The sequence below is a fragment of the Amycolatopsis pretoriensis genome, assembly GCF_900107925.1.
GTDB lineage: Bacteria > Actinomycetota > Actinomycetes > Mycobacteriales > Pseudonocardiaceae > Amycolatopsis > Amycolatopsis pretoriensis.
Window position 1 is genome coordinate 278,959 of the sequence record NZ_FNUJ01000006.1, and the last position, 218,255, is coordinate 497,213.

Genomic DNA, 218,255 nt, shown 5'->3' on the forward strand with positions numbered 1-218,255 from the left:
ACGCGCGGGAGTCGCTCGGCGGCTGGGCGGGCTTCACGATCGGCTGGCTGTACTGGTACTTCTGGGTCGGCGTGGTCGCGTTCGAGGCGGTGGCCGGCGCGAAGATCCTGCAGGGCTGGATTCCCGGTGTGCCGCAATGGGTGTTCTCGCTGGCGCTGATGCTGCTGCTGACGGCGACGAACCTGGCGTCGGCGCGGTCGTTCGGCGAGACGGAGTTCTGGCTGGCGTCCATCAAGGTCGCGACGATCGTGGTGTTCTTGGTGCTGGGCCTGCTGTTTGTGCTCGGGCTCTGGCCGGACGCGCACTTTTCGGTGGGCAACATCAGCCTCGACGGCTTCGTGCCGAACGGCGGTTTTTCGGTCGTCCACGGCGTGGTGATCGTGATTTTCTCCTATTTCGGCGCGGAGATCGTGACGATCGCGGCGGCGGAGTCCGACCAGCCGGAGACGGCGGTCCGCAAGGCGACGTCGACGATCGTGTGGCGCGTGATCGTGTTCTACGTGGGTTCGGTGGCCTTGCTGGTGATGATCACGCCGTGGCGCGAGATCCCGACGGAGACCAGCCCGTTCGCGGCGGCGTTCGGCCGCTTCGGCGTCCCGGCGGCGTCCACAGTGGTCAGCGCGGTCGTCCTGACGGCGGCGCTGTCGGTGCTGAATTCGGGACTGTACACGGCATCCCGCATGTTGTTCGCCCTGCGCCGCCACGGCTGGGCGCCGGCGTGGATCGCGGACACGAACAAGCGCGGGGTGCCGTGGAAGGCGATCCTGGTGTCCACTTCGGTCGGTTACGTGGCAGTGGTGATGAGCTACGTGTCCCCGGACAAGATCTTCTACTTCATCATCAATTCGGCGGGCGCGGTGGCGCTGTTCGTGTACGCGATCATTTGCGGATCACAACTGCGAATGCGGCGGCGGCTGGAGTCGGAAGCGCCGGAGAAGTTGAAGCTGCGGATGTGGGGGTATCCGTGGTTGAGCTGGTTGACCTTGGTTTTGACCTTGGTGGTCGTGGCTTCGATGTTGTTCGTGGACGAGGACGCGCGTTCCCAGTTGTACTTGAGCTTGATCAGCTTGGCGGTAATCCTCGGGGTGTACGCCCTCATCCGCCGGCGATCCGGGACAGAGCACCGAAGAACACGTCCGTGATCTTCGCCGGGTCCGGTGCCAGGAATGCCTGGCCGCCCGTCGCCGCGGTCAGTTCGTCCAGTTCTGCTTTGTCCGCGTCCGGGCCGATGCCCACTCCGATCAGCGGGATCGGGCGGTGGGGGTCCTGCAGCTTCGTCAGCTCCGCCAGCACCTCCGCCCGGGAAATGCTGTGCGCGTCCTCGTTGCGGCCGTCCGTCAGGACTATCACCAGGTTCAACCGCCCTGGCTCCCACTCCCGGCGAGCCGTCCGGTACGTGTCCAGCACGCTGTCGTACAGCCCCGTTCCGCCGTCCGGGGTGGCCTTCACCTGGGCCAGCCGGTCCAACGCCCCGCTCGACAGGTGCTGGGCCACCGATGCCATCGGCAGCAGCTCGCGGTAGTCCTTGTCGCCGTCCAGGCGGGTCGAGAACGCCAGCATGCGCAGCTGGGTCGTCGGCTTGAACAGGTGCATGGCCTTCTCCGTCGCCTGCATCGACACCTGCATGCGGTTCAGCCCCGTCCCCGGCACCTGCGCGTTCATCGAGCCCGACACGTCGACGAGCACCTGCACCCGCGCGCTCAGGTTGACCCCGGCCCACTGGTTGAGCAGCTCGTCGACCGCGCCCGCGGCGGGGAGGCTCGCCGTGCGGATGCCCGGTGGTGATACGCGTGGGTCGTCGGCTCGGTCGCGCAGGGCCTGGCCGCCCGCCGCGCGCAGGCCCGTCTTCGCGATCGCGTCCGCGCCCGCGTCGCCGAGGACCGCGTCGCGCAGCGCGTCGACGATCGGGCGCTGCTGCGGGGTGATCCCGCCCAGCTCCGCGAACGGGTAGTCCAACGTGGGCACTGCCGTCGCGTAGACGGCAACCAGCGGCGACGACCGGTCCTCGATGTTGTGGCGCAGCACCGAATTCTCCGACGCGGGGAACGCCGTCACCGATGCCGTGCCGCCGCTGCCGCTCGATCCCGGCAGCCGCGCGATCAGGTCCGTCTCCGCGCCGAGCGTGTTGGCCGAGAACCGCCGCAGCAGCGCGACGTACGCGCCCGCGGGCTCGGGCGCCGGCCGGACGCTCTCCTTCAGCCCGAGCAGCGCCAGCGCGCCGACCGCGTCGCGGGCCGGGTCGGACATCCCCGGGACGGTCCCCGGCGCGCCCAGCACGTCGGCCCAGGCCGGCGTCCGCTCGGGCCAGCCGAGGCCCTTGACGACGTCCTCCGCGGTGGCCAGCACCACCGGTGAGCTGGCCACCGACGCCCCGGACTCGGGGACGTCGGCGGCGCCGAGCCGGTGGGCGCGCCGCAGTGCGAGGGTCGAGTCCGGCACCCACACCTGCGGGCGCGGGCTGCCGTCGGACATGGCGAGCCGCTCGGCGGCCGACGCCGGCTCCCTGGTCTGGACCTCGACGGAACCGCACGACAGGTTCAGATCCCGGGCGACGAGCGACAGCGCGGGCGCGACGTCGGCGGACGCGGTGACGAGGACCTTCGCCGGCTGCACGCACGTGGGCCGGGACTTCACCGCCGAGACGGTCACCCAGGCCGCCGCCCCGAGGACGACCACGAGCCCGGTCGCGACGACCGGCATCAGCAACCGGCGTCTTCCGTCGGAGTGACGTCCCATCGGCGGCCTCTCTTCGGCGAGGCGAGTGGGATCAGGTTAGCGCCGGGCAAAGCACCGGTTCGTGGTCCGGACGGCCTAACAACGCCTCATCCGCAAGAAAGCAGTGGCACATTGAGGGACACTTGGTCCCTCAATGCGCCATTCACGGCTTTCGAAGGGGCTAGACCGGGATGACCGTCGGGACGATCATCGGGCGGCGGCGGTAGGTGTCGGCCACCCAGCGGCCCACCACCCGGCGGACCGCCTGGGCGATCCGGTGCGTGTCGGTGATGCCTTCGGCCTCCGTGCGCGCCAGCTCCATCTCCACCAGCGGGACGACCGCGGCCAGGGCCTTCGGGTCGTCGGAGAAGCCGCGGCCGGACACCGTCGGGCTGCTGACCGCGCGGCCGGTGCTGGAGTCCACCGCGACGCTGATCGAGATGAACCCGCCCTCGCCGAGGACCAGCCGGTCCGACAGGGTCGACTCGCCGACGTCGCCGACCGACAGGCCGTCGACGTACACATGACCGACCTCGACGCGGCCGGTGCGCGACGCCTTGCCGTCGACCAGGTCGACGACCACGCCGTCCTCGGCGATGACCACGTTCTCCGGGGCGACGCCGGTGCGGATCGCCAGCTCGCCGTTCGCGCGCAGGTGCTTCCACTCGCCGTGGACCGGCATGACGTTGCTCGGGCGCACCGCGTTGTACAGGTACAGCAGCTCGCCCGCCGACGCGTGGCCGGACACGTGGACCTTCGCGTTGCCCTGGTGCACGACGTTGGCGCCGAGCCGGGTCAGGCCGTTGACCACGCCGAACACCGCGGTTTCGTTGCCCGGGATCATCGAGCTGGCCAGCACGACGGTGTCGCCCGCGCGGATCGAGATCTGCCGGTGCTCGCCCCGCGCCATCCGCGACAGCGCCGAGAGCGGCTCGCCCTGCGAACCCGTCGAGACGAACAGGACCTTGCTCTCGGGCAGCGTGCTGGCCTGGTCGAGGTCGACGAGCAGGCCGTCGGGCACGTTCAGCAGGCCCAGCTCGGCCGCGATCCCCATGTTCCGGACCATCGACCGGCCGACGAACGCGATCCGGCGGCCATGCCGCTGCGCGGCGTCGAGGACCTGCTGGACGCGGTGGACGTGGCTGGCGAAGCACGCCACGATCACGCGCTGGTCCACGCGCCGGATGACGTCGTCGAGGACCGGGCCGATGTCCCGCTCGGGCATGACGAACCCGGGGACCTCGGCGTTGGTCGAGTCGACGCAGAACAGGTCGACGCCCTCGTCGCCGAGCCGGGAGAACCCGGCCAGGTCGGTGAGGCGCCCGTCCAGCGGGAGCTGGTCGAGCTTGATGTCGCCGGTGTGCAGGACCACGCCCGCCGGGGTGCGGATGGCCACGGCCAGCGCGTCCGGGATCGAGTGGTTCACCGCGAAGAACTCGAGGTTGAACACGCCGACGTCGCGGCGCTCGCCTTCGCGGACCTCGATCAGCTTCGGCCGCTGCCGGTGCTCCTTGGCCTTCGCCGCGAGCAGCGCGTTGGTGAACCGCGAGCCGTAGATCGGCAGGTCCGGGCGCAGGCGCAGGAGGAACGGGACGGCACCGATGTGGTCCTCGTGCCCGTGGGTGAGCACCAGGCCTTCGATGTCGTCGAGGCGGTCCTCGATCGCGCGGAAGTCCGGCAGGATCAAGTCGACGCCGGGCTGGTCGTCCTCGGGGAAGAGGACCCCGCAGTCGACGATGAGCAGCCGGCCGCCGAACTCGAAAACGGTCATGTTGCGCCCGACCTCGCCGATGCCGCCCAGCGCGACGACGCGCAGGGCTCCCTCGGGGAGTGCGGGCGGGGCGTTGGTGGGGCCTGGACCGGGGGGAAGTGAAGTCACCGAGGCAGGGTCCCAACGCTGGTGTGCGAGGTCGGCGCCACGTAGGCGGCCCTCGAGTCTGCTTGTGCCACCCGCTCACCATGCCAGTCCTGGGCCGCCGTGTCGCCCAGCGGCACGCCGCCCCGGCCGAGATCGGCGGCGATCAAGGTGGCCTGCTCGGCGGTCGGGGCCACGATCGGCAGCCGCGGGTCGCCGACGTCGAAGCCGCGCAGCCGCAGCGCCGTCTTGCTGAACGCGACCCCGCCGACCCGCGACATCGCGCGCAGCACCGGCAGCATGCCGCGGTGGTTGGTGCGCGCGGTGGACGTGTCGCCGTTCTCGTAGGCGTCGATCATCGCGCGGATCCGGCCCGCGACGACGTGACCGATCACACTCACCACGCCGGTGCCGCCGACGGAGATCCACGGCAGGTTCAGGCCGTCGTCGCCGGAGTAGTACGCGAGGTGGGTGCTCGCGATGACCTCGGAGCCGGCGATCAGGTCGCCCTTGGCGTCCTTGACCGCGACGATCCGCGGGTGCTCGGCCAGCCGCAGCAGCGTGTCGACCTCGATCGGCACGACCGAGCGCGGCGGGATGTCGTAGAGCATCACCGGCAGGCCGGTGCTGTCCGCGACGGTGGTGAAGTGTGCGTGCAGGCCGGCTTGGCTGGGACGCGAGTAGTACGGGGTGACGACCAGCAGGCCGTGCGCGCCGGCCGCTTCGGCCTGCTTCGCCTGCTCGATGCTGTGGGCCGTGTTGTTGGTGCCCGCGCCGGCCACGACGGTCGCGCGGTCGCCGACGGCCTCGACCACGGCGCGGACGAGCTCCTGCTTCTCCGCGTCGCTCGTGGTCGGGCTCTCGCCGGTGGTGCCGTTGACCACGAGACCGTCGTTGCCCAGCTCCACGAGGTGCTCGGCCAGCTCCTGCGCCCGCTTCAGGTCCAGCGCGCCCTCGGCGTCGAAGGGGGTGACCATCGCGGTGAGCACGCGCCCGAACGGCCGTCCGGGCGCTGCGGTAGGTGGGTTGGACATGCCCAGACGGTACCCCGTCGCACCGACAAAACCGCGCCGACCTGGTCAGGGGCGGCGAAGTGCGGAGGATTTCCGGGCCCCGGCCGTTCGTCGCGGAACTTCTACTTGACCTTGGTCACGATCGGCGCGGTGATGGGCCCGCCGTCGGCGCGCGTCAGCAGGCAGTAGAACTCGCGGGTCGGCCCGTCGCTGCCGCTGTCGGCGGACGGCGCGCGCTCCCATTCGGCCTGGGTGGGGACGATCGCGCGGAAGGTCAGGTCCGGCCGCTTGGTGTCGGGGACGATCGACGAGCGGAACGCGGTCGCGCACGCCGCTTCGGCGCTCGCCGTCACCGCGGGCTGCCCGGGGTAGGCCGCCACCTTGGCGTCGTCGGAGTTCCAGTTCTCGACCGACAGCAGGCCGCCGATCTCGTAGACCTCGAGGGTGTGGCTCTTGTCGCACTCGGTGTGGTTGTCGTCCTTGCTGATGACCGCGCCGTCCTGGACCGGCCCGTTGTAGCAGCGGTAGTAGTCGGTGATGTCGACCCGCAGCTGGCCGTTGACGCCGAAGGTCATGGTCGGCTGCTTCTGCTTGTCGGCGGCCGGCGTCTCGTACGCCTTGCCGGCGAAGAAACCGCCGATCAGGGCACCGATGACCGCCACCGCGGCCAGAGCCAGCCACAGCGCGCGCAGGTTCTTCTTCGGCGGCTGGGACGCGAGCCGGGTCATCGGCTGGACCATCGCGGTGCCGCCCGGCGGCGTGGGCCGCATGCCCTGCGCCGTGGTCAGCAGGTTCTGCGCCTGCGCCGCGGTGAGCCGAGCGTCGGGGTTGGCGACGAGCAGGCCGAGGATCGCCGCGGCGAGCGGGCCGTGGCCGCGGGTCAGGTACGGGATCTCGGTCATGATCGCGTGCAGCGTCGCGGCCGTGGTCGCGCGCTCGAACGGGAGCGTGCCTTCGACGGCGAAGAACAGCGTCGCGCCCAGGGACCACAGGTCGGACGCGGGCATCGCTTCGCGGCCTTCGACGCGCTCGGGCGCCATGAACGCGGGCGAGCCGACGATCATGCCGCTGGTGGTCAGGCGCGGGTCGTCGACGGCGTGGGCGATGCCGAAGTCGGTGAGCTTCACGCGGCCGTCCGGCGCGACCAGGATGTTCGCCGGCTTGACGTCCCGGTGCACGATCCCGGCCGCGTGCGCCGCCTGCAGCGCGGCGAGGACCCGCTCCCCCATCATCGCGGCCTGCGCGGCGGGCATCGGGCCGCGCTGGCGCACGAGGTCGGCCAGCGACGGCGCTTCGACGAGCTCCATGACGATGAACGTGGTGCCGCCGTCGGTGACGACGTCGTAGACCGTGACGACCGCGGGGTCGTTGAGCCGCCCGCCGGTGCGCACCTCGCGCAGCGCGCGCTCGGAGAAGACGGCGGCCGACTCGGCGTCGGGCAGCCGCAGTTCCTTGACCGCGACCTGGCGGCCGATGACCTGGTCCTGCGCCCGCCACACGACCCCCATGCCACCGCGGCCCAGCTCGCCCAGGAGCGCGTAACGGCCCGCGACCACCCGCTGACCAGGCGTGGCGGGCGCCTGCGGTGGATACGGCCGGGTCTGTTCGTCGGTCACGATGCTCCTTTTGGCGGCGGTCGCGCAGATGCTAGTCGGACCGCCGCGGAGCGCCCGGGGTTCCGCGGAATTGTGACTCAGCGGTGCGTTTCGCCCCGGTACGGGAGCCAGCGGTAGCCCGGCGCGAAGTCGCTGAACGCGGCGCGCCGGCCGGCGGCGGCCCAGATGTCCTCACTGACCACGAGCCCCGGGAAGATCGTCAGGTCCCGCTCGGCCACCAGGTCGGCGTACGTGCGGAACTCGTCGGTCTCGACCCCGGCGAGGGCGTAGCGGTAGACCGGCGGGGCGGTCCGCAGCAGCCAGTAGAGCTGCCGCCCGGCCGCGGTCATGGCCGCCGCTTCCGCGGCGGTGTGCGCGCCGTTGCTGCTGAGGTCTTCGGGCGCGATGCCGCACCACCAGCCGGCGCCGTCGGAGAAGACCCTCGCCGGCCAGCCTTCGAAGTGGCGGGCGAGGTCGCGGGCGTGGTTTTCGCGCGGGCCGCATTCGGCGTTGAGGGCGTAGATCCAGGCCATCCGCTCAGCCGGTGACAGTCAGGTGGATCAGGACGAGGTTCAACGCGATGATAACGCCTGCGACGACCGACGCCGCGACCGTCGTGAGCCGCCGGTTGACGTCGTCGCCCATCAGCCGCCGGTCGGCCGTCAGCCGGATCAGCGGCACGAGCGCGAACGGGATGCCGAACGACAGCACCACCTGCGAGACGACCAGGGCCGCGCTCGGGTCGGCGCCCAGGGCGAGCACCACGATCGCCGGGGTGAGCGTGACAAGGCGGCGCAGGACGAGCGGGATCCGCTTGTGCAGCAGGCCCTGCATGATCATCGCGCCGGCGTACGCGCCCACCGACGTCGACGCGAGCCCCGAGGCCAGCAGGCCGATGGCGAACATCAGCGCGATGCCGGGGCCGAGCGCCAGCGAGACCGCGTGGTGCGCGCCCTCGATGCTGTCGACGCCCGCCTGGCCCTGCAGGTTCGTCGCGGCGAGCAGCAGCATGCCGAGGTTCACCGCGCCCGCGAGCAGCATCGCCAGGCCGACGTCGGCACGGGTGGCGCGCAGCAGGCGTCGCTTGCTCGTCCCCTCCGCGCGGCCGTGGCGGTCGCGGACCAGACCGGAGTGCAGGTAGACGGCGTGCGGCATGACGGTCGCGCCCAGCATCGCGGCCGCGATGAGGACGCTGCCCGCGCCGTCGAACTTCGGCACCAGCCCGCCGAGCGTGTCGGCCGCGGACGGCGGCTCGACGAACAGGCTCGCCAGGAAGCCGACCGCGATGACCAGCAGCAGGCCGGTGACCACGCGTTCGAACGTCCGCTGGCCGCCGCGGTCCTGGACCACCAGCAGCGTCAGCGAAACCGCGCCGGTGATCAGGCCGCCGATGACCAGCGGCAGGTCGAACAGCAGGTACAGCGCGATGGCGCCGCCGACGACCTCGGCGAGGTCGGTGGCGATGGCGACGACCTCGGCCTGCAGCCAGTAGGCCAGCCGCGCGGGCCGCGACAGCCGGGCGCGCAGGGCCTCCGGCAGCGACATCCCGCTGACCAGCCCGAGCTTCGCGGACAGGTACTGCACGAGCACGGCCATCAGGTTCGCCGCGACGATCACCCAGACCAGCAGGTAGCCGTAGCGGGCGCCGGCGCTGATGTTGGAGGCGACGTTCCCCGGGTCGACGTAGGCGATCGCGGCGACGAACGCCGGGCCGAGCAGGGCCGACCCGGCGCGCAGGCGCGTCGCGAGTCTCGGCCGGACAGCCTCGGTGACCGCCATGTCGTCTGCCTCTCAACCGGGTGTCGGGGATCCCAAATCGAAGTTTAGGCGTGCCGAACTTTCGATTTCAAGGGTGACGGCTCCCACCCTTGCGCCGGGAGTACCCGTGAATCACCCGCCGAAAAGCGTCAGGGGTGCGCGACTTCGTGCCCGGACTCCCGCAGCGCCTTCACGGCGTGGTCGAGGTCGGTGCCGCGGACCAGGATGTGGTCGGTGTCGAACGTGGACATGGAGAACAGCGCGACCCCGGCCGCGGCGAGCTCCGAGGCCAGCGCGGCGATGATGCCGGTGAGCGTGAACTCCAGCGGCCCGCGGACCGAGAGCAGCCGCCAGCCGTCCTCGGCCGTGCCGCCGGCCGGTTCCCGCCCGGCCGGGCAGATGATGGACAGCTCCTCGGGCGTGCGGGTCACCGAGACGAACGCGGGTTCGCCGGGTGCGAGCAGCTCGGCGGGCACCGGGGCGTCCGCGGGCAGCCGGACGACGGCGTACTCGCCGGGCCGGACGTCGATCGCCAGTCGTTTCATCAGCCTTCGAACACCTTCGGGCTCGTCGCGATCTCGGTGCCGTCCGGCAGCGTCGAGATGGTGAAGTCGGCGAACACGTTCGCCGCGGCCTTTTGCAGGTGCCGCAGGCACTCCACGGCCAGCTGCCGGATTTCGACGTCGGCGTGCTCGGTCGCGCGCATCGCGACGAAGTGGCGCCAGGCCCGGTAGTTGCCGGTGACGACGATGCGGGTCTCGGTCGCGTTCGGCAGCACGGCGCGGGCGGCTTGGCGGGCTTGCTTGCGGCGCAGGGTCGCGCTCGGGACGTCGGCGAACTTCTCTTCGAGGCCGGCCAGCAGCTCGGTGTAGGCGTCGACGCTCGCCTGCGCCGCGGCGAGGAACTTCTCGTGCAGCACGGGATCGTTCGCGATGACCTCGGGCTCGACGAAGGCGGCGTCGCGCTCCGGCGCGTACCGGCGCGAAAGCTGCGAGTAGGAGAAGTGGCGGTGCCGGACCAGTTCGTGGGTCAGCGAGCGCGAGATCCCGGTGATGTAGAAGGTCACCGAACCGTGCTCGAGCACCGCGAGGTGACCGACGTCGATCACGTGCTCGACGTAACCGGCGTTGGTGGCGGTGGCCGGGTTCGGCTTGTCCCACGCCTGGTAGCAGGCGCGGCCGGCGAATTCGGCGAGCGCCTCGCCGCCTTCGGCGTCGGTCGACCAGGGCACGTCTTCCGGCGGGAAGAACTCCGTCTTCGCGATCAGCTGCACCCTTGGTGACACGGCCACGTACACGCTCCTTCCACAAGCTCTCCCGTGAGCCTAACCGCTTCCTTGACTGACGCCACGAGTGACGTCATAGTGGTGTCATGGACCTGACGCCGTACATCGCCAACCTTCGCGAGGACCTCGCGAACACGGCTGCCGCCGGGGACGAGCACACCCGGCGGGCGGCCGCGCTGCTGTCTTCCGCGCTCGAACCCGCCGTCCGCCTGACGCTGATGAACGCCCTCGCCGACCTCGCTGCCGAGGTCACGGCCGCATTGCCGGGCCAGGTGGTCGACGTGCGGCTGGACGGCCGGGACGTCCGCGTGGTCGTCACCGGCTCCGCCGAGGAGCCGACATCACGCGCGACACCACGTGACACCACACCGCCACCACCGCCGATCGACGGCGGCGACATCTCGCGCATCACGCTGCGCCTGGTCGAGCAGATCAAGGGCCAGGCCGAGCGCGCGGCGGCGGCGCAGGGCGTCTCGCTGAACACGTTCGTCTCCCAGGCGGTGCAGGGGGCGCTGGGGCACGGCTCGCTCGGCGGGGGTTCCAAGCACCACGGCAAGGGCGACCGGCCCGGGTCGCACCTGCACGGCTGGGTCGAGGGCTGAGGGGAATCGCAGATGAGTGACGAAGAGACTGTGCCGGCTTCGGAGCCGAACGACGAGCTGGTCCGGATCGACGAGTTCGAGGCCGACGGCCCGCTGGACCTGGACGTCGGCGTGACGATCGGCCGCGTGGAGGTCGTCCTGGAGGGCGACTCCGGCGCCCGCGTCGAACTGCGGCACGACCAGGGTGAGCAGCAGCCGTGGGTGGCGGGCGTCAACAGCCTGCTGTCCTGGGTCGGCGAGCGGTTCGGCGACCAGCTGGGCGTGGACCCGTCGGGGGCCAACCCGGCCGAGGCCGTGCGGCAGAGCCGGATCGAGAAGCTGGGCAACCGCCTGGTCGTCCAGGCACCGAAGGCGTGGCAGCTGCGGAACGTGGCGCTGTCGGTGATCGTCCGCGCGCCGGCGGGCTCGCACGTCGACGTCCGGGCGGGCGCGGCGGACGTGACGGTGACCGGCTCGGCCGGGCGTGTCGACCTGCTGACGGGCTCCGGCGAAGTCAAGCTCGACCGCGCCGACGGCTCGGCGACGATCCGGACGGGCAGCGGCGCGGTCAAGCTCGGCCCGACGCTCGGTGGGTTGCAGCTGCGCAGCGGCAGCGGCCACGTCGAGGCGTCGTCGATCGCGGGGTCGGCGACGCTGGCCACGGGCACGGGTGACGTGTGGCTGGGGGCCGTGTCGGGCGAAGTGATGGCTCGGACGGGCAGCGGCGATTTGTCGGTGGCCGACGCGGCTTCGGGGTCGTTGGACCTGATCACGGGATCGGGCGAGGTCCGCGTGGGCATCCGCGGCGGGACGGCAGCGGAGGTCGAGCTGACGTCGAGTGGCGGCCGGGTGTCCAGCGAGCTGGACGTTTCGGAGAACGCGCCCGACGGTGGGGTGCAGTTGAAGGTGCGGGCCCGGACGGGCTCCGGCAACGCCGTGGTGACGCGCGCGGCCGGCTGAGGGAAAGGGTTCGTTCCCGGTGGGGGCCGGGAGCGAACCGCACGACCGGGCGGGCTTCCCGCGGCCGTCCGGTCGAAGGGGGTCGGCGGGCCGTTCCCGGCGGGGATCTCCGGGGGCGGCCCGCTTCTTCGCGTTCCGCCCGCCTCGCGCGGCTTCCGCCGGTCCGCTCCGCTCCGCTGCCGCGCGGGGTCAGACCTTGGGCGCGACTGGGGGTCGGCTCATGCGCCCCAATGTGGCCTTGGTTGCGTGTGACGCACCCAATGTGGCCTTCGGTGCGTCAGACGCACCGAAGGCCACATTGGGGCGCTTCAGCGGACCAGTTTTGCCAATGGCCGGGCCAAATCGCCGCGCGTGCCCACCGCCACTCCTGACAGGCCCAGCCACTCCGCCATGTGTTTCAGCTCCCCCGCCAGCTCCGGCAGCACCCGGGCCACGTCCACCCCCTCCTCCGCGAACGCCCCTTGGACTCGCAGGACCCCCGCCGCGCGGTCGGACTTGAGGTCCACCCGGGCCACCAGTGAGCCGTCCAGCAGGAACGGGAACACGTAGTACCCGTACACCCTCTTCGGCTCCGGGACGTAGATCTCGATGCGGTAGTGGAACCCGAACGTCCGCTCCGTGCGTGCGCGCTCCCAGATCAGCGGGTCGAACGGGCACAGCAACGCCCGGCCCGTCACCGTGCGGGGCATGCGGGCCGCGAAATGGCGGTACGCCAGCGCTTTCCAGCCGCGTACCTGCACCGGCTCCAGGACTCCCGACTCCACCAGCTCCGCCACCGCCTGGCGGGCCGGGGCCGGGCCCAAGCGGTAGTAGTCGCGCAGGTCCGTCTCCGTCGCCACCCCCAGCGCCCGGGCCGAACGTTCGATCAGGCCCCGCGCGCCCTCCTCCGGCGACACGGAAACCGACAGGATCTCCGGAGGGACCACCCGCTCGGTCAGGTCGTAGAGCCGCTCGAACGACCGGCGCGTGCCCGTTGTCAGCTGGCCGATGCCGAACAGGTACTCGCAGACGCGCTTGACCTCCGACCGCTCCCACCACGTGCCCGGGCCGCGGCGTTGCGCGTCCGCCGCCACCTCGCGTTCGATGCCGCCCGCGCCGATCGGGCCCAGTTCCTTCACCACCGACAGGATTTCGTCGACCAGGCCCGGGGACTTCTCGATCAACGGCCCGTAGTGCTTCCACCAGCCGTCGCGCTTCGCACCCGAGCGGATCAGCGGCCAGTCCTCGATCGGGAGCAGGCTTGCCTCGTGCGCCCACGTCTCCACCAGCAGCCGCGGCTGGCGCGCCGAGTGGGACCACGCCGCGCCGTCCAGCACCGCGGGCTCGTACGCGCCCAGGCGGGAGAACACCGGCATGTAGTGCGCGCGGACCGCCACGTTCACCGAGTCCAGCTGCAGCAGCTGGACTCGCGACAGCACCCGTTTCAGGTGCCGCCGGGACACCGGGCCGGACGGACGGGGGTCGGCGAAGCCCTGTGCGGCCAGGAAGGTCTTCCGGGCCGTCGAGACGCTGATCGTTTGCATGGTGCCGTCATGGTGCCACCCACCACCGACAAAAACCGGCACCGCTATCTTCACGGGCATGAGCGACGCCGCCGTCCGTCCCGCCGACCTGTCCGACGCCGCGGAGATCGCCCGCATCCAGCGCGACACCTGGCACGCCGCCTACGAGGACCTGCTCGGCAAGAACGCCCTGGCCGAGCTGGACGCCGCCGACCTCGCCGGCACCTGGACCGAGACCATCGACTACCCCGGCAGCCAGGTCTACGTCGCCACCGAGGGTGAGTTCACCGTCGGCTTCTGCGTCGCCGGCCAAGCCCCCGACGGCGAGGTCGCCGCCGCCGACGGCAGCCTCCCCGAAGACGCGGAGACCACCGGGCTGGTCGCGACCCTGCTCGTCGAGCCGCGGTGGGGCCGGCGCGGCCACGCCGGACGGCTACTCGCGACGGCCGCCGCGGGCCTCCGGGCCGACGGCGCCACGCGCGGCATCGCCTGGGTCGCCCAGGGCGACCACGCCTCCCTCGGCTTCTACCGCCGCGCCGGCTGGAACCCCGACGGCACGGTCCGCACCCTCGACACCGGCGACCGCATGGTCCGCGAGGTCCGGCTCACCGGCACCCTCGACCTCGCCCTGGCCTGAGTCGCGGAAGATCACCCACCGCATCACCGCGTACATGAACACGCCTTCGCACGCGCCCGCGAGCAGCCGTGACACGTGGTATTCGACGCCCAAAGCCGTCAGCCCTGCGCCCACACCCAGCAAAAACGCCGCGTAATTGACAGCAATCGCACCGATGTAAAGCACGAGCTGCATTCCGACGGCCGCGTGGGAATGGAAGTTGAACGTCCGGTTCAGCACGAAGCTCAGCCCGAACGCGCACACGTACGCCAGCGTGATCGAAAGCCACACCGGCCAGCCGAGCCCGCCGTGGAAGATCGTCAGCAACCCGAGGTCGACGCCGAACGTCAGACCGTTGATGACGCAGAAGCCCAGGAACGTCGGCGCCACGACCCGCGACAGACCCAGCGGGAGGACGCGCACGATCGCCTGGCAGAGGGCGCCGAATCGGTCGGCGGGCGTTCGGCGTTGCTCGGCGGCCACGCCGTCAGCGTTCCAGCGGGAGGTGGCCGGAAGACGTCACGCAGGTGATCTTCTGGTGCGGACCACCGGCCGAAGAGGGGGGTTAACCCCAGTGCGTGGAGATTTCGAACTGATAACTTGGAGTACACGAGCGAACCTGAGGAGGTGACACGATGAGCTGGATCCTGCTGACGCTGGGCGTCGCGTTCGGTTCGGCCATCGTGCCGCTGATCAACGCCGAAGTGTTCCTGCTCGGGCTGTGCGCGAGCCAGCCGGGGCTGCACTGGCTGTGGCTCGGGGCGGCGGTGGCCGTCGGGCAGATCGCCGGAAAAACGCTGTATTTTCTGGCCGCCCGCGGGACGATCAAGCTGCCGAAGGCCCTGCACGACCGCCTGCACCGCGAGCGGCCGCTGACCGAGCGACGCGTCCGCTGGCAGCTGCGCACCAAGCGCATCCGCGGCTGGGTCGAGGCGCTGCGCGAACGCTGCCACCGGCACCCGCACTGGATGGCGGGCACCTACGGGGTGAGTTCCCTGGTGGGGTTGCCCCCGTTCATGGCGACGAGCGTGCTGGCGGGGATGGTTCGCATGCGGCTCGCGACCTTCCTGACCACGGGTTTGGCCGGAAGGTGGATCCGCTTCAGTTTGATAGCGGCTTCACCCGCGGTGTTCGCGGGGTGGCTGCACCACTGAGGTCAGGGCGGTCCAGGCGGCGCGGGAGACGGTGAGCTGGCCCAGGTGACGGGCTTTCGTGTCCCGCACCCCGACGGTCTCGGCAACGGAGACCTCGACACACTCGGCTTCGGCTCCGCTGTAGCTCGACTTCCGCCAGTCGAAGCCCACCTCCACACACTCGGTTTGCACGCTGTGGCTCGACTTTCGCCAAGTGAAGCCCACCTCGACACACTCGGCTTCGTTTGCGCTGTAACTCGACTTGCGCCAGGTGAACACCTTGCCCCCTATCTCGCGGCCTCCCGAAGCAGGGCTCGCGAGGCCTCTTCGGTCAATGCCTTGCCCTCTAACAGCTTTACCAGCTTCTGGTACGGGGCGATACCCGCCGAATCGTGGACAAAGCCGCTCGCGTGGTAGTGCTCGAGCAGCACGATCGGCGGCGCATCGGAGAAGTCGTACAGGGTGAACATGCCGATCTTGCCCGGGTAGTAGCCCACATCTGCGGGCACCATCCGCACTGAAATGTTCGAGGCAGCGCTCAAGGCGAGCAGATGGTCGATCTGGTCGGACATGACGGCTGCATCGCCGACCGCCTCACGGATCGCCAGCTCGGAAACGATTGCCTTGAGGCGCACAGGGGCGCGCTTGAAAAGGACCTTTTGCCGATTCAGGCGCACCACAAGCCGTGCATCGGCATCTTGCACGCGGATGTCGGAGGCATTCAGGAGTTCGCGGGCGTAGTCGGGCGTCTGCAGCAGGCCCGGGACGATGAGTGGGGACCAGTTGGTGATCAGGCTCGCCGTGCGCTCGCATTGCATGACCGCCGTGAGGGCCGCGGGGAGATCCGACGGATTCGAGTCGAGCCAGTTGGGCTCCTTGGCGTGCGTTGCCACGTAGAGGATTCGGTCGGTCGTCGCCCGATCCACGCGCAGGTAGCCGAGAATGCGGGCCACCTCCTCGACCGGCGGCACCCGCAACCCCAGCTCCCACTGGGACAACAACCTCGGGTCGATCTCCAGCGCTCGCGCCAGCTCACGTAACCCGAACTTCCTTGCTTCGCGCACTTCGCGCAGCGAAGCGGACAACGCACGCAACCCCGGTGACGATGAAGTCGGTTTCATGCGGGCGATAGTACGAACGCCCGTCATTTCCCGAATGAACGACAACTGTCAGCGAATTGCCACACGGCCGTCCCGGCCACCGCGACGGCGAACGCCCAGCCGCCGAGCGGCTCGGCCAGCACCGCCACCGAAAAGCAGAACACCGCGAACCCGCCGAGCCCGCGCAGCACGCCCCGCATGGTCGCGGCCGCCGCCGGTGGGCCGCCCTGGGCCAGGGCGAACACCGCGACGACGCTCGTCCCGGTGGGAAAGGGTGCCAGGACGCCCGTCAGGTCCGGGCCGAGGCGGCCGGCCGCGGCCGTCACCGCCACGACGAGCCCCGCGGTCGCGACCGCACGGGCGGGCAGGTCCCACCACGGCGGCTTCACCGGGCCGGCCGTCCCGGGCGCCGGCAGGAGCCGTCCGCCGGCCCACGCCGCCGCCCAGGCCAGCCCCAGTGCGAGCCACACCGGCACCGGGGCGAAGGACAACGCCAGGTCCAGCGCGAGGCACACCAGCCAGCCGAGCAGCACCGTTCCCGGCCACCCGCGCACCCGGGACACCCGCGCGAAAACCACCGCGAACGCGGCCAGCGACACCAATCCCAGCAGCGAAGCCGAGGCCGCTCGCGCGGCGAACGCCGCACCGTGCTCCAGGTACGTGATCAGCAGGATCGGGCCCGCGACGACCGGCATCGCGACCAGCAGACCCGTCAGCCCGGGTCCCCACCGGCGTCCGGCCAGCGACGAGCCGACCACCAACAGGGGCGCCAGGACGAGCTTCAGCAGCAGCGTCACTGGGTCCAGCCTGCCAGAGCCGGGCACTTCCACGGGAAAGTGCCGGGGTCAGCGGTCCGCGGCCTCCAGCTCGACAGCCTTCTTCATCGTCTCGCGGGCCCGCCGGCGGTCACCCGCGATGTCGTACGCGTACGCCAGCTTGTACCAGGTCCGCCAGTTCTCCTGGTCCGCCTCGACCTCCGCGCGGCGCTCGGCGAACCACGCGTCGGCGGCGTCGCGGTCCACGCGGCCCGAGGGCCGGCGCGGGAGGTCCGAGACGTCCGGGAGCGCGCCCTCTTCATCGAGCCGGCGGGACAGGCGCTGGATCTGCACCCCGTTGCGCCAGGTCATCACCACGATCCACACGCCGAGCAGCGGCAGGAGGAACACGCCCACGCCCAGTGCGATGCCGACGCCCGTACCCGTCTTGAACAGGGCAACCGCCCTGTCCGCCAACAAGAACAGGTAGACGATCAGCGCCGCCGTCAGCAGCAGCGCAACGTTCCGTGCCTTCACAGGTCGAGGACGTTTTCCAGGCCGACCGTCAGGCCGGGCCGCTTCAGCACCTCGCGCACGCCGAGCAGCACGCCCGGCATGAACGACGTCCGGTCGAGGGAGTCGTGGCGGATCGTCAGGGTCTCCCCCTCGCCGCCGAACAGGATCTCCTCGTGCGCCACCAGACCCGGCAGCCGGACCGAGTGCACGCGGACCTCCTCGACCGTCGCGCCGCGGGCGCCGTCCAGCTCGGACGTCGTCGCGTCCGGGCCCGGCGTCACGCCCGCCTCCGCGCGCGCCGCGGCGATCATCCGGGCCGTGTGCGCGGCGGTGCCCGAAGGCGCGTCCGCCTTGCGGTTGTGGTGCAGCTCGATGATCTCCGCCGACGCGTAGAACTTCGCCGCCTGGGCCGCGAACCGCATCGCCAGAACCGCGCCAAGCGCGAAGTTCGGCGCGATCAGCACGCCCACGGACGGCTTCGGCTCCAGCAGACCGCGCAGCGAAGCCAGCCGCTCTTCGCTGAAGCCCGTCGTGCCGACGACCGCGTGGATGTCGTGCTCGACCAGGTACTCGAGGTTGCCCATGACGGCGTCGGGGTGGGTGAAGTCGACTACCACCTGGGCGTCGGCGAGCGCCGAAAAGTCGTCGCCCGCGTCGAGCGCGGCCACGAGCTTCAGGTCCGAAGCGCCTTCGACGGCGTTCACCACCGTCGCGCCCATCCGGCCGCGCGCACCGAGCACACCGACGTTGACGGTCATGAAGCGATCACCTCGTGCAGGTCGTCAGGAAGGTCGTCGGCGTGAGCGTACGGCCCGACGACCGCCGCCGCCGAGACCCCGCCCGGCCGCGCGAACAAAGTGCGAGCGAGCGCACACACGTCTTCGGTGGTGACGGCGTCGATGCGGGCGATCGTGTCGTCGACACCCAGGTACCGGCCGTAGTTGAGCTCGTTCTTGCCGATCCGCGACATCCGCGACGACGTGTCCTCCAGGCCCAGCACGATCCCGCCGCGCAGCTGGCCCTTGGCGCGGGCCACTTCGGCGTCGGTCAGGCCGTCGACGCCTACCTTGTCGAGCACCTCGCGGATGACGCCGGCGACGTCGCCGAGCTTCTCCGGCTGGCAGCCCGCGTACACGGCCATGTGGCCGGTGTCGGCGTAGCTCGCGACCGACGAGTACACCTGGTAGGCCAGCCCGCGCTGCTCGCGGATCTCCTGGAACAGCCGGGAGCTCATGCCGCCGCCGAGGGCCGCGTTGAGGACCGACAGCGCGAAGCGGCGGTCGTCGTGGCGCGACAGCGACCGCAGGCCGAGCATGACGTGCGCCTGCTCGGTGTCGTCGGTGTGCAGGGCGAGCTTCGGGAGCGTCTTGATCCGGGCGCGGCCTTCGCGGGGCGCGATCGGCGTCCCGGCGCCGTCGAGACGACCGCGCAGAGCCTTGCGGACCAGCCGCAGCACCTGGTTGTGGTCGATGTTCCCGGCGACGGACAGGACCATCCGCGGCAGCGTGTAGCGGCGCTTGTAAAAGTTCCGCAGGGCCGTCGGCGACATGTCGATGATGGACTTCTCGGTGCCCAGCACCGGCCGGCCGAGCGCGTGGTCGCCGAGGATCGCCGACACGAACGTCTCGTGCAGGAGGTCCTCGGGGTCGTCGTCGCGCATCGAGATCTCTTCGAGGACGACGCTGCGTTCCATGTCCATGTCGCGGTCGGTGCAGAGCGCCTCGAAGACGACGTCGGTGACCAGGTCGACCGCGAGCGGGAGGTCGGCGTCGAGCACCTGCGCGTAGTAGCAGGTGTGCTCCTTCGCCGTGAAGGCGTTGAACTCGCCGCCGACGGCGTCGATCTCTTCGGCGATCTGCGTGGCGTCGCGGTTCTTGGTGCCCTTGAACAGCAGGTGCTCGAGGTAGTGCGCGGCGCCGGCGACGGCGGCGGGCTCGTCGCGGGAGCCGATGCCGACCCACAGCCCGACCGTGGCCGAGCGGGAGGCCGGGACGTGCTCGGTGATCACGCGCAGGCCGCCGGGGAGGACGCTGCGCTTGACGACCGCGCCGTCCGGGGTGGACTCGAGCGTGCGGGTGGTGCCGACGGGCTGTTCGTGCCCGGAAACCTGCCGTGCCATGGGGTCCTTACTCACGATGCCGTGAAGGCCCCCTCGCCGGGGAAACGGCGAGAGGGCCTTCGACGGAACTGGTGTTACTTGGCGTCGGCCTTCTCGGCGTCGGCGGGCTTGTCACCCTCGGCCGCCGGAGCCTCGTCTTCCTTGACGACGATCAGGCTGATCTTGCCGCGGTTGTCGATGTCGGCGATCTCGACGCGGAGCTTGTCGCCCACGTTGACGACGTCCTCGACCTTGGCGATCCGCTTGCCGTTGCCCAGCTTGGAGATGTGCACCAGGCCGTCCTTGCCCGGCAGCAGCGAGACGAACGCGCCGAACGCGGCCGTCTTCACCACGGTGCCGAGGAAGCGCTCGCCGACCTTGGGCAGCTGCGGGTTCGCGATGGCGTTGATCAGGTCGATCGCCGCCTCCGCCGACGGGCCGTCCGAAGCGCCCACGTAGATCGTGCCGTCGTCCTCGATGGAGATGTCGGCGCCGGTCTGCTCGGTGATCGAGTTGATCATCTTGCCCTTCGGGCCGATGACCTCGCCGATCTTGTCGACCGGGATCTTCACGCTGGTGACGCGCGGCGAGTACGGGCTCATCTCGTCCGGGCTGTCGATCGCCTCGGCGATGACCTCCAGGATGGTGGTCCGGGCGTCCTTCGCCTGCTTCAGCGCGGCCGCGAGGACCTCCGACGGGATGCCGTCGAGCTTCGTGTCCAGCTGCAGCGCGGTGATGATGTCCTTGGTGCCGGCGACCTTGAAGTCCATGTCGCCCAGGGCGTCCTCGGCACCGAGGATGTCGGTGAGCGCCACGTACCGGGTCTCGCCGTCGACCTCGTCCGAGACCAGGCCCATCGCGATGCCCGCGACCGGCGCCTTCAGCGGCACGCCGGCGTTGTACAGGCTCATCGTGGACGCGCAGACCGAGCCCATCGAGGTCGAGCCGTTGGAGCCCAGCGCCTCGGAGACCTGGCGGATCGCGTACGGGAACTCGTCGCGCTTCGGCAGCACCGGCACCAGGGCGCGCTCGGCGAGCATGCCGTGGCCGATTTCGCGGCGCTTCGGCGAACCGACGCGACCGGTCTCACCGGTGGAGAAGGGCGGGAAGTTGTAGTGGTGCAGGTAGCGCTTCGTCGTCTCCGGGGAGAGCGAGTCGATCTGCTGCTCCATGCGCAGCATGTTCAGCGTGGTGACGCCCAGGATCTGGGTTTCCCCACGTTCAAAGAGTGCCGAACCGTGCGCCCGCGGGATCACGGCGACCTCGGCCGCGAGCGACCGGATGTCGGTGAGGCCACGGCCGTCCATGCGGATCTTCTCCGTGAGGACGCGCTGGCGCATGATCTTCTTCGTCAGGGCCTTGAACGCCCCGCCGATCTCCTTGTCGCGGCCCTCGAAGGCTTCGCCCTCGCCGAGGCCGACCTTCTCCAGCACGGCGGCCTTGACCTGGTCGGTCGCGGCGTCGCGGTCCTGCTTGCCGGCGATCTGGAGGGCGTTCGCCAGGTCGTCGGTCGCGATGGCGGCGACGGCCTCGTAGACGTCCTGCTGGTAGGCCGGGTAGACCGGGAACTCGCCGGTCGGCTTCGCGGCGGCGTCGGCCAGGCGCTGCTGCGCCTCGCACAGGACCTTGATGAACGGCTTCGCGGCCTCGAGGCCCGCGGCGACCGCGACCTCGTCCGGCGCGGTGCCGCCGGCGGCGATCAGGTCGAGCGTGTGCTCGGTGCCCTCGGCCTCGACCATCATGATCGCGACGTCATCGCCGACGATGCGGCCCGCGACCACCATGTTGAAGGTGGCCTTCTCCAGCTGCGACCAGGTCGGGAACGCAACCCACTGGCCCTCGATCAGCGCGACGCGGACGCCGCCGACCGGGCCGGAGAACGGCAGGCCGGCGATCTGGGTCGACGCCGAGGCGGCGTTGATGGCCAGGACGTCGTACGGGTCGTCCGGGTTGAGGCTCTGGACGGTGATGACGACCTGGATCTCGTTGCGGAGACCGTCGGCGAACGACGGGCGCAGCGGCCGGTCGATCAGGCGGCAGGTCAGGATCGCGTCGGTCGACGGGCGGCCCTCGCGGCGGAAGAACGCGCCGGGGATGCGGCCCGCGGCGTACATGCGCTCTTCGACGTCCACGGTCAGCGGGAAGAAGTCGAAGTGCTCCTTCGGGTGCTTCGACGCGGTCGTCGCCGAGAGCAGCATGGTCTCTTCGTCGAGGTACGCGACGACGGCGCCGGCGGCCTGCTTGGCCAGGCGGCCCGTCTCGAAACGAACGGTGCGAGTGCCGAACTTGCCGTTGTCGATCACGGCTTCGGTCTCGTGCACGGTGACTCCGGTGGAGTCGGTCATAGGGTGTTTCTCCTCTTTAGTTCCATCGCATCCGGCGCGAGTCTCCCACCCTGGGACCCGTTTCGCCTGAGGACGCTCGAGGAGAGGTGCCGGTCTTCGATCGAAGCCCCCGGGACGCTTCCCGGGAACCACTACCGAGGACCGGCGGACGGATCCTCGTGCGCGCTCGCGCCGTTTCTGTCCTTCTGCACCGAGGGGGAGCAGCCGGCGGCCACTCCCCCTCGGGTTGAAGCTATCGGCGCAGGCCGAGGCGCTGGATCAGCGCACGGTAACGCTCGATGTCCACCTTCATCACGTAGTTCAGCAGCCGGCGGCGACGGCCGACCAGCAGCAGGAGCCCGCGACGCGAGTGGTGGTCGTGCTTGTGAGCCTTGAGGTGCTCGGTGAGGCCGACGATCCGCTTGGTCAGCAGCGCGACCTGGGCCTCGGGGGATCCCGTGTCCGAGTCGTGCACGCCGTACTCGGCCAGGATCGACTTCTTCTCTTCGGTGGACAGCGCCACTTGTGTTGCTCCTCGAAATAATCAGTGCCGTGCGGCCCCGGACGCCGGATGCACGCCGGGAAGACGGTCACGGCCGCCACGGACTGCAGCCGGACCCGCTCGTGAGGTTACCAGCCCGCTGAACAGCGTCTTCAGGCGCCGTCCAGCTCGAAGACGCGCGCCACCCGGTAGCGGGGGCCACCCGGCTCGCGCTCGCTGGTCATCAGCGCCACCTCGGCGGCGCGCCAGCTCCGGCTCGTGAAGCCGGCGAGCTCTTCGGTCCAACGCGCGGCGAGCCCGGGTTCTTCCCGGGGGAACCGCGCGAGCGTCAGGTGGGCCGTGTAGGGCCTCGCCTCGGCGTCGGCCCCCGCGGCGTGCGCGAGGGGCGTCAGCTCCGATCCGGCGACAGTCAACCACAGCACCCCGGGGAACGTCGCGGCCTTTTCCAGCCGGACGTCGACGCTCGCCCGCCCGGTCAGGCGGTCGGCCAGCCAGGCCGCGCGGGTCTCGACGTCGTCGGGCCCGTAGTAGGCGAGGGTGACGTGCCAGCGCTCCGGCGGCTCCCAGCGCAGGCCGTCGCCGGGTTCGCCGAGGGCCGCGGCGACCTGCTCGACGACGTCGTCCGGCGGGACCAGCGCGCTGAACAGGACCGGCATCAGGAGCCGTTGCCCGCCCGGCGCAGCAGGTCGGCGATGGCCGGGAAGTCGTCGTCGAGGCGCTTGGCGGCCTCGCCGAGGTCCTCGTCCTCGGCGACGTCACGCAGGTAGGCGAGGACGCGGCGGTCCTCGTTGATCACCGGGATGTTGTCGCGGCCGACGGTCGGACGGGAGTCGCGGACGTCCTCCATCGCGGCGAGCATCGCGTCGCGGTTGCCCGCGGCGACCTCGGGCACGAGGATCTTGCGCTCGAGCATGATCATCCTGGCCAGCACGACCGGGTTGCCGATCTTGGCCCGCCGGCCGCTCATCACCTGGCTGAGCATGGGGGCGCTGATCCCGAGGACCTCGGCCAGGAACGCCTGCGAAACGTCGAAAGCGACCACGAGCCGGCGCACGCGGTCGCCGAGCGGCTCCCCGTACCACTCGCGCTGCAACGCGATGTTGCGCTGGACGATCTTGTGGTCCTCCACCAGTCCCAATCCCCTAACCCCGCTCGCGCACACCGTCCGTGAGCATTTTGCCATCGCTGTCACGTGCGTGAACGCGAATTCCCCTATTCGCCCCCGGTAGGGGTGTCCGGGGGCACCTCCAGTGCCTTTCTCGTCTCGATCACGTCGTCGTCGATCTGCGTGACCAGCCCGGCCGAGTCGGCGAACCGGACCTGGTCGCGCAGCCGCGTCACGAAGTCGATGGCCACGTGCTGGCCGTAGAAGTCCTCGTCGACGTCGAGGACGAACGCCTCGACGGTCCGCTCGCGCCCGGAGAACGTCGGGTTCGTGCCGACCGAGACCGCGGCGCGCAGCCGGCGCGACGGATCGGCCGAGCGGGTGAACCAGGCGCTGTAGACGCCGTCGGCCGGGACGGCGGCGAAGCGGGGCGTCGACAGGTTCGCCGTCGGGTAGCCGAGCTCGTGGCCGCGGCCGTCGCCGCGCACGACGATGCCTTCGAGGCGGTGCGGCCGGCCGAGCGCTTCGGCCGCGGCGACGACGTCCCCGGCGTCGATGCACGACCGGACGTAGGTGCTGGAGAACGTGATCGCCGACTGGTCCTCTTCGGACAGTTCTTTGCCCTGCAGTTCGGCGCCGTAGGCGGCGAAGCCGAACCGGCGGCCGAGGGTGCGCAGCAGGGCGACGTCGCCGGCGGCCTTGGCGCCGAAGGTGAAGTTGTCGCCGACGATCACCGCGGCCGCGTGCAGCCGGTCGACGAGCACCTCGTGCACGAACTCCTCCGGCTGCAGCCGGGACAGCTCCAGGGTGAAGGGCAGCACGCAGAAGACGTCGATGCCGAGGCCTTCGACGATCTCCGCCTTGCGCCGCAACGTGGTCAGCTGCGCCGGGTGGCTGCCCGGGCGCAGGACCTCCGACGGGTGCGGGTCGAACGTCAGCATCACGCTCGGCAGCCCGCGTTCGGCCGCCGCGGCGACGGTCCGGCTCACCAGCTCCTGGTGCCCGCGGTGCACACCGTCGAACACGCCGATGGTGACCACGCACCGGCCCCAGCCCCCGGGGAGGTCCCCCAGCCCACGCCACCGCAGCACGTCAGACTCCCGTCTCTCAAGAGCCACCCTAGGCGGGCAGCAACACCACCACTGCGCGGGACACGCCTTCTTCGTCGGCGGCCAGCGCGAGCACCCGGCCGTCGGGCCCGAAGACGCCGTAAGTTCCGTCGAGACCGGCGGCCGGGATGCGCTGGCCGTGCCGGACCGCCTTCGCCGTGGCGGCGTCGAGGTCGCGGCGCGGGAAGGCCGCGGCGACCGCGGCGTCGAGGTCCAGGCTCAGTTCCGGCTGCTCTTCGAGCTGGTCGAGGGTCCGGGCCTTGGCGAGGGTGAACGGGCCGACAGTCGTGCGCCGCAGCGCCTTCAGGTGCCCGCCGACGCCGAGGTCCGCGCCGAGGTCGCGGGCCAGCGCGCGGACGTAGGTGCCGGACGAGCACTCGACGACGGCGTCGACCTCGACGCGGTCGTCCTCGTGGCGGATGCCGAGGACGTCGAAGCGGTAGACGGTCACCGGACGGGCCGGGATCACGACGTCCTCGCCGGCGCGGACGCGGGCGTAGGCGCGCTTGCCGTCGATCTTGACCGCGCTGACCGCGCTCGGCACCTGCTGGATGTCGCCGGTGAGCTTTTCGACGCCGTTCGCGATGTCTTCGTCGGTGACGTTCGCGGTCTCGGCTTCGGTGAGGACCTCGCCCTCGGCGTCGTCGGTCGTGGTGCTGCTGCCGAGGCTGAGGGTGGCGAGGTAGGTCTTGCGGTCCAGCGCCAGGTGGCCGAGCAGCTTGGTCGCGCGCTCGATGCCGAGCACCAGCACGCCGGTCGCCATCGGGTCGAGCGTGCCGGCGTGCCCGACCTTGCGGGTGCCCATGATCCGGCGGGCGCGGGCGACGACGTCGTGCGACGTCATGCCGGCGGGCTTGTCGACGATCAGGAGACCGGGCGGCGGGGCGGGACGGCGGGGCGGTTTGGGGCTCGACACGCGGCAAACCCTACTGGCCGCCGATCGTGGGTCGATCAGGCCGCTCGGGCAGGCTGGGCGCATGCGGATCAGACACCAGGTGGTCACCTTCGACGCGGCCGACCTCGCGGCCGAAAGCAGCTTCTGGGCCGGCGTGCTCGGCGGCGAGGTGGACGAGGACGGCGATTGGCACATGGTCACCGTGGCCGGGGCGCCGCGGATCGGCGTCCAGCTCGCGCCCGGCCACACGCCGCCGGCGTGGCCGGACGGGCCGGTACCCCAGCAGGTGCACCTCGACCTGTGGGTCGAGGACTTCGCCGAAGCCCACGAACACGTCACGGCGCTCGGTGCCACCGTGCTGAAGGCCGCGGCCGGCAGCACGTCCGGCGACGACTTCCAGGTGTACGCCGACCCGGCCGGGCACCCCTTCTGCCTGTGCTGGCTGGTGCCCTGACACTCCGGCGGCCACGATCGGCGTCCGCCAGGATGGGGGTGTGACGGACATCGAAGCCCGGGCCGTCCGGCCCGCCGAACTGGAAGCCGTCGCCGAACTGCGGTGGCGCTGGGTGGCCGAGCAGGACGGCCTGCCCGGTGACGGCCGCGCGGAGTTCGTGCGCGAGTTCGCCCGGTGGGCGCGGGAGAACGCGGCCACCCACCACTGCCTCGTGGTCGTACAGGACGGGCGGGTGCTCGGGATGGCGTTCCTGGCGGTCACCCCGCGCGTGCCGACGCCGACGGCGTTCACGAGGGCCTGCGGCGACGTGCAGAGCGTCTACGTCGTGCCGGAAGCGCGTCGCGGCGGGCTCGGCGGGATGCTGATCGAAGCCGTCCTGCGGCTGGCCGAAGAGCTGGAGCTGGAGCGCGTCACCGTGCACTCCTCGGGGTCGGCCGTGCCGGCCTACGAGCGGCGCGGGTTCGCGGTCGCGCCGCAGCTGCTGCAGGCGTCGGTCAAGCGGCCACGATCGGCGTCTCCGGCAGGGCGGCGTCCCAGCGGCGGCGGGTGATCCGGACGGGCAGCTCCTCGCCGCGGGCCTCGGCCAGGAAGAGGTGGGCGCGGGTGCGGCGCCACCACACGAGCATCCGGGCCGTGCCCAGCGCCAGGATCGCGACGATGGCCAGCAGCGAGAGCCGGAAGCTGCCGCCGGTCCACTGCAGCAGCACGCCGACGAGCAGGGCGGCGATGGTCGTCGCCACGAAGCCGCCGACGTTCACCACGCCGGTCGCGGTGCCGACGCGGCTGAGCGGGTTGTAGTCGCGGGCGAGGGCGAAGCCGATCATCGACGCCGGGCCGCCGAGGGCGAGGAACGCGAAGGCGGGCACCAGGACCGGCACGGGCACCGTGCCCGGCCAGCTCAGCAGCAGCGCCCAGATCAGCGCGGCCCCGCCGATGTAGCCGCCGACCAGCGGCATCCGCAGCGACGGGTGCCGGCCGATCACGCCGCCGAGCAGCGGGCCGCCGGCCATCGAGCCGAAGACGAACACGGTGAGCAGCGCACTGGCGGTGGCCTTCGACTGGCCCTGGCCCTGCACGAGCCACGGGACGCCCCACAGCAGCGTCAGGGCGTTGGGGGCGAACATCGTGCTGAAGTGGACCCAGAAGCCCAGGCGCGTCCCCGGCGTCCGCCAGGCCTCGGCGACCTGGTGGGCGAGCTGGCGCGGACGGACTTCTTCGCGGACGGGCGGCTGTTCGCCGGCCGGGACGTCGCGGACGCGCAGGGCCACGACGACGGTGTAGAGGACGGTGATGGCGCCGACGGCGAGGAAGGTCGGCGTCCAGCCGGCGCCGTCGAGCACCAGCGAGAGCGGGACGGTGGCGGCGAGGTTGCCGATGTAGCCGACGGCCGCGGTGAACGACGTCAGCAGCGCGTACTGGCGGCCCGGGAAGTGGGCGGCGACCAGGCGCAGGACGCTGACGAAGGTGAGCGCGTCGCCGAGGCCGAGGACGCCGCGGGCGAGCAGGCCGAGGCCGTAGGAGTGGGCGACGCCGAGGAGGAGCTGGCCGGCGCCCAGGATCAGCACGGCGACGGTGAGGACGCGGCGGGGGCCGTAGCGGTCGACCAGGACGCCGGTCGGGATCTGCATGGCGGCGTAGACGCCCACCTGCAGGACGGTGAACGTCCCGAGCGCGGCCGCACCGACGCCGAAGCGTTCGGCCGCCTGCAGCCCGGCGACGCCGAAGGAGGTGCGGTGGAAGACCGCGAGGAGGTAGACGGTGACGGCGGCGAGCCAGATGAGCCAGGACCGGGCGGTGGCGCGGCCGGTGGCGGGCGGCACAAGTTCCTCCAGGGATTCGGCGTTTCGTGGTGGACGCCTGCGCTGCCGTCCCTACTACTTGTAGCGCCTAAGCAACGACGAAACATAGCTGTTATCCCGGTGGCGTTCACCACATGGTTTTATGTGAATCTCCTTCATATTCGGGGGTGGTGTGGTGACCGGGCTCCACGGGGCGCACGCGGTGATCACGGGCGGGTCCAGCGGGATCGGGCTGGCGACGGCGGCGGCACTGGGTGCGCGTGGCGCGTCGGTGTCACTGGTGGCGCGGGACGAATCCCGGCTGCGGAAGGCGTCCGTGTCGTTGAAGTCACGCGGGTATTCGGTGCGGACCGCGGTGGCCGACGTCTCCTCGCAGGAGGAGGTGGCCGCGGCTTTCGCTGGTTTGGTTTCCGTCGCCGGGCCGTGCGATGTGCTGGTGACGTGTGCGGGGCAGGCGCGTCCGGGCGAGTTTCTTTCGCTGGACGACGAGGTGTTCCGGCGGATGGTGGAGGTCGACTACTTCGGGACGCTGCACGCGGTTCGGGAGGTGGCGCCGTCGATGGTCCGGCGGCGGTCGGGATCGATCGTGGCGATTTCCTCGGCGGCCGCGGTGCTGGGGATTTACGGGTACACGGCGTACGCGCCGGCGAAGTTCGCGGTGCGGGGGTTGATGGAGGCGTTGCGGGACGAGCTGAACCCGGCCGGGGTGCACGTCGCTTGTGTGTATCCGCCGGACGTGGACACGCCGCAGCTGGCCGAGGAGAACCGGTGGAAGCCGGTCGAGACGGCGGCGATCAGCGGGACCATCCGGCCGATGGCGGCGGAGGCCGTCGCTTCGGCGATCGTGCGGGCGGTGGAGCGGGAACGGTACGCCGTCTACCCGGATCGGTCGGTGGCTTTGCTGGCGGCTTTGGGGCCGTTGGCGGCGCCGTTCTTGCGGCGGATGGTGGACCGGCGGGTCCGGCACGCCCGGCGGGCTTGACTCACGCGGGGCGGATCGCTCCCGTCACCGCCCAGTTGCCGCCCCGCCAGCGGACCAGCACGAACACCAGCCTCAGCACCATGAAGAGCGACAGCCCGATCCAAATCCCCGTCAGGCCCCACCCGAAGGCCAGCGAAGCCCAGATCAGCGGCAAGAAACCCAGGGCCGCGCTGCCGAGGGTCGCGTTGCGCAGGAAGGCCGCGTCGCCCGCTCCCAGCAACACTCCGTCCAAGGCGAACACCACCCCCGCTATCGGCTGCAGGGCCACGAAGAACCACCACGCGTGCGGGATCTCGGCCAGCACCCCCTGATCCGACGTGAACGCGTGCGGCAGCACCCACGACAGCGCCGCGAACAGCACGCACAGGAAGCACCCCAGCAGGAGCCCGTACCCCGTGATCTGCGCCGCCACCCCGCGCGCCTGCCTCGCCGAGTTCGCGCCCAAGGCGGCGCCCACCAGGGACTGGGCCGCGATCGCCACCGAGTCCAGCACCAGCGCCAGGAACGTCCACAGCTGCAGCACCACCTGGTGCGCGCCCACCGCTTCCGTCGACGTGCGGGCCGCCACCGCCGCCGCCGAAATGAAGCACGCTTGGAACGCCAGGCTGCGCAGCACCAGGTCGCGGCCCAGGCCCAGCTGGGCGCGCATCACCTTGAAGTCCGGGCGCAGGCCGACCTTTTCGCGCACCAGCGCCACGATGAACAGCGACGCCGAGATCACCTGCGCCACGACGTTCGCGATCGCCGAGCCCTCCAGCCCGAGGTCCGCGCCGTAGACGAGCACCGGGCACAGCACCGCGGAAATCCCGTTGCCCGCCAGCACGTACCGCAGCGGCTTCGCGGCGTCCTGGACCCCGCGCATCCAGCCGTTGCCCGCCATGGTGACGAGGATCAGCGGCGCCCCGAACAGCGCGATCCGCACCCACGACACGGCCGCGCCGGCGACCTCGTCACTGCCCGACAGCGCCCGCGCGATCGGCCACGCCAGCAGCTGCCCCGCCGCCAGCACCACGAGCCCGACGAGCACCGCCAGCCACGTCGCCTGGACGCCTTCGCGGACCGCGTCGGCGCGCCGGCCGGCCCCGTGCAGCCGGGCGGTGCGGGACGTCGTGCCGTACGACAGGAACGTCAGCTGGCTCGACACCTGGGCCAGCACGACCCCGCCGAGCGCGAGCCCGGCCAGCGGCAGCGCGCCCAGGTGGCCGACGACGGCGGTGTCGACCAGCACGTACAACGGCTCGGCGGCCAGCACCCCCAGCGCGGGCACGGCCAGGCCGAGCACGCGCTTGGCCGGGAGCCGCTCCGTCTCCTCCACGTTCACCACGAACCGGACTCTAACCGCCGGGGCCGACAGTTTCTGACCGGTGGGAACTGGGGAACTTTCGACGGCTGTCGTCCGACTGGTGCGGGGGCCGGCCGGCTACAGCAGCGGGGCCCGCTCCAGCGCCTCCCGCAACCCCGCGAGAACCTCCTCAGCCGTCCCCGCGATCGTGCAGCCCGCCGCCTGCCGGTGACCGCCGCCGCCGAACTCGGCCGCTACCGCCGATACGTCGATTCCGATCGAGCGCAGCGAAATCTGCCACTGGGCCGGGTTCGTCACGTCCTGCTTGAGCACCGCCGCGACCGCCGCCTCGCGGACCGACCGGACCACGTCGATCACCGACTCGACCTCTTCGCCGCGGACCGTCCGTGCCTCGTCCACGCGCACCACCGCGTGCACGAAACCCCGCCCCTGCGCCGCTTCCGGCTCCAAAGAAGCCTCGCGAAGCACCGACGACAGCATCGGCAGCCACTCGAACGGCCGCTCGTCGACGATCCGCCGCACCACCTTCTCCGGATCCACGCCCGCCTCCAGCAGCCGCGCGGCCATGCGGTGCGTCTCCGGGCTCGCCCGGCGGAACCCGCTCGTGTCGGTGACGATCCCCGCGTAGATCCCGCGCGCGATCGGCTCGTCCAGCTCGACGCCCAGCGCGTCCAGGATCCGGAACACCAGGATCGCGCTGGCCTCGGCGCTCTCGTCGACGACGTTGCAGCCGCCGTAGAACGTGTTGGTCGCGTGGTGGTCGATCACCAGCACCGCGCCGGCGAGCTCGACGCGCCCGGCGAGCCGGCCCAGCCGCTTCGGCACCGGCGTGTCGACGCAGACCAGCAGCGCTTCGCTGTCGGGCAGGTCGTCCGGGTGGGTGAGCAGGCCGTCCTCGTCGAGCCACCGCAGCGTCTCCGGGGCCTCGTCCGGCTCGCCGAACGAGACGCGGACGCGCGCGCCGCGCTGGTGCAGCGCCCGGCCGAGGGCGAGCGCGCTGCCGAGGGCGTCCGCGTCCGGGCGGACGTGGCCGAGCACCGTCACGTCGGTCGCCGACGCGAGCAGCGCGGCCGCGTCCCGGATGTCCTGCGCCAAAGTAGGGGTCACGGTGCGTCACGCTACGCTCTGCGGGATGCCTGAGTACGTGATCCTGGTCCACCCGTCAGCCAACCGGGTCTACGCCGCCTCCTCCCCCGCGCTGCTGCGCGCCGAGCTGGCGGTGTTCGGCGCGGTGCTGCCGGCCGAGCTGTCCGGGATCGAGGAGGTCGAGCTCGGCGGCGTCGGGTACGTGCGCTTCACCAGCTCGGTGCCCCTCGGCGAGCGCGACCTCGCGCTGCTGTCGAACCTTTCGTCGCTCTACGCGCTGTTCGAGCTGGGTGACGGCGTTCTCCGTCCGGTCACCGTGACGCCGCTGGCGAAGGCCGACTCGGACCTGCTGACCATCCAGAAGTACCCGGGCAAGACCAACGAGTCGTTCACGAAGCTGCTGCTGAACGTGACGCTGCTGGCCACCGCGGACCCGTTCTCCGACCGGCCGAAGTACCTGCTCGACCCGCTGTGCGGCCGCGGCACCACGCTCAACCAGGCGATGATGTACGGCCTGCACGCGACCGGCCTGGACGTCGACGCCAAGGACTTCGAGGCCTACGAAGCGTTCATCAAGACGTGGCTGCGCAACAAGCGCGTCAAGCACACCGCCGACTCGGGACAGTTGCGACGCAACAAGGTCCGGCTCGGCCGGCGCCTCGACATCGAGTACGCGCTCGACAAGGAAGCGTACAAAGCGGGCGACACCCGCAAGCTCACCTACTTCCAGGCCGACACGCTGACCACCGACGAGGTGCTGCGGGCGAACTCCACCGACGTGATCGTCACCGACGCGCCCTACGGCGTCCAGCACGGCAGCCACCGCGAAACGGGCCTGCAGCGCAGCCCGCGCGACCTGCTCGCCGCGGCCGTCCCGGTGTGGACGCGGGTGCTGCGGCCCGGCGGGGCGCTCGGCATCTCGTGGAACACCACCGTGTTGCCGCGCGAGGAGCTCGTCGAGGTGCTGCGCAAGGCCGGGCTCGACGTCCGCGAAGGCGGGCCGTGGGACGAGTTCACCCACCGGGTCGACCAGGCCATCCTGCGTGACCTGGTCGTCGCGGTGAAGCCCGCTTCCTAGGACTGCGTCAGCTCGGGCTTGGTCACCTGCCCGTTCTCCTCGGGAGCCACGGCGGGCGCGGGCGACGTGCTCAGGCCGCGCTTCACCGAGTCCAAGATGGACAGTCCCTGGCCGACGAGCCCGGCGGCCATCTCGCCGAGGCCGTCGGCGCCGTTGAGGATGTTGACGTTCGCGCCGGACAGGCCGCGCCCGGCTTCCTTGACGATCTGCGGCAGCTGGTCGATGAGCATCCGGTCGAGCGCGACCCGGTTGTTCGACGCGGCCGCCTCCGCCTGCACGCGCATCCGCTCCGCCTCGGCCAGCGCGAGGATGCGGATCCGCTCGGCCTCCGCGTCCGCCGGCTTGATCACCTCGGCCACCAGCTGCTGCTGACGCAGTTCGGCCTCGCGCTGGGCCAGTTCCGTGCGCGCGTCGATGACCTCCTGCTGCGCCTTGGCCTGCGCGAGCGGACCGGCCTGGGCGGCCTCGGCCTGGGCCGCCTCGACCTCGGCGCGGTACTGCGCCTGCACGATCGACGTCTGCCGGGCGTACTCCGCCTGCGTCCGCTGGGACTTCTGCTCGGCCTCCGCGGCGGTCTGGTTCGCCACCGCCTGGGCGATCTGGGCGTCCCGCTGGATGGCGGCGTTGTGCGGCGCGGCCATCGCGGCGATGTAGCCGAGCTTCATGTCGTCGATCGACTGGATCTGCAGCGCGTCGACGGTCAGCCCGATCTTCGCCATCTCCACGGCCGAGCCGTCCAGCACCTCGGTCGCGAGCTTCTGCCGCTCGGTGATGATCTCCTCGACCGTCATCGACCCGATGATCGAGCGCAGGTGCCCGGCGAAGATCCGCCCGGTCAGCACGGACATCTGGTCCTGGTCGGAGAGGAACCGCTGGCCGGCGTTGACGATGCTCTCGGTGTCGTTGCCGACCTTGAACGCGATCACCGCCCGCACGGTCAGGGCGATGGCCTGTTTCGTGACGCACACTTCGGTCACTTCGGCCTCACACATGGAAAGCGTGAGGAACCGGACCTTCCGGAAGACCGGCATGACGAACGCGCCGTGGCCGGTGACGACCCGGAACGGCGACGCGCCCTTGCTGTGCTTGCCCCCGGAGATCAGCATCGCCTCGTTGGGCGCGGGAACGCGGTACCCGAACATGGCTGTCCTTATTCAGAAGGATCCGAGGCGTCCCACGCCACGACGTCGACCGTGCGCCGGCCCCGGGTTTCCACGACCAGGACGGTCGTGCCCTTCGGCAGCTCCGTGTCGGACCAGGCAAGGAAGGTTTCCAGGCCGCCCCTGATCCTGATCAGCACCTCCCCGGGTCCCCGCTGCCCGCGGGTGCCGACGAGGAGGACTCCGGTGCGGCCGGCCGGGGACAGGTCGGAGTGCATGCGCCGACCTCCCTCGATGGCCGTCTCGGTGCGGGATCCCCCGCTGGCACCATTGTGCTCCCGGCGCACGCGGGCGGTGGGCACTGTGAGGTTCCGATCAGGAGGCAACCTTCGCGGCTATACTCCGGAGCGTGACCGTCGAGCAACGTCCCCTGCGCGCGGACGCCCGGCGCAACCGGGAAGCGCTGGTGGCGGCCGCGCGGGAGGTGTTCGGCGCCAAGGGCGTCGACGCCCCGCTCGACGAGATCGCGCGCCGCGCCGAAGTCGCGATCGGGACGCTCTACAACCGGTTCCCGACCCGGGCCGACCTGGTCGAGGCGGCGTTCCTGCCGACGCTGGAAGAAGCCCAGGCGGTCACCGAAGAAGCCCTCGCCGTGGCCGACCCGTGGGACGGTTTCGTGCTCTTCCTCGAGCGGTCGGTGCTGATGCAGGTCTCCGACCGCGGCTTCACCGAAGTGTGCTCGCGTGTGTTCGACCCCGCGTCGGGACTGGAGAAAGCCAAGCAGGCCAACGGTTCCCGGATGAACCGGATCATCTCGCGCGCTCAGGAGGCCGGCGCGTTGCGGACGGACTTCCGCGCGGAAGACCTGGCGATCGTGTTCGCCGCGGCGACGGCGACCCCGGACTGGCGGCGCGCGCTCGGCATGGTCCTCGACGGACTGCGGGCGCGATGACCTGGCTGGCGGACACCCGCACGTCGTACGACACGGTGGCGGCGAGCTACGCCGAGTTCGTTTCCGGCGCCCTGGACAAGCAGCCGCACATGCGGGCGGCGCTGGCGCTGTTCGCGGCCGAGGTCGACGGGCCGGCGGTGGACGTCGGCTGCGGCCCGGGCCACTTCACGGCGCACCTGGCCTCGCTGGGCGCCGAGGTGTCCGGTATCGACCTTTCGCCCGCGATGGTCGACCTGGCCCGGCAGACCCATCCGGAACTGCGGTTCGACGTGGGCTCGATGACGGACCTGGCGCTGCCCGCGGAGTCGGTGGCGGGCGTGCTGGCGTTCTGGTCGCTGATCCACGTCCCGGACGAGTCGGTACCGGTGGCACTCGGGCACTTCCGGCGGGTGCTGCGGCCGGGCGGCCTGCTGGTGATCGGCTACCACGTCGGCGTGGGAACGCGGCTGAAGACCCAGGGCTACGGCGGGCACCCGATGCGGGTCCACGTCCACCTGCGGCAACCGTGGTGGCTGGCCAAACGGGTGCGCGCGGCCGGGTTCACGATCGAGGCGGAGTGGGCGCTGAACCCCGGAAACGAAGTGTCGCAGGCGATTCTCTTCGCGCGCGCGTCAGTTTAGGCGCTGTCCCACGAACTTCAGGACGTCCGGCAGGATCCCGCGCCAGTACTCGTCCTGGTGACCGCCGGGGGAAAACCTCGACACGGCAGGCGAAACCGCCTTCACCAGCTTGCGGTCCGCGCTCAGGAACGGGTCGGACTCGCCGCACCAGACGCCCACCGCGTCCGGGCGCAGTTCTCCCGTGTGCAGCAACGGTTCCTCGGCACGCCAGTTGGCCTCGTCCGAGAACACCTTGCGGCTGCGGGCATCCGGCCAGCTGACGAACAGGGCCGCGCTCGCCGTCGCGACCGCCTTCAGGTCCGGGTGCGCGCGGGCGAAGCGCAGGGCGCCGAAGCCGCCCATGGAAATGCCGAACACCGCGGACGCCGGACGCAGGTCGCGGGCCGTCAGCCAGGCCGGGACTTCGTCGGTGAGCATGCGCTGCGGGTCGTCGTCCTCGCCGACGCCGACCCAGTAGTGGTCGCCGTCGACCGCGGCCACCGCGAACGGCGGGACGCCCTCGCGCACGGCCCGCGTCAACGCCGCGGGAACTCCCAGGTCGAGGAACGTCCGCGCGCGGGCGCCGCGGCCGTGCAGGGCCAGGCACACGGGCAGTCCCGACGACGGGACGCCTTCGGGCGTGATGAGGACCAGGTCGACGTCCGTGCCGCGGGCGGCCGAGGGCATGCGCTGGACCGTCACCGGCGCGCTCGGCGCCGAGGGGCGGGTCGGGGCCGGCACCGGGGGTGGGCCCGGCGCCGGTTCGGCGGACGAGCAGCCCGCCAGCAGCGCCAGTGTGCTGCCGGCGAGCAGGCCGCGGCGGGAGAGCACGGGGTCAGCCCCGGCTCTCCTCCTCCGCGAGCTCGTCGTCGTCTTCGGTGTCTTCGCGGGGTGCCTTGTACGGGTCGGCGTCGCCCGCGTGCTGGGCGCCGGCGGAACGGCGCGCGACCTCCGCGTCGGCCTCGCGGGCCTTCGCCAGGAGGTCCTCGATCCGCTTCGACTCCTCGGGGATCGTGTCCGCGACGAACGTCAGCGTCGGCGTGTAGCGGACCCCGGTGCCCTGGCCGACCTTCGTGCGCAGCACGCCGCGCGCCGATTCGAGCGCGGCCGCCGCACCGGCGAAGTCCGGGACGGAGTCCAGCTTCTCGCCGAGCACCGTGTAGTACACCGTGGCGTCGTGCAGATCGCCGGTGACCTTCGTGTCCGTGATGGTCACGTAGTTCAGCCGGGGGTCCTTGACCTCGTGCTCGATCGCGGACGCCACGATCTGCGAGATCCGCTTCGCGAGCTTGCGAGCCCGAGCCGGATCAGCCATGTCGTTCTCCTAGAAAAAAGATCTAATCGTCTGGACCGAGCAGCCGGCGGCGGGCGGAGAGCAGTTCGAACTCCGGCCGGCTCGCCACGTACCGCTCACACGAGTCGAGCACGTCCCGGACGTGCTCGCCACCTTCGGCGACCACGGCCACCCCGATGAGGGTCCGGCGGTGCAGGTCGGCGTGCCCGGCTTCGGCCACCGACACGGCGAAGCGCTTGCGCACCTCGGCCAGCACCGGACGGACCACGGATCGCTTCTGCTTCAGCGAATGGACGTCGCCGAGCAGGATGTCGAGCTCGAGAGCTCCGACGAACATAGGCAGTTTGGGTGGTGTAGTAGGGAGACACCGGGTGCGCGCGAACGCGCACCCGGTGCCGGACTTCCTTACGCGCGGGGCTTCTCGCGCTGCTCGTACGTCTCGATCACGTCGTCGACCTTGATGTCGCCGTACGAACCGAGCGTCAGACCGCACTCGTAGCCCTCGCGGACCTCGACCACGTCGTCCTTGAACCGCCGCAGCGAGCTGATCGGCAGGTTCTCCGCGACGACCGTGCCGTCGCGGAGCAGACGGGCCCGGGCGTTGCGCCGGATCTCGCCGGACATGACCAGGCAACCCGCGATCGTGCCGATCTTGGAGGACTTGAAGACCTCGCGAACCTCCGCGCGGCCCAGCTCGACCTCTTCGTACTCCGGCTTGAGCATGCCCTTGAGGGCCTGCTCGATCTCGTCGATCGCCTGGTAGATGACCGTGTAGTACCGGACGTCGACGCCCTCGCGGGTGGCCCGCTCGGTCGCCTTGCCCTGGGCGCGGACGTTGAACCCGAGGACGATCGCGTCGGACGCGGTCGCCAGGTCGATGTCCGACTCGGTCACGCCACCGACACCGCGGTGGACCACGTTCAGCTCGACCTCGTCGCCGACGTCCAGCTGGAGCAGCGAGGCTTCGAGGGCCTCGACCGTACCCGAGTTGTCACCCTTGATGATCAGGTTGAGGCTGTTCGTCTCCTTCAAGGCGGAGTCGAGGTCCTCGAGGCTGACCCGCTTGCGGCGCGACGCGTTGAGCGCGTTGCGCGTACGAGCGGCGCGGCGCTCGGCGATCTGCCGGGCGACGCGGTCCTCGTCGACCACCAGGAAGGTGTCGCCCGCACCCGGCACCGAGGTGAACCCGATGACCTGGACGGGACGCGACGGCAGCGCCTCGGTGACGTCGACGTTGTGCTCGTCGACCATCCGGCGGACGCGGCCGTAGGCGTCACCCGCCACGACCGAGTCGCCGACGCGCAGCGTGCCGCGCTGGACCAGGACGGTGGCCACCGGGCCGCGGCCGCGGTCGAGGTGCGCCTCGATCGCGACACCCTGGGCCTCCATGTCCGGGTTGGCCCGGAGGTCCAGAGCGGCGTCGGCGGTCAGCAGGATCGCCTCGAGCAGGCCGTCGATGTTGATGTTCTGCCGCGCGGAGATCTCGACGAACATCGTGTCGCCGCCGTACTCCTCGGCGACCAGGCCGTACTCGGTCAGCTGCTGCCGGATCTTGTCCGGGTTCGCGCCTTCCTTGTCGATCTTGTTGATCGCGACCACGATCGGGGCCTTGGCGGCCTGCGCGTGGTTGATCGCCTCGACCGTCTGCGGCATCACACCGTCGTCGGCCGCCACCACGATCACCGCGATGTCGGTCGAGTTGGCACCACGGGCACGCATGGCGGTGAACGCCTCGTGACCCGGGGTGTCGATGAAGGTGATCAGCCGCGGGTTGCCCTCGAGCTCGGTCTCGATCTGGTACGCACCGATGTGCTGCGTGATGCCGCCGGCCTCGCTCTCGCGGACCTTCGTCTTCCGGATCGTGTCGAGCAGCCGGGTCTTACCGTGGTCGACGTGACCCATGATGGTCACGACCGGCGGCCGGACCTGCAGATCCTCTTCGCCACCGGCGTCGTCGCCGTAGGTGATGTCGAAGGTCTCCAGCAGCTCGCGGTCTTCTTCCTCGGGGCTGACGACCTGAACCGTGTAGTTCATTTCGCCGCCGAGCAGCTCGAGGATGTCGTCCGACACGGACTGCGTCGCGGTGACCATCTCGCCGAGGTGGAAGAGCACCTGCACCAGCGAAGCCGGGTTGGCGTCGATCTTCTCGGCGAAGTCGGTCAGCGAAGCACCCCGCGGCAGCCGGATCGTCTCGCCCTGCCCCTTGGGCAGGCGGACGCCGCCGACGCTGGGCGCCTGCATGTTGTCCATGTACTCCTGGCGCTTCTGCCGCTTCGACTTGCGGCCCTTGCGCGAGGGACCACCCGGGCGCCCGAAGGCACCCGCGGTACCGCCACGGCCACCGGGGCCGCCACGACCGCCGCCGCCACCGCGGAAGCCGCCGCCACCGGCCGGGGCACCCGTGCCACCGCCGGGACGGAAACCGCCGCCACCGCCGCCGCCACCGGGACCGCCGCGGAAGCCACCGCCGCCGCCACCGCCACCGGGACCGCCGCGGAAACCGCCGCCACCGCCACCGGGACGACCGCCGCCACCGGGGCCACCACGGGCGCCGCCACCGGGACCACCGCGCGCGCCGCCACCGGGACCGGCGGGACGCTGCGTGCGGCCCGGCATCATGCCGGGGTTCGGCCGCGGGGGCATGTTGCCCGGGCTCGGCCGGTTGCCACCGGCGCCGCCGCCGGGCCGCGGGGCCGGACGGTCACCGCCGCCTTGACCGCCACCGGGACGCGGCGGGCGGTTGTCGCCGCCCTGACCGCCACCGGGGCGCGGGGCCTGCGGACGCGGCGGGGCGCCGGAACCGACGCCGAACGGGTTGTTGCCGACCCGCGGGGTGCGCGGACCGGGCTTGGGACCGCCGGGCTTGGGGCCCTGCGGCTTCGGCGGGACGACCGAACCGGTGCCCTGCGCGGGCGCGGCCGGGGTGTCCTGCTTGGGTGCGGCCGGTGCCTCGGCCTTGGCGGCCGGGACCTGCTGCTGGGGAGCGGGCGCCGCGGGCTGCTGACGCGGGCCGGGCCGGGGGCCGGGGCGCTGCCCCGGGGTGGCCGGCTTAGTCGCCGCGGGCGCCTGCTGCTGGGGTGCGGCCGGAGCCGGAGCGGGCGTCGCCTGGGCCGCCGGCGCCTGCTGCTGGGCAGGTGCGGGGGGCTTCGGGGCGGCGGGCTTCGCGGCCGGCGGGCCGGGGCGCGCCGAGGGGCCGGGGGTGGGCTTCTTCGCGCCCTTGGGCGCATACGCGTCGCGGAGACGGCGGGCGACGGGCGCCTCGACCGTGGACGACGCGGACTTGACGAACTCGCCCTGTTCCTTCAACTTCGCGAGAACGTCCTTGCTGGTGATGCCGAGCTCCTTCGCGAGCTCGTGTACGCGGGCCTTGCCTGGCACAACTCTCCTCATCTAGGGGAGGCCAGGCGGAAAACCCGCTGACCTCGTCCTTATTGTCTGACGCTCATGGCTTCAGCTTCACGGCTGACTCATGACGGGTCGACCTGCTTCCTTGGTTCCTCGCGACCCCGGGGACGTCCCGGGCTCGTGGTGCGTAGCGGTGTGCTCGACGTGCTCGCGGACCTCGCGGGTGTCGAGCGCCCCCGGAGCCCGCAGGGCTCTCGGGAAGGCCCGCCGCCGTTCGGCCTTGGCCAGGCAGTCCGGGTCGGGGTGCAGCCAAGCCCCCCGGCCCGGCAGCCGCCGACGTTCGTCGACGACCACCCGCCCGGCCACCGCGACCACGCGCAGCAGCTCACCGATCAATGCCCGCCGCTTGCAGCCGACACAAGTCCGCACCGGGGAAATCCGGTGGGGCTGGTGCTCGGCTACCCGCCGCGGGCGTTGAACCACTCCTGAGTCTAGCGCTTCGACCTTCACTCAGCCGAACCGGTTGTCGCGGCGGGCCGCGACTGACCGGCGTGGTCTTGATCACCCTCGTCGTCCGCCGGTGCGGCGTCGCTGCGGATGTCGATCCGCCAGCCGGTCAGGCGGGCGGCGAGGCGGGCGTTCTGGCCCTCCTTGCCGATCGCCAGCGACAGCTGGAAGTCCGGCACCACGACGCGGGCGGTCTTCGCCCGCTCGTCCACGACTCGTACCGAAACAACCTTCGCCGGCGACAGGGCATTCCCCACGAAGCGGGCCGGGTCCTCGGAGTAGTCGATGATGTCGATCTTCTCGCCGGCCAGCTCGCTCATCACGTTGCGCACGCGCGCGCCGACCGGGCCGATGCACGCGCCCTTGGCGTTGACGCCCGCCACGGTGGACTTGACCGCGATCTTCGTGCGGTGCCCCGGCTCGCGCGCGACGGCGGCGATCTCGACGGTCCCGTCGGCGATCTCCGGCACCTCGAGCGCGAAGAGCTTGCGCACCAGGTTCGGGTGCGACCGCGAGAGCGTGATCTGCGGGCCGCGGTTGCCGCGCGAGACGGTGACCACGTACGCCTTGATCCGGCTGCCGTGCTCGTAGGACTCCCCCGCCACCTGCTCGGCGGACGGCAGGACGCCCTCGGTGTCGCCCACCTGGACCACGACCATGCCGCGGGCGTTGGCGCGGGCGTCGCGCTGGATCACCCCGGCGACGATCTCGCCCTCCTTGGTGGAGAACTCGCCGAAGGTCTTCTCGTGCTCGGCGTCGCGCAGCCGCTGCAGGATGACCTGGCGCGCGGTGGTGGCGGCGATCCGGCCGAAGCCCTCGGGGGTGTCGTCCCACTCCTCGTCGACCTGGCCGTCGTGGGTCAGCGTGTGCGCGAGCACGCGCACCAGGCCCGTCTTGCGGTCGATGTCGATGCGGGCGTGCGGCTGGTGGCCCTCGGTGTGCTTGTACGCGGTGAGCAAGGCCGTCTCGATGGCCTCGATCACCGTTTCGAAGGGGATGTCCTTGTCCCGTTCGATCGCCCGCAGCGCGGCGATGTCGACGTTCACTTCGACCCCTTCTCCGTCTCGGCGGCCTTGATGCCGGACGCGTCGTCTTCGAGCAGTTTCAGGTCCTCGGCGGGCGGCTGCTTGAACTCGATCTCCACGACCGCCTTCGCCACGTCGGCGTAGCGGACGTCGCGGAGCTTGCCGCCTTCGAGGACGCGGGCGGTGTGTTCGCCCGCGTGACCGACCCGGCCGACGAAGGCCGTGCCCTCGGCCGGGGTGACCTTCACCAGGCGGTACCGCGCGCGCCGCCAGTGCCGCGGCTGGGTGAGCGGGCGGTCGAGGCCCGGCGAGGTGACCTCCAGCGTGTACGCGCTCGCGAGCACGTGCTCGTTTTCGTCGAGCGCCGCCGAGACCTTGCGGCTGACCTCGGCCACTTCGTCCAGCCCGATCCCGTCGTCGGCGTCGACGACGACCTTGACCAGCTGCCGCCGGCCGGCCTGCTGCACCTCGAACGAGTCGAGGTCGAAACCCGCGGCGGTGACGGCTTCGGCCACTATCGGCTGAAGCCGGCTGGCGAGTTCTCCTGGCACGTGGGGCTCTCCTTGTTTCGGGCTGGAGTTGCGCGGGTCGGTGGTGGACCAGCTTATCCGGTCCCCCGTTCCCTCCGCGCGAGCGGCGGGGCCGCCCCGGGGCCTGGCAGGATGGGCCGACGTGACCGGAAGACCGACCGACCTGACCCGTCGTGCCGCCCTCCGCGCGGGGGCGCTGGCCGCGCTGGCCGTCCCCCTGGCCGCGTGCGGGCCCGGCTACGACGAGAGCCCCGACCCCCTGCAGCCCCTGCTGGCCGCCGCCGAGGCGGACGCCGCCGCCGCGCGGGCGCTGGCCAAGGGCGAGAACGCCGACGCCGCCGGCCAGCTCGCCGACGCGCGCGCGGCGCACGCGGCCGCGTTGAAGTCCGAAGTGGACCGGCTGAACCGGCCTCGGACCTCGTCCTCGGCGCCGCCCGCGCCCGCGGCGCTGGGCGAGATGAAGGAGCGGCTGGCGACCGCGCGCAAGCAGGCCGAGGACCTCGTCGGCGGGCTGCCGCGCTACCGGGCCGGCCTGGTCGCGGCGGTGGCCGCGGGCTGCGCGGCACTGCAGCGCACGGCCCCGGCGCTGGGTCCGGGCGAGGACGCGCCGGCCCCCGCGCCGGCCGCCGGGGCCGTGCCCGCGGAGGCGGTGGACCCGCTGCAGACCGCGCTCGCCGCCGAGCACGCCGCGGTGTGGGTGTACGGCCTGGTCAGCGCGTTCCTGCCGGGCGACTTCGGCGACGCCGAGAAGGCCGGCGCCGCGGAGCACGCGGTACGCCGTGACGTGCTGCAGACGATGCTGGCGGCGTCCGGGGCGACGCCGGTGGCGCCCGAAGCGGCGTACGTGCCGAAGAAGCCGGTGACGGACGCGACGTCGGCGTCGCTGGTGGTCGCGACGGCCGAAGCCGACTGCGCGAACGCGTGGCTGGCGGTGGTGAACCACACCGACGACGCGGGCCTGCGCACGACGGCACTGCACGCGCTGGTCGCGGCTTCGCGCCGCGGCACCCCGTGGCGCTCCGAAGCGGGCGAGAAGCCCGCGGCGATCGCCATTCCGGGCCAGGCGAGCTGAGACGACATGAACGACTCGTTCATGTCATCAGGCGACATGAACGAGTCGTTCATGACATCGCCGCGGGCCGGAACTCAGCCCTTGAGGTCGGCCGACAAGCGGAGGGCGTCGTCGGCGATCTTCTTGATCAGGGCCTTGTCCGTGTGCTTGTCGTAGAAGTCGGCGAGCACGATCGTCGTGTTCGTGCCCTCGACCTTCGACGAATACGCCGAGTTCTTGCCGCTCAGGCTCGGGACGCCGGTGCCGGCGAACGTCTTGTCGCGGACCAGGTCCGTCACGTTGCCGGTGCCGTCCCGCTCGGTGAGGGACTTGAGCGCCTTCGCCTTCGACGAGTCCGGCATGCCCACCACGACCACCGACACCAGCGCCTTCGCGCCGCCCGTCTCCGTCGTGAACAGCGCGCGGGCCAGCGACTGGCACGGCGAGTCGTCGAAGAACTTCTGGGTGTCGCCGTAGGACTTGGCCGAGCAGTCGTTGACGCGGTCCGGCCCGGCGACCTTCGTGAACTGGTACTGCCCGGTGCTCTGGGCCGGCGGCTGCGCGACGGGCTCGTCCGGCGTCGAGTCGTGCCGGATCAGGTACCACAGCAGCCCGGCGACGACGGCGATCGCGACCAGCCCGGCGCCGCGCAGCGCGAGGGCCTTGGTGTCCCTCGGCGGCGGGCCCGGGGCGGGCGGCCGCGGCTGCGGGGGCACCGCGCCGAGCGGAGCCGTGTCGGACGGGCCTGGGGTGAAATGCGCACCAACCACGGGGCCATACGGTAGTTCACCGCCCCGGCGGCGTTCACTCGAATGCGTGCAAGACGCGTTCGACGTCGTCAGCGGTGTTGTAGAGGTGGAAGCCGACGCGCACCCGGCCGCCGCGGACGCTCGAGACGATCCCCGCCGCCGCGACCCGCTCCGGATCGGCGTCGAGCGAGACGATCGCGGAGCCGCGCGGCGGCAGGCCGAGCTTCTCCAGCAGCAGGTCGGCGAGGCCGGTGTTGTGCGCCGCGACCTGCGTGAGGTCGAGCCCGCCGAGGTAATCCAGCGCGGCCGCCGCGCCGACCTGGGCGAGCCAGACCGGCGAGAGGTCGAACGCGCGGGCGTCGCCGGCCAGGCGCAGCGGGAGGCCGTAGACTGTGGTCCACGGGTCCTCCCCCGCATACCAGTTCGCCGCGACCGCCCGGGTGCGCTCGTGGGCGTCCGGCCGCACGTACAGCCAGGCGCAGCCGCGCGGCGAGAGCAGCCACTTGTAGCCCGCCGCGACCACCCAGTCCGCCCAGGCGACGTCCAGGGGGAGCCAGCCGGCGGCCTGGGTCGCGTCGAGCAGCACCGCCGCCCCGGCGGCTTCGGCGGCGGCCCGCAGCGCCGGGAGGTCGGCGATCCGGCCGTCGGCGGACTGGACGACGCTCACCGCGACGACGTCGTGGCCCTCGACCCGCTCCGGCAGCGCCTCGAGCGGCACCTCGGTCATCGTGACGCCGGGGTTGGCCGCGAAGGGGAACGTCACGCTGGTGAAGTCCCCTTCGGCGGCGAGCACGCGGGTGCCGGCGGGCAACGCGGCCGCGACGTTGGCGACCAGCTGCGAGGCCGACGCGCCGATCGCGACCCGCCCGGGTTCGACGCCGAGCAGGCGGGCGAACCCGGCCCGCGACCGGTCGACGTACGGGTCGAACTCCCCCGGCCGCGTCGCGCCGGTGCGCCACCGTTCGACGGACTCGGCGACCGCCACCGCCACCGGGGCCGGCGGGATGCCGACGCTGGGCGTGTTCAGGTAGCCGGGCGGGACGGCGAAGTCGGTTCCGAAGGCGCGCATGCCGTCGAGCCAAGCAGATCCGCGCGGGACGGTTCACCCCTTACAGCAGCGCGACGACGTCGGCGTAGCTCGGCGGGTTCAGCGGCAGGTCCCGGCCGTCGCGGATCGCCGTCGCCGTGTCGGCCGCGGCCTGCAGGGCCATGCGGTACGGGAGCGAGCCGAGGCTGACCCGCGCGACGCCCAGTTCCGCCAGGCCCGTGAAGGTGACTTTGCCGGGGACGAACAGCAGGTTGAGCGGGAGGCCGAGGCCGACGATCTTCTCGACGTCCGCCGGGGCGGCCAGGCCGGGGACGAAGATGCCGTCCGCTCCGGCGTCCGCGTAGGCCTTCGCCCGCTTTTCGGCTTCTTCGACGGAGTGGTCGCCGGCCCAGTGGGTGTCGGTGCGGGCATTGAGGAAGAGGTCCGGCACGCGGGCTTTGACGGCCTTGATCAGGGAGACTTGGTGCTCGAACGGGCCGAGCGCGTCTTCGAGGTTGACGCCGACCGCGCCGGCCTCGGCGAGTTCCGCGGCCAGGTCGGCGACGGCGGCGGGGTCGGCGCTGAAGCCGTCGGCGATGTCGACGCTGACGAGGACGTCCAGCCGGGCCAGGCGTTTCGCGAGGGCGACGGTGGCGTCCCGCGTCGAGGGGGCGCCGTCGGGTTCGCCGGTGGCCGCGGAGACGCCGAGGCTGGTGGTGCCGAGGGCGCGGAAGCCCTGCGCGGCAAGGAAAGCGCCGACGCCGAACTCCCAGGCGTTGGGCAGCAGGAGCGGGGAGCCGGGGATGTGGAGCGCGCGGAATTCGTCCATGGCGTCAAACTTAGGAGCGGGGCGCTTCGGCGAGCACCGAACTCACGCCGACGCGGGGGTGTGCTCCGCGTCGTAGGCGTCGCGGGCTTCCTGCACCGACGTCATGTGCCGGCGGGCCCAGCGGTCCAGCATGTCCAGGGGCTCGGACAGGTTCCGCCCCAGCGCCGTCAGCTCGTACTCCACCTTCGGCGGGATCACCGCGTACGCCGTGCGGGTCAGGATCCCGTCGCGGACCAAGCTGCGCAGCGTCTGCGTCAGGACCTTCTGGGAAATCCCGTCGACCCGGTGGCCGATCTCGGTGAACCGCAGCGGGCCGTCCTTCAGCGCGCCGACGATCAGCACCGTCCACTGGTCGCCGATGCGGTCGAGCAGCTGGCGGGTCGGGCAGTTGCGGTCGTACGGGTCCGGCCCCACGGCGCACCTCACTTTCCCCGGGAGAGTAACACGCCGTTCAGACAGTGGCCATCAGCGTCGTGAACAGCAGGCGCAGGTGGCGGCGGGCGCGCTCCCAGCGGGCTTCCAGCTCTTCCTGGTCCCGCGTCGCCCAGCTCGCGATGAGGATGCCGCGCACGACGTCCATCGCCGTGTAGACCGCGTGCAGGAACTCGTGGTGCTCCGCGTGCTCCGGCAGCAGGGCCTTGCCGAACTCGACGAGGCCGGCCGCCGCGATCGGCTCGACCGCCGCCATCTGGCCGCGCAGCTCGGGGTCGGTGCGGGACGCGACCCACAGCTCGACCGTCGCCGAGAACACCGGCCCCTGGTGCATCTCCCACATCAGCTGCAACGCGTCGCCGACCGGGTCACCGGCCGCGCGGAGCCGGTCGAGCTCGGCCATCGCGACCTCGGTGCGCTTTTGCGCGAGGTGCCGGACCGCCGAGGTCACCAGGTCGGCCTTCGTCGGGAAGTGGTGCACCTGCGCGCCGCGCGTGACGCCGGCGCGGTCGGCCACCCGGGTCGTCGTCGTGCCCGCGTAGCCGTACTCGACGAGGCAGTCGATCGTCGCGTCGAGCAGCCGGACGCGCATCGCCGCGCTGCGTTCCTCCTGGGTGCGGCCGGTCGTTCCCCGTCGTGGCGCTGACATGCGCCCACTTTATGGGGCCACCGGCGCCGCCTCGGCCAGCCCCGCCACGACCCGCCCGATGAACCGGGCGAGGAACCGGCGGTAGAACCAGCCGGTGCCGGGGACCTTGGCCGTGAAGGACGAGTGCCAGTGGATCTCCGTGCCGCCGTCGACCGGCGCGAGGTCGACGTAGGCGACGTAGTCCCGCAGCGGCAGGCCGTGGTCGAGCGCGTAGCCGAACCGGCGGCCGGGCTCGAGCGCGACGACCTCTTCGTACGAGCGGATGCCGCCGGTCCGGAACAGCCGCAGCGCGCCGAGTCCCTCCGGCTCGTCCACGCCCGCGCGGACCAGCTCGAACGACCCCAGCGGCGACCAGCGCGGCCAGCTCGCGCCGTCGCGCAGCAGCGCGTACACGGTGTCGGCGTCCGCGGCCGTCACCCGGCGGACCGATATTCTCTGTACCATTTGGTACGTGTACCATTTGGTACATGATCGACGCAAGCCCGCGCGCGAAGCTCCTCGACGCGGCGATCGACCGCATCGCCCACCACGGCGGCGCCGGGCAGAGCCTGCGGGCCCTGGCCGCCGACCTCGGCACGAGCCACCGCATGCTGATCTACCACTTCGGGTCGAAGGAAGGCCTGCTCACGGCGGTGGCGCGAGAGGTCGAGGCCCGGCAGCGCGCGGCACTCGCCGACCTGGACCCGGCGGACTTCTGGCGCCGCCTCACCGACGACGACCTGCGCGCGAACGAGAAGCTCTTCTTCCAGCTGTACGGCCAGGCCTTGGGCGGCACGCCGGGAACCGCCGAGTTCCTGGACGGCGTCATCGACGACTGGCTCGGCCCGGTCGAGGCACTGCTGGCCGAGCGCGGAGTCCCCGCAGCCGACCGGCCCGCCCACGCCCGGCTCGGTCTGGCGGTGACCCGCGGGCTGCTCCTGGACCTCGTCACGACCGGCGACCGCGACGCCGTGAACGCGGCGATGGCGCGGTTCCTGGAGATGTACGAGAACAGCGCCTGACACGACGAAGCGAGCCAACGAGCACCCAGACCCCCCGCACCCCGATCCGAAGCCAGAACACGGCCGGCGGCGCCGGAGAACCCCGGCCCTCACGCGGTTCCTGGCGATGTACGAGCGGAACACGTGATACTGGCGCGATGCGTCTGCTACTGGGGTTGCTGGCCGCACTGATCGCGACGACCACGCTGCCGTCCGCGGCGTCGGCCACCGGAAACCCGGTCCGCGAAACGGCCTGGGTCGAGACCGGCACCGATCACGACCACGACGGGAAGCCCGACCGCGTCGCCGCGGACGTCGTCCGGCCGGCGACGGGCGGGCGCGTCCCGGTCATCCTGGACGTCAGCCCGTACTACGCGTGCTGCGGCCGGGGCAACGAGTCGCAGAAGAAGACCTACGCGCCGGACGGCACCCCGGAGCAGTTCCCGCTCTTCTACGACAACTACTTCGTCCCGCGCGGCTACGCGGTCGTGCTGGCCGACGTCGGCGGGACGAACCGCTCGTCGGGCTGCTTCGACGACGTCGCGAACGGGAACGCCGTCGTGAACTGGCTCAACGGCCGGGCGAAGGCGTTCGACGCCCCCGAAGGCGGCCGGCCGGTGCAGGCGGACTGGGCCACCGGGGACGTCGGCGCGATCGGCAAGTCCCAGGACGGCGCCACGGCGATCGGCATGGCCGCGTCCGGGCTCCCCGGGCTGAAGACGATCGTGCCGATCGAAGGCGTCGCCGACAACTACGCCCAGCTCATCGCGAACGGCGCTCCCCTGGCCACGCCGGAGCACACCGGGTCGGCCTTCACCTACAACGACCGCGCCGCCGAGCTGTGCAAGCCGTTCGAAGCGGACCTCAAGGCGCGCATGGGTACGAACGGCGACTACAACGCCTACTGGCGCAGCGTGAACTACATGCCGCGGCCCGTCCGCGCGAGCGTGCTCATCGCGCAGGGCTTCGGGGACGGCGCCGTCGCACCGAACCAGTTCGCCGCCTACTGGGACGCGCTCGGCCGGGCGGGTGTCCCGCGCAAGGCGTGGCTCAGCCAGGCCGGGCACGTCGACCCGTTCGACCTGCAGCGCGCGCGGTGGGTCGAGACGCTGGGCCGCTGGTTCGACCGCTGGCTGAAGGGCGTCCGCAACGGCGTCGAGCACGAGCCGGCGGTGCACCTCGAAACCGCCCCGGACCGGTGGACCGACGTCCGGAGCTGGCCGCCCGCGACCACGCCGGTGACGGTCCGGGCTTCGGCGGACGGCGGCCTCGGGCCGCGTGGCTCGGGCACGGCCACGGTCGTCGACGACCCCGCCGTGGGCCGTGAGGACTGGGCGGCCGGGGTGTCGGCCGCGCGGTTCACCGGCGCTCCCTCGACCTCGGCGGTGCGGATCGCCGGGTCGCCGTCGGTGACGATCACGGCGTCGGCCGACCAGACCGCCGCGCGGATCGGGGTCGCGCTCGTCGACTACGGCCCGGCCGAGGTGCGCACCACCGCGAACTACGGCAGCGGGATCAAGAACCTGACGACGACGTCGTGCTGGGGCGTGAGCTTCCCCGGCGATTCCGCGTGCTTCCTCGACACGGCCACCGACCTGGTGGGTGCCGACCACCAGATCGTCGCGTACGGCTCGGCGGACCTGGGGCACCACGCGTCGCTGCGCCACGGCGAACCGCTGGTGCCGGGCCGGGCGTACACGATGACGTTCACCCTCACCGCGCTCGACCACGTCGTCCCGGCCGGGCACCGGCTCGGCCTGCTGCTCGGCGGCACCGACGGGCTCCTCTTCGACCCGGACCTGCCGGCGCCGGGCGCCACGCTGACGTTCGACCTCGCCCGGACGTCGCTCACCCTCGGCCTTACAAAGCCCGAACACTAGGCGGACGCCCTCCGAACACCGCCCCGCGAAAGTTCTCCTCGCAAGCACGACACACGAGGGAGACACGATGCGAGGAACCACCTGGACGCGGCTGGCGCTGGCGGGCGGCGCGAGCGCGGCCTGCCTGATGGTGGCGGCGCCGCTGGCCTCGGCCCAGACGACGTCGCCGGCGCCCGTCGCGCCGATCACGCTCAGCCCCGAGGAGTCGCAGCAGGTCTGCGGCGACTGGGTGCCGAAGCTGCAGAAGAAGGCCGACAACCTGGAGAAGCGGATCAACGGCGGCCCGGAGGTGGCCGGCTCGGTCGCGAACCTCAAGGCGCGGGCCCAGGACCAGCGCACCGCGGGCCACGAGGACCGCGCCAAGAAGCTCGACGACCGCGCCACCAAGCGGCAGGGCCGGATCGGCGAGCTGACCACGGCCAAGCAGAAGCTCGACGCCTTCGCGTCCGCGCACTGCAAGCCGGCCAAGTGAGGGGCGCGAGGGTCGCGGCGGCGGTCGGGGCCGCCGCGCTCGTCGCGCTCGGCTGCTCGGGCTGCCGGGACAACCTCGTCGGCTCGCCGTCGGACACCGCGCCCGCGTCGTCCGAGCTGAGCGGCGTCGAGTCGACGCTCAACGGCATCGAATCCGACATGAACAGCGATGGCTCGCCCTGACCGGCTAGCGTCTCCCCGGTGGTGACGGCGGCGACGGGAGCGGGCATGGGGGCACCGGGACGCGGCCTCGTCCTCGTGGTCGAGGACGAGGCCGCGATCGCCGAACTGGCGGCGATGTACCTCAAGCGCGACGGCTTCGGCGTGCACGTCGAGGCCGACGGCGGCCGCGCGCTCGACGCCGTGCGGCGGCTGAAGCCCGTGGCGATCGTGCTCGACATCGGACTGTCCGGAATGGACGGCATCGAGATCTGCAAGGCGCTGCGCGCGGCCGGGGACTGGACGCCGGTGCTGTTCGTCACCGCCCGCGACGACGAGCTGGACCGGTTGCTGGGCCTGGAGATCGGCGCCGACGACTACCTGACCAAGCCGTTCAGCCCGCGCGAGCTGGCGGCCCGCGTCCGGACGGTGCTGCGGCGCGCTTCCGGCTCCACCCCGGCGGCGGAGACGTTCGCCGTGGGCAGCGCGCGCGTCGACCTCCTGTCCCGGCGGGCGTGGGCCGGCGACGTCGAGATTTCCCTGACGTCGACGGAATTCGACCTCCTCACGCACCTGCTCCGGCACCCGGGGCAGGTGCTTTCGCGCGACCAGCTGCTGAGCGCCGTCTGGGGGTACGCCGCGGCGGCGGGCACGCGCACGGTCGACGTCCACGTGGCGCAGCTGCGGGCGAAACTCGGCCCCGCCAGTCCGATCCGGACGGTGCGCGGCATCGGCTACGCCGCGGACCCGGCATGAGGGGCACGCTCGCCGGGCGGATCACGCTCGTGTGCCTCGCGGTGGCCGGGGTGGCGGTGATCGTCGCGGGGCTGGTCGCGGCCCGGCTGATCCGGACGACGGCGGACAACGTGCTGCAGTCGTCGTTGTCCGCGCAGGCCGACGTGGTCGCGACGCAGCTCGACGAAACCGGCATCGGCAACCGGCTGGGCGTCGGCAAGGTGGCCGACGTCGTGCGCGGGCAGGGCATCTCGGTGGTCGTCCGGCGCGCGGGCGGGCAGGCGCTCGGCGAGGCGGTCGCGGTCCAGGCGGCGACCAAGCTCGGGCTCGCCGCGGACCACTCCGGGCGCGTCACGGCCGGCGGGTCGCAGTACCTCGTCGAGACGCGGGTGGTCGGCACGCGCGGGGCGGCGTTCGCGCTGGTCCAGCCCGCACGCAGCGCCGAAGCGACGCAACGGGCGTTGGTGCGCTCGATCGCGCTGGCCCTCGGGATCGGGCTGCTGGTGGCGGCCGTGGCGGGGTTCGGGTCGGGCCGGCTGCTGGGCCGTCCGCTGCGGCGGGCCGCCCTGGCCGCGGGATCGCTGCGGGCCGGCCGGCGGGACGTGCGGGTGCCGGTCCAAGGGCCGCGCGAGGTGGCGGAGGTGGCGGGGTCGTTGAACTCGCTGGCCGACGCGCTGGCGGTGAGCGAAGCACGGCAACGGGACTTCCTCCTTTCGGTGTCCCACGAGCTGCGCACGCCGTTGACGGCGGTGACGGGCTTCGCCGAGGCGATCGCGGACGGCGTCGCCTCGGGCGACGACGCGCTGCGCGCGGGCCGGACGATCCAGCGCGAGGCGGCCCGCCTGGAGCGGCTGGTGACGGACCTGCTGGAGCTGGCGAGGCTGGGCGCGGACGAGTTCCGGCTCGACCTGGCCCCGGTGGACCTGGGTGCACTGGTCCGCGACTGCGCGGAGGTGTGGCAGCTGCGCTGCGAGCGCGAAGGGGTCCGGCTGTCGGTTTCGGCGCCGGCCGCCGCGGTCCCGGTGGTGGCGGACGCGCGGCGGCTGCGTCAAGTGGTGGACGGGCTGGCGGAGAACGCGCTGCGGGTGACCCCGGCCGGGGCGCCGATGGTGTTTTCGCTGTCGGTGTCCGCCGCGGGGGCGGCGTTGTCGGTGCGCGACGGCGGGCCGGGGCTGGCCCCGGAGGACTACCCGGTGGCGTTCGACCGCGGGGTGCTGAACAAGCGGTACCGGGACCGGCGGCCGGTGGGGTCGGGGATCGGGCTGGCCCTGGTGCACGGGCTGGTGACCCGGATGGGCGGGACGTTGACGGCGGGCCCGGCCCCGGAGGGCGGCGCGGCGTTCACGATGACGTTCCCCCTGGCGCCAGCTGGGCCGCGCGGTCGGTGACGTCCATCAGGGCCCAGTGCTCGACCACCCGGCCGTCGCGGACGCGGATCATGTCCATGCTGGTCACGGCGTAGCTCCGGCCGGTCGCGATCTCCGTTCCGGTGCTCGTGTAGCGGTTCACCGAGAACTCGCCGGCGGCGACGTTCTGCTCGACCCGCACGCCGATGTCGCGGAAACCGGCGAAGATCCCGCCGTCCAGCATCGCCTCCCACTTCGCCCGCCAGGCGTCGATGCCGTGGTGGTCGCCCCCGGCACCGCCGCGGTGGTCGACGACGTCGGAGTCGATGTAGCGCAGGCCCTCCGCGACGCTCTCGGCCGTGAACGGCGTCAGCGCGATCAGCCGGCGGTGCACTTCGGCGGCGTCCATGCTCGCTCCTTAAGTGGGGAGTTCCCCGGATAGGGTGCGGCTACGCTAACCGGGGAAGTCCCCGTTTGGCAAGGAGCGCGATGCCCGCACGAGCCCGCCGATCCGACGCCCGCGACAACCACGCGCTCCTGCTGGCCGCGGCGAAGGAGGTGTTCGCCGAGGACGGCCCGGACGCCCCGCTCGACCGCGTCGCCCGGCGCGCGGGCATCGGCAACGCGACGATGTACCGGCACTTCCCCAGCCGGCGCGAGCTGGTCATCGCCGTGTATGCGAGCGAAGTCGCTTCACTGACGACTAACGCGCGTCTCGACTCGGCCGACCCGGGCGCGGAGCTGTTCGCCTGGCTGGCGGCGTTCGTCGAGCACGTCCGGGACAAGCGGGACCTCGCCATGTCGCTGACCACCCCGGCCGGCGACCACGAAACGCTCTTCGCCCAGTGGCACGCGGCGGTGAACGAGACGGCCGCGACCCTGGTGGATCGCGCCAAGGCGGCCGGAACCGTCGCCGCCGACACCGACGCCCTCGACCTCCTGCTGCTCGCCACCGGCATCGCGCTCTCCGGCGCGCCGGCCCGCACCGACCGCCTCCTGGGTCTGGTCCGCCGCGGCGTGGGAACCGCGAGCGGGACGTAGGGTCGGCACATGGAGATGCTCCACCTGCGCTACTTCGTCGCGGTCGCCGAGGAACTGAACTTCTCCGCCGCCGCGCGGAAGCTGCACATGGCCGCCTCTCCCCTCTCCCAGCGGGTCAAGGACCTCGAACACGAGCTCGGGCAGCAGCTCTTCGACCGCAGCACCCACCACGTCACCCTCACCGCCGCCGGGGCCGCGCTGCTGCCCCTCGCGCGGGACGTTCTCGACCAGGTCAACGCCATTCCCTGGAAGATCCGGGAGGCGACGCGGCCGCAGCGCAGCACCGTCTTCCTCGGGATGCCCGCCGGGGTGCACCCCGCCCTGCGGGAACGCGTCAACACCCTCGCCGGGCGCGTTCACGACACCTACGAACTGAAACGGTGGCCCGGGACCACCGCGGATCTCGTGCAGGGCGTGCACGAGGGCAAGCTCGCCCTCACCCTCGCCCGGCTGCCGATCAGCGATCCCGCACTGGAACAGGTTCCCGTCATGTCGGAACGGCTCGGCGCCGTCGTCCCGGCCGAGCTCTTCGCCGGGCGGGACTCCGTCAGCCTCGCCGAGCTCACCGAATTCCCGTACGTGGCCTCACCAGGGGAAATCACGCCCGCCTACTTCGACCAGCTCGACCACCAATTGGCGGAATTGGGCGTCAAGAAACGCATCCGGCTGACCAACACCGGTTATGGCGGGACGTCGGAAATCATTTCCAGTGGCGAAGCCTTCTCCATTTCCATGCTCGACGAGCAGAGCCCGATGCACGGCTACCGGCTCGACAACGTCATCGTCCTGCCCTTCACGGATTTCCGCCCCCAGCTGGACACCGGCCTGCTCTGGCGCCGCGATCGCGCCGACGGTGACCTGCACGGGCTCGTCGAAGCCGCGAAAGCCGTCTTCGCCGACCCGATCACCACCTAGGAATGGTATGACCACCGCGGTCACACCATTGTTCGCATCATGATCATTCCCTTTCGCGCCGCTCGCGCCTACGTTCGTAAGTAGAGCGAAACTTCCAAGGCGCGAAAGGACGAAAAAGATGACGACCGGACCGCTGGACGGCGTGCGCGTGATCGACCTCTCGACCGTGGTGATGGGCCCGTACGCGGCCCAGATCCTGGGCGACCTGGGCGCCGACGTGATCAAGATCGAGTCCCCCGCGGACACCGTGCGGGTGGGCCAGTACCGCACCACGCCGGGCATGACCGCGCTCAACCTGAACGTGAACCGCAACAAGCGCAGCGTGGCCCTCAACCTCAAGGACGAGACCGAGCGCGAGCAGGCCCTCAAGCTGATCGACACCGCCGACGTGCTGATCACGAACATGCGCCCCGGCGCGCTGAGCCGGCTCGGCCTGAACTACGCCGACGTCGCCGAGCGCAACCCGCGCCTGGTCTACGCCCACGCGCAGGGCTTCCGCGGCGACTCGCCCCAGGCCGGCAACGCCGCCTACGACGAGACCGTGCAGGCCTCCTCCGGCCTGGTCGACGTCACCAACCGGGCGCTCGGCGAGCCGGTCTACCTGCCGACGATCATCGGCGACAAGGTGTCGTCGCTGACCATCGCCTACAGCGTGCTCGCCGCACTGGTCCACCGCGACAAGACCGGCCAGGGCCAGCAGATCGAGATCCCGATGACCGACACGCTGCTCGCGTTCAACCTCGTCGAACACCTCGCGGGCCACACCTACGAGCCGGCCGAGGGCCCCACCGGGTTCGCGCTGTCGATGACGAAGGGCCACGCCGCGGTCCGCACCAAGGACGGCCTCGCCTGCGTCATCCCCTACAACCCGAAGAACTTCCGCGACTTCTTCGCCGCCGCCGAGCGTCCGGACCTCGCCGAGGACCCGCGCGTCAACGGCGAGGCCATCGACCGCGCCGACAACGAGTGGCTGACCGAGCAGATCGCCGCGTGCGCCCCGGCGCTCACCACCGACGAGTGGGCCGAGGTGTGCGCGAAGCACAGCATCCCGATGGCGCCGGTGCTGGAACTGGACAAGGCGCACGAAAACTCCTACGTCCGCGACGGCCACCTGCTCGACACCGTCGAGCACCCGAGCGAGGGCACCATCCGCACGGTCGGCATCCCGGTGAAGTTCTCCGCGACGCCCGGCTCGATCCGCCGCCTGGCCCCCCTGGCAGGCCAGGACACCGCCGAAGTCCTCGCCGAACTGGTCTGAACCACCGGAGCTTTCACGTGAAAGCTCCACTTGGGAAGTGAAGTCATGAGTGAAGTACGCACCGAGCGGATCGGCAGCACCCTGCTGATCACGATCGACCGGCCGCAGGCCCGCAACGCGGTCAACGCCGCCGTCGCGACGCAGCTGGCCGCGGCCCTGGACGAGCTGGAAGCCGACCCCGCGCTCCGGGCGGGCGTCCTGACCGGCGCCGAGAACACCTTCAGCGCCGGCATGGACCTCAAGGCCGCGCTCAAGGGCGAGTCACCGGACATCCCGGGACGCGGGTTCGGCGGCCTGACCGAAGCCGAGCTGGCCAAGCCGCTGATCGCCGCCGTCGAGGGGTTCGCAATGGGCGGCGGGTTCGAACTCGCCCTCGGCTGCGACCTGATCGTCGCCGCGGAAGACGCGAAGTTCGGCCTCCCCGAAGTCAAACGCGGGCTGATCGCCGCGGGCGGTGGCGTGCTCCGGCTGCCGAAGCGGATCCCGCACCACCTGGCGATGGAGTTCCTGCTGACCGGCGAGCCCGTCACCGGCCACCGCGCCGGCGAGCTGGGCCTGGTCAACCGCGTGACGCCGGCCGGTGACGCCGCCGCCGTCGCGCTGCAGCTGGCCGAGAAGCTGGCGGAGAACGCGCCGCTCGCGCTCGCCGCCGTCAAGAAGATCGTGCGTGCCGCGGATCCGAAAGCCGTGCAGCGCGAAGAAATCAAGAAGCTGATGCAGTCCGCCGACGTCCGCGAGGGCATGACCGCCTTCGCCGAGCGCCGCGCTCCGAAGTGGACAGGCGAATGAAGATCGAAGAAGTCCGGCAGCACGTGACGACCCCGCTGACCGCCCCGGCGTTCGCACCCGTCGTCCCCCGGTTCACCAACCGCGAGTACCTGAACATCGTCTACCGCACCGACGCCGACGCCCTGCGCGCGGTCGTCCCGGAGCCCCTGCGGGTCGAAGAACCGTTGGTGCGCTTCGAAGTCATGAAGATGGGCGACGTCTCCGGCTACGGCCCGTACACCGAGTCCGGCCAGGCGATCGAGGTCAGCTTCGACGGCGAGCGCGGCGAGTACCTGCACGCGATGTACCTCGACAACTTCCCGGCGACCGCGTCCGGGCGCGAGGTCAGCGCGTACCCGAAGACCGTCGGGTCGCCGAACCTCTATGTCGACAACGGAGTTCTCGTCGGCACGCTGGACTACGGGACGCTCCGGGTGGCGACCGCGACCATGGGCTACAAGCACCACGAGCTGGACGCCCGCGAAGCCGAACGCCAGATCACCGTCCCGACGTTCATGCTCAAGACGATCCCCGGCTACGACGGCGCCCCGCGCGTCCAGGAGCTGGTCCGCACCGAGATCACCGACGTCGTGGTCAAGGAGGCCTACACCGGCCCCGCGCGGCTGCAGCTGTTCCAGCACGTCCTCGCGCCGCTGGCCGACCTGCCGGTGCTGGAGGTCGTCTCCGCGAGCCACATCCGCACCGACCTGACGCTCGCCCCGGTCAAGCCGGTCTTCGACTACCTGGAAGGAGCGCGGTCATGAAGAACGCCGCAGTCATCGGTGCCGGCACCATCGGCCTGTCCTGGACGGCGCTGTTCGCCCACCACGGCCTGACCGTCCGGGTCACCGACCCCCGCCCCGACCTCGCCGAGGCCGTCGAAGAGGCGCTGAAGACGTTCGCCCCGCACCTCGGCACCACGGCGGAGATCCTCGCGGCCCGAGTCCACCTCGCCCGAGACGTCACTGAATCAGTGAAAGATGCGGACGTCGTGCAGGAGAACGGGCCCGAGAACGTCGAGTTCAAAAAGGACCTGTTCAAGCGGCTCGTCGCGGAAGCTCCGGAGCACGCGCTGCTGCTGAGCTCGTCGAGCGCCATCCCGTCGACTGCGTTCACCGAAGACCTTCCGGACGCGAGCAGGGTCCTCATCGGACACCCGTTCAACCCGCCGCACCTCATCCCGCTGGTCGAGGTCGTCCCCGGCGAGCGGACGAGCCAGGAGAGCGTCGAGCGGGCCGTCGAGTTCTACACCTCGCTCGGCCGGACGCCGGTCGTGGAGCGCAAGGAGATCCCCGGGTTCGTCGGCAACCGGCTGCAGAACGCGCTGAGCCGCGAGGCCATCTACCTCGTCGAACAGGGCGTGGTGACCCCGGACGAGCTCGACAAGGTCATCACGAACTCGCTCGGCATCCGCTGGGCGACGGTCGGGCCGTTCCTCGGCTCGCACCTCGGCGGTGGCCCCGGTGGCTACCGGCACATGGCCGAGCACATCGGCAAGTCGATGAAGAAGATGTGGGCCGGCCTGGGCAACCCCAGCCAGAGCCCCGAAGAGCAGGAACGGCTCGTCGAAGCCGTCGAAAAGGCTTACGGCTCCTCCACGTACTCGGAACTGGCCGAGACGCGCGACCGCAAGCAGCTCGCAGTGTTGAACGCAGTGGAGGAGAACTGACATGGAACCGCTCACGGACAAGCTGACCGCCGACTTCTACGACTTCGAGGCGCTGCTGCCGGACGACGAGCGCAAGCTGCTCGTCAAGGCGCGCGAGTTCATGACCCACGACGTCAAGCCGCTGGTGAACGACAACTGGGAAGCGGGCACCTTCCCGAAGGAACTGATCGGGATGTTCCGCGAAAGCGGCCTCGCCGGTCTGCCGTACGAGGGCTACGGCGAGCACAAGCCCGCGGTCAGCCACCTGCTCACCGGCATGATGGCGATGGAGATGAGCCGCACGGACGCTTCCGTCGCGACGTTCTTCGGTGTCCACAACGGACTCGCGATGTACTCCATCCACAGTGGAGGGAGCCAGGAGCAGCGCGACCGCTGGCTGCCCGAGATGGCCGCGATGGACAAGATCGGCGCGTTCGCGATGACCGAGCCGCTCGGTGGGTCCGATGTGGCCGGTGGCATGCGCACCGTGGCCAAGCGTGAGGGTGACACCTGGATTCTCGACGGCGCCAAGAAGTGGATCGGCAACGCGACCTTCGCCGACTACGTCGTGGTGTGGGCGCGGGACGTCGACGACAACCACGTCAAGGGGTTCGTCGTCGAGAAGGGCACGCCGGGCTTCGTCCCGGAGAAGATCCAGGGCAAGACCGCGTTCCGGATCGTCGAAAACGCCGAGATCACCCTGACCGGCGTCCGCGTCCCGGAGGCCAACCGCCTGCAGGGCATCAACGGCTTCCGCGACGTCGCCGAGATCCTGCGCGCCACCCGCGGCGGCGTCGCGTGGCAGGCACTCGGCGTGATGATCGGCGCCTACGAAGCCGCGCTCGCCTACGCCCAGGAGCGCAAGCAGTTCGGCCGGCCGATCGCACGCTTCCAGCTGGTGCAGGACCTGCTCGTGAAGAGCCTCGGCAACATCACGGCGTCGTGGGGCATGCTCGTGCAGCTCGCCCGGCTGCAGGACGCGGGCATCTTCAAGGACGAGCAGTCGTCACTGGCGAAGGCGTTCGTCACCTCGCGGATGCGCGAGGTCGTCGCCTGGAGCCGGGAGATCTTCGGCGGCAACGGGATCGTGCTCGAGTACGACGTCGCGCGGTTCTTCGCCGACGCCGAGGCGATCTACTCGTTCGAAGGGACGCGCGAGATGAACACCCTGATCGTCGGCAAGGCGATCACGGGACAGTCCGCGTTCGTCTGATCACTCAGTTGACGCAGCCGGCGGCCGTACTGGTCGCCGGCTGCTTGCTGTCCGCGGTCTTGGTGGTGGTCGCGGCGACCGGCTTGACGCTGCCGACGGTGTCGTCGCCCGAGGCCTGGACCGCGGGGCTGCTGATCGCCGTCCGGATGAACTGCTGGACCTGCGCCGGGTCGACCTTCACCGCGTCGCCGTCCGACGGCGTCGCCAGCGAGAGGCTCTGCACCGGGATGGTGGCGAACGCGATCGCGCCCGAGCTCATCCCCCGCAGCTGCTGCGCGAAGCTGAGCACGTCCCAGCCCTTGTCGAGCACCACGGCCCCCTGCACGGCGCTGACCAGCGAGTTCAGCTTCGAAACGTCGGTGAACGTGCCCGCGCTGAGGACCTTTTTCGCCATCCCGGACAGGAAGGCCTGCTGCCGCGCGATGCGGTCGAGGTCGCCGTTGGTCAGGCCGTGGCGCTGCCGGACGAACGCGAGCGCCTGCGCGCCGGAAAGCGTTTGCGGGCCGGCCGCGAAGTTCGCGCCGGAGTAGGTGTCGTGCACCGGCTCCTTGAGGCAGACCTCGACGCCGCCGACGGCCTGCGACAGCGCGTCGAAGCCGGCGAGGTTGATGGCCGCGTAGTGGTTGATGGTCAGCCCGGTGAACTTCTCGACGGTCTGGATCGCGGTCTTCGCGCCGGCCTCGTTCGCGGCCACTTCCAGCTGCGGGCCGGACAGGCCCTGGGAGCGCAACCCGGACATCGAGGCGTTCTTGCCGCGGCTGTAGGCCGAGTTGATCTTGTGCTTGCCGTAGCCGCCCGCGATGTCCACATAGGAGTCGCGCGGGATCGAGATCGCGGTGGCCGCGGCGCCGCCCGCCGGGATGTGGACGACGATCATCGTGTCGGTGGTGTCGCCGCCGTCGTCGCCGCTGCCGGCGTGGAGCGTGTCGAGCACGTTCTGTGGCAACGGGTTGCCGTACGCGTCGGTACGCGCGTCGATCCCGACGAGCAGGATGTTCTGGGCGACCTTGAGCGGTTCGCCGGGAATCGTGTCATCGCCGGCCACCTGGCCGGACGGTGAGATGACGTCGGCGGTGACGAGGCCGTGGTCCAGCTTGCTCAGCTGCGACCAGGCGTACCCGGTGGCGCCGAGCACGAGCGCCGACACGACGCCGAGCGCGACCCGCCCGCCGATGCGACGCCCCCGGGACGACAGCAGCACGACACTTCCCCTTGCTTCCCTCTGGTGAATCCCCTCCTTCGAGGATCACCGCGTTAGCTGGGAATCAGCTGAGAAAGTTGTCGAAAAACTGTGACGCTAGCCGAACGGCCGAGCGTTTCCGCCGGTTTCGCGACGCACTGTGCCGGAACGCGTACGCGGAAGTGCTGTGGTTGCGGCCACAGTGGGTCAGCGCGGCATCCGGCGCCAGACCGCGCGCGGCAGCAGGCGCATCGCGAAGAAGACCGGACGGAGCACCCCGGGCACCCAGACGACCCCGCGCCGCTTCCGCAACGCGGCGACGGTCGCGTCGGCGACCTGGTCCGGCGTGCTCGAGAACGGCGCCGGGCTCATGCCCTCGGTCATCCGCCCGATGACGAAGCCGGGCCGCACGAGGAGCAAGTGGACGCCGGAGCCGTGCAGGGCGTCCGCGAGACCGCTCGCGAAGCCGTCGAGGCCGGCTTTGGCGGAGCCGTAGACGTAGTTGGCGCGGCGCACGCGGATCCCGGCGACGGAGGAGAACACGACGAGGCTGCCGTGGCCTTGGGCGCGCAGCAGGTTCGCGGCGTGGGTTAGGACGCCGACCTGGGCGACGTAGTCGGTGTGCACGATGGCGGCGGCGTGGGTGGCATCGGTTTCGGCGCGGGCCTGGTCGCCGAGGATGCCGAAGGCGAGCACGATGACGTCGAGCGGCCCGTGCTCGGCTTGGACCTGCTCGAGGAAGGGCCCGTGGGCGGCGAGGTCGTCCGCGTCGAAGTCGACGGTTTCGGCTTTCCCGAGAGTCGCTACGGCGGCGGTGAGGTCCGAGCCCGGGCGGGCGGCCAGGACGATCTTGTCGTGGTCGCCGGCCAGGCGTTGGGCCACGGCCAGGCCGATTTCGCTGCGGCCGCCGAGGACCAGGACTGTTCCGCTCACGGGGGCAGTCTTCCAGCCGGGGACGCGCGGGGTTCGGGCGGCTGCCGGCTGGGTCCGGTGTCTCGAGCCGAAGCGCGTTCACCCCGCAGCTCGTCACCGCTCCGCGAAGCGCCCGATCGCTCCCCCACATGCGCTAGCGTGCCTCGGGTGGGGCGCGCTCTGGATTTCGAAACCCTCGTCGAACGGCATCGGCGGGAGATTCACGTTCACTGCTACCGGATGCTCGGCTCGCTCGGGGATGCCGAAGACCTGGCCCAGGAAACCTTCCTGCGCGCCTGGAAAGCCCGCGACCACTTCGAAGGCCGGGCCAGTGTGCGCACCTGGCTCTACCGGATCGCCACCAACGCCTGCCTCGACGTCCTCGCGCGGCGGCCGCGGCGGGTGCTGCCCGATCAGCTCGGTCCCGCCGGGGAACCGGACGGCCCCATCGCCGCCGCCGATCTGCCCTGGCTCGAACCCTTCCCCGACCGGCTGCTCGACGAGGCCGGGCCCGACGCCGTCGTCGTAGAACGGGAGACCATCGAACTCGCCTACCTCGCCGCCCTGCAGCACCTGCCGCCGCGGCAACGCGTCGCGCTCGTGCTGCGGGACGTCCTCGGGTGGTCGGCCAAGGAGACCGCGGAACTCCTGGAAACCAGCGTCGCGTCGGCGAACAGTGCCCTCCAGCGCGCCCGGGCGACCCTGCGTGAACGGCTGCCCGCGCACCGTACCGAGTGGACGGCCGGCGATCCGACGGCCGAGGAAACCGCGCTGCTCAAGCGGTTCATCGCCGCCTACGAAGCCGGCGACCCGCAAGCCGTCGCGAAACTGCTGCACGAGGACGCCCGCGCGGTCATGCCGCCCTACGAACTCTGGTTCGGCAGCGCCGCGGCGATCGTCCGCGCGCTGTCGCTGTCGCTGGACCCCGCGTCACCGCAGTGCATCGGCCGCTTCCGGATGCGTCCGACGCGGGCCAACCGCCAGCCCGCGGTCGCGACCTGGCTCCGGCGGCCCGGCGAAGCCGGCTACCGCTGGTTCGGTGTCTCACTGCTCACGATCGAGCACGGGCTGATCACGGGACTGGCCGCCTTCGAGTCGGTCCCGGCGGCGGCGTGGGACCTGCCGGAAATCCTGCGTGAATGAGCACGACGACCGCGGGCGGACGTGAAAAAACCCGGGCGGGCGATTCACGGGGAATCACCCGCCCGGGCACACGCTGATCCGGAAAGAAATTCTTCCGATTCGGTGTTCGCCTTCAGAGCCGCCGGGAAGAGGTCACCGGGCAGCGGGTCAAGCAGCTCGGTGCCGCTGCGGCGCGGTACGCGCCAGCCGGCGTCGGTCCTCGGCGGTGGTCCCGCCGAAAACACCGTGGTCCAGGCCGTTGTCGAGCGCGTAGCCGAGGCACTCGGCGCGCACCGGGCAGCGTGCGCACACGGCCTTGGCCTGCGCCGTCTGCCGGGCGCCGGGGCCCACCGCGGAGATCGGGAAGAACAGTTCCGGGTCCTCGTCCTTGCAGGCCGCGAGTTCCGCCCAGCCCGTCATCGTGGCTTCCATTTCCTTCGTTCACCTCCCTCTGCTACTTCTGTTTCCCATTGTCGTGGCGCGTCAACCGACTTGACGCTCGCGGGCGCGCGAGCGCATCCGCGTGGGTCAAGGGGGTTTTGGCTTCGGTCCCCGGCTCACCCTCCGGGCAACCAAGACTGCAACACATGAGAGTACGCCCTTCTTCCCGGGATCTCGATGTCGATCACGTCACCCGATCGGCGAGATCGCGCTCCAGCGTGACCCGCACGAGAGCCGCCGCGAGGTGCGCCAGCTCGCCCGGATCGACCAGCTTCGCGAGCCCATCGGGCCGCGTCGGCAGGCCGAGCTTTTCGGCCCCCCGCAAGGCTTTCCCATCCAGGTGCGGTCGAAACTCCGGCCAGACGAGCTGCACCTCCCGGCCGAAGATGTCCGCCCCCACCGGACCGAGCCGCGGGACCTTCCCCAGCAGCGCGGCCAGTGTCCGGAATTCGCCGTTCGCGGCCTCGCGGACCCGTCTCAGGTCCCCGCGGTACTCGTCGAGCAGGTACCGCGCGCCCTCTCCGAGCGCCGTCGCGGTCTGTTCGTCGTAGCGCTTGTAGTGCGCGCGGCCGAGGGCGGCCACCCGCTGCTGCCACGCCGCTTCGGCCATCGCCTTCGCGGTGCCCATCCCCGCGGCCCGTAACTCCCGGGCCGCGTCGACCGCGATGCCCGCCTTGATCCGGGTCGAGAGCAGCACCGACAGCACCAGCAGCCGGTAGAGCGGCGCCGGCTGGTCGGCGAGCTTGATGCCCGCCTCGGCGGCGTAGGTCGGACCTGCCTCCTTGAGCAGGCGCCGGACCGTGTCTCGCTGGGTCATCGGGTTCGGGTACCCGAGATGCCCGCACCCATTCGTCACCGGTCGTCACCGATCCGGAGCAGCTCATTACTCCTACCGAGCAGTCTTGATCGAATCGTTACACGCAGGAGTCACCTCGGCGCACTTGTTCCAGTGGAGGCGAGGGGTGGTGAGGGGTCCGTGTGCGCTGGCGACGATTTCGACGCGTTCTTCCGCGCCGACTTCCCCCCGCTCGTGGCGTTCCTGTGCAAGGCCGGGTTCGAGGTCGAGATCGCCCGTGACGTCGCCGTCGAAGCGATGCTGCACGCGCTGGAGGCGTGGCCGGTCCCCGAGGACCCGCGGGCCTGGGTGCGCCGCGTCGCCGGGCGGCTGCTCGACGCGGCCGACGACTCGCGCGCGGACTGGGCGGCGGACGACCCGCAGGACGACGAGAAGCTGGCCGTGCTGGTCGACCAGCACGCGGGGCTCATCGACCTGCTCGCCTCCCTGCCCGGCCAGCAGCGGACGGTGCTCGCGTGGTCGCTCGACGGCTTCACGCCGACGCAGATCGCGAACGCCTTGCGCATCGCCCCCGCGACCGTCCGTTCCAACCTCCGCCACGTGCGGGAACGCCTCAGGCGCCACCGGGCCGCACCGCCCGGCGACCAGCGGGACAGGGAAGGGTGAGCACCATGGCGGCAACCGAGTACGGGGACCCCGCGATCACCGAGCTGCTGCGGGAGTCCAACGCCGCGCTGCACGACTCGCTGCGGGTCGGCCTCGACGTGGAGGGCACCCTGCTGCGGGTGCGCAGCCGCGCGCTCGTCCGCGAAATAGCCGCGACGCCGCCCCCGGAGGCGTTCCCCGCGCACTGGCGGCGCCACGACGAGCCGGTCGCCGACGCGATCGCCGGCGACGACGCCGCGACCGCTCGCCTGCTCGCCACCATCCGGCCGCTGGTGGTGCGCTACTGCCGCGCCCGCGTCGGCCGGCACGAGCGGTCCTTCGCTTCGGCCGACGACGTCGCCCAGGAGGTGTGCGTCGCCGTGCTGACGGCGCTGCCGTCCTACCGGGACCAGGGCCGGCCGTTCCTCGCGTTCGTCTACGGCATCGCCCAGCACAAGGTCGCCGACGCCCACCGCGCCGCGGCCCGCAACCGCTCCGACCCGGTCCCGGAGATCCCCGACGGGGTGTCCGAAGCGGACGGTCCCGAGCAGCACGCCCTGCGGTTCGAGCTCAACGAACGGCTCGCGCGGCTGCTGGACGTCCTGCCGGCCAAGCAGCGCGAGATCGTCGTGCTGCGGGTGGTCGTCGGGCTGTCGGCGGAGGAGACGGCGGACGCGGTGGGCTCGACACCGGGCGCGGTCCGCGTCGCCCAGCACCGCGCACTGGGGCGGCTGCGAAGACTGCTGACGGGCGAAGAGGACTAACCGCGCAGTCCCGCGACGCCGGCCACCACGACGCCGTACAGGTCGGCGATGGTCGCCAACGCGCTGTGGTGCAGCTGTTCGGCGGTCACCGCCGCGACCGGCGTTTCCAGCGGGCGCGTGGCGCAGGCGTCCGCGACCACGGTTGCGTGGTTGCCGCGCAGGAACGCGCCTTCGGTGGTGAATGTGACGCACATGTTCGTCATGAACCCGGCGACGACCACGGTTTCATTCCCGGCCGCGTCCACCCGCTCCCCCAGATCGGTGCCCACGAAGGCGTTCGGCGCGCCCTTGACGACGACCGGCTCCCCCTCGGCCGGGGCGACGTCCGGGTGGATGGCGCCGATCTCCTCGCGCACGTCGTAGAGACTGCCCGCACCGCCGTCGTGCACCACGTGGATGATCGCCGACCCAGCGGCGCGGGCCGCTTCCAGGAGGTTCTCGGCCGCGGTCAACGCGGGCCGCCAGCCCGTCAGCTCCAGCACGCCGCGGGTGTAGGTGTTCTGGTAGTCGACCAGGATCAGCGTCGAGCCGCTCAGGGTGGCCGGGGTCCGGTCGAGCCCGTTCAGCTCGCGCAGGGTGGTCGTCGCCATGGTGGTCCTCTCTCGTGTCCGGTTCGGGCTCCACCGACGCTAAGCTCGGCGGCGCATGTCGGCAATGACATGCAAGACGCAGAAACCGACACGGCGGAGGAGCACGGTGGAGCACCCGGAACGGCTGGTCGTCGTCGTCCTCTTCGACCGGATCGACCTGCTCGACGTCACCGGCCCGCCCGAGGTCTTCTCGCTGCTGCAGCGGGAACTGGACCGGCCGGCCGGCTACCGCGTCGTCCTCGCCGCCGCCACCGCGGACCCGGTGACCACCTCGGCCAGGGTGCGCGTGCTCCCGGACGTCACCTTCGCCGAGCTGGCCGGGCAGGCCGTCGACACGCTGGTCGTCCCGGGGGCGGTGACCGTCGGGGAGGACGGCGGGATCGTCGCCCGGTGCGACGCCGACGTCGTCGAAGCCGTCCGGGTGCTGGCCGGGCAGGCGCGCCGGGTGGCGTCCGTCTGCGTCGGGGCCCACCTGCTCGCGGCCGCCGGCCTGCTCGAAGGCAAGCGCGCCACCACGCACTGGTCCACCGCCCGCCAGCTCGCCGACGAACACCCCGGCGTCACGGTCGACGCCGACCCGATCTTCATCCGCGACGGCGACGTGTGGACGGGCGCCGGCCTGAGCGCCTGCCTCGACCTGGCCCTGGCGCTCGTCGCGGACGACTTCGGCCCCGAGCTCGCTTCCCGCGTGGCCCGCCAGCTCGTCATGTTCCTGCGGCGGCCGGGCGGGCAGAGCCAGTTCAGCGTGTCCCTCGAACCGGCGTCGGCGACCCGGCGGGTCGAGGAACTCCGCCACCACATCACCGAGCACCTCGCGCGGCCCCTGACGGTCGCCGACCTGGCCGCGCACGCCCACCTCACCGACCGGCAGCTCACCCGCGTGTTCAAGGCCGAACTCGGGACGACGCCCGCGGCCTACGTCGAGCACGCGCGGGTCGAGGCGGCCCGGCAGCGGCTGGAAACCACGGACGACACGCTCTCCCGCGTCGCCACGACGTGCGGGTTCGGCACGGTCTCGACGTTGAACCGGTCCTTCCGCCGGACGCTCGGCACGACGCCGAGCGAGTACCGGCGGCGGTTCCGGATCCCGTAGTCAGCGCCGCACGCAGTCGAGGACGAACTCCTCCAGCGCCGCCGCCGGTCCTTCCTTTGATTCGCGGGCCAGCAGCATGAACTCGATATCGCCGGGTTCGGGCAGGCCGGTCAGCTCGACGAGGTCGGCGGGCACCAGGCTGCGCGCGTGCAGGGTGACGCCGAGACCGGCGGCCGCGGCGGCGCGCAGGCCGGTGAGGCTCGACGTCTGGCACGCGGCACGCCACTCGAGCCCCGCCCGCTCCAGGCACTCGACGGCGAGCTGGCGGGTGATCGACGGCATCGGGTACTGCACCAGCGGCACCGGCTGGCCGGGCTCCAGCACCGTCGCCGCCGAGCCGATCCAGACCAGCGGCTCCCGCCACAGCAGCCGCCCGCGGTGCGTACCCGGCCGGCGCTTGCCCAGCACCAGGTCCAGCTGACCGGCGCGCAGCCGCTGCGCGAGGACGTCCGACAGCTCTACGGTCAGCTCGACGTCCACCAGCGGGTGGCTGCGGCGCAGCCGGTTGAGGATCTCCGGCAGCTCGCCGAGCGCGAAGTCCTCCGAGACGCCGAAGCGCACGCGGCCGCGCAGTTCGGCGCCGCGGAAGTGGCGCTCCGCGCGTTCCTCGGTGTCCACGACGGTCTGCGCGAACCCCAGCATCGCCTGGCCGCGCGCGGTCAGCTCGACGGTGTGCGTGTCGCGGGCGAAGAGCAGCCCGCCGGAGTCGCGCTCCAGACGCCGGACGTGCTGGCTGACGGTCGGCTGGCCGACGCCGAGGCGCCGCGCGGCCGCGGTGAAGCTGCGCGTCTCGGCGACGGCGAGGAACGAACGGCACAGGCCGGGGTCGAGCACGCGGCCACTTTATCGCGATTCCCGATGACAGTCAGTCCGGTCATCGGGGTTCACAATGAGCGTTCCGGGGCCGAGAATTGCCGTGGAAGGAGATCCATGTCCCGGTTACGTCTCGACCCGTTCGTCGTCGCCATCCTCGCCACCGTCGGGGTCGCCACGCTCCTGCCCGCTTCGGGCGTCGTGGCCGACGGCTTCGGCACCGCCACCACGATCGCCGTCGGGTTGTTGTTCTTCCTGTACGGCGCCCGGTTGTCCACGCAGGAGGCCCTCGACGGGCTGCGCCACTGGCGGCTGCACGGGGTCGTGCTGGCCGCCACGTTCGTGCTGTTCCCGCTGCTCGGCCTGGCGCTCACGCTGCTGCCGGCGTCGGTGCTGCCCGCCGAGCTCGCGGCCGGGGTGCTGTTCCTCGCGGTGCTGCCCTCGACGGTCCAGTCGTCGATCGCGTTCACGTCCATTGCCCGCGGCAACGTCGCGGCGGCGATCTGCAGCGCGTCGCTGTCCAACCTGGCCGGGATCGTGCTGACCCCGCTGCTGGTGGCGCTGCTGCTGTCCGGCGACGGCGCGGGAGTCGACGGGTCGGCGGTGCTCGGGATCGTGCTGCAGCTGCTGGCGCCGTTCGTGGCGGGCCAGCTGGCGCGGCGCTGGATCGGCGAGTGGATCACGCGGAATTCCGCGCCGCTCAAGCTGTTCGACCGCGGGTCGATCCTGCTGGTGGTGTACACGGCGTTCAGCGCGGGCATGACCGAAGGCATCTGGCACCGGCTCGACGTCGTCCCGCTGCTGGTCCTGGTCGGGCTCTGCTGCGTGCTCCTGGCGGCGGTGCTGGCGGCGACGAGCTGGGGCGCCCGGCTGCTGGGTTTCGCGCACGCGGACCGGATCACGATCGTGTTCTGCGGGTCGAAGAAGAGCCTGGCGAGCGGGTTGCCGATGGCGACGGTGCTGTTCGGGCACGCGCAGGTGGGGCTGATCGTGCTACCGCTGATGCTGTTCCACCAGATCCAGCTGATCGTGTGCGCGTCGCTGGCGCGGCGATACGCGGCGGCGCTCGTGCCGGCCTGATTTTCCGACCGATGAGTTTTCCGGCGGTGTGCGTCAGTACGTGATGACACCCCATCGGAAGGCGGCACCCATGGCCAAGGTTCTCTACCACATCACGATGTCCCTCGACGGCTTCGTCGCGGCACCCGGCGACGACATGACGTGGCTGTCCGGCCTGCACGCGGGCCCGAACCCGGTGGTCGAGCGGGTGATCGACGGCATCGGCGCGATCGTGATGGGCCACCACACGTACGCCCCGGCGACGACGGCGGAGGGCAAGGTCTACGGCGGCCGCTGGGAGGGGCCGATCTTCGTGGTGACCCGCTCGGCGGCGCCGTCACCGGGGTTCACGCTGGTACCGGACCTTGCGGAGGCGGTGTCCGAGGCCTCCGCGACGGCCGGGGACGGGTATGTGGCGGTGCTGGGGGCGGCTACGGCCCGGCGGTGCTACGAAGCCGGGTTGCTCGACGAGGTGCTGGTGCACGTGGCGCCGGTTCTGCTCGGTGACGGGGTTCGGTTGTTCGAACGGCGTGGTGGGGCGCCGGTGCGGTTGGAAGCGTTGGAGCTGAGTCACGCCGGGCCGATCCTGAACGGTTGGTACCGGGTGGTGTGAGCACTCTCTGTCCATTGTGTACACGCGGGCACGCGTAACGGCGGGCCGCCGCCGGACGACTCCGGAGGCGTCGATGCGAGGGAGGAGATCGTCATGGCACGAACCACGGTGGCCGCACTGGCCGGCGCCCTGGTGGTGACGGCGGGCGCGGTGGCCTTCGCCGGCGCTTCGTCGGCGGTCGGGCCGTCACCGGCACCGATCGTCCAGGCGGCGCAGGCCACCTGCCTGACCGACGGCACCGGCGTCTGCACGGTGACGCATTCGCTGGGCAAGGTGCCGGAAGCGATCGTGGTATCGCCGAACACGCCGAGCCCGAACAACGCGTTCACGCTCAACACGGTGCTGGGGTCGTACACCGCGACCACGTTCCAGGTGCGGGCGATGTTCAACCAGACGACGCCGAAGACGTTCGGCCAGATCTGGTTCACCTACGCGGCTTACGGTTCGCCGACGGCACCACCGCCGACCACGACCCCCAAGACAACGCCTCAAACCACGACGCCGCCACCGCCCACCTCGTCGGATCCGACTTCCACTCCTACCACGGGTGGCGGAAGCTGAACGGAATCCGCACCCTCACCGCGGCCGCGGCGACGGCTTCCGCAGTTCCTCCGCGAAAATCCCCTCCATGCGCCGATTCGCGCGGCGGAGCGCCCGCACCGCCGCCCGGATCGCGTACCCCACCGCGAACACCAACAACAATCCCAGGCCGATGGCCGCGAGGTTCGCCACGAGCGCCTCCCGGTACAGGTGCGCCAGGTACCCCAGACCCGCCCCGGCGGTGAGTGCGTCCAGCAACGCCAACCCGAATGCCCGGGGCTCGTGCGGGGCGGCTCGCGGTGCCGAGACCATCGCTCACCCTCCCGCCGTTCCGTTCAGCGGTGACGCCCTTGCAACCTAGACGAGCTTGCGCCGCCCGGAGGCCGTTTCAACCTGTTTGGCCTACCGGATCTGCCCGGATGGCCGCTGTGATAACTTGGAGCGAACTGGGTCTTCTGTGCGAATGCACATCCCCGAGCAACGCACACGCCGGGGGCCAGGGGGCGGTAGCTCAGTTGGTTAGAGCAGGGGACTCATAATCCCTTGGCCGCGGGTTCGAGCCCCGCCCGCCCTACGTTCGCGGTGCTCGCTCCGCTCGCACCCCTCGCTTCGCCGTTCCCTGTGGGGGTGCGACCCCCACACCCCGCCCGGGGGCACGCCCCCGGACCCCCGTCCGTGTGGCTCCGTTGGTCTGCCGGCTGTCCTTAGTGGACGTCAGCGGTCGTACACCAGGGCCAGCTCTCCTCGCTCGCCTGCCTCGTGGTGGGTCAACGTCCATGACGATGTCGGCATGCCGTCTTCGAACAGCGTTGCTCCCGCTCCCGCTATCTCCGGGCAGATCATTATGTACAGGCGGTCCACTAGATTCGCCGCCAGTAGTGGCTTTATTATGCTTGCGCTGCTGTTCACCAATATTTCGCCTGATCCGGTGGCCTTCAGGTCACTGATTACCTCTGGTGCCGGGGGGTTCACCATTCTGGTGCGGTCCCATGGTGGCTCTGTCACCGTTTTTGAGAAGACCACCTTTTCTGTTTCCGTCAGCCACTTTGCGTAGCCTCGGTCTCGGGGATCTGCCTTTTCGTCCGCCGCTACCGTTGGCCAGTAGCCCAGGAAACCCTCTGCGTTCAAGCGGCCCAGAACTGCCGTTGTCGCGTTCTCCCAGATTCGCGTCAAGTGGCGGCGGGCCACCTCTGTTGTCGCGTACGCGACTATTGGTCCCATGTCCGCCGGGCCTCCCGGGCCCTGGTAGCGGCCGTCCAGCGTCAAGCTCAAGTTTGCCGTTACTCTTCTGGCCATGCTCAGACCTTTCGCTGTTCCAACACTTCGGTCAGGCGGTCCAAGACCTGGGTCCAGCCCGTTTCGATTCCCGCTATTGCCGGTGCCGCCTCGATCGTTGTCGCCGTTATGCGCAGGCCCAGCCTCAAGCGGGTTCCACCCGGTATCGGCGTCAGCTCCACGTCGTAATGGCCCGTGAAGGACGCCGGGCCCGTTATCGCCAGGTCGAATGCCAGTCGTCCCGGCTCCTCCGCCACCCGGACCCAGCCTTCCGAGTGGTACTCGCCCTCCGCGTCCCGGTACGCCAGCGCTGCGCGGCCGCCCGGGCGGGGCTCCAACAGGCACGTTGTCAGCGTCAGCGATGGGGGCACCCACCACGATGCCAGCAGTTCCGGGTCCGTCCAGTGCCTCCAGACCACCTCTCGCGGTGCCGGCAGCACTCGCTCGAAGCCGAACGCGCGCCCGTCTGCCCAGCGGTCGCGGTCTGCTGCCGCTGTCTCCTCCTCGACCGCCGCCCGGTAGCGCGCGACCACGTCTCGCTCGCTCTGGTGCGCCTCGGTCTGCTTGATCAGCTCTGCCAGCCGGCCCGCGAACGCCGTCAGCGGCTCCGCCTCCAGCGCGTACACCCGGCGCTGCCCCAACGGGAACACCGTGACCAGGCCCGCGCGCGCCAACGTCTGCAAGTGCTTCGTCGTCTGCGGCTGGCGCAGGCCCGTCAGCTCCGCCAGCTCCCCCACCGACCGGGGACGCTCCGCCAAGAGCTCCACCAGGCGCCAGCGCGCCGCGTCACCCAGTGCTGCCGCGATCCCGTCCACCGCGCCAGTATTCATCCAGCAGAATATTCAAGTCAAGGAATACTTTAGGTCAGCCATCGGAGGCCGTAGGCGTAGCCCAGCTGCGGGGCCGTGAACTCCTGGGCCACCTCGCACGCGCCGTCCAGCTCCAGCGGCGCGCCCGGTTGGGGTGGGTCCGCGAGCACCGATGGCGGGACCCGGTCCACACGCCACACCCGCCATGGCAGCCGCTGCGGGTCGAAGCGGACCCGCACCGAGAACGACTCGCACGCCACCAGCGGCACGAACGTGTACGACGGCCGGATCGGCAGACCGTCCTGGATCCGGATCACCAGCCCGTAGGTGTGGGTGTCGCCGCGCGACAGTGGGCGCGGGAGGTCGAGCAGCCAGCGGAAGTGCCGCTGCCCCACCCGTTTCGCGTCGGTGATCCGGACGCCGTGCTGGGCGTCGGCGGCCACCTGGCGCTCGCCGTCACCGCCGTCCTCCAGGCGGGGCACCGTGAACTGCGCCGCGATCCGGCTCAGCCCGTCGCGGGTCGCGACGACCAGCCGCTCCTCGATCAGCTCCGGCTCGGGCGTGTCGAGCCGGACGATCGCGCGCAACCGCTTGACGAACCAGCCCTGGTCCGGATCCGGGACGTCGTCACCGGGACGCGCGGCGGCCTCGATCTCGGCGGCCAGCCGCGCGAACGACCGGTCGATCCGGCGCCGCGCCGTGCGTTCGGAGACCCGCAACCGATCGGCCAGCACGCCGACCCGGTCGCTGAGCAGGGCGTGCTGCGAGCCGGGAGCGATGCCCAGCGCGACGTTGACCGCGAGCCGGTCGTCGGCCGGGAACTCCGCGATCGCCGCGGAAATCGCGTCACGCAGCACGCGCCGCGCTTCGCGGTCGTTCGCCGTGCGGTGGATCTCGCACCAGCCGGCGACGATCGGCCCGAGCCGGTCGCGCAGCCGTTCGGCTTCCAGCCCCCAGCCGCGGCGCAACGTCGTGAGCTCGCGGAGCAACCCGTCCTCGTGTGCCATGGGGCTTCGATTGTGGCACGCGGACTTCCGCGCGATCGGCGGCTGCGCCTGCGCCGATCAGGTGATTCCCGGGTTGGCCAGCGTGTGGCCAGTTCCGCGGTGATTCGGCCCGTGGACGGCCTTTGCCCGTTCCCCGGCTGACCGACCATGTCCCGGTCGACGGCATCGGGGAGGACGGGTTGCTCGACACCATTTTCCCGTGCGCGGGACCGGCGGACGTCGACGGCGTCCGGCGGCTGGCCCGCGACGGCAGGCTCGCCGGCTCCGCGTCGGCCGCCCCGCCCGGCGAGCTCGCCCGGTTGCGCGGCGCGGTCTACACGGTGGCCTGGCCACTGGTCTTCGCGCGGATCACCAAACCCCTGGAACGGCAGCGGCGGCACCCGGACTGCGCCCGCGGGCTGGAATGGCTGCGCCCCGACTGCCTCGACCGCTTCCACGACGACGTCGAAGCCGTCGTGGAGCACGCGCTGCGGCGCGCGACCGACCCCATCGAGAACTTCGACGGCTGGCTGGCGACCCGGCTGAGCCCGGCGACGGTCGACGCGCACCGGCGGCGCCGCGGCGAAATCGGGGCCCTGCAACGGCCCCGGCTGCCGGCCTGGCTGGGCGACGCCCTCGGCCGCGACCCGTGGCTGTGCGACCTCGCCGTGCAGATCCTCGTGTGGGCCGGGGTGCCGGCGACGGCGGGCGCGGAGCTGTGGCCCCTGGACGGCTGGGCGGCGCGCCGCGCCGAGGTCACCGGCGCGCCACCACCGGGCCGCGACACGCTCGACCTGGAGGTGCGGCAGGTGCTCGCGGCGATGGGCGAGCGGCCGAAGTGGTACGCGGAGCACGTCGAGCGGCCGCTCGGGCACAAGCGCGCCCCGGTGGCGCCGATGCCGGCGGACGGCGCGGCCGAGCCCGTCCCGCTGCAGCTGGTGGGCGAGGCCGAAGCGGACGACACCCGGCTGGCCGGCCTTGCCGAGCAGGCACTGCGCGCGATCGAAGCCGGGCTGGACCGCGGCGAAGACCCGCCGACGGCGGTGGGCGCGGTGGTCCGGCGGGTGTTCGGGGCCGGCGGAGGAGCATTGGACCGGTTGCCGCACAACGGATCCACGCTCGACGACTGGCTAGCCACCGCCCTCGCCGACGAGGCCCGGCTCGAGCGGATCGTCGCGACGGTGCTCGCGATCCTGGACCGCTGAGGACCGGCCGGGCGGCCGCCGGTGGACGGTGGCCGAGAGCGCGCCGAGGCGGCTCGGGGCCGGGTTGTCGCGGTCCGCCACCGAGGACTCCGCGGGATTCGGCTGCCCACAGGCATCCTCGGCCGCCGAGGGCCGCTGGGCGGGTCTGCCGGGCGGGCACCCGAGGACCGTGGCCGAGGGCCCAGGCCCGCCGCCGGGAGCGGGATCCGGCTGCTCGCAAGCATTCCCGGCCGCCGAGTCCAACCGGGCGGCCAGCACTTCGAACAGCGTCTCCCGCGACCACCCCGCGGCTTGCGCCCGGGTGTCCGCCGCGGTCAGCTCGGCCAGCAGGACCGCGCGGACCGCCGCGCGGGTTCTCTCCGCGAGTCTCGTGGGCGGGACAGCTGATCCGGCCACCCCTGCCTCCTTTCGCCCGGCACCGTCGGCCGGCCCAGCCTTCTCCTGACGGACGGCCGTCAGCGCCACCACGACGGCGGTGGCACCGGCAGCCGCAGCGGGCAGCCCGTGTGGCGGCCCGTCCAGCAGTCGGCCAGCCAGCGCGTCAGCGCGACCGGCCCGAGCAGGCTGTCTTCCCACACCGGCGTCAGTTCGCCGGCCCGGCGGAGCATCGTTTCGGCCGTGGCGCAGAAGGAAATGATCGCGGCGACGGCGGCGTCGGCCCGCGCGACCGGCCAGGCCACCGCGGCTCCGGGCAGCCGGGCCGGGACGGCCAGGCCGGGGCCGAAGGTGCAGTTGCGGGTCAGCTGGAGCGCGAGGTCGAACTCGACCGCTTCGGCGTGCTGCTGCCGGGCCCGCCATCGAGGCGATGCCGCGGCGGCGTGCAGCCCGGCGAGCCGGGCGGCGACCAACCCGTCCCACACCGTCAAGAGCACCCCTCGCGTGTCGGCGGGATGAGCGCCGGCGAGATCGAGGGTGACGGCGCTGAGCCAGGCACACGGGTCCTTGACTTGACTATCAGCGGCGACGGTCACGGCAGCCAGTCTCGCACCGGAAAGCACGTCCGGCAGCAAGATGATCATGGTTCACGGCAGGACCACCCGGTCGGTGGCGAACCGTTGAGCGGCTGAGTACCACCTTTGGGCACTGCGGGTGACCGAACCGTTACGGTTGTGCCATCATGTCGGCGCTCAGTGCCGAGCACGCCCCTCGTCCGTCCCTCCCCGAAAGGCCGTCACCGCCGTGATCAAGACCAGCAAGAGCCGGGCCGGCACCCAGCGCGTCACCTTCAGCCTCCCGGCCGGGGCGCCACCCGGACGGGTGAGCGTCGTGGGGTCGTTCAACGACTGGACGCCCGGCCGCCACCACCTGACCCCGCGCTCCAACGGCCGCCGGTCGGCTTCGGTGGAAGTCACGCCGGGCACCGTGCTGCAGTTCCGCTACCTCGGCGAGGACGGCCACTGGTTCGACGACCCCGAGGTGCCGGACCGCGTGGACGGCAACTGCGTGTACGCGACGAACTGAGTCGGCGCTGTCAGGACTTCCGGCGCGGCTTGCCCCGCTTCGGGGCGCCGCCGCCGGACCGGCGGGCGACCGGCTTCTTCGGCGCCGCCGCCTTCCGCTCCGGGCGCTTCTTCTCCGATGACGCCGGCTGCTGCTGGCGTCCGCGCGTGCTGTTGAGCGTGCGGCCGCGGACGATGCCGATGAACGTCTCCATCAGCTCCGTCGTCTCGTCCTCGAGCCACGACAACGCCACGCTCGACTGCGGCGCGTCCGCGACCGTCCGGTACGTCAGGTCGCGGCGGTGGTGCAGGCGGGCCAGCGACTGCGGGACCACCAGCACACCCACGCCCGCCGCCACCAGCTCGATCGCGTCCGCCGTCGACTCCGGGCGGGAGACCGCCGGGCGGCCCGGGAGCGACGGCCACTCGATCGTGTCGTCCAGCGGGTGCAGCACGACGTCGTCCGCCAAGTCCGCTGTGGACACTTCGTCGGCCGCCGCGATCAGGTGGTCCTTCGGGACGACCACCACCGTCGTCTCGGTGTACAGCGGGATGGCGTGGAGGCCGTCGCGGTCGATCGGGGACCGCAGCAGCGCCGCGTCCGCCCCGCGCGCGCGGATCAGCTCCGTCGCTTCGGCCGCGGGCACCGCGACCAGCTCCAGCGGCACGTCCGGCTGCCGCTCGCCCCAGGTCCGCACCCACTTGGCGGGCGTCGCGCCCGGGACGTACGCGAGACGGAACGAGGTCACCGGGTCAGGCTACCGGGCGGGGCGCTGGCTACCCTGGACGGCATGACGTCGCACAAGACCGCCCAGACGATGAAGCCCGCGACGGCGGCGAAGAAGCTGGGTGTGTACCTCGAAGCCACGCCCCCGGAGTTCCAGGAGGGCGTCGTCTCGCGCGACGAGCTGAACGCGCTGCAGGCCGAACCGCCGGAGTGGCTGCGCGAGCTGCGCCGCACCGGCCCGCACCCGCGGCCGGTCGTCGCGGCGAAGCTGGGCATCTCCATCGGCGGCCTCACCCGCGGCGGGATCACCGACGCGCTCACCACCGAGCAGATCGACGCGCTCAAGACCGAGAACCCCGACTGGCTGGTGCGCGAACGCGCCACCCAGGCCGAGGTGCGCAAGGAAACCGAGCGCGTCAAGGAGAAGAACCGCTGACCACGCCCGAAGAAGCCGCGCGCCTCGACGCCGAAGACGAGCTGGCCGCGTTCCGGGACCGGTTCGTCCCGATCACCGACGAGAGCGTCGTCGCCTACCTCGACGGGAACTCCCTCGGCCGCCCGCTGCGCGCCACCGCCGACCGCCTTCGGGAAGTCGTCGCCGAGCAGTGGGGCGCGCGGCTCATCCGGTCGTGGGAAGAGCGCTGGCTGGAGCTGCCCGAGCGGATCGGGGACGAGCTGGGCCGCGTCGCCCTCGGGGCCGCGCCCGGGCAGACGATCGTCGCCGACTCGACGTCCGTGTGCCTGTACAAGGTGCTCCGGGCGGCCGTCGCGCTGCGACCCGGGCGCGACGAGCTCGTCACCGACACCGCGAACTTCCCCACCGACCGGTTCCTGGTCGACAGCGTCGGCGCCGAACTCGGCCTCACGGTCCGGTGGATCGAGGGCCCGGACGACGTCGCCGCGGTCGCCGGCCCGCGCACGGCGGCCGTCGTACTGTCCCATGTGGACTACCGCTCGGCCGCGATCGCCGACCTCGCCGGGATCACGCGGGTGGTGCACGAGCGCGGCGGCCTGACGGTCTGGGACCTCTGCCACAGCGTCGGCTCGATCCCGGTGGCGCTGGACGCCGACGGCGCCGACTTCGCCGTCGGCTGCACGTACAAGTTCCTCAACGCCGGCCCCGGCGCTCCCGCGTTCCTCTACGTCAACGCGCGTCACCACGAGGCGTTCGGGCAGCCGATCACCGGCTGGATGGGCGCGGCCGACACGTTCGGGATGGCCGAGCGGTACGTGCCCGCGCCCGGCATCCGCCGCGCGCTGTCCGGCACGCCGCCGGTGCTCGGCATGGTGGGCGTCCAGGAGGGCGTGGCGCTGCTGGCCGAGGCAGGGATCGAGCGGGTGCGCGCGAAGGCGGTCGCGCTCGGGCGCTGGGTGCTCGACCTCGCCGACGAGTGGCTCGTGCCGCTCGGGTTCACCGTGGCCTCGCCGCGGGAGGACGCGCGGCGGGGCGGGCACGTCACCCTGCGGCACCCGGACGCGGAACGGCTGTCGCGCGTGCTGATCGACAACGGGGTGCTCATCGACTTCCGCCGTCCGGACGGCATCCGCATCGGGTTGAGCCCGCTGACGACGGGGTTCACCGAGGTCCGCGCGGCCATGGAACGGATCCGCGAACTCGCCGGATAGTAGCCATGTACTTAATAGCCATGTACAGTATTTGGCATGAGCACTCCCGGGCACCTCATCTGGCGGCTGTCGATGAAGTGGCGCGTGGCGGTCGACCGCGCGTTGGCCCCCGCGGGCCTCACGCACGCGCAGTACGTCTTCCTGTCCTCCCTCTTCGGCCTGGAACGCGCCGGAAACACCCCCAGCCAGCGGGAACTCGCTGACGAGACCGGGCTGGAAGCGCTCTACACCTCCAAGCTCGCGCGCTCCCTGGACGCCGATGGCCTGATCGAGCGCACCCGCGACCCGGCGGACACCCGCACGATCCGGCTGAGCCTCACCCCACGCGGCCGCGAAGTCGTCGAGCCGGCGATCGCCACCGTCGCCGAGCTGCTCGACCGCCTCCTCGCCCCGCTCGGCGGCCGGGCCGGTGACCGCACCGCGGCCCTGAGCCGCGAACTCACGCTCCTCCTCGACACCCCGCTGAAGGACGAGAAATGACGCTGCACCACGAAGAATCCGGCGACGGCACCCCGATCGTCTTCCTGCACGGCAACCCCGGTTCGTCGCACGGCTGGCGCCACGTCCTGCCGCACGTCGGCGGCGGCCGGCTGCTCGCTCCCGACCTCATCGGCATGGGCCGGTCCCCCAAGCCGGACATCGCGTACTCCTTCGCCGACCACGCCGGCCACCTCGACGCCTGGTTCGACGCGCTCGGCCTCGACGACGTCGTCCTCGTCGGGCACGACTGGGGTGGCGCGCTCGCCTTCGACTTCGCCGCCCGGCACCCGGGCCGCGTCCGGGGCGTGGCGTTCTTCGAGACGATCGTCAAGCCGATGGCCTGGGACGACGTGTCGCCGCAGGCCGCGGAACGCACGCGCAAGATCCGCACCCCCGGCGTCGGCGAGCAAATGGTGCTGGAAGAGAACCTGTTCGTGCGGCAGGCGTTCACCGGCGGCGTCCGCACGCCGGTGGCGGACCTCGAGCCGTACCTCGCGCCGTTCCCGACGCCGGAAAGCCGCCGCCCGGTCCTCGCGTGGGCGCGGCAGCTGCCTCTCGGCGGCGAGCCGGCCGAGGTCGTCGCGCGCGTCGAGGCCTACGACGAGTGGCTGGCCGGCAGCACCGGGACGCCGAAGCTGCTGATGACGTTCGAAGGCTCCCCCACGCTGCTCATCGGGGAGAAGGTGGCGCAGTGGTGCCGGGAGCACATCGCCGCGCTCGACGTCGTCGCGTGCGGCGAAGCCGGGCACCACGCCCAGGAGGACCGGCCGAAGGAGATCGCCGGTGAGATCTCCGCCTGGCTGGACCGCCACGGCCTCCGGTGAGTCAGCGGTGCCGCAGCGGCGGGGTCGCATCGACGCCGAGGACGCGCGCCGCGACCCACGCCAGCGAGTCCGCGGTGCGGGCCGGGGTGTCCGACGGCTGCATCACGTGGCTCAGGACCGTGCGGACCACGATGTCGATCACCACGCCGAGCTGCTCGGGGGTGAACGGCAGGTCGTAGGCCGTCACGCGGGCGGTCAGCATCACCTTCGCCTGCGTCAGCAGCGTGCCCGCCTCCGTCGTGAGCAGCGGCAGCAGTTCGGACGCCGTGCCGTGGGTCGCGGACGCGATCGCGCGCAGCAGCGTGTTGTCGTCGGCGAGCTCCAGGACCGCGCGGACGGCGTCGTAGATGGCCTCGACCAGGTCGTCCTCGTGGCGGTCGAACGCCGCCGCGACGACCGACAGGAACCGGGCCAGCTCGTGCGTGACCATCGCTTCGGCCAGCGCCGCCTTCGAGCCGATCTCGTTGTAGACCGTCTGCCGGCTGACGCCGACGACCTCGGCCAGCCGGGCCATCGTGACCGCCTGCCAGCCCGACCGCGCGGTCAGCTCGATCGCCGCGGTGATGATCGGCTGCCGGTGCTGACCACCCTCGGGCGCCGCCGGAAGTGCCGCACTCATGATCGCCATTCTAGGCGGCGCCCGCGAAGACCAGCGCCTCCGCCCACGGCGCCCGGCCCGCGATGCGACGGCGGTACTTCATGATCTCGCGCGGGCGGTCGACGGTGAGCGCGCCGGCGATCCGGTCGCCGCGGCGGTAGAGCGTCACCCCGCCCGTGGCCACCACCTCGTCGGCGTGCGGGGTGCCGACGAACTGGATGCGCCGGCCGTACCAGTCGGACCAGAAGTACGGCACGGCTTCGAGCGGGCGGGCCGATCGGGGGTCGAGCGCGTGCCGCGCGGCGGCCGCACCCTGCTCGGCCGCGTTCGTCCAGTGCTCGAGCCGCAGTTCGAGGCCGTCGAACAGCGGGTTCGGCACGTGCGCGACGTCGCCCGCCGCGTAGACACCCGGCGGGCCCGCCGCCAGCGTCGCGTCGCACACGACACCGCGGTCGCGCTCGTGCAGCGTCAGCCCGCTGCCTTCGAGCCAACCGGTGGCCGGCACCGCGCCGATGCCGGCGACGACGAGGTCCGCGGGCAGGACTTCGCCGCCCGCCAGGTGCACGCCGTCCTCGGTCACGCCGGTGACCTCGGTGGCGAGCCGCAGCTCGGTGCCGGCCGCGTGGTGCAACGCGGCCAGTTCCGCCCCGGCCGGCTCCCCCACCGCGCGGGCGAGCGGGACGGCCGAGGCCTCCACGATCGTCACCGGCAGGCCGCGCTTGCGGGCCGCCGACGCCACTTCCGAACCGATGAACCCGGCGCCGATCACGACCGTGCGCGCGCCGGCGTCGAGTGCGGCGCGTACCGCGACGGCGTCTTCGGCGGTGCGCAGCGTGCGTGCGCCGGGGAGGGTGCGCGCGGTCGCGCCGGTGGCGATGACCAGGGCGTCGTAGCGCACGGGCGTCCCGGCGACCGTCACTTCACGCGCGTCGGTATCGAGACTCTCCGCCGGCGCACCCAGCATCAATTCGACGCCGAGTTCGGCCCGCAGCACCGTTTCCGCGTGGAACGGCTCGACGCGGCGCGGGCCATCGGCGTCGAGGAACGCCTTCGACAGTGGCGGCCGGTCGTAGGGCAGGTGCTCCTCGGCGCCGACGAGGACGATCCGGCCGCGGTAGCCGGTGCGGCGCGCGGACTCCACCGCGCGCAAGCCGGCCAGCGAGGCACCCACGACGACGAGGCTCATGTCAGCTTCAGCGCGAGAACCGGGCAGGCGTCCACCGCCGCGGCGACGTCCTGGCGGTGCTCTTCGCCGGGCCGCTCGTCGAGCACGACGACCGTGCCGTCGTCGCCCACTTCGAAGAAGTCGGGCGCCATCGCCTCGCACATGCCGAGGCCGTCGCACTTCCCGCGGTCCGCGTCGATCCGCATCACGCACCCACCCGGCCCGGCGCGACGAAGTCGACCTTCTCGCGCACACCGCAGTCGGGGCAGCACCAGGAATCCGGGATCGCCGACCACGGCGTGCCGGCCGGGAAGCCCTCACGCGGATCGCCGAGTTTTTCGTCGTAGACGTACCCGCAGCCCGGGCACATGCCGCCTTCGGTGGCGTCGCCGCGGGTGTCGGCGTGCTCCGGCACGACGGCCGTGACGCGGGTTCCGTACCGCGCAAGGATTTTCTCGCGCTTCGACGGCTGGATGTTCGCGCGCGAGATGTCGCCGTCGAAGTGGGCGAGCACGCGCGGGTCCATCACCCGGCGCCACACCGGCGGGACCAGCGCGAGCACGATCATCCCGGCGTACCCGGTGGGCAGCACCGGCGACTCGGCGAAGTCCCGCAGCGTCTGGTAGCGCCGAGTCGGGTTGGCGTGGTGGTCGCTGTGCCGCTGCAGGTGGTAGAGCAGGACGTTCGTGGCGATGTTGTTGGAGTTCCAGCTGTGGCTGGGATCCACGCGCTCGTAGCGGCGCTTGCCTTCGGCGCCGACGCGCTGGCGCCGCATGCCGTAGTGCTCCATGTAGTTGACGACCTCCAGCAGCGAGAACCCGACGACGGCCTGGATCACCAGGTAGGGCAGGACGCCGACGCCGAGCCACGCGACCATCGCGCCCCAGAGGACCAGGGACATCAGCCAGGCGTTGAGGACGTCGTTGCCGATGCGGTAGGGGTGCTTGTCGCGGCGGGCGTAGCGCTTGCGCTCCAGGCGCCACGCGGACTTCAGCGAGCCGAAGACCGTGCGCGGCCAGAAGCGGTAGAAGCTCTCGCCGACGCGGCTGCTCGCCGGGTCCTCCGGCGTCGCGACGCGGACGTGGTGGCCGCGGTTGTGCTCGATGTAGAAGTGGCCGTAGAAGCTTTGCGCCAGCGCGATCTTCGACAGCCAGCGCTCGTGGCTCTCCTTCTTGTGGCCCAATTCGTGTGCGGTGTTGATGCCGATCCCGCCGATGCAGCCGATGGAGATCGCGAGCCCGATCTTGTCGGCGACGGTGAGGTTCCCGTGGGCGACGAGCCAGAACGCGGCGACGAAGCCCAGGTACTGGATCGGCAGGAAGGCGAAGGTGATCCAGCGGTAGTAGCGGTCCTTCTCCAGCCGTTCGAGGACGTCGTCGGGCGGGTTGCTGCGGTCCAGCCCGGCACCGAGGTCGATCAGCGGCACGACCACGAGGATCACGACCGGCCCGATCCAGAACCAGACACCCCAGCCGGTGGCGGCGTGCAGGCCGATGGCGAGGAACGCCAGGGAGGGGACGACCAGGCCGATCAGCCACAGGTAGCGCTTGCGGTCGCGCCAGCGCTCGGTGGACCCCGCGGGCACGGTTGCGGTCATGACACCCTCCTCCGTTGGCTGGGTTTACACGACTTTAGGCGATGTCCATCGTGCTTGACAATAGCTCGTCTTATGTAAATCTTGCGCGGCTCGGTAGGCTGGAGAGCGGGTGAGGAGCAGTGGACGAACTGGTCGTGGTGCCGAACTTCCGGGGACGGCAGGCACTCGACGCGTGGCTGTCCGGCCACGACGCGGGATTGCTGTTGCAGGGACCCGATCCCGACAGCCCGCACCCCTTGATGAACGGCCTGGTCGTGGCCCAGCTGCCCGCCGCGGGCGCGCGGGTGAACCGATGGGCGACGGTGACGGTGTGGGTCAGCGGAGGCGGCGACCCGAGCGGAGTCCGCGAACCCCGGCGGCCGTTGCCGGAGAGGCGCGAGGACGTGGGATTCGGCGAGCCCGGCTGAGCCCGAGTTCGCAGCCCTCTCTCAGCCGAGAAGATCGTGCGGATCCCGAGCCGCCGGCGCTTCCGCCTCCGGCACACCCGAGCGCGCGGCCGGCCGGCGCCGGACCCGCACCCTCGCCGACTCGCGCGGCCGGAACCGGGGTTCGCGCCCAACCGCACAGCTCGAAGCCGTCGTACGTCAACCCGGCCGCCAGCACCGCGCCGCACTCGGGACACCGGCACCCCCCACCCGGCCCCACGCTTTTGCCACGACCGCCGAGATTTCCAGCCCGCGACCACCGTTGGTGACGAAGATCATCTTCGTCGGCCGGTGACCGAGCGTCGCCCGTGAGGGGCACGCGAAGGCACTCGCCCTGCCCGTTTTTCCCGCCCCGCGAGCACCCCGGCGCGGCGGACCGGACGAATTCACTTTCACCCGTTCGGCCCAGCGTGCAAGAGGCCGAATTCCACGCCGGCGCCGTTACCAGAGGAAATGCGGGTAATCAACCGGACGCGTTCGGTAAACACCGTTCGCCGCTCGGCGGACAACCGTCCGGACGCCGGGTCAGCCCCACCGCCCCCTCCTCGTTCGTGGTAAAAAACGGACCCTGATCGATTCCGCGGCAACACGGAGGGTGAGGCGAAGACGGGTGACGGCGGCAGCTGTGTCCCATCGTCGTGTCCGCTTCCTCGTCCGGGTCCGGAGTTTTCGCCGACCGTCACTCAGGAGTTCGTGAAGCGCCGTGCAGAACAAAGACGTCCAAGACGAGTCGGACAAGCCGTACGACAAGTCGATCCGCAAAAGGCTGACCAGGACCGTTCTCATTCCCAGCGTCACCCTGCTGGTGCTGTGGATCGCGGTCTCCTCCTACTTCCTCTTCAACGGCGTTTACGTCCGGCTGGTCGCGGCGTCGGTGCGCGAGGTGTCCATCCCCGCCGCCTCCGCGCTCGCCGAGTTCCAGAAGGAACGCCAGACCGCGCTGCAGTACCTCGACGACCCCGCGCTCGGCCCGGGCCGGCTCCAGCAGCAGCAGAAGGCCACCGACGAAAAGCTCGGCGCCCTGAAGGACGCGTTCGCCGCGACCATCTCCAACGCGCCGGACGAGATCGCGGCCAAGGTCAACGCGCTGAAGTCCCAGTTCGACCAGCTGCCCGTGCTGCGCTCGCAGATCTCCTTCCGCAGCATCGACCGCGCGCAGGTCAACGGCTACTACAACGGCGTCATGGACACCGCGTCCAACCTCTTCGACACCCAGGCCCGCGTCGTGCCCGACGCCGAAGCGGCGACCGGCGGCATCACGGCGACCTCGGTGTTCCGCGCCGGTGACGCCATGTCTCGCGAGACCTCGCTCGTCTCGACGGCCTTCTCGGCCGGCACCTTCGCCCCCGACGACTTCGCCCAGTTCGCGCAGCTGTCCGGGACCTACCGGACGCAGCTGACGCAGATCGAGCCGTTCCTCGACGCGAGCGTCCGCGACAAGTACCAGACGCTGACCAAGAGCGCCGCCTGGCAGCAGCTGGCCACCGCCGAGCAGGCGATCGTCAAGCACGGCCCGTGGTCGCCGAGCGAGCAGAACACCGTGCCGGTGTCCGAAACGGACTGGCTGAACGCGACCACCCAGGTCGCCCAGGGCCTCAACGACCTCGCGATCACCCAGGCGGACAAGGTTTCCGCGGCGGCGATCGACGCCGGGGACGCCCAGTTGCGCAACGTCATCATCGGCAGCATCCTGGCGCTGCTCGCGTCGCTGGCGGCGATCATCGTCGCGGTGCGGGTGTCGCGCTCGCTCGTCGACCGCGCCCTGATGACGCGCCTCGCGCGGCTGCGCAACGACTCGCTCGACCTCGCCCGCAACCGGCTGCCGAACATCGTGGAGCGGCTGAAGAACGGCGAACCCGTGGACCTGAAGGAAGAGCTCCCGCAGCTCGACCACGGCCGCGACGAGATCGGGCAGGTGGCCGAGGCGTTCAACACCGCCCAGCTGACCGCGGTCAACGCCGCGGCGAGCGAGGCGAAGGCCCGCAGCGGCGTGCACAACGTGTTCCTCGGCATCGCCCACCGCAACCAGGTCCTGGTGCACCAGCAGCTGCAGATCCTCGACGAGATGGAAGCCCGCGAGGACAACTCGACGCAGCTGGCCGCGCTGTTCCAGCTCGACCACCTCGCCGCCCGCGCCCGCCGCACCACCGAGAACCTGATCATCCTCGGCGGCAAGCAGCCGGGCCGCCGCTGGCGCAAGCCGGTGGCGCTGATGGAGGTCCTGCGCGCGGCCGTCTCGGAAACCGAGCAGTACGCCCGGGTCCAGGTCGAGCAGGTGCCCGACGTCGCGATCCTCGGCGCCGCGGTGGCCGACACGATCCACCTGGTCGCCGAGCTGGTCGACAACGCGACGTCGTTCTCGCCGCCCGGGTCGCCGGTCGAGGTGACCAGCCGCGCGGTCGCGCGCGGGGTCGTCGTCGACGTGTCGGACCAGGGGCTCGGCATGAAGGACGGCGTCCGCGAGTGGGCCAACTCGATGATGGCCGAGGCGCCCGAGTTCGACGCGATGGCGCTGCGGGCCGACTCCAGCCTCGGCCTCTTCGTGGTCGCGCGGCTGGCGTCGAAGCTCGGCATGACCGTCACGTTCGACCCGTCGCGCTACGGCGGTCTCCGGGCCACCGTGCTCATCCCGACCCAGCACCTGGCCGGCCAGCAGGGGAACGTCCCCGAAGAGCCCGGCTCCTCCCCGGCGGAGACCACCGCGGTCCTGGCCCCGGTGGGCGCACCCGCGCCGCAGGCAGCAGAAAGCTCACCAGGTTCCATGGACACGCCCAGCTCGTTCAGCGGCCAGATCCCGATGAAGCGAGAGGCCAAGCCGAGGCCGTACCCGGCTCGCGCGCTCACCCCGCCCGACCCGCTGCCCGCCGTGCCCGCCGCGGCGCCGGCGGTCGCGGAGCCGCCGGCGGCCGCCGAGACGCCCGCGACGCCGCCCCCGACGGCCGACGACCGGCCCCGGCTGCCCCGGCGCGAGCCCCAGCAGAACCTCGTCGCCCAGCTCGAAAACGAACCCGACGAAGGCGACGACGACGTCGTCGCGCCCGGCGAGGGGACCGCGCGGACCCTCGCCGCGTTCCACAAGGGCACTCGCCGGGGCCGGGTCGGGTCGGACGATGCGTAAGTCCGCGACAGCATTTCGAATGTCCACAGAGGAAAGTCAAGGTCTCTGACGCATGAACGAGTACGGGAACCCCAAACCCGATCTCAACTGGCTGCTCGACGACGTGGTCAGCCGCGTGGTCGGCGCGCAGAACGCCATCGTGCTGTCCGCCGACGGGCTGCTGATCGGCAAGTCGGCCGGCATGGGCAAGGACGACTCCGACCAGCTGTCGGCCATCGCCTCCAGCCTGCAGAGCCTGGCCAAGGGGGTGAGCAAGCAGTTCAACCGCGGCCCGGTGCTGCAGAACATGATCGAGATGGAGCGCGGCTACCTGTTCGTCTCGGCCGCCGGCCAGGGCGCGTGCCTCGCCGTGCTGGCCGCGGACAACGTCGACGTCGAAATGATCGCGTACGAGATGAGCCGCCTGGTCAAGCGGGTCGGCGACTACATGGTGTCGGCGCCGCGCGAAGCGGCGCAGATCCTGCGGGAGGCCACATGAGCGGGGACGAGAGCTGGTACGACGAGGCCGCCGGGCCGCTCGTCCGGCCGTACACGATCACCAGCGGCCGGACGCCGGCGGACAACGCGCGGCTGGACCTGTCCACGCAGGTCATGACCCTGCGCTCGGAGCAGGAGCCCGCCGGGCTCGGCCCGGAGCACCAGGCGATCGTGCAGCTGTGCCGGCACCCGGTGTCGGTGGCCGAGATCGCGGTCTACGTGAAGATCCCGCTGGGGGTCGTGCGCGTGCTCGTCGGGGACCTCATCGAACGCGGCCTCGTCATCACGCGCTCCCCTGCCCACCACCCGGCGCAGTCGCCGGACCTCGAAACACTCCAGGCGGTTCTCGATGGCCTCATCAAGTACTGACGAACTGGTCCCCACGCCGGTCAAGATCATCATCGCCGGCGGCTTCGGCGCCGGGAAGACCACCATGGTCGGTTCGGTCAGCGAGATTCCGCCGCTGACGACCGAGGAGGTGCTCACCGAGGCGAGCGCCGGGGTGGACGACCTGTCCGGCGTGGAGCGCAAGACCACGACGACGGTCGCGCTCGACTTCGGCCGGATCACGATCTCGCCGCGGCACGTGCTGTACCTGTTCGGCACGCCGGGCCAGGCGCGCTTCTGGTTCATGTGGGACGACCTCGCGCGCGGGGCGATCGGGACGATCGTGCTCGTCGACACCCGGCGCCTGGAGACCAGCTTCGCCGCGATCGACTTCTTCGAGCGCCGGAAGATCCCGTTCGTCGTCGCCGTGAACTGCTTCGACAACGCGCCGCGCTACACCGCGGACGAGATCCGCGAGGCCCTCGTCGTCCCGGATCGGGTGCCGATCGTCATGTGTGACGCGCGTGACAGGGACTCGAGCAAGCTCGCGCTGATCCGGTTGGTCAAGCACGCCATGACGATCGTGCCCGCGCCGGTCTGAGACCTGCGGTTTGTCCGGTCCCTGTCCGCCTCGGACCGTGCCGGTGTCCGATGTGTCCGAGCGTGTCCACGTCGGACACCGGCAAACCCACATGGCCCAATTGGTTCGACCACCCGGGTGCAGCTTTTTAGTTGAGCAAGCATCAAACTGATAGCATCCGGTCGTGACGAGTCGTGAACCGGAGTTTCCTGAATATATAAGGGAAAACTACCCGGCACAGGGTCGTCTCTTCGGTGACTTTCTGTGCGGGCTTTGGTCTACCGCGTGTGAAGCTCTCGAGGTTCCGGTGGAGCAGTCCGTCCGGACCACGCGGATGCTGCGCTCCCTGCTGCCGCCGTGGGCGCACGAACGGATCGGCACCACGCCGGCCCAGCCGTCCTATGTGGCGGACGACGGGTTCCCCGCCGAGATGTCGGTGAACTGGTCCGGGCCGAACCCGGAACTGCGGGTGCTCTTCGACGGGCTCGGGCACGACGTCGCGCCGCCGCCGGAGAGCGGTTTCCGCAGGCTGCAAAGGGTGCACGAGACGTTCACCGTGCGCGGCGGCCGGCCCTCGCCCGCTCCCCTGTGGCACTCGATCGCCTGGCGGCCGCCGTCGCGGATCGTCCACAAGACCTACTTCGGGCTCTACCCGTGGCCGCACGCGCACCGCGAGCTCGCGGTCGCCGAGGCGATGGACCGGCTCGGCATGGCCCGCGCGTGGGACGACGCGCGCCGCCGGGTCGAAACCGTCGACGGTCACCGGGAAATCGAGTTCTTCGCGGTGGACCTGGCCGACGAGGCCGAGGCGCGGGTCAAGGTCTACTACCGCAACCACGACGCCGGCCTCGCCGAAGTCAACCGCGTCGCTTCGGTGGCGCTGAGCCACGACGCCGAAGACGCGCGCGTCGCGTACCAAACCCTGGCCGGCGACCGGGAAGACGCTGGTGAGGCGGCGTTGAGCTGCCTGGCGTTCCGGTCCGGACTGGACCGCGCGGCCGAGTCCACGACCTACCTGCGCCTGCCGGATCTCGCTGCCAGTGACGAAGAAGCGGTCGAACGGACCGCCGCGCTGCTGCACCGCGAAGGCGTCGACCCCGGCCGGTTCCGCCTCCTCACCGCCGCGCTGGCGCCGGGACCACTGGCCCGGACGCGGATCCTCGAGCTGGTGAGCTACCGCACAGCGGGCCGCCGCGGCGACGTCACCACGTACTTCCGGTTCCCGGTGTACGACCGGTCGCCGGCGCCTGTTGATCTTGATTGGCGAGCCAGGAAAGATGATCTCCCGTAGCACCACGGTAAGGAGCCGATCGTGACCCAGCAGGACGTCGAGCGCGTGGCCCGGCACAACGAGCAGCGGCAGCGGGAGTACGAAGGGTCGGCCCTGATCCGGCTGCTGACCGACACCGGCACCAGCGACGACACCAAGAAGGCCGTGCTCACCTACCTGCAGCCGTGGTCGAACGCCTTCCAGCGGATGATCAGCGCCCGCGTCACGTTCGAGAGCGACCCGGAGCTGCGCGCACTCGCCCTGGAGCACCAGGAAGAGGAGATCGGGCACGACAAGATCCTCGCCCGCAGCCGCGCGGAGGACCGCCAGCTGGTCTGGGACCCGGTGATCGAGGCGGGCGCGTCGTGGTTCGTCGACCAGTTCGGGATCCTGCCCGGCGTGCAGCGCGCGGTGCTGGCGCACCTGGCCCTCGAAGCGGGCAGCCTGGTGTTCAGCCAGGCGGGCACGCGGGCGTTCCCCCAGGACGAATACTTCGACCTGCACGACGAAGCCGACGTCGAGCACCTCGAGATGGGCTACGAGCTGCTGCGCCGGCGCAGCGACTGGTCGGTGGACGACGTCGTCACGGTGCTCGACCGCGCGTGGCAGGTGATCGGCGTCGTCTCCGACCGCATCGCCGAGTGCGCCCGCCGCGATACGGTGGCCGCATGACGAACCCCGAAGCGGCCGCTCGCGAAGTCGCCGCCGAAGCCGCCCGCGCGTACCGGGAAGCCTTGGGAGAGCGCCTGATCGGCGCGTACCTGCTGGGCAGCCTGTCCTACGGCGGCTACGCCCCGGCGGCGAGCGACATCGACGTGGCGCTGGTCCTGACCGACGCCGAAGGGGTGTCGATCGCGGACACGACGACGGCGCTGCAGGAGCGGAGTCCGTTGCACCGCAAGCTTTCGGTGTTCTGGGCGTCGCTGCCGGCGTTGCGCGAAGGCCGCGACGACGGGCGGTTCCCGGCGCTGGACCGCCTGCAGCTGGCCGACCACGGTGTCGTCCTGCTGGGTTCGGACGTCCTGGCTGAGATCGCCCGCCCGGCGGCGCCGGAGCTGTTGCTGGAGAGCGCTTCCTTCGCGATCGCGGTCCTGGCGACCCCCGAGGTGACGGCGGAGTTCCGTTCGCCGCGCCGGCTCCTGGTGGACACGGTGTGGTTCACGAAGGCGGTGCTGTTCCCGGTCCGGTTCCTGTACTCGGGGACGTTGGCCACGGGCCGCGCGGCGAACAACGACGAGGCGATCGAGTGGTACCTGTCCCAGGCGGACGCCCCGGCGAAGTCGTTGGTGCGGCTGGCGTTGCGGGTCCGGGAGGGGCACCCGCTGGACGCGGACGAGCTGCGGCCGGAGCTGGCGGCGGGGCTGGTCCCGCTGTACCGGTACTACATCGAGGACCAGCTGCGGCGGCTGAAGGACACCGGTGCGCCGGAGGACCTGGTGTCCGCGTTCGCCGATTGGGACACGCGACTCGCAGCGGGCTAAAGCCGCGAGACGCGGGCCGCCCAGGCGGCGATCTGGCTGCGCGAGTCGAACCCCAGCTTGCGCAGGATCCGGTTCACGTGCCCCTCCGCCGTCCGCCGGGAAATCACCAGCTTGTCCGCGATCTCCTGGTTCGACCGGCCGTCCGCGATCAGCACCACGACCTCGCGCTCGCGGTCCGTCAACGGTGTCACCGTCGACGGGCCCGGCGCCGGGGACGGCGTCGCGTCCCCCAGGGCGTACGCGATCGCTTCCTCCAGGCCGAATTCGCGGCCGCGCCGGAACGCCGCCGCGAACGAGCCCTCGCCCAGCGCGCGGCGGACCGCCGTCTCGCACTCCCCGTGCGGGGCGCCGAAGTACCTCGAGCCGAACATCGGGAAGCCGACCGCCTGCCAGATCGGCTGGGCCGACCCCAGCATCGTCGCCGCCGGTTCCCAGTGGCCACGGGCCGCTTCGTTCCACGCCAGGACCTCGATCGCCAGCACGATCCCCAGCAGGTCGTGGAACTTCCGCTTGACGCGCAGGCAATGCCGGCCGCGCTCGGCCGCGCGGGTGTGCTCGCCGCGGCCCAAAGCCACCAGCGCCTGGACGAAGATCGCGTACGCCTGGGCCCACTGCTCGCCGTGCGCGGTGCCGGTCTCGCACGCCTCTTCGCACAGCTCGCCCGCGCGGTCGAGGTCGCCCAGGAAGATCGACGCGACCGCCAGCTCGATGCCGGCCAGCATCACGTTGCTGTTGAGCTCGCCTAGCGCGCGGTACCGGGCCTGCGCCTCCTCGAAGAGCGCCTTCGCGTCGCCGACGTCGTCGCCCACCAGCAGGTTGCAGCCGAGCCGGTGCGTCGCGTACGCCAGCGCGACGTCGTCGCCGGCCCGGCGCGCGTACGCGTGGCACTCCTCCAGCATCGCGATCGCGCCCGCGTTGTCGCCCTGCAGCGTCGCCACGTACCCGTTGACCCACAACGCTTTCGCCCGCAACTCGCCCGGTTCGGGCGACAGCGCGAGCGCGCGGTCGAGCCAGTGGCGGCCCTCGCCGAACACGCCGCAGCCCGCCCAGTAGTACCAAAGCGTCGAGGCGAGGCGGAGGCCGGTTTCGAGTTCGCCCGCCACCGTCAGGCTGTAGTCCAGCGCCGCCCGCAGGTTCGCGTGCTCCACCCGCGTCCGGCGGAAGACCTCCGCCTGCTCCGGCCCGAACCACGCCCGTTCGCCGCACACCGCGAGTTCGAGGTAGTGGTCCCGCATCGACCGCAGGGCTTCCGCCGCTTCGCCGGACTCGGTCAGCTTGGCCCGGCCGAACTGCCGCAACGGCTCCGGCAGCCGGAACCGTCCCGCTTCGCGGATCAGCACCGACTTCTCCACCAGCCCGGCGAGCCCGGCCGCGACGTCCTCGCCCGCGCAGACGCGCTCGGCCGCCGGCAGGTCGAAGCCGCCGGCGAACACCGACGTCCGGGCCCACAGCCGCCGCTCGGCCGGGCTGCACAGCGCGAAGCTCCAGTCGACGGCCGCCAGCAGCGTCTGGTGCCGGGGCTCGCCGCCGCGTTTCACCGTCCCGGGCAACCGGAAGCAGTCGGCCAGCCCGGACTCCAGCTCCGCCAGCGTCAGCACGCGCAGCCGGACGGCCGCCAGCTCGATCGCCAGCGGGATGCCGGCCAGCAGGCGGCACACCTGCGCCACGCGCTCCTGGTTCTCCGCGGTGACGGCGAACCCGGGGTCGACGGCGGCCGCGCGTTCGGCGAACAGCGTCAGCGCCGGGTAGCGCAGCCAGGCGCCGTCGGCCAGCGGACGGCCGGGTTCGGGCAGCGGCAGCGGGGACACGGGCCAGAGGTGTTCGGCGGCCAGCGCGAGCCGCTCGCGGCTGGTCGCGAGCAGCCGCAGGCCCGGCGCGGCCCGCAGCAGGTCGTGCGCCAGGGTCGCGCACGCGTCGAGGACGTGTTCGCAGTTGTCCAGGACGACCAGCAGCCGCCGCTCGCGCAGGTGCTCGGCGAGCACTTCCGCCGGCTTCCGGCCGGTTTCGTCGTGGACGCCCAGCGCCTCGAGCACGGTGTGCGCGACCAGCGCCGGGTCCTGCAGCCCGGCGAGCTCGACCAGCCAGACGCCGTCGGGGAACGCGCGCGAGAGCCCGGCGGCCGTCTGGACGGCCAGGCGCGTCTTGCCGACCCCGCCGACCCCGGTCAGCGTGACCAGCCGCGCCCGCGTCAGCAGCTGCTTGACCTCGGAAACGTCCGATTTGCGTCCTACGAAGCTCGTGGTGTCGGCGGGCAGGTTGCCCTTCCCCCACGTCGTGCCGGCCTTGCCCACCCGAGCACCGTAAGGACGTCCGCGCGGGCCGGTCAATGCGAGCCCCTCGGAGGAAGCAACCTCGCGGGGGTCAGGCGTCCGGGATGCGGTAGAGCGTCGGCGTGTCGCCGCCGTGCATCGCGGCGAGGCTCGTGCGGCACGCCTGGCGGACCTCGCGGTTGGCCGCCGAGCCCGCCTGACCGCAGCGCGGGCAGAACAGGTGCACCGCGCCGGGCGGGGTCTCGTCGACGGCGACGTCGACCGGGCACTCGCAGCGGCGGCACCACCGGTGGCCGGTGACGACGAGGACGTGCAGCGGGTCGCCGACGCACTGGTGCGCCCAGCACCGGTGGACGTAGCAGGTGCTGCGCGTGTGCGGGCTGAGGCCGTGCTCCTCCGCGGTGTCCTCGGCGGCCAGGATCGCGGCCAGCCGGCGGTCGTCGAGGTCGGCGTAGCGGTCGCGCGGGCCCGAGCCGGCCGGTCGCGGCTCCGGGGCGCTCGCGGGGGGAACGACCCGGAGGAGGGGACGCGACCGGCCGTGCACCATGGGTTTTCCGACCTCCTGCGGTCATCGGGGGCCGGTCAAGCTTGCGCCGGGGCACGCGGCAGGCGCACCCGTACAAGTACCTGAACCCATACCTGTCCCGGCGGTCACGTGCCGCGCCCGCGGGACTACTGTCCGGCGCCCTCACCGCAGGGTCAGTGGGGTCTCCGACTCGACGCGGGTCAGCTTCTCCGGGTTGCGCACGTAGTACAGCCCGGTGATCCGGCCGCCGTCGAGCCGGACCGCCATGACGCCGTCGAGCTCGCCGTCCAGGCGCAGCAGCAGCCCCGGGTTGCCGTTGACCACCGTCAAACCGCTGGTGAGCACCGCGTCCGTGCGGCCGATGCCGCCGGACATGAAGCGGACCACCTTGTCCGCGCCCGCGACCGGGCGCAGGGCCGCCTGCTTGACGCCGCCGCCGTCGCTGAGCAGGACGACGTCGGGGGCGAGCACGTCGAGCAGGCCCTGGAAGTCGCGGGTGGCCAGCGCGCGCTGGAACGACTCCAGCACCGCGCGGGTTTCGCGGGCGGACACCGTCTCTCGCGGACGGCGGGCGTCGACGTGCTTGCGCGCGCGGTGCGCGATCTGGCGGACCGCGGCCGGGGTCTTGCCGACGGCGGCGGCGATCTCGTCGTAGCCGAACTCGAACACCTCCCGCAGCACGAACACCGCACGCTCGGTCGGCGCCAGCGTCTCGAGCACCAGCATGAGCGCCATCGACACGCTCTCGGCCAGCTCGACGTCCTCGGCGACGTCCGGCGCGGTGAGCAGCGGCTCGGGCAGCCAGGGGCCGACGTAGGCCTCTTTGCGGCGCTTCATCGTGCGCAGCCGGTTGAGCGCCAGCCGCGTCGTGATGCGGACCAGGTAGGCGCGCTCGTCGCGGACCTCTCCCAGGTCGACGTCGGCCCACCGCAGCCAGGTTTCCTGCAGGACGTCCTCCGCGTCGGCCGCCGAGCCGAGCATCTCGTAGGCGACGGTGAAGAGCAGGTTCCGGTGGGCGACGAAGGTTTCGGTGGCGCTCACGCGCGTCCCCAGGCGACGAAGGCCGCGAGGGCGAGGTAAGCCAGGTTCAGCGCGACGAACTTCGCCTCGCCGTGGCGCGCGTGCGTGATCATGGCCCCGATCATGAGCAGGACCCAGCAGGCGGCGGTCACCGGGACCAGGACGGGGGCGATCCCGAGCGCCGCGGGCAGGATCAGGCCGGCGGCGGCCAGCAGCTCGAGAACGCCGAGCGTCTTGACGAAGCCGTCGCCGCGTTCGCCGGTCCACGCGCCGCCCGGGTGGGCGGCGAGCCTGGCCCGGGGCACGAACGCCTTGCTGACGCCCCCGGTCAGGGCGACGACGGCGAGCAGCGCGGCGGCGATCCAGAGTGCGGTGTTCATGAGGTCTCCTTCGGTCGGCCTCAAGACACCGGGTGCCCGGTCGCTGTGACAGGGCATGACGGGGGTCACACGACCGGCTCGAGCAGCCGCCGCGGGGCGCTCATCGCGGCCGACACCGGATCGGGGTCCGCCGGCGGCCGGTACCCCGGGCCGGGCTCGATGCGGATCTCCGGCACCGGCACGGCCGCGCCGCACTCCTCGCACCGGCCGTCCGCGTCGAGCCGGCCGCCGTCCGCGTCGTGCCGGGTCGTGCGCTTTTCCCCGTCCGGGGAGTAGAACGCGTCACCCCAGCCCATCAGCGCGCGCACGACGGGCCAGAGCGCGACACCCTTTTCGGTGAGCCGGTATTCGGCGTTTTCGCGGACGAGGACGTCCTCCTGCACGAGGGCCTTCAGCCGGCTGGTCAGGACGGCGCGCGGGATCCCGAGCTGGGCGGCGAAGTCCCCGAACCGGCGCACGCCGAAGAACGCGTCGCGGACGATCAGCAGCGTCCACCGCTCCCCGACGATCTCCAGCGAGCGCGCCAGGGAGCAGTTGCGGTCCGCGTAGGTGCTGGGGAGGGCCATGGGAGCGAGTCTACACGTCGGCAGTTCGTTCATTGAACTACGCCGTGCTACGGTGCGGTAGTTCAGTGAACGAACTGCCACCGGGAGGTCTCGTGTTCCAGTTCCTCGTCTCCTTCACGGTCCCGCCGGACCACCACGGCGCCACCGCCCACGCCGAAGGCCCGCACTTCGGCGCGTTCTTCGCCGAGGCCGCCGCTTACGCCGAGGGCCCGACGTGGCTCATGCGCGGCACCGTCGTCGGCGTTCCGGCCTGATCCCGCAAGGAGTTGCGATGTCCCTCTTCCTCGTGACCGCCGCGGCCGGCAAGACCGGTGGCGCCGCCGTCGGACACCTGCTCGCCCGCGGCCACCGCGTCCGCGCCATGGTCCGCCGCGACGACGACCGCTCGCGCGCCCTCGCCGCGGCCGGGGCCGAAGTCGTCCGGGCCGACCTCCTCGACCTCGACGCCGTCACCGCGGCGCTCGACGGGGTCACCGGTGCCTACTTCTGCTACCCGATCCGCGAAGGCCTCCTCGACGCGACCGTCACCTTCGCCCAGGCGGCAACGGAAACCGGCGTCCGCTCCATTGTGGACATGTCCCAGATCTCGGCTCGCCGCGAAGCCCGCAGCAACGCCGCGAGGCAGCACTGGCTCGCCGAACGCGTCTTCGACCGCACCGGCCTGCTCACCACCCACCTGCGGCCCACGTTCTTCGCCGAATGGCTCACGTCGTGGTGGGAACTGCGCGACGGCGAAGGCCTGCTGCGCCTCCCCTTCGGCGACGGCCGGCACGCGCCGATCGCCGCGGCCGACCAGGGGCGCGTGATCGCCGCGGTCCTCGCCGACCCCGGCCCCCACGCCGGCGCGAGCTACTCCCTTCACGGCCCGGTCGAGCTGAACCACCACGAAATCGCCGAAATCATGGCCGGCACGCTCGGCATCCCGGTGCGCTACGAGCCGATCGGCGTCGAAGAGTTCTCGACGTCGATGGCCGCGCGCGGGCTGCCGGCACACCTGATCCAGCACCTGGGCAACGTCGCCGTCGACTACCGGAACGGCGTTTTCGCGGGCACCAACGACATCGTCGAGCGGATCGGCGGCGTGGCCCCGCTGTCGGTCGAGCAGTTCGTGCTCGCGAACAAGGATTCCTTCGCCGGCAACGGCCCCTACTTCGTCGCCTGAGAAGAAAACCATGGCATCCGTCCTCATCACCGGTGCGGGCAAGGGCATCGGCCGCGCCATCGCGCTCGAGCTGTCCCGCCGCGGCCACCGGGTCATCGCCACCGCACGCGACCCGCGCGTGCTCGCCGACCTGCCCGTCGACCAGCGGCTGCGGTTCGACGTCACCGATTCCGGCAGCGTCGACCAGGCGGTCCGGGACGCCGGCGAGGTCGACGTCCTGATCAGCAACGCCGGCGAAACCGTGCGCGCACCGCTGGAAACCGTTCCCCTCGACGAGGTCGACCGGCTCTTCCGGCTCAACACGCTGGGCGCGTTGCGGGTCGCCCAGGCCGTCCTCCCCGGGATGCGCGGTCGCGGCTCGGGCCACCTGGTTTTCGTGTCGAGCGTCCAAGGCCGGCTCGTGCTGCCGATCATCGGCCCGTACGCGGCCAGCAAGTGGGCCCTGGAAGCGATCGCCGAGACGCTCGCCATCGAAACGCGTCACTTCGGCGTCAACGTGAGCATCGTCCAGCCCGGCGCGGTTTCCTCGGGTGGCGCCGAGCGCGCGAAGGTCTGCTTCGCCGACGAAGACCCGTACCTCCCGCTGTACGAGCAACTCACCGCCCTGCGCGGCGAAGTCGTGACACCCGAGGAGGTCGCTGTCACGGTCGCCGAGACGATCGAGCACGCCGAACCGCCGTTGCGCGTGCCGGCCGGGGCGCCCGCGGAAAAAGCGTTGCGGGCCCGGAAGGAGGCCCCGGAGAACGAACCGTTCTTGTTCGCGAAGATCGACTGGTGAGTGCTTGAACGAGCAACTAAACGGGAGTACTACTGGTCGGAGGATCACAAGGTCCGTTCGCTCTCCAGGGGAGAATTTCATGCACTTGGGTTTCAGCCTTCCGGTCTTCGGCAAGGCAGCGGCCACACCGGGCGGGATCGCGCGGTACGCACGCGAAGCCGAACGAGCCGGGGCGGCGAGCCTCTGGGTCGGTGACCGGCTGCTTTCGCCGGTCGCGCCCGTCGTGCCCTACCCGGGCTACGACACCATGCCCGAGGAGTTCCACACCGCCCAGGACCCGTTCACCGCGCTGGCCGTCGCCGCCGCCGTGACCGAGACGGCGATCCTCGGCTCCAGCACCATCAACGCGACCCAGTACCAGCCGGCGAACTTCGCCCGGCTGCTGACCAGCATCGACGTCGCCTCGAACGGACGCCTGCTGCCCGGTCTCGGCATCGGCTGGTCGCCCGACGAGTACGCGGCCGTCGGCATCCCGATGAGCGAGCGCGGCAAGCGGCTGGACGACCTGCTCGACCTGCTCGAGACCTGGTGGACCAAGGAAACCGTGACGCACGAAGGCGTCGGCTACGCCATCGCCGAGTCCCACGTCGACCTCAAGCCGGTGCGCAAGCCGCCGGTGCACCTGGCCGGCTTCGGCGAGAGGTCGCTGCGCCGGGTCGCCGAGCGGGCCGACGGCTGGCTGCCGGTCTGGTCGATCCCCGAGCAGTTCCCGGCGGACGTGCTCACCTCCACCCTGGCCAAGCTGCGGGCCGACGCCGAGAAGGCCGGCCGCGACCCGCAGGCGCTCGGCGTGGCCCTGCGCGTGAACGCCGCGCCCGGCACGGAAGCGGAGCAGATCGCCGAGTCGGTGACGAAGATCGTCGGGATCCTCGAGCCGGACCACACCTTCGTCGACCTGGCCTACCTGACGAGCAGCGTGGACGAGCACCTGGACCTCACCGGCCGCGTGCTGGACCTGGTCGCCAAGGGCTGACGCGCGGCGCGGAACCCGCTCCGGCGGGTTCCGCGTCCGGGGGCGGTGCGGGGCCGGTCGATGCGATACTGCGGGGTGTGCGCACCCCGGGGAAAGACGACCGCGTGATCCGCTTGGTGATCGTCGACGACGAGCCGATGGTGCTCGCGCACCTGCGCACGGTGCTGACCTCCGCCGGTGACATCGACATCGTCGGCCAGGCCCAGGACGGTGCCGAAGCCGTCGAGGCGGCCGGGCGCTTCCGGCCCGACGTCATGCTGATGGACCTGCGGATGCCCGGCGTGGACGGGCTGACCGCGATCGAGCGGATCGTCGAGTTCCCGGACCCGCCCGCCCTCGTCGCGCTCACGACGTTCGACACCGACAGCCACGTCCTCGAGGCGCTGCGGGCCGGCGCGTCGGGGTTCCTGCTCAAGTCGACGCCCCCGGAGGACCTGATCGGCCTGGTGCGCGTCGCGGCCGACGGGCACACGGTGCTGTCCAAGGAAGCCGCGCGCCGGATGGTGTCGGCGTCGGCCGGCGAACACGAGCGTTCGCGGGAAGCCCGCGAGCGCACGGCGGATTTGACGGACCGCGAGCTGGACATGCTCGTGTGCCTCGGCGAGGGCATGCCGAACGCGGCCATCGCGGCCAAGCTGCACCTGTCCGAGGCGACGGTGAAGAGCTACGTCTCGCGGATGCTGACGAAGCTGGGCTGCGCCAACCGGACCCAGGCCGGGCTGCTGGCCCACGAAGCCGGTCTCGCGGGCTGACGCCGGTGTCGGAGGTCACCGCTCCCGGGTCACCCACCACGCCGCCCTTCGGCACGCGCGTGCTGGCGACCCTGCTCGTCCTGGCAGTGGTCTTCGGCGGTCTCGACGTGGCGATCTGCCTCAACAGCCACCCGACCACCGGCTGGGCCGGCCCGCGCGCGGACCTGGTGCTGCAGCTGCTCGTCGACGTCTCGGTGCTCGGGCTGCGGCGGTTCCCCAAGACGGTCGCGAGCATCGCGCTGGCGGTGACGCTCGCGACGGTGCTGGCCGGCGCGCTCGCCCCCGGCCTGCTGTCCCCGGAGGACCCGGCCAGCCCGCTGATCCTGCCGCGCATCACGCCGGTCATCGTGATCTTCCTGGTCCGGCTGGAGCCGCCGCGGGTGGCGTTCGCGTTCACCGGCGCGCTGGCGGTCGTCGGCAGCTCGCTGTGGGCACCCAGCTGGACGCTCACCCCGGTCGGGCTGCTCAGCACGATCGGGCCCGCGGCCGTCGTGCTGTACCTGGACGCGCGCCGGCAGCTGCTGCGGGAACTGCGCGACCGCGCCGAGCGGGCCGAACGCGAGACGCACCTGCTGGCCGAGCGGGCCCGGTTCGAGGAGCGCAGGCGGCTCGCCGCGGAGATGCACGACGTGCTCACCCACGGGCTCAGCCTGATGGTCCTGCACGCCGGAGCGCTCGGGGTCAGTTCGCAGGAACCCGAGGTCCGCAAGGCGGCCGAGGACATCCGCCGCCGCGGCGCGATGGCGTTGGACGAGCTGCGCGACCTGGTCGGAGTGCTGAACACGACGACGGCCGCCGTGCCCGCGAGTCCTCGCCCGGGCGCGGCGGAGCAGCCGGCGCCGGACCCGGCCACGCTGGTCGCGGAGTCGGTGTCGGCGGGAATCCCGGTGGAGCTGGACGCCGAGGGCGAGCGCGCGCAGCTGTCCCCGACGATCGCGCGCACGGTCCACCGGATCGTGCAGGAGGCGCTGACGAACGCCCGCAAACACGCGGCGGGCGCGGAGGTCCGGGTGAAGCTGCGGTACCGGCCGGACGGGGTCGCCATCCGGGTGAGCAACACCCGGCCGAGCCGGCCGCCGGACGAGGTGCTGGCGAGGAGCGGGTCCGGGCTGGGGCTGTCGAGTTTGCGGCACCGGGTGGAGCTGGTGGGAGGGACGCTGCGGGCCGGGCCGACGCCGGACGGCGGGTTCCGGATCGCGGCGGACTTGCCGGCTTACGTGCCCACGACGGAGACGCGCCAGAAGCCGGCGCACCGCTGACGGCCAGGCGGCGGTCCCCGCACCGCCCGCCCCCTCGCACCGCCGGCGCCGCTGCTCTCACCCCGCCCGCGCCGCTGCCCTCCCCCGCCCGCACCGTCGCCCCTCGCGCCGCGCGCACGGCCGCCCCCCTCGCACCCGCCGCACCGCCGCCCACTCACGCCGCCCGCGCTGCCGCCCCCGCACGCCCGCGCCGCCTCCCCCGCGCCGCCGCCCCTCGCACCACCCGCACGGCCGCCGCCTTCTCGCCGTCGCGAGAAGACTGCTCAGCCCGAGTCGCGCTTGCCCATCAAGGAAAACGCGACCACCAGCGCCACCGCGACCCACGTCAGCAGCGTCCCACCGCCGGCCAGCGGACCCAGGTACGTCGCCGAGTCCGTCTTCAGCTGGGCCGTGCTCAGCTGCTCCGCGGCCGAGGCCGGGAAGTACGCCAGGACGTCGCGCTGCACCCACGCCGGCAGCAACGCGCCCAGGATCGCCGGGGCGAAGATGAAGCCGATCGCCGTCGCGATCGCGCCCGCCGCGCTGCGCGTCAGCACGCCGAACGACAGGGCCAGCAGCGCGAACGCCGCGAACTCCGCGCCCCAGCCGAGCAGGCTGCGCAGCACCCCGGGACCGCCGAGGCCCAGCGTCGGGATGCTCGGGTTGCCGCCGAGGACCAGCTGGCCGGTGAAGAACGCCGCCGCGGCGAACACCGTGCCGAGCGCGAACGCCGGCAGCCCGACGACCACCGCCTTCGAGACCAGGACCCGGCCGCGGCGCGGCGTGATCGCCAGGGTCAGGCGCATCATCCCGGTCGAGTACTCCCCCGACACGGCCAGCACGCCGAGCACCGAAACCAGGATGAGCCCGAGGTTCATCCCGACCATCGCGGTGCCCGCCGAGTCGAAGTCCGTCGTCTGCCCGGTGGGCAGGTTCCGGAAGGCCCGCTCGGTCAGGAAGCTGAACAGCACGGAGAACCCGACGCTGACGACCGCCGCGAACACGACGACGATCCAGGTCGACCGGACCGACCGCAGCTTGGTCCACTCGGCGGCGAGCGTGTTCGAGATGCCCGGCGAGGTCTTCGACGCCGTAGTGGTCGTCATGTCAGTCCGTCCATTCCGCTGTGCGACCGGTACCGCACGCTGTCCCTGGTGAGGTCCATGAACGCGGCCTCGAGACTGGCGCGGACCGGCGTGAGCTCGTGCAGCCCGAACCGGCGCTCCAGCGCGAGGTCGCCGATCTCCGGCGCGTCGAGGCCGGCGACGTCGAGCGAGCCGTCGTCCAGCTTCGTCACCTCGGCGCCCGCGCGTTCGAGGGTTTCGGCCAATTCGGTCGCGCTCGGCGAGACGACGTGGACGTGGCTGCGCGCGCTGCGCCGGGTGAAGTCGGTGATCGGCGTGTCGGCGATCAGCTCGCCGCGGCCGATCACGATGACGTGCCCGGCCGTCTCTTCCATCTCGTTCATCAGGTGGCTGGACACGAAGACCGTCCGCCCCTCGGCGGCGAGGTCCTGCATCAGCGTCCGGATCCAGTGGATGCCCTCGGGGTCGAGGCCGTTGACGGGCTCGTCGAACAGCAGCGTCGGCGGGTCGCCGAGCAGCGCCGTCGCGATGCCGAGCCGCTGGTACATGCCGAGCGAGAAGGTGCCGACCTTCTTGCCCGCGACGTCGCTGAGCCCGACGGTGCCGAGCACCTCTTCGACGCGCTTGCGCGGGATGCCGCCGGCCTGCGCCACCCACCGCAGGTGCCGGTAGGCGGTGCGCGCGCCCTGGACGGCCTTGGCGTCGAGCAGCGCGCCGACCTCGCGCATCGGCGCGGGCAGGTCGCGGTAGGCCTTCCCGTCGACGGTGACCGAGCCACCGCTGGGGGCGTCCAGGCCGAGGATCATCCGCATGGTGGTGGACTTGCCCGCGCCGTTGGGGCCGAGGAAACCGGTCACGACGCCGGGCTTGACGTCGAACGACAGCCCGCGGACGGCCGTCGTCTCGCCGTACCGCTTGGTGAGGTCTCGTGCTGTGATCAAGCGCCTGCTCCGAATCCGATCCTGGGTGTCCGGGCCGAGTGAACCGGCTGCCGCGGCCGTCGTGCTACGGCCCAAGGTGGCTTGCCGCCGCAACTTTCGATGATCGGATGACGACTTTCGAGGACTCACAACGCGGTTCGCGCCGTGTTTGAATCGATCACCGGCAATTCGCCGTTTCCCGTTCCGAAGGAGTTCCCATGACCGAAGAACACCGTGGCCGCCCGTTCGTTTCCCTCGTCATGGGGCTGATCCTGGTCGCGGGCGGGATCGTCATCATCCTCAACGCGGGCGAGCACACGATCGGCGTGATCGGCGGCGCGGTGACCATCCTGGCGGGCTTGGCGTTCTTCGTCCGCAGCGCGGTGTCCCGCAAGACGACGCCCGCGGGCCGGCGTCGCTTCTTCATTTCCTGAAAGCACTTCCGGACGGCCGCGGCGCGTGTACTCCCGTGCAGGCTCTCCGGCCGCCCGTACCCGACCGCGTCGAATGGTCTTGACCATTGCGGCGAGGCGTCCTTAGCGTTCGGCCGTCCCCACCGTCGCGGACGCGTGCCGCCGCCACGCACGTGCCGCTCTTCCCGAGGAGGCGCCATGCTGTCCAGGCGTACCTTCGTCACCGCCGGTCTGACCGCCGTGGCCGGCGCGTCGCTGTGGTCCACCGCCACCGCGCCGCAAGCGCGGGCCGCGGCGTCCCTTCCGGTGACGCTCAAGAACAATTCGGGCAACGGCACCGTCTACGCCTACATCAGCGGCGCCGACACGTCGGGCTGGCCCGGCTTCGTCACGGCGAGCGGCCAGTTCCAGCGCCTGCCCAACCCGTCCTCGCCGGTGACCCCGATCCCCGACTACGCCATTCCGCTCACCGGCTCGGGCGCCCAGGTCACGGTGACGCTGCGCGATTACATCATTGGCGGCCGCGTGTGGTTCTCGGCCGACCAGAAGATCCAGTTCTTCGTCAACCCGGGCCCCGGCCTGGTGCAGCCCGGCTTCACCAGCTCGGACCCGAACTGGCGGACCAACTGGACGTTCGCCGAATTCACCTACAACAGCGCGAACCTCTACGCGAACATCAGCTACGTCGACATGGTCGCGCTGCCGGTGTCGATGGCGACGACGGGCGCGGCGGGGTCGCAGTCGGTCAGCCCGCTGCCCGACGGCGCGCTCGGCGCCATCGCGGACGGGCTGCGCGCCCAGCACTCCGCCGACGGCGCGCCGTGGGACCAGCTGGTCGTCACCGACACCTCCGGCAAGGTGGTGCGCGTGCTCGCGCCGGGCCACTCCCCGACCGACTTCGGCGGCTACTGGACCGGGTACCTCAACGCCGTCTGGGACCACTACCGCTCCACGCCGCTGACGATCAACGGGCAGGGCGGCATCGGCTCGTTCACGGGCACGGTCAGCGGTGACACGATCGTGTTCGCCGGGCTGAACACCAACGGCGTGCCGTTCACCAAGCCGAGCGCGATCGACATCTTCGGCTGCGCGAGCGGGCCGCTGTACAACTCCGGCGGCGACGCCCGCGGCGCGATCGCGGCCCGGCTCGCGGCCGCGCTCAACCGCAGCAGCCTGCTGGTCGCGGGCGGCAACAACCAGCCCGACGGCGTCGCGCCTTCGCAGTACTACAAGGACGCCACGACGAACCACTACGCGCGGCTGGTCCACCAGCACGCGTCGATCGGCTACGCGTTCCCGTACGACGACGTCGGCCCGACGGGCAGCCAGCCGGTCGACGGGCACCTGCAGGACCCGGCCCCGACGTCCTGGACGGTGGCGCTGGGCCCGGGCGGAGGCGGCACGACGCCCCCGCCGACCGGGGGCGGCACGAGCGCGTACTCGACGATCCAGGCGGAGTCCTACAGCGCCCAGAGCGGCACGCAGAACGAGGCGTGCAGCGACGCGGGCGGCGGCACGGACGTCGGCTGGATCGCCAACGGCGACTGGCTGAAGTATTCGAAGGTCGACTTCGGATCGAGCTCCCCCCGCCAGTTCGTCGCCCGGCTGGCGTCGGGCGCGGCGGCGGGGGTGAGCGGCGCGATCCGCGCGCGGATCGACAGCGTATCGGGCCCGGTGCTGGCGGAGATCGACTTCGCCAACAACGGCGGCTGGCAGTCGTGGCAGACGATCCCGGCGAACGTCGTCGCGTCGGCCACCGGCGTGCACGACCTGTATTTGACGTTCTCGGGTGGCTCGGCGGACTTCGTCAACATCAACTGGCTGACGTTCACGCGGTAGCGGTCGGTGGACGAGCCCAGGCCGGTCGGCCTGGGCTTTTTCGTGTCCGGCATCCCCCGCGGGGGTGTTCGTGGGCCGTTGGGGCGTCACGAGGGTGGAGTGGCGGGGTTTCACCGGCGCGGGCGGTGGTCGGGGCTGCTCGCGGGGACGGTCGTGTCCGGCTGGGGAGCCGGGGATGGCATCGGGGAACGGGGCGCCGGGCTCGCGTAGGGGGCGAGCCCGGCGCTACTCCCATCCGGGGCGGGCTTCGGGGTGCGCTGCTGCGATCGGGCCGGTCGTCGCGGCGTCGGCCCGTCGCACCGCCTGAGTTAACCCGGAAGAGTTAGTCCTTCCCGGAGGGGTGACAGAACTGCTCACGGACCGACGGCCGCGTCCCCGGCATGTCAGCCTTCGCAGGAAAGCGCCGGACCTGCAGGTAGGCGTGCCGCAGCGCCTCGCGGGCCCGCGCGCCCAGCGCGTCGACGCTGGTGGGCGAGACCCCCAGCACCGGGGCCAGTTCGGCCGCCGTGTGGCCTTCGGCGACGGTGCTCCACAGCACCGTCCGCCACCGGGCCGGCAGGGTGCCGAAAGCCGCCTCGACCAGCTCGTCGGCCCCCGGCTGGGGCCTGTCCCAGCGCGCGGCCAGCTCGCGCATCGTCGCCACGAGGTACGGCCGGAGGTTCTCCCGCGGCCCGCCACCGGCGCGGAGCACGGCGAGGACGCAGGTGAACGTCTCCGCGACGAGGTCGTCCGGGTCGGACCGGTCCGCGGCGAGCCGGCGCAGGGCATCAGCGTGCCGGCGGAAGAGCCGGCCGGCCGCACCGGCGTCGCCTCTGCGGAACGCGGCGATCAGCCGAGCGTCCGGCGGGTCGCCGTCGTCCACCGCTCCCCACATCGCGTACTCCGATCTCCGCCGCCGATACACTCCGTGATGGCCTGAGGCCCAAAGTAACAGATACAGAAGCGTAACCCATATCCTGCTCGCCGGTAGGGTCACCGGAGTGACGTCCTCTTCAGCGCGGCCCGGTCCCGGCGACGGGCGGGCGGCCCGCTGGGCGGGACAGCGCGAGCGCCGGCGTCGCGAGTTCGTCGACGCCGCTTTGCGGGCGATCGCCGAGCACGGCCCCGACGTGTCGACCGAGCGCATCGCCGACGCCGCCGGCGTGGCGCGTCCCCAGCTGTACAAGCACTTCGACGACGCCACCGACCTGAGACGGGCGATCGCCGACCGGGCGACCGGGCTCATCACCACCGCGCTGCTGCCGGTGTGGGAGCCGCAGGGCAGCGCGCTGCAGATGATCACGGTCGCGGTCGACGCGCACACCGGCTGGCTCGCCACCAACGGCAACCTCTACCGCTACCTGACCCGGCACGCCCAGATCGGCGGGCGCGACGCGATCTCCGACGTCAAAACGGTCATCGCGCGCCAGCTCACCCAGGTGTTCGAGTTCTACCTGACGGCGTTCAAGCTGGACGCACGCATCGCGGAAGTCATTTCCTTCGGCGTCGTCGGCCTCGTCGATTCCTGCACCGCGCAATGGATCGAGAGCCCGCGCGGCGTCACGCGGACCCAGCTCACCGAGCTGTTGACCCGCTGGATCTGGGGCATGATCGACGACTCCCTCCGCGCGGGCGGCATCGAGCTCGACCCGCACCTGCCGCTGCCGCCACCGCCGCGTCCGCCGGAGATCAGACGGTGAGGACCACCTTGCCCCGCAAGTGACCCCGCTCGATCAGCCGGTGCGCGTCGGCGATGCGGTCGAACGGGAACGTCTCCTGCACGTGGACCCGGAGCTCACCCCGGTCGACGAGGCCGGCGAGGCCGCGCAGGGCGACCGGATCGGGGTCGACCGCGATGCCGCTGAAGCGCCGCCCGGCCGCCTCGAACTTCGCGATGAGGACCGTGTCCTCCTCGGCGACCGCTGTCACCAGGTGGCCGCCGGGGCGGAGCACCTCGAGCGACCGCTCGGCGGTGTCGCCGCCGAGCGTGTCGAGCACCACGTCGACGTCGCCGGTCACTTCGGTGAAGTCGACCGCGGTGTAGTCGATCACCTCGTCGGCGCCGAGCCCTTCGACGAACTCCCGCTTGGCCGGGCCCGCGGTCGTGATCACGTGCGCGCCGAGGGATTTCGCGAGCTGGATCGCGACGTGACCGACCCCGCCGCCACCGCCGTGGACCAGGACGCGGTCGCCCTCGGTCACGCCGCCGAGGTCGGCCAGGCCCTGCCACGCGGTCAGCCCGACAACGGGCAGCGCCGCCGCCTCGACGTGCGAAAGCGACGCCGGCTTGTGCGCCAGGTGCAGGGCCGGCGCCGCCACGAACTCGGCGTACCCGCCGGCCGCCCGGGGGAACAGCGGCATCCCGAACACCTCGTCGCCGGGCTTGAACCGCCACGTCCGCGGCGCCGCCTCGACCACGCCGCTGATGTCCCAGCCGAGGACGAACGGCGGCGGCCCGAGCAACGGGAATTCGCCGGCGCGCAGCCGCGGTTCGAGGGGGTTCAACCCGATCGCCTCGACGCGGACGAGGACTTCGGCCGGCCCGGGCCGGGGCGCGGGCGCGTCCTCGATGGTGAGGACCTCCGGGCCGCCGAGGGTGTGCTGGGTGATGACTCGCATACCTCGACGATGGCCGTCCCCGCGCGGGCGGGCCACCGGTGTCGCGCCAGGATTCTCCGACAACCCGCCAAGCTAGGCTGGGTGCCGATGATCGAACTCGTCCGGGCCGGCGATCCGGCGGTGTGCGAGCCGCTGGCGCACGGCGACGTCGTCCCCGCGCACTTCCACGACTTCGGCCAGCTCCGGTACGCCGCGTCCGGGGCGCTGGTCACCTCGACCGGGGCCGGCACCTGGGTGGCGCCGGCGAACCGCATCACGTGGGTGCCGCCGTTCCACGTCCACAGCAGCCGATCGCACGGCCGGACCGACGTCCGGCTGCTCGAGGTGCCGGCCGAACCGGCCGGGCGGCTGCCGGCGGAACCGTCGGTGTTCGCGGCAAGTGCGCTGCTGCGCGAGGCGTTCTTGGCAACGATCGGCGACCCGGCCGACGGCCCGCGCACCCGGCTGCTGCTGGAAGTCGTCGTCTCGGAGCTCGTCCGCGCCCCACGGGAACCGTTGCGCCTCCCGGAGCCCCGCGACGCGCGGCTCAAGGCCGTCACGGACCTGCTGCACGCGGACCCGGCGAACCCGGCAACGCTGGCGGAACTGGGGCACCGGACCGGCTCGAGCGAGCGAACCCTCAGCCGCCTGTTCGCCACCGAGCTGTCGATGGGCTTCCCCCAGTGGCGCACGCTGTTGCGCGTCCAGCGGGCGTTGCTCGAACTCGGCGAAGGCCGCTCGGTGACGGACACGGCGATCCGGCTGGGGTGGGCGAACCCGGGCAGCTTCATCGACGCGTTCACCGAACTCGTCGGCCACACCCCGGGCCGCTACCGCGCCGCCATCGAGTAGCGGCCGCGCGAAGTTTCCGGCCGCCGGGCTCGGAGGTGCGCCGCGCAGGGGGCCCTCGACCACGGGGCACCCCAGGCGGCGGCGCCGGAACCGCCCCCGTCGATCGTCGCGGCACACCGCCTGGTCGTGCGCGATACCGGCCGCAAACATCACTTTCAGGGGAATGTGCCGGTGAGCCACCGAAAGGTGTTTTCGGTGCGCCTATGGGTGGATTCGGATTGCCGGTCCTCGCGATTTTGCCGACACTCGGTGCATGGAGAACACGGTTTCCGAACCCGAAGCACCGCCGGAGTCCGACGTCCGGTTCCCGATCGTCCTGCGGGGGTACGACCGCCGGCAGGTGGACGAATACGTACGGGTCGCGGAGAAGCGGGTGGACCGGCACGAGAAAGCGCGGCGGGTCGCGGAGCGCCGGCTGGCCAAGGCTCAGGTGCCCGCGCCGCGTTCCGGGGAACCGGACGGTGCCGCCGGCCTGGGCAAGCGGATCGAGAAGATCCTCCAGGTCGCGAAGTCCGAAGCCGCCGCGATCAAGGAACAGGCCTGCCAGGAGGGCGAGGCGCTGCGGGCGGCCGCCGAGAAATCGGCCGCCGAAGCGGAGCGCGCCCGTGCGGAGACCGAGCACGCCGCGCAGCGGGAGGCGGACCTGATCCTCTCCCGCGCGGAAGAGGAAGCCGCCGCCATCCGGGCGACGCACCAGGCGGTGCTGGCCCAGCTGAGCCAGATCGCCGCCGTGGTCGAGGAGGTGCGCGACCGGTTCGGCGGCGAGGCGGGGCAGGAGAGCCCGGTCGAGGCGGAACCCGCGGACTCCGCGCCTTCGCTCGCGAGCTGACTGCCGAGGCACGTGAGCAGGCCGCCTGGGTGCACGAGCCAAGCACGCCTGAGGCTGCGCACGCACTCAACCGTCCGCGAGCCGGCCCGCGATGGCCGAGCCGGTACCCGGCCGCGGTCGCGCACCCGCTGCTCGGACAGGCGCCACACGCGTGATCACGAAGCCCTCAGGGAAAGAAGAGCTTTGCGGCCAGACCGTCCAGGGCGGTCCTCAAGCGAAAGCTCGGCCAGAGGTGCAGGCTCCGAGTCGGCTGGGGCGGGAGCGAGCACGCCTGCGGTGACGTTGGCCGTCGGCGGGCGGTAGCCGGGCGTACGTGCGCCGGCGTACAACTGCAGCGGCGAGCTGTTGCACACCAGTAGCCACCGCGACTGACCGCTGCCACCGACAACGAAGCAGCCTGCCCAGGCCGCGGCATCCGAACGACACGTATAGCTTGATGGACAGCAAAAAAGCCCAGGTCGATGACCTGGGCTTTGCTCCCCCGCTTGGACTCGAACCAAGAACCCTCCGGTTAACAGCCGAATGCTCTGCCAGTTGAGCTACAGGGGAATGTCGCTCACTTCCGGTGTCGGCCGTCTCCGTCCGACGAGAAGAACTTTAGCCCATGCCGCCGCACCCTCAGCACCCACCCCCCACTTGGCGCAGCCGCCCCCTTGCGGCCGTTTTCCTGGACAATGGACAGTCGGACGACCTACGGACGGAAGGCGTGGACGCGGATGAAGAAGTTCCTGCTGGGGGCAGGCCTGGGGTACGTGCTGGGCGCCAAGGCAGGCCGGGGGCGGTACGAGCAGCTCGTGCGCACCTACCGCCGGGTCGTCGACCATCCGATGGTCCAAGGTGCCGCCGGGGTGGCTCGCGCCAAGATCAGCGAGAAGGTGCGCCGCTAGACGCGGGCCACGAAGAACACCCTGCGGAACTCGAACCACGTCGTTCCGTCGGCGCGCTTCGGATACGCCGATGCCAGCAGGGGTGCCAGTGAAGCGCGGAACTGCTCCCATTCGGCGTCGGCCAGGGCCGCCCGGATGGGACGCAGTGCCGTTCCCGTGATCCACTCCAGCACCGGGGACTCGCCCCGCAGCGGCTGCACGTACGTCGTCTCCCAGGCGTCGACGCCGCAGCCCGCGTCGGCCAGGAGGTTCGCGTACTCCAGGGGGCTCGACACCGCGTCGTCCTCGCGCAGGACGACCTCCGCCAGCCGGGACGACCAGGCCGGGGACGCCGCCAGCTGCCGCGTCAGCGCGTGCGACGGCGCGTTGAAATTGCCCGGCACCTGCACCGCGAGGCAGGCACCCGAGGGCAACGCGGAGACCCACCGGCGAAGCAACTCGGCATGGTCGGGAACCCACTGCAGGACGGCGTTCGACACGACGACGTCGGTGTCCGGCGCCGGCTTCCAGTCGCGGACGTCGAGCAGGGACGCGTCCAGTCCGCGGCCGCGCGCGGCCGCCACCATTTCGGGTGAACTATCGCTGCACTCCAGCACCGCCGAAGGCCACCGCTCACGCAGCGAGACGGTCAGGTTGCCCGGCCCGCAGCCCAGGTCGACGACGCGTCGCGGAGCAGTCGCACCGATGCGGGAAACCAGGTCGTGGAACGGCCGGGCCCGCAGGTCGGCGTAGTCGAGGTACTTGTCCGGATCCCACACGGCCGCCTCCCAGCAAACAGTACGCCTGTACTGAGTACGAGCGTACTGCTACTCGGCGGGGTTGACCAGCTTCGCGGCGACCTGCTCGGCGATGGCGGTCACCAGCTCGACGTCGGTGCCCGGGTCCGGCCGGACCTGCAGGACGCTCCCGTCGCGGCCGGGCACCTTGCGCTGCACGAACCACGCTCCCCCGGACCCGATCTCCTGCCGGTGCCGTGAGCGGATCGAACCCTCGACGCGCTGGTAGGCCTCGCGCGGCACCTTGCCCGGCGCCGGCAGCCGGAAGCGCACCGGCGGCAGGTCGGCCAGCACGACCGCCGACCCCGCCGCACCCACCTCGGACGACTCCGTCAGCGTGAAGACGCCGTCCGACCAGGCCGCCTTGCCGATCAGGTGCCAGCCGACGCGGCGAGCGCCGTCGCCGGCCGGGATCCAAAGGCCCAGCGGTGTCACCACCAGGTAGCCGCCACCCTCGACCGGGGCGCTCTCGACGACGTCTTCGCCCGGCGAAAGCGTGCCCGCGAAGTCCGGCGGGGTGCGGTCGCCCAGCAACCGGCGCCACAAGCTCATCTCAGCCCCACGCGCCGGCGGCCGCCTGCTCGCCCAGCGACTTCTTGTACTGCTCCAGCGCGACGAGGTCGCCGAACAGCGCGCGGTAGTCGTCCGGCGCTTCGACCGGCGACAGCCGCTGCAGCTTGCCCTTGATCTCCGCGATCTGCCGGCCGACCAGGCCCTCCTGGAGCCGGGCGAGGATCGACGAGATGTACCGCGAGTCGACTTCGTCCTTGGCCTGCAACGGTTCCACGGCCAGCTCCGACAGGACCCGCCGGACCGTCCCTTCCGGACAGTGCGGGGCCGCGGCGTCCAGCAGCGCCGGGCCGGTCAGGCCCGAACCCGCGCCACCGGCCTTCAACACCGCCTCGTGGACGGCCACGTACACCGGGTGCGTGAACGCTTCCAGCGGCAACGCGTCGTACTCCGGCCCGGCGATCGCGGGCTGCTGCAACGCGGCCTTCAACGCCTCGCGCTGCACGGCGAACCGCGGGTCCTTCGGCGCCGGCCGGGCCACGTCCTGCGTCGTCGGCGCCGCCGGAGCCTGAGCGCCGACGCGAGCCGGCTGCTTCAGGGGCGCGCCCCCGCGCTTGTCGGTCGCGCCCGCGCTGCCGCGGACCCGGTTGACCACCTGGGCGACGTCCTGCCAGCCGACCCACCAGGCGAGCTTCGACGCGTAGCCGTCGCGGGCCGCGCGGTCCTTGATCGACGCGACCATCGGCACCGTCTTCTGCAGCGCCGCGACCTGGCCGTCGACCGAGTCGAGGTCGTAGTTCTTGAGCGTGCTGCGGATGACGAACTCGAAGAGCGGGGTCCGCCGGGCGACCAGGTCCTTCACCGCGCTGTCGCCCTTGGCCAGCCGCAGCTCGCACGGGTCCATGCCGTCCGGCGCGACCGCGATGTACGTCTGGCCGGCGAACGTCTGGTCGCCTTCGAACGCCTTCAGCGCGGCCTTCTGGCCGGCTTCGTCACCGTCGAAGGTGAAGATGACTTCGCCGCGGAAGGCGTCGTCGTCCATCATCAGCCGGCGAAGCACCTTCATGTGGTCTTCGCCGAACGCCGTACCGGACGACGCGACCGCCGTCGGCACGCCCGCCGCGTGCATCGCCATCACGTCGGTGTAGCCCTCGACCACGACGACTTGGTGCCGCTTCGCGATCTCGCGCTTGGCCAGGTCGAGGCCGAACATGACCTGGGACTTCTTGTAGATCGGCGACTCGGCGGTGTTGAGGTACTTCGCCGAGATCCGGTCGTCGTCGAACAGCCGCCGGGCGCCGAAGCCGACGACCTCGTTGCCGACGTCGCGGATCGGCCAGACCAGGCGCCGGTGGAAGCGGTCCATCGGGCCGCGCTGGCCCTCCTTGGACAATCCCGCCGTCAGCAGCTCCTTGACCTCGAACCCGCGCGTGAGCAGGTGCTTGGTGAGCTTGTCCCAGCCGCCGGGGGCGTACCCGCAGCCGAACGTCTTGGCCGCGGCGGCGTCGAACCCGCGCTCGGACAGGAAGTCCCGCGCGGCGCGCGCCTCGTCGGTGGCCAGCTGCTCGGCGTAGAACTCCTGGGCCGCGCGGTGCGCCTCGATCAACCGGCTGCGGCTGCCGCGGTCGCGCTGGATCGTCGCGCCGCCGCCTTCGTAGGTGAGCCGGATGCCGACCCGGTCGGCCAGCCGCTCGACGGCCTCCACGAAGGTGATCAGGTCGATCTTCTGGATGAACTTGATCACGTCACCGCCCTCGCCACAGCCGAAGCAGTGGAAGGTGCCGTGCGTCGGGCGGACGTTGAACGACGGGGTCTTCTCGTTGTGGAACGGGCAGAGGCCCTTCAGGCTGCCCCCACCGGCGCGGCGCAGCGCCACGTACTCCCCGACGACCTCGTCGATCCGGTTCCGCTCGCGCACCTCCGCGATGTCGCTCTCCCGAATCCGTCCTGCCACGTCACCCACTCTAGCCGCGCCGTTTGCGGCACACTCGGGGCATGGCCTCCACGCCCACCGCCCAGGACACGCTCGCCGGGGAGTTCGCCGAGCACCGCGGTCACCTGATCGGCGTCGCCTACCGGCTGACCGGCACGCGCGCCGACGCCGAGGACGCGGTCCAGGAGTCCTGGCTGCGGCTGGCCGGACTGGACGACGCCGGCCGCGCGGCGATCCGCGACCTGCGCGGCTGGCTGACCACCGTCGTCGGCCGGATCTGCCTCGACCGGCTGAAGTCCGCCGCGGCCCAGCGCGAGAAGTACGTCGGCAACTGGCTGCCCGAGCCGGTCGTCACGCCGTTCGGGCGCCCGGTGAGCGAAGACCCCCTGGACGTCGCCGTGCGTGACGACGGCCTGCGGATGGCCGCGCTGGTCGTGCTCGACAAGCTGACGCCGGAGCAACGCGTCTCCTTCGTGCTGCACGACGCCTTCTCGGTGCCGTTCGCCGAGATCGCGGACGCGCTCGGCGTCTCGGTCGACGCCGCGCGCCAGCACGCGTCGCGCGGCCGCAAGGCCCTCGCCGACGCCGATCCGGCGCCCCGCGTGCCGCTGGACGACCAGGCGAAGATCCTCGAGAAGTTCGTCACCGCGCTGCACCAGGGCGACATCCGGGCGATGACCGAACTGCTCGCCCCGGACGTCGTGCTCATCGGCGACTCGAACGGCAAGGGCCGCACCGCCCGCCAGCTCATCCTCGGCCCGGACAAGATCGCCCGGTTCTTCGTCGGCCTCACCCGCAAGTACGCGCCCGGCATGCTGGAGCGCGGTGCGCCGGTGCTGGTCAACGGCGACCTCGGGATGTACCTGGCGCCGATGCCGGGCCGCGACGGCTTCCTCGCCCTCGACGAGCACGTGCAGGCGATGACCGTCCGCGACGGGAAGATCGTCGCGATCTACGACGTCGTCAACCCGGACAAGCTGACCCGGATCACGCGTCCCGCCGGCGAGCCCGCGTGATCCCGGCGGCCAGCAGCAGCACGGCGAAGGCACCGAAGTAGGCCAAGGCCCCGGCCGGGGGCAGCGGCGAGTCGGACAGCACCGTGGCGTTGCCGCCGTCCCGGCCCGCGTTCGCCTCGCCGGTGCCGCTCAGGAACTTCGTGACGGCGTTCAGCGGCAGCCACCGGTGGATCGCCTGCCCGGCGCGCGGGATCAGCTGGACGACGTTCTCCGCCATCAGCGGGTAGGCGACGAGCACGGCGACCGCGCCGGCGGTGTGGCGCACGAGCAGGCCGACGCCGACGCCGCAGACGGCGGCCAGTGCGAACACCGGTCCGGTGCCGGCGACGATCGTCCAGTCCGCGACGCTGTCCAGGGCCAGGTCGGCGTCCGGGGCTAGCACCCGCGCGACCAGCCAGGCCGCGAACGCGGCCACTTCGCCGATCCCGAACGCGTAGCCGGCGACGAGCGCGGCCTTGGCCAGCAGCACCGGCGTCCGGCTCGGCACGGCTTGGAAGGTGCCGTGGATCGTGCCGGAGTGGTACTCGCTCGTCACGGCGAGCGCGCCCAGCACCAGCACCGCGACCAGCGCGAGCTGGTAGCCGAACTGGGTGCTCGCGACGGTGGGCGGCAGCCGGGACTCGGTGGCGGTGAGCGCCGTGAGCGCGGCCGGGAAGGCCAGCGCCACGAGCGCGAAGACGCCGCACACCCACGGTGTGGCGATGCTGAAGAGCTTTATCCGTTCACTGGCGACGAGGTGCATGCGCGGAACGGTCCCGCGGCGGACCCCACCGGCGCGTCCACCCGGGGTCCGATCCCCGGCGTCCTACGGGAGCGGGACGCGGCAGGCGTCGCCCGAGGTGAAGCCCTGGTCGACGATGCCGAGCGCGCTGTTCATCCGGGCGCGCGAGTTCTCCAGCGCGATCTGGTAGGTCAGCTCGACGACGCCGGCGCGGCCGAACTCGCGCTCGAGCTCGGCGACCTGCTCGTCGGTCACGGTGACCCGCTCGCCGGACATCGCGTCGGCGTAGGCGATCGCGAGCCGTTCCTGGTGGCTGAACGCGGGTGAGGTCGCGTAGTCGTCGATCTTCTTCAGCCGTTCGACGTCCAGGCCGTCGTGCTTCTGCAGCATGGTGCCGAAGTCGACGCACCACGAGCAGCCGATCCGGGTGGCGACGCGGTAGACGGCGAGCTCGCGCACGTTCGCGGGTACCTTCTTCGACGCCCGCTCGGCCAGCGTTTCGTGCACCGCGTAGGTGCGGAGCAGGGCCGGGTGGTGGGCGGCGACGGCCATCGGCTCGGGCACGGCGCCGTAGCGGCGGCCCGCGAACCGGTACATCAGCTTGAGCACGAGGCCGGCTTCGGACGTCTTCTTCGCGGGGATGCGAGGCATCGCGTTCTCCTTCGTTGGCGGTCACGAAGGGGACGAGACCGCGTCGGCAGACGTGACAGCGGGCGCGGCGACGCAGGCCAGGAGCATGATCGCGGCTGCGGCGCCGAACACGACGGTGAGCCCGCCGGCCCCGAGGCCACCGGTCGTGGCCAGTGCGAGCCAGCCGAACACGGCGGCCCCGGCCAGCCCGCCGGCCTGCCGGGCGAAGGTCAGCGAACCCAGCGTGACGCCCAGCAGGTCGCGCCGGGCGCGCGTCTGGCCGAGGACGGTGTAGGCGGACGTGCAGACGGTGAAGGCCGCGCCGATCGCGAACAGGCCCGGCGCGAGAAGCCACGGAGTGCCGCCGAGCGCGGCCGCGACGGCGATCGCGGCCAGCCCGGCCGTACCGAGGAGGCAGCCGAACCGGCCCCAGGCCGCCATTTCCGGGTGCCGGCGGGCCAGCGCGGCGAAGGAGGCGGACAACGCGAGCTGCCCGGCGGTCATCGTGACCAGCAGCAACCCGGTCGTGGCCGCGTCGGCGTCCAAGGCCGCGACGAGCGCGACGTAGGTGAAGGTGCCGTAGAGCGCCGCGCCCGCCAGGCCGTTGACCACCACCGCGCGGGCGAGGACGGCGTCGGCGAACACCTTCGGCGAGATCAGCGGGCTCTTCGCGCGACGCTGCCGGCGCACGAAGAGAAAGCCCGTCACCACGGCGGTTCCGGCCAGTATCGGCGTCCACAGTGGACTGTGGGCGAGCGTGTCGACGGTGCCGAGCGCGACGACCGCCGACCCCGCGGCCACGAGCAGGACGCTGCTCCCGACGTCGAACTTTTCCCTGGTGCGGCGGGGTTTCGCGGGCAGACCGCGCAGACCGAGGAAGAGGGCGGGCACGCACAACGGCAGGTTGACCAAGAAGATCCAGCGCCAGCCCGGCCCCGCGGCGAGCAAGCCGCCCAGCGGCGGGCCGCCGAGGGTGGCGGCCGCGAACACCGCGGTCTGCCAGCCCTGGCGGCGCAACAGTTCGTCACGCTCGAACAGTTCGCCGAGCGCGCTCATCGCCGTGACGATCAGGCCGCTCCCACCCAGGCCTTGAAGCGCGCGGGCGGCGGCGAGCGAGCCGAGGTCGGGCGCGGCGGCGCACCACGCCGAGGCCGCGGCGAACACGAGAACCGAGCCGGCGAAGGAGATCCGGCGGCCGTGGAGGTCGCCGAGCCGTCCGTGCAGCGGCGTCGCGACGGTGAGGGTGAGCAGGCCGGCCGCGGTCACGGCGACGAGCCCGGTGCGGGCGTGCAGGTCGGCGCCGATCGAGGGCAGGGCCGCCGTGACGATCAGGCCGTCGAGCTGGGCCATGGCCATGCCGAGCAGCAGGCCGGCGTACGCGAGGTTCCGAGATGCGTGCATAAAGCACACGTTATAACGTGCCTTATGCACGCATCAAGCTCGGCTGGTGGCCCCGCGCTGTTCCGCCTGGTCCGACACTGGGCGCGCCAGTGGGCTCCGGACGTCGTCGAGCGCTTCGCCGCGGACGCCCCACCGGCGTGGACGGTGCCGAACCTCTTCGTCATCCAGGCCATCGACGGCGCGGCGAGCGACGAGGTGACGGTCGCCGACGTGGCCCGCCAGCTGGGCATCGACCGGTCGGTGGCCAGCCGGATGGTCGCGGAAGCGGGCCGGGACGGGTTCGTGGTGCGCTCGACGTCGTCGCGGGACGCCCGCCGCGCGGTCCTGACGCTCACCGAAGCGGCGAAGGAGTTCCTCGCGGCTTCGCAGGCCCACCAGCGTCAGGCGTTCGAGTCACTGGTGGGCCATTGGGACGCGGCGGACCGCGAACGCTTCGCGGGCTACCTGGCGCGGCTCGCCGGCGAAGTCCTCGGCTGATCCAGGATCGGGTTCAGCGCTTCCCAAGCGTGCCAGGCGCGGGTCACGCCGAACTGGGCGTTGAACCGCAGCGCCGCGCGCACGTCGTCCGGCGACGCGCCACCCCGGAGTGCGCGCCCGACGTGGATGCGGAGGGTGTCTTCCAGGGTCTGGTAGTGGACGTCGACGCTGAGGCTGACCAGGCCGCGCTCGCGTTCGCTCAGCGTGCCCGGCCCGTGCCCGGCACGCATCCGCGACTGGAGGTCGAAGAAGCCGGTGAAGTGCGGGTCCAGCTCGTCGAGCCGCGTCCGCACCTCCGCCGGCAGCGGGCTGGGTCCGTCCGGCAGCGGCTCCGGGGCCGGCAGCTCGGGGTCGATGCCCAGCTCCCGTTCCAGCTCGGCGATCCGTTCGATGCCCGCGGTCGCGGCGTGGTAACCGCAGTCGTAGGAGACGAACCGGAGCAGCTCCCGGACGTCCGATGTGGACACTCCGGCGGCCAGCCCGGTGCGCACGTGGGCGCTGAACGCCAGACCCAGGCTCGCCTGGCAGACGTCGGCCGTGACGCAGAGGAACGTCTTCTCCCGGTCGGTCAGCTCGGGAATCGCCCGGACGTACTTAGCGGTGGCGCCGACCAGCTGGGCGAACGCCGGGTCGAGCGCGGCGAGCCGGTCGAGGTTCGTTTCGGTGGTGGTCAAGATCGTGCTCCCTCAGAGTGCTGAACGTGCGTAGCGCTACAGCTGTAGTGCGAGTGACGCTACACCTGTAGCGCGATGGGTGTCCAGCTACACTGGGCCGACCATGACCGAAACCCGCCGCCGTCCCAACGCCCGTGGCCAGGGCGAACTGCTGCGCGACGAGATCGTCACGGCCGCGGTGCGGATGCTCGACGAGCTGGGCGACGACGAAGGGCTCTCGCTGCGAGCCGTCGCGCGCGAGGTGTCGATCGCGGCCACGTCGGTCTACCTGCACTTCCCCGACCGCGACGCGCTGGTCCTGGCCGCGATGCGGCGCTGCCACGAGGACCTCGTCGGCACCGGCGACGCGGCCGCGGCGGCCGCGCCGGACCCGGCGGCCGCGCTCCGGGCCCGGATCCTGGCGCAGGCGACGTGGGCGCGCGAGCACTCCGGGCTCTACAAGGTCCTGCACGAAAGCACGGTCCACCGCCGGCACGGCATGCCGTTCAAGGAGGTCATGGTCGCCCGCACGACCGAGGCGGTCCAGGCGTGCATGGACGCGGGCCTGGCCCCGGCCGACGACGCCGCGACCGTCGCGATCGACCTGCGGACCGCCGTCAACGGCATGCTCGCCCAGCGGATCAACGAGCCGGACCTGCCGTGGCCGCCGGCGGTCGAGCAGGTCGACCGGTTCCTGGTGAAGCTCGTCGGCCTGCACTTGTGATCAGTCCGGGAACCGGCTTGGGTGGGCGGGTATGAGCCTCCAGACGGTGGTCCCCCGGATGGTGGTGCGCGACCTCGTCGCCGCCGTCGCGTTCCTGCGTTCGGTGTTCGGCGCCACCGGCGAGGTCGAAAGCGGGTACGGAGACCGTCGCGCGATGGTCCACGACCCGTTCGGCAACGTCTTCCAGATCGCGCACCGCCGTGGGTGACAGCGTGCCGAGGTTGCGCCAGGTCGTCCTCGACGCGACGGACGCGCCCGCGCTGGCCGAGTTCTACCGGCGGCTGCTGGGGTTCACGCTCCGCCCGGGCGACGGGGACGACTGGGCGGTGTTGCTCGACGCGTCGGGTACCGCGCGGCTGGCGTTCCAGCAGGTCGCGGCGCTGCCGCCGCCGACGTGGCCGGACGGCCCGCGGCCGCAGATGCTCCACCTCGACCTGACCGTGGAGACGCGCGCCGAACTGGACGAGCAACACGAACGGGCGCTGTCGCTGGGCGCCCGGTTGCTGGCGGACAACGCGGAGGACCCGGAAGAGCCGCTGCGCGTCTACGCAGATCCGGCGGGCCACCCGTTCTGCCTCTTCGTCGGCTGATGCGCAGGCCCCGGGTGAGGGAGCGCCGGCAAAGGTCCAGTGCCGGCACGGTTTCCGCGCCGCGGCGAGCAGGGCGGTGTCCTCCTGGGGACGGTAGACGCCCGGCAGCCGCAGCAGCCGCGGCGTGGGCGAAAGGACGACGGGCCGGGCGGCCACCGAAACGCACGTCCTCGGGCCGGCCGTGCGGGACGGCGAGTTGTGCATCGATTCCGACGCGCTCGCCCAGGGCGGGTGAGCTACTCCCCCGTGCTGCCGTCGATCGACTCGCGGATGAGGTCGGCGTGGCCGTTGTGGCGGCTGTACTCCTCGACCATGTGGACCAGGATCCAGCGCAGGCTCGGCGAAGTGCCGTCGCGCCGCGTGTGCTTCGAGGGCTGGGAAAGATCGCCGTTCGTCAATGCCTCCGCGTACCGCTGGCGGGACCGCGCGACCGCGTCCGCCCACAGCTCGCGGAGCTGGTCCGGCGTGTCCTGCGCCGCGGAATCCCAGTCCCAGTCCGGGTTTTCGCGCCAGTCGACCGTGTTCCACGGCGGCGCCGGCTCGCGGTCGAACAACACGCAGGAAAACCAGTAGTCCTCCACGTACGCGAGGTGCTTGAGCAGCCCGCCCAGCGTCAGCGTGGCCGGCGCGTGCGTCGCGCGCAGACCGGCTTCGTCGAGCCCGGCGCACTTCCACGCCAGGGTGTCGCGGTGGAAGTCGAGGAAACCGAGCAGGATCGCGGCTTCGTCGCCGTCGACGGGCGGCTCGGTCCGCCCCTGGTCGTCCACTGAGGTCACGGGCGCCGACTCTACCGAAATTGTCGGACCCCTCCGCTAGGTTTTCCGGCATGGCTGAATTCGTGTTGGCAGCAGGCGCTTGGCTCGGTTCGTGGGCGTGGGACGACGTCGTCCCGGGGTTGCGCGAAGCGGGGCATGGCGCGCACGCGGTGACCTTGTCCGGCGTCGCCGAAAAACGGGACGTGCCCGCGGGACAGGCGAGGCACGTGCAGGACATCGTCGACGTCGTCGCGCAAGGCGACCTGCGGGACGTCGTGGTGGTCGGGCACAGCTACTCCGGCATCCCCGCCGGGCAGGCGGCCGAGCGGATCGGCGACCGGCTGAAGCGCGTGGTGTTCGTCGACTCGAACGTGCCCGCCGACGGTGAGTCGTTCACGTCCGTCTGGTCCGAGGCGCAGGTCGCGGCGCTCACCGAGCGCGGCTTCTGGCCGCCGTTGGCGGCGGAAGACTTCGCGGGCCAAGGGCTTTCCGACGCCGAGATCGCCCGGATCGTCGAAGGCGCGACCCCGCACCCGGCCGCGTCGCTGACCGAACCGGCCGAGCTCGCGCGGCCACTGGGCGAGCTGCCGGCGACCTACGTCAAGTGCCTGCTCGACGGCGAAACGCCAAGCCCGGATGTCGTACGGCTGCTGGAAAGCGACCGCTGGGAGCTGGTCGAGCTGGGCACCGGGCATTGGCCGATGCTCTCGCAACCGAAGGAGCTGACCGCGATCCTGCTCGGCGCCGCGAAGGCGTGATCACGGCGTGAGCGCGCGCACGTCCCAGATCCACACCCCGCCGACGAACTCCGCCGGCTTGCGCAGGAGGAGCTCCACAGTGGACTTCAACGCTTCCTGGTTCTGCCGCGGCCCGACCACGAGCACGTCGGCGTTCCAGGCTCGCAGGTCGGTCAGGGCCTGGGTGCGGTCGGCTTCGGTGACGTCCGCGGCCTGCCCCGTCTTCTCCACCTCGGCGAACAGGTCCGAGGTCGGCAGGGGCACCGCGCCGTAGCGGCCGCGGCGGTCGGTCGGCGAGGTCGGGCCGACGAAGTAGCCCTCCGGCATCGGGTACCCGAGGCCCGCGTCGACCTGCCAGTGCAGTGGCTCGGCCTCGCCCGTGCTCGGCAGCGGGACCGGCACCAGCGAGCCGCCCGGGGCGATGTACTGGCGCCAGATCCCGTCGGCGAAGAAGGGCGGCGAGAGCGGGCGTTCGTGCGTCACCAATTCCGTCGGCGCGATCGGCAGCAGCACCGCCACGACCGCGCCGATCCACACCATCTTCAGGGGGAACCGTTGCTTGCCTTCGAGGGGTTCCGGCTGTTCGGCCGCCGCCGTCCACACGCGGTGCGTCGCGATCGCCAGGAGCCCGCCGACCACCGGGATGCAGCCCATCGCGAGCCGGGACTCGAGCAGCGAGTCGAGCAATGGCAACTGCCCCAGCCACTTCCACGGCCCGGGGATGCCGGTGTCGTCGTGCGCCACCGTGATTTCGATGCCCAGCGAAAGGAGAGCCATCACGTACATCGTGATCGCCAGCGCGCGCGAAACGACGTCGCGCCACAGCCAGATCGTCACCATCACCATGAGGACGATCAACGGCCAGCCGAAGAACGCGTTCTCCTCGGTGCGGTTCATCGAGACGTCCGCGGCCGCTTCCGGCGCGCCGGCGATCGACTGCGTCGCGAAGCGGGTGAAGGCCGCCGTGTCGTTGCCCGCCGACCCGTGCAGCAGCGAGTGGAAGCTCTGCGGGCCCATGAACTGCCAGTACAACGGGAACCCGGCGATCAGCAGTGCGACGACCGCGCCGACGCCGATCCCCTTGCCCAGCGGCGCCAGCATGCCGCGGATCTCCGCGCGGTGCGGGATCAGGTAGGCGATCGCGAACACGATGAACGTGAGCGCGAAGATGGCCAGCGGTTCTTCGCCGAGCAGGATCTGCCACGCGACGAGCAGCCCGAGCCAGATGCCGTTGCGGATCGGCCGTTCGCCGTGCGCGATCTGAATGGTCTTCAGCGCGATGAACGGCAACACGAAGAGCACGACGAAGTTCGGGTGCGCGTTGCCGTGCGAAATCATCGGCGGCGCGAAGCCGCAGAAGGCGCCGCCGATCGCGGCCGCCGTCCGGTTCGGCACCAGGTGGCGGGAGAAGACCCAGTACCAGCCGGTCGCGGTGCCGGCCAGGCCGGCGGTGAGCACGATCGCCCACGTCAGCGTGGCGCCGAAGGTCAGGGTGATCGGGGCGAGCGGGATGTTGAGGCCGAACATCGCCGCGTTCGCCGCCATGTTGACGCCGAGCGGGTAGTTCTGCAGGTCCGTGGTGAACGGGTTCTGGAAGTGCAGAACGGACTTCGCGACGACCGTCGAGTACCACTCCCACTGGCTCTGGTCGGCGGCGCCGTTCCAGAGGTAGCCGCGCTTGAGGTCGAACCAGAGCCCGTTGTAGAGCAGGATCGTGAAGAGCAGGAAGCCGCCGGTGATGGCGGAGTCCTGCCACGCCCAGCGCTTCGGGCCTTCGGGTGGTTCGGGGGTGGGCGGGACGAGTTCGGGGACGGCTTCGGACTTCAAGCTCACGGTTCGACCACCCTGGCGATGAAGTGGAGGGCCCCGGTGCCGGCGTGCCGGACCAGCAGCAGGAACGGCCGGTCGACCGTCACGGTGACCGGTTCGTCGATGATCATCGAGGTGAGGCGCATGGTGAGCGCGGTCGCCGCGGCTCCCTCGAAGCCTTGTTCGTCCACCCGCAGCACGGCCTGGTGCAGCACCTCGGACACGGTGAGCCGCGGGTCCGGGGAGAGCCCGCTCAGGTCGGCCTCGTCGGTGAACATCGTGCGGACGCCGAGCCCGCGCAGCACGCCGGTGAGCGAGCTGGGGACGTCGAGCGAGATCTTGGGCAGCGCGAGCTCGACGGCCTTGGCCTTGAGCCGGCCGAGCAGGCTTGTCAAGGCGGCCTGGTCGAGGGCGGCTTCGGCGTCGGCGAGGTCGCCGTCGGGCAGCAGGACGACGGCCTGCAGGCCCCCCGCGGCGACCAGCTGGACGGCCTGCCAGCCGGCGGCGTGCGCGTAGCCGACGCGCTCGCCGAGCCACATGGTCGGCACGTCCCGCGTACCGGACGGCGCGTGGAAGGGCGCGTCGGAGGTGTTCGCCTCGCGGAACGGCAGCTTCCAGGCGGCCTTGAGGTAGAGGGCGTTGACGAGCACGGCGGCGACGTCCCGGTCGATCGAGCCGGGCGGCAGCAGCTGCGGGATGAGGCCGCGCGTGGTGCGTCCGACATCGGCGTTGACCAGGGCCCGCGCGGCTTCGGGATCCTTCTCGAAGGGCGCGCTCGCGACGGCGGCGCCGGGCCACTCGGCCAGCTCGGCCTTGAAGGAGTCTTCGAGCGGGAGGCGATCGTCGGCCCACAGGGTGTTGGCGACGGCGAGCTCGGCTTGGTCCCCGCGGCTCTCCTCGACGAGTTCGGCGGCCGCGCGCAGGAGAGAGGTCTGTTCGCCGGGATCCCCGAGCAGGGCGACGAGCTCATCCCGGGTCCGCCCCCGCGCGGCCCGCGCGGCGAGGGTCAGCGCACTGGCCACCGAGTAGGGGGAGAAGCAGAGGTTCCCGCCCTCGGCACCGAGGGCCCGGTGGACGGCGAGGGCGAACCGGAGGTGGCTGTCCGTGGCCATGCGGGCGAGAGTACCGGAACGGTTGACGCAGCCGGGCGGCCACGCGGAACTCCGCCCACGGGTGACAAATCCCCCGCGGGTGATGGCACAGCCGGGTGCTAGGACCACCGCGCGAACAGGTCCGGGACGAGCCGGACCAGGCCGGGCGCTGGTCCGCTACCCGGGGCCGCCGCACGCGCCGCGGGCAACCGGACGCGCCGACGCGACGGCCGATCCCAACCCGGCGCAGCAACCGCCCGCACGCCCCGCGACGGCCGATCGCAGCCCGGCGCGGCAGCCGCCCGCACGCCCCCTCGACAGCCGATCACAGCCCGGCGCGGCAGCCGCCCGCACGCTTTCGCGACAGCCGACCACAACCCACCGCAGCAGCCGACCGCACGCCCCCACGACAGCCGATCCCAACCCAGCGCAGCAGCCGACCGCACGCCCCGCGACGGCCGATCGCAGCCCGGCGCGGCAGCCGCCCGCACGCCCCCTCGACGGCCGATCACAGCCCGGCGCGGCAGCCGCCCGCACGCTTTCGCGACAGCCGACCACAACCCACCGCAGCAGCCGACCGCACGCCCCCACGACAGCCGATCCCAACCCAGCGCAGCAGCCGACCGCACGCCCCGCGACGGCCGATCCCAACCCGCCGCAGCAACCGCCCGCACGCTTTCGCGACAGCCGACCACAACCCGCCGCAGCAACCGACCGCACACCCCCACGACAGCCGATCGGCCGCGAAGGTGCGCGGCAGCGAGCCGCCTCCGGCGCGGCAGCACCGTGGCTCCGCGGCCGTGCTCGCCGCGTCAGCGGTGGTGCCGGGTCACATGCCACGAATGCCACGCGTGAGCCTGCGCATCCGTCAAAGACGCGACCTGATCGATCACCACCCTCAGCAACCCGGCATCGTCCCGCGCCGCGTCCCAGGCCGGTACGAACAGCGGGTCCAGCGACTCCGGGGCCCGCCGAGCCAACGCGTGGACCAGCTCCACCAGCAGCTCCCGCTGCCCCTCCTGCATCGCCAGCCGGCGGCGGTCGCTCATCACGTACCGCAACGCCAGCGCCTTCAGCAGCGCCACCTCCGCCGCCACCTGGTCCGGGACGCACAGCCGCGCCCGGTAGCGGCCCAACGGTCCTTCGCCGAACTCCGCGCGCGTTCCGGTGACCGCCGCCGTCGTGAACCGGCCGACCAGCTCGCTCGTCAGCCTCTTCAACGCCACCTGCGCGCCCGGGGAACCGTCCGGTTCCGCCGAGGCCAGCGCCGCCACCACCGGCAACGCCAGCAGCTCCGCCGCCGCATCCTCCAAAGTGGACACCGACTGCGCGGAGAAGTGCTTCGCCGCTGCCTCGGCGACGGCCGCGCGCTCGTCCGGGTGGGCCAGCACGCGCAGCTTGATCCGGCCCGCCAGCACGCCGTCCTCGACGTCGTGCACCGAATACGCGACGTCGTCCGCCCAGTCCATGATCTGGGCCTCCAGGCACGTCCGCTCCGCCGGTGCCCCGGACCGGAACCACGAGAACACCGGCACGTCGTCCTCGTACACGCCGTACTTCGCCTGCCCCGGCTTGCGCGGCCACGGGTACTTCGTGGTCGCGTCCAAGCACGCACGGGTCAGGTTGAGCCCGACCGGGTCGCCGGAATCGGACAGCAGCTTCGGCTCCAGCCGCGTGAGGATCCGCAACGTCTGCGCGTTGCCCTCGAAGCCGCCGCACGCGGCCGCCACCTCGTCGAGCGCGCGCTCGCCGTTGTGCCCGAACGGCGGGTGGCCGATGTCGTGGGCCAGCCCCGCCGTGTCGGCCAGGTCCGGGTCCGCGCCCAGCTCGTCGGCGATGCCGCGGCCGATCTGCGCGACCTCCAGGGAGTGCGTCAGCCGCGTGCGCGGGACGCCGGTGACCTCGGCGCCCTCGCCCGGCCCGACCACCTGGGTCTTGCCGGCGAGCCGCCGCAGCGCCGCCGAGTGCAGCACCCGGGCCCGGTCGCGCGAGAACGCGCTGCGCCCGTCCGCGCGCGTACCGGGCAGCGCCGCGCCCTTCGCCGGCTCCGGCAGCAGGCGGGCGGTGTCGTGCTCCGTGTAGTCCACCCCACCAGCCTAAACGGGGGCACCGACAAAAACTCAGCCCAGGAAAGTGGCGAAGAGGTCGTCGGCCGGGGTCTTCGTCAGCCGGTAGTACAGCAGCGCGCCGGTCTCGCGGACGATGTAGCGGACCTGCGTGACGCGCTCCTGCACGATCGGCCCGCTGTGCGTCGGCGCGGTCCAGGCGTCCAGGCCCAGGTCGTCGGCCATCGTCCGGGCCCGGAACGAGTGCCACGGGTCGCTGACCAGCACCGCCGTGTGCCAGCCGCGCCCCTGCACCTGCTCGGCGACCGCCCGGAGGCTGCGCAGCGTGTCGCTGCCCTCGCCGACCGCCAGCGTCGCGGCGGACGGCACGCCGTGGCGGGTCAGCCACAGCTGGCCGGCGCGGGCCTCGGTGAAGTTGTCCTCGGCCTTCTTGCCGCCCGCGGTGACGATCGTCTTCGCGACGCCCGCGTCGTAGAGCTGCTTCGCCTTGACCAGCCGCGCCGCGTAGATGTCCGAGGGCTTGCCGTTGTACTGCGCCGCGCCCAGCACCACGATGATGTCCGCGGGCGTCCGGTCGTTCTCGCGCGCGACCTGCCAGACGCGGAACGCCGTGCCGCCGACCAGCGCGAGCAGCACGAGGACCGTGCCGAAGGCGATCCGGCGCGCCCAGCTCACGAACGACGGTTTGGTGCGTTCAGCGGTACCCACCCGGCCCATTCTTTCAGAAGCGGCTCAGAGCCAGCCACGCTCCTCCGCGACACGCACGGCTTCGGCCCGCGTCCGGGCGCCGGTCTTGCCGATCGCGGCGGAGAGGTGGTTGCGGACGGTCCCTTCGGACAGGTGCACCGCGCGCGCGACGTCGGCCACCGTGCTGCCGTCCTTGGCCTCCCGCAACACATCCCGCTCGCGCGCGGTCAGCGGGCTGGCGCCGGTGGCCAGCGACTCGGCGGCCAGCGCCGGGTCCACCACCCGGAGTCCACTGTGGACTCGCCGGACCGCTTCGACGAGCTGCTCGGGCGGAGCGTCCTTGACGACGAACCCGGCCGCGCCCGCCGCCATCGCGCGGGCCAGGTAGCCGGGCCGCCCGAACGTCGTGCAGATGATCACCCGGCACGACGGGAGCGCGGCCCGCAGGTCGGCGGCCGCTTCCAGGCCGTCCTTGCCCGGCATCTGCACGTCCAGCAGGGCGACGTCCGGCTTGGTCTCGCGCGCGGCGGCCACCACCTCGTCGCCGGAGCCGACCTGCCCGACCACCTCGATGTCGGATTCGAGGCCCAGCACGGTCGCCAGCGCGCCGCGCACCATGGCCTGGTCGTCGGCCAGCAACACCCGGATCAAGCGAGTCCTCCCGCGGGTTCGGCCCGCGTGGCCGGGGCGGCCGCGCGGGGTTCCGGCAGCGGGACCTCCGCCCGCACCAGCAATCCTCCCCCGGGCTTGGCCGACGCGCGCAGGGTGCCCCCGACCGCGGTCAGCCGCTCGGTGAGCCCGCGCAGGCCGTTGCCCGGGACGACCCCGGTGGCCGTGCCGTCGTCCTCGACCTCCAGCCAGGTGCCGCCCAGCCGGACCTTCACCAGCTTGGCGCCGGAGTGCCGCAGCACGTTCGTCACGGCCTCGCGCAGCACGTACCCGAAGGTCGTCTGGAACTCCGGCCGGACGTTGTCGACGGCGTGCGGCAGGTCGGCGTCGATCTCCGCCGCCCGCAGCGCGGCCCGGGCGCCGACGATCTCGGCCGACAGCGACACCTCGCGGTACTCCGACACGGTGGCGCGGACGTCGGAGAGCGCGCTGCGCGTCAGGCCCTCGACCTCGCGGATCTCCTCGACCGCCCGCGGGATGTCCCCCGAGCTCTCCAGCACGCGCCGGGCCAGCCCCGCCTTGACGGTGATCGTGGTGAGGCTGTGCCCGAGCAGGTCGTGCAGGTCACGGGCGACGCGCTCGCGTTCGTTGGCCACGGCCAGCGTCGCGATCTCCTCGTTGGCCAGCTGCAGCCGCCGGACCGCGCGGACCAGGCTGGACATGAAGAACATCGCCATCGTCACCGAACCGACGGTGATCAGGTCGCCGTAGTTGTCGGCGAAGCGGCCGTCCAGCAGCAGGATCACCGCCCCGAGCAGCAGCGCGATCCCGTCGAGGAGCACCACCCACGCCAGCGGCAGCAGGAACACCAGCGCGGCCGTGCCGTAGAGCATCACGAACGGGTTGACGTCCGCCACGGCGACCACGGCGAGGCCGAGGGCGAGCATCCACACGCTGTAGGCGAACCGGAACGGGCGGCTGCGGTCGAACACCACCGGGAACAGCGCGTAGGAGACCGCCACGCCGTAGACCAGCACCCACATCGCCACCACGCCGGGCGTCACCCGGTCCACGGCCAGCAGCCGCTTCGTCGCCGGGAGGAGGTAAGGCAGGGTGAACACGATCGACAGGACCGGCCACCGGAGCTTGTCCGGCCCGGTGCGGCCGCGGTTGGGCGGCGGGTCCTCCCACCAGGTTTCCCGCGTGCCCAGCCCGTACTTCCGGTTCAGGTCGTCCTCGGCCATGCTTCCCCTCCGGCCCTCAGACGCGGGCGCTGTCCTTACGGTAACGCCTGATCACCAGCGCTCCGAGCACGACCGTCCACGCCGCGAGCACGCCGACGGCCGTCGGCAGCGAGACCACCATGTCGCTGGTCACGGCGGGTCGCGCGACCTGCAGCACCCAGTACGTCGGCATGATCTGCGCGACGTCGTGCATCCAGGCCGGCATGCCCTCCAGGGGGATCCACAGGCCGCCGAGGAAGCCCATGCCGAGCGTGACGATCATGCTGATCGGCTGCATCGTCTCCGGCGTGCCGAACTGCCCGATCAGCAGGCCCAGCAGGACCAGCGGGAGGGTGCCCAGCCAGACGCCGGCGAAGATCCGGATCCAGCCCGCGGCGTCGAGGTGCACGCCCTCGACGGTGACGGCCAGCAGCGGCACGAGGATCAGCGCGGGCAGCCCGACGAGCATGCCGGAGAGGCCCTTGCCCGCCAGGTACCCGGTGCCGGTGAGCGGGGTCAGCCGCAGCTGCCGCTGCCACCCGAGGGCACGTTCCAGGGCGAGCCGGCCGCCGCTGGTGTTGGCCGCGGCGAACGTCCCGAACGTCATCATGTTGATCATGATCACGGCGGCGAACTGCGCGTGCTCCGGCGCGTCCGCCTTGATGAAGACGTTGGCCTGCAACAGGAACATCAGGACCGGGAACGCGACGACGAAGACCAGGAACCGCGGCTGCCGGAAGTTGCGGCGGATTTCGGTGAGCAGGTAGGTGGTCATCGTACGGACTCCGGGGTCTCGTCGGCGGTCAGGGAGAGGAAGGCACCTTCGAGGCCGACGGCGCCGATCTCGACGTCGTGCACGGCGGGCACCGCGGCCTTGAGCGCCCAGAGCGTCGCGTCGGAGTCGCCGCTGGAGATCGCGACGCGGTCGCCGCGCAGCTCGAACTCCTTGACGCCGGGCAGCGCCGCGATGACGGCGTCGGTGGCGCCCGGGACGGCGGCGCGCAGCGTCCGGCCGCCGGCCAGCGCGCGGACCTCGGCGACGCTCCCGTCCGCGACGACCCGGCCGCGCCGCATCAGCACCACCCGGTCGGCGAACTCCTCGGCCTCTTCGAGGTAGTGCGTGGCGAACAGGACCGTGCGGCCGGACTCGGTGAACGCGTACATCGACTGCCAGAACTCCCGGCGCGTGCCGACGTCCATCGCGGCGGTCGGCTCGTCGAGGATGAGCAGGTCGGGGTCGCTGACCAGGGCGACGGCGAAGCGCACGCGCTGCTTCTGCCCGCCGGAGAGCTTGTTCGCGCGGCGGCCGGCCAGCTCCTCGATCCCGGCGGCGCGCAGCGCCTCGGCGACCGGCAGCGGCTTGCGGTGCAGCGCCGCGACCATGCCCACGGTTTCGGCGACGGTCAGGTCGTCCATCAGGGCGCCGCCCTGCAGCATCGCGCCGATCAGCCCGGCGCGGACGGCGTCGATCGGCTTGCGCCCGAACACGCGGACGTCGCCGCTGTCCGGCGCGGTCAGGCCGAGGATCATGTCGACGGTGGTGGACTTGCCGGCGCCGTTGGGGCCGAGCAGGGCGACCACTTCGCCCGGGGCGATCGTGAGGTCGACGCCGTCGACCGCGTGCACGTCGCCGTAGTGCTTGCGCAGGCCGGTGAGGTGGACCGCGGCCCCCGCCGCCACCGCCTGGGAGTCTGTTTCTCGCATGCCCCCAGGCTGCCGTGCACGAAGCCCGGGTCCCCAGACCGTGCGTCACGACCTGACCGTGACAGGTGTCAGGGGTACCCGGGCCCCGGGTCGTTCAGCAGCCGATCAGGCGGCCGGCCAGGTAGGACTCCAGCTTGTCGATCGCGACGCGCTCCTGAGCCATGGTGTCGCGGTCGCGGACCGTGACGGCGTTGTCCTCGAGGCTGTCGAAGTCGACCGTCACGCAGTACGGCGTGCCGATCTCCTCGTGGCGGCGGTAGCGCTTGCCGATCGAGCCGGCGTCGTCGAAGTCGACGTTCCAGTGCTTGCGCAGCAGCTCGGCGACGGCCTTCGCCTTCGGCGTGAGGTCGGCGTTGCGCGACAGCGGCAGCACCGCGGCCTTGAACGGCGCCAGCCGCGGGTCGAGCTTCAGCACCACGCGCTTGTCGGTGCCGCCCTTGGCGTTCGGCACCTCTTCCTCGTAGTAGGCGTCGATCAGGAACGCCATCATCGACCGGCCGACACCGGCCGCCGGCTCGATGACGAACGGGCGGTACCGCTGCTTCGACGTCGGGTCGAAGTACGACAGGTCCTGACCCGAGTGGTTCGAGTGCGTGGTCAGGTCGAAGTCGGTGCGGTTGGCGATGCCTTCGAGCTCACCCCACTCCTGGCCCGCGTTGAACGCGAAGCGGTACTCGATGTCGACGGTGCGCTTCGCGTAGTGCGAAAGCTTTTCCTTCGGGTGCTCGAAGTGGCGCAGGTTGCCGGCCTTGATGCCGAGGTCGGTGTACCACTTCGTGCGCTCGTCGATCCAGTACTGGTGCCAGCTCTCGTCCTCGCCCGGCTCGACGAAGAACTCCATCTCCATCTGCTCGAACTCGCGCGTCCGGAAGATGAAGTTGCCCGGCGTGATCTCGTTGCGGAAGGACTTGCCGATCTGGCCGATGCCGAACGGCGGCTTCATCCGCGAGGTCGTCTGGACGTTCGAGAAGTTGACGAAGATGCCCTGCGCGGTCTCCGGGCGGAGGTAGTGCAGGCCCTCTTCGGACTCGACCGGGCCGAGGTAGGTCTTCAGCATCATGTTGAAGTCCCGCGGCGCGGTGTACTCGCCACGCGTGCCGCAGTTCGGGCACGGCACGTCGGAGAGGTCGTCCTCGGACGTCTGCTTGCCGCTGCGCGCCTCGTACTCTTCGGCGAGCTGGTCGGCGCGGAAGCGCTTGTGGCACGACAGGCACTCGATCAGCGGGTCGGTGAACACGTTGACGTGCCCGGAAGCCACCCACACCTGGCGCGGCAGGATGACCGAGGAGTCGAGGCCGACGACGTCGTCGCGGCCCTGGACCACGGTCTTCCACCACTGGCGCTTGATGTTGTCCTTGAGCTCGACCCCGAGCGGCCCGTAGTCCCACGCCGAGCGGGTACCGCCGTAGATCTCCCCGCTGGGGAAGACGAAACCACGGCGCTTGCACAGGCTGACTACGGTATCGATGGTGTTCGTGGGCACTCCACGCTCCGGAAAGCTTGCGGGGACGGTTAGCGGACTAGAACGTCCAGGGTATCCGCCGGGGCCCAGCCCTTTTCGCGCAGGCTAGGGCCGGGTCACCAGCGAGGCCGTCACGACGCGGTTGTCCTCGTAGCCCTCGCTGCCGCCGACGTACTCGCCACCGCAGGTGACGAGGAGCAGCTTGTGCGGGCCGTCGGGGTCGAACAGCTGCTCCGAGCGCCCGGCGAGCTCGGATTTGTGGATGGTCTCGGTGGTGTCGATCTTGTACACCCAGGCCCCGCCGGCGGCGTCGGTCAGCTTGACCTCCTGGCCCTGCTTGACCTGCCAGAGCTCGTTGAACGGGCCTTTCTTGCCCTTCCAGTTCACGTGCCCGGAGAGCAGGGCGACACCGTGGTCGGCGCCGAGCTTCGCGCCCCACCAGGCGGCCTCGTCGAGGCCTTCGGGGATCTTGAGGGCGCCGTTCGCGTCGAGGTCCTCCTGGACGAGCTTCGCGGTGCCGCCGCTGGGGAGGGCGAGGTTCGCGGGAGCCTGGCCGGTGTCCTGCTGGGGCTGGATCGCGGCCGGCGTGGGCGTGGGGGTGCCGTTCGCGCCGGCGGGTTCATCCTTTCCGGTGAAGATGAGCAGGGTCGCGACGAGCGCCGCGACCACGAAGGCGCCGGCGACCCCGACGATCCACCAGCGGCCGGAGCCGTTCTTCTCCGCCGGGTTCCGCTCCTGCATGCTGCTCCTTCGCTGGTCGTGCCGTTGCGAAGGTTCACATGCGGTGAGGGGCGGCGGGGGTTGCAGCGGATCGGCGGACGTCATGAACGACTCGTTCAGGACGCCGGACGCGGTGAACGACTCTTTCATGACGTCCGGGCGGGGGTGAGGCCGTGGTCAGCCGGTCGGGCGGGTCACCAGCCTGGCCGTGACCAGGCGGTTCTCGTCGTACCCCTCGGTGCCGCCCACGTAGTCGCCACCACAGGTCACCAACACCAGCCGGTGCGGGCCGTTCTGGGCGAACCACTTCGCGGCCTGCTCCGGCAGCTGCTCCTTCGGCAGCGTCACCACGTCGTCCACCCGGTACACCCAGCGGCCCCCGCGGGCGTCGACCACGCTCACCTCGTCGCCGCCGCGCATGCGCCACAGCTCGTCGAACGGGCCTCGCCGCCCCTCCCAGTTCACGTGGCCGGACAGCAGTGCCGCCCCCTGCGCCGCGCCCAGCTTCGCGCCCCACCAGGCCGCGTCGCCCAGGCCGCGCGGGATCGGGAGCACGCCCCGGTCGGTCAGCTCCGTGCGGACCAGGCGGGCGGTCGCGCCGTCCGGGAGCCGGACCGTGCCCGGGCGCTGCTGCGCCGCGGACTCGCTGTCGGCCGGCAGCACCGCCGGGGCCGCGTTCTCCCCCGGCAGCGAGCCGGGCGGTGGCGCGGCGGCCTGCGTGGCCGTCGGCGGCAGCCAGGTCAGCACCACGACCCCGGCCGCGAACGCGGCCACGGCCAGCGCCGCCGAGACGGCGGCCAGCCCGGTCCGCAGCACCTAGTCCGTCCCGGTCTTGCGCCGCCTGCCGAGCAGCAGCGCGACGGCCCCGAAGAACACCCCGCCGAACAGCAGGCCGATGCCGAGCGGGACGCGCGAGCCGTCGCCGCCGGTGTCCGGCGCGGCCGCGCCGAGGTAGCCGGCCGGGACCTGCGTCGGCACCGGGGCCTGCGTGGCGCCCGTGCCACCGCCGGTGCTGCCGGCGGCCTTCGCGACGAAGCCCTTCGGCACCGAGCAGCTGACCCCGCCGAGCACGATGTTCGTCTGCACGTCCTGGAGCGCGACACCCGCCGCGTCCTTGACGTGCGTGGTGATCTCGACGCGCCAGCCGGCGACGGCCGTGTAGTCGCCGCCCCGCCAGCCGTCCTGGCGGATCAGCTGGTCGAACGCGGCGACGCGGGTCAGCCTGAGATCGGAGACGCTGGTGTCCTTGCTGGCGTTCGTGATGTCGCCGGGCGGGCCGAGCCGCAGGTTCTTCAGCTCGAGCCCCGCGGTGCCGCCGGGCATCGGGACGATGCCGAGCCCGCCGCCCTGGCGCACCCACAGCCGGTTCACCGCCGACGTGCCGGTGAGCTTCGACGGGCTCGTGCAGTCCACCGACGTCTTCGCGCCTTCCAGCACGAGCACCGTGTTGTCGGACGGTTTCGCGCCGCCCTGCCAGGTGTCGCGCAGCGCGTAGTTCGTCTCGGCGACGGCGGTCGGCACGGTGGTCGCCTGCAGCGCGGCGACGACGTTGTGGTCCCGGCTCGGGACGCCCGCCGGGTAGGGGTTGCCGTTGCTGTAGCGCCCGAGGTCGATCTGGTAGTGGCCGCCGAAGGTGGCGCGCTCGCCGTCGTCCTTGGGGACCATGACCCGGTCGGTGCCGAGCTTGGACTGGCCGGGCAGCAGCGGGGAACGCTGGGTTTCGGTGATCAGGGCGCCGCCGCGCTGGCCCTCGCCGCCGATCCGGACCGACGCGATGTTGGCGAAGGAGACGGGCCCGGTCTTCTCGTCGACGGCCTGGCTCTGGGCGCCGGCGACCCCCGTTCCGGCCAGCGGGAAGAGGACGGCCGTCAGGACGGCTGCTTTCGTCACGAAACGGGTCATGTCTCCCCACTGCATCTGCTCGGGCGGGTCGCCAGCGTACGAGAAGCGACGAAACGCTCCGCGACAACCTTGCACCGTCCGCCACCACATGCGAAGCCGAAGTGGCAATATCCCACGAACTCACCCGAACGGGCTAGTACGACCGGCCGTAGTCCGCAGGCGAGGTGACGGAACGGGGTCCCGTCCGGGGGAACACTAGGATGGGCCGTGCCGTTATCGGCAATGACTACGGAATTCATGTCGCGGCGACGAGCGGAGGCGGGTATGGCGACGGTGACCGGGGGTGGCGCCCAGCCGGGGCTCGCGGAGTGCGCCCCGGCGGCCGCGGCACCGGCGCACCCGCCGGCGTCGGTCCTGACGGACGCGGGCGACCTGCTGCGCGCGCTGGCGGCGCCGGTCCGGATCGCGATCGTGCTGCAGCTGCGCGCGGCCGACCGGTGCGTGCACGAGCTGGTGGACGCCCTCGACGTCGCGCAGCCGCTGATCAGCCAGCACCTGCGGGTGCTGAAGACGGCCGGGGTGGTCCAGGGCGAGCGTCGCGGCCGCGAGGTCGTCTACCGGCTCGCCGACGACCATCTGGCGCACATCGTCGTCGACGCCGTCGCGCACGTGCAGGAAGGAAAGTGATGAACGCCGCCGCGCCGCGCAGCCAGGCCCCGGTGCCCGGGCGCCGATCGACCCGCCAGCGGGCGGCCGTCGTCGAGCTGCTGAGCAAGGTCAACGACTTCCGCTCGGCCCAGGAACTGCACGACGAGCTGCGCAAACGCGGCGACGGCATCGGCCTGACGACGGTGTACCGCACGCTGCAGTCGCTGTCGGAGGCCGGCGAGATCGACGTGCTGCGCACGGACTCGGGCGAGGCGATCTACCGCCGCTGCTCGGCGCACCACCACCATCACCTGGTGTGCCGCCTGTGCGGCCGCACGGTGGAGGTCGAGGGGCCGGCGGTCGAGCGCTGGGCGGAGAAGATCGCCGCGGAGCACGGCTTTTCGCAGATCTCGCACACGGTGGAGATCACCGGGACCTGCGCGGAGCACTGACCCACGCCGGCGCCGCGCTCCGCGGAAGGTCGAACCGCATGAACGACCCGTTCATGCCACCGGACGCGATGAACGACCCGTTCACGACGCCCGCCGCCCGCCAATCCCGGGCTAGAGCATCGCGCGGACCGCAGCCCGGCGCGGGGTTTGGCCGCCTCAGTACTCATACGGGTCCTTCGGTGCGGCGACCGTCGTGATCGACGCCGGCGTGAAGTCCGGTGTGTAGCTGTTGCTCTTCGTCGCCGTGCCCGGGACGACCTGGCCCGTCACCTGGATCCACGCGTCGCTGGCGAGGTGGTCGGCTTCGCCGCCGCGGAGGTGGACCGTCACCGGGAACGCGTCGGCCGCGCAGCAGCTGATCACCAGGCGGGCCAGCAGCGTGTTGCCGCCGGTGTGCACGACGAAGCCGGTCAGGGAGATCGTGCGGCCGTCGAGGGTTCCGGACGCGTCCCAGCCCGCGCGGCTGACGAACTCGTTGACCGACAGCGGCACGACGTTCCCGGCCGGCAGGGGTGGGAACGCTGCGGCGTTCGCGGCGGCCGCGCTCGACGGCGCCCTCGCCTCGGTGCGGATGACCGAGTCGGCGCCCAAAGCGGGTGGGGCGACGAGGAAGACCGCCAGGACCGGCACCAAAAGCAGCCAGGCGGACCGCGTGGCGTGGGAGTGGCCGGCGTGGTCATGGCCGGCAGAGGCAGGCCCGCCGGCGCCATGGCCGGCAGGGGCAAGGCCGCCGCGGTCAAGGTCGCGGTCGGCGGCCGCAGCCGGCTTGGCGCCCGCGGCCGGCTCGGCCACCGCGGCTAGCTCAGCCACGGTGGCCGGCTCGACAACCGCAGCCCGCTCGGCAACCGCAGCCGGCTCGACGAGCGCAGTCGGCTCGGCCACAGCGCCCCGCTCCACCCGAACCGCCGGTTTCGCCCGCGCCGCAAGCAGATCTCGCACGATCGCCACCGCGCCCAACACCACCATCACCGCCCCTCCCGCGATGATCCACGGCTGCTGCGCCGGCTTCACGTACCTCAGATAATCACCGTTGACCGCGATCTTCACCAGCGCGCCACCCAGCAGCACCAGCAGGATGTTCTGCGTCTCGCGCTTCACGCCACCCCCACCACCAGACCGGCCACCACCGCGCACGCCGCCGCCACCACGAACGTCGCCGGGGCGAACCGGACCGCGAACGACTTCCCGAACGTCCCCGCCTGCAACGCGAACAGCTTCACGTCCACCGCCGGACCCACCACCAGGAACACCAGCTTCGGCAGCAGCGGCAACGCCGTCAGCGACGCCGCCACGAACGCGTCCGCCTCGCTGCACAGCGCCAGGACCACCGCCAGCACCGCCATCACCACGATGCCCAGCACCAGCTGGTCGCCCAGCACACCGAACCACCGGGCCGGCACCAGCACGTTCAGCGCCGACGAGATCAGCGCCCCCAGCACCAGGAAGCCGCCCGCCTCGACCAGGTCCGTGCGGGCCGTCTCCGCGAACACCCGCCACCGCTGCCCGCCCTCGACGTCGGGCAGCCGGCGCAGCGCGCGGGACGTGATCCACTCCAGCTTGCCCCAGCGGGCCCACAGCCAGCCCATCACCATCGCCGTCGCCAGCGAGCCGGCGAAGCGGGCCAGCACCATCTCCGGTTTGCCCGGGAACGCCACCGCCGTCGCCACCAGGACCACCGGGTTCACCGCCGGCGCCGCCAGCAGGAACGTCAACGCCGCCGCCGGGGCCACGCCCTGGCCCATCAGCCGGCGCGCCACCGGCACCGAAGCGCATTCGCACCCCGGCAGCGCGACGCCGGCCAGCCCCGCCACGCCCACCGCCGCCCCGGCCCGCCGCGGCAGCACCTTCTCCAGCACCCGGGCCGACACGAACGCGGCGATGGCGCCGCTGATCAGCACGCCCAGCACGAGGAACGGCAGCGCCTGCACGCAGACCGCGACGAACACGGTCGAGCCCGTGCGCAGCGCGGGCACGTCGAACGCCCGCTGCAGCCAGCCCTGGCCGAGGATGGCGATCAGCAGGACCGCGCACAGCACCTCGACCGAGCTGATCCGGAACCGGCGGGTGCGCCGGTCGGTATCGGAAACCATGTTCACGACGGCGATAATGCCAGCCGGGTCCGACACCGAGAGCACCGCACAGCCGCGAACGGTCGGAAAAGGCCGTTTTCCGGCCGGAATTTACCTTTCGCGGCGCCGGAAAACCCCGTGTGGGTTACTCGCCGGGCACGATTCCCGGCAGCTCCGTCCGCAGCTGCGACGCCGTCGACACCACCAGCATCAGCAACGTCCCGAGCGCCGCCGCGTCCAGGCCCGCCGCCGGGAACGCGTACCGCAGCGTCACGTCGAGCCCGCCGTCGGAATGCCCGACGCCGAGCGTGCCGAAGAGGCCTTGGCCCGCCCGCTCGGCGACCGCGACCGACAGGTCCGGGCGGTCCGGCAGGTCCCAGCCGACCACGCAGGTCAGCGAGAGCACGGTGAGCCCCTCGCCGAGCCGGGTCGCCTGGATCACGCAGGGGACGTCGCCGTGGGCGAACGTCAGCGCGCCGTCGTCGTCGACGCGCACCTCGAGGTACCGCTCGAGCGCGTCTTTCGCCTGCGTCAGCAGCTCCGCGGTCTCCGCCGCCTCGGTCGCGCTCACGACGAGGCCGCCTGGTCCACCGCGCCGCCGAACCGGCGATCCCGCTTCGCGAACTCCAGGCACGCGCGCCACAGGTGCGTGCGATCGAAGTCCGGGAACAGCGTGTCCTGGTAGACCATCTCGGCATAGGCCGACTGCCACAGCAGGAAGTTCGACGTCCGCTGCTCGCCCGAGGGCCGCAGGAACAGGTCCACGTCGGGCATGTCCGGCTGGTAGAGGTACTTGCCGATGGTCTTCTCGGTGACCTTGCCGGGGTCCAGCTTGCCGTCGGCGACGTCGCGCGCGATCCGCTGCATCGCGTCGCCCAGCTCGGCGCGGCCACCGTAGTTGACGCACATCGTCATGTTCAGCGCCGTGTTGTGCTTGGTCTTCTCCTCGGCCGCCTGCAGCTCTTTGATCACCGACGCCCACAGCTTCGGCCGCCGCCCGGCCCACCGGATGCGCACGCCGATCGAGCCGAGGTAGTCGACCTGGCGGCGGATGGTGTCGCGGTTGAAGCCCATCAGGAACCGCACCTCTTCGGGGCTGCGCTTCCAGTTCTCCGTCGAGAACGCGTACACGGAGAGCCACTTGACGCCGATCTCGACCGCGCCCGCGGCGACGTCGATCATCACCGCTTCCCCGCGCTTGTGGCCTTCGATCCGCGGCAGGCCGCGCTGGTTGGCCCAGCGGCCGTTGCCGTCCATGACCAGCGCGACGTGCTTCGGGACCAGCTCGCGCGGGATTTCCGGTGGCTTCGCGCCGGACGGGTGCGGATCCGGGGCCCGCAGCTCGTATCGCGACGCCTTGCTCTCGCGTCCCCTGCGCAGCACTGCGAGCCTCCCTGGATGGGTGAAACCGGTCGGCCCGACCCTACTGCCCGGGTCGCACGCTCTCCCGGGCGCGTCGCTCGACCAGGGGAAGGGACCGGAGCTGACGCTCCAGATGCCACTGCAAGTGGGCGGCGACCAGGCCGCTCGCGTCGCGGCGGGTGCCGGGCAGCGTCGACTCGGCCATCGTCCACTCGCCGTGCAGCAAGGCGGTGAGCAGGTCCAGGACCTCGGGCGCGGGGTGCACGGAGCCCGGGACGCGGCAGTCCTGGCACATCGAGCCGCCGGCGGGGACGCTGAACGCGACGTGCGGGCCGGGCAGGCCGCAGCGGGCGCACTCGGTGAGCGCGGGCGCCCAGCCTTCGTAGGACATCGCGCGGAGGAAGAACGCGTCGAGCACGAGCGACGGGTCGCGTTCCCCGGCGGCCAGCGACCGCAGCGCGCCGCAGACGAGGAGGTAGAGCTTGAGCACCGGCTCGCCCTCTTCGGCCGAGAGCCGGTCCGCGGTTTCGGCGATCGCGCTGGCCGCGGTGTAGCGCTGGTAGTCGGCGACCAGCGGCAGCTGGAACGCGTCCACGGTCTCGACCTGGGTGATGACGTCGAGCGTGCGGCCGGTGTAGAACTGCACGTCGACGTGGCCGAACGGCTCCAGCCGGGCCCCGAACCGCGACGACGTCCGCCGCACGCCCTTCGCGACGGCGCGGACCTTGCCGTGCCGGCGGGTCAGCAGGGTGACGATCCGGTCGGCCTCACCCAGCTTGTGCGTGCGCAACACCACCCCGGTGTCGCGGTAGAGGTTCACCACCCCGACATCGTCCCACTTCGGGGTGATGCCGGGGTGGAGCGCCCCGCGGGAATCAGCAGTAGGAGTAGCCGTAGCAGGTGTACGTCGTGGCGGTCACCGCGACGATGATCACGATGATCGCCGTGACGCAGCCGATGCCGCCCAGGATGCTGGAGATCAGGCAGAGCGTCTTGGTGGTGCGCGACGCCTGCTCCGCCATCATGTAGTTGCCCTGCATCTTGTACGTGCCGACCTCGTTCGACTTCATGATCGCGAAGATGCCGAGGATCAGGCCGCCCAGGAAGAGCGAGGCGATCGCCCAGCCCTTGTAGTCCTTGATGGCGTTGAGGTCGCCGCCGCCGGGCATGCCGTAGCCGGGCGCGCCGAAGCCACCGGACGGCGGCTGGCCGTACGGCGCGGGCTGGCCGTAGGCGGGCATCCCGCCCGACGGCGGGCCGTAACCGGGCTGCTGCGGGAACCCGCCGGACTGGGGCTGCTGGCCGTAGGGCGGCTGCTGCTGGCCGTAGGGATTGGTCATGAACTGGTACCCCAACTATTCGTGAACGTCCGCCGGGTCACCCCGGCGGTGGTGCGAGAAAGGCGTGCCTCAGTGGTGCGGCGGCTGGTCGTTCGGCGGCTGGCCGAACCGGCCCGGCTGGATCTTCTGGGTCTGCCCGGCGTCGCCCTGGCCTTCCGGGCGCAGCATCTGCGTCCGCTCGGCCTGCTCGTCGAACGCGGATCCGCCGCCCCCGGCGGAGTCCGGGCGCAGCATCTGCGTGCGCTCGACCTCGTCGAAGGCGGAGCCGCCACCCGGCGGCGGAGCGAGCGGCTGGCCCGGCTGCTGGCCGAAGCCGCCCGGCTGCGGCGTCTGCGGGAAACCGCCGGAAGCCGGTTGCTGCTGCGGGAAACCACCCGGCGCGGGCTGGCCGAAGCCGCCGGACTGCGGCTGCTGCGGGAAACCACCGGACGGCGCCTGGCCGAACTGACCGGGCTGGCCGGGCTGCTGCCCCGGCGGCGGGTACCCGCCGGCGAAGGGCTGCTGCGCGCCGGGCTGCTGCCCGAACGGGGCCTGGCCGGGCGCGGCGTCGGCCTGCACCACGACCGTGCTGACGATCTTGTCCGCGAAGGTCTGGCTCTTGTCGTCCCACAGGGGCCACAGGAAACCGATGTAGCAGGCGGCGCCGTCGGCGATGTGGCACAGGTCGCGCAGGAACGCGGACCCGGCGCCGATCGGCTGCCCGGTCTGCTCGCTGATCAGCTTGATCCCGAGGATCCGCTTGCCCAGCGACTGACCGGTGTTGCCCTGCTGGATCCACCGGTTGTAGACGGCCCAGCCGATCCCGCCGAGCGCACCCAGCCCGTACAGGGTCCCGCCGAGCCCGTAGGCGCCGGAGACGAAGAGGATGACCGCGAGGAGGTAGACGACGATGACCGGCGCTTGGTCGATCAGCAGGGCACCCGCGCGCTGGCCCCAGTTCGCGTAGTTTTGCGGCGCGCCGAAGGGGGTACCCGGCTGGCCGAACGGCGCCTGCTGCCCGAAGGGCGCGGGCTGGCCGTACGGCGGTGGCGCCTGGCCGGGCTGCTGTCCGAACGGTTGCTGGCCGCCGGGCTGCTGCTGCCCGAAGGACGGCTGACCGTAGGGATCGGTCATTGGTTCTCCCCCTCGCTGCTCACTCCACCGCACACTCCGCGCGGCCACCCGTGCCGGACACACGGCACTGGTCGGCGGGAGCGTACTCGGTTCACCTGCGGCCGCGCTGCCCAGGCATCCACTGTCCGGGTGAACCGAACGAGCTTCCGACGCGGAGCGTGGCGAAGCGGTTCCCGTCCGTCCGAATCAGACGTGCAGGCTGGTGAACGGGGCGAACGGGAGGTTGCGAATGACGAACCAGACGACGAACACGACACCGACGGTCAGCGGGGTCCAGCGCCAGTGCAGCCAGCTGTTGACCCAGCGGCCGCGCAGCCGTCCGACGGTCCAGGCGATCGTGCTCCAGACGATGAGCAGGACGAAGACGAGCGATACGGCGTTGTAGTGCAGGGCCGCGGGGAGGTCGCCGTGCATCAGGCTGTAGGCCATCCGCATGCCACCGCAGCCGGGGCAGTCGATGCCGAGCAGCGCCTTCGTCGGGCAGATCGGGAGCCAGCCGCCGGGGGTGGTGGGGTCGCCGATCCAGACCGCCACGCAGCACGCGCCGAGCCCACCCACCACGGCCAGCGGCGCGCCGAGGGCGCGCATGGTGGCTTTGGCGCCGCGAGCCGGGTATCCCGTGTAGACGGTCGTCATGGCAGCAGCGCCCAGAAGGAGACGCCGACGAAGGCGAACATCACGAAGACGAACACCACGTAGAGCGCGATCAGCACGCCGGAGGAGATCGCCGACCACATCGCCCACTTGCGGGCTTCGTCGGCGGCCCGGTGCGCTTCGGCGTGGAAGCCTTGGAACCACAGGGAGTTGACCTGGCTCGCCTTCACGATGGAGACGATACCCAACGGCATGCAGCACATGACCGTCGACAGGATCGCCCAGACCATGTTGTTGTCCGGCGGCGGCCCGTAGCCGGGTCCCCAGCCGTAGGGCGGGTACTGCTGGTACACCGAATCGCCTCCTGCCGCCGAGCCTGCGTCAGTTCGACGCGGCGTCGTCGGTGAGCGTTCCGAAGAGCAGCACGATCGTCACGATCGCCGCGACCCACAGCACCGCGCCCGCGACGGCGGCGACGACCGCCCACCGCTTGGCGTCGCGGGCCGCCTCGTGCGCGGCCTCCGGGTCGCCCTGCGCCCAGAGCTTTTCGACCTTCGCGGCCTGGTAGATCGAGAGCGCGCCGAACGGCAGGCAGCACAGGATCGCGCTGACGATCCCCCAGACCAGGTGGCTCGCGGGCGGCGGCCCGGGGTTGTAGTCGGCCGGCGGCCGCGGCTTTTCGGTCACGTCAGAACCCGAGCCGACGCAGCTGGCGGGGGTCGCGCTGCCATTCCTTGGCCACCTTGACGTGCAGGTCGAGGTAGACCTTCGAGCCGAGCAGCGCCTCGATGTTCTTGCGCGCGGTGGCGCCGACCTCACGCAGCCGCTCGCCCTTGTGCCCGAGGATGATGCCCTTCTGGCTGGGCCGCTCCACGTACAGGAACGCGTGCACGTCGATGAGGTCGTCGCGGCCTTCGCGGGGCAGCATCTCCTCGACGGTGACGGCGATCGAGTGCGGCAGCTCGTCGCGGACGCCTTCCAGCGCGGCCTCGCGGATGAGCTCGCCGACCAGCGTCTGCTCCGGTTCGTCGGTGAGCTCGCCGCCCGGGTAGAGCTGCGGGCCTTCGGGGAGCTTGCCGACGAGCAGATCCGCGAGCGCGCCGACCTGGAAGCCGTCCACCGCGGACACCGGGATCAGCTCCGCGAACTCCATCACCTCCTGCAGGGCGAGCAGCTGCTCGGCGACCTGCTGGGGCTGGACGAGGTCGGTCTTGGTGACGACGCCGATGACCGGCGTGCGCTTGGCGATCTTCTGCAGCTCGGCGGCGATGAACTTGTCACCGGGGCCGATCTTTTCGTTGGCCGGCACGCAGAACCCCACGACGTCCACTTCGGACCACGTCGTGTGCACGATGTCGTTGAGCCGCTCGCCGAGCAGGGTGCGCGGGCGGTGCAGGCCGGGGGTGTCGATGAGGACGAGCTGGGCGTCCTCGCGCGAGACGATCCCGCGGATCGCGTGCCGCGTGGTCTGCGGCTTGCTCGAGGTGATCGCGACCTTGGTGCCGACGAGGGCGTTGGTGAGCGTCGACTTGCCCGCGTTGGGACGGCCGACGAAGCAGGCGAAGCCGGAACGGTGTTCGGTCATCGCTCGAGCACCTCGAGGACCGTGCCGTCCGGCGCGGCGAGGATGATCGGCGCGTACTTGGCGATGTCGCGCACGGCGTGCACGGACGCGCCCTTGAGCAGGCCTTCTTCGCTGACGACGGCGGCGGCTTCGATGCCTTCGGCGCCGCTGGAGAGCGCGGCGGCGACCGCGGCCTGCAGCGCGGTGAGCTTGAACGACGGCTGGTCGACCGTGCCCGCGGCGTAGGTGCGGCCGTCGGTGTCGCGGACCGCGGCGCCCTCGGGGGCCTGGATGCGGGCGCGCGACGACCGGGCGAGGACGACCAGTTTCTGGTCCTCCGCCTCGAGGTCAGGCATGTTCGACGCTCCTGTCGCGTTCGTCGGGGTGGGGCAGGCGCGTGCGGCGCCGGGTGGTGCGGTCGGCCGGGTCGGTCATCGCCTCGGCGTCGGCCGGGTGCACGACCACGGTGGTGATCCGCATGCGGCCGCGCCGGTCCTTGCCCCCTTCGGCGAACAGCCGAAGGCCGGCGACCTCGGCTTCGGCCCCCGGCAGCGGGACCCTACCCAGTCGTTCCGCGAGCAGCCCGCCCACGGTCTCCACGTCGTGGTCTTCGAGGTCGATGCCGAAGAGCTCGCCCAGGTCGTCGACGCTCATCCGGGACGAGACGCGGACGGCGCCGTCGGAGAGCTCCTCGACCTCGGGACGCTCGTCGGCGTCGGACTCGTCGGTGATTTCGCCGACGATCTCTTCGAGGACGTCCTCGATGGTGAGCAGGCCGGCGGTGCCGCCGTACTCGTCGACGGCGATCGCCATGTGGTTGTGCGAGCGCTGCATCTCCTTGAGGAGCTCGTCGAGCCGCTTCGAGTCTGGGACGAACGACGCTTCGTTCATCAGCGTGCTGACGATGGTGCTCGGGCCGTCCGGGTCCATGTACCCGGCCATGAGGTCCTTGATGTTGACGACGCCGACGATGTCGTCGACGGACTCGTCGATCACCGGGAGCCGCGTGAAGCCGGTGCGCAGCGCGAGGGCGAGGGCCTGGCGGACGGTCTTCGTGCGCTCGATCCAGACGATCTCGGTGCGCGGGACCATGACCTCGCGGGCGACGGTGTCGCCGAGCTCGAACACCGAGTGGATCATCTCGCGCTCGGAGTCCTCGACGACGCCGCGTTCCTGGGCGATGTCGACCAGCTCGCGCAGCTCGACCTCGGAGGTGAACGGGCCTTCGCGGAAGCCCTGGCCGGGGGTGATGGCGTTACCGATGAGGATGAGCAGCCGCGACAGCGGGCCGAGGACCGAGCCGAGGACGCGGACGGGCCCGGCGACGTACCGGCCGATGCGGTAGGGGTGCTGGCGGCCGAGGGTGCGGGGACCGACGCCGATAAGGACGTAGCTGACGACGACCATCACGACGGCGGCGACGAGCACGGCCACCCCGAGCGGCGCCAGCCGGGTGCCCACGAACACCGTGACGAGGACGGTGGCCGTGAGCTCGCAGCCGAGGCGCAGCAGGAGCAGCAGGTTGATGTGGCGGCGGCGTTCGGCGACGACGGCGGAGAGCTGGCGCGCGCCGGGCAGCCCGAGCCGGGCGAGGCCGTCGGCCCGGGCTTGCGACACGGTGCTGATGGCGGCGTCGGCCGCGGCGAACACGCCCGCGAGGAGCACGAGCGCGATCGCGAAGAGGAGCTGGGCCATCGCTGACGCCTAGGGCGTTTCCCCGGCGGGAGGTTCGGCGCCGGCGTCGAGCCCGGCGAAGCCGAGGACGCGGTCGTCGGAGCTGCGCTGGGCGTCCTGCTTCTGCAGCGCGGCGACGGCGTCCTGGTACTCGCCGAGGATCCGCTTCTGGAGCGCGAACATCTCGCGTTCCTCGGCGGGCTCGGCGTGGTCGTAGCCGAGCAGGTGCAGGCAGCCGTGCACGGTGAGCAGGTGCAGCTCGTCGATCAGGGCGTGGCCCGCGGTTTTGGCCTGGTCCTTGGCGAACGCCGGGCAGAGCACGATGTCCCCGAGCAGCGCCGGGGACGCGTCGGGCGCGTCGGGGCGGCGGCTGGAGTCGAGCTCGTCCATGGGGAAGGCCATGACGTCGGTGGGGCCGGGGAGGTCCATCCAGCGTTCGTGGAGGTCTTCCATGACGTCGAGGGTGACCAGCAGGATGGACAGCTCGGCGAGCGGGCTGACCTCCATCTTGTCGAGGGCGTAGCGGGCGGCCGAGACGATGGACGTCTCGTCGACGTCGACGCCGGACTCGTTGGCGATCTCGATGCTCACCGCCGGGTGCCCTTCCAGCCGTTGCCCTGCTGTTCTTGCGCGTCCTGCACGGCCTGCCACTTCTCGTAGGCGTCGACGATGTCGCCGACGAGCTTGTGCCGGACGACGTCCTGGCTGGTGAGTTCGGAGAAGTGGAGCCCGTCGACCGAGCCGAGGATGTCACGCACGACGCGCAGACCGCTGCGCTGCCCGTTGGGCAGGTCGACCTGGGTGATGTCGCCGGTGACGACGATCTTGGACCCGAAGCCGAGGCGGGTGAGGAACATCTTCATCTGCTCGGGCGTGGTGTTCTGGGCCTCGTCGAGGATGATGAAGGCGTCGTTGAGCGTGCGCCCACGCATGTAGGCCAGCGGCGCGATCTCGATGGTGCCGGCCTGCATGAGCCGCGGGATGGACTCGGGTTCGACCATGTCGTGCAGCGCGTCGTAGAGGGGCCGCAGGTAGGGGTCGATCTTCTCGTTGAGGGTGCCGGGCAGGTAGCCGAGGCGCTCGCCGGCTTCGACGGCGGGGCGGGTCAGCACGATGCGGGTGACCTGCTTGGCCTGCAACGCCTGGACGGCCTTCGCCATGGCCAGGTAGGTCTTGCCCGTGCCGGCGGGGCCGATGCCGAAGACGACGGTGTGCTTGTCGATGGCGTCGACGTAGCGCTTCTGGTTCAGCGTCTTGGGCCGGATGGTCTTGCCGCGGCGGGAGACGATGTTGAGGCTGAGGACCTCGGCGGGCGAGGCGTCCCCGGTGGAGAGCATGCCGATGGTGCGGCGGACGGTGTCCGGGCCGACCTGCTGGCCCCCGCCGGCGAGCTGCACGAGCTCGGCGAAGACGCGTTCGGCGAAGGCGACGTCGGCCGGGGTGCCGGTCAGGGTGACTTCGTTGCCGCGCACGTGCACGTCGGCGGCCAGGAGCTCCTCGGCGACCCGCAGGTTCTCGTCGCGGGAGCCGAGCAGGCTGAGGGCGGCGGCATCGGGAATGGGGAACCGGGACTGCGCAGCCTGAACGGAGGCATCCTCGGTCTTGGCGACGTCCCCGGGGACGTCGGGTCGGGCGGCACCACCCGGTACGGTTCCGGCCACGTGGCCTCAGGCCTGCTTTCTCGGTGAGGGAGAACGGACCCCACCGATGCTACTGGCACCCACCGACAGAACGCAGGCCGGTTTCCCTAGTCCTCCTGAGGAGCCCCGAAGAGGCCGAGAGGCTCCCCGCCGAGAACGTGGGCATGCACGTGGAAGACGGTCTGCCCGGCATCGGAGTCGGTGTTGAAGACGACGCGATACCCGCTCTCGAGGACGCCTTCGAGCTCGGCGACCTTCCTCGCGGTGAGCGCGACATCGGCCAGCAGCTGAGGATCCCCGGCGGCAAGCTCGCCCAGGTTCCGGTACCGCTTCTTGGGCACGACGAGGACGTGGACCTTCGCCTGCGGCCGAATATCCCGGAAGGCAAAGGTGGTGTCGTCCTGGTAGACGACATCAGCGGGGATCTCACCGGCAATGATCCGCTCGAAGAGAGTCTCGTCCTCACTCATGAGGAGAGACCCTACCGACAAACGGAAGACGCGCCACGAACAGGCACCGAGCGAAAGCCGCGGGGGGTCCGGGGGCGAAGCCCCCGGCTGGGGGTCTGGGGGTTTGACCCCCAGAAGACACAACGAACGCGAAGCGGCCAACGACCGAAGCGAAGCGAGGAAGGGGCCGCGGAGCGGTAGACCCTGGGGGTCGATCTACCGCCACCGCGGCGGCCGCCGGACCGAGGGGGGAGGTGCCCGGCGGAGCTTTGTAACTTCCCAGTGGCGCGCCACCCGGTTCGGACCGTGACGGTCCGGAACGGTGCGTGGTGCGTTAGTAAACGAGAGTAACGGGTCGGAGTGTGATCGCGCCATAACTGGGCGCAAAATCGGGGTTCTTTTTTCCGGTGATCTTTTCACCGCCACCGGGTGGTCAGGGCGCCGAGCGCGCCCAGTGCGACGGCCGCGGCGGTGGACGTGCGCAGGACGGTCGTCCCCAGGCGGACGGCCCGGGCGCCGGCTTCGCGCAACGTGGTGAGCTCCTCGTCGGTGATGCCGCCTTCGGGGCCCACGACGAGGAGGACGTCGCCGGTGTCGGGGAGTTCGAGATCGGCGAGGCGGTCCGGGACGTCGGATTCGAGCACGACGGCCAGGGACATCGTCGCCACCAGCCCGGCGAGCTCGCCGGTGGTCACGGCCTCGGTGACTTCCGGGACGTGGGCGCGGCGGGCTTGCTTGGCCGCGGAACGAGCGGTCGCACGCCAGCGGGCGAGGGCTTTCTCGCCGCGGCCGCCGTCTTCCCACTTGGCGACGCTGCGGGCGGCGCGCCAGGGGACGATCGCGTCGACGCCGGCCTCGGTGGCCAGCTCGACGGCGAGTTCGCCGCGGTCGCCCTTGGCGAGGGCCTGGGCGAGGACGACGCGCAGGGCGGGCGGGTCCTCGGTCCAGCTTTCCTCGACCGACAGCGTCAGCGCGGCGTCGCGGCCGGGCTGGACGGCTTCGACGACGCAGCGGGCCATTGCGCCCGCGCCGTCGGACAACACGAGCCGCTCCCCCGCGCGCAGGCGGCGGACGGTGGCCGCGTGCCGGGCTTCCTCGCCGTCGAGCACCGTGCGCCCGGAGGCGGGCACGGCGGAGGCGAGGAAGACCGGCAGGGTGGTGTCGGGCACGGGTCAGCGGTGGTTCTTGGCGCGCAGCTTGCCGAACAGGCCGCCGTGCTTGCTGCCGTTCGACGCGAGGGTCGGGGCTTCTTCGCCGCGCTGCTGGGCCAGCTCGACCAGCAGCTCGCGCTGGGCTTCGTCGAGCTTGGTCGGCACCTGGACGTCGATGTGGACGTGCAGGTCGCCGCGGCCGTCGACGCGGCCGGAGGACCGCAGCCGCGGCATGCCCTTGCCGGTGAGCACGAGCTCGGCGTTGGGCTGGGTGCCCGGTTCGATGTCGAGTTCGTAGTCGCCGTCGACCAGCGTCGAGATGGGCACCGTGGCGCCGAGGGCGGCGGTGGTCATCGGGATGCGGAAGTTGCAGTGCAGGTCGTGGCCCTGGCGGACGAAGACCTCGTGCGGGGTCTCGTCGATCTCGACGTAGAGGTCGCCGGCCGGGCCGCCGCCGGGGCCGACCTCGCCCTGGCCGGAGAGGCGGATGCGCATGCCGTCGCCGACGCCCGGCGGGATCTTGGCGGTGACGTTGCGGCGGGCGCGGATGCGGCCGTCGCCGCCGCACTGGCGGCAGGGGTCGGGGATGACCTCGCCGAAGCCGCGGCAGACCGGGCACGGGCGGGCCGTGACGACCTGGCCGAGGAACGACCGCTGGACGGACTGGACCTCGCCGGCGCCACCGCAGGTGTCGCACGTCTTGACCGAGGTGCCCTCGCTGGTGCCGGCGCCGCGGCAGAGGTCGCAGACGATCGCCGTGTCGACGGCGATCTCCTTGTCGACCCCGGTGGCGCACTCCTCGAGGGACAGACCGAGCCGGATCAGGGCGTCGGAGCCGGGCTGGACGCGGCTGCGGGGCCCGCGCCCGCGCCCGCCGCCCCCGCCGGCCGCGCCGAAGAAGGCGTCCATGATGTCGCCGAGGCCGCCGAAGCCGGCGAACGGGTCGCCACCGCCCCCACCGCGCGCGCCGCCGTCCATCGGGTCGCCGCCGAGGTCGACGATCTTGCGCTTCTGCGGGTCGGACAGCACCTCGTAGGCGGTCGTGACCTCGCCGAACTTGTGCTGCGCGTCTTCCGACGGGTTGACGTCGGGGTGCAGCTCCCTGGCCAGCTTCCGGTACGCGCGCTTGATGTCCTGATCGCTCGCGTTCTTCGCCACCCCGAGGATGCCGTAGTAGTCCCTCGCCACCGTCTTCGCTTCTCCTTCTGCTCTGCCCGGCTCAGCGGCCGTGCAGGATCTGCCCCACGTAGTTGGCGACCGCGCGCACCGCGGCGATCGTGCCGGGGTAGTCCATCCGGGTCGGGCCGACCACCCCCATGCCGCCGAGCACCATGTCCTGGCCGTAGCCGATCGACACGACCGAGGTGCTGCGCATCTGCTCGTCCTCATTTTCCTCACCGATGCGCACCGTGATCGCACCGGGGTTGCGCGCGGCGGCCAGCAGCTTGAGCACGACGACCTGTTCCTCGAGGGCTTCGAGGACCTGGCGCAGCGAACCCGGGAAGTCGGCGACGTTGCGCGTGAGGTTCGCGGTCCCGCCGAGGACCAGGCGTTCTTCGGGGTGCTCGGCCAGCGACTCGACGAGGACCGTGGTGACGCGGATGAGCGCGTCCCGCAGCTCGCCGGGCGCCTGGTCGGGCAGCTCGGCGACGCGCGCGGCGGCGTCGTTGAGCCGCCGGCCGGACATGGCGGTGTTGAGCACCGTCCGCAGCCGGGCGACGTCCTCTTCGGTGACGACGTCGCCGAGGTCGACCGTGCGCTGGTCGACGCGGCCGTTGTCGGTGATCAGCACCAGCATGAGCCGCGCCGGGGTGAGGGGCACCACTTCGAGGTGGCGCACCTTGGCGTTGGTCAGCATCGGGTACTGCACGACGGCGACCTGCCGGGTCAGCTGCGCGAGCAGCCGGACCGAGCGCTTGAGGACGTCGTCGAGGTCGGTACCGCTGTCGAGGAAGGTGGTGATCGCCTTGCGTTCGGCGGTGGAGAGCGGCTTGATCTCCGAGAGCCGGTCGACGAAGAGCCGGTAGCCCTTGTCGGTGGGCACGCGGCCGGCACTGGTGTGCGGCTGGGTGATGTAGCCCTCTTCCTCGAGGGTGGCCATGTCGTTGCGCACGGTGGCACTGGATACCCCGAGGTTGTGCCGCTCGACGATCGCCTTGGACCCGACGGGCTCCTGGTTGGAGACGTAGTCGGCGACGATCGCGCGCAGCACGTCGAAGCGGCGTTCATCCGCGTTGGCCACCGTTTCCTCACCTACCTCGCTCGCTGCTCACCTTGAGTTTACGGAAGCCTGAGCCGGTCGTGCTCAACCCGGGCCGTCCCGGCCGGGTAAAGGGCACACAAACGAATTCCCATGCGCGGTTCTCGAAATGAATTCCCGGCTTGAGACGGGAACCGAAAAGCGGTTTGCTGCCTCTGATCCGCATGCCCTTCCCCGACTTCCGAGGTCGCCGTGAACCGAATTGAACCCGCTTCGGCCGGAATGCCCGAAATCGCCCGGCGCGCGGCCGAGGCGAAAGCGCGGCTCGAGCGCGTCTCGGCGACCGCCTCGAGCCCCGACGGAGCCGTCACGGTCACCGTCAACACCGCCGGTGCGCTGCAGGAACTCACGTTCGGCCCGCGCGCGGACGAGATCCCCCGCGCCCGGCTCGCTCAAGTCGTCCTCGCTGCCGCGAAACGTGCTCAGCTCGACGCCGCGCAGCAGCTGACCGCGATCATGACGCCGGTGATCGGGGCCGGCAGCGACGCCATGGAATTCCTCCGGGAACAAATTCCGGCACCGTCGGCGGCCGAACCGAAACCGCCCGCCGACGACGACTTCGGCGGCCCGATCCTGCGCCGGGAGCGGTGATGGCGATGAAGGTCGACTTCGACGTCCTCGGCGGCCACGAGGACGAGATCCGCGAGATCGCCGGCAAGGTGCAGGAGGCGGTCGACGCCGCCGGCAGCGCCCAAGCGCTCGACTTCGACGCCTTCGGGCTGGTCGGGCAGGTGTTCGCGGTGCCGATCCAGGCCTGGGTGGACAGCGCCGACGGCTTCCTGAACGCGGCCGTCGAGGCCGGCCACGACGTCGCCGACCGCGTCAAGACCGCGCACACGGCGTTCCGCGACCACGAAGAAAAGACGAAGTGCCTGATCGAGGGCATCGGCAAGGAGCTGCCGGCATGACGGAGAACGCACTGGTCGCGACGGCCGAGTCGCCGGGCGGCTTCTGGAGCGGCATGGGCGACGGCTCGAAGGGCGAGCTGGACAACGTCAACGCCCAGACCGGCGGCGCGGGCATCTTCAGCGACGCCGCGTCGACGCTCACCGACGCCCGAAACGGCGACTGGGGCAACCTCGCGATGGACGTCGGCACCGACGCCCTCGACCTGCTCGGCGCGGCGATGGACCCCCTCGGCACCCTCGCGAGCGCCGGGGTCGGCTGGCTGATCGAGCACATCAGCTTCCTCAAGGACGGCCTCGACAAGCTCGCCGGCAAGCCCGAGGCCGTCACCGCGAAGGCCGTGACCTGGACGAACATCGCCAAGTCGCTCACCGAGACGGCCGAGAGCTACGAGCGGCAGGCGGCGAAGGTCGGGCAGTCGTTCAGCGATTGCGGCTCCGCCGAGGCGTACCAGCGGACGGCGGAGAGCTACGTGAGCGTCCTGCGCGGCGCCGCTTCGCACGCCGGGGACGCGTCGACGGCGATGAACGTCGGCGCCGCGCTGGTCGGCACCGAGCGCGGGCTGATCCGCGACATGATCTCGTCGTTCGTGGGCGAGCTGATCGTCAAGGCCGTGGCCGCGCTGGCGGCGTCGTGGTGCACCTTCGGGGGAACGGTCGCGGCGTTCATCGCGGACACGGTCATCGAAGGCGGGGTGCTCGCGGAGAAGATCAGCACGCGCATCGCGAAGGTCGTCGAGAAGCTGGAGAGCCTGGCGAAGGGCGCGGGCAAGTCGAAGGCGGCCCTGGAAGGTGCGGCGAACGCGCTGAAGAAGGTGGGCAAGGGCGTCGACAAGCTCGTGGACAAGAGCGTCGACGCGGCCGCGGGCATCGAGCGGAAGGCCAACGAGCTGAAGCAGGCGGGCAAGGAAGCGAAGTCCGCCGAAGAGACGGCGAAGGGCTGGAGCGACGCCGCCGAGTCACATGTCCCCGGCCGCGAAAAGGTCGAAGGCCTAGGCGACAAGTACTCGGAGGACGGCCGCAGCGCGCTCAAGCCGGCGGAGTGGCAGAAGGCCGGCGGCTATCCGGGGTGGAGCACCGCGGACACCGTCGGTGTCGTGACCGAGGGCCGCCGTCAGGAGAACGAACAGATCGACCGTTACCACGAAGGCCGGGAGGCCTACGAGAAGGAACACCCCGAAGGCGAGGCCGAGTGATCGAGCAGGCCGAGGTGGAGCCGGCCAACCGCCACGGCCGGCTCCACCCCTCGCAACGGGGAAAACTGCTCGACCTCAACTTCTGGGTCGCGGCCGTCCTGGTCGTCGCCGGCCTCGTGGTGGCGGTGCTGCTCGCCGCCGTGGCGGAGACCGCTGCCGAAGTCCTCGGCACCCTCGTCCCGATCCTGGCGATCACCGCCTGGTTCGCGTTCGTCTGCTGGCGCCGGCTGGCGGACGTGTGGAGCGGTCAGCTGGTCGCGACCACGGGCTGGACCCACGACTTCGGCAGGCAACGGCCCGGCGGCGACCACCCGATCGCGCTCTCCACCCGGCTCAGCCAGGGCTACAACGAGCACTACTACCTGACAACGGGCGGCCGGACCTACCCGCTGGAGCGCGAGCTCCGCGAGCGGATCCGGCCGGACCGGGTCAACACGGTGCTGATCGCACCGCGGTCGAAGGTGCTGATCAACGTCCTGCCGGCCTAGACCGCCTTGCTCAGGGCGTCGAACTCGGCGTCGGTCAGCTCGATGTCCGCGGCGGCGACGTTGTCCTCGAGGTGCGCGACCGACGACGTCCCCGGGATCGGCAGCACGACCGGCGACCGCTTGAGCAGCCAGGCCAGCGCGAGCTGCGACGGCGAGGCGTTGTGCTCCTTGGCGAGCGCGGTCAGCGGGCTGTCGGCGCCGGCCAGAGCGCCGGTGGCCAGCGGGAACCACGGGATGAAGGCGATCCCGTGCTCGGTGGCGTGCTCCAGCAGCGGCTCGGCGTCGCGCTTGGCGAGGTTGAAGAGGTTCTGCACGGACACGATCTCGGCGGTCTTCTGCGCCTCGACGAGGTCGCCGACGCTGACCTCGGACAGCCCGATGTGCCGGATCTTGCCTTCGCCCTGCAGCTTCTTCAGCTCACCGACCTGCTCGGCGACCGGCACCTTCGGGTCGATGCGGTGCAGCTGCAGCAGATCGATCCGGTCGACGCCGAGGTTGCGCAGGCTCAGCTCGACCTGCTGGCGCAGGTACTCGGGCCGCCCGACCGGGATCCACTGGTTCGGTCCCTGCCGGGTGAAGCCGGCCTTGGTCGCGATGACCAGGTCGTCGGCGTAGGGGTGCAGGGCTTTCTTGATGAGCAGGTCGGCGACGAACGGGCCGTACGCGTCGGCCGTGTCGATCAGGGTGACGCCCAGCTCGACCGCGCGCCGCAGCACCCGCACGGCTTCGTCCGGGTGCTTCGGGTCGCCCCACACACCAGGCCCGGTGAGCTGCATGGCGCCGTACCCGAGCCGGGTGACCGGGAGGTCGCCGCCGATGGTGAAGGTGCCGGAGTTCTTCGCGCTCATTCCTCTTCCTAACGTCGTCCGCGGGTCCCCAGGTGCCAACCCGGCGGACCCGCGGACGATTCCCCGGCTTAGGAATTGCGCGGGAAGCCCAGGTTCACACCCGCGTGCGATCGGTCCGGCCACCGCGAGGTGACCACCTTCGTCCGCGTGAAGAAGTGGAACCCTTCCGGCCCGTACGCGTGGCTGTCCCCGAACAGCGAGTCCTTCCAGCCCCCGAACGAGTAGTACCCCACCGGCACCGGGATCGGGACGTTCACCCCGACCATCCCGACCTCGACCTCGTTCTGGAACCGCCGCGCCGAGGACCCGTCACCGGTGAAGATCGCCACGCCGTTGCCGTACGGGTTCGCGTTGATCAGCTCCAGCGCGTCGTCGTACGACGCCGTCCGCGCGACCGACAGCACCGGGCCGAAGATCTCGTCGGTGTAGATCGACATGTCCGTGCGGACGTGGTCGAACAGCGTCGGGCCGAGCCAGAAACCGTCGCCGGACACCTCGATCCCCCGGCCGTCCACGACCAGCGACGCGCCTTCGGAAACCCCGGCGTCCACATAGGACGCGACGCGCGCGTGGTGCGCCTTGGTGACCAGCGGACCCATCTCCGACGAGGGGTCGCGGCCGTCGCCGACCTTCAACCTCGACATCCGCTCGGTGATCTTCTCCACGAGCGCGTCGCCGACCGGGTCGACCGCGACGACCACCGACACCGCCATGCAGCGCTCCCCCGCCGAGCCGAACCCGGCCGACACCGCGGCGTCCGCGGCCAGGTCGAGGTCGGCATCCGGCAGGACGACCATGTGGTTCTTCGCGCCGCCGAGCGCCTGGACGCGCTTGCCGTGCGCGGTCCCGGTTTCGTAGACATAGCGCGCGATCGGCGTCGACCCGACGAACGAGATCGCCTTGACGTCGGAGTGCGTCAGCAGCCCGTCCACGGCCACCTTGTCGCCGTGCAGCACGTTCAGCGCGCCCGCGGGCAGCCCGGCCTCGGCGAACAGCTCGGCGATGAACACCGCGGCCGACGGGTCTTTCTCGCTCGGCTTGAGCACGACGGTGTTCCCGCAGGCCAGCGCGTTCGGGACGAACCACAGCGGCACCATGGCCGGGAAGTTGAACGGCGAGATCACGCCGACCACGCCGAGCGGCTGCGCGATCGAGTAGACGTCGACGCCGGTGGACGCGTTCTCGCTGAACCCGCCCTTGAGCAGCTGCGCCGCGCCGCAGGCGAACTCGACGTTCTCGATCGCCCGCGCGACCTCGCCCGCCGCGTCGGACTCGACCTTGCCGTGCTCGCTCGTAACGATCTTCGCCAGCTCGTGCTTGCGCGCCGAGAGCAGCTCGCGGAAGGCGAACAGCACCCGCGTCCGGCCGGCCAGCGACGTCCCGCGCCAGCCCGGCAGCGCCGCCTTGGCCGCGGCGACGGCGGCTTCGACCTCGGTGTCGCCCGCGAAGTCGACGTGCGCCCGCACCTGCCCGGTGGCGGGGTCGAACACTTCGCCCGAGCGGTCGGCGGTCCCGGTGAACGGCTTGCCGTCGATCCAGTGGCTGATGCGGTCGGTCACGGCGCGCGCTCCTTCGGTCGGGGACATCAACCAGAGTCTCCGGGCGGTCGCCACGCCAACGCCATCGACAACGTGTACGGACTCACCGTCCCGGCCGTACAGTCTGTGCCTGCCGATCAGACCCGAGGAGCCATGTACCCGACCGTCGCCGAGGTGCTCGCGCTGCCGGTGCTGCGCCAGGGCCGTCCGCACGTCGTCGCCGGCACGGCCGGGCTCGACGCGCCGGTGCGCTGGGCGCACGTCGCCGAAGTCGCCGACATCGCGCACCTGCTGCGCGGCGGCGAGCTCGTGCTGACGACCGGCGTCGCGCTGCCCGACGACGGCCCGGCGCTCGCCCGCTACGTCGCCGACCTGGCCGGGGTCGGCGCCGCCGGCCTGGTGATCGAGCTGGTCCGGCACTGGAGCGACAAACTGCCCGCCGCGCTGGTCGAGGCGGCCGAGAAGCACGGCCTGCCGCTGGTGACGCTCTCGCGCGAGACGCGGTACGTGAGCGTCACCGAAGCGGTCAACGGCCAGATCGTCGACGCCCAGGTCGCCGAGCTGCGCGCCGCCGAGCGCGTCCACGAGACGTTCACCGCGCTGACGGTCGCGGGCGCCGAACCCGGCGTCGTCCTGGGGGAAGTCGCGCGGCTGACCGAGCAGCCGGTGGTGCTGGAGACGCTGTCGCACGAGGTCCTCGCGTACGACGCCGCCGGCACCGACCCGGGCGAGCTGCTCACCGGCTGGCCGTCCCGGTCGCGGGTGGTGCAGCTCGGCGAGAGGACCGGCTACCACCCCGGTTCGGGCTGGCTGGTGACCGTCGTGGGCGCGCGCGGGCACGACTGGGGACGGCTCGTGGTCGTCTGCGCCGACCCGCCGCCGCACCGCCACCGCGTGGTCGCCGAGCGGGCCGCGTCCGCGCTGGCCGTGCACCGGCTGGTCGCCAAGGACTCCGACGGCCTGGAGCGCCAGGCCCACCGCGCGGTGCTCAACGAGCTGCTCGCGTCACCGGCGCCGTCGGCGGAGCTGCTGGCGCGGGCCTCGGCGCTGGCCGTGCCGCTGACCGGGCGGCAGCTGGTCGGGCTGGCGGTCCGGCCGCGGCTGGCCGGCACCCGGCCCGCGCTGTCGACGCCGCCGGTGCTGCGCGAACTGGCCGAGGCGACGGTGCTGGCGGCGCGCCGCGCGAAGGTGTCGGCGCTGGTGGCGACCGACGAGCTGGGCGTGCGGGCGCTGATCGCGTTGTCGCCGGAGGCCAACGCCGACACCGTGCTGCACCGGCTGGCGACCGACGTCCACGAGGCTCGGGCCAGTGCGCCGGGCGTGCTGGCGGTCGGCACCACGGTGCTTTCGCCGGCCGAAGCGGGCCGGACGCTCCTGGAAGCCGGTCAGGTCGCGGCAGCCGCGCTGGGGACCGGGTCGGAGCGGGTGCTGCACCGGCTGTCCGACGTGCGGTTGCGCGGCCTGCTGCACCTGCTGTCGGACGACGAGCGCGTGACGGCGTTCGCGGCGCGCGAGCTCGGGCCGCTGATCCAGCGCGACGTGGCGTCGGGCAGCCGGCTCGTCCAGGCGCTGCGGCACTACTGCCAGCAGGGCGGCAACAAGTCGGCGGCGGCCGCGGCGGCGCACACCTCCCGGACGGCGTACTACCAGCAGCTCGCCCGGATCGAGCAGGTCCTGGGTGTCCGGCTGGAGGACCCGGAGTCGATGCTTTCGCTCTACGTCGCTTTGCTGGCGTGGGACCTCACTCGGTCGAGCGAAGAAGACTCACCCGGACGTGGAGCACAGTGATCGACCCCGGGCTGCCGATGGAACCGATATGGCCCTACTCCCCTTCGCAGCCTGCTTGATGAGCTTGAGCTGCCTCGCACCCGCGCAACCGCCGGCGTCGACGCTGCAGCTCACGACCCACGACACGGCCAACCGGATCGGCTCGGTGGTCCTGACGTGCGAACCGGCGGGCGGCACCCATCCCAAGCACGACAAGGCATGCGCGGTGTTGCAGAGTGCCGGCGGAGACTTTTCGCGCATCCAGTCGCGCCACCAGATGTGCACGCTGATCTACGCCCCGGTCGACGTGACGGCGGTCGGCACGTGGCGCGGAAAGCCGGTGTCGTACCGGATGACGTACGCGAACCGGTGTGAAGCGGACCGGGATTCGGACGACGTCTTCGCGTTCTGACGCGCGTCCGCTACAGGAAACGGCCGGTCGCCCGACTGGGCACAGCCTGCGCGTGGGCAGGCTGTGCCCATGTCACCACCATTCGCCACGCCTTGGGCCCGCGCATTGGGCTTCGGCATGAAGAGCGCCCGACTGGCCCGCGACCTCAAGGTCCGCGAACTCGGCCGGTTGACCGAGATGTTGCCGCAGAACATTTCCAACTGGGAGAGCGGCAAGCGGGTGCCGAAGCTCGAAGAGCTGGCCACGATCCTCGGCGTACTGCGAGTCGGTCCTGACGAACGAGCACGGCTCTTCAACTTGGCTCGCTACGCCAACGATCCCAACTGGCTCAACCAGGCCGACCTCGACGGTCCTACGCTGCTGACCACCTACGTCAGCTACGAGCGATCAGCCGTCGGCATGGTCGATTGGAGTCCCGGTCTTGTCCCCGGCATGCTGCAGACTCCCGCGTACACAAGAGCCATCTTCGCCGCCACCGCCCATCCGAAGTCCCATGTCGAGAACGTGGTGATGGTCAGGCTCGCCCGACGCGAGCTGCTGACGGGCCAGAACCCCCTGCCGTGCCGGGTGCTGCTCGGCGAAGCCGTGCTTCACCAGAACATCGGCGGCCCGGCCGTGATGGCCGAGCAGCTCCGCTACCTGCGCTCGCGCATGCAGTTGCACAACCTCTCGGTGCGGATCGTGCCGAACGCCATCGGCTACCACCCGGGCCTGTACGGACCGTTCATCATCTTCGACTACGCGGACCTGCCACCCATCGTTTACCTGGAGCACTATCGCGGCAGCGGCTACCTCTACGACGAACCAAACGTGGCCGACTACCGGAAGGCCATCGAAACACTGGCTTCCCTTGCCCTGAGCGAACCGGACTCCGCGCACCTCATCGATGCCGTCATCGTCGAACTCGAGACCTGAATCGCGCTGTCGCAAATCTGCTACAGCAAGGTCTTCGCACCCGCCCACTCTGCGTTACCACCCGAAAGCAGCAACCTTCGACTGGGCGCGCGGAAGCCGCCGGGGCGCCCCCACGACGGCCCGGTGGCTTCCGCGCATTGCTTTTAACTACGCACCGCGTGCGCCGGTGGTTCAGCAGGTGCCCAGCGTCACTTCGCGGGCGCTCGCGCGGCTGAGGTTCCACGCCGGCCAGCCGTCCGGGGTGTCGCCGGCCAGGACCTCGCGCAGCACGCACGTCCGCAGGGGTTCCGGCAGCCGGGCCGACACCACCGGGACCACGTCGGTCGAGAACCCCGCCAGGTACCGGTGGTCCAGGGGCTTGCCGGCGGCGGCGCGGTCGAGGTTGGCGTCGGCGATCAGCCGTTCGGGGTCGAGAACAGCCAGCACCAGCAGCGCCGCGGCCGCGGTGCCGATCGCCGCGCGGGGCAGCCACGTCGAGCGGAGCTTGACCAGCGACGCGCCCACCAGCACGAACACCGCGCCGAACCACAGTTCGCAGACCTCGACGAGCAGCCGCAGGACCGTGAACCCGTACGCCTCCTGGTACGTCCACATGCGACTCAACGCCGACCCGACGAGCACCAGGCTGAGCGCGCTGAGCGCCCCGAGCAGGACGCGCTGCCGGAGCCGGTCGGCCTTCGTGACGTTCGGCGCCCACCGCAGCGCCGCGGCGACGATCGCCAGGGTCAGCACGGTGACGGCGCACAGCTGCCAGAAGCCGCCGCGCGCGTATTCGGCGGACGTCAGGTTGCTCGTGCGCAGGACGTACTCGGTGCCCCCGAACAGCACGACCAGCCGGACGCCGACGAAAACGCTGAACAGCACGACGAGAACGACGAGCGGGACCGTCCACTCCAGACCGTATTTGGTCCTTTGTGGATTCTCGGTGCCGGCGCGATGCGCTGGAGCGGCGAGGAAGTAGCAGGCCCCGGCGACGAGCAACGCGGCGACGACGAAGACGCAGCACCACCGCACGAGAACGTCGAAGCTGAGATCGGGAACGACAGCGCTGACAACGGCGGCAAAAGCGGCATCGGCACTGGCGAGCAGCGGAACGAAGACGGCGACGAGCACAGCGGCGGCGAGCACGGCGAGGGCGATCCGCCGGGCGACGCCGTCGCGCCGGGAGGCGAACCGTCCGACGCCGCGGCCGGCCCACGGAACGGCTTTCAGGGCTTCGAGCGGGACGGCGAGCATGTCGTAGAAGACGGAGTTGACGGTCCGCTTCCCCACGACGGCCAGCGACCCGGCAACGGCGGCGCCGAGCACGCAGAGGACGAACAGCCACCCGGACGCCCGCACGGTCCCCATCCCGAGCAGCGCGAGGGCGAGAAAGGCCCAGCCCGCACTGCCCCAGGTGAAGGAGCCGGGGCCGCCCCGAGACCGCCGATCGGCAACGAAGACAGCGGCGGCAACGGCCAGTCCGGCGAGCAGCCACCCGACCCCGGGCCGATCGACGGGCAGGACGAGGGCGGCGCAGACCCCGGCAAGACCGGCGGCGGGGAGAACGGCGGGAGGCAGCGGAACAACGGCGGATTTCGGCGGCGGCAGCTGCCGAAGGAGGACGGGAGGGCCGGCAACGGCCACGCCACCACCCGATGCGGCCGCAGATGGGCCGACTCCGGTCACCCGCGCGGCCCGGTCGCCCCCGCGACCACCGCCGGCCACCCGCGAACCATCAGCCACCCGCGCAGCCTGCTCGCCCCCGCCAACACTTCCAGCCGCCCACGAACCATCAGCCACCCGCGCAGCCCGGTCGCCCCCGCGACCACCTCCGGCCACCCGCGCGGCCAGACCACCTCCTCGATCGCCTCCAGTCGCTCGCGAGGTCCGGTCGCCACCGCGATCACCTCCCGCCGGCCGCTTACCCCGCGGCACGCGCTTTTTTTCGCCCGGCTCACCGATCTTGCTCTTCGGCATCGTCCTCAACTCTCGTTCACATTCGCAAATAGGCACGACCGATTCCGGGAGGGTCGCCAATGACGCATTCGGGACCTCCCACGCCGCGAATGAGTCATTCGCGGCAACACCAACCGGCGAACACCCGCCGCGTCCAACGTCCCGAATGACTCATTCAGGTCCCCAGAGGTCCCGAATGACTCATTCAAGACACCCCGGCACCCACGGGAAGCTCATGAACGACCCGTTCATGCCGCCTGGCGACATGAACGACCCGTTCATGCCATCGAGTCGGACCTACCCGGTCGGCAAGGTCACCCGGATCCGGCTCCCAGCCCCCACAGCCTCAATAGTCCCGCCGTGCAACTCCACAGCCCACCGGGCAATCGCCAACCCCAACCCGGTCCCCCCACCAGAAGAGCGCTCCCCCCGCGTGAACCGCTCGAAAACCCGCACCCGATCGGCCGGCGCGATCCCTGGCCCCTCGTCACAAACGTCGATGCGCACCTCGCCCGGCCGGACCTCCGCGAACACCTCGACCGACCCACCCGCCGGCCCGTGGCGGGCCGCGTTCTCCAGCAGGTTCGCCACCACCTGGAACAGCCGTCCCCGGTCGGCGACGACCGAAGCGTCCGGCGGGGAAACCGAGACCGAATAAGTCACCCCGCGCACCAAAGCCGCCTCCGAGACGGCCGAGGAAAGCAACGAAGAAAGCGCGAAACAAGTCTTGTGCAACGGGATCGCCCCCGCGTCGAGCCGCGACAGGTCCAGCAGCTCGTCCACCAAAGTCGCCAAGCGCTCGGTCTGCTGCAGCGCCGTTTTCAACGTCGCGGGATCGGCGTCTTCGACCCCGTCGACCAGGTTCTCCAGCACCCCGCTCAACGCCGTGATCGGCGTCCGCAGCTCGTGGGACACGTTCGCGATCAGCTCGCGCCGCTGCCGGTCCGCGTCTCCGAGGTCCCCCGCCATCTGGTTGAACGCCGACGCCAGCGAGCCCACCTCGTCCCGCGTGGTCGCGCGGATCCGGCGCGTGTAGTCGCCCTTCGCCATCGCGCGCGCCGCCGCCGTCATCTCCCTCAGCGGCCGCGTCATGCCGTGGGCCAGCACCTGCGACAACACCAGCGCCAGCACCATCGCCGTGATCGTCGTCTTCGGCGGCAGCCAGCCGATCTGCCAGTTGAAGAACGCGAACGCGACGCCGCCGGAGGCGACCATCAGGATCGCCAGCTTCAGCTTGATCGACCGGATCCGGTCCAGTGGCCGCGGCACGAAGTTCACGATCCCGCCTCCAACGCGTAGCCGACGCCGTGCACGGTCCGGATCAGGTCCGCCCCGAGCTTCCGCCGCAGCGCCTTGATGTGGCTGTCCACCGCGCGGGTGCCCGCCGACGTGCCGTGGACGTCCCAGTCCCACACCTCCGACAGCAGCCGTTCGCGCGGCTGCACCACCCGCGGCCGCCGCGCGAAGTGCACCAGCAGGTCGAACTCGATCGGCGTCAGCTGCGCCGCGACGCCCGCCCGGGCGACGCGCCGCTGGTCGACGTCGATCTCGAGGTCGCCCAGCACGATCCGCGTGCCCGCCACCGACGACGAACGTTCGACCCGCCGCAGCAGCGCGTGCACCCGCGCGGTGAGCACCCGCATCGAAAACGGCTTCGTGAGGTAGTCGTCGGCGCCGACGCCCAGCCCGACCAGCATGTCCGTCTCGTCGGCGCGCGCGGTCAGCATCAGCACCGGCACCGGACGGCGGCCCTGGATCCGGCGGCAGACCTCCAGGCCGTCGAACCCCGGCAGCATCACGTCCAGCACCACCAGGTCCGGCTCCCCGGACGCGTCGGCCGAGACCGCCGCCGGCCCGTCGTGGGCGACGTCCACGGTGAAGCCCTCGGCCCGCAGCCGGGCCGCGATCGACGCGGCGATCGTGACGTCGTCCTCGACGACGAGCACCTTCCGCCCACCCAGTTCCATGGCCACGACCCTATGCACCCCCGGTGGAGACGGTTCGCGCGAAGTGTGAAGATCCTGTGGAGACGTTTCACCCGCTTTGCCGGTTCGTTTCACCCGGATGTGTGACGCAGGTCATGCACCCGGAAGCCCGTTCGCGCAATCGACAGACTGCACTCCTGATCAGCGAAGAGTGAACAGACTGCCGTTGCCCCGGCGCTGACCAGGCGCGCAGGATGCCGCAATGGCGCCGACACCCGCAGACCAGCGCGTGCACGACGACGGCCGGGTCGAGCTCGACCCCGCCGACGTCAGGTCTCTCGAAGGCAGCCGGTTCTTCAACGAGGAGCTGGCCCCCGTCCCGGTCGAAAAGCGGACCTGGACCACCTACAACTACTTCGCGCTCTGGATGGGGATGGCCCACAACATCCCCAGCTACGCCCTGGCCGCGTCGCTGATCGCGCTCGGCATGAACTGGGTGCAGGCGCTGATCACCATCACGATCGGCAACCTGATCGTGCTGGCCCCGATGCTGCTCAACAGCCACGCCGGCACGAAGTACGGCATCCCGTTCCCGGTGTTCGCCCGCGCGTTCTACGGCCTGCGCGGCGCCAACCTGGCCGCGCTGCTGCGCGCGTTCATCGCGTGCGGCTGGTTCGGCATCCAGACGTGGGTCGGCGGCGAGGCCATCTACGTCATCCTCGGGCGCCTGCTCGGCTCGTGGTGGCGCGACGCGCCGGAGATCGCCGGGCAGCACTGGACGCTCTGGCTGTCCTTCGTGGTCTTCTGGATCGGGCAAATGCTCATCATCTGGCGCGGCATGGAGGCGGTCCGCCGGTTCGAGAACTGGACGGCGCCGCTGGTGTCCGTCGGCTTCCTGATCATGCTCGGGTACGTGCTGGTCAAGGCGGGCGGGCTCGGCCCGATCCTGTCCGACGGCGGCAAGCTCGGCTGGGGCCCGGACTTCTGGAAGGTGTTCGCGCCGGCGCTGATGGCGATGATCGCGTTCTGGTCGACGCTGTCGCTGAACATGCCGGACTTCACGCGCTTCGGCGGCAGCCAGCGCAAGCAGGTCCGCGGCCAGATCCTCGGCCTGCCGACGACGATGACGTTCATCGCGATCGTGGCCATCCTGACGACGTCGGGCGGGCACGTGCTCTACGGCGAGGACATCTGGGACCCGGCGCAGCTGGCCGACAAGTTCGCCAGCCCGGTCGTGGTCGTCGTCGCGCTGGTCGCGCTGGTGCTGGCGACGATCTCGGCGAACCTCGCGGCCAACGTCGTCAGCCCGTCCTACGACTTCTCGAACGCGTTCCCGAAGCGGATCACGTTCGCGGTCGGCGGCGGGATCACCGGCGTCATCGGCATCCTGATCCAGCCGTGGCGGCTGTACTCCGACCCGAACATCTACATCTTCGCCTGGCTCGGCTTCTACGGCGGCCTGCTCGGCGCGGTCGCCGGGGTGCTCGTCGCCGGCTACTGGGTGATCGCCCGCACGAAGCTGCGCCTGAAGGACCTCTACACACCCGATGGGGTGTATTGGTTCAGCGGTGGCTGGAACTGGCGTGCGCTGGTCGCGACGCTGGTGGGAGCCCTACTAGCAGTAGGAGGCGCCTACAGTGCCGCCAATACTGGTCCGTTCCCCGCGGACGGGTTGATCCCGTTCCTCAAGCCCCTTTACGACTACAACTGGGTGGTCGGCTTCGTCGGCGCGTTCGTCGTCTTCGCCGCCCTGTCCGTGTCCGCAACGCAGAAGGAGGAGTTCAGTGAGCGTCGTCCGAGCCGGATTGATCCAGCAGCGGTGGACGGGTGACAAGGAGTCCATGATCAAGGCGGCGATCGACCACATCGCCACCGCCGCCTCGCAGGGCGCCCAGGTCGTCTGCCTGCAGGAACTGTTCTACGGACCGTACTTCTGCCAGGTGCAGGACACCGACTACTACTCCTACACCGAAGGCATCCCGGACGGCCCGACGACCAAGCTCATGCAGGAGGTGGCCGAGCGCCACGGCGTGGTGCTGGTCGTGCCGATGTACGAGGTCGAGCAGCCCGGCGTGTACTACAACACCGCCGCGGTGATCGACGCCGACGGCACGTACCTCGGCAAGCACCGCAAGAACCACATCCCGCAGGTCAAGGGCTTCTGGGAGAAGTTCTACTTCCGCCCCGGCAACATGGGCTACCCGGTGTTCGACACCGCTGTGGGCCGCATCGGCGTCTACATCTGCTACGAGCGGCACTTCCCCGAGGGCTGGCGCGCGCTGGGCCTGGCCGGGGCGAAGATCGTGTTCAACCCGTCGGCGACCAGCCGCGGGCTGTCGCAGTACCTGTGGCGGCTGGAGCAGCCGGCGGCCGCGGTGGCGAACGAGTACTTCGTCGGCGCGATCAACCGCGTCGGCAAGGAACCGCTGGGCGACAACGACTTCTACGGCCAGACGTACTTCGCCGACCCGCGCGGGCAGCTGATCGGCGACGCCGCGTCCGACACCGACGACGAGGTCGTCGTGCGCGACCTCGACATGGCGCAGCTCGACGAGGTCCGGGACCTGTGGGCGTTCTACCGCGACCGCCGCCCCGACACCTACGGCCCCCTCACGGAGGCCTGATGACCACGCTCATCACGGGCGGGCAGGTCGTTTCGCCGTCGGGTGCTTTCGTGGCGGACGTCCTCGTCGACGGCGAGACCATCGCCGCCGTCGGGGCGCCCGGCACGCTGTCCGGCGACGAGACGATCGACGCCGGCGGCAAGTACGTGCTACCCGGCGGCATCGACGCGCACACGCACATGGAGATGCCGTTCGGCGGCACCCATTCGGTGGACACGTTCTCGACCGGGACCACGGCGGCGGCGTGGGGCGGCACGACGACGATCATCGACTTCGCCGTGCAGGCCAAGGGGACGTCGTTGCTGTCCACTTTGGACAAGTGGCACGCGAAGGCCGACGGCAACTGCGCGATCGACTACGGCTTCCACATGATCGTCTCCGACGTCAACGACCAGTCGTTGAAGGAGATGGAAGCCTGCGTCGACGCCGGGGTCGGCAGCTTCAAGATGTTCATGGCGTACCCGGGGGTGTTCTACTCCACGGACGGGGAAATCCTGCTCGCGATGCAGAAAGCGCGCGAAATCGGCGCTACGATCATGATGCATGCGGAGAACGGCATCGCGATCGACCAGCTGGCGGCGCAAGCTGTGGCGGCCGGGAACACCGACCCGGTGCAGCACGGGCTGACGCGGCCACCGGAACTGGAAGGGGAGGCAACATCACGAGCGATCCAGCTCGCGAAGGTCACCGGCTCGCCGTTGTACATCGTGCACCTGTCGGCGTCGCAAGCACTCGCGGCGGTGGCAGAGGCGCGTAACGACGGTCAGAACGTCTTCGCGGAGACGTGCCCGCAGTACCTGTACCTGTCCATTGAGGACTTGGCGAAGCCGGACTTCGAGGGCGCGAAGTACGTCGCTTCGCCGCCGCTGCGGGAGAAGTCGCACCAGGCCGACCTGTGGCGCGGGCTGCGGACGAACGACCTGTCCGTGGTGTCCACCGATCACTGCCCCTTCTGCTTCAAGGACCAGAAGGAGCTGGGGCGTGGCGACTTCCGGGCCATCCCGAACGGGATGCCGGGTGTCGAGCACCGGATGGACCTGCTGCACCAGGGCGTCGTCGCGGGCGAGCTGACGCTCGGCCGCTGGGTCGAGACGTGCTCGGCGACGCCGGCGCGGATGTTCGGACTGTACCCCCGCAAGGGCGTCATCGCGGCGGGATCCGACGCGGACATCGTGATCTACGATCCGGCGGCTTCGCAGACGCTGTCGGCGTCGACGCACCACATGAACGTGGACTACTCGGCGTACGAGGGGTTCGAGCTGACCGGCCGGGTGCACACGGTGCTGTCGCGTGGGCGCGTTGTCGTGTCGCCGGACGGGTTCACCGGGTCGACGTCGCACGGCAAGTTCCTGTCCCGCTCGCTGAACCAGTACCTGAACTAGGAGCGCGCGATGGACTTCGGGATGGTGCTGCAGACGGATCCGCCCGCCCGGGACGTCGTGCGGCTCATGAAGGACGCCGAGGACGCCGGGTTCCGCTACGGCTGGACGTTCGACTCCTGCGTGCTGTGGCAGGAACCGTTCGTCATCTACTCGGCGATCCTCGCGGCGACGTCGTCGCTGGTCGTCGGGCCGATGGTGACCAGCCCGGGCACGCGCGACTGGTCGGTGATGGCGTCGACGTTCGCGACGCTGAACGACATGTACGGCAACCGGACGGTCTGCGGCATCGGCCGCGGCGACTCCGCCCACCGGGTGGTCGGGAAGCCACCGTCCACTTTGGCCACCGTGCGCGACTGCATGCGCGTGGTCAAGGACCTCGCCGAGGGCCGCGCGGTGGAGATGAACGACAAGACCGTGCAGATCCCGTGGATCCGCAACGGACGGCTCGAGATGTGGATGGCCGGCTACGGGCCCAGGGCGCTGCAGACGGTCGGCGAACACGCCGACGGCTTCATCCTGCAGTGCGCGGACCCGGCGATCACCCGCTGGACGATCGGCGCGGTCCGCGACGCGGCCCGAGCGGCCGGCCGAGACCCGGGCGGCATCACAATCTGCGTCGCAGCCCCGGCATACGTCGGCGACGACCTGCCGCACCAGCGCGAACAGCTGCGCTGGTTCGGCGGAATGGTCGGCAACCACGTCGCGGACCTGGTCGCGCGCTACGGCTCGTCGGGTGCGGTACCACGCGAGCTGACGGACTACATCCGCGAGCGGGAGGGGTACGACTACAGCCACCACGGCAAGGCGGGCAACCCGTCGACGGAGTTCGTCCCGGACGAGATAGTCGACCGGTTCTGCTTGCTGGGCCCACCGTCGGCGCACGTCGAGCGGCTGCAGGAGCTGGCCGAGCTGGGCGTGAACCAGTTCTCGCTGTATTTGATGCACGACGACCGCGAGGCAACACTGGCGTCCTACGGGTCGCAGATCATCCCGAAGCTCACCGCGTAACCCGTCGTGAGTGGTAATTCGGGTGCTAACCCGAATTACCACTCACGACCGCGGTTGTTACATCCGAAGCGGATCAGCCGACTCACCCGGCATGGACCCTGCCGAAGCCCCACCCCTCCTCGACGACCTGACGCCGATGGAGAAGAAGGTGATCGAGGGCGCCCGCCGCGGAGTCAGGACCGGTTCGGGGACAACCGAGAGCGCGGAGGCCCTCGCGACCACCGACGACCCGGCGTTGCAGGTCCGGGCGGACTTGCTGCGTGAGCTGCTGATGGGACGCCGGGGCGAACTCGATCCGCGCGGGGTCAGCATCCGAGGATTTCGGGTCATGGGCAGGCTGGACCTCGACCAAGTTTCAGCCGTAGCCAAACTGGAGCTGACGAAGTGCGCCCTGCCAGACGGCACGAGCATGCGAGGCGCCAGACTTCGCGACCTGTTCATGGTCGGATGCGTTGTCTCTTCCATCAACGGCGATCGCCTCCGAACCGAAGGCAATCTCAAGCTGCAGGGGATTTCGACCAGCGGGCCGATCCGGCTCCTCAACGCCCGGATCGGCGGTCAACTCGACCTTGACAACTCGCTGTTGAAGAACCCCGCCGGACCGGCGGTCAACATGGACAGTCTGCTCGTTACCGCCAGCATATTCATGCGTGGCGTCAAAGCGACCGGAACCGGCGAAAGCGGAACGATACGCATGCGCTCCGCCCAAGTCAACGGTCAAGTAGAAATCACTGGTTCCCGCATCGAGAACACATCCGGTCCAGCCTTGAGCGCAGAACGTCTGCGCGTTGACAACAGCCTCCACCTGAAGAGATCCACTTTCTCCGGATGCGATTCACATAGCACGGTGCGACTGACGTCCGCGAATGTCGTCGGCCAGCTCAGCCTGGAGCAAGCGACGCTGCGCAACAGCCGCGGCGCTGCCCTTCATGCGGACCACCTGAAAACAGGCGGAGCTCTTCACTTGATGGGCGCCAACATGGAGGGAGGCGGCACAGAAGGAGTGATCACGCTGTTCGGCGCCCAGATCGACGCACGGGTCGTTCTAACGAAGATGGCACTGACAGGAGAGACAGGGCGTCTTCTCAACCTTGCGAACGCCACGTTCAAACAGCCCCTGACCATGCCATCTTCGCTGATCTGCCGTCAGGCCGAGACCAACACCGGAAAGCGCCGGTGCGCGAGCAGTGACCGGAAGATCTCGGTCCGGGGATTTGTGTTCACCGACCTCGAGGACATCACCTGGCGCCAGTGGCTCCACCTGCTCGTCCACCACACGAACAAGTACTTCCCCCAGCCCTACCAGCAGCTCGCCGCGACCGAGCGAGCCGCCGGTCACGACAACAACGCCCGCACGGTACTGATCGTCCAGCAAGAGGACCTTCGCCGACGCGCTCCCGAAGCCCTCGGCGGCCTGGCCGCGCTGTGGCGGCACCGGATCTGGGGCTGGCTGGGCCGGTACGGCTACCGCGCCCACCGGCTCGTCGCGACGTTGCTCCTGGCCCTCGTCCTCGCCGGCGCCCTCGGTTATGGCGCCGGCCAAGTGACCACCCGGCCGACCCACCACGCCGCCGAGCGCGTTCTCCCCGCCACCGCACCCGTCGACGCTCCCGGCACCGCCTGCTCGACCGCCGAACTCATCGGCCTCGGAATCGACCGCGGCCTTCCGATCGGCGCGACCGGCCTACGCTCACGTTGTGACCTCGACACCGGCACGCGCTGGGGACAGGCGTTCACCTACGCGATCTGGGTACTCCAAGCCTTGCTCTGGGCGTTGGCCACTTTGGCCGTCGCGGCCTACACGGGTCTTGTCCGCAAGCCGGCGTGACGCGCGTAGGGCCTGCCCCACCCCGGTTCCGGGGGCGCGCACCAGCGCGCCTCCGGTGCCGGTGGCGGGACCATCGGGCCCATGAATTCTCCGAAAGTCCGTGCTGCGCTGGCTCTGGGGGCCGTCGCGAGCGTGGTCGCTTTGAGTGCGCCCGCGGGCGCCGCCAGCCCCGCCGGAATCGTCTGGGAAGACTCCTGCTCCGCCGGGTACCAGTGTGGCCACCTCGACGTTCCACTGTCCTATCAGGACCCGTCCGCCGGCACCGTGTCCGTCGCCGTCAGCCGATTGCCCGCCACCGACCAGGCCCACAAGCTGGGCACCATCTTCTACAACCCCGGCGGCCCCGGCTCGTCCGGACGGTACGCGCCCGCGTTGACGCCCTTCCTGCACCAGCGCTTCGACATCGTCGGGTTCGACCCGCGTGGCGTCGGGGCCAGCTCGAAGATCCACTGCTTCACCGATCCGTCGCAACTCGAAGTGCTGCAACGCGCGCTCGGCACGTTCCCGCTGACCCGCGACGCCGAACAACGGCAGATCGCCGACACGAAGACCGTCACCGACCTCTGCGAGCAGAACGCCGGCCCGCTGGCGAACCACCTCTCGACCGGGACGATCGCGCGTGACCTCGACCGGCTGCGGGCGGCGTTCAGCGAGCCGAAACTGCGGTACTACGGGAAGTCGTACGGCACCTACCTCGGCGAGACCTACGCCAACCTGTTCCCCGGCCGGGTGGGTTCGCTGGCCCTCGACGCCGTCGACGACCCGGTGCGCTGGTCCACCGGCAGCGGCCCGATGAGCTACCGGCTGCGCGGCTACGAAGACGGGCCGCGAGCTGTCCAGTCCTTTTTGGACGCTTGCGCGGCCCGTTGCGCCTTCGACTACGACGCGATCCTGGACCGGCTCGAAGCCGGCCCCATCACGGTGACGGACACCGCCGGCAAGCAGACGTCAGTCACCTACCAGAGCGCGATCGCCCGGATCCACAACTACCTCACCGACGCGCAGTCCGCGCCGCAGCTGGCCGCGTTCCTGCAGGCGCTGGCGGATCCGGCCAGCCGTGCACCGGCGGAAAACGGCGGTCCGCCGGACGTCGACTCCCTGCTGGGCGGCGGCGCGACGCTGTGTTCGGACGCGGCGAACCCGCGCGATCCGGCCGTCTGGTGGGACTACGCCCAGCGCGCCGACCGGATCGGGCGCGGCTTCGGACCGTACGACGTCTACAAGACGCTCCCCTGCGCCACCTGGGACGTCTCGGACCCGGGCCGGTACGCGGGCCCGTGGAACCGGCCGACGGCGCCGATCCTGCTCCTCGCCAACCGCCAGGGCGACCTGGAAACGCCGTACGCCGGAGCGCAGCGGACCGAAAAGCTGCTGGCCAACGCCCATCTGCTGAGCCTCGACACCTACGGCCACGGTTCGCGTGGCAAGAGCGCGTGCGTGGACGCGTGGCTCGATCGCTACTACGGCACCGGTTCCGTGCCCGGCAACGGCGCGCTCTGCGCTCCGGACCACGGCCCCTTCGACTGACGGCGGACCGCGGTGGCCGGTCGCCCCGGCCACCGTCCGGTCAGTCGCTCGTGCCCTCTTCGGGCTTCTTCTCCGCCTTCTCGGAAGGCGTCCGGTGGTCGACCTCGATGGTCCATTCCTTGGCCAGCGCGGCGATCGCACCGACCGCGGCGACCACGGGGGCGGCGATCACGGCCACGACGCCGGCCGTGACCGGTATCTCCAGCACCGTGTGGCCATCGTCGTTCTTGATCCGGATCCGCCGCACGTTGCCTTGGCGGATGAGTTCCTTGACCCGCGCGACCAGCGCCTGGCCGCGGAACCGTTCGGTGGGCTTCGGCGTCGGGCTGTCGACCGTCATGTTCGTTCCTCCTCGGGATGGGGCTGCTCCCCGATTCTGCCCGAGCCGGGAGTCACCGCTGCGCCGCGGCGTGCAGGTAGGCCATCGCCGCTTCGGGGTCGCCGAGCCAGCCCTCGTAGTCGGCCGGGTTCTCGAAGAGGTGCGCGAACCGGTGCGCCACTTCGGGAACCCGCTGGGCGGCGGCCAGCGTCGCGAGGACGTGCTCCGGGGGCGGCGCCAGCAGGTCGTTGTTGAAGCGCGTCGCGTGCCGGGCGTGGTGCCAGTAGCGGGCGAAGGCGTCGTGCATGAACTCTTCGTCGAACGGCCGGTCGCCGCGGTCGACGATGGCCTCATGGTACGCCCGGGCCGCGCGGGCGGCCATGTTCGCGCCCTGGCCGCCGACCGGGTCGTTGGTCACCGCGGTGTCGCCCATCGCGAGGACCTTCGCCCCGGACGGCAGCGTGCCCACCGGGTGCCGCACGATCGGCGTGATCCGGCCGTGCAGCATCTCGGTGGGCGCCACGGGACGCGCGTTGTCCAGCAACGTCGCCTGCCAGGGGTAGTGCGTGCGCAGCAGTTTCCGGGCGGTCTCGTAGTGCTGGTCGACGTCGGCGACGCCGTCCCAGACGTCCATCGGGCCGCCGGGCACGCCGAAGAAGCCGATGCCGTGCACCGGGCCGTGCACCGACAGCACCGGGAGCAGGAAGAATTCGCCGACCGGCGCCATGCCGAAGGTGAGGCCGGGCACGGCGTCGAGCGGGCCGGCCACGTAGAGGATGCCGATCGCCCGCTGCGGTTCGCGGTAGGGCGAGCGGTCGTCGTCACGCGGGAAGAGCGCGTCGAACTGCGGCCCGCGCCCGGCCGCGACGACGAGCAGCTCGAACTCGCGGGCGCGTTCGTCGAGGTCGTCCGGGGTGACGCGGCGGACGCGGAGGTCGCCGCCGAGACGCTCGAACTCCGTCATCCAGTCGGCGACCTTGACGCGCTGGTCGACCGACTGGGCCGGCCGATCGAGCCCGACGCGCCAGGAAATGGCGGGCTCGGCACCTTCGCCGGCGGCGGCGAAGGCGACTTCGCGGATGGGCGGGGCTTCCCAGAAATTGATGCCGAGCGCGCGTTCTCGCTGGAGGGCGGGGTCGAAGAGGCACTGATTGGAGATGAGCCGCCCTTCGCGCACGGCTTCCGCCGGGCGCTCGGCGAAGACCGTGACGTCGTAGCCGCGTTGCTGCAGCCCGATACCGAGGACGAGCCCCGCCTGTCCCGCTCCGACGATCCCGATCCGCCGCATGGCCGCCTCCCCGGAAACCCTTTAATGCCAACGTACTCGATTTCCGGGAACCGGCCCTGCCCGATCGGGCGGCCGCTAGGGTGGGCCGGTGACGGAACCGCCGAAGGGATTCGACCGCACGCTCCTCCTGCGCGACGGCCGCCGGGTGCGCGTCCGCCCGCTGACCCCGCAGGACGCGCCGGAGCTGGGCGAAGCGATCCGGAACGCGGACCCGGAGACGCTCCGCCGCCGGTTCTGCGGCTCGGCCCCGCGCGTGACACCCCGCCTGCTGGAGCGGCTGACGGTGCTGGACTACGAGCGCCGGTTCGCCCTGGTGGCCCGCTCGTTGGAGGGCGCGGGGGTGGCGGTGGCCCGGTACGAGGCAACGGGCCGGCGGATGGCGGAGGTGGCGATAGCGGTGGCCCCGGCGTGGCGGCGGGTGGGGTTGGCGTCGGCGTTGCTCCACATGCTGGGGCTGGCGGCGTTGGAGCGCGGGTTCGAGCGGTTCACGGCGGTTTATTCGGCGGACAACCGTCCGGTGGCGGAGTTGTTGGACTATGCCCGGGGGAGCCGGGTGATCGCCGAGGGGGTGGCCGAGGCGGAAGTGCGGCTGCGGGATCATCCCGCGGCGCCCGCGGTAGCCGCTCTGGAGCCGAGTTTTTCCTTTTTCAAGCCGAGTCCGTAACAGACCGGCCGGCCGCACCGATCCAGGCCGCGCACCTCGTTCCCCGCACAGAACGGCACCGGCATGGACATCGCCGAGCGCGCGCAAGCCCTCGCCCTGAAGATCCGCAAGCACAAGGACGCCATCGAGACCGAAGAGGCGACCAAGAACGCCTTCGTGATGCCGTTCATCAGCACCGTCCTCGGTTACGACGTGTTCAACCCGGCCGAGGTGATCCCGGAGTTCACCGCCGACGTGGGCACGAAGCGGGGCGAGAAGATCGACTACGCGATCGTGCACGACGGCCAGGTGCAGGTGCTCGTCGAGGCCAAGAAGATCAACGATCCGCTCCGGATCGAGCACGCGTCCCAGCTCTTCCGCTACTTCGCCGTCACGAACGCCCGGATCGCCGTGCTGACGAACGGCCAGGTGTACGAGTTCTACACCGACCTCGACGCGCCGAACCGGATGGACGCCAAGCCGTTCCTGGTGCTGGACTTCGCCGACATCGACGACACCCTGCTGCCCGAACTGGCCAAGCTGACGAAGGAGTCGTTCGACCTCGACTCGGTCATCAGCGCCGCCGGTGAGCTCAAGTACATCGGGCAGCTGAAGCGCATCCTCGCCACCCAGTTCAAGGAACCCGAAGACGAGTGGGTCAAGTTCCTGACCACGCGGGTGTACGAAGGCGCCTTCACGCAGAAGGTCCGCGAGCAGTTCGGCCCGCTGGTGGCCAAGGCGGCGGGCCAGTTCCTGAACGAGCAGGTCAACGACCGGCTGAAGAACGCCCTCGGCGGACCCGACTCCTACGTCAGCGTCTCGGGCGGCAGCACCGCGCAACCCGAGCAGCCGCAGCCCCAGCCGGCCGTCGAAGCGGACGACGCCGAGCGCGTCGTCACGACCGAGGAGGAGCTCGAGGGCTTCCGGATCGTCCGCGCGATCGTCTGCGCAGAAGTGCCCGTCGCCCGGGTCGCCGCGAGGGACACCCAAATCTACTTCGGCGTCCTCCTGGACGACAACAACCGCAAGCCGATCGCCCGCCTGTGGTTCAACCGGTCGAAGAAGTACCTCGGCGTGTTCGACGAGAACAAGGTCGAAACCCGGCTGCCGATCACTTCGGTCGAGGACATCTACCAGCACGCGGAGCACCTGCGCGGCACGGTGGCGCGGTACCTCGCCACCGTGCGGCCGCCGGAACCGGACCTTCAGTCCACCAGCGCCTGGTAGACCAGCTGCCTCAACTGCGACCGCAGCCGATAAGTACTCGACGGCAACAGCTGCGTATAAAACCCGACCGTCAAATCCTCATCCGGATCCACCCAAAAAGCCGTAGAAGCCGCCCCGCCCCAAGCGAACTCCCCCGCCGACGACAACGTCCGCGCCTTCACCGGGTCCTCCAGTACCGAGAACCCCAACCCGAACCCGTGCCCGTCGAACGGCATCTCCGCGAACAACGGCCGCCCGTACTCCTCCAGGTCCACGTGCCCGGGCAGGTGGTTCGAAGCCATCAGCGACACCGTTCGCGGCGACAACAGCCGGACGTCGTCCAATGCTCCCCCGCGCAACAACATCTCCGTGAACCGCCAGTAGTCCCCCGCCGACGACACCAACCCGCCGCCACCGGAAAGGCAGTCCGGGCGCGACATCCCCAGCCGGCCGAACGCGTCGTTCCGGACCAGCCCGTCCGCCGAGGGCACATAAAGCGCAGCCAACCGCGAAACCGACGAGGCCACGAAACCCGTGTCCGTCATCCCCAACGGCGTGAAGATCCGCGACGCGAAGAACTCGTCCAGTGGCAGCCCCGAAACCACCTCGACGAGCCGCCCGAGGACGTCCGTCGCCACCGAGTAGTTCCACTCCGCTCCCGGCTGGAACACCAGTGGCAACGACGCCCACCGCTCCGAACACGCCGCCAGGTCCAGGCCCGGCGGTGTCCCCCACTCGAAGCCCGCCGAACGGTAGATCGCGTCCACCGGGTGGCCGTGGTGGAAGCCGTACGTCAGGCCCGCCGTGTGCGTCAGCAGGTGCCACACCCGGATCGGCGTCGTCGCCGGCTCCGTCAGCGGGGACAACGCCGACCCCTTCACGTACACCCGCGGCGACGCGAACTCCGGCAGCCAGCGCGAGATCGGGTCGTCCAGCTCCAGGAGGCCCTCTTCGGCGAGCATCATCGCCGCGACCGACGTGATCGGCTTCGTCATCGAGAAGATGCGCCACAGCGTGTCGGTCTCCACCGGGGTGCCCGCCTCGACGTCGCTGTGGCCGCCGCTGCCGACGTGCACGATCCGGCCGTGCCTGCTCACCACCGCGAGCCAGCCCGGCAACCGTCCGTTTTCGACATACCGGTCGAAGTGCGCGTCGATGCGGGAAAGCCGGTCCGCGTCGAACCCGGCTTCGGCCGGGTCGACGTCCACCTTGAGGTTCGCCATGCGGCGAGGTTACTTCTCGCGGGCCCGTTCGGCCGCCTTCTCCTCGCGCCAGGCTTCGTCGTCCTTGCCGACGCGCCAGTACCCGGAGATGGACAGCAGCTCGCGCCGCACGCCGCGCTCGTCGAGCAGGTAGCGCCGCAGGTCGCGGACGAAGCCCGCCTCGCCGTGCACGAACGCCTGGACGACGCCGTCGCGCCACGGCACCGCGCGCACCGCCTCGGCGACGTCGCCGCCGGCCGACCGGTGCAGCCACGTGATCTGCGCGTCGGCCTTCGTGACCAGCGACTGTTCCTCGGCGGCGTTCTCGACCAGGATCACGGCGTGCGCCGGGACACCCGCCGGGAGCGCCTCCAGCGACGCCGCGATGGCGGGCAACGCGCTTTCGTCGCCGGCCAGCAGGTGCCAGTCCGCCTCGCCGCCCGGCGCGTACGCGCCACCGGGGCCCGACAGCAGCAGCTCGTCGCCGACCCGCGCGGCCGCCGCCCACGGGCCGGCGATGCCCTCGTCGCCGTGGTGGACGAAGTCGAAGGTCAGCTCGCCGGCCTGCGGGTCGAACGCCCGGACCGTGTACGACCGCATCCGCGGCCAGTGCTCGCGTGGCAGCGTCGCCCGGCACTCCTGGACGTCGAACGGCTCCGGGTACTCGACGCCCGGGACCTTGAACAGCACCTTCACGTACGCGTCGGTGAACGCGTTGGGCCGGAAATCGGCGATGCCCTCGCCGCCCGCCACGATCCGGATCATGTGCGGGGTCAGCCGCTCGGTGCGCAGCACGCGCAGTTTCACCGCGGGCCGTCCGGACCGCCGGGGTGCTTCGGCCATCGGCCAACTCCTCGCTCAGCTACTAAGGCTTACCTAAGCAACCGTACGCGCCGGGACCGGCCCGTGGCCATCGGGCCGTCCCAGTTCTTCGACCAGCAGGGCGAAATCGGCGGCCGTCTTCGCCCGGAACCCGACGAAGAACCGGTTGGCCACGGGGACACCCCAGCGTCCCCGGGTCGCCGCGTTGACCACGCGGTGCTCGACCCGCGCACCACCCGGATCGGCCGTCACGCGGTACTCGCCGCGGTACCACCAGCCCCCTTGCACCGCGAGGAACCCCCGTTCCGCGTCGATCTCCGTCCGCATCGGGTAGCCGCCCCCGGTCACCCGCCGGCGCAGCGCCTCGAACACCTCGGCCGGCGGCCGCGCGACGACCCCCGACGCCTCCGCAAGCGTTTTCACCCGCGCGGATCCGAGACGCGCGTGTTCTGGAACGCCGTGATCAGCCACTCGCCGTCCTCCTCGACGAGCACGAAGCTGACGGTCGATTCGCGGCCCTCGTCGGTGGTGTCCGCGCCGGTGACCGACGAGCCGCCACCGACGACGACCACGGCGACGTCGGGCCGGACGAACCGCACCTTCGCCGCCGCGCCGAGCTGCCCGGTCAGCTTGGAGCCCTTCAGCGGCCCCTCGAAGAGGGCGCGGTGCGAGCTTTCGATCGCCTCGCGGCCGGGGAAGTTGAGGCCGAAGAACGTCACGTAGTCGGCGTCTTCGGTGAAGAGCCGGCCGTACGCGGTCGCGTCGCCGGCGTTCCAAGCATCGGTGAGACGTCCGAGCACAGCCCGGACGTCGGTTTCCGCAGTAGTCATGAGATCCCCTTAACGAACGCTGTTCGTTTTACGAACACCGTTCTACATACGAACGCTGTTCGCGTCAAGTACAGTGTTCGCGTGACCGTTCCCCTGCCCCCGTGGCGCAGCGCCCCGCGCCGGCGTGCCGCCAAACCCGCGCTCTCCCAGGAGCTCGTCGTGAAAACGGCGCTGGAGATCCTGGCGAAGGAGGGCCTCGACGCGGTCACCATGCGACGGGTCGCCCAAGAGCTGGAGACCGGACCCGCGTCGCTCTACGCCCACGTGGCCAACAAGGACGAGCTGGCGGAGCTGATGCTCGACGCCGTGCTCGCCGAAGCGCCGATCCCGGAGCCGGACCCGGCGCACTGGGACGAGCAGGTCAAGGACCTGGTCCGCGGCCAGATCCGGGTGATGGTCGCGCACCCCGGGATCGCCCGGGTGGCGTGGGACATCGCGGTGCCGGTCACGCCGAGTTCGCTGCGGCAGGGTGAGGCGATGCTCGCGCTGCTGCGAGCGGGCGGCCTGACGCTCAAGCAGGCGACCTTCGCGGGCGACGCGCTGGCGCTCTACGCCAAGGCGTACGCGTACGAAGCGAGCGGCTGGACCTGGGGCGACATCGATGAGGCCGAGACCGCGAAGCGCGGCGAGCAGATGGTCGCGTACATGCGCTCACTGCCCGCCGACGCGTTCCCGAACATGCTGCGGATCGGCGAGTTCTTCTCCGCCGAGACCGCGACCGAACGCCTGGAGTTCGCGCTCGACGTCTACCTCGCCGGCCTGAAGGTCGTGGCGGCGAAGAACCGATGATCCGGGTGCGACCGGGACTCGTGGTCCTCGTCGGGCCGCCGGCCTCGGGCAAGACCAGCTTCGTCCGGGCGCTGATCGCGCGCCGGCAGATCGACGAAGAAGCCGTGGTGTCCAGCGACGAGATCCGCGCGGAGCTCGCGGACACCACACCCGACGCCCGGATCTTCGACGAGCGCGACCGGCGGATCGTCGCCAGGCTCGCCGCCGGGCGGACCGCGATCGCCGAGTCGACGAACGTCACCCCGCCCGCGCGCGCCCGGCTCGTCGCGATCGCCCGGCGCTTCGACGCCCCGGTAACCATGCTGCGGTTCACCCCGGACGTCGCCGACCTGCTCCGGCAGCACGCGGAACGGGGGCGTCCGGACGTCAGCGCCGAGGATGTCCACGCCTACGCCACGGTCATGGCGCAAACCGCCGCCGCGCACCAACTGCGCTCCGAAGGCGCGACCGCCGTGCACGACGTCCCCGGACGCGGTCAGGCCACGACGCCCGCCGAGGCCGCCGCGCAGTTCTCCTTCAGCTGACACCTACGGCCGCAGGACGATCTTGCCGCGCGTGTGGCGCTGTTCCAGCTCGCGGTAGGCGTCCCGGACGTCGGCCAGCGGGTAGACGCCCGCGATCGGGACCTCCAGGAGTCCCTTGCCCACCAGCAGGCTCAGCTCACGCAGCACCTCGGCCGACGCGCCCGCCATGTTCCCGTCGGTCTTCACGTTGTACTTCGCGGCCGCCTCGAAGTCGATGACCGTGTTGATCCGACCGGGGTGGATGCCCAGGTGCAGCGCCAGTTCGACGTACCCGGAACCGAACGTGTCGACGAACGCGTGCACGCCGTCGGGCGCGGCTTCCTTGATCCGGTCGAGGACGCCTTCGCCGTAGGCCACCGGGATGACACCCAGCTCGTGCAGCCACGCGTGGTTCGCGGGACCGGCCAGGCCGATCACCGTCGCACCGGACAGCAGCGCCAGCTGGACGGCGAGCGATCCGACGCCGCCGGCCGCGCCCGAGACGACGACCGTGTCGCCCTCGCGCGGGCACACCGCGGCCGTCGCCGCGTAGGCGGTCGTCCCCGCGACGAACAAAGCGCCCGCGACTTCCCACGGCACGTCGTCCGGCTTCGGCGTGAGGTCCGAGGCCTCCGCGACGACGTACTCGGCGTGACTCGACCGCGTGTGCACGAAGCCGATCACCTCGTCGCCGACGGCGATCTCCTCGACGCCGTCGCCGAGTTCCGCGACGACACCCGCGAAGTCACTGCCCTGCCCGGACGGGAACGTCGCCGGGAAGCGCTCGTGCAGGAAGCCCTGCCGGATCGCGGCCTCGCCCGGGTTGATCCCGGCGGCACGGACCTCGACGAGCACCTGGCCCGGGCCCGGTGCCGGCCGCGGCACGTCCTCGACCCGGAGGACCTCCACGTCGCCGTACTCGTCGAACCTGATCGCGCGCGCCATGGGGCCTCCTAAGTCGTTGCTCGATACAAGCAACGACCGGGCGGCCGGTTTTAATTCCCGCTAGCCCGCGAGACGCCGGACGACGCCGTCGGCCAGCAGCCGGCCGCGGTCGGTCAGGACCGCGCGGCCGCGGGAGTCCAAAGCGGACGGATCGAGCAGGCCTTCGGCCGCGGCCGCCCGGGCTTCGGCGAGGCCGGGCTCGTCGAGCACGTCCAGCGGAAGCCCTTCCGCGACGCGCAGTTCGAGCATGATCCGCTCGAGGTGCTGGTCGTCGTCGCTGAGCACTTCGCGGCCGCCCGCGGGCGAGTCGCCGGCGGCGAGCAGGGCCGCGTAGCGCGCCGGGTGCTTGACGTTCCACCAGCGCACGCCACCGACGTGGCTGTGTGCGCCCGGACCGGCGCCCCACCAGTCGTCGCCGCGCCAGTAGCCGAGGTTGTGGCGGCAGCGGGCGGCGTCGGACGCCGCCCAGTTCGACACTTCGTACCAGCGCAGCCCGGCCGCCGACAGCGTCGCGTCGATCATTTCGTAGTCCGCGGCCAGCACGTCGTCGTCCGGCGCCGGCAGCTCGCCGCGGCGGACGCGGCGGGCCAGCGCGGTGCCCTCCTCGACGATCAGCGCGTACGCCGAGACGTGGTCGACCCCGGCGGCCAGCACGGCGTCGAGCGTCGACAGGAGGTCGTCGGGACGCTCGCCGGGCGTGCCGTAGATCACGTCGAGGTTCACGTGCTCGAACCCGGCCGCGCGTGCCTCGGCGGCGGCCTGGCCCGGCCGGCCGGGGGTGTGCACGCGGTCGAGGATCTTCAGCACGTGCGGCGCCGCCGACTGCATGCCGAGCGAAACGCGCGTGTAGCCGGCTTCGCGGATGCCGGCGAAGAACTCCGGCGACGTCGATTCCGGGTTCGACTCGGTCGTCACCTCGGCGCCCGGGGCGAGGCCGAAGACGTCGCAGACGGCGTCGAGCACCGAGGCGAGACCGTCGGCGCCGAGCAGCGAGGGCGTGCCGCCGCCGACGAACACGGTTTCGGCGGCGGGCGGCACGACCAGCACGCGCGCGGCGAGCTCCAGCTCGCGCCGCAGCCCGTCGAGCCAGGACTGCGGCGACGCGCCGGAGTCGAGCTCGCCCGCGGTGTAGGTGTTGAAATCGCAGTAGCCGCAGCGGGTCGCGCAGAACGGGACGTGCACGTAGACCCCGAACGGCCGGCTGCCGACGCCTTTCAGCGCGCTTTCGGGCAGCGTGAGGTCGGTCGGGGAATCGGGCATGACCCGATTGTCCCCTACGGAGCCGGGGTGTTCGCCGCCACCCACTCCGGGTCGGCGGGGATCATCTCGATGACGTCCAGCAGCACGCCGTTGGGGTCGGCGACGTAGAAGTGCCGCTGCCCCCAGGGCTCGTCGACGACCGGCGTGACCAGTTCCACACCCGCTTCCGCCAGCCGTTTCGCCTCCCCGGTCGCGTCTTCGACGACGAGCCCGAACATCAGCCCGGTCGTCTCCGCGGCCCGGTAGCCCTCGGGCACCGAATCGTGTCCGCGCCGGACGAAGCTGATCTCGTAGCCGGGCGCGCCGGCGTTGACACTCGCGAACCAGTCCAGCTCGACCGTGACCGGCAGCCCGATCACGTCCGCGTAGAAGCGGGTGGTCGCGGCGACGTCGTCGACCAGGTACCCCGCCCCGAAACCCTTGACCTGCATCCCCAGTTCCTCTCCGTCAAACCACTATGCTTGTAGTACTCTAGACGTAGTGGTTTGAATCGGGCAAGGAGAACTTCTGTGCGGCAGAACACCGAACGACGGACAGCCCTGACCGACGCGGCCATCGAGGTGCTGGCCCGGGACGGCGCGCGCGGACTCACCTACCGGGCGGTGGACACCGAGGCGGGCGTGCCGCCCGGCACGACGTCGAACTACTTCCGCGACCGCGACCAGCTGCTGGCCGAGGCGGGTGACCGCGTGCACGTCCGGCTGTCGGCGCCGGCGGAGGTCCTGGCCGATCCGCGCGCCGAAGAGCCGTCGACCGGGCGGGTCACCGCACTGCTCGGCGACCTGATGACCCGGCTGACCACCCGCCGCAGCTCCTACCTCGCGCTGCTCGAACTGCGCCTGGAGGCGAACCGGCGCCCCGATCTCGCGGCGGCGCTGACCGCGACCGTGAAGGAGAGCTTCGACATCAGCGTCGGCTTCCACGAAGCCGCCGGGCTGCCGGGCGGACGTGACGAAGTCCTGCTGCTCTATCTGGCCCTGACCGGCCTGACCGTCGAGCGGTTGACATTGCCCGAAGCCTTCTCCGGATACTCGGATGCCCAGGTCGTGGGCCTGTTGGTCGACCGCATTCTCCCAGGCGAGTGAGCCTGCTCCCAGTATTCGGGCACGCTTGGATCACATCGTGGACACGTGGCACGCTGACGCCGTGACTCATGCCGGTGTTCTCCTCGTGGCGCGCCGCCACGTCGACCTCCTGCGGGTCGCGAGCGCCCTCTGCGCACCCGTTCGTTGACTGCCGTCGCCACCACCTGCCACGAATCTGGACAGCCGGCGCCGGGGGAAACCGCGAGCCGGTGTCCTCCGCTGCCACGAAAAGCCTCTCGGAGGACGCCGTCATGGCCACGCCCACGCGTCAGACCCCCGCCCGCCCCGCGCGCGCCAAGCAGAAGCGCGGTGAGGGGCAGTGGGCGCTCGGTTACCGGGAGCCGCTGAACCCGAACGAGCGGTCCAAGAAGGACGACCACCCGCTCAACGTGCGGGCGCGGATCGAGAACATCTACGCCCACCGCGGGTTCGACGCGATCGACCCCGGTGACCTGCGCGGCCGGTTCCGCTGGTTCGGCCTCTACACCCAGCGCAAGCCGGGCATCGACGGCGGCCGCACCGCGACGCTGGAGCCCGAAGAGCTCGACGACCGCTACTTCATGCTGCGGGTCCGGCTCGACGGCGGTGCGCTGACCACGGAGCAGCTGACCGTCCTCGGCGAGATCTCGCAGGCGTACGCGCGGGACACCGCCGACATCACCGACCGGCAGAACATCCAGTACCACTGGATCCGGATCGAGGACGTGCCGACGATCTGGGCGAAGCTCGAGAACGCCGGCATGACCACGATGGAGGCGTGCGGCGACAGCCCGCGCGTCATGCTCGGCTCGCCGGTCGCCGGCATCTCGGCCGCGGAGGTCATCGACGGCACGCCCGCGCTGGACGAGATCAAGCGCCGCTACATCGGCAAGCCCGAGTTCGCGAACCTGCCGCGCAAGTTCAAGACCGCGATCTCCGGCCTCCCCGACGTGGCGCACGAGATCCACGACGTCGCGTTCGTCGGCGTGAACCACCCCGAACACGGCCCCGGCTTCGACGTCTGGGTCGGCGGCGGCCTGTCGACCAACCCGATGCTCGGGCAGCGCCTCGGCGCCTGGGTTTCGCGGGACGAGGTGCCCGACGTCTGGGAAGGCGTCATCTCGATCTTCCGCGACTACGGCTACCGGCGGCTGCGCTCCCGGGCCCGGATCAAGTTCCTCGTGAAGGACTGGGGTGCGGAGAAGTTCCGGCAGGTGCTGCAGGACGAGTACCTCAAGCGCGAGCTGATCGACGGCCCACCGCCGGAGAACCCGGCCCTGCCGGTCGACCACGTCGGGGTGCACCCACAGGTCGACGGCAACTTCTACGTCGGCGCGGCGCCGATCGCCGGACGCGCGAGCGGCGGCACGCTCGTCGCCGTCGCCAAGGCGGCCGAGCGGGCCGGCTCGACCCGGGTGCGGTTCACGCCGCTGCAGAAGATCGTCGTGCTGGACGTGCCCGAGGCCCAGGTCCCCGCGCTCGAGGCCGAGCTGGCCGAGATCGGGCTGGAGACGAAGCCGTCGCCGTGGCGGCGCGGTGTGATGGCCTGCACCGGGCTGGAGTTCTGCAAGCTCGCCATCGTCGAGACGAAGGCCCGCGCGCAGCAGCTCGTCGCGGACCTGGAGAAGTCCCTCGCGGACATCCAGGACGGCCTCGACACGCCGGTCACCGTGCACCTCAACGGCTGCCCGAACTCCTGCGCGCGGATCCAGACCGCGGACATCGGCCTCAAGGGCCAGATCGTCACCGACGCCGACGGCAACCAGGTCGAAGGCTTCCAGGTGCACCTCGGCGGCGGGCTCGGCCTCGACGCCGGGTTCGGCCGGAAACTGCGTGGCCACAAGGTGACTTCGGGCGAGCTGACCGGGTACGTCGAGCGCGTGGTGCGGGCGTACGTGGCCGGCCGCGAACCCGGCGAGCGGTTCCCGCAGTGGGCCGCGCGGGCCGAAGAAAGCGCGCTCCAGTGACCGAGCGAGCCACGCCGTACTACTGCCCCTATTGCGGCGACGAGGACCTGCGGCCGGAAGAGAACGGCGGCTGGCTGTGTTCCGGCTGTCGCCGGGTTTTCTCGGTCAAGTTCCTCGGACTGTCCCTTCCGGAGGTGTCCCGATGACCGCCACTGCCGACTACAAGACCCTCGCCGAGCGCGCTTCTCGCGAACTCGCCGACGCCAGCGCCGACGAGGCGATCCGCTGGACCGTCGAAACGTTCGGCGACGACTTCATCGTCGCGTCCAACATGCAGGACGCCGTCCTGATCGACCTCGCCACGAAGGTGAAGTCCGATGTGGACGTCCTCTTCCTGGAGACGGGCTACCACTTCCCGGAGACGATCGGCACGCGGGACGCCGTGCAGGCGGTCTACCCGGACGTTCGCATCGTCAACGCGCAGGCCGAGCAGAGCGTCGCCGAGCAGGACGCCGAATACGGCGCGAAGCTGCACGACCGTGACGCCACGCTGTGCTGCAACCTGCGGAAAGTGGTGCCGCTGCGCAAGACCCTGGCGAACTACTCGGCGTGGATCACCGGTGTCCGCCGGGTCGACGCGCCGACCCGCGCGAACACCCCGATCGTCACCTGGGACGACCGCAACGGCCTGGTGAAGGTCAACCCGATCGCGGCGTGGAGCGACGACGAGTTCAACGGCTACATCCGGGACCACTCGATCCTGGAGAACCCGCTGGTCTCGATCGGCTACCTCTCGATCGGCTGCGCGCCCTGCACGGCTCGCGTGGAGCCCGGCCAGGACCCGCGCAGCGGCCGGTGGGCGGGCCAGAGCAAGACCGAGTGCGGACTGCACGGCTGAGGAAGGGACGCATGACGACCTTGGAGCCCGCTACTGACGCGGCGCAGGACAATCTCGCGGCTTTGGAGTCCGAAGCCATCCACATCTTCCGGGAGGTGGCGGGCGAGTTCGACCGGCCGGTGATCCTCTTCTCCGGCGGCAAGGACTCGACCCTGCTGCTGCACCTGGCGATCAAGGCGTTCTGGCCGGCGCCGGTGCCGTTCCCGCTGCTGCACGTCGACACCGGGCACAACTTCGACGAGGTCATCGAGTTCCGCGACCGCGTGGTCGAGCGCCACGGCCTGCGCCTGGTCGTCGCGAAGGTCCAGGACTGGATCGACGACGGGCGGCTGGAAGAGCGCGCCGACGGGATGCGCAACCCGCTGCAGACCACGCCGTTGCTCGACACGATCGCGGAGAACAAGTTCGACGCCGTGTTCGGCGGCGGCCGCCGCGACGAGGAACGCGCCCGGGCGAAGGAGCGGATCTTCAGTCTTCGCAACGCCTTCGGCCAGTGGGAACCGCGCCGGCAGCGGCCCGAGCTGTGGAACCTCTACAACGGCCGGCACCGCCCGGGCGAGCAGGTCCGCGTCTTCCCGCTGTCCAACTGGACCGAGGCCGACGTCTGGAACTACATCGCCCGCGAGAAGGTCGAACTGCCGTCGATCTACTACGCGCACCAACGCGAGGTCTACCTGCGCGACGGGATGTTGCTGGCCGAAGGCCCGTGGGGCGGCCCGCGGCCCGGTGAAGAGATCCGCGAGCGGACCGTCCGCTACCGGACCGTCGGCGACGGCTCGTGCACCGGGGCGATCGAGTCCACCGCGACCACCGTCGAAGACGTCATCGCCGAGGTGTCGGCCTCGCGGCTGACCGAACGCGGCTCCAGCCGCGCCGACGACCGGATGTCCGAGGCGGCGATGGAAGACCGCAAGCGTGAGGGGTACTTCTGATGAGCTCGCTTCTCCGCTTGGCCACGGCCGGCAGCGTCGACGACGGAAAGTCCACTTTGGTCGGCCGTCTGCTGTACGACACGAAGTCGGTGCTCGCCGACCAGCTCGACGCCGTCACGCGCGCGTCCGTCGACAAGGGACTGTCCACTCCGGACCTGTCGCTGCTCGTCGACGGCCTGCGCTCGGAGCGCGAGCAGGGCATCACCATCGACGTCGCCTACCGGTACTTCGCCACGCCGAAGCGGTCGTTCGTGCTGGCCGACACACCGGGGCACGTGCAGTACACGCGTAACACGGTGACCGGCGCGTCGACCGCGCAGCTGGCCGTGCTGCTGGTCGACGCGCGCAAGGGCGTCATCGAGCAGACCCGGCGGCACGCGGCCGTGCTGGCCCTGCTCGGCGTGCCGCAGCTGGTGCTCGCGGTGAACAAGATCGACCTGGTCGACTACGACGAGGCGACCTTCACCGTGATCGCCGAGGAGTTCGCCGCGCACGCCCTTTCGCTGGGCTACGCACGGGGTTCGGTCCTCGCGATCCCGGTGTCCGCGCTGGAAGGCGACAACGTCGCGACCCGCTCGGAGCGGACGCCTTGGTACACCGGCCCGAGCCTGCTGGAGCACCTGGAGGACGTGCCGGTCGCGCCGGACCCGCACGACTCGGCACTGCGGTTCCCGGTGCAGTACGTCATCCGCCCGCGCACGCCGGAGTACCTCGACTACCGGGGTTACGCGGGCCAGATCGCCGCGGGCACGGTCCGGCCGGGCGACGAGATCGTCGTGCTGCCGCAGGGCATCCGCAGCCGCGTCGAGCGCATCGACACCGCCGACGGCCCCTTGGCCGAGGCCGGCGCCGGGACGTCGGTGACGCTGCTGCTGACCGACGACATCGACATCTCCCGCGGCGACCTGATCGCCGCGGCGGACGCACCGCCGCGGGTCACCGACGAGATCACCGGCACGCTGTGCTGGCTGTCGTCGAAGCCGCTGAAGGCGGGTGCGCGCGTGCTGGTCAAGCACGGCACCCGCACGGTCCAGGCACTGGTCGGCGAGCTGCACGCGCGGTTCGACGAGCAGACACTGTCCAGTGTGGACTCGCCTGCTTCGCTGGAGCTCAACGACATCGGCCGCGTCACGCTGCGGCTGGCCGAAGAGCTGGGCGTGGACGACTACGGCGTCAGCCCGCGCACGGGAGCGTTCCTGGTGATCGACCCGAAGGACGGCGACACGCTGGCCGCGGGCCTGGTGGGTGAGCGCTTCTCGTGACGCCACCCCTGATCGCCGTCGCGCACGGCAGCCGCGACCCCCGCTCGGCGGCGACCGTGCGGGCACTCGTCGACGTCGTGCGCGCGCAGGCGCCGGGCGTGCCGGTGCACGAGTCCTTTCTGGACTTGTCCGCCCCGCTCGTCACCGACGTGTTGCGGGGGTTGTACGACTCCGGCCACCGGACCGCGGTGGTGGTGCCGCTGCTGCTGGGCAGCGCGTTCCACGCGCGGGTCGACTTGCCGGCGTTGATCGAGGACGTCGTTTCTTCGTGCCCCGGCTTCCGGAACCAGGTGTCGGACGTGCTGGGCGCGGACCCGGCACTGGAGGAGGTGGCCCTGGACCGGCTGGCCGCCGCGCCGCGCCGGCGTGACACGGGGGTGCTGCTGAGCGCGGTGGGGTCGTCCAACGCTTCGGCGAACGCGGTCGTCGCTTCGCTGGCGGCGCGGTGGGAAGAGCGGCTGGGGGTCCCGGTGAGCGAGGCGTTCGCTTCGGCTACGCAGCCGGCCATCCCGGCCGCGGCCGAGCGGTTGCGTTCACGCGGGGTGCGGCACTTGGTCGTGGCGTCGTGGTTCCTGGCGCCGGGGTTGCTGCCGGACCGGATCGCCGCACTGGCCCGCGACGAGGACCCGCAGGCGTTCGTCGCGGAACCCCTCGCCGACGACCCGCGGGTCGCGGACGTCGTGATCAGCAGGTACGCCACCGCGGTGAGCGGGCTGCTCCGCCAGTACGCCTGACCCGACGTCCGTGAGTACGAAGCCGCCGCCGGGTCCGAAGCCGCGCGGACGAACCGCAAGCTCCACGACCGCTGGGCCACGACCCCGCTCGCACAGCTGCCCCAGGAGCTCCCCGCGGCGCAGTGGACCGAATCTCGCGTGCGAGAGGTGTGCGAAGCCGACTACGCCACCAGCTTCGGCGAGCGCGACCCCGGTACGCTCACGTGCCTGACGGACTACGCCCGGCAGGCCGGGTTCGACGGCGAACTGCCGGACGTCCTGCGCGCCGTCGACGCCGCGACGCGGAAGCTGGGCTGGTCCGACCGTGACCAACGGCTGGAGACAGCCCTCGCCTACTACGAAACGACCCATCGCGGCGACGCCGCGACCGTACCCGCCGTCACCTACCTCGTTCCGGAGCCGGCGTCCGGGACGACGGACTGTGGCGGGCCGAGCTCCCTGAGCGTGTCGTCGGTGGAGCGGTCGAGCGCTCCGTGGGCGAAGGAGTTCGTCGAGCGGCCGGTGTACGACCCGGTCTTCGAGCGGTCGAGCGGGCCGCCGGCCGCGACCACGGCGCCCGAGCTGCTGCGCGGACACCGGTTCGTGCTGACCTTCGGCGTGGGCAGCCGGTGCCGGCTTCCCGTCGGATGATCCACTGTCGGTAGCGCAGGGCGACTCACCACCGCCAAAAGGCGAGTCTTATTCACATTTGACTTCACCCTGCGCGTATGGGAACGGTAAATCCTTGACGCGCTAGTTAACTTGCCGGTAACTATCTAAACGCTGCGCAGCTTTCTCCCTCCCCTCTTGAAACCGCAGGTAGGTGGATACAGATGAAAGCTCTTCACCTTTCCAAGCTCGGCGTCCTGGTCGCGGTCGCGGCCCTCCCGATCGCTCTCGCCGCCCCGGCGCAGGCGGCCACCGCAGTCACCTTCGACTGTCAGGCCGACGCCCCGATCGTCGGGCCGCAACAGGTGTCGCTGAACCAGGACACCGAGGTCACCGCGCCCGCCACGGTCGCGCCCGGTGGGGCGTTCGACGTCGTCATCGATCCCGCGCCGAACACCGTGCCGAGCGAGGTGAGCGGGAACAAGGTCAAGAACATCAACACCTTCGCGCTGAAGTTCCCGGTCCCGGCCAACTCCACGTACGTCGGCGCGGACCTGACCGGGGGCTCCGGGCTCGGCAGCACCGCGCCCACCATCGCGGTCGCGAACGGCGTCGCGACCCTGAGCTTCCCCGGCCCGATCGCCGGCGGCGCCACCTTCGAGCTGCCGACCATCACCGCCCACCTGACCGCGGGCCAGTCGGGCACGATCGAGACGAAGCTGTCCGGCACCAGCTACAGCGACCCGGGCCTGACGTTCAAGGCGGTGGCGAGCACGATCATCGGCGACCTCACCGCCCCGACGGCGTGCTTCCCCAACCCCAGCCCGGTCTTCACCACGACGACCATCGGCTGACCGCCGGGCCACCCCGCGGGTGAGATCCCGCGGGGTGGCCCGCGTAACACCGGCCGCGCGCCGCGGATGTGCAAGGGTGTCGGTCATGGCTGACGAACTGGTGCACTACGACGTGGTGGGCGGCACCGCCACGATCACCCTGGACTCCCCGCACAACCGCAACGCGCTCTCGGCCCAGCTCCGCCGCGAGCTCTCGGACTCGCTGGCCAAGGCGGCGGGCGACGACGCCGTGCGCGTGATCGTGCTGACCCACACGGGTCCGGTGTTCTGCGCCGGGATGGACCTCAAGGAGGCCCGCGGCGCCGGCGCGGGCGACCAGGGCGTGAACGAGTTCCCGAAGATCCTCGAGCAGCTGTGGACGAGCCCGAAGCCCGTCGTCGCGCGCCTGGCCGGCCCCGCGCGAGCCGGTGGCATCGGCATGGTCGCCGCGTGCGACATCGCCGTCGCCGTGCCGGAAGCGACGTTCGCCTTCTCGGAGGTCCGCATCGGCGTGGTCCCGGCCGTGATCTCCCTGACGGTCCTGCCGCGGCTGAACGCGCGCGCGGCGCACGAGCTGTTCCTGACCGGCGACACCTTCGACGCCCGCCGCGCGGTCGAGATCGGCCTGCTGAACTCGGCGACGTCCGACTTGGACGCCGAAGTCACGCGGTTCGTGAAGGCGCTGGCGGCGGGCGGCCCCAAGGCACTCGCCGAGACGAAGGCGCTGCTGAGCCGCCCCCGCCCGGCCACGCCGTCGGAGGGCTTCGAGGAAATGCTGGGGCTGTCGGCCAAGTTCTTCGCGAGCGAGGAAGGCCAGGAGGGCATCCTCGCCTTCGCCCAGAAGCGCAAGCCGAACTGGGTACCGCAGGACTAGCCGGTGGCGACGGCCCGCTCGCGCGGAACCAGCGCGAGCAGGCCCGTCACCCCGCCGCACACCGCGGCGACCACGTACACCGGCGTCAAACCCCCGGCCTGGTAAGCGATCCCGAGCACCGCGACCCCCAGCGTCTGTCCGAACTGGCGGGTCGTCGTGAGGATCCCCGCGGCCATCCCGGCCCGTCCCGGCGGCGCCGCGGCCGTGATCGCCGCTCCTGTTGCCGGGCCCGCGATCCCCACGCCCACGCCGGTCACCGCCAAGCCGAGCCGGATCCCGGCGACCAGCAGCACCAGGCAGCCGAGCGCGCCCAGCAGCACCCCGGCCCCCAGCAGGACCCGCGGCGGGAACCGGTGCAGGACCTTGCCCAGGAACGTCGAGGTCAGGAACGACGCCACGGCCAGTGGCGCCATCGCGAGCCCGGCCTCGACCGGCGAATGCGAACGGCTCAGCCACAACGACACGTACACCAGTGCCGCGAAGGTCAGCGTCGACGCCGCCGCGCACGCGACCAGCGCCGTGAACCGGCCGTCGCGGAAAAACCCCAGCTCCAGCAACGGTTCCGCCCGGCGCCGTTCCACGATCACGAACCCCGCCAAGGCGACCGCCGAAACCACCAGTGCGACCGGTTCCGAAGTCAACCCGTGCACCAGGCTCGCGGCGAACACCGCGAACCACACCGCGCCCGCGACGTCGAACCGGCCACGCCGGGCCGGGGTGGCCGGCCGCAACGCCACCGCCGCGAGCACCGCGGTGAGCAACGCCGGCGGCACGTTGACGAAGAAGATCGCCGCCCAGCCGAAGTACTCCGTCAGCACGCCGCCCACCACCGGACCCGCCGCCGCGCCGAGCCCGTTCACCGCGAAGAACACGCTGATCGCCGTCCCCCGCGCCCGCCCGTCGTAGCACGCGGCCAGCACCGCGAACCCCGTCACCGCCAGCGCCGCGCCGCCGACCGCCTGCACCCCGCGGGCCGCGATCAACGTCCCGATGTCCCCGGCGAACCCGCAGGCCAGGGACGCCAGCCCGAACACCGCCACCCCGGCGAGGAACACCCGCCGCAGACCCCAGCGGTCCGCGAGCGAACCCACCGCGAGCATCAGCACCGCCAGGACGAGCGTGTAGACGTCCGGCACCCACTGCAGCTGCTCGACCGACGCCGACAGGTCGGCGCCGATCCGGGGCAGCGCCACCGTCACGACGGTGGTGTCCAGCAGGAACAGGAACGACCCGGCACAGACCGCGACGAGCGGCCACCACTTGCGCATCGAAACTCCCTTCGTGTGCCCCGAAGGGTGTGGTCACGGCGCCGATCGCTACCAGACAAATCGACAAATCCGCCGGATACCGTCATGAGCTACCGTCGACGCATGGAAACCGTCACGCTCGACGACGTCGACCGCGGCCTGGTCCACGCCCTGCAGCTCGACGGCCGGGCGCCGATGCGCACCCTCGGACAGGTGCTCGGCGTCTCGGAGAACACCGTCGCCCGGCGCTACCAGCGGCTGCGGACCGCCGGCGTCCTGCGCGTCACGGGCGCGGTCAACGGCGGCGAAGTCGGTTACACGAGCTGGACCCTGCGCCTGCGCACGACCCCGGACGCCGGGGCCGCCGTCGCGGACGCACTCGCCGACCGCCCCGACGTTTCGTGGGTGCACCTGCTCTCCGGCGGCACCGAGATCTCCTGCACCGTGCACGCACCCGGCTCGGCCGGGCGGGACGACCTCCTGCTGCGCAAGCTGCCGCGCGCGAACCGCGTCACCGCTGTTTCGGCGCACGAACTGCTGCACACGTTCGCACTCCCGGACGGGTGGGGCGGCCTGCACTGCCTGTCCCCCGGCCAGATCAAGCGACTGCGGCCGCCGCCACCCGAAGGCGCCGGTGTTCCGCCGGAGCCGGCGGACCGGCCCCTGCTCGACGCCCTCGCCCACGACGGGCGCGCGAGCTACACGACCCTGGCGAAGGTCACCGGCTGGGCCGACTCGACGGTGCGGCGCCGGATGGAGGTGCTGCGGCGCCACGGCACGCTGACCTACCACCTCGACCTCTCGCCGGCCGGGCTCGGCTTCCACTCCGAGACGCGGCTGTGGCTGACGGTGTCACCGGCGCACCTGGCCGAGGCGGGTGCGGCGCTGGCGAGTCACCCGGAGACGTCGTTCGCCGTCGCGACGACCGGCGGCACGAACCTCACGGCGATGGTGAACTGCCGCGACGCGCGCGACTTCTACCGCTACCTCACCGACCGCGTCGCCGGGATCCGCGGGGTGCAGACGCTCGAAAGCGCACCCGTGATCCGGACCGTCAAGCGCCTCAGGCGTCCGGCAGCACGACCGTGAGCCGCCACGAACCGGCGCTGCGGCCGCTCGGCCCGAGCGCGCGCTGCGCGTCGGAAAGCACGCTGCGGATCGCCAGGTACGTCTTGGGTTCGGCCGTGCGCAACGCTTCCGAGCCCGGCCAGATCAGCACGTGCTCCCCCGGCGGCAGCCAGGAGAGGTCGGTCAGGCAGTCGTACAGCGCGTCGAGGTTGTGGCCGAAGTAGTCCGGAAAGGACAGTGCCTCGGCGAACGCCGTCAGCGTGCTCGCCTTGTCCACGGTCGCCCGCGAATTCACGAGGTGCGGGTACGCGCCCCTCGCGAAGGCCGCCTCCGCGGCGGCCTTCGCCTGCTCCGAGGCGCTCATCGGGCCGGGTCCACGACGACGAACGACGCGTAGTGGTCGCCGGTGTAGTACAGCTCGTGCGCCTGCCCGGTGATCAGCCGCCGCGCGCCGCGGTCGGCGCTGCCCGGGGTCTTCACGGTGTACTCGTGGTAGTAGCCGGACTTCTTGCCGGGCAAGCGCTTCTCGCGGTTTTCGAACACGACGTCGTCGTTGCGCGGGTACGGGTACGGCCCGCCCTTTTCGATCAGCTTCCACGTGTCGGACGCCTGTGGCGGCAGCGTCGAGAGGCCCTTGAGGGGCAGCCCGGAGTCCGCGCCCGGCACGGCCGCGCCGCCCTTGGCCGGCGCGCTCGCCGAGGGGCTGGGTGAGGGTGCCGCCGGGGAGCCGTCGCTGACGACGTCCTTGACCAGCCAGCCCCCCAGCACCAGCACGAGGAGCCCGATCAGCGCGGCGGTGATCCGCCTTCGGTTGAACATGGTGCGCCAGCCTAGGACGGGGTGTCGGAGCGGTCGTCGTCACGCCCCGGAGCGAGCCTGCGGGCGAAGAGCCCGACGAGCTTGTCGAGCACCCACGCGGCGGCCAGGCACAGCGGTACGACGACCACCATGACCAGCACGAACTGGACCGGGAACCACGCCTGGGCGAGCCACAGCTCGACCCCGTCCCACCAGTCGGCAAGCCCGTTGAACACGGTGTGAGCCTACGCGCGCCCTGCTGCCCCCGCGCTCCCGGGGAGGTACGTTGCCACTCATGTTCGCCGTGTACGCGCAGGAACCCAACGCCGAAAGCCCGCTGGACTCGCTCGTCGTGGGCGAGCGCCCCGAACCCGACGTGCCGGAGGGCTGGGTCCGCGTGCACGTCAAGGCGGCCAGCCTCAACATGCACGACCTCTGGACGCTCCGCGGCGTCGGCATCAAGCCCGAGCAGTTCCCGATGATCCTCGGCTGCGACGGCGCGGGGACCCTCGACGACGGCTCCGAGGTCGTCGTCCACGCCGTGATCAACGCGCCGGGCTGGCAGGGCGACGACACCCTCGACCCGAAGCGGAGCCTGCTCACCGAGAAGCACCAGGGCACGTTCGCCGACCACGTGATCGTGCCGGCGCGCAACGTCGTGCCGAAGCCGGCCGCGCTGAGCTTCGCCGAGGCCTCCGTCATGGGCACGGCGTGGCTGACCGCCTACCGGATGCTCTTCGTGAAGTCCGGGCTGCGGCCGGGCCAGACGATGCTGGTGCAGGGTGCCTCCGGCGGCGTCTCGACGGCGCTGGTGCAGCTCGGCCGCGCGGCCGGGTTGCGGGTCTGGGTGACCGGCCGGTCCGAGGAGAAGCGCGCGCTCGCCTCGAGCCTCGGCGCGCACCAGACGTTCGAATCGGGCGCGCGGCTGCCCGAGCGCGTCGACGCCGTGTTCGAGACCGTCGGCAAGGCAACCTGGTCGCATTCGGTCAAATCCCTCAAGCCGGGCGGCATCATCGTGGTGTCCGGGTCGACCAGCGGCGCGGACGCGGGCGCGGAGCTGCAGCGCGTCTTCTTCCTCCAGCTGCGCGTCGCCGGCTCGACCATGGGCACCCGCGACGAGCTCGCGGACCTGCTCGCCTACCTCGACCTGACCGGGGTGCGGCCGCAGATCGGTGCCGAACTGCCCTTCACCGAGGCCCCTAAGGGGTTCCGGGCGATGCTCGACGGCGAGACCGCCGGCAAGATCGTCTTCACTCGCTAGACCCCCGCTGAGCTGGGCGGATCGGCTTGTTCCGCCCAGCTCGGCATCTCGTGAATCCCTAACGTACTCAGTTCGAGACCCGGTCGTTAGCACCTTAATTCGACCAAAACCCAATGGTCGCAAGGTAATCTCGGGGTATGACCGCGACGAAGCGGCCCGCCTCGGCTGGACCGGGCGGCCGGTCCAGCAGCGACCCGGACCCGATCCGGGTCTCCTTCCGGCGCTACGCCGGTGTCCGCACCCGCGTCCTGGAGGTCGGCGAAGCCGCTCCGGACCCGGAACTCCCCCGTCGTTCCCTGCGTCGCCGCGCGGCCACGCCGCACGTCAAGCCCGCGGCACCGAGGCTGGTGCTGCTGCACGGCTACTGCGACAGCGCCGACACGTGGCGCCCCGCCCTGGAGCAGCTCGCGGCCGCCGGGATCCCGGCGGTCGCGGTGGATCTGCCCGGGTTCGGCGACGCGCAGCCGCTGCGACCCGGCCCGATGCTGCCCCAGCTCGACGCGTTCACCACCGCCGTCGTGCGCGAACAAGCCGTGCTCGGCTCGGTCGTGCTGGCCGGGAACTCCCTCGGCGGCACGATGAGCCTTCGCGCGGCTCAAAACAGTCGTCTTCCGATCTCCGGCGTCGTCTCGATCGCCGCGCCCGGGTTCGTCGACTCGTGGCTGATCCGCGCGGTGGCCCGCTATCCGCTGCCGCTGCGGCTGTATTCGGCGCTGCCGGTTCCCGTGCCGGGTTTCCTGGTGCGCAAGGTCGCCGAGCAGGTCGTCCCGCGGCTGCTGTACGCCGACTCCAGCGTCGCCGACGCCGTGCAGGTGCAGCGCTTCACCGCGCTGTTCCCCGACTACCGCTCGACCAAGAGCCGCCTCGAGCAGGCCCGGCAGCTGGTCGCGGAACTCGCCGACGCCTACCGGCTCGAGTCGGTGAAGGTGCCGCTGCTGGTCGTCGCGTGCGGCAAGGACAAGCTCGTCACCGCGGCGTCCGGGCGGCAGCTGCACACGCTGGTGCCGCACAGCCGGCTGCTCGTCCGCGAGGACTGGGGGCACTGCCCGCAGCTGGACGACCCGGTGGAGATCGCCGAGCTGCTCGGCTACTTCGCGGCGAGCGCGGTCCGGACCACCCAGGCCAAGCGCGCCGCGGCGACGGCGGCCGTGAGCGAGGACACCGCGGCGGGCTGAGCGGCTCACACTGTCTTCACAGCGGGATCGCGGTAGGTTCCGGCCTTGGGTCCGTGATCCGGGCCCGTCCACCGCGACGTTCGGGAGTCGATGATGTCCTCTCCAGTGGGTGCCGGCTCCGGCATCTTCCGGCGCAAGCCGATCGACCAGATCCAGGACACTTCGGATAGTGGTGGCCTGAAACGCACTTTGGGTCTGTGGCAGCTGACCGCCATCGGCATCGGCGGCATCATCGGCGCCGGGATCTTCGCCCTCGCCGGCAGCGTCGCGCACGGCGACGACTCGGCGGGCATCCCGGGCGTCGGCCCGGCCGTGCTGATCTCGTTCCTCATCGCCGGTGTCGCGAGCGCCGCGGCGGCGTTCTCCTACGCGGAGTTCGCGGGCCTGATCCCGAAGGCCGGTTCGGCCTACACCTACGGCTACGCGGTGCTCGGCGAGGTCGTCGGCTGGTTCATCGGCTGGGACCTGCTGCTGGAGTACACCGCGATCGTGTCGGTCGTGGCGATCGGCATCTCCGGCTACTTCAGCTTCCTGCTCGGCCAGCTCGGCCTCGACCTGCCCGCGTGGATGCTCGGCGCGCCCGGCACCGGGCCGGGCCACAAGGTCGACCTGTTCGCCGCGCTGCTGTGCCTGCTGATCGCGTACCTGCTCAACCGCGGCATCCGCAGCGCCGCCCGGTTCGAGACGGCGATGGTCGGGATCAAGGTCCTGATCGTGCTGGTGGTCATCCTGGTCGGCTTCTTCTACGTCAAGACCGGCAACTACACGCCGTTCGCCCCGGCCGGCTTCGGCGGCGCGGTGACCGGCGCGGCGACAGTGTTCTTCGCGGTCTTCGGTTATGACGCCATGAGCACCGCCGCGGAGGAGTCGAAGGACGCGCAACGGCACATGCCGAAGGCGATCCTCTACTCGCTGGCCATCTCGATGGTCCTGTACGTGCTGGCCTGCCTGGTGCTGACCGGCATGCAGAAGTACACCGAAATCGACCCGAAGAGCGGCTTCTCGACGGCGTTCAAGTCGGTCGGGCTGTCCGGGCTGGCCACGGTGATCGCGATCGGCGCCATCATCGGCATCCTCACCGTGCTGTTCACGTTCCTGATGGGCGCCACCCGCGTCGGCTACTCGATGAGCCGCGACGGCCTGCTCCCGGCGTGGTTCGGCAAGACGAACGTCAAGCGCCAGGTGCCGAGCCGGATGACGTGGATCCTCGGCGGCGCGTCCGCGATCATCGCCGGCGTGCTCCCGATCGGCGAGGCCGCGGAGCTGACGAACATCGGCATCCTGCTCGCGTTCGTCGTGGTCTGCGTCGCGGTGATCGTGCTGCGCTACAAGCAGCCGGACCTGCCGCGGACGTTCAAGACGCCGGGCATGCCGGTGGTCCCCGCGATCGGCGTCGTGTTCTCGATCTGGCTGATCACGTTCCTGCAGCCGGCCACCTGGATCCGGTTCGGCGTCTGGTTCGTCATCGGCCTGGTGATCTACTTCCTCTACAGCCGGCGGCACTCGCTCCTGAACCGCGCTCCCGGCTCTGCCGAAGAGCGCGGCTAGCGGATCCGGTCGAGGCGGGCGGCGGCGGCGCGCGCCTCGACCTTCAGCCGCTCGAGGATGACGGCGGCCGAGGCGTCGTAGGCGAGCGGATACGTCTGGCCCGCCCACAGCGAGATCGCCTCCGGGTCACCGGCTTTCGCCGAGGCCTTGCGCACCGGGCCCGCGAGGTGGTTGAGCTGCGGGTACGCCGCGGGCGCGCCCTCGGAGAGCGCGTCCATGAACTTGTTGACCAGCCCGCGCGCCGGGCGTCCGCTGAAGGCGCGGGTGAACGCCGTTTCGCGCTCGGCGAGCGCGAGGGCCTTGCGGTGCGCCTCGGAGGTCCCGGCTTCGTCCGCCCGCAGGAAGATCGTGCCCAGCTGGGCGGCGACGGCCCCGGCGGCGAGCACGGCCGCGACGTCCGCGCCGTGCACGAGGCCGCCGGCGGCGATCAGCGGCAGCTCGACCCGGGCGGCGACCAGGCGCAGCAGCGCGAGGACGCCGTATTCGGCGCCGCCGCCGGGCAGGTGGGCGTCGTCGGTGAAGAGACTCCGGTGCCCGCCCGCTTCGAAGCCCTGGACGACGAGCGCGTCAGCGCCGAGGTCCGCGGCCCGTTGCGCGGCTTCGGGGGTGGTCACGGTGACGACGACCGCGCTGCCGGCCTCCTTGAGGCGCACGACGTCCGACGGCGAGGGCGGGCCGAAGGTGAACGACACCACGGGGACCCGCTTCTCGAGCACGACGTCCAGCTTCGCGGCGTAGTTGTCGTCGTCCCACTTCGGTTCGCCGAGCTCGACGTCGTACTCGCGGGCGAAGGCTTCGAGCCGGTCTCGGTACGCGGAGACGTCGACGCCGGTGTCCGGCTGCGGGACGAAGAGGTTGACGCCGAATCCGCCGTCGGTGAGCTCCCGCGTCCGGTCGATCTGCGTGGCGAGCGCCGCGGGCGTGAGCATGCCGGCGCTGAGGAAGCCGAAGCCACCGGCCTCGGTCACCGCGGCGACCAGCTCCGGGGTGGTGGGCCCGCCCGCCATCGGCGCGGCGACGACCGGGAACGTCAGCTCGTCGAACATGGTCCTGAGCGTAGTACTCAGGCGGGCAGCACCATCGTGTAGAGCTTCGTGACGAGGCCGTCCTCGACGAGCGCGACGTCGATCCCCCGGACGACGGGCGGTGCCCCCTCCGGGCCGAACGCCCAAGCGAGGTGACCCAGGTCGTGGTTGACCAGAACCGGGCCGTCCGGCACGAACACGAACCCCGGGGACTGGTCCAGGAGCCCCTTCGCCTTGGCGTTCAGCTCGTCGTGCCCGGTCGCGACGCCTTCGGGATCGGCGAACTCGACGTCGGTCGCGTACGTCGCCGCGATCGCCTTAGCGCGCCGGTCGTCGTCGCGCTCGTTGAAGACCTCGAGCAGGTTCGCCCGCATCAGTTCGGCCACCGTCGCCATGTCGTACCTCCTGGGTTCGGCGCCATATTACGTGACATGTCACGCAACTGTCAGGGGTGGTCGTCCGGCCGCGGCAGGCTGCCGTGCTCGACGAGCGCGTCGTAGACCCGTTCCAGCAGCGCCGCCAGCTGGGGTTTTTCCCCTGGCCCCAGCGCGTCCAGGAACGCCTTGCGCACGAACTCGACGTGGTCCGGCGCGGCCTCGCGCAACGCCGTCCAGCCGGCCTCGGACAGCACCACCTCGGTGGCGCGCCGGTCTTCGGGACTCACGCCGGTCGCGACCAGGCCGCGTTCACGCATCCGCTTGAGGTGGTGCGAGAGCCGGCTGCGCTCCCAGCCGATGCGGATCGCCAGGTCCGTGACCCGCATCCGGCCGCCGGACTCGCTCGTCAGGGCGACCAGTACGTGGTAGTCGGCGAGCGACAGGCCGCTGTCGGCCCGCAACTGGCGGTTCAGCTCGTACTCCAGGCGGAGGTGCACTTTCATGTACGCGTACCAGGCGGCCGTTTCGGCGGGCGAAAGCAGCGCGAACGGCGAGCCCGGCGCGAACTCCTGCGGCATCGCGCGAGCTTAACCACCCAGTTTGGTCTAGACCATCGTCGGCGGAAATGCGACGATCCGGGCAGGTGCGACGGCGAGGTCGCGCCCTTCCCGCCAGGAGGTCCCCGGTGAAGCAGTCCTACGCGCGGCGGCTCGGCCGCGCACTCGCCGTGCTGGCCCTGGTCGGCGCCGGTACGACAGCCGCCCACCTCACGCCGGCCGCGGCGGCCACGCCGGCGTTGCAGTCGATCGTGCCGGTGCCGGTCTCGGTGACCCCGGCCGCCGGCGTCACGTTCCCGCTGGTCGCGACGACGAAGATCGTCACCGAGGCCGGGTCGGCGCCGGCCAAACAGGTCGGCGACTACCTCGCCGGCGTCCTGCGGCCCTCGACCGGGTTCGCGCTGCCGGTGTCCGACGCCCCGGCGTCCGTGCCGGCCGACAGCGTGGCGCTGCTGCTCAGCGGCGCACCCGCGTCCGTCGGCGCGCAGGGCTACCAGCTGGTGTCGACGGCGTCCTCGGTGACCGTGCGCGCCCAGACGGCCGACGGGTTGTTCGCCGGCGTCCAGACGCTGCGGCAGATGCTGCCCGGGAGCGTCGAAAGCCCGACCGCGCAGCCAGGGCCGTGGAGCGTCCCGGGCGCGACGATCGTGGACTACCCGCGGTTCGGCTACCGCGGCGCGATGCTCGACGTCGCCCGGCACTTCCACCCGGTGTCGACGGTCAAGCGGTACCTCGACGAACTCGCCCAGTACAAGATCAACAACCTGCACCTGCACCTGGCCGACGACCAGGGCTGGCGCATCCAGATCGACAGCTGGCCCCGCCTGACGACCTACGGCGGCAGCACCCAGGTCGGCGGCGGCGCGGGCGGCTACTACACGAAGGCGCAGTACACGGACATCGTGAACTACGCGGCTTCGCGGCACATCACGGTGATCCCGGAGATCGACATGCCGGGGCACGTGAACGCGGCGCTGGCGTCGTACGCGGAGCTGAACTGCAACGGCGTGGCGCCGGCGCTGCGCACGGACACCGCGGTCGGCTACAGCTCGCTGTGCATCTCGAAGGACATCACGTACACGTTCATCGCGGACGTCCTGCGCGAGCTGGCGGCGTTGACCCCGGGCCCGTACCTGCACATCGGCGGCGACGAAGCATCGGCGACTCCCCAGGCCGACTACGTGACGTTCGTGAACAAGGTGCTGCCCCTGGTGGCGGCGACGGGCAAGTCGGTGGTGGGCTGGCACGACATCGCGAAGGCCGCGTTGCCCGCTTCGGCGACCCCGCAGTTCTGGGGGACGACGACGTCGGATTCCGGCGTGTCGACGGCGGTTTCCCGCGGCAGCAAGGTGATCATGTCGCCGGCGAACAAGGCTTACGTGGACCAGAAGTACAACAGCTCGACGCCGATCGGCCTGTCGTGGGCGGGCTACATCGAGGTCCAGGACGCGTACGGCTGGAACCCCGGCGCGTACCTGTCGGGCGTCGGCGAGTCGGCGGTCCGCGGGGTGGAATCGCCGCTGTGGACGGAAACCGTCGTGACACCGTCGGACATCGAGTACCTGGCGTTCCCCCGGCTGGCGGCGCACGCGGAGCTGGGCTGGTCCCCGTGGTCGACGCACGACTGGACGGCGTTCCGCACCCGGCTCGGCGCGCAGGCCCCGCGGTGGGTGGCCCAGGGGATCAACTTCTACCGGTCGTCCCAGGTCGCTTGGGACACCGGCGGGACGTCGAACCCGGGGACGTGCGCGGACCCGGCGTGGAGCGCCTCGCAGGTGTACACCGGCGGGAACGTGGTGTCCCACAACGGGCACAAGTGGACGGCGAAGTGGTGGACGCAGGGCGAGGAGCCGGGGACGACGGGCCAGTGGGGAGCCTGGACCGACAACGGCGCCTGCTGAGGTGAGAGGTTCGGGCGGGCCGGCTGGTGCCGGCCCGCCCGGTTCACGCCGGGGCTAGACGAGTCCTCCCGTTCCCGTGGTCCAGAGCGCGCCCACGGCCCCGTAGACGACGCCGTTGCCGTCGCTCTGCAAGGTGAACGCGAAAGTTCCGGATCCGGTGCGGTTGGACGACCACAGCGCACCCTGGCTGCCGGTGCCGTACAGCACCAGGTTCGCATCGGCCTGCATCAGCAGGGAATGCGCCGATTTCCCGGCCGTCCCGGAGGCCCACAGGACGCGGTAACCCGGCGAGTAGAGCACCAGGTTCCCGTCGCTCTGCAGCGCGAGGCGGTAGCGACCGTCGGAAGAACGCAGGAACTGCCCCGGGAACAGCCTCTCGTCGGTCGCAAGCCGCTCCGTGGACGTCGTCATCAGTCCCGCGGATCCGCTCGCGGTCCCCGTGCTCCAGCTCGCACCGTTCCCGGCGTAGAGGACGGTGTTGCCGTCATCTTGAAGCCGCAGTGTCGAGCTGCCCCGGCCGGCGGTGTTGCTCGCCCACAGCGCACCCTGGCCGCCGGTGCCGTACAGCACCAGGTTTCCGTCGCCCTGCACGAGCAGCGAGTGCACCGACCGGCCGGCCGTGGCGCTGGACCAGAGCGCGCGGTAACCCGGTCCGTACAACACCAGGTTGCCGTCCCCCTGCAGGATCAGCACATGCCGGCCGTCGGTTGAGGTGAGGTACTGGTTCGGGTACAGCCGCTGCTCGGGCCCGAGGGAGTCGCGGCCGAGGTACTCGCTGGTTCCGACGCTGCCGCCACCTGCCGACGCGGTGATGTCCTTGGCGTGGATGAAGTGGAAGGAGGAGGCCGGGACCGTCCGCTCCCCGTAGGCTCCCTGGAAGTTCTGGTTGTACTCCTCGACGGTGATGGTCCCGTCACCGTTCACCGCTTCCACCCAGGCGACGTGACCGGCCGACTCGGCGATCGCACCGACCGCCGGAGAGCTGTTCACCGCGTAGCCCCGCTGCGCGAACCACATGCCCCAGGCGCCGGCGTTCCCGATGGCCCGCGGCATTTCGTAGCCGTTCCGCGCGTGCAGGCGCCACGCCACGAAGCTCGTGCACTCCCGGTTGTAGTAGCCCCAGGAATCCAGCAGCGAATCCTGGCCGGCGGCGCCCCACTGAGCGGGGTAGTCGTCCGTCCCCGCGGCCGCGACAGCCGGAAAGCCCAGTGCTGCGGTGATTGCGACGAGCACCACCACGAGCCGGCGCCGGAGAGCTCTGCCCCGGCTGGTTTCCTTGTCCCTCATCAGACTCCTTGCGGTCGTTTCGACCGGGCTGATATCGCCCGGGCACCGGCCGGATGACACAGCCGAGGGCGAAATCAGTCGTTCGGCCGAACCTTCGTTTCCGTCGCCGAGCCCGCGGGTCCGTTGGTGTTGAGCCGAATGGTGGAAGTCCCGCGGTTTCCGTGCGTTCGGGGATCGCTGCGCGACTCAGCCCGCACAAGTTCCGGTTCGGCTCCGGGTACGTCGGGACTCGAGGCACTGAAAGCAGGCACACCATGGCGAAATCCTTCGTTCCGCGCTCGTCGGCACTGCCCCACCGGCTGGCACGAGCCTCGGCGACGGTGATCATGGTTGCGGCGGCACTGCTGATCACCCCGTCCGCCGAAGCGGGGACCGACGACTACCCGGCCACGTGGCGCGCCGCGCCGATGGATTCGGTCTACGACTCGTGGGGCATGGCGAACCGGGAGTGCACGAGTTTCGTGGCGTGGCGCCTGCACGCGCGGAACGGGTTCGAGATGCCGTTCCACGCCGACGCCGCCGGGTGGCAGCTGGGTGCCCAGACACGCAACTACGTCGTGGACGGGAATCCGGCTGTCGGTGCCGTCGCCTGGTGGGCCAGCGGCCACGTCGCCTGGGTCGAGTCGGTTAACCCCGGCGGAACGGTGACCATCGAGGAGTACAACCACTCCCTCAATGGGACGTATGGCGAGCGGACCATCGCCGCGAACTCCGTCAGCGGCTACATCCACTTCAAGGACATCGTCCCGCCCCCGGCCGGCGCGCCCCCTCACGAATCGATTCAGCCGGCCGCGCAGACCACGAACGGCGGGTTCGTCGCGTTCGCCCGGGGTACCGACCAGCAGCTCTACAACGCTTGGCAATCCGGCCCCGGTTCCAGCTGGACCCCGTTCCAGCCGGTCACCGCAGGAGGCGCCCTGGCCGCACCGCCGGCGATCCACCGCGAGTCCGACGGGCGCTTCTCCGCATACGCGGTCAGCACCGCCGGAGCTCTCCTGACGACCTGGCAGACGGCCGTGGGCAGCGCTTGGCAACCCTGGACGGTGCTCGGTGGTGGCGTGACCGGCGTCCCCGTCGTCGATCGAGCATCGACCGGTGGGCTCGTGGTTTTCGTCCGAGGAACCGACGGGCAGCTCTACAACACCTGGCAGCCGTCACCGGGGTCGACCTGGGTCCCGCTCCAGGTGGTGACCCCCGGCGGCAGCGTCACCGGGGTACCGGCGATCCATCGCGAACCGGACGGGAGGCTGTCCGCCTACGCGATCAACTCGAACGGTGTTCTGATCAGCTCCTGGCAAACGGCGCCGGGGAGCGCCTGGCAGCCCTGGACCGTCATCGCGGGCGGTACCCCATTGTCGGGCAAACCCGCGGTGGACGTCGCGTCGACCGGCGGCCTGGTCTTGCTCGCCCGGGGCACCGATGGGCAGCTCTACAACACCTGGCAGCCGTCACCGGGGTCGACGTGGGTCCCGCTGCAGCTCGTCACGGGTGGCGGCGGCCTCGCCGGTTCTCCCGCGATGCACCGCGAACCCGATGGCAGGTTCTCCGCGTTCGCCGTCAACGCCAACGGTGTCCTGCTCACAACGTGGCAAACGGCGCCCGGCAGCGCCTGGCAGGGTTGGACGGTGATCGGCGGAGGAGGCCTCACACCCACCGGCGTTCCCGATGTCGAGACGGCTTCGACGGGCGGACTCGTCGCCTTCGCGCGCGGTGCGGACGGCCAGCTCTACAACACCTGGCAACCCTCTCCCGGCTCGACCTGGGTTCCGCTGCAACTCGTCACCAACGGCGTGCTCGCCCCCTGACCCGCGCGTATTCCTGCGCGGACGGTCAGCACCAGACTGCAGGCGGTGAAAGCGGAACACCCGGCCTGCTCCACGGGTTAGATTGCGGCATGAGCGTTGATCTGGAGCAGGTGCGCACGCTGTCGCTGCGGGAGAACGGCCTCGCCACCGTCGCCACGACGCGGGGTGATGGCACCGTGCACTCCTCGGTGGTCAACGCCGGGGTGATCGAAGACCCGGTGACCGGCGCTCCGGGCGTCGCCTACGTCGCGGTCGGGCAGGCGCACAAGCTCGCGCTGCTGCGGCGGGCCGGGCACGCCACCGTCACTTTCCGGCGCGGCTGGAACTGGGTGTCGGTCACCGGCGCCACCCACCTGATCGGACCGGACGACCCCGACCCCGCGTTCGACGAGGCAGGCTTGCCGAAGCTCCTGCGCGACGTCTTCAAGGCGGCGACCGGCACGCACGACGACTGGGACGAGTACGACCGCGTGATGGCCGAAGAGCGCCGGGTCGCGGTGTTCGTGACGGCGGACCGGATAATCGGGAATCCCTGACCGAGGAGTCGACCCGTTGCCCGAGTCACCGCGCCGCGTGAGCACGCCGGTCAAGATCCTGATCGGCCTGCTCGTGGTCGTCGACGCCGCGTTCGGGGCAGCGCTGGTGGCCGGCGTGCTGCGCGGCCTGTCACCGTGGCTGATCGGCGGCGCGTACGCGGCATCCGTGCTGATCGCCATCGTCGGGTTCCGCGTGTCCCGGGCGCGCGAGCTGAAGCGCGGCTTCGCGAGCCTGCGCGACCTCACGATCGGCGACGAGGGCCTCCGCCTGCCGGCGGGCACGCTGAGCAGCCGGGTGGTGCCGTGGTCCCAGATAGCGGACGTCTCGGTTCGGCGCTCGGCCCGTTTCGGCGACGGTCACCTGCGCGACGCTCTGTGGCTCGACCTGGTCACGGGAGGGGGCATCGAGAGTTCGGTGCAGCGGTACGCCCCGCGTGGCCGGCTGGAGCCGGCGCCGCCGCAGAGGAGGCAGTTCGAGCAGACGGCGGTGCTGGACCCGGGGTTGTTCGACGCGGTGGTCGAGCGGCTCCGGAAGGAGTTGCGGCACCGGCAGCTGCACGCCCAGCTCCGGGGGACGCCGCGGATCCGCTGACGGGGAACTCAGCCGGGCAGCTGACCTCGATCCCACTGGACCAAACCGGCCGGGCCGCCCCTCAGCGGAGCCGGCCGAGCAGCTCCCTCGGCACGATCCGCACCGGGAACGGCCGCCCGAGCTCGCAGACCTCGTCACCCGCTGCTTTGGCCACCTGCTGGTAGCAGCCGTCTTCGTCCAGTTCGAACACCGTGAGCGCGGGCTCCTCCGGATCGATCACCCAATAGCTGCCGGTCCCGAGCCGCTCGTAGACCGCCTTCTTCGTGTTGAGGTCGTGAATCGCCGTGCTCGGCGACAGCACTTCGACCGCCAGTACCGGGGCCGCCGGAAGATTCTTCGCTGTGAAGTCCTCGGTGCGCCCGACCAGGACGTCCGGCTGCAGTTCGGTCCGGTCGCCGTGGTGCACCGCGAAGGGCGCCCCGACCACGTCCAATTCGGGCGGGCAAGCCGCTTCCAGCACGCCGTACAGGCGGTAGGCGATCTTCTGGTGGCCGAACCCGGGCGCCGGCGTCACGAGCAGCGCTCCGTCGATGAGTTCGTGTCTTCGGCCGTCATCCGGCATCCCCTTCAGGTCGCGCACCGTCATGGGGCCCGACCCGGTCGGATACTGGAAGTCCATCATGAGAGTCATGGTGCCCTCCTTTCGCTCTTCGCACCAGAGCGAACCAGACGGCACCGACAAGAACGGCCTCGAACACGGGTTCGGCGCCCATATTCACGCGGAGGCGTGAATATGGGCGCCGGTGTCACATCAATAGAACAGTTACTTCTTGTTCTTGCCCGAGTCCTCAGTGGACAGTGCCGCGACGAAAGCCTCCTGCGGGACCTCGACCCGCCCGACGGTCTTCATCCGCTTCTTGCCCTCCTTCTGCTTCTCCAGCAGCTTGCGCTTACGCGAGATGTCACCGCCGTAGCACTTGGCCAGAACGTCCTTGCGGATCGCGCGGATCGTTTCGCGGGCGATGATGCGCGAGCCGACCGCCGCCTGGATCGGGACCTCGAACTGCTGGCGCGGGATCAGCTCGCGCAGGCGCGTCGCCATTCGGTTTCCGTAGCCGTACGCCGCGTCCTTGTGGACGATCGCCGAGAACGCGTCCACCGTTTCGCCCTGCAGCAGGATGTCCACCTTGACCAGGTCCGCGATCTGGTCGCCGGCCTCTTCGTAGTCGAGGGACGCGTACCCGCGCGTGCGCGACTTCAGCGTATCGAAGAAATCGAAGATGATTTCCGCCAGCGGGATGTTGTACCGCAGCTCGACGCGATCCTCGGACAGGTAGTCCATTCCCAGCAGGGTGCCGCGTTTCGTCTGGCACAGCTCCATGATCGTGCCGACGAACTCCGACGGCGCGAGGATGCTCACCTTCGACACCGGCTCGTGGACCTCGGCGATCTTCAACCCCGTCGGCCAGTCCGACGGGTTCGTCACGACGACCTCGCTGCGGTCTTCGAGCACCACGCGGTAGATGACGTTCGGGGCCGTCGAGATCAGGTCGAGGCCGAACTCGCGCTCGAGCCGGTCGCGCGTGATCTCCAGGTGCAGCAGGCCGAGGAAGCCGCAGCGGAAGCCGAAGCCCAGCGCCACCGACGTCTCCGGCTCGTAGTCGAGCGCGGCGTCGTTGAGCTGGAGCTTGTCCAGCGCCTCGCGCAGCTCGGGGTAGTCCGACCCGTCCACCGGGTACAGCCCGGAGTAGACCATCGGCTTCGGCTCGCGGTAGCCCGCCAGCGCTTCCTTCGCGCCGTGGCGCTCCGACGTCACGGTGTCGCCGACCTTGGACTGCCGGACGTCCTTCACGCCGGTGATGAGGTAACCGACCTCGCCGACGCCGAGTCCCTTGCTGGGCTTGGGTTCCGGCGAGATGATGCCGACTTCCAGGAGCTCGTGCGTGGCACCGGTCGACATCATCTTGATCTTCTCGCGCGGCGTGATCTTGCCGTCGACGACGCGGATGTAGGTGACGACGCCGCGGTAGGTGTCGTAGACCGAGTCGAAGATCATCGCCCGGGCGGGCGCGTCGGCGTCGCCCTGCGGGGCCGGGACCGTCTTCACGACCTCGTCGAGCAGCTCGCCGACGCCCATGCCGGTCTTGGCCGAGACCCGCAGCACGTCTTCCGGCTCGCAGCCGATGATGTGGGCCAGCTCACCCGCGTACTTGTCGGGGTCGGCCGAGGGCAGGTCGATCTTGTTGAGGACCGGGATGATCTGGAGGTTGTTCTCCAGCGCGAGGTACAGGTTGGCCAGCGTCTGGGCCTCGATCCCCTGTGCGGCGTCGACCAGCAGGATCGCGCCTTCGCACGCCTCCAGCGCCCGGGACACCTCGTAGGTGAAGTCGACGTGGCCGGGTGTGTCGATCATGTGCAGGACGTGGTCCTGGCCGTCGACCTTCCAGGGCAGCCGGACGTTCTGCGCCTTGATCGTGATGCCGCGCTCGCGCTCGATGTCCATCCGGTCGAGGTACTGAGCGCGCATGGCCCGCTCTTCCACGACGCCGGTGAGCTGCAGCATGCGGTCGGCCAGGGTGGACTTGCCGTGGTCGATGTGCGCGATGATGCAGAAGTTCCGGATGAGCTCCGGAGGCGTGAAGGTGGTGTCGGCGAACTTGTTGAGCGCTGTCACTCGAATGAGTCCTCGGAAAGTCGGGGATGGCCACCTCTATGTTCCCATGGCCCTCCGGGTGCGGGTGGGGGTCATCCCCGATGCGGGGTTCCGCGATCCGTGGTGCCCTCGAAGTATGAGCACTTCGCACCAGCCGGCACCCCCTCCCCAGCCGGAGACCAGCGGCTTCGCCCGAGTTCTCGACCGTGCGTTCGGTCACCCCTCCGGCCCGCTCGGCCGCCTCGGCGGCTGGGTGATGGCGCGGGGCAACGCCGCCACCGAGCAGCGCGTCGTCGACCTGGCCCGGCTCGAACCGGACGACACCGTCCTCGTCGTCGGCCCCGGTCCCGGCGTCGGCCTGGACGCCGCCGCGCGGCTGGCCGGGCGCGCCATCGGCGTCGACCCCTCCCCCGAGATGCTCGGGCTCTGCCGCGAGCGCTGCGGCGACCGCGTCGAGCTGCGCGAGGGGTCGGCGGCGCACACCGGCGAGCCCGGCGGTTCCGTCGACGTCGTGCTGAGCGTGAACAACGTCATGCTGTGGGACGACCGCCGCGCCGGGTTCGCCGAGCTGTTCCGGGTGTTGCGCCCCGGCGGGCGGCTGCTGCTGTCCGCGCACGAGAAGTGGCTGCCCGTGAGCAGGCACGTCCTGGCCCACGAAGCCGCCGAAGCGGGCTTCGCCGACCTGCAAACCTGGACGTGGGAGCCGCCCGGCTTCGCCGCGCTGGCCGCGCAACTGCGCGCCGTCAAGCCCGCCTAGCGGGTGTCCACGCGGATGGGGTGGCCCTCGGGCACCTCGACCAGCACGATGCGCGTGCCGTCCGGATCGGCGATCCAGGCCTCGTCGAGGCCCCAGGGCTCGCGCTGGGCGTCCCGCACCGGCTCCAGGCCCCGCGCCTTGAGGCCGGCCAGCGTCCCGGCGAGGTCACGGACCTGCAGCCAGAGCACCAGGTCGGGTGACGAACCCGCGTCGCCCCGGCCGGAGACCTCCAGGGAACCGTGGCCGAGGAAGAACACGGTGCCGCCGGGGAACTCGCGCTCCACGGCCAGGCCGAGGGTGTCGCGGTAGAACGCCGTCGTCGCATCGACGTCACGAGGTCGGACGATCAGCCTGCTCTTCAGGACTTCCATCCGACCATCCCTACCGGACGTGCTCAGGCGGCCGCAATCGCGGCGATGCCGGACAGCACGATCACCGACCCCGCGAGGCGCCGGACGGCGTCGCGCTCGCCCAGCACCAGCCACGCGGCGACGCCGCCGAGCACGATGCTCAGCTCCCGCGCCGGCGCGACCAGGCTGACCGGCGCCATCGTCAGGGCGAACAGCACGAGGATGTAGGCGACCGGCGACAGCAGGCCGACGAGCAGCACTTCCCGGCGGTGCACGCGCCAGACGCGGCCGACCTCGGCGCGCCCGGCCAGCGCGGTGGGCCCGAGCATCAGGCTCTGCAGGATCGAGCCGAGGCCGAAGTAGACGACCGGCGGCACGCCGAGGCCGGTCACCGAGTGCGCGTCCCAGAGCGTGTAGCCGGCGATGACGGCCCCGGTCAGCAGGCCGTAGAAGATCCCCGCCTTCACCGCCTGAGGGTCTTCCGCCTTGCGGCCGGTGCTGATCACCAGCACCCCGGCGACGACGAGGAACGCGCCGAGCAGGCCGAGCGGGCCGGGCCGTTCGCCGAGCACCAGGACGGCGGCCAGCACCGACAGCAGCGGCCCGGTGCCCCGCGCGACCGGGTAGACGACCGACAGGTCGCCGACGCGGTACCCGCGTTGCAGGACGATGCCGTAGGCGATGTGCAGCACGGAGGTGACGACCGCGGCGAGCAGCCAGCTCCACTGTGGACGGTCGGCTTCGACGACGAGCTGCCCGACCGTGATCGGCAGCAGCACGACGGCACCGACGGTGTAGTAGAGCCAGACGAACTGGGTGCCACCGGAGGAAATCCGCTTGGCGGCCAGGTTCCAGCCGGCGTGCACGACGGCCGCGACGAGGACGAGGGACAGGGCGGTGGCGTTCATGGGACCCTTCGGGTTTTCGCGCGCGCGAAAACCGGGTCCTCCAGGCTTTTGCCCCGTCAGATGAACGACCGGCCGTCCGGGCCCGCCGATGGTGCCGCTCGGACCAGGCCCGCCGGCCCTGGTTGTGTGTCGGCTGCGCGGGCCGGCGACGGAACCCTAGGCACTGCCGTCACCCACCGTACTCCCGGTGCCGGACGCCCGCGGCCCGGCTGTTAAAGTGGTCGCTCGCTGCCCGTGCGGCATTCCGTCATGGAGGAAACCCGCTTTCGCGGGGCCACTTCAGCGCGGCGGCGAATCTCACCGAGTGAAACAGGAGCTGCCCTTATGGCCAACATCAAGTCGCAGATCAAGCGCATCACGACGAACGAGAAGGCGCGTCAGCGCAACCAGGCGATCCGGTCCTCGGTGAAGACCGCGATCCGCAAGGTCCGCGAAGCCGCCGAGGCCGGCGACAAGGCCAAGGCCGTCGAGCTGCAGCGCGACGCCGCCCAGAAGCTGGACAAGGCCGTCTCGAAGGGCGTCATCCACGCCAACCAGGCCGCCAACAAGAAGTCGGCGCTGGCCAAGCGCGTCAACGCGCTCTGAGCTGGTTGATTTCTGGGAAGGCCCCGGCTTCGGCCGGGGCTTTTTCCATGCCCGGGGTCAGCCTTTGGCGGCCGCCACCTCGAGGACGGCGCGCTCGAGCGCGTAGCCCGGGTCCGCCGCGACACCCTTGACCTCGGCGTTCAGGCGCGCGACGACGCGCATCGCCGTGGCCAGGCCGTCCTGGTTCCAGCCCCGCGACTGGCCCTGGGCCTTCCGGATCTTCCACGGCGGCATGCCCAGCTCGCCGGCCAGCTGGTTCGGGTTGCCGCGGCCCGCGCCCGAGACGCGGGCGATCGTGCGGACCGCGTCGGCCAGGGCGTCGGCCACGAGGACGTGCGGGACGCCCAGCTGCATCGCCCAGCGCAGCGACTCCAGCGCCGCCGAACGGTCGCCGCTGACGGCCTTCTCCGCGACCGCGAAGCCCGTCACGTCGGCGCGCCCGCGGTGGTACTGGCGGACGGCGTCGGCGTCGACCGTGCCACCCGTGTCGGCCACCAGCTGACTGGCCGCCGAGGAGAGTTCGCGCAGGTCAGAGCCCACCGCGTCGATCAGCGCGGCCACTCCCGCCGGGTCGATCTTGCCGCCCGCCCGGCGGATCTCGTGCCGCACGAACTGCTCGCGCTCGGCCGGCTTGGTCAGCTTCGGGCACTCCGTGATCTCGGCGCCGGCCTTCTTCAGCGCGGCGGGGAGCGACTTGCCCGCCTTGCTGCGGCCACCGCCGGTGTGCACGACGACCAGCACTACGCCGTCCGCCGGGTCCTTCAGGTACGCCGCGACGGCGTCGGCCAGCTCCTGCGAGATGTCCTGCGCCGACTCCAGGACGATCACGCGGCCCTCGCTGAACAGCGACGGGCTGACGAGTTCGGCCAGCTCGGGGGCTGTGAGATCGGACACCCGGACCCGGGTCAGCTCGGCCGTGGCGTCGATCGCGCGCGCCGCGGCGAGGGTCTCGCGGACGGCGCGCTCGATCAGCAGTTCTTCCTCGCCCAGGACTAGGTGCAGCGGGGCGGGGGCGGTGGCTTGCGCGGTCACGGAAGGATCCTCTCACTTGCGGTGTGCTGCGCCCGCTCCGGTGATGTCGAGCGGCCACCGTGGCACGGCGTGAGCGCCATGTCGTACGGTGTCCTGGAGGCGGCGCGTCGATCGGCGCGCACCGACAACCGAATACCGCTCATCCAGAGGGGCAGAGGGAACGGCCCGACGAAGCCCCGGCAACCGGCGTACAGCCCGTCATCCCGCGATCGCGGGGTAGCTGACGACCACGGTGCCAATTCCGGCCCGCTTCGGCGGGGCAGATGAGGAAAGGAACCTCGCGATGACCGCAACCTTCGGCACGACCTCCACCACGAAGACCCCGGATCTCGGTCCCGCCGTCGAACTGGTGTCGAAGGAAGAGGGTCACCGGCAGCCGCTCGCCCCGGAATTCGTCTCCGCGGAGGACTTTTCGCCGCTCGAGGTCGCCTACGACTTCGGCCGCGTCCGCCGTGAGGACATCGAGGCCGGCCCCAAGAACATCTGGCGCTACAAGAAGCTCCTCCCGGTTCCGTCCAACGTCGAAGAGATCCCGAACACCGAGCCCGGCGCGACCCGGCTGATCCGCGCCGACCGCCTCGCCAAGGAACTCGGCCTCAAGCGCGTGTGGGTCAAGGACGACACCGGCAACCCGACGCACTCGTTCAAGGACCGCGTCGTCGCCGTCGCGCTGGCCGCGGCCCGCGAGTTCGGCTTCGAGGTGCTCGCGTGTCCGTCGACCGGCAACCTGGCCAACGCGACGGCCGCCGCCGCGGCCCGCGCAGGCTGGCGGTCGGTCGTGCTGATCCCCAAGACCCTCGAGCGCGCCAAGATCCTCACCACCGCGGTGTACGACGGCGACCTGATCGCCGTCGACGGCAACTACGACGACGTCAACCGCCTCGCCACCGAGCTGGCCGGCGAGCACCCGAAGTGGGCGTTCGTGAACGTGAACGTCCGGCCGTACTACTCGGAGGGCTCGAAGACGCTGGCCTACGAGGTCGCCGAGCAGCTCGGCTGGCGCATCCCGCCGCAGATCGTCGTGCCGATCGCCTCCGGTTCGCAGCTGACGAAGGTGGACAAGGGTTTCCGCGAGCTGGGCCAGCTCGGTCTCGTGGACGCCAGCCCGTACAAGGTGTTCGGCGCGCAGGCGACCGGCTGCTCGCCGGTGTCGGCGGCGTTCCGCGCCGGCCAGGACGTGGTCCAGCCGGTGAAGCCGGACACGATTGCCCGCTCGCTGGCGATCGGCAACCCGGCCGACGGCCCGTACGTCCTCGACATCGTCAACCGCACCGGCGGCGCGATCGAGGACGTCACCGACGAAGAGGTCGTCGAGGGCATCCGGCTGCTGGCCCGCACCGAGGGCATCTTCACCGAGACGGCCGGCGGGGTCACCGTGGCCACGGCGAAGAAGCTCGTCGAGACGGGCAAGCTCGACCCGGACGCCGAGACGGTCCTCCTGATCACCGGCGACGGCCTCAAGACCCTTGACGCGGTCGAGAACCACATCGGCCCGAAGGCGACCGTGCCGCCGTCGGCCGCCGCGGTGAACGAGGCGCTCGGCTACTGACGTCCCCGCCGGGGGCGGCCCGCGCGGCCCGCCCCCGGCGAGTACCTCCTTTCGCGTTTGCCCGGGCCGCTAAGGTCGACACCCGCCAGGTGTCGGCTCGGTCCGGGAGGTTCGGAAATGCGGAATCTCCGCAAGCACTGGATGGTCACCGCCGACCGCGACGGCGAGGCCTTGCCGACGACGGTCGTCGCGAAGTGGCGCTGGTACAAGAAGGGCGCCCGGCGAGACCGGTTGCGGTACGGCGTCGTGGAAGTCGTCGCCCTCACCGGTTCCGCCGCGATCCCGGTGGCCGCCGCCGCTCACCTCGACTCGGTCGTCATCGCCGCGCTCGGGGCCGTCGTCTTGGTCGCGACCGGGATCCGGACCACGTTCGGCATGCACCAGAACTGGGTGGAGCACAGCCAGATCGGCTACGCGATCGAGCGGGAAGCCGCGTTGTTCCTCCATTCCGCACCGCCGTACGAGGGCGAGGACGCCGTCCGGGTGCTGGTCGCGCGCGTGGAAACCTTGGCCGAGGAGGGCGGGCAGCAGTGGGCTCGCCGCCGGATCACTTTCGAACGCGACCAGACCGACGAACGCGCCCGGAACACCGCCGTGAAGTGACCGCTCACCGCCGAGGCGGCCCCCGCGGCTCGCCTCGGCGCGCTATCGCCGTTCCGGCGACCACCGCGGTGTCGCCGTCCACGTCGGTCCGGGTCACGAGCGCGCCGAGCGCCCTCAACGTGTCCAATGTGGACTTGTTGGGGTGGCCGTAAGTGTTGCCCGCGCCGACGCTCACCAACGCCACCCGGGGCGCGACCGCCGCGAGGAACGCCGGTGACGAGTAACGCGAACCGTGGTGTGGCACCTTCAACACCTCCGCTTGCAGATCACCGACGTCGGCCAGCAGGTCCGATTGGGCCGCCAGCTCGACGTCGCCGGTCAGGAGCACCCGGCCGGCCGGGGTCCGCGCTCGCAGGACCACCGAACTGTTGTTGATCGTCGTTCCGTCCTGCGGGCCCGCCGTGTGGACCGGTACGTACCGCGGACCCAGTACGTCGAGCGTCAGGCCGGGCCACTCCAGGTGCTCCCCCGGGTTCAGCTCCGCCAACGGCACCCCCTGCTTCCTGGCCTCCGCGGCGACCTGGCGCCACGCCCACTCCGGCGCCCGCCCCGGCCCGACGGCGACCGCGCCGACCGACCGGCCCTCGAACACCGACGAGAGCCCGCCGATGTGGTCCGCGTGCAGGTGGCTCAGCACCAGCAACGGAATCCGCTCGACGGACAGCCGGTGCAGGCACTCGTCCACCGGTCCCGGCTCGGGCCCGGTGTCCACGACCACGGCCCGCCCGGGCTCCGCCGTCGCCAGCACGACGGCGTCGCCCTGGCCGACGTCGCACTCGACCATCGCCCAGTCGCGCGGTGGCCACGCCGGTGCGATCACCCGGACCGGCACGAACACCAGCAGTGCGCCGACGACCAAGACCGCCACGGCCAGCCGCACGCGCCGGTGCCGGACGGCCGGCACCAGCACCGCGAGCACCGCCGCCGCCAGCAGCCCGCCCACCCAGCCGCCGGGCCAGGCGACGACCGCGCCGGGTGCGCGCGCGCCGTGCCGCGCCACGGTGATCAGCCACCGGGCCTCCGCGTCGGCCAGGTGCACCAGGACCTTCCCGGCACCCGGCCACCACGGGCCGACCACCGTCGCCAGCACGCCGAGCACCGTCGCCGGAGCCACCACGGGTGCGGCGAGGACGTTGGTGAGCACCGAAACCAGGCTCACCGTGCCCGCCATGCCCGCGAGGACCGGCGCCGTCACCAGGAAGGCCGCCAATGGGATCGCCAGTCCTTCGGCGAACCCCGGCGGGACGCCGCGGCGCACCAGCGCCGCCGCCCAGCGGGGTGCGATCAGGACCAGCCCGGCGGTGGCGAACACCGACAGCGCGAACCCGAAGTCCGTGGCCATCGCCGGATCCGTCACCACGAGCACGCACACCGCGAACGCCAGCGCCGGCAGTGCCGAACCACGCCGCCCCAGCGCCAACGCCAGCAACGCGACCGCCGCCATCACGCCCGCCCGCAGCACGCTCGGCTCCGGACCGACCAGGACGAGGAACCCGGCCAGGCACGCGCCGGCCGCCACCGCCGACGTCCGCGGCCCGAACCGGAGCACGCGCAACAGGAGCAGGACCGCACCGCACGCCACCGCAAGGTTTCCGCCGCTGACCGCCGTCAGGTGCGCGAGGCCGGCGGTGACGAACTCCTGCTCGACCCGCGGCGACAACCCGCTCGTGTCGCCCAGGACCAGGCCCGGCAGCAGGCCGGCGGGTTCGTCCGGCAGGACCTGGCACAGGTCGTGGAGCCCGGCACGCAGCCCGGCCGCGGTCCGCTGCCACCACGGCGCCGGACCGGGTTCGCCCGGCGGGCCGCGCACGGACAGCACCGCGACGGTCAGGTCCGCGCCGCGCGGCGGCATCAGCAGGCCCGCCGCCGTCACGTCCTGCCCCGGGAGCAGTGCCGCCCACTGCGCGACCGGCGCCAGCAGCAGGACGCGCCCGGACGACGTGACCGGCCGGCCGTCGACCGACGCCGTGCGGACGTCGGCCGTCAGCACCACCGACCGGGCACCGGCCTGCTGGTCGGCGTAACCCGCGCTGCGCACGGGCTTCGGACGTTCGGTGACGACGACCCGCACCACCGCGGGCAACCCGTCGGCAGCGGCGACACGGAGGCCGTCCTGGTGCGCGTCCCGGATCCGCCACGCGATCGGGCCCGCGGCGACGAGTCCCAGCACCAGCAGGGCCGCGGCCGCGCCGAGCACCCGCGGACGGTCACGCGCCCGCCAGAGCACCAGCCCGGCGAGCACCACCGACGCGAGCCCGACGGCGACGGCCGTCCACCAGCCCAGCAGGAGGCCGCCGAGCGCGGCGAGCCAGCAAGCCAGTGCCGCCGGCACCAGCCGCATGTCCTGCCGGGTGTCGGTCGCGGGAAGCGTGCTCATCCGACCATCACCTGCTCCCGCAGCTTTTCGAACTTGCTTTCTCCGATGCCCGACACGTCACGCAGTTGCTCCACCTTTGTGAAGCCGCCGTGCTCGGTGCGCCACTGGACGATCCGCTGCGCGGTCACCGCGCCGACGCCCGGCAACGTGTCCAGCTGGTCCGCGCTCGCCGCGTTGAGGTCGACCTTGGCGCCCGCCGGGGCACCGGCCGTCGCCGCGGCGGGTGCCGGAACGCCGACCGCCAGCTGCTCCCCGTCGGTCACGCGGCGGGCGAGGTTCAGGGAGCTCAAGTCCGCGCCCGGTTCGGCGCCGCCCGCAGCCCGCAGCACGTCCGCGACCCGGGCGCCCTGGACCACGGTGACCAGGCCGGGCGACCGGACGCGGCCGATCACGCTGACGACGAGACCGGCCTGGGGTGACGCCCGGGCCGGCGCCTCGCTCGCCGGTTTCGCGCTCGGCAACGCCGGTGGTGACTCGGGCGCGGGACGGCCGCCCAGGAGCGCGACCGAGCCGAGGACGATCACCACGACCGCCGCGAAGACGCCGGCGAGCGCCCACCGGCGGCGGCCGGCACCGGCCGGTCCGCCCGGTAGCCAGCGCCGGACCAGCCGGCCGCCGGGCCCGACCGTGCTCTCGTCGGGCGAGAGCTGGTCGGCCAGCCAGGCGAGCCGGTCGTTGACGGGGAGGCCCGGATCCCGGGCGGGCTGCTCGAACACACGATCGACGTTAGGGCCCGCGGGGAGTGTCCGACAGGGGGTGCCGCCGCGTCCTGTGGACAACCGGGGTGATGTGGACGGATCCACCCCGCCCGGCCCGGGAACGGCCGTTTCCGTCGTACCCGGGTGGCATGCTGGAGGGTTCGGCGGCTAGCGCCGGGACGGCACCGTCCGCTGGACGACCACCCCGAGCACGCCGGGTCCGGTGTGGGCCCCGATCACCGCGCCGAGCTCGGAGACCACGCACCCCGCCGAGCGCGGCACCGCCTCTTCCAGCCGGTTCGCCAGCTCGACCGCTCGCTCCGGCGACGCGAGGTGGTGGACGGCGAGCTCGACGTCGTCGTCCTCCGCGGCCTTGGCGGCCAGCTCGACCAGTCGCGCGAGCGCCCGGTTCATGGTGCGGACCTTCTCCAGCGGCAGGATCCGGCCGTCCGACATGTGCAGCACCGGCTTGACCGCCAGCGCCGTGCCGAGCAGCGCCGCGGCCGGGCCGATCCGGCCCCCGCGGCGCAGGTGGTCCAGGGTCTCCACGACGAACAGCGTCGACGAGCAGCCGGCGGCGGTCACCGCCGCGGTCTCGACCTCGGCCGCGCCGGCCCCGGCGGAGGCGGCCGAAGCGGCGTGCAGCGCGGCGAACCCCAGGCCCATCGCGGTGGTGCGCGAGTCGACCACGCGGACCCGGTCGGGCCCGACCTCCTGCGCCGCCAGCACCGCGGCTTCCCAGGTGCCCGACAGCTCGCGGGACAGGTGCACGGACACGATCGCGTCGGCGCCGTCGGCCAACGCCGCACGGTATTCCTTCACGAACTCGGTGGGGGTCGGGCGCGACGTCGTGACGATCTTGCGCTGGCTCATGGCTTCCGCGACCGCCGCGGGACCGGTCTCGATGCCGTCGAGGGAGACCACGCCGTCGACCAGGACGTGCAGCGGCACCACCCGGACCGCGTGCCGTTCGGCGAAGCCCTCCGGCAGGTGGGCGGTGGAATCCGTGACTACGGCGACCGACACGCCGTCAGCCTACGTGCCCGGAGGCCGGCACCGGGGCCAGCAACACGGACATCGCCTCGCCCACCGCGGCGTGCCCCTTCCAGCCCCAGTGCATGCCGTCCGGGTTGCCCTCGCCGCTCAGGACGTGCTCCCCGACGACGGCTTCCAGGTCCAGCAAAGGAACTCGCGCCCGCTCGCCCCACGCCGCCATCGCGGCCGCGGCGGCCGGCCGCGCGGTGTGCACGCCGCCGTAGGCCGCGGCCCGGTGCACCGACGGCAGCCACCCGTAGATCGGCAGCTCGGGCCGCAGGACGCGCAGCGCGCCGACGGCGGTGTCGAGGTACTGCACGGTGAGCTTCGCCGGCAGCACCGCCGGACGGCCGCGGAAGGCGACGGAAAGCCGTGGCTGCGCGGACAGGTAGGCCTTGCGCACCACGCGGCGCACCGGGTCGGGCCGCAGGTACTTCAACCCCGTGCGCAGATAAGTCGGCAGCGGCGAGGGCAGCGTGTCCATGCTGCCGATCGCCAGGACGACCGCGTCGGCGTGGTGCAGATCGGCCCACACGCGCGGGTCGCCGGTCAGCGACCACCAGACGTCGCGGGCGGTCCAGCCGATCCCGGCGACCAGCTCGGCGGTGCCGTCCACCGCGGCGGCCGCGACGTTGGGCCACAGCCGCGGTTCGTCGGCGGCACAGGGTCCTTCGGGACCGTGAAAGCTCAGCGAATCGCCGAACACCAGCAGGCGCGGCCCCATCGGCTAGCCGTGCATCCCCGCGTTGTAGGCCTGCAGCCGCCACTTCCCGTCGCGTGCGCCCAGCTCGACCCAGTGGCAGTTCGAGATCCCGCCCAGCGACGGCCAGGTCTCCACCGGCAGGTTCAGCAGGTGCGCGGTGAGCGCCGTGATCAGCCCGCCGTGCGCGGCCAGCAGCACGGTCTCGCCCGCGCCGGAGTTGGCTTGCTGCAGGTCGGTGACGACTTCGCCGGCGCGGTCGGCGACGTCGAGGCGGTTCTCACCGCCCGGCGGTGCCCAGGTGGCGTCCCGGCGCCAGCGGGCGCGTTCACCGGGGTAGGCCTCGTCGACCTCGGCGCCGGTCAGGCCCTGCCACTCGCCGAGGTGCGTCTCGCGCAGCCGCTTGTCGATCCGCAGCGGGACACCGATCGCGTCGGTGAGCACGGTGGCCGTGTCGGTGGCGCGACGCAGGTCGGACGCGATCACCAGGTCCGGGGAGAACCGGGCCAGCGCGGGAACCGCGAACCGGGCCTGGTTCCACCCGCGCGGGGTCAGTGCCGAGTCCAGGTGACCCTGCATCCGCCCGGCGGCGTTGTAGTCCGTCTCGCCGTGGCGCCAGAGCACAAGCCGCCGCGGGCTCACGGGACGTCCGGGTCCTCGTCGGCGGGTGGCTCCTCGAGCCCGGCCACCTCGATGCGCGGGCAGTCCTTCCACAGCCGTTCGAGGCCGTAGAAGGTGCGCTCCTCGACGTGCTGGACGTGCACCACGACGTCGACGTAGTCGAGCAGGACCCAGCGCCCCTCGCGGGCGCCTTCGCGGCGGACCGGCTTGTGGCCGCTCTCGCGCAGCTTCTCCTCGACGTTGTCGACGATGGCGCCGACCAGGCGCTCGTTGGACGCGGAGGCGATGACGAAGGCGTCGGTGATGACGAGCTGCTCGGACACGTCCAGCACGACGACGTCGCTGGCCTTCTTGTCCGCCGCCGCGTGTGCGGCCGCTACGGCCAGCTCTCGTGCCTCGGACGTGGCTGCCACGGTGCTCCTTCTCAGATCGGGTTCGCCCGAGAAGAGTACCCGCCGCGACCAGGGGCCCTTCAGTCGCTCTTCCGGTAGAGATCCTTCTTCGCGATGTAGCGGACGACGCCGTCGGGAACGAGGTACCAGACCGGCTCCCCGCGTTCGACGCGATCGCGGCAGCCGGTCGAGGAGATCGCCATCGCGGTGACCTCGACGAGGCTCACCTTGCCGCTGGGCAGGTGGTGGGAGTTGAGCCGGTAGCCGGGCCGCGTGACGCCGATGAAGTGCGCGAAGTCGAACAGCTCGTCGGCCTTGTGCCAGGTCAGGATCTGCTCGAGCGCGTCGGCGCCGGTGATGAAGAAGAGCTGGTCGCCGGGGTACTCGGCGTGGAGGTCGCGCAGCGTGTCGACGGTGTAGGTCTGGCCACCGCGGTCGATGTCGACGCGGCTGACCGAGAACACCGGGTTGGACGCGGTCGCGATGACCGTCATGAGGTAGCGGTCCTCGGCCCTGGTCACCTGGCGGCTGGTCTTCTGCCAGGGCTGCCCGGTGGGGAC

General features: G+C 71.4%; 246 protein-coding genes, 2 tRNA genes, 1 pseudogene and 1 riboswitch (2 of these 250 only partly in view). Of the genes and pseudogenes, 107 read left to right on the top strand and 142 right to left on the bottom strand.

The window, feature by feature from the left end:
* On the top strand, positions 1 to 1,142 hold the 3' portion of the coding sequence (locus BLV96_RS27305) for an amino acid permease (protein WP_086684221.1). 229 nt of this gene lie to the left of the window's left edge; only the last 1,142 of its 1,371 coding nucleotides appear in the window; its start codon lies beyond the left edge, outside the window; the stop codon is at positions 1,140 to 1,142.
* Here the strand turns inward: BLV96_RS27305 and BLV96_RS27310 are convergent.
* The 8 genes from BLV96_RS27310 to thyX form a co-directional block, all read right to left on the bottom strand.
* The gene (locus BLV96_RS27310) at positions 1,096 to 2,736 is read right to left on the bottom strand and encodes a VWA domain-containing protein (RefSeq protein ID WP_244180512.1); all 1,641 of its coding nucleotides are present in this window, start codon (positions 2,734 to 2,736) and stop codon (positions 1,096 to 1,098) included. The two genes, BLV96_RS27305 and BLV96_RS27310, sit on opposite strands and share 47 nt — an antisense overlap.
* Before the next feature lie 160 nt (positions 2,737 to 2,896).
* Positions 2,897 to 4,594 (bottom strand): ribonuclease J, encoded by a 1,698-nt coding sequence (locus BLV96_RS27315; protein WP_167379751.1) that lies wholly within the window; start codon positions 4,592 to 4,594, stop codon positions 2,897 to 2,899.
* Complete coding sequence (dapA, locus tag BLV96_RS27320) at positions 4,591 to 5,604, bottom strand: 4-hydroxy-tetrahydrodipicolinate synthase (RefSeq protein WP_091389570.1); 1,014 nt, start codon at positions 5,602 to 5,604, stop codon at positions 4,591 to 4,593. Before dapA ends, BLV96_RS27315 begins: the two co-directional genes overlap by 4 nt.
* A gap of 101 nt (positions 5,605 to 5,705) precedes the next feature.
* The gene (locus tag BLV96_RS27325) at positions 5,706 to 7,199 is read right to left on the bottom strand and encodes a serine/threonine-protein kinase (RefSeq protein ID WP_086684073.1); all 1,494 of its coding nucleotides are present in this window, start codon (positions 7,197 to 7,199) and stop codon (positions 5,706 to 5,708) included.
* A gap of 77 nt (positions 7,200 to 7,276) precedes the next feature.
* Positions 7,277 to 7,711, bottom strand: a complete 435-nt coding sequence (locus tag BLV96_RS27330; protein ID WP_086684076.1) for a hypothetical protein — start codon at positions 7,709 to 7,711, stop codon at positions 7,277 to 7,279.
* Positions 7,712 to 7,715: 4 nt separating this feature from the next.
* Positions 7,716 to 8,957 carry an Nramp family divalent metal transporter gene (locus tag BLV96_RS27335; protein ID WP_086684080.1) on the bottom strand — a complete coding sequence of 414 codons (1,242 nt, stop codon included), beginning with the start codon at positions 8,955 to 8,957 and terminating at the stop codon, positions 7,716 to 7,718.
* Between the two features lie 128 nt (positions 8,958 to 9,085).
* Entirely contained in the window at positions 9,086 to 9,481 is a 396-nt protein-coding gene (locus BLV96_RS27340; protein WP_086684083.1) for an ACT domain-containing protein, read from the bottom strand.
* On the bottom strand, positions 9,481 to 10,233 hold the full coding sequence (thyX, locus tag BLV96_RS27345; protein ID WP_086684086.1) for an FAD-dependent thymidylate synthase: 753 nt from the start codon (positions 10,231 to 10,233) through the stop codon (positions 9,481 to 9,483). The genes BLV96_RS27340 and thyX overlap by 1 nt, the downstream gene beginning before the upstream one ends.
* Before the next feature lie 74 nt (positions 10,234 to 10,307).
* Here thyX and BLV96_RS27350 point away from each other — a divergent pair, with 74 nt between their 5' ends.
* Positions 10,308 to 10,823 (top strand): toxin-antitoxin system HicB family antitoxin, encoded by a 516-nt coding sequence (locus BLV96_RS27350; protein ID WP_086684089.1) that lies wholly within the window; start codon positions 10,308 to 10,310, stop codon positions 10,821 to 10,823.
* Positions 10,824 to 10,835: 12 nt separating this feature from the next.
* Positions 10,836 to 11,762: a DUF4097 family beta strand repeat-containing protein gene (locus BLV96_RS27355; protein WP_086684093.1), complete on the top strand. Its 927-nt coding sequence runs from the start codon at positions 10,836 to 10,838 to the stop codon at positions 11,760 to 11,762.
* A gap of 308 nt (positions 11,763 to 12,070) precedes the next feature.
* On the opposite strand, the gene BLV96_RS27360 is transcribed toward BLV96_RS27355, so the two are convergent.
* Positions 12,071 to 13,285, bottom strand: a complete 1,215-nt coding sequence (locus BLV96_RS27360) for a winged helix-turn-helix domain-containing protein (RefSeq protein WP_086675109.1) — start codon at positions 13,283 to 13,285, stop codon at positions 12,071 to 12,073.
* A 58-nt stretch (positions 13,286 to 13,343) separates the two neighbouring features.
* On the opposite strand from BLV96_RS27360, the gene BLV96_RS27365 reads away from it, so the two are divergent.
* The gene (locus BLV96_RS27365; protein WP_086675110.1) at positions 13,344 to 13,901 is read left to right on the top strand and encodes a GNAT family N-acetyltransferase; all 558 of its coding nucleotides are present in this window, start codon (positions 13,344 to 13,346) and stop codon (positions 13,899 to 13,901) included.
* 66 nt (positions 13,902 to 13,967) lie between these two features.
* On the opposite strand, the pseudogene BLV96_RS27370 reads toward BLV96_RS27365, so the two are convergent.
* Positions 13,968 to 14,363: pseudogene (locus BLV96_RS27370) on the bottom strand (GtrA family protein); the annotation flags it as partial.
* A 152-nt stretch (positions 14,364 to 14,515) separates the two neighbouring features.
* Between BLV96_RS27370 and BLV96_RS27375 the strand changes: the two are divergent.
* Entirely contained in the window at positions 14,516 to 15,034 is a 519-nt protein-coding gene (locus BLV96_RS27375; RefSeq protein WP_086675111.1) for a YqaA family protein, read from the top strand.
* Here the strand turns inward: BLV96_RS27375 and BLV96_RS27380 are convergent.
* The 12 genes from BLV96_RS27380 to truB form a co-directional block, all read right to left on the bottom strand.
* Positions 14,999 to 15,292 carry a DUF397 domain-containing protein gene (locus tag BLV96_RS27380; protein ID WP_086675112.1) on the bottom strand — a complete coding sequence of 98 codons (294 nt, stop codon included), beginning with the start codon at positions 15,290 to 15,292 and terminating at the stop codon, positions 14,999 to 15,001. The two genes, BLV96_RS27375 and BLV96_RS27380, sit on opposite strands and share 36 nt — an antisense overlap.
* Positions 15,293 to 15,300: 8 nt before the next feature.
* Positions 15,301 to 16,134, bottom strand: a complete 834-nt coding sequence (locus BLV96_RS27385) for a Scr1 family TA system antitoxin-like transcriptional regulator (RefSeq protein ID WP_167379752.1) — start codon at positions 16,132 to 16,134, stop codon at positions 15,301 to 15,303.
* A gap of 23 nt (positions 16,135 to 16,157) precedes the next feature.
* Complete coding sequence (locus BLV96_RS27390) at positions 16,158 to 16,910, bottom strand: hypothetical protein (protein ID WP_091389572.1); 753 nt, start codon at positions 16,908 to 16,910, stop codon at positions 16,158 to 16,160.
* Positions 16,911 to 16,958: 48 nt separating this feature from the next.
* Positions 16,959 to 17,405 carry a tetratricopeptide repeat protein gene (locus BLV96_RS27395; RefSeq protein WP_086683287.1) on the bottom strand — a complete coding sequence of 149 codons (447 nt, stop codon included), beginning with the start codon at positions 17,403 to 17,405 and terminating at the stop codon, positions 16,959 to 16,961.
* The gene (gene dapB / locus BLV96_RS27400) at positions 17,402 to 18,142 is read right to left on the bottom strand and encodes a 4-hydroxy-tetrahydrodipicolinate reductase (protein WP_086683285.1); all 741 of its coding nucleotides are present in this window, start codon (positions 18,140 to 18,142) and stop codon (positions 17,402 to 17,404) included. The genes BLV96_RS27395 and dapB overlap by 4 nt, the downstream gene beginning before the upstream one ends.
* Positions 18,139 to 19,503 (bottom strand): M16 family metallopeptidase, encoded by a 1,365-nt coding sequence (locus BLV96_RS27405; protein WP_086683282.1) that lies wholly within the window; start codon positions 19,501 to 19,503, stop codon positions 18,139 to 18,141. Before BLV96_RS27405 ends, dapB begins: the two co-directional genes overlap by 4 nt.
* 74 nt (positions 19,504 to 19,577) lie before the next feature.
* On the bottom strand, positions 19,578 to 21,827 hold the full coding sequence (locus BLV96_RS27410; protein WP_086683279.1) for a polyribonucleotide nucleotidyltransferase: 2,250 nt from the start codon (positions 21,825 to 21,827) through the stop codon (positions 19,578 to 19,580).
* A 232-nt stretch (positions 21,828 to 22,059) separates the two neighbouring features.
* Positions 22,060 to 22,329: a 30S ribosomal protein S15 gene (gene rpsO / locus BLV96_RS27415; RefSeq protein WP_003084034.1), complete on the bottom strand. Its 270-nt coding sequence runs from the start codon at positions 22,327 to 22,329 to the stop codon at positions 22,060 to 22,062.
* 131 nt (positions 22,330 to 22,460) lie between these two features.
* Positions 22,461 to 22,964, bottom strand: a complete 504-nt coding sequence (gene thpR / locus BLV96_RS27420) for an RNA 2',3'-cyclic phosphodiesterase (RefSeq protein ID WP_086683276.1) — start codon at positions 22,962 to 22,964, stop codon at positions 22,461 to 22,463.
* Positions 22,964 to 23,437, bottom strand: a complete 474-nt coding sequence (locus tag BLV96_RS27425; RefSeq protein WP_086683272.1) for a helix-turn-helix domain-containing protein — start codon at positions 23,435 to 23,437, stop codon at positions 22,964 to 22,966. The genes thpR and BLV96_RS27425 overlap by 1 nt, the downstream gene beginning before the upstream one ends.
* 83 nt (positions 23,438 to 23,520) lie before the next feature.
* Positions 23,521 to 24,504, bottom strand: a complete 984-nt coding sequence (locus BLV96_RS27430; protein WP_167379753.1) for a bifunctional riboflavin kinase/FAD synthetase — start codon at positions 24,502 to 24,504, stop codon at positions 23,521 to 23,523.
* Between the two features lie 28 nt (positions 24,505 to 24,532).
* Positions 24,533 to 25,438: a tRNA pseudouridine(55) synthase TruB gene (truB, locus tag BLV96_RS27435; protein ID WP_086683269.1), complete on the bottom strand. Its 906-nt coding sequence runs from the start codon at positions 25,436 to 25,438 to the stop codon at positions 24,533 to 24,535.
* Between the two features lie 61 nt (positions 25,439 to 25,499).
* Between truB and BLV96_RS27440 the strand changes: the two genes are divergently transcribed.
* Positions 25,500 to 25,871: a VOC family protein gene (locus BLV96_RS27440; protein ID WP_086683266.1), complete on the top strand. Its 372-nt coding sequence runs from the start codon at positions 25,500 to 25,502 to the stop codon at positions 25,869 to 25,871.
* A 40-nt stretch (positions 25,872 to 25,911) separates the two neighbouring features.
* The gene (locus BLV96_RS27445; protein WP_086683263.1) at positions 25,912 to 26,421 is read left to right on the top strand and encodes a GNAT family N-acetyltransferase; all 510 of its coding nucleotides are present in this window, start codon (positions 25,912 to 25,914) and stop codon (positions 26,419 to 26,421) included.
* Here the strand turns inward: BLV96_RS27445 and BLV96_RS27450 are convergent.
* A complete protein-coding gene (locus BLV96_RS27450; protein WP_086683260.1) occupies positions 26,366 to 27,691 on the bottom strand; it encodes an MFS transporter in 1,326 nt (441 codons plus the stop codon). The genes BLV96_RS27445 and BLV96_RS27450 overlap by 56 nt on opposite strands.
* 154 nt (positions 27,692 to 27,845) lie before the next feature.
* On the opposite strand from BLV96_RS27450, the gene BLV96_RS27455 reads away from it, so the two are divergent.
* Entirely contained in the window at positions 27,846 to 28,652 is an 807-nt protein-coding gene (locus BLV96_RS27455; protein WP_158104229.1) for an SDR family oxidoreductase, read from the top strand.
* Position 28,653: 1 nt separating this feature from the next.
* Here the strand turns inward: BLV96_RS27455 and BLV96_RS27460 are convergent, their stop codons facing one another.
* Together BLV96_RS27460 and BLV96_RS27465 are read right to left on the bottom strand one after the other, a co-directional pair.
* Positions 28,654 to 29,973, bottom strand: coding sequence for an MATE family efflux transporter (locus BLV96_RS27460; protein WP_091389652.1), 1,320 nt, complete (start codon positions 29,971 to 29,973; stop codon positions 28,654 to 28,656).
* Positions 29,974 to 30,072: 99 nt separating this feature from the next.
* Positions 30,073 to 31,062, bottom strand: coding sequence for a DHH family phosphoesterase (locus BLV96_RS27465; protein WP_086677753.1), 990 nt, complete (start codon positions 31,060 to 31,062; stop codon positions 30,073 to 30,075).
* Between the two features lie 25 nt (positions 31,063 to 31,087).
* Between BLV96_RS27465 and BLV96_RS27470 the strand changes: the two genes are divergently transcribed.
* A complete protein-coding gene (locus tag BLV96_RS27470) occupies positions 31,088 to 32,119 on the top strand; it encodes a TRM11 family SAM-dependent methyltransferase (RefSeq protein ID WP_208608333.1) in 1,032 nt (343 codons plus the stop codon).
* On the opposite strand, the gene BLV96_RS27475 is transcribed toward BLV96_RS27470, so the two are convergent.
* On the bottom strand, positions 32,116 to 33,261 hold the full coding sequence (locus tag BLV96_RS27475; protein ID WP_086677755.1) for an SPFH domain-containing protein: 1,146 nt from the start codon (positions 33,259 to 33,261) through the stop codon (positions 32,116 to 32,118). The genes BLV96_RS27470 and BLV96_RS27475 overlap by 4 nt on opposite strands.
* An 8-nt stretch (positions 33,262 to 33,269) precedes the next feature.
* Positions 33,270 to 33,497 (bottom strand): hypothetical protein, encoded by a 228-nt coding sequence (locus BLV96_RS27480; RefSeq protein WP_086677757.1) that lies wholly within the window; start codon positions 33,495 to 33,497, stop codon positions 33,270 to 33,272.
* A gap of 131 nt (positions 33,498 to 33,628) precedes the next feature.
* Here BLV96_RS27480 and BLV96_RS27485 point away from each other — a divergent pair, with 131 nt between their 5' ends.
* Positions 33,629 to 34,171 (top strand): TetR/AcrR family transcriptional regulator, encoded by a 543-nt coding sequence (locus BLV96_RS27485; RefSeq protein ID WP_086677759.1) that lies wholly within the window; start codon positions 33,629 to 33,631, stop codon positions 34,169 to 34,171.
* A complete protein-coding gene (locus BLV96_RS27490; RefSeq protein ID WP_086677762.1) occupies positions 34,168 to 34,791 on the top strand; it encodes a class I SAM-dependent methyltransferase in 624 nt (207 codons plus the stop codon). Before BLV96_RS27485 ends, BLV96_RS27490 begins: the two co-directional genes overlap by 4 nt.
* Here the strand turns inward: BLV96_RS27490 and BLV96_RS27495 are convergent.
* The 7 genes from BLV96_RS27495 to rimP form a co-directional block, all read right to left on the bottom strand.
* On the bottom strand, positions 34,783 to 35,601 hold the full coding sequence (locus BLV96_RS27495; RefSeq protein ID WP_091389575.1) for an alpha/beta hydrolase: 819 nt from the start codon (positions 35,599 to 35,601) through the stop codon (positions 34,783 to 34,785). The genes BLV96_RS27490 and BLV96_RS27495 overlap by 9 nt on opposite strands.
* 4 nt (positions 35,602 to 35,605) lie before the next feature.
* A complete protein-coding gene (gene rbfA / locus BLV96_RS27500) occupies positions 35,606 to 36,085 on the bottom strand; it encodes a 30S ribosome-binding factor RbfA (RefSeq protein ID WP_091389578.1) in 480 nt (159 codons plus the stop codon).
* A gap of 22 nt (positions 36,086 to 36,107) precedes the next feature.
* Complete coding sequence (locus BLV96_RS27505) at positions 36,108 to 36,401, bottom strand: DUF503 domain-containing protein (protein WP_091315631.1); 294 nt, start codon at positions 36,399 to 36,401, stop codon at positions 36,108 to 36,110.
* A 68-nt stretch (positions 36,402 to 36,469) separates the two neighbouring features.
* Positions 36,470 to 39,442 carry a translation initiation factor IF-2 gene (gene infB, locus BLV96_RS27510; RefSeq protein ID WP_091389581.1) on the bottom strand — a complete coding sequence of 991 codons (2,973 nt, stop codon included), beginning with the start codon at positions 39,440 to 39,442 and terminating at the stop codon, positions 36,470 to 36,472.
* A gap of 78 nt (positions 39,443 to 39,520) precedes the next feature.
* Positions 39,521 to 39,805, bottom strand: a complete 285-nt coding sequence (locus BLV96_RS27515) for a YlxR family protein (RefSeq protein ID WP_244180513.1) — start codon at positions 39,803 to 39,805, stop codon at positions 39,521 to 39,523.
* Positions 39,806 to 39,915: 110 nt separating this feature from the next.
* A complete protein-coding gene (gene nusA / locus BLV96_RS27520) occupies positions 39,916 to 40,962 on the bottom strand; it encodes a transcription termination factor NusA (protein ID WP_091389584.1) in 1,047 nt (348 codons plus the stop codon).
* Positions 40,959 to 41,492 (bottom strand): ribosome maturation factor RimP, encoded by a 534-nt coding sequence (gene rimP / locus BLV96_RS27525; protein ID WP_086679483.1) that lies wholly within the window; start codon positions 41,490 to 41,492, stop codon positions 40,959 to 40,961. The genes nusA and rimP overlap by 4 nt, the downstream gene beginning before the upstream one ends.
* A gap of 121 nt (positions 41,493 to 41,613) precedes the next feature.
* Here rimP and BLV96_RS27530 point away from each other — a divergent pair, with 121 nt between their 5' ends.
* Positions 41,614 to 42,543, top strand: coding sequence for a ferritin-like domain-containing protein (locus tag BLV96_RS27530; protein WP_086679481.1), 930 nt, complete (start codon positions 41,614 to 41,616; stop codon positions 42,541 to 42,543).
* Between the two features lie 74 nt (positions 42,544 to 42,617).
* On the opposite strand, the gene BLV96_RS27535 is transcribed toward BLV96_RS27530, so the two are convergent.
* From BLV96_RS27535 to BLV96_RS27560, 6 genes are all read right to left on the bottom strand, one after another.
* Entirely contained in the window at positions 42,618 to 43,238 is a 621-nt protein-coding gene (locus BLV96_RS27535) for a hypothetical protein (protein ID WP_086679480.1), read from the bottom strand.
* A gap of 88 nt (positions 43,239 to 43,326) precedes the next feature.
* Positions 43,327 to 44,340 (bottom strand): aminotransferase class V-fold PLP-dependent enzyme, encoded by a 1,014-nt coding sequence (locus BLV96_RS27540; protein ID WP_086679478.1) that lies wholly within the window; start codon positions 44,338 to 44,340, stop codon positions 43,327 to 43,329.
* A gap of 40 nt (positions 44,341 to 44,380) precedes the next feature.
* Positions 44,381 to 45,127 carry an isocitrate lyase/PEP mutase family protein gene (locus BLV96_RS27545; protein WP_086679476.1) on the bottom strand — a complete coding sequence of 249 codons (747 nt, stop codon included), beginning with the start codon at positions 45,125 to 45,127 and terminating at the stop codon, positions 44,381 to 44,383.
* Positions 45,128 to 45,169: 42 nt separating this feature from the next.
* A complete protein-coding gene (locus tag BLV96_RS27550) occupies positions 45,170 to 45,541 on the bottom strand; it encodes a winged helix-turn-helix transcriptional regulator (RefSeq protein ID WP_086679474.1) in 372 nt (123 codons plus the stop codon).
* 37 nt (positions 45,542 to 45,578) lie between these two features.
* On the bottom strand, positions 45,579 to 46,151 hold the full coding sequence (locus BLV96_RS27555) for a TetR/AcrR family transcriptional regulator (protein ID WP_086679473.1): 573 nt from the start codon (positions 46,149 to 46,151) through the stop codon (positions 45,579 to 45,581).
* A 66-nt stretch (positions 46,152 to 46,217) separates the two neighbouring features.
* Positions 46,218 to 46,652, bottom strand: a complete 435-nt coding sequence (locus BLV96_RS27560) for an SRPBCC family protein (RefSeq protein WP_086679471.1) — start codon at positions 46,650 to 46,652, stop codon at positions 46,218 to 46,220.
* Positions 46,653 to 46,675: 23 nt separating this feature from the next.
* Between BLV96_RS27560 and BLV96_RS27565 the strand changes: the two genes are divergently transcribed.
* The 6 genes from BLV96_RS27565 to BLV96_RS27590 all read left to right on the top strand — a co-directional run bounded on the left by BLV96_RS27565 (position 46,676) and on the right by BLV96_RS27590 (position 51,821).
* Positions 46,676 to 47,209, top strand: a complete 534-nt coding sequence (locus BLV96_RS27565; RefSeq protein WP_086679470.1) for a TetR/AcrR family transcriptional regulator — start codon at positions 46,676 to 46,678, stop codon at positions 47,207 to 47,209.
* A 137-nt stretch (positions 47,210 to 47,346) separates the two neighbouring features.
* Positions 47,347 to 49,068 carry a CocE/NonD family hydrolase gene (locus BLV96_RS27570; protein ID WP_086679468.1) on the top strand — a complete coding sequence of 574 codons (1,722 nt, stop codon included), beginning with the start codon at positions 47,347 to 47,349 and terminating at the stop codon, positions 49,066 to 49,068.
* Positions 49,069 to 49,135: 67 nt separating this feature from the next.
* Complete coding sequence (locus BLV96_RS27575) at positions 49,136 to 49,540, top strand: hypothetical protein (RefSeq protein WP_086679466.1); 405 nt, start codon at positions 49,136 to 49,138, stop codon at positions 49,538 to 49,540.
* Entirely contained in the window at positions 49,537 to 49,722 is a 186-nt protein-coding gene (locus BLV96_RS27580) for a hypothetical protein (RefSeq protein WP_086679464.1), read from the top strand. Before BLV96_RS27575 ends, BLV96_RS27580 begins: the two co-directional genes overlap by 4 nt.
* Positions 49,723 to 49,767: 45 nt before the next feature.
* Entirely contained in the window at positions 49,768 to 50,454 is a 687-nt protein-coding gene (locus BLV96_RS27585; RefSeq protein WP_086679460.1) for a response regulator transcription factor, read from the top strand.
* Positions 50,451 to 51,821 carry a HAMP domain-containing sensor histidine kinase gene (locus tag BLV96_RS27590; RefSeq protein ID WP_086679458.1) on the top strand — a complete coding sequence of 457 codons (1,371 nt, stop codon included), beginning with the start codon at positions 50,451 to 50,453 and terminating at the stop codon, positions 51,819 to 51,821. The genes BLV96_RS27585 and BLV96_RS27590 overlap by 4 nt, the downstream gene beginning before the upstream one ends.
* Here the strand turns inward: BLV96_RS27590 and BLV96_RS27595 are convergent.
* On the bottom strand, positions 51,775 to 52,188 hold the full coding sequence (locus tag BLV96_RS27595) for an ester cyclase (RefSeq protein ID WP_086679457.1): 414 nt from the start codon (positions 52,186 to 52,188) through the stop codon (positions 51,775 to 51,777). The genes BLV96_RS27590 and BLV96_RS27595 overlap by 47 nt on opposite strands.
* An 80-nt stretch (positions 52,189 to 52,268) precedes the next feature.
* Here BLV96_RS27595 and BLV96_RS27600 point away from each other — a divergent pair, with 80 nt between their 5' ends.
* The 7 genes from BLV96_RS27600 (at position 52,269) to BLV96_RS27630 (ending at position 58,622) form a co-directional block, all read left to right on the top strand.
* The gene (locus tag BLV96_RS27600; RefSeq protein ID WP_086679455.1) at positions 52,269 to 52,820 is read left to right on the top strand and encodes a TetR/AcrR family transcriptional regulator; all 552 of its coding nucleotides are present in this window, start codon (positions 52,269 to 52,271) and stop codon (positions 52,818 to 52,820) included.
* Between the two features lie 9 nt (positions 52,821 to 52,829).
* Positions 52,830 to 53,735, top strand: coding sequence for a LysR family transcriptional regulator (locus BLV96_RS27605; protein WP_086679453.1), 906 nt, complete (start codon positions 52,830 to 52,832; stop codon positions 53,733 to 53,735).
* 118 nt (positions 53,736 to 53,853) lie between these two features.
* The gene (locus tag BLV96_RS27610; RefSeq protein ID WP_086679451.1) at positions 53,854 to 54,993 is read left to right on the top strand and encodes a CaiB/BaiF CoA transferase family protein; all 1,140 of its coding nucleotides are present in this window, start codon (positions 53,854 to 53,856) and stop codon (positions 54,991 to 54,993) included.
* A 45-nt stretch (positions 54,994 to 55,038) separates the two neighbouring features.
* Complete coding sequence (locus BLV96_RS27615) at positions 55,039 to 55,782, top strand: crotonase/enoyl-CoA hydratase family protein (RefSeq protein WP_086679449.1); 744 nt, start codon at positions 55,039 to 55,041, stop codon at positions 55,780 to 55,782.
* Entirely contained in the window at positions 55,779 to 56,525 is a 747-nt protein-coding gene (locus tag BLV96_RS27620) for an acetoacetate decarboxylase (RefSeq protein WP_086679447.1), read from the top strand. The genes BLV96_RS27615 and BLV96_RS27620 overlap by 4 nt, the downstream gene beginning before the upstream one ends.
* Complete coding sequence (locus tag BLV96_RS27625) at positions 56,522 to 57,430, top strand: 3-hydroxyacyl-CoA dehydrogenase NAD-binding domain-containing protein (protein ID WP_086679445.1); 909 nt, start codon at positions 56,522 to 56,524, stop codon at positions 57,428 to 57,430. The genes BLV96_RS27620 and BLV96_RS27625 overlap by 4 nt, the downstream gene beginning before the upstream one ends.
* Position 57,431: 1 nt before the next feature.
* Positions 57,432 to 58,622: an acyl-CoA dehydrogenase family protein gene (locus BLV96_RS27630; protein WP_086679442.1), complete on the top strand. Its 1,191-nt coding sequence runs from the start codon at positions 57,432 to 57,434 to the stop codon at positions 58,620 to 58,622.
* A 4-nt stretch (positions 58,623 to 58,626) separates the two neighbouring features.
* Here the strand turns inward: BLV96_RS27630 and BLV96_RS27635 are convergent, their stop codons facing one another.
* Entirely contained in the window at positions 58,627 to 59,823 is a 1,197-nt protein-coding gene (locus tag BLV96_RS27635; protein WP_086679440.1) for an LCP family protein, read from the bottom strand.
* 186 nt (positions 59,824 to 60,009) lie between these two features.
* A complete protein-coding gene (gene dprE2 / locus BLV96_RS27640) occupies positions 60,010 to 60,735 on the bottom strand; it encodes a decaprenylphospho-beta-D-erythro-pentofuranosid-2-ulose 2-reductase (protein ID WP_086679438.1) in 726 nt (241 codons plus the stop codon).
* 147 nt (positions 60,736 to 60,882) lie between these two features.
* On the opposite strand from dprE2, the gene BLV96_RS27645 reads away from it, so the two are divergent.
* Complete coding sequence (locus tag BLV96_RS27645; protein WP_086679436.1) at positions 60,883 to 61,857, top strand: RNA polymerase subunit sigma-70; 975 nt, start codon at positions 60,883 to 60,885, stop codon at positions 61,855 to 61,857.
* 147 nt (positions 61,858 to 62,004) lie between these two features.
* On the opposite strand, the gene BLV96_RS27650 is transcribed toward BLV96_RS27645, so the two are convergent.
* A complete protein-coding gene (locus BLV96_RS27650; protein ID WP_086679434.1) occupies positions 62,005 to 62,268 on the bottom strand; it encodes a WhiB family transcriptional regulator in 264 nt (87 codons plus the stop codon).
* Between the two features lie 193 nt (positions 62,269 to 62,461).
* Positions 62,462 to 63,094: an endonuclease gene (locus BLV96_RS27655; RefSeq protein ID WP_086679432.1), complete on the bottom strand. Its 633-nt coding sequence runs from the start codon at positions 63,092 to 63,094 to the stop codon at positions 62,462 to 62,464.
* 159 nt (positions 63,095 to 63,253) lie between these two features.
* Here BLV96_RS27655 and BLV96_RS27660 point away from each other — a divergent pair, with 159 nt between their 5' ends.
* Together BLV96_RS27660 and shbA are read left to right on the top strand one after the other, a co-directional pair.
* Positions 63,254 to 63,739, top strand: coding sequence for an RNA polymerase sigma factor (locus tag BLV96_RS27660; protein ID WP_086679430.1), 486 nt, complete (start codon positions 63,254 to 63,256; stop codon positions 63,737 to 63,739).
* Between the two features lie 146 nt (positions 63,740 to 63,885).
* Positions 63,886 to 64,482, top strand: coding sequence for an RNA polymerase sigma factor ShbA (gene shbA / locus BLV96_RS27665; RefSeq protein ID WP_167379772.1), 597 nt, complete (start codon positions 63,886 to 63,888; stop codon positions 64,480 to 64,482).
* On the opposite strand, the gene BLV96_RS27670 is transcribed toward shbA, so the two are convergent.
* Positions 64,479 to 65,072, bottom strand: a complete 594-nt coding sequence (locus tag BLV96_RS27670; protein ID WP_086679425.1) for a cysteine hydrolase family protein — start codon at positions 65,070 to 65,072, stop codon at positions 64,479 to 64,481. The genes shbA and BLV96_RS27670 overlap by 4 nt on opposite strands.
* A 106-nt stretch (positions 65,073 to 65,178) precedes the next feature.
* Between BLV96_RS27670 and BLV96_RS27675 the strand changes: the two genes are divergently transcribed.
* Complete coding sequence (locus BLV96_RS27675; protein ID WP_244180515.1) at positions 65,179 to 66,165, top strand: GlxA family transcriptional regulator; 987 nt, start codon at positions 65,179 to 65,181, stop codon at positions 66,163 to 66,165.
* On the opposite strand, the gene BLV96_RS27680 is transcribed toward BLV96_RS27675, so the two are convergent.
* Entirely contained in the window at positions 66,166 to 66,999 is an 834-nt protein-coding gene (locus BLV96_RS27680) for a LysR family transcriptional regulator (protein ID WP_086679421.1), read from the bottom strand. It lies immediately after the preceding gene.
* 96 nt (positions 67,000 to 67,095) lie between these two features.
* On the opposite strand from BLV96_RS27680, the gene BLV96_RS27685 reads away from it, so the two are divergent.
* From BLV96_RS27685 to BLV96_RS27695, 3 genes are all read left to right on the top strand, one after another.
* Positions 67,096 to 68,058: a bile acid:sodium symporter family protein gene (locus BLV96_RS27685; RefSeq protein WP_086679419.1), complete on the top strand. Its 963-nt coding sequence runs from the start codon at positions 67,096 to 67,098 to the stop codon at positions 68,056 to 68,058.
* 70 nt (positions 68,059 to 68,128) lie between these two features.
* Positions 68,129 to 68,650, top strand: coding sequence for a dihydrofolate reductase family protein (locus tag BLV96_RS27690; protein WP_086679417.1), 522 nt, complete (start codon positions 68,129 to 68,131; stop codon positions 68,648 to 68,650).
* Positions 68,651 to 68,743: 93 nt separating this feature from the next.
* Positions 68,744 to 69,211, top strand: a complete 468-nt coding sequence (locus BLV96_RS27695) for a hypothetical protein (protein ID WP_086679416.1) — start codon at positions 68,744 to 68,746, stop codon at positions 69,209 to 69,211.
* A 15-nt stretch (positions 69,212 to 69,226) separates the two neighbouring features.
* Here the strand turns inward: BLV96_RS27695 and BLV96_RS27700 are convergent, their stop codons facing one another.
* Positions 69,227 to 69,502 (bottom strand): hypothetical protein, encoded by a 276-nt coding sequence (locus BLV96_RS27700; RefSeq protein WP_086679415.1) that lies wholly within the window; start codon positions 69,500 to 69,502, stop codon positions 69,227 to 69,229.
* 188 nt (positions 69,503 to 69,690) lie between these two features.
* Here BLV96_RS27700 and BLV96_RS27705 point away from each other — a divergent pair.
* A tRNA-Ile gene (locus BLV96_RS27705) sits at positions 69,691 to 69,764 on the top strand.
* 140 nt (positions 69,765 to 69,904) lie between these two features.
* Here the strand turns inward: BLV96_RS27705 and BLV96_RS27710 are convergent.
* Genes BLV96_RS27710 through BLV96_RS27720 form a run of 3 tightly spaced genes read right to left on the bottom strand, consistent with a single transcriptional unit; the run spans position 69,905 to position 72,281 of the window.
* Positions 69,905 to 70,486, bottom strand: coding sequence for a dihydrofolate reductase family protein (locus BLV96_RS27710; RefSeq protein ID WP_086679414.1), 582 nt, complete (start codon positions 70,484 to 70,486; stop codon positions 69,905 to 69,907).
* A gap of 2 nt (positions 70,487 to 70,488) precedes the next feature.
* The gene (locus BLV96_RS27715) at positions 70,489 to 71,280 is read right to left on the bottom strand and encodes a metalloregulator ArsR/SmtB family transcription factor (protein WP_086679413.1); all 792 of its coding nucleotides are present in this window, start codon (positions 71,278 to 71,280) and stop codon (positions 70,489 to 70,491) included.
* A 44-nt stretch (positions 71,281 to 71,324) separates the two neighbouring features.
* On the bottom strand, positions 71,325 to 72,281 hold the full coding sequence (locus tag BLV96_RS27720; RefSeq protein WP_086679412.1) for a hypothetical protein: 957 nt from the start codon (positions 72,279 to 72,281) through the stop codon (positions 71,325 to 71,327).
* Between the two features lie 122 nt (positions 72,282 to 72,403).
* Here BLV96_RS27720 and BLV96_RS27725 point away from each other — a divergent pair, with 122 nt between their 5' ends.
* Complete coding sequence (locus BLV96_RS27725; protein WP_244180516.1) at positions 72,404 to 73,465, top strand: hypothetical protein; 1,062 nt, start codon at positions 72,404 to 72,406, stop codon at positions 73,463 to 73,465.
* Here the strand turns inward: BLV96_RS27725 and BLV96_RS27730 are convergent.
* Positions 73,391 to 73,861 (bottom strand): hypothetical protein, encoded by a 471-nt coding sequence (locus BLV96_RS27730; protein WP_143051029.1) that lies wholly within the window; start codon positions 73,859 to 73,861, stop codon positions 73,391 to 73,393. The genes BLV96_RS27725 and BLV96_RS27730 overlap by 75 nt on opposite strands.
* 59 nt (positions 73,862 to 73,920) lie before the next feature.
* The gene (locus BLV96_RS27735) at positions 73,921 to 74,436 is read right to left on the bottom strand and encodes a hypothetical protein (protein ID WP_086679488.1); all 516 of its coding nucleotides are present in this window, start codon (positions 74,434 to 74,436) and stop codon (positions 73,921 to 73,923) included.
* A gap of 208 nt (positions 74,437 to 74,644) precedes the next feature.
* Here BLV96_RS27735 and BLV96_RS27740 point away from each other — a divergent pair, with 208 nt between their 5' ends.
* Positions 74,645 to 74,926: an early set domain-containing protein gene (locus BLV96_RS27740; RefSeq protein WP_086679410.1), complete on the top strand. Its 282-nt coding sequence runs from the start codon at positions 74,645 to 74,647 to the stop codon at positions 74,924 to 74,926.
* A gap of 10 nt (positions 74,927 to 74,936) precedes the next feature.
* Here the strand turns inward: BLV96_RS27740 and BLV96_RS27745 are convergent, their stop codons facing one another.
* Positions 74,937 to 75,653 carry a LysR substrate-binding domain-containing protein gene (locus BLV96_RS27745; RefSeq protein WP_086679409.1) on the bottom strand — a complete coding sequence of 239 codons (717 nt, stop codon included), beginning with the start codon at positions 75,651 to 75,653 and terminating at the stop codon, positions 74,937 to 74,939.
* 42 nt (positions 75,654 to 75,695) lie between these two features.
* Between BLV96_RS27745 and BLV96_RS27750 the strand changes: the two genes are divergently transcribed.
* Genes BLV96_RS27750 through BLV96_RS27765 form a run of 4 tightly spaced genes read left to right on the top strand, consistent with a single transcriptional unit; the run spans position 75,696 to position 78,561 of the window.
* Positions 75,696 to 76,067: a DUF5997 family protein gene (locus BLV96_RS27750; protein WP_086679408.1), complete on the top strand. Its 372-nt coding sequence runs from the start codon at positions 75,696 to 75,698 to the stop codon at positions 76,065 to 76,067.
* On the top strand, positions 76,064 to 77,257 hold the full coding sequence (locus tag BLV96_RS27755; protein ID WP_086679486.1) for a kynureninase: 1,194 nt from the start codon (positions 76,064 to 76,066) through the stop codon (positions 77,255 to 77,257). The genes BLV96_RS27750 and BLV96_RS27755 overlap by 4 nt, the downstream gene beginning before the upstream one ends.
* Before the next feature lie 36 nt (positions 77,258 to 77,293).
* A complete protein-coding gene (locus BLV96_RS27760) occupies positions 77,294 to 77,737 on the top strand; it encodes a MarR family winged helix-turn-helix transcriptional regulator (protein ID WP_086679407.1) in 444 nt (147 codons plus the stop codon).
* Positions 77,734 to 78,561, top strand: a complete 828-nt coding sequence (locus BLV96_RS27765; protein ID WP_086679406.1) for a haloalkane dehalogenase — start codon at positions 77,734 to 77,736, stop codon at positions 78,559 to 78,561. The genes BLV96_RS27760 and BLV96_RS27765 overlap by 4 nt, the downstream gene beginning before the upstream one ends.
* Before the next feature lies 1 nt (position 78,562).
* Here BLV96_RS27765 and BLV96_RS27770 read toward each other — a convergent pair whose 3' ends face one another.
* Genes BLV96_RS27770 through BLV96_RS27785 form a run of 4 tightly spaced genes read right to left on the bottom strand, consistent with a single transcriptional unit; the run spans position 78,563 to position 81,921 of the window.
* Positions 78,563 to 79,189, bottom strand: a complete 627-nt coding sequence (locus tag BLV96_RS27770; protein ID WP_086679405.1) for a TetR/AcrR family transcriptional regulator — start codon at positions 79,187 to 79,189, stop codon at positions 78,563 to 78,565.
* A gap of 1 nt (position 79,190) precedes the next feature.
* A complete protein-coding gene (locus tag BLV96_RS27775; RefSeq protein WP_086679404.1) occupies positions 79,191 to 80,345 on the bottom strand; it encodes an NAD(P)/FAD-dependent oxidoreductase in 1,155 nt (384 codons plus the stop codon).
* Positions 80,342 to 80,530, bottom strand: coding sequence for a ferredoxin (locus BLV96_RS27780; protein WP_086679403.1), 189 nt, complete (start codon positions 80,528 to 80,530; stop codon positions 80,342 to 80,344). The genes BLV96_RS27775 and BLV96_RS27780 overlap by 4 nt, the downstream gene beginning before the upstream one ends.
* Entirely contained in the window at positions 80,530 to 81,921 is a 1,392-nt protein-coding gene (locus tag BLV96_RS27785) for a fatty acid desaturase (protein WP_086679402.1), read from the bottom strand. Before BLV96_RS27785 ends, BLV96_RS27780 begins: the two co-directional genes overlap by 1 nt.
* Before the next feature lie 119 nt (positions 81,922 to 82,040).
* Here BLV96_RS27785 and BLV96_RS27790 point away from each other — a divergent pair, with 119 nt between their 5' ends.
* The 8 genes from BLV96_RS27790 to BLV96_RS27825 all read left to right on the top strand — a co-directional run bounded on the left by BLV96_RS27790 (position 82,041) and on the right by BLV96_RS27825 (position 89,599).
* Positions 82,041 to 82,328, top strand: coding sequence for a PASTA domain-containing protein (locus BLV96_RS27790; RefSeq protein ID WP_086679401.1), 288 nt, complete (start codon positions 82,041 to 82,043; stop codon positions 82,326 to 82,328).
* A 721-nt stretch (positions 82,329 to 83,049) separates the two neighbouring features.
* A complete protein-coding gene (locus tag BLV96_RS27795) occupies positions 83,050 to 85,464 on the top strand; it encodes a sensor histidine kinase (protein ID WP_091389589.1) in 2,415 nt (804 codons plus the stop codon).
* A 52-nt stretch (positions 85,465 to 85,516) separates the two neighbouring features.
* Positions 85,517 to 85,942, top strand: coding sequence for a roadblock/LC7 domain-containing protein (locus BLV96_RS27800; protein WP_086680727.1), 426 nt, complete (start codon positions 85,517 to 85,519; stop codon positions 85,940 to 85,942).
* Positions 85,939 to 86,310: a DUF742 domain-containing protein gene (locus BLV96_RS27805; RefSeq protein WP_086680729.1), complete on the top strand. Its 372-nt coding sequence runs from the start codon at positions 85,939 to 85,941 to the stop codon at positions 86,308 to 86,310. Before BLV96_RS27800 ends, BLV96_RS27805 begins: the two co-directional genes overlap by 4 nt.
* A complete protein-coding gene (locus BLV96_RS27810; protein ID WP_208608335.1) occupies positions 86,291 to 86,869 on the top strand; it encodes a GTP-binding protein in 579 nt (192 codons plus the stop codon). Before BLV96_RS27805 ends, BLV96_RS27810 begins: the two co-directional genes overlap by 20 nt.
* A gap of 286 nt (positions 86,870 to 87,155) precedes the next feature.
* Positions 87,156 to 88,139 carry a hypothetical protein gene (locus tag BLV96_RS27815; RefSeq protein WP_244180517.1) on the top strand — a complete coding sequence of 328 codons (984 nt, stop codon included), beginning with the start codon at positions 87,156 to 87,158 and terminating at the stop codon, positions 88,137 to 88,139.
* Between the two features lie 21 nt (positions 88,140 to 88,160).
* A complete protein-coding gene (locus BLV96_RS27820; RefSeq protein WP_086680732.1) occupies positions 88,161 to 88,790 on the top strand; it encodes a hypothetical protein in 630 nt (209 codons plus the stop codon).
* Entirely contained in the window at positions 88,787 to 89,599 is an 813-nt protein-coding gene (locus tag BLV96_RS27825) for a hypothetical protein (protein WP_086680735.1), read from the top strand. The genes BLV96_RS27820 and BLV96_RS27825 overlap by 4 nt, the downstream gene beginning before the upstream one ends.
* On the opposite strand, the gene BLV96_RS27830 is transcribed toward BLV96_RS27825, so the two are convergent.
* From BLV96_RS27830 to BLV96_RS27850, 5 genes are all read right to left on the bottom strand, one after another.
* Complete coding sequence (locus BLV96_RS27830) at positions 89,596 to 91,890, bottom strand: ATP-binding protein (RefSeq protein ID WP_208608336.1); 2,295 nt, start codon at positions 91,888 to 91,890, stop codon at positions 89,596 to 89,598. The genes BLV96_RS27825 and BLV96_RS27830 overlap by 4 nt on opposite strands.
* Before the next feature lie 70 nt (positions 91,891 to 91,960).
* A complete protein-coding gene (locus BLV96_RS27835) occupies positions 91,961 to 92,416 on the bottom strand; it encodes a hypothetical protein (RefSeq protein WP_244180518.1) in 456 nt (151 codons plus the stop codon).
* Between the two features lie 141 nt (positions 92,417 to 92,557).
* Positions 92,558 to 93,436: an RNA polymerase sigma-70 factor gene (locus BLV96_RS27840; protein ID WP_086684683.1), complete on the bottom strand. Its 879-nt coding sequence runs from the start codon at positions 93,434 to 93,436 to the stop codon at positions 92,558 to 92,560.
* Positions 93,433 to 93,795 carry a DoxX family protein gene (locus BLV96_RS27845; protein ID WP_086684686.1) on the bottom strand — a complete coding sequence of 121 codons (363 nt, stop codon included), beginning with the start codon at positions 93,793 to 93,795 and terminating at the stop codon, positions 93,433 to 93,435. The genes BLV96_RS27840 and BLV96_RS27845 overlap by 4 nt, the downstream gene beginning before the upstream one ends.
* A gap of 65 nt (positions 93,796 to 93,860) precedes the next feature.
* Positions 93,861 to 94,361: a winged helix-turn-helix transcriptional regulator gene (locus BLV96_RS27850; RefSeq protein WP_086684689.1), complete on the bottom strand. Its 501-nt coding sequence runs from the start codon at positions 94,359 to 94,361 to the stop codon at positions 93,861 to 93,863.
* A 65-nt stretch (positions 94,362 to 94,426) separates the two neighbouring features.
* On the opposite strand from BLV96_RS27850, the gene BLV96_RS49300 reads away from it, so the two are divergent.
* The 6 genes from BLV96_RS49300 to BLV96_RS27875 all read left to right on the top strand — a co-directional run bounded on the left by BLV96_RS49300 (position 94,427) and on the right by BLV96_RS27875 (position 99,285).
* Positions 94,427 to 94,615, top strand: a complete 189-nt coding sequence (locus BLV96_RS49300) for a hypothetical protein (protein ID WP_143051030.1) — start codon at positions 94,427 to 94,429, stop codon at positions 94,613 to 94,615.
* 17 nt (positions 94,616 to 94,632) lie between these two features.
* Positions 94,633 to 95,523, top strand: coding sequence for an NmrA family NAD(P)-binding protein (locus BLV96_RS27855; RefSeq protein WP_086684692.1), 891 nt, complete (start codon positions 94,633 to 94,635; stop codon positions 95,521 to 95,523).
* Positions 95,524 to 95,533: 10 nt separating this feature from the next.
* The gene (locus tag BLV96_RS27860) at positions 95,534 to 96,301 is read left to right on the top strand and encodes an SDR family oxidoreductase (RefSeq protein WP_086684695.1); all 768 of its coding nucleotides are present in this window, start codon (positions 95,534 to 95,536) and stop codon (positions 96,299 to 96,301) included.
* 79 nt (positions 96,302 to 96,380) lie between these two features.
* Positions 96,381 to 97,274 (top strand): TIGR03619 family F420-dependent LLM class oxidoreductase, encoded by an 894-nt coding sequence (locus BLV96_RS27865; protein WP_086684698.1) that lies wholly within the window; start codon positions 96,381 to 96,383, stop codon positions 97,272 to 97,274.
* 104 nt (positions 97,275 to 97,378) lie between these two features.
* On the top strand, positions 97,379 to 98,026 hold the full coding sequence (locus tag BLV96_RS27870; RefSeq protein WP_086684704.1) for a response regulator: 648 nt from the start codon (positions 97,379 to 97,381) through the stop codon (positions 98,024 to 98,026).
* A 5-nt stretch (positions 98,027 to 98,031) separates the two neighbouring features.
* Entirely contained in the window at positions 98,032 to 99,285 is a 1,254-nt protein-coding gene (locus tag BLV96_RS27875) for a sensor histidine kinase (protein ID WP_091389592.1), read from the top strand.
* 263 nt (positions 99,286 to 99,548) lie between these two features.
* Here BLV96_RS27875 and BLV96_RS27880 read toward each other — a convergent pair whose 3' ends face one another.
* Together BLV96_RS27880 and BLV96_RS27885 are read right to left on the bottom strand one after the other, a co-directional pair.
* Complete coding sequence (locus BLV96_RS27880) at positions 99,549 to 100,370, bottom strand: ABC transporter permease (RefSeq protein ID WP_091389595.1); 822 nt, start codon at positions 100,368 to 100,370, stop codon at positions 99,549 to 99,551.
* The gene (locus tag BLV96_RS27885) at positions 100,367 to 101,290 is read right to left on the bottom strand and encodes an ATP-binding cassette domain-containing protein (protein ID WP_091389596.1); all 924 of its coding nucleotides are present in this window, start codon (positions 101,288 to 101,290) and stop codon (positions 100,367 to 100,369) included. Before BLV96_RS27885 ends, BLV96_RS27880 begins: the two co-directional genes overlap by 4 nt.
* A gap of 197 nt (positions 101,291 to 101,487) precedes the next feature.
* On the opposite strand from BLV96_RS27885, the gene BLV96_RS27890 reads away from it, so the two are divergent.
* Positions 101,488 to 101,703 carry a hypothetical protein gene (locus BLV96_RS27890; protein ID WP_086676886.1) on the top strand — a complete coding sequence of 72 codons (216 nt, stop codon included), beginning with the start codon at positions 101,488 to 101,490 and terminating at the stop codon, positions 101,701 to 101,703.
* A gap of 177 nt (positions 101,704 to 101,880) precedes the next feature.
* Positions 101,881 to 103,521: a beta-1,3-glucanase family protein gene (locus BLV96_RS27895; protein ID WP_086676887.1), complete on the top strand. Its 1,641-nt coding sequence runs from the start codon at positions 101,881 to 101,883 to the stop codon at positions 103,519 to 103,521.
* A gap of 322 nt (positions 103,522 to 103,843) precedes the next feature.
* Here the strand turns inward: BLV96_RS27895 and BLV96_RS27900 are convergent, their stop codons facing one another.
* On the bottom strand, positions 103,844 to 104,395 hold the full coding sequence (locus BLV96_RS27900) for an RNA polymerase sigma factor (RefSeq protein WP_091389599.1): 552 nt from the start codon (positions 104,393 to 104,395) through the stop codon (positions 103,844 to 103,846).
* A gap of 106 nt (positions 104,396 to 104,501) precedes the next feature.
* Between BLV96_RS27900 and BLV96_RS27905 the strand changes: the two genes are divergently transcribed.
* The gene (locus BLV96_RS27905; protein WP_086676889.1) at positions 104,502 to 105,200 is read left to right on the top strand and encodes a TetR/AcrR family transcriptional regulator; all 699 of its coding nucleotides are present in this window, start codon (positions 104,502 to 104,504) and stop codon (positions 105,198 to 105,200) included.
* Here the strand turns inward: BLV96_RS27905 and BLV96_RS27910 are convergent.
* Positions 105,190 to 106,119 (bottom strand): NADP-dependent oxidoreductase, encoded by a 930-nt coding sequence (locus tag BLV96_RS27910; RefSeq protein WP_086676890.1) that lies wholly within the window; start codon positions 106,117 to 106,119, stop codon positions 105,190 to 105,192. The genes BLV96_RS27905 and BLV96_RS27910 overlap by 11 nt on opposite strands.
* An 87-nt stretch (positions 106,120 to 106,206) precedes the next feature.
* On the opposite strand from BLV96_RS27910, the gene BLV96_RS27915 reads away from it, so the two are divergent.
* Complete coding sequence (locus tag BLV96_RS27915; protein WP_086676891.1) at positions 106,207 to 106,950, top strand: AraC family transcriptional regulator; 744 nt, start codon at positions 106,207 to 106,209, stop codon at positions 106,948 to 106,950.
* 253 nt (positions 106,951 to 107,203) lie between these two features.
* Positions 107,204 to 107,779 carry a DivIVA domain-containing protein gene (locus tag BLV96_RS27920; RefSeq protein WP_086676892.1) on the top strand — a complete coding sequence of 192 codons (576 nt, stop codon included), beginning with the start codon at positions 107,204 to 107,206 and terminating at the stop codon, positions 107,777 to 107,779.
* Between the two features lie 476 nt (positions 107,780 to 108,255).
* On the opposite strand, the gene BLV96_RS27925 is transcribed toward BLV96_RS27920, so the two are convergent.
* Positions 108,256 to 108,328, bottom strand: a tRNA-Asn gene (locus BLV96_RS27925).
* A gap of 125 nt (positions 108,329 to 108,453) precedes the next feature.
* On the opposite strand from BLV96_RS27925, the gene BLV96_RS49305 reads away from it, so the two are divergent.
* The gene (locus BLV96_RS49305; RefSeq protein WP_143051031.1) at positions 108,454 to 108,666 is read left to right on the top strand and encodes a hypothetical protein; all 213 of its coding nucleotides are present in this window, start codon (positions 108,454 to 108,456) and stop codon (positions 108,664 to 108,666) included.
* Here BLV96_RS49305 and BLV96_RS27930 read toward each other — a convergent pair.
* From BLV96_RS27930 to dnaG, 3 genes are read right to left on the bottom strand one after another with little or no spacing between them, the layout of a single operon-like run.
* A complete protein-coding gene (locus BLV96_RS27930; protein ID WP_086676893.1) occupies positions 108,663 to 109,424 on the bottom strand; it encodes a trans-aconitate 2-methyltransferase in 762 nt (253 codons plus the stop codon). The genes BLV96_RS49305 and BLV96_RS27930 overlap by 4 nt on opposite strands.
* A gap of 48 nt (positions 109,425 to 109,472) precedes the next feature.
* Positions 109,473 to 109,994 (bottom strand): hypothetical protein, encoded by a 522-nt coding sequence (locus BLV96_RS27935; protein ID WP_086676894.1) that lies wholly within the window; start codon positions 109,992 to 109,994, stop codon positions 109,473 to 109,475.
* 1 nt (position 109,995) lies between these two features.
* Positions 109,996 to 111,915 carry a DNA primase gene (gene dnaG, locus BLV96_RS27940; protein WP_086676895.1) on the bottom strand — a complete coding sequence of 640 codons (1,920 nt, stop codon included), beginning with the start codon at positions 111,913 to 111,915 and terminating at the stop codon, positions 109,996 to 109,998.
* Positions 111,916 to 111,947: 32 nt separating this feature from the next.
* Here dnaG and BLV96_RS27945 point away from each other — a divergent pair, with 32 nt between their 5' ends.
* A complete protein-coding gene (locus BLV96_RS27945; protein ID WP_086676896.1) occupies positions 111,948 to 112,901 on the top strand; it encodes a sigma-70 family RNA polymerase sigma factor in 954 nt (317 codons plus the stop codon).
* Here BLV96_RS27945 and BLV96_RS27950 read toward each other — a convergent pair.
* The 3 genes from BLV96_RS27950 to BLV96_RS27960 form a co-directional block, all read right to left on the bottom strand.
* Positions 112,873 to 113,643, bottom strand: a complete 771-nt coding sequence (locus BLV96_RS27950) for a hypothetical protein (RefSeq protein ID WP_086676897.1) — start codon at positions 113,641 to 113,643, stop codon at positions 112,873 to 112,875. The two genes, BLV96_RS27945 and BLV96_RS27950, sit on opposite strands and share 29 nt — an antisense overlap.
* A gap of 63 nt (positions 113,644 to 113,706) precedes the next feature.
* Complete coding sequence (locus BLV96_RS27955) at positions 113,707 to 114,273, bottom strand: carboxymuconolactone decarboxylase family protein (protein WP_086676898.1); 567 nt, start codon at positions 114,271 to 114,273, stop codon at positions 113,707 to 113,709.
* A 21-nt stretch (positions 114,274 to 114,294) separates the two neighbouring features.
* Complete coding sequence (locus BLV96_RS27960; protein ID WP_086676899.1) at positions 114,295 to 115,653, bottom strand: MFS transporter; 1,359 nt, start codon at positions 115,651 to 115,653, stop codon at positions 114,295 to 114,297.
* 24 nt (positions 115,654 to 115,677) lie between these two features.
* Between BLV96_RS27960 and BLV96_RS27965 the strand changes: the two genes are divergently transcribed.
* Positions 115,678 to 116,130, top strand: coding sequence for a MarR family winged helix-turn-helix transcriptional regulator (locus BLV96_RS27965; protein WP_086676900.1), 453 nt, complete (start codon positions 115,678 to 115,680; stop codon positions 116,128 to 116,130).
* Here the strand turns inward: BLV96_RS27965 and BLV96_RS27970 are convergent.
* The gene (locus BLV96_RS27970) at positions 116,094 to 116,804 is read right to left on the bottom strand and encodes a carboxymuconolactone decarboxylase family protein (RefSeq protein WP_086676901.1); all 711 of its coding nucleotides are present in this window, start codon (positions 116,802 to 116,804) and stop codon (positions 116,094 to 116,096) included. The genes BLV96_RS27965 and BLV96_RS27970 overlap by 37 nt on opposite strands.
* Positions 116,805 to 116,907: 103 nt before the next feature.
* On the opposite strand from BLV96_RS27970, the gene BLV96_RS27975 reads away from it, so the two are divergent.
* Genes BLV96_RS27975 through BLV96_RS27980 form a run of 3 tightly spaced genes read left to right on the top strand, consistent with a single transcriptional unit; the run spans position 116,908 to position 118,097 of the window.
* Positions 116,908 to 117,507, top strand: a complete 600-nt coding sequence (locus BLV96_RS27975) for a TetR/AcrR family transcriptional regulator (RefSeq protein ID WP_086676902.1) — start codon at positions 116,908 to 116,910, stop codon at positions 117,505 to 117,507.
* 31 nt (positions 117,508 to 117,538) lie between these two features.
* Positions 117,539 to 117,715 (top strand): hypothetical protein, encoded by a 177-nt coding sequence (locus tag BLV96_RS49980; protein WP_167379739.1) that lies wholly within the window; start codon positions 117,539 to 117,541, stop codon positions 117,713 to 117,715.
* Between the two features lie 4 nt (positions 117,716 to 117,719).
* Positions 117,720 to 118,097, top strand: coding sequence for a VOC family protein (locus BLV96_RS27980; RefSeq protein WP_244180520.1), 378 nt, complete (start codon positions 117,720 to 117,722; stop codon positions 118,095 to 118,097).
* A 236-nt stretch (positions 118,098 to 118,333) separates the two neighbouring features.
* On the opposite strand, the gene BLV96_RS27985 is transcribed toward BLV96_RS27980, so the two are convergent.
* The gene (locus tag BLV96_RS27985) at positions 118,334 to 118,873 is read right to left on the bottom strand and encodes a DinB family protein (RefSeq protein ID WP_086676904.1); all 540 of its coding nucleotides are present in this window, start codon (positions 118,871 to 118,873) and stop codon (positions 118,334 to 118,336) included.
* Positions 118,874 to 118,923: 50 nt separating this feature from the next.
* Between BLV96_RS27985 and BLV96_RS27990 the strand changes: the two genes are divergently transcribed.
* Entirely contained in the window at positions 118,924 to 119,610 is a 687-nt protein-coding gene (locus BLV96_RS27990; protein ID WP_091389602.1) for an alpha/beta fold hydrolase, read from the top strand.
* On the opposite strand, the gene BLV96_RS27995 is transcribed toward BLV96_RS27990, so the two are convergent.
* The 12 genes from BLV96_RS27995 to BLV96_RS28050 form a co-directional block, all read right to left on the bottom strand.
* Positions 119,611 to 121,422: a glycosyl transferase gene (locus BLV96_RS27995; RefSeq protein ID WP_244180522.1), complete on the bottom strand. Its 1,812-nt coding sequence runs from the start codon at positions 121,420 to 121,422 to the stop codon at positions 119,611 to 119,613.
* A complete protein-coding gene (locus BLV96_RS28000) occupies positions 121,419 to 122,510 on the bottom strand; it encodes a serpin family protein (protein ID WP_091389604.1) in 1,092 nt (363 codons plus the stop codon). The genes BLV96_RS27995 and BLV96_RS28000 overlap by 4 nt, the downstream gene beginning before the upstream one ends.
* A gap of 791 nt (positions 122,511 to 123,301) precedes the next feature.
* On the bottom strand, positions 123,302 to 124,576 hold the full coding sequence (locus BLV96_RS28005) for a deoxyguanosinetriphosphate triphosphohydrolase (RefSeq protein ID WP_086684783.1): 1,275 nt from the start codon (positions 124,574 to 124,576) through the stop codon (positions 123,302 to 123,304).
* Between the two features lie 33 nt (positions 124,577 to 124,609).
* Positions 124,610 to 125,263: a YdcF family protein gene (locus BLV96_RS28010; protein ID WP_086684791.1), complete on the bottom strand. Its 654-nt coding sequence runs from the start codon at positions 125,261 to 125,263 to the stop codon at positions 124,610 to 124,612.
* Between the two features lie 24 nt (positions 125,264 to 125,287).
* Positions 125,288 to 125,893: a response regulator transcription factor gene (locus BLV96_RS28015; RefSeq protein ID WP_086684786.1), complete on the bottom strand. Its 606-nt coding sequence runs from the start codon at positions 125,891 to 125,893 to the stop codon at positions 125,288 to 125,290.
* Entirely contained in the window at positions 125,890 to 127,095 is a 1,206-nt protein-coding gene (locus BLV96_RS28020; RefSeq protein WP_086684789.1) for a sensor histidine kinase, read from the bottom strand. The genes BLV96_RS28015 and BLV96_RS28020 overlap by 4 nt, the downstream gene beginning before the upstream one ends.
* Before the next feature lie 16 nt (positions 127,096 to 127,111).
* Positions 127,112 to 127,849, bottom strand: a complete 738-nt coding sequence (locus BLV96_RS28025) for an ABC transporter permease (RefSeq protein WP_091389607.1) — start codon at positions 127,847 to 127,849, stop codon at positions 127,112 to 127,114.
* Positions 127,846 to 128,778 (bottom strand): ABC transporter ATP-binding protein, encoded by a 933-nt coding sequence (locus BLV96_RS28030; RefSeq protein ID WP_208608337.1) that lies wholly within the window; start codon positions 128,776 to 128,778, stop codon positions 127,846 to 127,848. The genes BLV96_RS28025 and BLV96_RS28030 overlap by 4 nt, the downstream gene beginning before the upstream one ends.
* Positions 128,779 to 128,872: 94 nt before the next feature.
* Positions 128,873 to 130,261, bottom strand: coding sequence for a glycine--tRNA ligase (locus BLV96_RS28035; RefSeq protein WP_086679043.1), 1,389 nt, complete (start codon positions 130,259 to 130,261; stop codon positions 128,873 to 128,875).
* Positions 130,262 to 130,345: 84 nt separating this feature from the next.
* Positions 130,346 to 130,981, bottom strand: coding sequence for a class F sortase (locus BLV96_RS28040; RefSeq protein WP_086679044.1), 636 nt, complete (start codon positions 130,979 to 130,981; stop codon positions 130,346 to 130,348).
* 156 nt (positions 130,982 to 131,137) lie between these two features.
* Positions 131,138 to 131,776 carry a class F sortase gene (locus BLV96_RS28045; protein WP_086679045.1) on the bottom strand — a complete coding sequence of 213 codons (639 nt, stop codon included), beginning with the start codon at positions 131,774 to 131,776 and terminating at the stop codon, positions 131,138 to 131,140.
* Complete coding sequence (locus BLV96_RS28050) at positions 131,777 to 132,862, bottom strand: SPRY domain-containing protein (RefSeq protein ID WP_086679046.1); 1,086 nt, start codon at positions 132,860 to 132,862, stop codon at positions 131,777 to 131,779.
* A 264-nt stretch (positions 132,863 to 133,126) separates the two neighbouring features.
* Here BLV96_RS28050 and BLV96_RS28055 point away from each other — a divergent pair, with 264 nt between their 5' ends.
* Together BLV96_RS28055 and BLV96_RS28060 are read left to right on the top strand one after the other, a co-directional pair.
* Positions 133,127 to 133,489 carry an ArsR/SmtB family transcription factor gene (locus tag BLV96_RS28055; RefSeq protein ID WP_086679047.1) on the top strand — a complete coding sequence of 121 codons (363 nt, stop codon included), beginning with the start codon at positions 133,127 to 133,129 and terminating at the stop codon, positions 133,487 to 133,489.
* Positions 133,489 to 133,902 (top strand): Fur family transcriptional regulator, encoded by a 414-nt coding sequence (locus tag BLV96_RS28060; protein WP_086679048.1) that lies wholly within the window; start codon positions 133,489 to 133,491, stop codon positions 133,900 to 133,902. Before BLV96_RS28055 ends, BLV96_RS28060 begins: the two co-directional genes overlap by 1 nt.
* A 156-nt stretch (positions 133,903 to 134,058) precedes the next feature.
* Here BLV96_RS28060 and BLV96_RS28065 read toward each other — a convergent pair whose 3' ends face one another.
* The 19 genes from BLV96_RS28065 to hrcA all read right to left on the bottom strand — a co-directional run bounded on the left by BLV96_RS28065 (position 134,059) and on the right by hrcA (position 149,100).
* Positions 134,059 to 135,000, bottom strand: coding sequence for a TIGR03943 family putative permease subunit (locus tag BLV96_RS28065; RefSeq protein ID WP_086679049.1), 942 nt, complete (start codon positions 134,998 to 135,000; stop codon positions 134,059 to 134,061).
* Positions 134,997 to 135,992, bottom strand: coding sequence for a permease (locus BLV96_RS28070; RefSeq protein ID WP_167379774.1), 996 nt, complete (start codon positions 135,990 to 135,992; stop codon positions 134,997 to 134,999). Before BLV96_RS28070 ends, BLV96_RS28065 begins: the two co-directional genes overlap by 4 nt.
* A gap of 124 nt (positions 135,993 to 136,116) precedes the next feature.
* Positions 136,117 to 136,542 (bottom strand): YbjN domain-containing protein, encoded by a 426-nt coding sequence (locus BLV96_RS28075; protein ID WP_086679050.1) that lies wholly within the window; start codon positions 136,540 to 136,542, stop codon positions 136,117 to 136,119.
* A complete protein-coding gene (locus tag BLV96_RS28080; protein WP_086679051.1) occupies positions 136,539 to 137,354 on the bottom strand; it encodes an isoprenyl transferase in 816 nt (271 codons plus the stop codon). The genes BLV96_RS28075 and BLV96_RS28080 overlap by 4 nt, the downstream gene beginning before the upstream one ends.
* Before the next feature lie 40 nt (positions 137,355 to 137,394).
* A complete protein-coding gene (recO, locus tag BLV96_RS28085; RefSeq protein WP_086679052.1) occupies positions 137,395 to 138,156 on the bottom strand; it encodes a DNA repair protein RecO in 762 nt (253 codons plus the stop codon).
* Positions 138,157 to 138,208: 52 nt separating this feature from the next.
* Positions 138,209 to 138,673: a CD225/dispanin family protein gene (locus tag BLV96_RS28090; RefSeq protein WP_086679053.1), complete on the bottom strand. Its 465-nt coding sequence runs from the start codon at positions 138,671 to 138,673 to the stop codon at positions 138,209 to 138,211.
* Positions 138,674 to 138,742: 69 nt separating this feature from the next.
* Positions 138,743 to 139,786, bottom strand: coding sequence for an RDD family protein (locus BLV96_RS28095; RefSeq protein WP_086679054.1), 1,044 nt, complete (start codon positions 139,784 to 139,786; stop codon positions 138,743 to 138,745).
* Positions 139,787 to 139,972: 186 nt separating this feature from the next.
* A complete protein-coding gene (locus BLV96_RS28100; protein WP_086679055.1) occupies positions 139,973 to 140,422 on the bottom strand; it encodes a DUF2752 domain-containing protein in 450 nt (149 codons plus the stop codon).
* Positions 140,419 to 140,733 (bottom strand): CD225/dispanin family protein, encoded by a 315-nt coding sequence (locus BLV96_RS28105; protein ID WP_244180524.1) that lies wholly within the window; start codon positions 140,731 to 140,733, stop codon positions 140,419 to 140,421. Before BLV96_RS28105 ends, BLV96_RS28100 begins: the two co-directional genes overlap by 4 nt.
* A 28-nt stretch (positions 140,734 to 140,761) precedes the next feature.
* Positions 140,762 to 141,067 (bottom strand): CD225/dispanin family protein, encoded by a 306-nt coding sequence (locus BLV96_RS28110; RefSeq protein WP_086679056.1) that lies wholly within the window; start codon positions 141,065 to 141,067, stop codon positions 140,762 to 140,764.
* A 1-nt stretch (position 141,068) separates the two neighbouring features.
* A complete protein-coding gene (gene era / locus BLV96_RS28115; RefSeq protein ID WP_086679057.1) occupies positions 141,069 to 141,965 on the bottom strand; it encodes a GTPase Era in 897 nt (298 codons plus the stop codon).
* Positions 141,962 to 142,300 carry a cytidine deaminase gene (locus BLV96_RS28120; protein WP_086679058.1) on the bottom strand — a complete coding sequence of 113 codons (339 nt, stop codon included), beginning with the start codon at positions 142,298 to 142,300 and terminating at the stop codon, positions 141,962 to 141,964. The genes era and BLV96_RS28120 overlap by 4 nt, the downstream gene beginning before the upstream one ends.
* Complete coding sequence (locus BLV96_RS28125) at positions 142,293 to 143,639, bottom strand: hemolysin family protein (RefSeq protein ID WP_086679059.1); 1,347 nt, start codon at positions 143,637 to 143,639, stop codon at positions 142,293 to 142,295. Before BLV96_RS28125 ends, BLV96_RS28120 begins: the two co-directional genes overlap by 8 nt.
* Positions 143,640 to 143,648: 9 nt before the next feature.
* Complete coding sequence (gene ybeY / locus BLV96_RS28130) at positions 143,649 to 144,209, bottom strand: rRNA maturation RNase YbeY (RefSeq protein ID WP_086679060.1); 561 nt, start codon at positions 144,207 to 144,209, stop codon at positions 143,649 to 143,651.
* Positions 144,206 to 145,279: a PhoH family protein gene (locus BLV96_RS28135; protein ID WP_086679061.1), complete on the bottom strand. Its 1,074-nt coding sequence runs from the start codon at positions 145,277 to 145,279 to the stop codon at positions 144,206 to 144,208. The genes ybeY and BLV96_RS28135 overlap by 4 nt, the downstream gene beginning before the upstream one ends.
* 86 nt (positions 145,280 to 145,365) lie before the next feature.
* A complete protein-coding gene (locus BLV96_RS28140) occupies positions 145,366 to 145,728 on the bottom strand; it encodes a histidine triad nucleotide-binding protein (protein WP_086679062.1) in 363 nt (120 codons plus the stop codon).
* A 395-nt stretch (positions 145,729 to 146,123) separates the two neighbouring features.
* Positions 146,124 to 146,876 carry a 16S rRNA (uracil(1498)-N(3))-methyltransferase gene (locus BLV96_RS28145; protein WP_086679063.1) on the bottom strand — a complete coding sequence of 251 codons (753 nt, stop codon included), beginning with the start codon at positions 146,874 to 146,876 and terminating at the stop codon, positions 146,124 to 146,126.
* A 3-nt stretch (positions 146,877 to 146,879) separates the two neighbouring features.
* Entirely contained in the window at positions 146,880 to 148,046 is a 1,167-nt protein-coding gene (dnaJ, locus tag BLV96_RS28150) for a molecular chaperone DnaJ (protein WP_086679064.1), read from the bottom strand.
* Positions 148,047 to 148,077: 31 nt separating this feature from the next.
* The gene (gene hrcA / locus BLV96_RS28155; protein ID WP_086679065.1) at positions 148,078 to 149,100 is read right to left on the bottom strand and encodes a heat-inducible transcriptional repressor HrcA; all 1,023 of its coding nucleotides are present in this window, start codon (positions 149,098 to 149,100) and stop codon (positions 148,078 to 148,080) included.
* Positions 149,101 to 149,340: 240 nt separating this feature from the next.
* Between hrcA and BLV96_RS28160 the strand changes: the two genes are divergently transcribed.
* From BLV96_RS28160 to BLV96_RS28175, 4 genes are read left to right on the top strand one after another with little or no spacing between them, the layout of a single operon-like run.
* Positions 149,341 to 149,709, top strand: coding sequence for a YbaB/EbfC family nucleoid-associated protein (locus BLV96_RS28160; protein ID WP_208608338.1), 369 nt, complete (start codon positions 149,341 to 149,343; stop codon positions 149,707 to 149,709).
* Positions 149,709 to 150,026 (top strand): type VII secretion target, encoded by a 318-nt coding sequence (locus BLV96_RS28165; protein WP_086679067.1) that lies wholly within the window; start codon positions 149,709 to 149,711, stop codon positions 150,024 to 150,026. The genes BLV96_RS28160 and BLV96_RS28165 overlap by 1 nt, the downstream gene beginning before the upstream one ends.
* Entirely contained in the window at positions 150,023 to 151,219 is a 1,197-nt protein-coding gene (locus BLV96_RS28170; protein WP_086679068.1) for a hypothetical protein, read from the top strand. Before BLV96_RS28165 ends, BLV96_RS28170 begins: the two co-directional genes overlap by 4 nt.
* Complete coding sequence (locus tag BLV96_RS28175) at positions 151,216 to 151,707, top strand: hypothetical protein (RefSeq protein ID WP_086679069.1); 492 nt, start codon at positions 151,216 to 151,218, stop codon at positions 151,705 to 151,707. The genes BLV96_RS28170 and BLV96_RS28175 overlap by 4 nt, the downstream gene beginning before the upstream one ends.
* On the opposite strand, the gene BLV96_RS28180 is transcribed toward BLV96_RS28175, so the two are convergent.
* Both BLV96_RS28180 and BLV96_RS28185 read right to left on the bottom strand, forming a co-directional pair.
* Positions 151,704 to 152,555, bottom strand: coding sequence for an aldo/keto reductase (locus BLV96_RS28180; protein ID WP_086679070.1), 852 nt, complete (start codon positions 152,553 to 152,555; stop codon positions 151,704 to 151,706). The two genes, BLV96_RS28175 and BLV96_RS28180, sit on opposite strands and share 4 nt — an antisense overlap.
* A gap of 68 nt (positions 152,556 to 152,623) precedes the next feature.
* Entirely contained in the window at positions 152,624 to 154,114 is a 1,491-nt protein-coding gene (locus tag BLV96_RS28185; protein WP_167379754.1) for a CoA-acylating methylmalonate-semialdehyde dehydrogenase, read from the bottom strand.
* Between the two features lie 132 nt (positions 154,115 to 154,246).
* Between BLV96_RS28185 and BLV96_RS28190 the strand changes: the two genes are divergently transcribed.
* The 3 genes from BLV96_RS28190 (at position 154,247) to BLV96_RS28200 (ending at position 157,187) form a co-directional block, all read left to right on the top strand.
* On the top strand, positions 154,247 to 155,881 hold the full coding sequence (locus BLV96_RS28190; RefSeq protein WP_086679072.1) for a PucR family transcriptional regulator: 1,635 nt from the start codon (positions 154,247 to 154,249) through the stop codon (positions 155,879 to 155,881).
* A 58-nt stretch (positions 155,882 to 155,939) separates the two neighbouring features.
* On the top strand, positions 155,940 to 156,272 hold the full coding sequence (locus tag BLV96_RS28195; RefSeq protein WP_167379755.1) for an SSI family serine proteinase inhibitor: 333 nt from the start codon (positions 155,940 to 155,942) through the stop codon (positions 156,270 to 156,272).
* A 69-nt stretch (positions 156,273 to 156,341) separates the two neighbouring features.
* Entirely contained in the window at positions 156,342 to 157,187 is an 846-nt protein-coding gene (locus tag BLV96_RS28200) for a helix-turn-helix domain-containing protein (RefSeq protein WP_086679074.1), read from the top strand.
* Between the two features lie 171 nt (positions 157,188 to 157,358).
* Here the strand turns inward: BLV96_RS28200 and BLV96_RS28205 are convergent, their stop codons facing one another.
* The 4 genes from BLV96_RS28205 to BLV96_RS28220 all read right to left on the bottom strand — a co-directional run bounded on the left by BLV96_RS28205 (position 157,359) and on the right by BLV96_RS28220 (position 161,071).
* Positions 157,359 to 158,855: a DUF4153 domain-containing protein gene (locus BLV96_RS28205; RefSeq protein ID WP_086679088.1), complete on the bottom strand. Its 1,497-nt coding sequence runs from the start codon at positions 158,853 to 158,855 to the stop codon at positions 157,359 to 157,361.
* Positions 158,852 to 159,067, bottom strand: a complete 216-nt coding sequence (locus tag BLV96_RS28210; protein ID WP_143051032.1) for a hypothetical protein — start codon at positions 159,065 to 159,067, stop codon at positions 158,852 to 158,854. The genes BLV96_RS28205 and BLV96_RS28210 overlap by 4 nt, the downstream gene beginning before the upstream one ends.
* 355 nt (positions 159,068 to 159,422) lie before the next feature.
* Positions 159,423 to 160,403: a HAMP domain-containing sensor histidine kinase gene (locus tag BLV96_RS28215; protein WP_086679076.1), complete on the bottom strand. Its 981-nt coding sequence runs from the start codon at positions 160,401 to 160,403 to the stop codon at positions 159,423 to 159,425.
* The gene (locus BLV96_RS28220; RefSeq protein WP_211293425.1) at positions 160,400 to 161,071 is read right to left on the bottom strand and encodes a response regulator transcription factor; all 672 of its coding nucleotides are present in this window, start codon (positions 161,069 to 161,071) and stop codon (positions 160,400 to 160,402) included. The genes BLV96_RS28215 and BLV96_RS28220 overlap by 4 nt, the downstream gene beginning before the upstream one ends.
* Positions 161,072 to 161,312: 241 nt before the next feature.
* On the opposite strand from BLV96_RS28220, the gene BLV96_RS28225 reads away from it, so the two are divergent.
* The 6 genes from BLV96_RS28225 to BLV96_RS28250 all read left to right on the top strand — a co-directional run bounded on the left by BLV96_RS28225 (position 161,313) and on the right by BLV96_RS28250 (position 169,419).
* Positions 161,313 to 162,881: an NCS1 family nucleobase:cation symporter-1 gene (locus BLV96_RS28225; RefSeq protein WP_086679078.1), complete on the top strand. Its 1,569-nt coding sequence runs from the start codon at positions 161,313 to 161,315 to the stop codon at positions 162,879 to 162,881.
* Between the two features lie 10 nt (positions 162,882 to 162,891).
* Positions 162,892 to 163,674 (top strand): nitrilase-related carbon-nitrogen hydrolase, encoded by a 783-nt coding sequence (locus BLV96_RS28230; protein WP_244180563.1) that lies wholly within the window; start codon positions 162,892 to 162,894, stop codon positions 163,672 to 163,674.
* The gene (gene hydA, locus BLV96_RS28235) at positions 163,674 to 165,056 is read left to right on the top strand and encodes a dihydropyrimidinase (protein ID WP_086679080.1); all 1,383 of its coding nucleotides are present in this window, start codon (positions 163,674 to 163,676) and stop codon (positions 165,054 to 165,056) included. The genes BLV96_RS28230 and hydA overlap by 1 nt, the downstream gene beginning before the upstream one ends.
* 9 nt (positions 165,057 to 165,065) lie before the next feature.
* Positions 165,066 to 166,064 carry a TIGR03842 family LLM class F420-dependent oxidoreductase gene (locus BLV96_RS28240; RefSeq protein WP_086679081.1) on the top strand — a complete coding sequence of 333 codons (999 nt, stop codon included), beginning with the start codon at positions 165,066 to 165,068 and terminating at the stop codon, positions 166,062 to 166,064.
* A gap of 91 nt (positions 166,065 to 166,155) precedes the next feature.
* Positions 166,156 to 167,892, top strand: coding sequence for a hypothetical protein (locus BLV96_RS28245; protein ID WP_208608340.1), 1,737 nt, complete (start codon positions 166,156 to 166,158; stop codon positions 167,890 to 167,892).
* 81 nt (positions 167,893 to 167,973) lie between these two features.
* Positions 167,974 to 169,419, top strand: a complete 1,446-nt coding sequence (locus tag BLV96_RS28250) for an alpha/beta fold hydrolase (protein ID WP_086679082.1) — start codon at positions 167,974 to 167,976, stop codon at positions 169,417 to 169,419.
* Between the two features lie 40 nt (positions 169,420 to 169,459).
* Here the strand turns inward: BLV96_RS28250 and BLV96_RS28255 are convergent, their stop codons facing one another.
* Together BLV96_RS28255 and BLV96_RS28260 are read right to left on the bottom strand one after the other, a co-directional pair.
* The gene (locus BLV96_RS28255; protein WP_086679083.1) at positions 169,460 to 169,759 is read right to left on the bottom strand and encodes a DUF4342 domain-containing protein; all 300 of its coding nucleotides are present in this window, start codon (positions 169,757 to 169,759) and stop codon (positions 169,460 to 169,462) included.
* A 52-nt stretch (positions 169,760 to 169,811) separates the two neighbouring features.
* Positions 169,812 to 171,026, bottom strand: a complete 1,215-nt coding sequence (locus tag BLV96_RS28260) for a styrene monooxygenase/indole monooxygenase family protein (protein WP_086679084.1) — start codon at positions 171,024 to 171,026, stop codon at positions 169,812 to 169,814.
* An 88-nt stretch (positions 171,027 to 171,114) separates the two neighbouring features.
* On the opposite strand from BLV96_RS28260, the gene BLV96_RS49310 reads away from it, so the two are divergent.
* Together BLV96_RS49310 and BLV96_RS28270 are read left to right on the top strand one after the other, a co-directional pair.
* Entirely contained in the window at positions 171,115 to 171,690 is a 576-nt protein-coding gene (locus tag BLV96_RS49310) for a GNAT family N-acetyltransferase (protein WP_143051033.1), read from the top strand.
* 63 nt (positions 171,691 to 171,753) lie between these two features.
* Entirely contained in the window at positions 171,754 to 172,896 is a 1,143-nt protein-coding gene (locus tag BLV96_RS28270) for a type I restriction endonuclease (RefSeq protein WP_091389610.1), read from the top strand.
* On the opposite strand, the gene BLV96_RS28275 is transcribed toward BLV96_RS28270, so the two are convergent.
* Genes BLV96_RS28275 through BLV96_RS28290 form a run of 4 tightly spaced genes read right to left on the bottom strand, consistent with a single transcriptional unit; the run spans position 172,875 to position 175,729 of the window.
* Positions 172,875 to 174,098, bottom strand: a complete 1,224-nt coding sequence (locus BLV96_RS28275; RefSeq protein ID WP_086685261.1) for a serine hydrolase domain-containing protein — start codon at positions 174,096 to 174,098, stop codon at positions 172,875 to 172,877. The two genes, BLV96_RS28270 and BLV96_RS28275, sit on opposite strands and share 22 nt — an antisense overlap.
* A gap of 9 nt (positions 174,099 to 174,107) precedes the next feature.
* Positions 174,108 to 174,920, bottom strand: a complete 813-nt coding sequence (locus tag BLV96_RS28280) for a siderophore-interacting protein (RefSeq protein WP_167379757.1) — start codon at positions 174,918 to 174,920, stop codon at positions 174,108 to 174,110.
* Between the two features lie 33 nt (positions 174,921 to 174,953).
* Positions 174,954 to 175,322: a hypothetical protein gene (locus tag BLV96_RS28285; protein ID WP_086676876.1), complete on the bottom strand. Its 369-nt coding sequence runs from the start codon at positions 175,320 to 175,322 to the stop codon at positions 174,954 to 174,956.
* A complete protein-coding gene (locus tag BLV96_RS28290; RefSeq protein ID WP_086676875.1) occupies positions 175,319 to 175,729 on the bottom strand; it encodes an SgcJ/EcaC family oxidoreductase in 411 nt (136 codons plus the stop codon). Before BLV96_RS28290 ends, BLV96_RS28285 begins: the two co-directional genes overlap by 4 nt.
* Before the next feature lie 81 nt (positions 175,730 to 175,810).
* Between BLV96_RS28290 and BLV96_RS28295 the strand changes: the two genes are divergently transcribed.
* Together BLV96_RS28295 and BLV96_RS28300 are read left to right on the top strand one after the other, a co-directional pair.
* Positions 175,811 to 176,518: a TetR/AcrR family transcriptional regulator gene (locus BLV96_RS28295; RefSeq protein ID WP_244180528.1), complete on the top strand. Its 708-nt coding sequence runs from the start codon at positions 175,811 to 175,813 to the stop codon at positions 176,516 to 176,518.
* Entirely contained in the window at positions 176,515 to 177,042 is a 528-nt protein-coding gene (locus tag BLV96_RS28300; protein WP_167379758.1) for an ATP-binding protein, read from the top strand. Before BLV96_RS28295 ends, BLV96_RS28300 begins: the two co-directional genes overlap by 4 nt.
* Positions 177,043 to 177,045: 3 nt before the next feature.
* On the opposite strand, the gene BLV96_RS28305 is transcribed toward BLV96_RS28300, so the two are convergent.
* From BLV96_RS28305 to BLV96_RS28315, 3 genes are read right to left on the bottom strand one after another with little or no spacing between them, the layout of a single operon-like run.
* The gene (locus BLV96_RS28305) at positions 177,046 to 177,966 is read right to left on the bottom strand and encodes an NADP-dependent oxidoreductase (RefSeq protein WP_086676874.1); all 921 of its coding nucleotides are present in this window, start codon (positions 177,964 to 177,966) and stop codon (positions 177,046 to 177,048) included.
* A 60-nt stretch (positions 177,967 to 178,026) separates the two neighbouring features.
* Positions 178,027 to 179,226 carry a radical SAM family heme chaperone HemW gene (gene hemW / locus BLV96_RS28310; RefSeq protein ID WP_086676873.1) on the bottom strand — a complete coding sequence of 400 codons (1,200 nt, stop codon included), beginning with the start codon at positions 179,224 to 179,226 and terminating at the stop codon, positions 178,027 to 178,029.
* A 14-nt stretch (positions 179,227 to 179,240) separates the two neighbouring features.
* Positions 179,241 to 179,657, bottom strand: a complete 417-nt coding sequence (locus BLV96_RS28315; RefSeq protein WP_086676872.1) for a VOC family protein — start codon at positions 179,655 to 179,657, stop codon at positions 179,241 to 179,243.
* Positions 179,658 to 179,735: 78 nt separating this feature from the next.
* On the opposite strand from BLV96_RS28315, the gene BLV96_RS28320 reads away from it, so the two are divergent.
* The 11 genes from BLV96_RS28320 to BLV96_RS28370 all read left to right on the top strand — a co-directional run bounded on the left by BLV96_RS28320 (position 179,736) and on the right by BLV96_RS28370 (position 188,318).
* Positions 179,736 to 180,311: a TetR/AcrR family transcriptional regulator gene (locus BLV96_RS28320; protein WP_086676871.1), complete on the top strand. Its 576-nt coding sequence runs from the start codon at positions 179,736 to 179,738 to the stop codon at positions 180,309 to 180,311.
* Positions 180,262 to 180,459, top strand: a complete 198-nt coding sequence (locus BLV96_RS51560) for a putative leader peptide (RefSeq protein WP_086676870.1) — start codon at positions 180,262 to 180,264, stop codon at positions 180,457 to 180,459. The genes BLV96_RS28320 and BLV96_RS51560 overlap by 50 nt, the downstream gene beginning before the upstream one ends.
* A gap of 103 nt (positions 180,460 to 180,562) precedes the next feature.
* The gene (locus BLV96_RS28330) at positions 180,563 to 182,257 is read left to right on the top strand and encodes a nitrite/sulfite reductase (RefSeq protein WP_086676869.1); all 1,695 of its coding nucleotides are present in this window, start codon (positions 180,563 to 180,565) and stop codon (positions 182,255 to 182,257) included.
* Positions 182,254 to 182,403 (top strand): eL43 family ribosomal protein, encoded by a 150-nt coding sequence (locus BLV96_RS50820; protein ID WP_086676868.1) that lies wholly within the window; start codon positions 182,254 to 182,256, stop codon positions 182,401 to 182,403. Before BLV96_RS28330 ends, BLV96_RS50820 begins: the two co-directional genes overlap by 4 nt.
* A complete protein-coding gene (locus tag BLV96_RS28340; RefSeq protein ID WP_086676867.1) occupies positions 182,400 to 183,095 on the top strand; it encodes a phosphoadenylyl-sulfate reductase in 696 nt (231 codons plus the stop codon). Before BLV96_RS50820 ends, BLV96_RS28340 begins: the two co-directional genes overlap by 4 nt.
* 11 nt (positions 183,096 to 183,106) lie before the next feature.
* Complete coding sequence (gene cysD / locus BLV96_RS28345) at positions 183,107 to 184,027, top strand: sulfate adenylyltransferase subunit CysD (RefSeq protein ID WP_086676866.1); 921 nt, start codon at positions 183,107 to 183,109, stop codon at positions 184,025 to 184,027.
* Positions 184,027 to 185,289 (top strand): sulfate adenylyltransferase subunit 1, encoded by a 1,263-nt coding sequence (locus BLV96_RS28350; protein WP_086676865.1) that lies wholly within the window; start codon positions 184,027 to 184,029, stop codon positions 185,287 to 185,289. Before cysD ends, BLV96_RS28350 begins: the two co-directional genes overlap by 1 nt.
* Positions 185,286 to 186,023: a sirohydrochlorin chelatase gene (locus BLV96_RS28355; protein ID WP_086676864.1), complete on the top strand. Its 738-nt coding sequence runs from the start codon at positions 185,286 to 185,288 to the stop codon at positions 186,021 to 186,023. Before BLV96_RS28350 ends, BLV96_RS28355 begins: the two co-directional genes overlap by 4 nt.
* Before the next feature lie 147 nt (positions 186,024 to 186,170).
* A complete protein-coding gene (locus tag BLV96_RS28360) occupies positions 186,171 to 186,653 on the top strand; it encodes a hypothetical protein (protein ID WP_086676863.1) in 483 nt (160 codons plus the stop codon).
* A gap of 182 nt (positions 186,654 to 186,835) precedes the next feature.
* The gene (locus BLV96_RS28365; protein WP_086676862.1) at positions 186,836 to 187,465 is read left to right on the top strand and encodes a cyclase; all 630 of its coding nucleotides are present in this window, start codon (positions 186,836 to 186,838) and stop codon (positions 187,463 to 187,465) included.
* A gap of 85 nt (positions 187,466 to 187,550) precedes the next feature.
* Positions 187,551 to 188,318, top strand: coding sequence for an enoyl-CoA hydratase family protein (locus BLV96_RS28370; protein ID WP_086676877.1), 768 nt, complete (start codon positions 187,551 to 187,553; stop codon positions 188,316 to 188,318).
* On the opposite strand, the gene BLV96_RS28375 is transcribed toward BLV96_RS28370, so the two are convergent.
* Positions 188,315 to 189,586: an MFS transporter gene (locus tag BLV96_RS28375; protein WP_086676861.1), complete on the bottom strand. Its 1,272-nt coding sequence runs from the start codon at positions 189,584 to 189,586 to the stop codon at positions 188,315 to 188,317. The two genes, BLV96_RS28370 and BLV96_RS28375, sit on opposite strands and share 4 nt — an antisense overlap.
* Positions 189,587 to 189,688: 102 nt before the next feature.
* Here BLV96_RS28375 and BLV96_RS28380 point away from each other — a divergent pair, with 102 nt between their 5' ends.
* Entirely contained in the window at positions 189,689 to 190,654 is a 966-nt protein-coding gene (locus BLV96_RS28380; RefSeq protein WP_086676860.1) for an Lrp/AsnC family transcriptional regulator, read from the top strand.
* Here the strand turns inward: BLV96_RS28380 and BLV96_RS28385 are convergent.
* Genes BLV96_RS28385 through BLV96_RS28395 form a run of 3 tightly spaced genes read right to left on the bottom strand, consistent with a single transcriptional unit; the run spans position 190,629 to position 191,667 of the window.
* On the bottom strand, positions 190,629 to 190,997 hold the full coding sequence (locus BLV96_RS28385) for a barstar family protein (protein WP_086676859.1): 369 nt from the start codon (positions 190,995 to 190,997) through the stop codon (positions 190,629 to 190,631). The genes BLV96_RS28380 and BLV96_RS28385 overlap by 26 nt on opposite strands.
* A complete protein-coding gene (locus BLV96_RS28390) occupies positions 190,994 to 191,452 on the bottom strand; it encodes a guanyl-specific ribonuclease (protein ID WP_086676858.1) in 459 nt (152 codons plus the stop codon). Before BLV96_RS28390 ends, BLV96_RS28385 begins: the two co-directional genes overlap by 4 nt.
* Positions 191,453 to 191,463: 11 nt before the next feature.
* Positions 191,464 to 191,667 carry a hypothetical protein gene (locus tag BLV96_RS28395; protein WP_086676857.1) on the bottom strand — a complete coding sequence of 68 codons (204 nt, stop codon included), beginning with the start codon at positions 191,665 to 191,667 and terminating at the stop codon, positions 191,464 to 191,466.
* Between the two features lie 59 nt (positions 191,668 to 191,726).
* On the opposite strand from BLV96_RS28395, the gene BLV96_RS28400 reads away from it, so the two are divergent.
* The 3 genes from BLV96_RS28400 (at position 191,727) to BLV96_RS28410 (ending at position 195,415) form a co-directional block, all read left to right on the top strand.
* Positions 191,727 to 192,692 carry a quinone oxidoreductase family protein gene (locus BLV96_RS28400; protein ID WP_086676856.1) on the top strand — a complete coding sequence of 322 codons (966 nt, stop codon included), beginning with the start codon at positions 191,727 to 191,729 and terminating at the stop codon, positions 192,690 to 192,692.
* A 137-nt stretch (positions 192,693 to 192,829) separates the two neighbouring features.
* Positions 192,830 to 193,867 carry an alpha/beta fold hydrolase gene (locus tag BLV96_RS28405; RefSeq protein WP_091389618.1) on the top strand — a complete coding sequence of 346 codons (1,038 nt, stop codon included), beginning with the start codon at positions 192,830 to 192,832 and terminating at the stop codon, positions 193,865 to 193,867.
* 93 nt (positions 193,868 to 193,960) lie between these two features.
* The gene (locus tag BLV96_RS28410; protein WP_167379759.1) at positions 193,961 to 195,415 is read left to right on the top strand and encodes an amino acid permease; all 1,455 of its coding nucleotides are present in this window, start codon (positions 193,961 to 193,963) and stop codon (positions 195,413 to 195,415) included.
* Here BLV96_RS28410 and BLV96_RS28415 read toward each other — a convergent pair.
* The 3 genes from BLV96_RS28415 to BLV96_RS28425 are packed head-to-tail and all read right to left on the bottom strand — an operon-like array spanning position 195,412 to position 197,395.
* Positions 195,412 to 196,461, bottom strand: a complete 1,050-nt coding sequence (locus BLV96_RS28415; protein ID WP_086671380.1) for a nitronate monooxygenase — start codon at positions 196,459 to 196,461, stop codon at positions 195,412 to 195,414. The two genes, BLV96_RS28410 and BLV96_RS28415, sit on opposite strands and share 4 nt — an antisense overlap.
* Before the next feature lie 17 nt (positions 196,462 to 196,478).
* The gene (locus BLV96_RS28420; protein WP_086671378.1) at positions 196,479 to 196,835 is read right to left on the bottom strand and encodes a nuclear transport factor 2 family protein; all 357 of its coding nucleotides are present in this window, start codon (positions 196,833 to 196,835) and stop codon (positions 196,479 to 196,481) included.
* A gap of 50 nt (positions 196,836 to 196,885) precedes the next feature.
* Positions 196,886 to 197,395, bottom strand: a complete 510-nt coding sequence (locus BLV96_RS28425; RefSeq protein ID WP_086671376.1) for a MarR family winged helix-turn-helix transcriptional regulator — start codon at positions 197,393 to 197,395, stop codon at positions 196,886 to 196,888.
* 107 nt (positions 197,396 to 197,502) lie between these two features.
* Here BLV96_RS28425 and BLV96_RS28430 point away from each other — a divergent pair, with 107 nt between their 5' ends.
* Positions 197,503 to 199,275, top strand: a complete 1,773-nt coding sequence (locus BLV96_RS28430) for a family 20 glycosylhydrolase (RefSeq protein WP_086671374.1) — start codon at positions 197,503 to 197,505, stop codon at positions 199,273 to 199,275.
* Between the two features lie 54 nt (positions 199,276 to 199,329).
* Here BLV96_RS28430 and BLV96_RS28435 read toward each other — a convergent pair whose 3' ends face one another.
* A complete protein-coding gene (locus tag BLV96_RS28435) occupies positions 199,330 to 200,562 on the bottom strand; it encodes a CHAP domain-containing protein (RefSeq protein WP_091389620.1) in 1,233 nt (410 codons plus the stop codon).
* Between the two features lie 254 nt (positions 200,563 to 200,816).
* Here BLV96_RS28435 and BLV96_RS28440 point away from each other — a divergent pair, with 254 nt between their 5' ends.
* The 3 genes from BLV96_RS28440 (at position 200,817) to BLV96_RS28450 (ending at position 203,495) form a co-directional block, all read left to right on the top strand.
* Positions 200,817 to 202,367 (top strand): DUF8189 domain-containing protein, encoded by a 1,551-nt coding sequence (locus tag BLV96_RS28440; protein ID WP_167379760.1) that lies wholly within the window; start codon positions 200,817 to 200,819, stop codon positions 202,365 to 202,367.
* 89 nt (positions 202,368 to 202,456) lie between these two features.
* On the top strand, positions 202,457 to 202,903 hold the full coding sequence (locus BLV96_RS28445) for a pyridoxamine 5'-phosphate oxidase family protein (protein WP_086678394.1): 447 nt from the start codon (positions 202,457 to 202,459) through the stop codon (positions 202,901 to 202,903).
* A 16-nt stretch (positions 202,904 to 202,919) separates the two neighbouring features.
* Positions 202,920 to 203,495 (top strand): PH domain-containing protein, encoded by a 576-nt coding sequence (locus tag BLV96_RS28450; protein WP_086678395.1) that lies wholly within the window; start codon positions 202,920 to 202,922, stop codon positions 203,493 to 203,495.
* 61 nt (positions 203,496 to 203,556) lie between these two features.
* Here BLV96_RS28450 and BLV96_RS28455 read toward each other — a convergent pair whose 3' ends face one another.
* Entirely contained in the window at positions 203,557 to 204,126 is a 570-nt protein-coding gene (locus BLV96_RS28455) for a Uma2 family endonuclease (protein WP_086678396.1), read from the bottom strand.
* 132 nt (positions 204,127 to 204,258) lie between these two features.
* Positions 204,259 to 206,109 carry a translation elongation factor 4 gene (lepA, locus tag BLV96_RS28460; RefSeq protein WP_086678397.1) on the bottom strand — a complete coding sequence of 617 codons (1,851 nt, stop codon included), beginning with the start codon at positions 206,107 to 206,109 and terminating at the stop codon, positions 204,259 to 204,261.
* Positions 206,110 to 206,224: 115 nt separating this feature from the next.
* Here lepA and BLV96_RS28465 point away from each other — a divergent pair, with 115 nt between their 5' ends.
* Positions 206,225 to 206,845 (top strand): class I SAM-dependent methyltransferase, encoded by a 621-nt coding sequence (locus tag BLV96_RS28465; protein WP_086678398.1) that lies wholly within the window; start codon positions 206,225 to 206,227, stop codon positions 206,843 to 206,845.
* On the opposite strand, the gene BLV96_RS28470 is transcribed toward BLV96_RS28465, so the two are convergent.
* Together BLV96_RS28470 and BLV96_RS28475 are read right to left on the bottom strand one after the other, a co-directional pair.
* Complete coding sequence (locus BLV96_RS28470) at positions 206,842 to 207,216, bottom strand: VOC family protein (protein ID WP_086678399.1); 375 nt, start codon at positions 207,214 to 207,216, stop codon at positions 206,842 to 206,844. The two genes, BLV96_RS28465 and BLV96_RS28470, sit on opposite strands and share 4 nt — an antisense overlap.
* A 23-nt stretch (positions 207,217 to 207,239) precedes the next feature.
* Entirely contained in the window at positions 207,240 to 208,103 is an 864-nt protein-coding gene (locus BLV96_RS28475) for an EamA family transporter (RefSeq protein WP_086678400.1), read from the bottom strand.
* Positions 208,104 to 208,427: 324 nt separating this feature from the next.
* Between BLV96_RS28475 and rpsT the strand changes: the two genes are divergently transcribed.
* Positions 208,428 to 208,688: a 30S ribosomal protein S20 gene (gene rpsT / locus BLV96_RS28480; protein ID WP_013228460.1), complete on the top strand. Its 261-nt coding sequence runs from the start codon at positions 208,428 to 208,430 to the stop codon at positions 208,686 to 208,688.
* Between the two features lie 57 nt (positions 208,689 to 208,745).
* On the opposite strand, the gene holA is transcribed toward rpsT, so the two are convergent.
* Complete coding sequence (holA, locus tag BLV96_RS28485; RefSeq protein WP_086678401.1) at positions 208,746 to 209,720, bottom strand: DNA polymerase III subunit delta; 975 nt, start codon at positions 209,718 to 209,720, stop codon at positions 208,746 to 208,748.
* A gap of 136 nt (positions 209,721 to 209,856) precedes the next feature.
* A riboswitch (SAM riboswitch) is annotated at positions 209,857 to 209,990 on the top strand.
* A 13-nt stretch (positions 209,991 to 210,003) separates the two neighbouring features.
* On the opposite strand from holA, the gene thrC reads away from it, so the two are divergent.
* Positions 210,004 to 211,269 (top strand): threonine synthase, encoded by a 1,266-nt coding sequence (thrC, locus tag BLV96_RS28490; RefSeq protein WP_086678402.1) that lies wholly within the window; start codon positions 210,004 to 210,006, stop codon positions 211,267 to 211,269.
* Between the two features lie 117 nt (positions 211,270 to 211,386).
* Positions 211,387 to 211,872: a DUF4231 domain-containing protein gene (locus BLV96_RS28495; RefSeq protein ID WP_086678403.1), complete on the top strand. Its 486-nt coding sequence runs from the start codon at positions 211,387 to 211,389 to the stop codon at positions 211,870 to 211,872.
* 4 nt (positions 211,873 to 211,876) lie between these two features.
* Here BLV96_RS28495 and BLV96_RS28500 read toward each other — a convergent pair whose 3' ends face one another.
* The 7 genes from BLV96_RS28500 to nadD form a co-directional block, all read right to left on the bottom strand.
* Positions 211,877 to 214,249 carry a DNA internalization-related competence protein ComEC/Rec2 gene (locus BLV96_RS28500; RefSeq protein ID WP_086678404.1) on the bottom strand — a complete coding sequence of 791 codons (2,373 nt, stop codon included), beginning with the start codon at positions 214,247 to 214,249 and terminating at the stop codon, positions 211,877 to 211,879.
* Positions 214,246 to 214,965: a ComEA family DNA-binding protein gene (locus BLV96_RS28505; protein WP_086678405.1), complete on the bottom strand. Its 720-nt coding sequence runs from the start codon at positions 214,963 to 214,965 to the stop codon at positions 214,246 to 214,248. Before BLV96_RS28505 ends, BLV96_RS28500 begins: the two co-directional genes overlap by 4 nt.
* A gap of 150 nt (positions 214,966 to 215,115) precedes the next feature.
* Positions 215,116 to 215,973: a DegV family protein gene (locus tag BLV96_RS28510; RefSeq protein WP_086678406.1), complete on the bottom strand. Its 858-nt coding sequence runs from the start codon at positions 215,971 to 215,973 to the stop codon at positions 215,116 to 215,118.
* A 4-nt stretch (positions 215,974 to 215,977) separates the two neighbouring features.
* Positions 215,978 to 216,706, bottom strand: coding sequence for a diglucosylglycerate octanoyltransferase (gene octT / locus BLV96_RS28515; protein ID WP_086678407.1), 729 nt, complete (start codon positions 216,704 to 216,706; stop codon positions 215,978 to 215,980).
* Positions 216,707 to 216,709: 3 nt separating this feature from the next.
* Positions 216,710 to 217,324, bottom strand: a complete 615-nt coding sequence (locus tag BLV96_RS28520; protein ID WP_086678408.1) for a histidine phosphatase family protein — start codon at positions 217,322 to 217,324, stop codon at positions 216,710 to 216,712.
* Entirely contained in the window at positions 217,321 to 217,716 is a 396-nt protein-coding gene (gene rsfS, locus BLV96_RS28525; RefSeq protein ID WP_003067112.1) for a ribosome silencing factor, read from the bottom strand. Before rsfS ends, BLV96_RS28520 begins: the two co-directional genes overlap by 4 nt.
* A gap of 59 nt (positions 217,717 to 217,775) precedes the next feature.
* Positions 217,776 to 218,255: the 3' portion of a nicotinate-nucleotide adenylyltransferase gene (gene nadD, locus BLV96_RS28530; protein WP_244180565.1), read on the bottom strand. Its footprint extends 90 nt past the window's final position; only the last 480 of its 570 coding nucleotides appear in the window; its start codon lies off the right edge, out of view; it ends in the stop codon at positions 217,776 to 217,778.

What these genes read in the sequence shown, in the direction of transcription:
- BLV96_RS27575 (WP_086679466.1), top strand. Translation starts at nt 49,136, where the DNA reads ATGCGAGGAACCACCTGGACGCGGCTGGCGCTGGCGGGCGGCGCGAGC.
- BLV96_RS28435 (WP_091389620.1), bottom strand. Translation starts at nt 200,562, where the DNA reads ATGAGGGACAAGGAAACCAGCCGGGGCAGAGCTCTCCGGCGCCGGCTC.
- BLV96_RS28300 (WP_167379758.1), top strand. Translation starts at nt 176,515, where the DNA reads ATGATCCGGGTGCGACCGGGACTCGTGGTCCTCGTCGGGCCGCCGGCC.
- BLV96_RS27810 (WP_208608335.1), top strand. Translation starts at nt 86,291, where the DNA reads ATGGCCTCATCAAGTACTGACGAACTGGTCCCCACGCCGGTCAAGATC.
- BLV96_RS27625 (WP_086679445.1), top strand. Translation starts at nt 56,522, where the DNA reads ATGAAGAACGCCGCAGTCATCGGTGCCGGCACCATCGGCCTGTCCTGG.
- BLV96_RS27975 (WP_086676902.1), top strand. Translation starts at nt 116,908, where the DNA reads ATGACCGAAACCCGCCGCCGTCCCAACGCCCGTGGCCAGGGCGAACTG.
- BLV96_RS27900 (WP_091389599.1), bottom strand. Translation starts at nt 104,395, where the DNA reads ATGTGGGGAGCGGTGGACGACGGCGACCCGCCGGACGCTCGGCTGATC.
- BLV96_RS27835 (WP_244180518.1), bottom strand. Translation starts at nt 92,416, where the DNA reads ATGGTGCACGGCCGGTCGCGTCCCCTCCTCCGGGTCGTTCCCCCCGCG.
- BLV96_RS27555 (WP_086679473.1), bottom strand. Translation starts at nt 46,151, where the DNA reads ATGCGCGTCCGGCTGCTCGACGCGACGATCGACTGCCTCGTCGAGTAC.
- BLV96_RS28380 (WP_086676860.1), top strand. Translation starts at nt 189,689, where the DNA reads ATGGAAACCGTCACGCTCGACGACGTCGACCGCGGCCTGGTCCACGCC.
- BLV96_RS28405 (WP_091389618.1), top strand. Translation starts at nt 192,830, where the DNA reads ATGACCGCGACGAAGCGGCCCGCCTCGGCTGGACCGGGCGGCCGGTCC.
- BLV96_RS27805 (WP_086680729.1), top strand. Translation starts at nt 85,939, where the DNA reads ATGAGCGGGGACGAGAGCTGGTACGACGAGGCCGCCGGGCCGCTCGTC.
- BLV96_RS28315 (WP_086676872.1), bottom strand. Translation starts at nt 179,657, where the DNA reads ATGCAGGTCAAGGGTTTCGGGGCGGGGTACCTGGTCGACGACGTCGCC.
- BLV96_RS27845 (WP_086684686.1), bottom strand. Translation starts at nt 93,795, where the DNA reads ATGAACACCGCACTCTGGATCGCCGCCGCGCTGCTCGCCGTCGTCGCC.
- BLV96_RS27910 (WP_086676890.1), bottom strand. Translation starts at nt 106,119, where the DNA reads ATGCGAGTCATCACCCAGCACACCCTCGGCGGCCCGGAGGTCCTCACC.
- BLV96_RS27765 (WP_086679406.1), top strand. Translation starts at nt 77,734, where the DNA reads ATGACGCTGCACCACGAAGAATCCGGCGACGGCACCCCGATCGTCTTC.
- BLV96_RS27855 (WP_086684692.1), top strand. Translation starts at nt 94,633, where the DNA reads ATGTCCCTCTTCCTCGTGACCGCCGCGGCCGGCAAGACCGGTGGCGCC.
- BLV96_RS28160 (WP_208608338.1), top strand. Translation starts at nt 149,341, where the DNA reads ATGCCCGAAATCGCCCGGCGCGCGGCCGAGGCGAAAGCGCGGCTCGAG.
- BLV96_RS27775 (WP_086679404.1), bottom strand. Translation starts at nt 80,345, where the DNA reads ATGAGCCTCGTCGTCGTGGGTGCCTCGCTGGCCGGCTTGCGCGCGGTG.
- BLV96_RS28440 (WP_167379760.1), top strand. Translation starts at nt 200,817, where the DNA reads ATGGCGAAATCCTTCGTTCCGCGCTCGTCGGCACTGCCCCACCGGCTG.
- BLV96_RS28270 (WP_091389610.1), top strand. Translation starts at nt 171,754, where the DNA reads ATGGACATCGCCGAGCGCGCGCAAGCCCTCGCCCTGAAGATCCGCAAG.
- thrC (WP_086678402.1), top strand. Translation starts at nt 210,004, where the DNA reads ATGACCGCAACCTTCGGCACGACCTCCACCACGAAGACCCCGGATCTC.
- BLV96_RS28500 (WP_086678404.1), bottom strand. Translation starts at nt 214,249, where the DNA reads ATGAGCACGCTTCCCGCGACCGACACCCGGCAGGACATGCGGCTGGTG.
- BLV96_RS27570 (WP_086679468.1), top strand. Translation starts at nt 47,347, where the DNA reads ATGCGTCTGCTACTGGGGTTGCTGGCCGCACTGATCGCGACGACCACG.
- BLV96_RS28180 (WP_086679070.1), bottom strand. Translation starts at nt 152,555, where the DNA reads ATGAGCGCGAAGAACTCCGGCACCTTCACCATCGGCGGCGACCTCCCG.
- BLV96_RS27610 (WP_086679451.1), top strand. Translation starts at nt 53,854, where the DNA reads ATGACGACCGGACCGCTGGACGGCGTGCGCGTGATCGACCTCTCGACC.
- BLV96_RS27310 (WP_244180512.1), bottom strand. Translation starts at nt 2,736, where the DNA reads ATGGGACGTCACTCCGACGGAAGACGCCGGTTGCTGATGCCGGTCGTC.
- BLV96_RS27785 (WP_086679402.1), bottom strand. Translation starts at nt 81,921, where the DNA reads ATGACCGCAACCGTGCCCGCGGGGTCCACCGAGCGCTGGCGCGACCGC.
- BLV96_RS27590 (WP_086679458.1), top strand. Translation starts at nt 50,451, where the DNA reads ATGAGGGGCACGCTCGCCGGGCGGATCACGCTCGTGTGCCTCGCGGTG.
- BLV96_RS28240 (WP_086679081.1), top strand. Translation starts at nt 165,066, where the DNA reads ATGGACTTCGGGATGGTGCTGCAGACGGATCCGCCCGCCCGGGACGTC.
- BLV96_RS28495 (WP_086678403.1), top strand. Translation starts at nt 211,387, where the DNA reads ATGCGGAATCTCCGCAAGCACTGGATGGTCACCGCCGACCGCGACGGC.
- BLV96_RS27965 (WP_086676900.1), top strand. Translation starts at nt 115,678, where the DNA reads ATGCACGCATCAAGCTCGGCTGGTGGCCCCGCGCTGTTCCGCCTGGTC.
- BLV96_RS28140 (WP_086679062.1), bottom strand. Translation starts at nt 145,728, where the DNA reads ATGAGTGAGGACGAGACTCTCTTCGAGCGGATCATTGCCGGTGAGATC.
- BLV96_RS28070 (WP_167379774.1), bottom strand. Translation starts at nt 135,992, where the DNA reads ATGGTTTCCGATACCGACCGGCGCACCCGCCGGTTCCGGATCAGCTCG.
- BLV96_RS28100 (WP_086679055.1), bottom strand. Translation starts at nt 140,422, where the DNA reads ATGACGACCGTCTACACGGGATACCCGGCTCGCGGCGCCAAAGCCACC.
- BLV96_RS27385 (WP_167379752.1), bottom strand. Translation starts at nt 16,134, where the DNA reads ATGAAACCGACTTCATCGTCACCGGGGTTGCGTGCGTTGTCCGCTTCG.
- BLV96_RS27355 (WP_086684093.1), top strand. Translation starts at nt 10,836, where the DNA reads ATGAGTGACGAAGAGACTGTGCCGGCTTCGGAGCCGAACGACGAGCTG.
- BLV96_RS28390 (WP_086676858.1), bottom strand. Translation starts at nt 191,452, where the DNA reads ATGTTCAACCGAAGGCGGATCACCGCCGCGCTGATCGGGCTCCTCGTG.
- BLV96_RS27825 (WP_086680735.1), top strand. Translation starts at nt 88,787, where the DNA reads ATGACGAACCCCGAAGCGGCCGCTCGCGAAGTCGCCGCCGAAGCCGCC.
- BLV96_RS28190 (WP_086679072.1), top strand. Translation starts at nt 154,247, where the DNA reads ATGTACCCGACCGTCGCCGAGGTGCTCGCGCTGCCGGTGCTGCGCCAG.
- BLV96_RS28020 (WP_086684789.1), bottom strand. Translation starts at nt 127,095, where the DNA reads ATGGCCGAGGACGACCTGAACCGGAAGTACGGGCTGGGCACGCGGGAA.
- BLV96_RS27475 (WP_086677755.1), bottom strand. Translation starts at nt 33,261, where the DNA reads ATGTTCGGGTACCGCGTTCCCGCGCCCAACGAGGCGATGCTGATCTCC.
- BLV96_RS28365 (WP_086676862.1), top strand. Translation starts at nt 186,836, where the DNA reads ATGAAAGCTCTTCACCTTTCCAAGCTCGGCGTCCTGGTCGCGGTCGCG.
- BLV96_RS27865 (WP_086684698.1), top strand. Translation starts at nt 96,381, where the DNA reads ATGCACTTGGGTTTCAGCCTTCCGGTCTTCGGCAAGGCAGCGGCCACA.
- BLV96_RS28340 (WP_086676867.1), top strand. Translation starts at nt 182,400, where the DNA reads ATGACCGCCACTGCCGACTACAAGACCCTCGCCGAGCGCGCTTCTCGC.
- BLV96_RS27915 (WP_086676891.1), top strand. Translation starts at nt 106,207, where the DNA reads ATGATCGAACTCGTCCGGGCCGGCGATCCGGCGGTGTGCGAGCCGCTG.
- BLV96_RS28200 (WP_086679074.1), top strand. Translation starts at nt 156,342, where the DNA reads ATGTCACCACCATTCGCCACGCCTTGGGCCCGCGCATTGGGCTTCGGC.
- BLV96_RS27335 (WP_086684080.1), bottom strand. Translation starts at nt 8,957, where the DNA reads ATGGCGGTCACCGAGGCTGTCCGGCCGAGACTCGCGACGCGCCTGCGC.
- BLV96_RS27860 (WP_086684695.1), top strand. Translation starts at nt 95,534, where the DNA reads ATGGCATCCGTCCTCATCACCGGTGCGGGCAAGGGCATCGGCCGCGCC.
- BLV96_RS28455 (WP_086678396.1), bottom strand. Translation starts at nt 204,126, where the DNA reads ATGACTCTCATGATGGACTTCCAGTATCCGACCGGGTCGGGCCCCATG.
- BLV96_RS27945 (WP_086676896.1), top strand. Translation starts at nt 111,948, where the DNA reads ATGGCCTCCACGCCCACCGCCCAGGACACGCTCGCCGGGGAGTTCGCC.
- BLV96_RS27750 (WP_086679408.1), top strand. Translation starts at nt 75,696, where the DNA reads ATGACGTCGCACAAGACCGCCCAGACGATGAAGCCCGCGACGGCGGCG.
- BLV96_RS27655 (WP_086679432.1), bottom strand. Translation starts at nt 63,094, where the DNA reads ATGACCCAGCGAGACACGGTCCGGCGCCTGCTCAAGGAGGCAGGTCCG.
- BLV96_RS27615 (WP_086679449.1), top strand. Translation starts at nt 55,039, where the DNA reads ATGAGTGAAGTACGCACCGAGCGGATCGGCAGCACCCTGCTGATCACG.
- BLV96_RS28350 (WP_086676865.1), top strand. Translation starts at nt 184,027, where the DNA reads ATGAGCTCGCTTCTCCGCTTGGCCACGGCCGGCAGCGTCGACGACGGA.
- BLV96_RS27685 (WP_086679419.1), top strand. Translation starts at nt 67,096, where the DNA reads ATGTCCCGGTTACGTCTCGACCCGTTCGTCGTCGCCATCCTCGCCACC.
- BLV96_RS27330 (WP_086684076.1), bottom strand. Translation starts at nt 7,711, where the DNA reads ATGGCCTGGATCTACGCCCTCAACGCCGAATGCGGCCCGCGCGAAAAC.
- BLV96_RS27960 (WP_086676899.1), bottom strand. Translation starts at nt 115,653, where the DNA reads ATGCACGCATCTCGGAACCTCGCGTACGCCGGCCTGCTGCTCGGCATG.
- BLV96_RS27720 (WP_086679412.1), bottom strand. Translation starts at nt 72,281, where the DNA reads ATGGCACACGAGGACGGGTTGCTCCGCGAGCTCACGACGTTGCGCCGC.
- BLV96_RS27890 (WP_086676886.1), top strand. Translation starts at nt 101,488, where the DNA reads ATGACCGAAGAACACCGTGGCCGCCCGTTCGTTTCCCTCGTCATGGGG.
- BLV96_RS28415 (WP_086671380.1), bottom strand. Translation starts at nt 196,461, where the DNA reads ATGTTCGACGAGCTGACGTTCCCGGTCGTCGCCGCGCCGATGGCGGGC.
- BLV96_RS27920 (WP_086676892.1), top strand. Translation starts at nt 107,204, where the DNA reads ATGGAGAACACGGTTTCCGAACCCGAAGCACCGCCGGAGTCCGACGTC.
- BLV96_RS28255 (WP_086679083.1), bottom strand. Translation starts at nt 169,759, where the DNA reads ATGACGGTCGACAGCCCGACGCCGAAGCCCACCGAACGGTTCCGCGGC.
- BLV96_RS28425 (WP_086671376.1), bottom strand. Translation starts at nt 197,395, where the DNA reads ATGCCGCAGGAGTTCGCGCCGGGCTCGCCGTTCGCGCTGCTTTCGCCC.
- BLV96_RS27350 (WP_086684089.1), top strand. Translation starts at nt 10,308, where the DNA reads ATGGACCTGACGCCGTACATCGCCAACCTTCGCGAGGACCTCGCGAAC.
- BLV96_RS27440 (WP_086683266.1), top strand. Translation starts at nt 25,500, where the DNA reads ATGCGGATCAGACACCAGGTGGTCACCTTCGACGCGGCCGACCTCGCG.
- BLV96_RS27670 (WP_086679425.1), bottom strand. Translation starts at nt 65,072, where the DNA reads ATGGCGACGACCACCCTGCGCGAGCTGAACGGGCTCGACCGGACCCCG.
- BLV96_RS28465 (WP_086678398.1), top strand. Translation starts at nt 206,225, where the DNA reads ATGAGCACTTCGCACCAGCCGGCACCCCCTCCCCAGCCGGAGACCAGC.
- dapA (WP_091389570.1), bottom strand. Translation starts at nt 5,604, where the DNA reads ATGTCCAACCCACCTACCGCAGCGCCCGGACGGCCGTTCGGGCGCGTG.
- BLV96_RS27630 (WP_086679442.1), top strand. Translation starts at nt 57,432, where the DNA reads ATGGAACCGCTCACGGACAAGCTGACCGCCGACTTCTACGACTTCGAG.
- hydA (WP_086679080.1), top strand. Translation starts at nt 163,674, where the DNA reads ATGACCACGCTCATCACGGGCGGGCAGGTCGTTTCGCCGTCGGGTGCT.
- BLV96_RS28475 (WP_086678400.1), bottom strand. Translation starts at nt 208,103, where the DNA reads ATGAACGCCACCGCCCTGTCCCTCGTCCTCGTCGCGGCCGTCGTGCAC.
- BLV96_RS27850 (WP_086684689.1), bottom strand. Translation starts at nt 94,361, where the DNA reads ATGGCCCTCCCCAGCACCTACGCGGACCGCAACTGCTCCCTGGCGCGC.
- BLV96_RS28275 (WP_086685261.1), bottom strand. Translation starts at nt 174,098, where the DNA reads ATGGCGAACCTCAAGGTGGACGTCGACCCGGCCGAAGCCGGGTTCGAC.
- BLV96_RS27955 (WP_086676898.1), bottom strand. Translation starts at nt 114,273, where the DNA reads ATGCCTCGCATCCCCGCGAAGAAGACGTCCGAAGCCGGCCTCGTGCTC.
- BLV96_RS28445 (WP_086678394.1), top strand. Translation starts at nt 202,457, where the DNA reads ATGAGCGTTGATCTGGAGCAGGTGCGCACGCTGTCGCTGCGGGAGAAC.
- BLV96_RS27340 (WP_086684083.1), bottom strand. Translation starts at nt 9,481, where the DNA reads ATGAAACGACTGGCGATCGACGTCCGGCCCGGCGAGTACGCCGTCGTC.
- BLV96_RS28375 (WP_086676861.1), bottom strand. Translation starts at nt 189,586, where the DNA reads ATGCGCAAGTGGTGGCCGCTCGTCGCGGTCTGTGCCGGGTCGTTCCTG.
- BLV96_RS28385 (WP_086676859.1), bottom strand. Translation starts at nt 190,997, where the DNA reads ATGAGCGCCTCGGAGCAGGCGAAGGCCGCCGCGGAGGCGGCCTTCGCG.
- BLV96_RS27545 (WP_086679476.1), bottom strand. Translation starts at nt 45,127, where the DNA reads ATGGACGAATTCCGCGCGCTCCACATCCCCGGCTCCCCGCTCCTGCTG.
- BLV96_RS27365 (WP_086675110.1), top strand. Translation starts at nt 13,344, where the DNA reads ATGAGCGACGCCGCCGTCCGTCCCGCCGACCTGTCCGACGCCGCGGAG.
- BLV96_RS27800 (WP_086680727.1), top strand. Translation starts at nt 85,517, where the DNA reads ATGAACGAGTACGGGAACCCCAAACCCGATCTCAACTGGCTGCTCGAC.
- BLV96_RS27505 (WP_091315631.1), bottom strand. Translation starts at nt 36,401, where the DNA reads ATGTTCGTCGGAGCTCTCGAGCTCGACATCCTGCTCGGCGACGTCCAT.
- BLV96_RS28225 (WP_086679078.1), top strand. Translation starts at nt 161,313, where the DNA reads ATGGCGCCGACACCCGCAGACCAGCGCGTGCACGACGACGGCCGGGTC.
- BLV96_RS49980 (WP_167379739.1), top strand. Translation starts at nt 117,539, where the DNA reads ATGAGCCTCCAGACGGTGGTCCCCCGGATGGTGGTGCGCGACCTCGTC.
- BLV96_RS28170 (WP_086679068.1), top strand. Translation starts at nt 150,023, where the DNA reads ATGACGGAGAACGCACTGGTCGCGACGGCCGAGTCGCCGGGCGGCTTC.
- BLV96_RS49305 (WP_143051031.1), top strand. Translation starts at nt 108,454, where the DNA reads ATGGACAGTCGGACGACCTACGGACGGAAGGCGTGGACGCGGATGAAG.
- BLV96_RS27595 (WP_086679457.1), bottom strand. Translation starts at nt 52,188, where the DNA reads ATGGACGCCGCCGAAGTGCACCGCCGGCTGATCGCGCTGACGCCGTTC.
- BLV96_RS27950 (WP_086676897.1), bottom strand. Translation starts at nt 113,643, where the DNA reads ATGCACCTCGTCGCCAGTGAACGGATAAAGCTCTTCAGCATCGCCACA.
- BLV96_RS28370 (WP_086676877.1), top strand. Translation starts at nt 187,551, where the DNA reads ATGGCTGACGAACTGGTGCACTACGACGTGGTGGGCGGCACCGCCACG.
- thpR (WP_086683276.1), bottom strand. Translation starts at nt 22,964, where the DNA reads ATGCCGGTCCTGTTCAGCGCGCTGGTCCCGCCGGACGACGTCGTCGAG.
- BLV96_RS28030 (WP_208608337.1), bottom strand. Translation starts at nt 128,778, where the DNA reads ATGCGAGAAACAGACTCCCAGGCGGTGGCGGCGGGGGCCGCGGTCCAC.
- BLV96_RS28050 (WP_086679046.1), bottom strand. Translation starts at nt 132,862, where the DNA reads ATGACCCGTTTCGTGACGAAAGCAGCCGTCCTGACGGCCGTCCTCTTC.
- BLV96_RS28040 (WP_086679044.1), bottom strand. Translation starts at nt 130,981, where the DNA reads ATGCAGGAGCGGAACCCGGCGGAGAAGAACGGCTCCGGCCGCTGGTGG.
- BLV96_RS27405 (WP_086683282.1), bottom strand. Translation starts at nt 19,503, where the DNA reads ATGGCACGGCAGGTTTCCGGGCACGAACAGCCCGTCGGCACCACCCGC.
- BLV96_RS27700 (WP_086679415.1), bottom strand. Translation starts at nt 69,502, where the DNA reads ATGGTCTCGGCACCGCGAGCCGCCCCGCACGAGCCCCGGGCATTCGGG.
- BLV96_RS27695 (WP_086679416.1), top strand. Translation starts at nt 68,744, where the DNA reads ATGGCACGAACCACGGTGGCCGCACTGGCCGGCGCCCTGGTGGTGACG.
- cysD (WP_086676866.1), top strand. Translation starts at nt 183,107, where the DNA reads ATGACGACCTTGGAGCCCGCTACTGACGCGGCGCAGGACAATCTCGCG.
- BLV96_RS27620 (WP_086679447.1), top strand. Translation starts at nt 55,779, where the DNA reads ATGAAGATCGAAGAAGTCCGGCAGCACGTGACGACCCCGCTGACCGCC.
- BLV96_RS28095 (WP_086679054.1), bottom strand. Translation starts at nt 139,786, where the DNA reads ATGACCGATCCCTACGGTCAGCCGTCCTTCGGGCAGCAGCAGCCCGGC.
- dapB (WP_086683285.1), bottom strand. Translation starts at nt 18,142, where the DNA reads ATGACCGTCAACGTCGGTGTGCTCGGTGCGCGCGGCCGGATGGGCGCG.
- BLV96_RS28305 (WP_086676874.1), bottom strand. Translation starts at nt 177,966, where the DNA reads ATGGCGCGCGCGATCAGGTTCGACGAGTACGGCGACGTGGAGGTCCTC.
- BLV96_RS27880 (WP_091389595.1), bottom strand. Translation starts at nt 100,370, where the DNA reads ATGACGACCACTACGGCGTCGAAGACCTCGCCGGGCATCTCGAACACG.
- BLV96_RS28260 (WP_086679084.1), bottom strand. Translation starts at nt 171,026, where the DNA reads ATGCGGCGGATCGGGATCGTCGGAGCGGGACAGGCGGGGCTCGTCCTC.
- BLV96_RS27470 (WP_208608333.1), top strand. Translation starts at nt 31,088, where the DNA reads ATGCCTGAGTACGTGATCCTGGTCCACCCGTCAGCCAACCGGGTCTAC.
- hemW (WP_086676873.1), bottom strand. Translation starts at nt 179,226, where the DNA reads ATGCCCGATTCCCCGACCGACCTCACGCTGCCCGAAAGCGCGCTGAAA.
- BLV96_RS27710 (WP_086679414.1), bottom strand. Translation starts at nt 70,486, where the DNA reads ATGGCCAGAAGAGTAACGGCAAACTTGAGCTTGACGCTGGACGGCCGC.
- BLV96_RS27490 (WP_086677762.1), top strand. Translation starts at nt 34,168, where the DNA reads ATGACCTGGCTGGCGGACACCCGCACGTCGTACGACACGGTGGCGGCG.
- BLV96_RS28410 (WP_167379759.1), top strand. Translation starts at nt 193,961, where the DNA reads ATGTCCTCTCCAGTGGGTGCCGGCTCCGGCATCTTCCGGCGCAAGCCG.
- BLV96_RS28250 (WP_086679082.1), top strand. Translation starts at nt 167,974, where the DNA reads ATGAATTCTCCGAAAGTCCGTGCTGCGCTGGCTCTGGGGGCCGTCGCG.
- BLV96_RS28400 (WP_086676856.1), top strand. Translation starts at nt 191,727, where the DNA reads ATGTTCGCCGTGTACGCGCAGGAACCCAACGCCGAAAGCCCGCTGGAC.
- BLV96_RS28000 (WP_091389604.1), bottom strand. Translation starts at nt 122,510, where the DNA reads ATGGCCACGGACAGCCACCTCCGGTTCGCCCTCGCCGTCCACCGGGCC.
- BLV96_RS28245 (WP_208608340.1), top strand. Translation starts at nt 166,156, where the DNA reads ATGGACCCTGCCGAAGCCCCACCCCTCCTCGACGACCTGACGCCGATG.
- BLV96_RS27480 (WP_086677757.1), bottom strand. Translation starts at nt 33,497, where the DNA reads ATGCACTCCGACCTGTCCCCGGCCGGCCGCACCGGAGTCCTCCTCGTC.
- BLV96_RS27770 (WP_086679405.1), bottom strand. Translation starts at nt 79,189, where the DNA reads ATGGCGATCATGAGTGCGGCACTTCCGGCGGCGCCCGAGGGTGGTCAG.
- BLV96_RS27780 (WP_086679403.1), bottom strand. Translation starts at nt 80,530, where the DNA reads ATGCGGATCGACGCGGACCGCGGGAAGTGCGACGGCCTCGGCATGTGC.
- BLV96_RS27585 (WP_086679460.1), top strand. Translation starts at nt 49,768, where the DNA reads ATGGGGGCACCGGGACGCGGCCTCGTCCTCGTGGTCGAGGACGAGGCC.
- BLV96_RS27760 (WP_086679407.1), top strand. Translation starts at nt 77,294, where the DNA reads ATGAGCACTCCCGGGCACCTCATCTGGCGGCTGTCGATGAAGTGGCGC.
- BLV96_RS28470 (WP_086678399.1), bottom strand. Translation starts at nt 207,216, where the DNA reads ATGGAAGTCCTGAAGAGCAGGCTGATCGTCCGACCTCGTGACGTCGAT.
- BLV96_RS27360 (WP_086675109.1), bottom strand. Translation starts at nt 13,285, where the DNA reads ATGCAAACGATCAGCGTCTCGACGGCCCGGAAGACCTTCCTGGCCGCA.
- octT (WP_086678407.1), bottom strand. Translation starts at nt 216,706, where the DNA reads ATGGGGCCGCGCCTGCTGGTGTTCGGCGATTCGCTGAGCTTTCACGGT.
- BLV96_RS28125 (WP_086679059.1), bottom strand. Translation starts at nt 143,639, where the DNA reads ATGGCCCAGCTCCTCTTCGCGATCGCGCTCGTGCTCCTCGCGGGCGTG.
- BLV96_RS28290 (WP_086676875.1), bottom strand. Translation starts at nt 175,729, where the DNA reads ATGACTACTGCGGAAACCGACGTCCGGGCTGTGCTCGGACGTCTCACC.
- BLV96_RS28090 (WP_086679053.1), bottom strand. Translation starts at nt 138,673, where the DNA reads ATGACCAATCCCTACGGCCAGCAGCAGCCGCCCTACGGCCAGCAGCCC.
- BLV96_RS28025 (WP_091389607.1), bottom strand. Translation starts at nt 127,849, where the DNA reads ATGACCACCTACCTGCTCACCGAAATCCGCCGCAACTTCCGGCAGCCG.
- BLV96_RS28120 (WP_086679058.1), bottom strand. Translation starts at nt 142,300, where the DNA reads ATGCCTGACCTCGAGGCGGAGGACCAGAAACTGGTCGTCCTCGCCCGG.
- BLV96_RS27650 (WP_086679434.1), bottom strand. Translation starts at nt 62,268, where the DNA reads ATGGAAGCCACGATGACGGGCTGGGCGGAACTCGCGGCCTGCAAGGAC.
- BLV96_RS27600 (WP_086679455.1), top strand. Translation starts at nt 52,269, where the DNA reads ATGCCCGCACGAGCCCGCCGATCCGACGCCCGCGACAACCACGCGCTC.
- BLV96_RS28420 (WP_086671378.1), bottom strand. Translation starts at nt 196,835, where the DNA reads ATGGCGACGGTGGCCGAACTGATGCGGGCGAACCTGCTCGAGGTCTTC.
- BLV96_RS28280 (WP_167379757.1), bottom strand. Translation starts at nt 174,920, where the DNA reads ATGGCCGAAGCACCCCGGCGGTCCGGACGGCCCGCGGTGAAACTGCGC.
- BLV96_RS27560 (WP_086679471.1), bottom strand. Translation starts at nt 46,652, where the DNA reads ATGGTACAGAGAATATCGGTCCGCCGGGTGACGGCCGCGGACGCCGAC.
- rbfA (WP_091389578.1), bottom strand. Translation starts at nt 36,085, where the DNA reads ATGGCTGATCCGGCTCGGGCTCGCAAGCTCGCGAAGCGGATCTCGCAG.
- BLV96_RS27605 (WP_086679453.1), top strand. Translation starts at nt 52,830, where the DNA reads ATGGAGATGCTCCACCTGCGCTACTTCGTCGCGGTCGCCGAGGAACTG.
- BLV96_RS28055 (WP_086679047.1), top strand. Translation starts at nt 133,127, where the DNA reads ATGGCGACGGTGACCGGGGGTGGCGCCCAGCCGGGGCTCGCGGAGTGC.
- BLV96_RS27540 (WP_086679478.1), bottom strand. Translation starts at nt 44,340, where the DNA reads ATGCGCGCCTTCGGAACCGACTTCGCCGTCCCGCCCGGCTACCTGAAC.
- BLV96_RS27690 (WP_086679417.1), top strand. Translation starts at nt 68,129, where the DNA reads ATGGCCAAGGTTCTCTACCACATCACGATGTCCCTCGACGGCTTCGTC.
- BLV96_RS28195 (WP_167379755.1), top strand. Translation starts at nt 155,940, where the DNA reads ATGAGCTTGAGCTGCCTCGCACCCGCGCAACCGCCGGCGTCGACGCTG.
- BLV96_RS28230 (WP_244180563.1), top strand. Translation starts at nt 162,892, where the DNA reads ATGATCAAGGCGGCGATCGACCACATCGCCACCGCCGCCTCGCAGGGC.
- era (WP_086679057.1), bottom strand. Translation starts at nt 141,965, where the DNA reads ATGACCGAACACCGTTCCGGCTTCGCCTGCTTCGTCGGCCGTCCCAAC.
- BLV96_RS27375 (WP_086675111.1), top strand. Translation starts at nt 14,516, where the DNA reads ATGAGCTGGATCCTGCTGACGCTGGGCGTCGCGTTCGGTTCGGCCATC.
- BLV96_RS27410 (WP_086683279.1), bottom strand. Translation starts at nt 21,827, where the DNA reads ATGACCGACTCCACCGGAGTCACCGTGCACGAGACCGAAGCCGTGATC.
- BLV96_RS28060 (WP_086679048.1), top strand. Translation starts at nt 133,489, where the DNA reads ATGAACGCCGCCGCGCCGCGCAGCCAGGCCCCGGTGCCCGGGCGCCGA.
- BLV96_RS51560 (WP_086676870.1), top strand. Translation starts at nt 180,262, where the DNA reads ATGCCCAGGTCGTGGGCCTGTTGGTCGACCGCATTCTCCCAGGCGAGT.
- BLV96_RS27565 (WP_086679470.1), top strand. Translation starts at nt 46,676, where the DNA reads ATGATCGACGCAAGCCCGCGCGCGAAGCTCCTCGACGCGGCGATCGAC.
- BLV96_RS27895 (WP_086676887.1), top strand. Translation starts at nt 101,881, where the DNA reads ATGCTGTCCAGGCGTACCTTCGTCACCGCCGGTCTGACCGCCGTGGCC.
- BLV96_RS27935 (WP_086676894.1), bottom strand. Translation starts at nt 109,994, where the DNA reads ATGAGCTTGTGGCGCCGGTTGCTGGGCGACCGCACCCCGCCGGACTTC.
- BLV96_RS27990 (WP_091389602.1), top strand. Translation starts at nt 118,924, where the DNA reads ATGGCTGAATTCGTGTTGGCAGCAGGCGCTTGGCTCGGTTCGTGGGCG.
- BLV96_RS28330 (WP_086676869.1), top strand. Translation starts at nt 180,563, where the DNA reads ATGGCCACGCCCACGCGTCAGACCCCCGCCCGCCCCGCGCGCGCCAAG.
- rpsT (WP_013228460.1), top strand. Translation starts at nt 208,428, where the DNA reads ATGGCCAACATCAAGTCGCAGATCAAGCGCATCACGACGAACGAGAAG.
- BLV96_RS28165 (WP_086679067.1), top strand. Translation starts at nt 149,709, where the DNA reads ATGGCGATGAAGGTCGACTTCGACGTCCTCGGCGGCCACGAGGACGAG.